214 protein-coding genes, 1 tRNA gene and 4 pseudogenes (2 of these 219 cut by a window edge) are annotated in these 230686 nt (G+C 39.9%); 123 read left to right on the top strand and 96 right to left on the bottom strand.

Translation table 11 applies throughout. From position 1 onward, the window contains the following. From typA to AC0L3Y_RS03515, 4 genes are all read left to right on the top strand, one after another. Positions 1 to 634, top strand: the 3' portion of a protein-coding gene (gene typA / locus AC0L3Y_RS03530; protein ID WP_473468834.1) for a translational GTPase TypA. It extends 1187 nt beyond the left edge of the window; the window shows 634 of its 1821 coding nt (coding positions 1188-1821); its start codon lies beyond the left edge, outside the window; the stop codon is at positions 632 to 634. Positions 635 to 804: 170 nt separating this feature from the next. Continuing rightward, the gene (gene dtd / locus AC0L3Y_RS03525; protein ID WP_473468832.1) at positions 805 to 1239 is read left to right on the top strand and encodes a D-aminoacyl-tRNA deacylase; all 435 of its coding nucleotides are present in this window, start codon (positions 805 to 807) and stop codon (positions 1237 to 1239) included. 211 nt (positions 1240 to 1450) lie between these two features. Next, positions 1451 to 2344, top strand: a complete 894-nt coding sequence (locus AC0L3Y_RS03520; RefSeq protein WP_473468830.1) for a TIM barrel protein — start codon at positions 1451 to 1453, stop codon at positions 2342 to 2344. A gap of 139 nt (positions 2345 to 2483) precedes the next feature. Continuing rightward, positions 2484 to 3647, top strand: coding sequence for a Gfo/Idh/MocA family protein (locus AC0L3Y_RS03515; protein ID WP_473468826.1), 1164 nt, complete (start codon positions 2484 to 2486; stop codon positions 3645 to 3647). A 55-nt stretch (positions 3648 to 3702) separates the two neighbouring features. Here the strand turns inward: AC0L3Y_RS03515 and AC0L3Y_RS03510 are convergent, their stop codons facing one another. Both AC0L3Y_RS03510 and AC0L3Y_RS03505 read right to left on the bottom strand, forming a co-directional pair. Then, positions 3703 to 4716 carry a LacI family DNA-binding transcriptional regulator gene (locus AC0L3Y_RS03510; RefSeq protein ID WP_473468822.1) on the bottom strand — a complete coding sequence of 338 codons (1014 nt, stop codon included), beginning with the start codon at positions 4714 to 4716 and terminating at the stop codon, positions 3703 to 3705. Positions 4717 to 4815: 99 nt separating this feature from the next. Then, entirely contained in the window at positions 4816 to 5709 is an 894-nt protein-coding gene (locus AC0L3Y_RS03505; protein WP_473468819.1) for a sugar phosphate isomerase/epimerase family protein, read from the bottom strand. Between the two features lie 204 nt (positions 5710 to 5913). On the opposite strand from AC0L3Y_RS03505, the gene AC0L3Y_RS03500 reads away from it, so the two are divergent. From AC0L3Y_RS03500 to iolG, 9 genes are all read left to right on the top strand, one after another. Then, positions 5914 to 6846, top strand: a complete 933-nt coding sequence (locus AC0L3Y_RS03500) for a sugar ABC transporter substrate-binding protein (protein ID WP_473468816.1) — start codon at positions 5914 to 5916, stop codon at positions 6844 to 6846. 166 nt (positions 6847 to 7012) lie between these two features. Next, positions 7013 to 8566, top strand: a complete 1554-nt coding sequence (locus AC0L3Y_RS03495; protein WP_473468813.1) for a sugar ABC transporter ATP-binding protein — start codon at positions 7013 to 7015, stop codon at positions 8564 to 8566. Beyond that, complete coding sequence (locus tag AC0L3Y_RS03490) at positions 8566 to 9540, top strand: ABC transporter permease (RefSeq protein ID WP_473468811.1); 975 nt, start codon at positions 8566 to 8568, stop codon at positions 9538 to 9540. Before AC0L3Y_RS03495 ends, AC0L3Y_RS03490 begins: the two co-directional genes overlap by 1 nt. Positions 9541 to 9634: 94 nt before the next feature. After that, positions 9635 to 11485, top strand: a complete 1851-nt coding sequence (gene iolD, locus AC0L3Y_RS03485) for a 3D-(3,5/4)-trihydroxycyclohexane-1,2-dione acylhydrolase (decyclizing) (protein ID WP_473468808.1) — start codon at positions 9635 to 9637, stop codon at positions 11483 to 11485. An 11-nt stretch (positions 11486 to 11496) separates the two neighbouring features. After that, a complete protein-coding gene (locus AC0L3Y_RS03480; protein WP_473468806.1) occupies positions 11497 to 12675 on the top strand; it encodes a Gfo/Idh/MocA family protein in 1179 nt (392 codons plus the stop codon). Continuing rightward, positions 12668 to 13663 (top strand): 5-dehydro-2-deoxygluconokinase, encoded by a 996-nt coding sequence (gene iolC, locus AC0L3Y_RS03475; RefSeq protein WP_473468804.1) that lies wholly within the window; start codon positions 12668 to 12670, stop codon positions 13661 to 13663. The genes AC0L3Y_RS03480 and iolC overlap by 8 nt, the downstream gene beginning before the upstream one ends. Before the next feature lie 116 nt (positions 13664 to 13779). Continuing rightward, positions 13780 to 14625 (top strand): 5-deoxy-glucuronate isomerase, encoded by an 846-nt coding sequence (locus tag AC0L3Y_RS03470; protein WP_473468801.1) that lies wholly within the window; start codon positions 13780 to 13782, stop codon positions 14623 to 14625. Between the two features lie 12 nt (positions 14626 to 14637). Beyond that, the gene (locus tag AC0L3Y_RS03465) at positions 14638 to 15468 is read left to right on the top strand and encodes a class II fructose-bisphosphate aldolase (protein ID WP_473468799.1); all 831 of its coding nucleotides are present in this window, start codon (positions 14638 to 14640) and stop codon (positions 15466 to 15468) included. A 67-nt stretch (positions 15469 to 15535) separates the two neighbouring features. Beyond that, positions 15536 to 16531 (top strand): inositol 2-dehydrogenase, encoded by a 996-nt coding sequence (gene iolG, locus AC0L3Y_RS03460; RefSeq protein ID WP_473468796.1) that lies wholly within the window; start codon positions 15536 to 15538, stop codon positions 16529 to 16531. 32 nt (positions 16532 to 16563) lie between these two features. Here iolG and lhpI read toward each other — a convergent pair whose 3' ends face one another. From lhpI to AC0L3Y_RS03415, 9 genes are all read right to left on the bottom strand, one after another. Beyond that, a complete protein-coding gene (gene lhpI / locus AC0L3Y_RS03455) occupies positions 16564 to 17508 on the bottom strand; it encodes a bifunctional Delta(1)-pyrroline-2-carboxylate/Delta(1)-piperideine-2-carboxylate reductase (RefSeq protein WP_473468794.1) in 945 nt (314 codons plus the stop codon). A gap of 152 nt (positions 17509 to 17660) precedes the next feature. Continuing rightward, positions 17661 to 18437 carry a twin-arginine translocase subunit TatC gene (tatC, locus tag AC0L3Y_RS03450; RefSeq protein WP_473468792.1) on the bottom strand — a complete coding sequence of 259 codons (777 nt, stop codon included), beginning with the start codon at positions 18435 to 18437 and terminating at the stop codon, positions 17661 to 17663. 30 nt (positions 18438 to 18467) lie between these two features. Beyond that, entirely contained in the window at positions 18468 to 18878 is a 411-nt protein-coding gene (gene tatB / locus AC0L3Y_RS03445; protein WP_473468790.1) for a Sec-independent protein translocase protein TatB, read from the bottom strand. A 3-nt stretch (positions 18879 to 18881) separates the two neighbouring features. Further along, positions 18882 to 19100 (bottom strand): Sec-independent protein translocase subunit TatA, encoded by a 219-nt coding sequence (gene tatA, locus AC0L3Y_RS03440; RefSeq protein ID WP_473468787.1) that lies wholly within the window; start codon positions 19098 to 19100, stop codon positions 18882 to 18884. A 52-nt stretch (positions 19101 to 19152) separates the two neighbouring features. After that, positions 19153 to 19485, bottom strand: coding sequence for a phosphoribosyl-ATP diphosphatase (locus AC0L3Y_RS03435; protein WP_473468785.1), 333 nt, complete (start codon positions 19483 to 19485; stop codon positions 19153 to 19155). A gap of 16 nt (positions 19486 to 19501) precedes the next feature. Continuing rightward, on the bottom strand, positions 19502 to 21145 hold the full coding sequence (gene ubiB, locus AC0L3Y_RS03430) for a ubiquinone biosynthesis regulatory protein kinase UbiB (protein ID WP_473468782.1): 1644 nt from the start codon (positions 21143 to 21145) through the stop codon (positions 19502 to 19504). Positions 21146 to 21147: 2 nt separating this feature from the next. Continuing rightward, a complete protein-coding gene (ubiE, locus tag AC0L3Y_RS03425; protein WP_473468780.1) occupies positions 21148 to 21903 on the bottom strand; it encodes a bifunctional demethylmenaquinone methyltransferase/2-methoxy-6-polyprenyl-1,4-benzoquinol methylase UbiE in 756 nt (251 codons plus the stop codon). Positions 21904 to 22043: 140 nt separating this feature from the next. After that, positions 22044 to 23576, bottom strand: a complete 1533-nt coding sequence (locus AC0L3Y_RS03420) for a GGDEF domain-containing protein (RefSeq protein ID WP_473468778.1) — start codon at positions 23574 to 23576, stop codon at positions 22044 to 22046. A gap of 16 nt (positions 23577 to 23592) precedes the next feature. Then, a complete protein-coding gene (locus AC0L3Y_RS03415; RefSeq protein ID WP_473468776.1) occupies positions 23593 to 24216 on the bottom strand; it encodes a thiol:disulfide interchange protein DsbA/DsbL in 624 nt (207 codons plus the stop codon). 347 nt (positions 24217 to 24563) lie between these two features. On the opposite strand from AC0L3Y_RS03415, the gene yihA reads away from it, so the two are divergent. Then, a complete protein-coding gene (gene yihA / locus AC0L3Y_RS03410) occupies positions 24564 to 25208 on the top strand; it encodes a ribosome biogenesis GTP-binding protein YihA/YsxC (protein ID WP_473468774.1) in 645 nt (214 codons plus the stop codon). Positions 25209 to 25318: 110 nt separating this feature from the next. Here yihA and gshA read toward each other — a convergent pair whose 3' ends face one another. From gshA to hisB, 4 genes are all read right to left on the bottom strand, one after another. Next, positions 25319 to 26911 (bottom strand): glutamate--cysteine ligase, encoded by a 1593-nt coding sequence (gene gshA, locus AC0L3Y_RS03405; protein ID WP_473468772.1) that lies wholly within the window; start codon positions 26909 to 26911, stop codon positions 25319 to 25321. 249 nt (positions 26912 to 27160) lie between these two features. Continuing rightward, positions 27161 to 27934 carry an imidazole glycerol phosphate synthase subunit HisF gene (gene hisF, locus AC0L3Y_RS03400; protein ID WP_473468770.1) on the bottom strand — a complete coding sequence of 258 codons (774 nt, stop codon included), beginning with the start codon at positions 27932 to 27934 and terminating at the stop codon, positions 27161 to 27163. Positions 27935 to 28016: 82 nt separating this feature from the next. Next, a complete protein-coding gene (gene hisH / locus AC0L3Y_RS03395; protein ID WP_473468768.1) occupies positions 28017 to 28679 on the bottom strand; it encodes an imidazole glycerol phosphate synthase subunit HisH in 663 nt (220 codons plus the stop codon). A gap of 59 nt (positions 28680 to 28738) precedes the next feature. Then, on the bottom strand, positions 28739 to 29332 hold the full coding sequence (hisB, locus tag AC0L3Y_RS03390) for an imidazoleglycerol-phosphate dehydratase HisB (RefSeq protein WP_473468765.1): 594 nt from the start codon (positions 29330 to 29332) through the stop codon (positions 28739 to 28741). 247 nt (positions 29333 to 29579) lie between these two features. Here hisB and AC0L3Y_RS03385 point away from each other — a divergent pair, with 247 nt between their 5' ends. The 4 genes from AC0L3Y_RS03385 to AC0L3Y_RS03370 all read left to right on the top strand — a co-directional run bounded on the left by AC0L3Y_RS03385 (position 29580) and on the right by AC0L3Y_RS03370 (position 34619). Continuing rightward, positions 29580 to 31898: an AsmA family protein gene (locus AC0L3Y_RS03385; protein WP_473468760.1), complete on the top strand. Its 2319-nt coding sequence runs from the start codon at positions 29580 to 29582 to the stop codon at positions 31896 to 31898. Positions 31899 to 31960: 62 nt separating this feature from the next. Further along, the gene (mutY, locus tag AC0L3Y_RS03380; protein WP_473468757.1) at positions 31961 to 33010 is read left to right on the top strand and encodes an A/G-specific adenine glycosylase; all 1050 of its coding nucleotides are present in this window, start codon (positions 31961 to 31963) and stop codon (positions 33008 to 33010) included. Positions 33011 to 33109: 99 nt separating this feature from the next. Further along, complete coding sequence (gene chrA / locus AC0L3Y_RS03375) at positions 33110 to 34243, top strand: chromate efflux transporter (protein WP_473468752.1); 1134 nt, start codon at positions 33110 to 33112, stop codon at positions 34241 to 34243. 91 nt (positions 34244 to 34334) lie between these two features. Further along, positions 34335 to 34619, top strand: a complete 285-nt coding sequence (locus tag AC0L3Y_RS03370) for an oxidative damage protection protein (RefSeq protein WP_473468750.1) — start codon at positions 34335 to 34337, stop codon at positions 34617 to 34619. 88 nt (positions 34620 to 34707) lie between these two features. Here the strand turns inward: AC0L3Y_RS03370 and AC0L3Y_RS03365 are convergent, their stop codons facing one another. Then, a complete protein-coding gene (locus tag AC0L3Y_RS03365; protein ID WP_473468748.1) occupies positions 34708 to 35130 on the bottom strand; it encodes a flagellar basal body-associated FliL family protein in 423 nt (140 codons plus the stop codon). A 151-nt stretch (positions 35131 to 35281) separates the two neighbouring features. Between AC0L3Y_RS03365 and AC0L3Y_RS03360 the strand changes: the two genes are divergently transcribed. From AC0L3Y_RS03360 to AC0L3Y_RS03335, 6 genes are all read left to right on the top strand, one after another. After that, positions 35282 to 35791 carry a disulfide bond formation protein B gene (locus tag AC0L3Y_RS03360; protein WP_473468747.1) on the top strand — a complete coding sequence of 170 codons (510 nt, stop codon included), beginning with the start codon at positions 35282 to 35284 and terminating at the stop codon, positions 35789 to 35791. A gap of 98 nt (positions 35792 to 35889) precedes the next feature. After that, positions 35890 to 36360, top strand: a complete 471-nt coding sequence (gene rsd / locus AC0L3Y_RS03355; RefSeq protein ID WP_473468746.1) for a sigma D regulator — start codon at positions 35890 to 35892, stop codon at positions 36358 to 36360. Then, positions 36332 to 37315 carry a WD40 repeat domain-containing protein gene (locus tag AC0L3Y_RS03350; protein ID WP_473468743.1) on the top strand — a complete coding sequence of 328 codons (984 nt, stop codon included), beginning with the start codon at positions 36332 to 36334 and terminating at the stop codon, positions 37313 to 37315. The genes rsd and AC0L3Y_RS03350 overlap by 29 nt, the downstream gene beginning before the upstream one ends. Before the next feature lie 3 nt (positions 37316 to 37318). Then, on the top strand, positions 37319 to 37732 hold the full coding sequence (locus AC0L3Y_RS03345; protein WP_473468742.1) for a DUF423 domain-containing protein: 414 nt from the start codon (positions 37319 to 37321) through the stop codon (positions 37730 to 37732). 127 nt (positions 37733 to 37859) lie between these two features. After that, positions 37860 to 38567, top strand: coding sequence for a tRNA (guanosine(46)-N7)-methyltransferase TrmB (gene trmB / locus AC0L3Y_RS03340; RefSeq protein WP_473468740.1), 708 nt, complete (start codon positions 37860 to 37862; stop codon positions 38565 to 38567). 73 nt (positions 38568 to 38640) lie between these two features. Beyond that, positions 38641 to 39780 (top strand): Wzz/FepE/Etk N-terminal domain-containing protein, encoded by a 1140-nt coding sequence (locus AC0L3Y_RS03335; protein WP_473468738.1) that lies wholly within the window; start codon positions 38641 to 38643, stop codon positions 39778 to 39780. 145 nt (positions 39781 to 39925) lie between these two features. On the opposite strand, the gene AC0L3Y_RS03330 is transcribed toward AC0L3Y_RS03335, so the two are convergent. Beyond that, positions 39926 to 40324 (bottom strand): H-NS histone family protein, encoded by a 399-nt coding sequence (locus tag AC0L3Y_RS03330; protein WP_473468735.1) that lies wholly within the window; start codon positions 40322 to 40324, stop codon positions 39926 to 39928. Between the two features lie 297 nt (positions 40325 to 40621). On the opposite strand from AC0L3Y_RS03330, the gene AC0L3Y_RS03325 reads away from it, so the two are divergent. Beyond that, positions 40622 to 42784 carry a Tex family protein gene (locus AC0L3Y_RS03325; RefSeq protein ID WP_473468733.1) on the top strand — a complete coding sequence of 721 codons (2163 nt, stop codon included), beginning with the start codon at positions 40622 to 40624 and terminating at the stop codon, positions 42782 to 42784. A gap of 97 nt (positions 42785 to 42881) precedes the next feature. On the opposite strand, the gene AC0L3Y_RS03320 is transcribed toward AC0L3Y_RS03325, so the two are convergent. Then, complete coding sequence (locus tag AC0L3Y_RS03320; protein WP_473468730.1) at positions 42882 to 43475, bottom strand: FMN-dependent NADH-azoreductase; 594 nt, start codon at positions 43473 to 43475, stop codon at positions 42882 to 42884. A gap of 300 nt (positions 43476 to 43775) precedes the next feature. On the opposite strand from AC0L3Y_RS03320, the gene AC0L3Y_RS03315 reads away from it, so the two are divergent. The 8 genes from AC0L3Y_RS03315 (at position 43776) to AC0L3Y_RS03280 (ending at position 52422) form a co-directional block, all read left to right on the top strand. Beyond that, on the top strand, positions 43776 to 44693 hold the full coding sequence (locus AC0L3Y_RS03315) for a LysR family transcriptional regulator (protein WP_473468729.1): 918 nt from the start codon (positions 43776 to 43778) through the stop codon (positions 44691 to 44693). 187 nt (positions 44694 to 44880) lie between these two features. After that, positions 44881 to 46242 (top strand): bifunctional UDP-N-acetylglucosamine diphosphorylase/glucosamine-1-phosphate N-acetyltransferase GlmU, encoded by a 1362-nt coding sequence (glmU, locus tag AC0L3Y_RS03310; protein ID WP_473468727.1) that lies wholly within the window; start codon positions 44881 to 44883, stop codon positions 46240 to 46242. Between the two features lie 109 nt (positions 46243 to 46351). Next, positions 46352 to 48178, top strand: coding sequence for a glutamine--fructose-6-phosphate transaminase (isomerizing) (glmS, locus tag AC0L3Y_RS03305; protein WP_473468724.1), 1827 nt, complete (start codon positions 46352 to 46354; stop codon positions 48176 to 48178). A 131-nt stretch (positions 48179 to 48309) separates the two neighbouring features. Next, positions 48310 to 49326: an ABC transporter substrate-binding protein gene (locus tag AC0L3Y_RS03300; RefSeq protein ID WP_473468720.1), complete on the top strand. Its 1017-nt coding sequence runs from the start codon at positions 48310 to 48312 to the stop codon at positions 49324 to 49326. Positions 49327 to 49404: 78 nt separating this feature from the next. Further along, positions 49405 to 50172, top strand: a complete 768-nt coding sequence (locus AC0L3Y_RS03295) for an ABC transporter ATP-binding protein (protein WP_473468715.1) — start codon at positions 49405 to 49407, stop codon at positions 50170 to 50172. Further along, positions 50165 to 50974 (top strand): ABC transporter permease, encoded by an 810-nt coding sequence (locus AC0L3Y_RS03290; protein WP_473468713.1) that lies wholly within the window; start codon positions 50165 to 50167, stop codon positions 50972 to 50974. The genes AC0L3Y_RS03295 and AC0L3Y_RS03290 overlap by 8 nt, the downstream gene beginning before the upstream one ends. Before the next feature lie 199 nt (positions 50975 to 51173). Next, on the top strand, positions 51174 to 51953 hold the full coding sequence (gene kdgR / locus AC0L3Y_RS03285; RefSeq protein WP_473468711.1) for a DNA-binding transcriptional regulator KdgR: 780 nt from the start codon (positions 51174 to 51176) through the stop codon (positions 51951 to 51953). Between the two features lie 133 nt (positions 51954 to 52086). Next, positions 52087 to 52422: a cupin domain-containing protein gene (locus AC0L3Y_RS03280; protein ID WP_473468709.1), complete on the top strand. Its 336-nt coding sequence runs from the start codon at positions 52087 to 52089 to the stop codon at positions 52420 to 52422. A gap of 206 nt (positions 52423 to 52628) precedes the next feature. Here the strand turns inward: AC0L3Y_RS03280 and AC0L3Y_RS03275 are convergent, their stop codons facing one another. From AC0L3Y_RS03275 to AC0L3Y_RS03250, 6 genes are all read right to left on the bottom strand, one after another. Beyond that, positions 52629 to 52979, bottom strand: a complete 351-nt coding sequence (locus tag AC0L3Y_RS03275) for an endonuclease domain-containing protein (RefSeq protein WP_473468707.1) — start codon at positions 52977 to 52979, stop codon at positions 52629 to 52631. A 229-nt stretch (positions 52980 to 53208) separates the two neighbouring features. Further along, positions 53209 to 53559, bottom strand: a complete 351-nt coding sequence (locus AC0L3Y_RS03270) for an endonuclease domain-containing protein (protein ID WP_473468705.1) — start codon at positions 53557 to 53559, stop codon at positions 53209 to 53211. Positions 53560 to 54221: 662 nt separating this feature from the next. Next, a complete protein-coding gene (locus AC0L3Y_RS03265) occupies positions 54222 to 55667 on the bottom strand; it encodes an MBL fold metallo-hydrolase RNA specificity domain-containing protein (protein WP_473468703.1) in 1446 nt (481 codons plus the stop codon). 1427 nt (positions 55668 to 57094) lie between these two features. Continuing rightward, positions 57095 to 57715 (bottom strand): hypothetical protein, encoded by a 621-nt coding sequence (locus tag AC0L3Y_RS03260; RefSeq protein WP_473468700.1) that lies wholly within the window; start codon positions 57713 to 57715, stop codon positions 57095 to 57097. 1087 nt (positions 57716 to 58802) lie between these two features. Further along, positions 58803 to 59042, bottom strand: a complete 240-nt coding sequence (locus tag AC0L3Y_RS03255; protein ID WP_473470580.1) for an EamA family transporter — start codon at positions 59040 to 59042, stop codon at positions 58803 to 58805. 212 nt (positions 59043 to 59254) lie between these two features. After that, positions 59255 to 60181 (bottom strand): glycosyltransferase family 2 protein, encoded by a 927-nt coding sequence (locus AC0L3Y_RS03250; protein WP_473468697.1) that lies wholly within the window; start codon positions 60179 to 60181, stop codon positions 59255 to 59257. A 694-nt stretch (positions 60182 to 60875) separates the two neighbouring features. Here AC0L3Y_RS03250 and AC0L3Y_RS03245 point away from each other — a divergent pair. From AC0L3Y_RS03245 to AC0L3Y_RS03085, 33 genes are all read left to right on the top strand, one after another. Then, the gene (locus tag AC0L3Y_RS03245) at positions 60876 to 61208 is read left to right on the top strand and encodes a MarR family EPS-associated transcriptional regulator (RefSeq protein ID WP_473468695.1); all 333 of its coding nucleotides are present in this window, start codon (positions 60876 to 60878) and stop codon (positions 61206 to 61208) included. A gap of 24 nt (positions 61209 to 61232) precedes the next feature. Next, on the top strand, positions 61233 to 62348 hold the full coding sequence (gene wecB, locus AC0L3Y_RS03240) for a non-hydrolyzing UDP-N-acetylglucosamine 2-epimerase (RefSeq protein ID WP_473468693.1): 1116 nt from the start codon (positions 61233 to 61235) through the stop codon (positions 62346 to 62348). An 85-nt stretch (positions 62349 to 62433) separates the two neighbouring features. Next, positions 62434 to 63711: a UDP-N-acetyl-D-mannosamine dehydrogenase gene (wecC, locus tag AC0L3Y_RS03235; RefSeq protein WP_473468691.1), complete on the top strand. Its 1278-nt coding sequence runs from the start codon at positions 62434 to 62436 to the stop codon at positions 63709 to 63711. Then, the gene (gene rfbB / locus AC0L3Y_RS03230) at positions 63712 to 64812 is read left to right on the top strand and encodes a dTDP-glucose 4,6-dehydratase (RefSeq protein WP_473468689.1); all 1101 of its coding nucleotides are present in this window, start codon (positions 63712 to 63714) and stop codon (positions 64810 to 64812) included. Next, positions 64809 to 65693, top strand: a complete 885-nt coding sequence (gene rfbA, locus AC0L3Y_RS03225) for a glucose-1-phosphate thymidylyltransferase RfbA (RefSeq protein WP_473468685.1) — start codon at positions 64809 to 64811, stop codon at positions 65691 to 65693. Before rfbB ends, rfbA begins: the two co-directional genes overlap by 4 nt. Before the next feature lie 334 nt (positions 65694 to 66027). Continuing rightward, the gene (locus AC0L3Y_RS03220; RefSeq protein WP_473468683.1) at positions 66028 to 66744 is read left to right on the top strand and encodes a TDP-N-acetylfucosamine:lipid II N-acetylfucosaminyltransferase family protein; all 717 of its coding nucleotides are present in this window, start codon (positions 66028 to 66030) and stop codon (positions 66742 to 66744) included. Positions 66745 to 66769: 25 nt separating this feature from the next. Next, on the top strand, positions 66770 to 67300 hold the full coding sequence (locus AC0L3Y_RS03215) for an acyltransferase (protein ID WP_473468681.1): 531 nt from the start codon (positions 66770 to 66772) through the stop codon (positions 67298 to 67300). A 43-nt stretch (positions 67301 to 67343) separates the two neighbouring features. Next, complete coding sequence (locus AC0L3Y_RS03210; protein ID WP_473468679.1) at positions 67344 to 67640, top strand: hypothetical protein; 297 nt, start codon at positions 67344 to 67346, stop codon at positions 67638 to 67640. Positions 67641 to 67642: 2 nt separating this feature from the next. Next, complete coding sequence (locus AC0L3Y_RS03205; RefSeq protein ID WP_473468678.1) at positions 67643 to 68341, top strand: SDR family NAD(P)-dependent oxidoreductase; 699 nt, start codon at positions 67643 to 67645, stop codon at positions 68339 to 68341. Next, a complete protein-coding gene (locus tag AC0L3Y_RS03200) occupies positions 68341 to 68832 on the top strand; it encodes an AMP-binding protein (RefSeq protein ID WP_473468675.1) in 492 nt (163 codons plus the stop codon). Before AC0L3Y_RS03205 ends, AC0L3Y_RS03200 begins: the two co-directional genes overlap by 1 nt. Positions 68833 to 68834: 2 nt before the next feature. Beyond that, entirely contained in the window at positions 68835 to 69698 is an 864-nt protein-coding gene (locus tag AC0L3Y_RS03195; protein WP_473468673.1) for an ANL family adenylate-forming protein, read from the top strand. Then, on the top strand, positions 69685 to 70812 hold the full coding sequence (gene rffA / locus AC0L3Y_RS03190; protein ID WP_473468671.1) for a dTDP-4-amino-4,6-dideoxygalactose transaminase: 1128 nt from the start codon (positions 69685 to 69687) through the stop codon (positions 70810 to 70812). The genes AC0L3Y_RS03195 and rffA overlap by 14 nt, the downstream gene beginning before the upstream one ends. 86 nt (positions 70813 to 70898) lie before the next feature. Beyond that, positions 70899 to 72299 carry a lipopolysaccharide biosynthesis protein gene (locus AC0L3Y_RS03185; protein WP_473468669.1) on the top strand — a complete coding sequence of 467 codons (1401 nt, stop codon included), beginning with the start codon at positions 70899 to 70901 and terminating at the stop codon, positions 72297 to 72299. Between the two features lie 170 nt (positions 72300 to 72469). Next, the gene (locus tag AC0L3Y_RS03180; RefSeq protein ID WP_473468666.1) at positions 72470 to 73513 is read left to right on the top strand and encodes an EpsG family protein; all 1044 of its coding nucleotides are present in this window, start codon (positions 72470 to 72472) and stop codon (positions 73511 to 73513) included. 11 nt (positions 73514 to 73524) lie between these two features. Then, positions 73525 to 74649, top strand: a complete 1125-nt coding sequence (locus AC0L3Y_RS03175; RefSeq protein WP_473468664.1) for a glycosyltransferase — start codon at positions 73525 to 73527, stop codon at positions 74647 to 74649. 190 nt (positions 74650 to 74839) lie between these two features. Continuing rightward, positions 74840 to 75238, top strand: coding sequence for a sugar 3,4-ketoisomerase (locus AC0L3Y_RS03170; protein WP_473468662.1), 399 nt, complete (start codon positions 74840 to 74842; stop codon positions 75236 to 75238). After that, positions 75228 to 76346 carry a DegT/DnrJ/EryC1/StrS family aminotransferase gene (locus AC0L3Y_RS03165; protein ID WP_473468659.1) on the top strand — a complete coding sequence of 373 codons (1119 nt, stop codon included), beginning with the start codon at positions 75228 to 75230 and terminating at the stop codon, positions 76344 to 76346. Before AC0L3Y_RS03170 ends, AC0L3Y_RS03165 begins: the two co-directional genes overlap by 11 nt. Beyond that, entirely contained in the window at positions 76343 to 77491 is a 1149-nt protein-coding gene (locus tag AC0L3Y_RS03160) for a glycosyltransferase family 4 protein (RefSeq protein WP_473468657.1), read from the top strand. The genes AC0L3Y_RS03165 and AC0L3Y_RS03160 overlap by 4 nt, the downstream gene beginning before the upstream one ends. A 7-nt stretch (positions 77492 to 77498) precedes the next feature. Continuing rightward, positions 77499 to 78533 carry a polysaccharide biosynthesis protein gene (locus AC0L3Y_RS03155; RefSeq protein ID WP_473468655.1) on the top strand — a complete coding sequence of 345 codons (1035 nt, stop codon included), beginning with the start codon at positions 77499 to 77501 and terminating at the stop codon, positions 78531 to 78533. A gap of 1 nt (position 78534) precedes the next feature. After that, positions 78535 to 79641 carry a UDP-2-acetamido-2,6-beta-L-arabino-hexul-4-ose reductase gene (gene wbjC, locus AC0L3Y_RS03150; protein ID WP_473468653.1) on the top strand — a complete coding sequence of 369 codons (1107 nt, stop codon included), beginning with the start codon at positions 78535 to 78537 and terminating at the stop codon, positions 79639 to 79641. Between the two features lie 16 nt (positions 79642 to 79657). After that, positions 79658 to 80788, top strand: coding sequence for a non-hydrolyzing UDP-N-acetylglucosamine 2-epimerase (wecB, locus tag AC0L3Y_RS03145; protein WP_473468651.1), 1131 nt, complete (start codon positions 79658 to 79660; stop codon positions 80786 to 80788). Then, entirely contained in the window at positions 80789 to 82033 is a 1245-nt protein-coding gene (locus AC0L3Y_RS03140; protein WP_473468649.1) for a glycosyltransferase family 4 protein, read from the top strand. After that, positions 82030 to 82923, top strand: a complete 894-nt coding sequence (locus AC0L3Y_RS03135) for an NAD-dependent epimerase/dehydratase family protein (protein WP_473468646.1) — start codon at positions 82030 to 82032, stop codon at positions 82921 to 82923. Before AC0L3Y_RS03140 ends, AC0L3Y_RS03135 begins: the two co-directional genes overlap by 4 nt. Positions 82924 to 82927: 4 nt before the next feature. Further along, positions 82928 to 83443 (top strand): sugar transferase, encoded by a 516-nt coding sequence (locus AC0L3Y_RS03130; RefSeq protein WP_473468644.1) that lies wholly within the window; start codon positions 82928 to 82930, stop codon positions 83441 to 83443. 244 nt (positions 83444 to 83687) lie between these two features. Next, positions 83688 to 85658 carry a polysaccharide biosynthesis protein gene (locus AC0L3Y_RS03125; protein WP_473468643.1) on the top strand — a complete coding sequence of 657 codons (1971 nt, stop codon included), beginning with the start codon at positions 83688 to 83690 and terminating at the stop codon, positions 85656 to 85658. A 621-nt stretch (positions 85659 to 86279) separates the two neighbouring features. Beyond that, positions 86280 to 87677 carry a mannose-1-phosphate guanylyltransferase/mannose-6-phosphate isomerase gene (locus tag AC0L3Y_RS03120; protein ID WP_473468642.1) on the top strand — a complete coding sequence of 466 codons (1398 nt, stop codon included), beginning with the start codon at positions 86280 to 86282 and terminating at the stop codon, positions 87675 to 87677. Between the two features lie 188 nt (positions 87678 to 87865). Continuing rightward, on the top strand, positions 87866 to 88366 hold the full coding sequence (locus AC0L3Y_RS03115) for an IS110 family transposase (RefSeq protein ID WP_473468639.1): 501 nt from the start codon (positions 87866 to 87868) through the stop codon (positions 88364 to 88366). A 15-nt stretch (positions 88367 to 88381) separates the two neighbouring features. Continuing rightward, positions 88382 to 88798, top strand: coding sequence for a transposase (locus AC0L3Y_RS03110; protein WP_473468637.1), 417 nt, complete (start codon positions 88382 to 88384; stop codon positions 88796 to 88798). Between the two features lie 686 nt (positions 88799 to 89484). Next, on the top strand, positions 89485 to 90648 hold the full coding sequence (pseC, locus tag AC0L3Y_RS03105) for a UDP-4-amino-4,6-dideoxy-N-acetyl-beta-L-altrosamine transaminase (protein WP_473468634.1): 1164 nt from the start codon (positions 89485 to 89487) through the stop codon (positions 90646 to 90648). Next, a complete protein-coding gene (pseF, locus tag AC0L3Y_RS03100) occupies positions 90648 to 91334 on the top strand; it encodes a pseudaminic acid cytidylyltransferase (protein ID WP_473468631.1) in 687 nt (228 codons plus the stop codon). Before pseC ends, pseF begins: the two co-directional genes overlap by 1 nt. Continuing rightward, entirely contained in the window at positions 91328 to 92851 is a 1524-nt protein-coding gene (gene pseG / locus AC0L3Y_RS03095; protein ID WP_473468629.1) for a UDP-2,4-diacetamido-2,4,6-trideoxy-beta-L-altropyranose hydrolase, read from the top strand. The genes pseF and pseG overlap by 7 nt, the downstream gene beginning before the upstream one ends. A 7-nt stretch (positions 92852 to 92858) precedes the next feature. Further along, positions 92859 to 93908, top strand: a complete 1050-nt coding sequence (gene pseI, locus AC0L3Y_RS03090; protein WP_473468627.1) for a pseudaminic acid synthase — start codon at positions 92859 to 92861, stop codon at positions 93906 to 93908. Between the two features lie 604 nt (positions 93909 to 94512). Then, positions 94513 to 95388, top strand: a complete 876-nt coding sequence (locus tag AC0L3Y_RS03085) for a hypothetical protein (RefSeq protein ID WP_473468625.1) — start codon at positions 94513 to 94515, stop codon at positions 95386 to 95388. 442 nt (positions 95389 to 95830) lie between these two features. Here the strand turns inward: AC0L3Y_RS03085 and AC0L3Y_RS03080 are convergent, their stop codons facing one another. From AC0L3Y_RS03080 to AC0L3Y_RS03065, 4 genes are all read right to left on the bottom strand, one after another. After that, positions 95831 to 97156: an O-antigen ligase family protein gene (locus AC0L3Y_RS03080; RefSeq protein ID WP_473468623.1), complete on the bottom strand. Its 1326-nt coding sequence runs from the start codon at positions 97154 to 97156 to the stop codon at positions 95831 to 95833. Positions 97157 to 97206: 50 nt separating this feature from the next. Then, the gene (locus tag AC0L3Y_RS03075) at positions 97207 to 98028 is read right to left on the bottom strand and encodes a glycosyltransferase family A protein (RefSeq protein WP_473468620.1); all 822 of its coding nucleotides are present in this window, start codon (positions 98026 to 98028) and stop codon (positions 97207 to 97209) included. Between the two features lie 152 nt (positions 98029 to 98180). Next, entirely contained in the window at positions 98181 to 98882 is a 702-nt protein-coding gene (locus tag AC0L3Y_RS03070; RefSeq protein WP_473468618.1) for an FKBP-type peptidyl-prolyl cis-trans isomerase, read from the bottom strand. Between the two features lie 828 nt (positions 98883 to 99710). After that, positions 99711 to 100643: a LysO family transporter gene (locus AC0L3Y_RS03065; protein WP_473468615.1), complete on the bottom strand. Its 933-nt coding sequence runs from the start codon at positions 100641 to 100643 to the stop codon at positions 99711 to 99713. A gap of 327 nt (positions 100644 to 100970) precedes the next feature. Between AC0L3Y_RS03065 and AC0L3Y_RS03060 the strand changes: the two genes are divergently transcribed. Then, entirely contained in the window at positions 100971 to 102341 is a 1371-nt protein-coding gene (locus AC0L3Y_RS03060) for an MATE family efflux transporter (RefSeq protein WP_473468613.1), read from the top strand. Between the two features lie 662 nt (positions 102342 to 103003). After that, entirely contained in the window at positions 103004 to 103495 is a 492-nt protein-coding gene (locus tag AC0L3Y_RS03055) for an REP-associated tyrosine transposase (protein WP_473468612.1), read from the top strand. Between the two features lie 172 nt (positions 103496 to 103667). On the opposite strand, the gene AC0L3Y_RS03050 is transcribed toward AC0L3Y_RS03055, so the two are convergent. Next, positions 103668 to 105161 (bottom strand): cobyric acid synthase, encoded by a 1494-nt coding sequence (locus AC0L3Y_RS03050; RefSeq protein WP_473468610.1) that lies wholly within the window; start codon positions 105159 to 105161, stop codon positions 103668 to 103670. A gap of 85 nt (positions 105162 to 105246) precedes the next feature. Between AC0L3Y_RS03050 and cbiB the strand changes: the two genes are divergently transcribed. The 6 genes from cbiB to AC0L3Y_RS03020 all read left to right on the top strand — a co-directional run bounded on the left by cbiB (position 105247) and on the right by AC0L3Y_RS03020 (position 109541). Beyond that, positions 105247 to 106266, top strand: a complete 1020-nt coding sequence (cbiB, locus tag AC0L3Y_RS03045) for an adenosylcobinamide-phosphate synthase CbiB (RefSeq protein WP_473468607.1) — start codon at positions 105247 to 105249, stop codon at positions 106264 to 106266. Further along, on the top strand, positions 106251 to 107411 hold the full coding sequence (locus tag AC0L3Y_RS03040) for an aminotransferase class I/II-fold pyridoxal phosphate-dependent enzyme (RefSeq protein ID WP_473468605.1): 1161 nt from the start codon (positions 106251 to 106253) through the stop codon (positions 107409 to 107411). The genes cbiB and AC0L3Y_RS03040 overlap by 16 nt, the downstream gene beginning before the upstream one ends. Then, positions 107408 to 107926: a bifunctional adenosylcobinamide kinase/adenosylcobinamide-phosphate guanylyltransferase gene (gene cobU / locus AC0L3Y_RS03035; RefSeq protein ID WP_473468603.1), complete on the top strand. Its 519-nt coding sequence runs from the start codon at positions 107408 to 107410 to the stop codon at positions 107924 to 107926. Before AC0L3Y_RS03040 ends, cobU begins: the two co-directional genes overlap by 4 nt. Positions 107927 to 108012: 86 nt before the next feature. Continuing rightward, a complete protein-coding gene (gpt, locus tag AC0L3Y_RS03030; protein ID WP_473468599.1) occupies positions 108013 to 108510 on the top strand; it encodes a xanthine phosphoribosyltransferase in 498 nt (165 codons plus the stop codon). 205 nt (positions 108511 to 108715) lie between these two features. Next, positions 108716 to 109123 carry a DUF2914 domain-containing protein gene (locus AC0L3Y_RS03025; protein WP_473468595.1) on the top strand — a complete coding sequence of 136 codons (408 nt, stop codon included), beginning with the start codon at positions 108716 to 108718 and terminating at the stop codon, positions 109121 to 109123. An 85-nt stretch (positions 109124 to 109208) separates the two neighbouring features. After that, entirely contained in the window at positions 109209 to 109541 is a 333-nt protein-coding gene (locus AC0L3Y_RS03020; RefSeq protein ID WP_473468591.1) for a DUF1904 family protein, read from the top strand. Positions 109542 to 109720: 179 nt separating this feature from the next. Here AC0L3Y_RS03020 and astB read toward each other — a convergent pair whose 3' ends face one another. The 4 genes from astB to AC0L3Y_RS03000 all read right to left on the bottom strand — a co-directional run bounded on the left by astB (position 109721) and on the right by AC0L3Y_RS03000 (position 114817). Beyond that, the gene (gene astB, locus AC0L3Y_RS03015) at positions 109721 to 111067 is read right to left on the bottom strand and encodes an N-succinylarginine dihydrolase (protein WP_473468589.1); all 1347 of its coding nucleotides are present in this window, start codon (positions 111065 to 111067) and stop codon (positions 109721 to 109723) included. Positions 111068 to 111104: 37 nt separating this feature from the next. Beyond that, positions 111105 to 112577 carry a succinylglutamate-semialdehyde dehydrogenase gene (astD, locus tag AC0L3Y_RS03010; protein ID WP_473468587.1) on the bottom strand — a complete coding sequence of 491 codons (1473 nt, stop codon included), beginning with the start codon at positions 112575 to 112577 and terminating at the stop codon, positions 111105 to 111107. A gap of 68 nt (positions 112578 to 112645) precedes the next feature. Continuing rightward, positions 112646 to 113689 (bottom strand): arginine N-succinyltransferase, encoded by a 1044-nt coding sequence (astA, locus tag AC0L3Y_RS03005; protein WP_473468584.1) that lies wholly within the window; start codon positions 113687 to 113689, stop codon positions 112646 to 112648. Between the two features lie 114 nt (positions 113690 to 113803). Next, entirely contained in the window at positions 113804 to 114817 is a 1014-nt protein-coding gene (locus AC0L3Y_RS03000) for an arginine N-succinyltransferase (RefSeq protein WP_473468581.1), read from the bottom strand. A gap of 157 nt (positions 114818 to 114974) precedes the next feature. Between AC0L3Y_RS03000 and AC0L3Y_RS02995 the strand changes: the two genes are divergently transcribed. Beyond that, the gene (locus tag AC0L3Y_RS02995; protein WP_473468579.1) at positions 114975 to 115196 is read left to right on the top strand and encodes a DUF1653 domain-containing protein; all 222 of its coding nucleotides are present in this window, start codon (positions 114975 to 114977) and stop codon (positions 115194 to 115196) included. A gap of 57 nt (positions 115197 to 115253) precedes the next feature. On the opposite strand, the gene AC0L3Y_RS02990 is transcribed toward AC0L3Y_RS02995, so the two are convergent. From AC0L3Y_RS02990 to AC0L3Y_RS02975, 4 genes are all read right to left on the bottom strand, one after another. Next, positions 115254 to 116234: a LysR family transcriptional regulator gene (locus AC0L3Y_RS02990; RefSeq protein WP_473468577.1), complete on the bottom strand. Its 981-nt coding sequence runs from the start codon at positions 116232 to 116234 to the stop codon at positions 115254 to 115256. Between the two features lie 107 nt (positions 116235 to 116341). Next, positions 116342 to 119428: an efflux RND transporter permease subunit gene (locus AC0L3Y_RS02985; RefSeq protein WP_473468574.1), complete on the bottom strand. Its 3087-nt coding sequence runs from the start codon at positions 119426 to 119428 to the stop codon at positions 116342 to 116344. Continuing rightward, positions 119428 to 120540 carry an efflux RND transporter periplasmic adaptor subunit gene (locus AC0L3Y_RS02980; protein WP_473468571.1) on the bottom strand — a complete coding sequence of 371 codons (1113 nt, stop codon included), beginning with the start codon at positions 120538 to 120540 and terminating at the stop codon, positions 119428 to 119430. The genes AC0L3Y_RS02985 and AC0L3Y_RS02980 overlap by 1 nt, the downstream gene beginning before the upstream one ends. 161 nt (positions 120541 to 120701) lie before the next feature. Continuing rightward, a complete protein-coding gene (locus AC0L3Y_RS02975) occupies positions 120702 to 121610 on the bottom strand; it encodes a LysR family transcriptional regulator (protein WP_473468569.1) in 909 nt (302 codons plus the stop codon). Positions 121611 to 121832: 222 nt separating this feature from the next. Between AC0L3Y_RS02975 and AC0L3Y_RS02970 the strand changes: the two genes are divergently transcribed. The 3 genes from AC0L3Y_RS02970 to AC0L3Y_RS02960 all read left to right on the top strand — a co-directional run bounded on the left by AC0L3Y_RS02970 (position 121833) and on the right by AC0L3Y_RS02960 (position 124439). Continuing rightward, positions 121833 to 123323 (top strand): CoA-acylating methylmalonate-semialdehyde dehydrogenase, encoded by a 1491-nt coding sequence (locus AC0L3Y_RS02970; RefSeq protein WP_473468566.1) that lies wholly within the window; start codon positions 121833 to 121835, stop codon positions 123321 to 123323. Positions 123324 to 123514: 191 nt separating this feature from the next. Next, positions 123515 to 124123, top strand: a complete 609-nt coding sequence (locus tag AC0L3Y_RS02965; RefSeq protein WP_473468563.1) for a COG3904 family protein — start codon at positions 123515 to 123517, stop codon at positions 124121 to 124123. Between the two features lie 31 nt (positions 124124 to 124154). Next, positions 124155 to 124439 (top strand): DUF1289 domain-containing protein, encoded by a 285-nt coding sequence (locus AC0L3Y_RS02960; protein WP_473468562.1) that lies wholly within the window; start codon positions 124155 to 124157, stop codon positions 124437 to 124439. A gap of 31 nt (positions 124440 to 124470) precedes the next feature. Here AC0L3Y_RS02960 and radA read toward each other — a convergent pair whose 3' ends face one another. From radA to glnK, 4 genes are all read right to left on the bottom strand, one after another. Next, the gene (gene radA, locus AC0L3Y_RS02955) at positions 124471 to 125859 is read right to left on the bottom strand and encodes a DNA repair protein RadA (protein ID WP_473468560.1); all 1389 of its coding nucleotides are present in this window, start codon (positions 125857 to 125859) and stop codon (positions 124471 to 124473) included. Positions 125860 to 126001: 142 nt separating this feature from the next. Further along, complete coding sequence (locus tag AC0L3Y_RS02950; protein ID WP_473468558.1) at positions 126002 to 127531, bottom strand: GNAT family N-acetyltransferase; 1530 nt, start codon at positions 127529 to 127531, stop codon at positions 126002 to 126004. Between the two features lie 193 nt (positions 127532 to 127724). Further along, positions 127725 to 128987 (bottom strand): ammonium transporter, encoded by a 1263-nt coding sequence (locus AC0L3Y_RS02945; RefSeq protein ID WP_473468554.1) that lies wholly within the window; start codon positions 128985 to 128987, stop codon positions 127725 to 127727. Between the two features lie 38 nt (positions 128988 to 129025). Next, complete coding sequence (glnK, locus tag AC0L3Y_RS02940) at positions 129026 to 129364, bottom strand: P-II family nitrogen regulator (protein WP_024023270.1); 339 nt, start codon at positions 129362 to 129364, stop codon at positions 129026 to 129028. Positions 129365 to 129909: 545 nt separating this feature from the next. Here glnK and AC0L3Y_RS02935 point away from each other — a divergent pair. Further along, on the top strand, positions 129910 to 130155 hold the full coding sequence (locus AC0L3Y_RS02935) for an accessory factor UbiK family protein (RefSeq protein WP_473468550.1): 246 nt from the start codon (positions 129910 to 129912) through the stop codon (positions 130153 to 130155). A gap of 29 nt (positions 130156 to 130184) precedes the next feature. Here AC0L3Y_RS02935 and AC0L3Y_RS02930 read toward each other — a convergent pair whose 3' ends face one another. Further along, positions 130185 to 130400 carry a TIGR02450 family Trp-rich protein gene (locus AC0L3Y_RS02930; RefSeq protein WP_473468546.1) on the bottom strand — a complete coding sequence of 72 codons (216 nt, stop codon included), beginning with the start codon at positions 130398 to 130400 and terminating at the stop codon, positions 130185 to 130187. A gap of 172 nt (positions 130401 to 130572) precedes the next feature. On the opposite strand from AC0L3Y_RS02930, the gene AC0L3Y_RS02925 reads away from it, so the two are divergent. Next, the gene (locus tag AC0L3Y_RS02925; RefSeq protein WP_473468543.1) at positions 130573 to 131439 is read left to right on the top strand and encodes a YifB family Mg chelatase-like AAA ATPase; all 867 of its coding nucleotides are present in this window, start codon (positions 130573 to 130575) and stop codon (positions 131437 to 131439) included. Positions 131440 to 131683: 244 nt separating this feature from the next. Here AC0L3Y_RS02925 and AC0L3Y_RS02920 read toward each other — a convergent pair whose 3' ends face one another. Both AC0L3Y_RS02920 and AC0L3Y_RS02915 read right to left on the bottom strand, forming a co-directional pair. Further along, positions 131684 to 132280, bottom strand: a complete 597-nt coding sequence (locus tag AC0L3Y_RS02920; protein WP_473470579.1) for a LysR substrate-binding domain-containing protein — start codon at positions 132278 to 132280, stop codon at positions 131684 to 131686. Further along, a complete protein-coding gene (locus AC0L3Y_RS02915) occupies positions 132267 to 132542 on the bottom strand; it encodes a LysR family transcriptional regulator (RefSeq protein WP_473468538.1) in 276 nt (91 codons plus the stop codon). Before AC0L3Y_RS02915 ends, AC0L3Y_RS02920 begins: the two co-directional genes overlap by 14 nt. Before the next feature lie 147 nt (positions 132543 to 132689). On the opposite strand from AC0L3Y_RS02915, the gene AC0L3Y_RS02910 reads away from it, so the two are divergent. The 4 genes from AC0L3Y_RS02910 to AC0L3Y_RS02895 all read left to right on the top strand — a co-directional run bounded on the left by AC0L3Y_RS02910 (position 132690) and on the right by AC0L3Y_RS02895 (position 136052). After that, complete coding sequence (locus AC0L3Y_RS02910; RefSeq protein WP_473468536.1) at positions 132690 to 133676, top strand: hypothetical protein; 987 nt, start codon at positions 132690 to 132692, stop codon at positions 133674 to 133676. 83 nt (positions 133677 to 133759) lie between these two features. Next, positions 133760 to 134524 carry a sulfite exporter TauE/SafE family protein gene (locus AC0L3Y_RS02905; RefSeq protein WP_473468533.1) on the top strand — a complete coding sequence of 255 codons (765 nt, stop codon included), beginning with the start codon at positions 133760 to 133762 and terminating at the stop codon, positions 134522 to 134524. A 163-nt stretch (positions 134525 to 134687) separates the two neighbouring features. Then, entirely contained in the window at positions 134688 to 135653 is a 966-nt protein-coding gene (locus tag AC0L3Y_RS02900; RefSeq protein ID WP_473468529.1) for a putative periplasmic lipoprotein, read from the top strand. Positions 135654 to 135695: 42 nt separating this feature from the next. Then, entirely contained in the window at positions 135696 to 136052 is a 357-nt protein-coding gene (locus AC0L3Y_RS02895) for a hypothetical protein (protein WP_473468526.1), read from the top strand. A 70-nt stretch (positions 136053 to 136122) separates the two neighbouring features. Here AC0L3Y_RS02895 and AC0L3Y_RS02890 read toward each other — a convergent pair. Together AC0L3Y_RS02890 and AC0L3Y_RS02885 are read right to left on the bottom strand one after the other, a co-directional pair. Further along, positions 136123 to 136551 (bottom strand): annotated as a pseudogene (locus AC0L3Y_RS02890) (methyl-accepting chemotaxis protein); the annotation flags it as partial. Positions 136552 to 136710: 159 nt separating this feature from the next. Beyond that, positions 136711 to 137229: pseudogene (locus AC0L3Y_RS02885) on the bottom strand (PAS domain-containing protein); the annotation flags it as partial. Positions 137230 to 137670: 441 nt separating this feature from the next. On the opposite strand from AC0L3Y_RS02885, the gene AC0L3Y_RS02880 reads away from it, so the two are divergent. Continuing rightward, positions 137671 to 137832, top strand: a complete 162-nt coding sequence (locus tag AC0L3Y_RS02880) for an antitoxin Xre/MbcA/ParS toxin-binding domain-containing protein (RefSeq protein WP_473468523.1) — start codon at positions 137671 to 137673, stop codon at positions 137830 to 137832. 91 nt (positions 137833 to 137923) lie between these two features. Here AC0L3Y_RS02880 and AC0L3Y_RS02875 read toward each other — a convergent pair whose 3' ends face one another. Then, positions 137924 to 138223 carry a hypothetical protein gene (locus AC0L3Y_RS02875; protein ID WP_473468521.1) on the bottom strand — a complete coding sequence of 100 codons (300 nt, stop codon included), beginning with the start codon at positions 138221 to 138223 and terminating at the stop codon, positions 137924 to 137926. A 238-nt stretch (positions 138224 to 138461) separates the two neighbouring features. After that, a complete protein-coding gene (locus AC0L3Y_RS02870; RefSeq protein ID WP_473468518.1) occupies positions 138462 to 138818 on the bottom strand; it encodes a hypothetical protein in 357 nt (118 codons plus the stop codon). A 396-nt stretch (positions 138819 to 139214) separates the two neighbouring features. Between AC0L3Y_RS02870 and AC0L3Y_RS02865 the strand changes: the two genes are divergently transcribed. Both AC0L3Y_RS02865 and AC0L3Y_RS02860 read left to right on the top strand, forming a co-directional pair. Further along, the gene (locus AC0L3Y_RS02865; RefSeq protein WP_473468516.1) at positions 139215 to 139940 is read left to right on the top strand and encodes a DNA/RNA non-specific endonuclease; all 726 of its coding nucleotides are present in this window, start codon (positions 139215 to 139217) and stop codon (positions 139938 to 139940) included. 135 nt (positions 139941 to 140075) lie between these two features. Next, on the top strand, positions 140076 to 140243 hold the full coding sequence (locus tag AC0L3Y_RS02860; protein WP_473468513.1) for a hypothetical protein: 168 nt from the start codon (positions 140076 to 140078) through the stop codon (positions 140241 to 140243). A 218-nt stretch (positions 140244 to 140461) separates the two neighbouring features. Here AC0L3Y_RS02860 and cap3 read toward each other — a convergent pair whose 3' ends face one another. The 4 genes from cap3 to AC0L3Y_RS02840 are packed head-to-tail and all read right to left on the bottom strand — an operon-like array spanning position 140462 to position 145058. Beyond that, positions 140462 to 140929: a CBASS system CD-NTase/cGAS isopeptidase Cap3 gene (gene cap3 / locus AC0L3Y_RS02855; RefSeq protein WP_473468511.1), complete on the bottom strand. Its 468-nt coding sequence runs from the start codon at positions 140927 to 140929 to the stop codon at positions 140462 to 140464. Next, positions 140922 to 142685, bottom strand: coding sequence for an E2/UBC family protein (locus AC0L3Y_RS02850; protein ID WP_473468507.1), 1764 nt, complete (start codon positions 142683 to 142685; stop codon positions 140922 to 140924). Before AC0L3Y_RS02850 ends, cap3 begins: the two co-directional genes overlap by 8 nt. Before the next feature lie 2 nt (positions 142686 to 142687). After that, complete coding sequence (locus AC0L3Y_RS02845; protein ID WP_473468505.1) at positions 142688 to 143989, bottom strand: CBASS cGAMP synthase; 1302 nt, start codon at positions 143987 to 143989, stop codon at positions 142688 to 142690. Positions 143990 to 144002: 13 nt separating this feature from the next. Beyond that, positions 144003 to 145058, bottom strand: a complete 1056-nt coding sequence (locus AC0L3Y_RS02840; protein ID WP_473468502.1) for a CBASS cGAMP-activated phospholipase — start codon at positions 145056 to 145058, stop codon at positions 144003 to 144005. A 327-nt stretch (positions 145059 to 145385) separates the two neighbouring features. Between AC0L3Y_RS02840 and AC0L3Y_RS02835 the strand changes: the two genes are divergently transcribed. The 7 genes and pseudogenes from AC0L3Y_RS02835 (at position 145386) to AC0L3Y_RS02805 (ending at position 149775) form a co-directional block, all read left to right on the top strand. Beyond that, a complete protein-coding gene (locus AC0L3Y_RS02835; RefSeq protein ID WP_473470578.1) occupies positions 145386 to 147104 on the top strand; it encodes a diadenylate cyclase in 1719 nt (572 codons plus the stop codon). 420 nt (positions 147105 to 147524) lie between these two features. Continuing rightward, positions 147525 to 147878 (top strand): annotated as a pseudogene (locus AC0L3Y_RS02830) (Cap15 family cyclic dinucleotide receptor domain-containing protein); the annotation flags it as partial. Positions 147879 to 147880: 2 nt separating this feature from the next. Continuing rightward, positions 147881 to 148087 (top strand): Cap15 family cyclic dinucleotide receptor domain-containing protein, encoded by a 207-nt coding sequence (locus AC0L3Y_RS02825; protein ID WP_473470577.1) that lies wholly within the window; start codon positions 147881 to 147883, stop codon positions 148085 to 148087. Then, the gene (locus tag AC0L3Y_RS02820; RefSeq protein ID WP_473468500.1) at positions 148084 to 148245 is read left to right on the top strand and encodes a hypothetical protein; all 162 of its coding nucleotides are present in this window, start codon (positions 148084 to 148086) and stop codon (positions 148243 to 148245) included. Before AC0L3Y_RS02825 ends, AC0L3Y_RS02820 begins: the two co-directional genes overlap by 4 nt. Before the next feature lie 27 nt (positions 148246 to 148272). After that, on the top strand, positions 148273 to 148905 hold the full coding sequence (locus AC0L3Y_RS02815; RefSeq protein WP_473468498.1) for a nucleotidyltransferase family protein: 633 nt from the start codon (positions 148273 to 148275) through the stop codon (positions 148903 to 148905). 37 nt (positions 148906 to 148942) lie between these two features. Beyond that, positions 148943 to 149212 (top strand): hypothetical protein, encoded by a 270-nt coding sequence (locus tag AC0L3Y_RS02810; RefSeq protein WP_473468496.1) that lies wholly within the window; start codon positions 148943 to 148945, stop codon positions 149210 to 149212. Positions 149213 to 149562: 350 nt separating this feature from the next. Further along, positions 149563 to 149775 carry a transposase gene (locus AC0L3Y_RS02805; RefSeq protein ID WP_473470576.1) on the top strand — a complete coding sequence of 71 codons (213 nt, stop codon included), beginning with the start codon at positions 149563 to 149565 and terminating at the stop codon, positions 149773 to 149775. Between the two features lie 54 nt (positions 149776 to 149829). Here the strand turns inward: AC0L3Y_RS02805 and AC0L3Y_RS02800 are convergent, their stop codons facing one another. From AC0L3Y_RS02800 to AC0L3Y_RS02780, 5 genes are all read right to left on the bottom strand, one after another. After that, entirely contained in the window at positions 149830 to 151644 is a 1815-nt protein-coding gene (locus AC0L3Y_RS02800) for a hypothetical protein (protein ID WP_473468494.1), read from the bottom strand. Positions 151645 to 151759: 115 nt separating this feature from the next. Then, entirely contained in the window at positions 151760 to 152908 is a 1149-nt protein-coding gene (locus AC0L3Y_RS02795) for a TniQ family protein (protein ID WP_473468491.1), read from the bottom strand. 2 nt (positions 152909 to 152910) lie between these two features. Continuing rightward, on the bottom strand, positions 152911 to 153804 hold the full coding sequence (locus tag AC0L3Y_RS02790; protein WP_473468488.1) for a TniB family NTP-binding protein: 894 nt from the start codon (positions 153802 to 153804) through the stop codon (positions 152911 to 152913). 12 nt (positions 153805 to 153816) lie between these two features. After that, positions 153817 to 155709, bottom strand: coding sequence for a transposase (locus tag AC0L3Y_RS02785; protein ID WP_473468485.1), 1893 nt, complete (start codon positions 155707 to 155709; stop codon positions 153817 to 153819). After that, on the bottom strand, positions 155706 to 156365 hold the full coding sequence (locus tag AC0L3Y_RS02780; RefSeq protein ID WP_473468482.1) for a TnsA endonuclease N-terminal domain-containing protein: 660 nt from the start codon (positions 156363 to 156365) through the stop codon (positions 155706 to 155708). Before AC0L3Y_RS02780 ends, AC0L3Y_RS02785 begins: the two co-directional genes overlap by 4 nt. Before the next feature lie 42 nt (positions 156366 to 156407). Between AC0L3Y_RS02780 and AC0L3Y_RS02775 the strand changes: the two genes are divergently transcribed. Beyond that, positions 156408 to 157091, top strand: a complete 684-nt coding sequence (locus tag AC0L3Y_RS02775; RefSeq protein ID WP_473468479.1) for an ATP-binding protein — start codon at positions 156408 to 156410, stop codon at positions 157089 to 157091. A 5-nt stretch (positions 157092 to 157096) separates the two neighbouring features. Here AC0L3Y_RS02775 and AC0L3Y_RS02770 read toward each other — a convergent pair whose 3' ends face one another. The 4 genes from AC0L3Y_RS02770 to AC0L3Y_RS02755 all read right to left on the bottom strand — a co-directional run bounded on the left by AC0L3Y_RS02770 (position 157097) and on the right by AC0L3Y_RS02755 (position 160139). Next, a complete protein-coding gene (locus AC0L3Y_RS02770) occupies positions 157097 to 157741 on the bottom strand; it encodes a DsbA family oxidoreductase (RefSeq protein WP_473468475.1) in 645 nt (214 codons plus the stop codon). A 115-nt stretch (positions 157742 to 157856) separates the two neighbouring features. Next, positions 157857 to 158441: a TetR/AcrR family transcriptional regulator gene (locus AC0L3Y_RS02765; protein WP_473468472.1), complete on the bottom strand. Its 585-nt coding sequence runs from the start codon at positions 158439 to 158441 to the stop codon at positions 157857 to 157859. A gap of 121 nt (positions 158442 to 158562) precedes the next feature. Then, positions 158563 to 159420: a glutathione-dependent disulfide-bond oxidoreductase gene (yghU, locus tag AC0L3Y_RS02760; RefSeq protein ID WP_473468470.1), complete on the bottom strand. Its 858-nt coding sequence runs from the start codon at positions 159418 to 159420 to the stop codon at positions 158563 to 158565. A 167-nt stretch (positions 159421 to 159587) separates the two neighbouring features. Further along, the gene (locus AC0L3Y_RS02755) at positions 159588 to 160139 is read right to left on the bottom strand and encodes a carboxymuconolactone decarboxylase family protein (RefSeq protein WP_473468466.1); all 552 of its coding nucleotides are present in this window, start codon (positions 160137 to 160139) and stop codon (positions 159588 to 159590) included. Positions 160140 to 160451: 312 nt separating this feature from the next. Between AC0L3Y_RS02755 and AC0L3Y_RS02750 the strand changes: the two genes are divergently transcribed. The 3 genes from AC0L3Y_RS02750 to rep all read left to right on the top strand — a co-directional run bounded on the left by AC0L3Y_RS02750 (position 160452) and on the right by rep (position 164658). Beyond that, positions 160452 to 161228 (top strand): hypothetical protein, encoded by a 777-nt coding sequence (locus AC0L3Y_RS02750; protein ID WP_473468464.1) that lies wholly within the window; start codon positions 160452 to 160454, stop codon positions 161226 to 161228. A 227-nt stretch (positions 161229 to 161455) separates the two neighbouring features. Beyond that, positions 161456 to 162379, top strand: coding sequence for a bile acid:sodium symporter family protein (locus tag AC0L3Y_RS02745; RefSeq protein ID WP_473468461.1), 924 nt, complete (start codon positions 161456 to 161458; stop codon positions 162377 to 162379). Between the two features lie 230 nt (positions 162380 to 162609). After that, positions 162610 to 164658 (top strand): DNA helicase Rep, encoded by a 2049-nt coding sequence (rep, locus tag AC0L3Y_RS02740; RefSeq protein ID WP_473468458.1) that lies wholly within the window; start codon positions 162610 to 162612, stop codon positions 164656 to 164658. A gap of 49 nt (positions 164659 to 164707) precedes the next feature. On the opposite strand, the gene AC0L3Y_RS02735 is transcribed toward rep, so the two are convergent. Then, positions 164708 to 165040 carry a c-type cytochrome gene (locus tag AC0L3Y_RS02735; protein WP_473468454.1) on the bottom strand — a complete coding sequence of 111 codons (333 nt, stop codon included), beginning with the start codon at positions 165038 to 165040 and terminating at the stop codon, positions 164708 to 164710. A 227-nt stretch (positions 165041 to 165267) separates the two neighbouring features. On the opposite strand from AC0L3Y_RS02735, the gene AC0L3Y_RS02730 reads away from it, so the two are divergent. From AC0L3Y_RS02730 to AC0L3Y_RS02720, 3 genes are all read left to right on the top strand, one after another. Then, positions 165268 to 165344: transfer RNA gene (locus AC0L3Y_RS02730), tRNA-Arg, on the top strand. A 315-nt stretch (positions 165345 to 165659) separates the two neighbouring features. Then, entirely contained in the window at positions 165660 to 166643 is a 984-nt protein-coding gene (locus AC0L3Y_RS02725) for a tyrosine-type recombinase/integrase (protein WP_473468451.1), read from the top strand. 165 nt (positions 166644 to 166808) lie between these two features. Continuing rightward, positions 166809 to 172940, top strand: a complete 6132-nt coding sequence (locus AC0L3Y_RS02720; protein WP_473468448.1) for a P-loop NTPase family protein — start codon at positions 166809 to 166811, stop codon at positions 172938 to 172940. 162 nt (positions 172941 to 173102) lie between these two features. Here the strand turns inward: AC0L3Y_RS02720 and AC0L3Y_RS02715 are convergent, their stop codons facing one another. After that, positions 173103 to 173624, bottom strand: a complete 522-nt coding sequence (locus AC0L3Y_RS02715; protein WP_473468445.1) for a S24 family peptidase — start codon at positions 173622 to 173624, stop codon at positions 173103 to 173105. A gap of 35 nt (positions 173625 to 173659) precedes the next feature. On the opposite strand from AC0L3Y_RS02715, the gene AC0L3Y_RS02710 reads away from it, so the two are divergent. From AC0L3Y_RS02710 to AC0L3Y_RS02700, 3 genes are all read left to right on the top strand, one after another. Beyond that, entirely contained in the window at positions 173660 to 173824 is a 165-nt protein-coding gene (locus tag AC0L3Y_RS02710) for a hypothetical protein (protein ID WP_473468443.1), read from the top strand. Positions 173825 to 174390: 566 nt separating this feature from the next. Next, positions 174391 to 175203 carry a plasmid recombination protein gene (locus AC0L3Y_RS02705; protein ID WP_473468441.1) on the top strand — a complete coding sequence of 271 codons (813 nt, stop codon included), beginning with the start codon at positions 174391 to 174393 and terminating at the stop codon, positions 175201 to 175203. Between the two features lie 99 nt (positions 175204 to 175302). Further along, a complete protein-coding gene (locus tag AC0L3Y_RS02700) occupies positions 175303 to 175680 on the top strand; it encodes a hypothetical protein (protein ID WP_473468439.1) in 378 nt (125 codons plus the stop codon). A 275-nt stretch (positions 175681 to 175955) separates the two neighbouring features. Here the strand turns inward: AC0L3Y_RS02700 and AC0L3Y_RS02695 are convergent, their stop codons facing one another. Beyond that, positions 175956 to 176159 carry a helix-turn-helix transcriptional regulator gene (locus AC0L3Y_RS02695; protein WP_473468437.1) on the bottom strand — a complete coding sequence of 68 codons (204 nt, stop codon included), beginning with the start codon at positions 176157 to 176159 and terminating at the stop codon, positions 175956 to 175958. A gap of 94 nt (positions 176160 to 176253) precedes the next feature. Between AC0L3Y_RS02695 and AC0L3Y_RS02690 the strand changes: the two genes are divergently transcribed. Together AC0L3Y_RS02690 and AC0L3Y_RS02685 are read left to right on the top strand one after the other, a co-directional pair. Further along, positions 176254 to 176418: a hypothetical protein gene (locus AC0L3Y_RS02690; RefSeq protein ID WP_473468434.1), complete on the top strand. Its 165-nt coding sequence runs from the start codon at positions 176254 to 176256 to the stop codon at positions 176416 to 176418. Further along, a complete protein-coding gene (locus AC0L3Y_RS02685) occupies positions 176415 to 177011 on the top strand; it encodes a hypothetical protein (protein ID WP_473468431.1) in 597 nt (198 codons plus the stop codon). Before AC0L3Y_RS02690 ends, AC0L3Y_RS02685 begins: the two co-directional genes overlap by 4 nt. Before the next feature lie 105 nt (positions 177012 to 177116). Here the strand turns inward: AC0L3Y_RS02685 and AC0L3Y_RS02680 are convergent, their stop codons facing one another. From AC0L3Y_RS02680 to fahA, 8 genes and pseudogenes are all read right to left on the bottom strand, one after another. Next, positions 177117 to 179930 carry a TrlF family AAA-like ATPase gene (locus AC0L3Y_RS02680; RefSeq protein ID WP_473468428.1) on the bottom strand — a complete coding sequence of 938 codons (2814 nt, stop codon included), beginning with the start codon at positions 179928 to 179930 and terminating at the stop codon, positions 177117 to 177119. A 617-nt stretch (positions 179931 to 180547) separates the two neighbouring features. Next, positions 180548 to 181875 (bottom strand): annotated as a pseudogene (locus AC0L3Y_RS02675) (TRAP transporter large permease). Beyond that, on the bottom strand, positions 181872 to 182399 hold the full coding sequence (locus AC0L3Y_RS02670; protein WP_473468425.1) for a TRAP transporter small permease: 528 nt from the start codon (positions 182397 to 182399) through the stop codon (positions 181872 to 181874). The pseudogene AC0L3Y_RS02675 and the gene AC0L3Y_RS02670 overlap by 4 nt, the downstream one beginning before the upstream one ends. Position 182400: 1 nt before the next feature. Beyond that, complete coding sequence (locus AC0L3Y_RS02665) at positions 182401 to 183450, bottom strand: TRAP transporter substrate-binding protein (RefSeq protein ID WP_473468423.1); 1050 nt, start codon at positions 183448 to 183450, stop codon at positions 182401 to 182403. A 47-nt stretch (positions 183451 to 183497) separates the two neighbouring features. After that, positions 183498 to 185783 (bottom strand): cytochrome P450, encoded by a 2286-nt coding sequence (locus tag AC0L3Y_RS02660; protein WP_473468421.1) that lies wholly within the window; start codon positions 185781 to 185783, stop codon positions 183498 to 183500. 51 nt (positions 185784 to 185834) lie between these two features. Then, complete coding sequence (locus AC0L3Y_RS02655; protein WP_473468419.1) at positions 185835 to 186383, bottom strand: VOC family protein; 549 nt, start codon at positions 186381 to 186383, stop codon at positions 185835 to 185837. Between the two features lie 19 nt (positions 186384 to 186402). Beyond that, positions 186403 to 187047, bottom strand: a complete 645-nt coding sequence (maiA, locus tag AC0L3Y_RS02650; RefSeq protein ID WP_473468417.1) for a maleylacetoacetate isomerase — start codon at positions 187045 to 187047, stop codon at positions 186403 to 186405. A 9-nt stretch (positions 187048 to 187056) separates the two neighbouring features. Then, positions 187057 to 188316 (bottom strand): fumarylacetoacetase, encoded by a 1260-nt coding sequence (gene fahA / locus AC0L3Y_RS02645; RefSeq protein ID WP_473468414.1) that lies wholly within the window; start codon positions 188314 to 188316, stop codon positions 187057 to 187059. A 117-nt stretch (positions 188317 to 188433) separates the two neighbouring features. Between fahA and AC0L3Y_RS02640 the strand changes: the two genes are divergently transcribed. Continuing rightward, positions 188434 to 189339: a LysR family transcriptional regulator gene (locus tag AC0L3Y_RS02640; protein WP_473468412.1), complete on the top strand. Its 906-nt coding sequence runs from the start codon at positions 188434 to 188436 to the stop codon at positions 189337 to 189339. A 76-nt stretch (positions 189340 to 189415) separates the two neighbouring features. Here AC0L3Y_RS02640 and AC0L3Y_RS02635 read toward each other — a convergent pair whose 3' ends face one another. The 8 genes from AC0L3Y_RS02635 to AC0L3Y_RS02600 all read right to left on the bottom strand — a co-directional run bounded on the left by AC0L3Y_RS02635 (position 189416) and on the right by AC0L3Y_RS02600 (position 196131). Then, complete coding sequence (locus tag AC0L3Y_RS02635; RefSeq protein ID WP_473468410.1) at positions 189416 to 189682, bottom strand: hypothetical protein; 267 nt, start codon at positions 189680 to 189682, stop codon at positions 189416 to 189418. 159 nt (positions 189683 to 189841) lie between these two features. Beyond that, entirely contained in the window at positions 189842 to 190150 is a 309-nt protein-coding gene (locus tag AC0L3Y_RS02630; RefSeq protein ID WP_473468407.1) for a 2Fe-2S iron-sulfur cluster-binding protein, read from the bottom strand. Next, positions 190147 to 191184, bottom strand: coding sequence for an NAD(P)/FAD-dependent oxidoreductase (locus tag AC0L3Y_RS02625; RefSeq protein ID WP_473468405.1), 1038 nt, complete (start codon positions 191182 to 191184; stop codon positions 190147 to 190149). Before AC0L3Y_RS02625 ends, AC0L3Y_RS02630 begins: the two co-directional genes overlap by 4 nt. Before the next feature lie 3 nt (positions 191185 to 191187). Further along, positions 191188 to 192588: an FAD-binding oxidoreductase gene (locus AC0L3Y_RS02620; protein ID WP_473468402.1), complete on the bottom strand. Its 1401-nt coding sequence runs from the start codon at positions 192586 to 192588 to the stop codon at positions 191188 to 191190. Continuing rightward, on the bottom strand, positions 192578 to 193900 hold the full coding sequence (locus AC0L3Y_RS02615; RefSeq protein ID WP_473468398.1) for a cytosine deaminase: 1323 nt from the start codon (positions 193898 to 193900) through the stop codon (positions 192578 to 192580). Before AC0L3Y_RS02615 ends, AC0L3Y_RS02620 begins: the two co-directional genes overlap by 11 nt. Beyond that, complete coding sequence (locus AC0L3Y_RS02610) at positions 193897 to 194721, bottom strand: creatininase family protein (protein ID WP_473468394.1); 825 nt, start codon at positions 194719 to 194721, stop codon at positions 193897 to 193899. Before AC0L3Y_RS02610 ends, AC0L3Y_RS02615 begins: the two co-directional genes overlap by 4 nt. Further along, on the bottom strand, positions 194718 to 195113 hold the full coding sequence (locus AC0L3Y_RS02605; RefSeq protein WP_473468392.1) for a RidA family protein: 396 nt from the start codon (positions 195111 to 195113) through the stop codon (positions 194718 to 194720). The genes AC0L3Y_RS02610 and AC0L3Y_RS02605 overlap by 4 nt, the downstream gene beginning before the upstream one ends. A 91-nt stretch (positions 195114 to 195204) precedes the next feature. Continuing rightward, entirely contained in the window at positions 195205 to 196131 is a 927-nt protein-coding gene (locus AC0L3Y_RS02600; RefSeq protein WP_473468390.1) for a LysR family transcriptional regulator, read from the bottom strand. 256 nt (positions 196132 to 196387) lie between these two features. Between AC0L3Y_RS02600 and AC0L3Y_RS02595 the strand changes: the two genes are divergently transcribed. From AC0L3Y_RS02595 to AC0L3Y_RS02560, 8 genes are read left to right on the top strand one after another with little or no spacing between them, the layout of a single operon-like run. Continuing rightward, positions 196388 to 197386, top strand: a complete 999-nt coding sequence (locus AC0L3Y_RS02595; protein ID WP_473468388.1) for an ABC transporter substrate-binding protein — start codon at positions 196388 to 196390, stop codon at positions 197384 to 197386. Positions 197387 to 197390: 4 nt separating this feature from the next. Then, complete coding sequence (locus tag AC0L3Y_RS02590; RefSeq protein WP_473468386.1) at positions 197391 to 198239, top strand: ABC transporter ATP-binding protein; 849 nt, start codon at positions 197391 to 197393, stop codon at positions 198237 to 198239. Then, on the top strand, positions 198236 to 198763 hold the full coding sequence (locus AC0L3Y_RS02585; RefSeq protein ID WP_473468384.1) for an ABC transporter permease: 528 nt from the start codon (positions 198236 to 198238) through the stop codon (positions 198761 to 198763). Before AC0L3Y_RS02590 ends, AC0L3Y_RS02585 begins: the two co-directional genes overlap by 4 nt. After that, on the top strand, positions 198760 to 199848 hold the full coding sequence (locus AC0L3Y_RS02580; protein WP_473468381.1) for an ABC transporter permease: 1089 nt from the start codon (positions 198760 to 198762) through the stop codon (positions 199846 to 199848). Before AC0L3Y_RS02585 ends, AC0L3Y_RS02580 begins: the two co-directional genes overlap by 4 nt. Next, positions 199845 to 200417 (top strand): aromatic-ring-hydroxylating dioxygenase subunit beta, encoded by a 573-nt coding sequence (locus tag AC0L3Y_RS02575; protein ID WP_473468377.1) that lies wholly within the window; start codon positions 199845 to 199847, stop codon positions 200415 to 200417. Before AC0L3Y_RS02580 ends, AC0L3Y_RS02575 begins: the two co-directional genes overlap by 4 nt. Before the next feature lie 24 nt (positions 200418 to 200441). Continuing rightward, on the top strand, positions 200442 to 201881 hold the full coding sequence (locus AC0L3Y_RS02570) for an aromatic ring-hydroxylating oxygenase subunit alpha (protein ID WP_473468373.1): 1440 nt from the start codon (positions 200442 to 200444) through the stop codon (positions 201879 to 201881). Positions 201882 to 201893: 12 nt separating this feature from the next. Next, complete coding sequence (locus AC0L3Y_RS02565; RefSeq protein WP_473468371.1) at positions 201894 to 202310, top strand: ester cyclase; 417 nt, start codon at positions 201894 to 201896, stop codon at positions 202308 to 202310. Positions 202311 to 202351: 41 nt separating this feature from the next. Then, on the top strand, positions 202352 to 203323 hold the full coding sequence (locus tag AC0L3Y_RS02560; RefSeq protein ID WP_473468369.1) for an isopenicillin N synthase family dioxygenase: 972 nt from the start codon (positions 202352 to 202354) through the stop codon (positions 203321 to 203323). Between the two features lie 300 nt (positions 203324 to 203623). Here the strand turns inward: AC0L3Y_RS02560 and AC0L3Y_RS02555 are convergent, their stop codons facing one another. The 7 genes from AC0L3Y_RS02555 to AC0L3Y_RS02525 form a co-directional block, all read right to left on the bottom strand. After that, positions 203624 to 204901 carry a TRAP transporter large permease gene (locus AC0L3Y_RS02555; protein WP_473468366.1) on the bottom strand — a complete coding sequence of 426 codons (1278 nt, stop codon included), beginning with the start codon at positions 204899 to 204901 and terminating at the stop codon, positions 203624 to 203626. A 2-nt stretch (positions 204902 to 204903) separates the two neighbouring features. Then, positions 204904 to 205488 (bottom strand): TRAP transporter small permease, encoded by a 585-nt coding sequence (locus tag AC0L3Y_RS02550; RefSeq protein ID WP_473468364.1) that lies wholly within the window; start codon positions 205486 to 205488, stop codon positions 204904 to 204906. Positions 205489 to 205509: 21 nt separating this feature from the next. Beyond that, on the bottom strand, positions 205510 to 205830 hold the full coding sequence (locus AC0L3Y_RS02545; RefSeq protein ID WP_473470575.1) for a hypothetical protein: 321 nt from the start codon (positions 205828 to 205830) through the stop codon (positions 205510 to 205512). Between the two features lie 28 nt (positions 205831 to 205858). Further along, positions 205859 to 206806 (bottom strand): IS30 family transposase, encoded by a 948-nt coding sequence (locus AC0L3Y_RS02540; protein WP_473462002.1) that lies wholly within the window; start codon positions 206804 to 206806, stop codon positions 205859 to 205861. Between the two features lie 89 nt (positions 206807 to 206895). Then, the gene (dctP, locus tag AC0L3Y_RS02535; protein ID WP_473468361.1) at positions 206896 to 207600 is read right to left on the bottom strand and encodes a TRAP transporter substrate-binding protein DctP; all 705 of its coding nucleotides are present in this window, start codon (positions 207598 to 207600) and stop codon (positions 206896 to 206898) included. A 42-nt stretch (positions 207601 to 207642) separates the two neighbouring features. Next, positions 207643 to 208362 carry a fumarylacetoacetate hydrolase family protein gene (locus AC0L3Y_RS02530; RefSeq protein ID WP_473468356.1) on the bottom strand — a complete coding sequence of 240 codons (720 nt, stop codon included), beginning with the start codon at positions 208360 to 208362 and terminating at the stop codon, positions 207643 to 207645. 65 nt (positions 208363 to 208427) lie between these two features. Beyond that, positions 208428 to 208829, bottom strand: a complete 402-nt coding sequence (locus AC0L3Y_RS02525) for a hypothetical protein (protein WP_473468354.1) — start codon at positions 208827 to 208829, stop codon at positions 208428 to 208430. A gap of 110 nt (positions 208830 to 208939) precedes the next feature. Between AC0L3Y_RS02525 and AC0L3Y_RS02520 the strand changes: the two genes are divergently transcribed. The 4 genes from AC0L3Y_RS02520 (at position 208940) to AC0L3Y_RS02505 (ending at position 213224) form a co-directional block, all read left to right on the top strand. After that, positions 208940 to 209908, top strand: coding sequence for a LysR family transcriptional regulator (locus tag AC0L3Y_RS02520; protein ID WP_473468352.1), 969 nt, complete (start codon positions 208940 to 208942; stop codon positions 209906 to 209908). A gap of 84 nt (positions 209909 to 209992) precedes the next feature. After that, positions 209993 to 211597 (top strand): aldehyde dehydrogenase (NADP(+)), encoded by a 1605-nt coding sequence (locus AC0L3Y_RS02515; RefSeq protein ID WP_473468350.1) that lies wholly within the window; start codon positions 209993 to 209995, stop codon positions 211595 to 211597. Between the two features lie 5 nt (positions 211598 to 211602). Beyond that, entirely contained in the window at positions 211603 to 212337 is a 735-nt protein-coding gene (locus tag AC0L3Y_RS02510) for an SDR family oxidoreductase (protein ID WP_473468347.1), read from the top strand. A gap of 44 nt (positions 212338 to 212381) precedes the next feature. Further along, on the top strand, positions 212382 to 213224 hold the full coding sequence (locus AC0L3Y_RS02505) for a fumarylacetoacetate hydrolase family protein (RefSeq protein ID WP_473468345.1): 843 nt from the start codon (positions 212382 to 212384) through the stop codon (positions 213222 to 213224). 192 nt (positions 213225 to 213416) lie between these two features. Here AC0L3Y_RS02505 and AC0L3Y_RS02500 read toward each other — a convergent pair whose 3' ends face one another. Together AC0L3Y_RS02500 and AC0L3Y_RS02495 are read right to left on the bottom strand one after the other, a co-directional pair. Beyond that, positions 213417 to 214112: a response regulator transcription factor gene (locus AC0L3Y_RS02500; RefSeq protein WP_473468342.1), complete on the bottom strand. Its 696-nt coding sequence runs from the start codon at positions 214110 to 214112 to the stop codon at positions 213417 to 213419. After that, positions 214109 to 216067, bottom strand: a complete 1959-nt coding sequence (locus tag AC0L3Y_RS02495) for a sensor histidine kinase (protein WP_473468340.1) — start codon at positions 216065 to 216067, stop codon at positions 214109 to 214111. Before AC0L3Y_RS02495 ends, AC0L3Y_RS02500 begins: the two co-directional genes overlap by 4 nt. 190 nt (positions 216068 to 216257) lie before the next feature. Between AC0L3Y_RS02495 and AC0L3Y_RS02490 the strand changes: the two genes are divergently transcribed. Both AC0L3Y_RS02490 and AC0L3Y_RS02485 read left to right on the top strand, forming a co-directional pair. Further along, a complete protein-coding gene (locus tag AC0L3Y_RS02490) occupies positions 216258 to 219347 on the top strand; it encodes an autotransporter domain-containing protein (RefSeq protein ID WP_473468338.1) in 3090 nt (1029 codons plus the stop codon). A gap of 78 nt (positions 219348 to 219425) precedes the next feature. Further along, entirely contained in the window at positions 219426 to 220235 is an 810-nt protein-coding gene (locus tag AC0L3Y_RS02485) for an alpha/beta hydrolase (protein WP_473468335.1), read from the top strand. Positions 220236 to 220406: 171 nt separating this feature from the next. On the opposite strand, the gene AC0L3Y_RS02480 is transcribed toward AC0L3Y_RS02485, so the two are convergent. The 7 genes from AC0L3Y_RS02480 to AC0L3Y_RS02450 all read right to left on the bottom strand — a co-directional run bounded on the left by AC0L3Y_RS02480 (position 220407) and on the right by AC0L3Y_RS02450 (position 228581). After that, the gene (locus AC0L3Y_RS02480; RefSeq protein WP_473468333.1) at positions 220407 to 221387 is read right to left on the bottom strand and encodes an aldose epimerase family protein; all 981 of its coding nucleotides are present in this window, start codon (positions 221385 to 221387) and stop codon (positions 220407 to 220409) included. 41 nt (positions 221388 to 221428) lie between these two features. Continuing rightward, positions 221429 to 222457, bottom strand: a complete 1029-nt coding sequence (locus AC0L3Y_RS02475; RefSeq protein ID WP_473468331.1) for a LacI family DNA-binding transcriptional regulator — start codon at positions 222455 to 222457, stop codon at positions 221429 to 221431. A gap of 188 nt (positions 222458 to 222645) precedes the next feature. Further along, positions 222646 to 223614, bottom strand: a complete 969-nt coding sequence (locus tag AC0L3Y_RS02470) for an ABC transporter substrate-binding protein (protein WP_473468329.1) — start codon at positions 223612 to 223614, stop codon at positions 222646 to 222648. A 115-nt stretch (positions 223615 to 223729) separates the two neighbouring features. Continuing rightward, entirely contained in the window at positions 223730 to 224689 is a 960-nt protein-coding gene (locus AC0L3Y_RS02465) for an ABC transporter permease (protein ID WP_473468326.1), read from the bottom strand. Between the two features lie 103 nt (positions 224690 to 224792). Then, positions 224793 to 226292, bottom strand: a complete 1500-nt coding sequence (locus AC0L3Y_RS02460) for a sugar ABC transporter ATP-binding protein (protein ID WP_473468322.1) — start codon at positions 226290 to 226292, stop codon at positions 224793 to 224795. Between the two features lie 59 nt (positions 226293 to 226351). Further along, positions 226352 to 227515 carry a Gfo/Idh/MocA family protein gene (locus AC0L3Y_RS02455; RefSeq protein WP_473468320.1) on the bottom strand — a complete coding sequence of 388 codons (1164 nt, stop codon included), beginning with the start codon at positions 227513 to 227515 and terminating at the stop codon, positions 226352 to 226354. Between the two features lie 10 nt (positions 227516 to 227525). Continuing rightward, a complete protein-coding gene (locus AC0L3Y_RS02450; protein ID WP_473468318.1) occupies positions 227526 to 228581 on the bottom strand; it encodes a sugar phosphate isomerase/epimerase family protein in 1056 nt (351 codons plus the stop codon). A 529-nt stretch (positions 228582 to 229110) separates the two neighbouring features. On the opposite strand from AC0L3Y_RS02450, the gene xylF reads away from it, so the two are divergent. Together xylF and AC0L3Y_RS02440 are read left to right on the top strand one after the other, a co-directional pair. Further along, positions 229111 to 230112: a D-xylose ABC transporter substrate-binding protein gene (gene xylF / locus AC0L3Y_RS02445; RefSeq protein ID WP_473468315.1), complete on the top strand. Its 1002-nt coding sequence runs from the start codon at positions 229111 to 229113 to the stop codon at positions 230110 to 230112. 58 nt (positions 230113 to 230170) lie between these two features. After that, positions 230171 to 230686, top strand: the 5' portion of a protein-coding gene (locus AC0L3Y_RS02440; RefSeq protein WP_473468313.1) for a xylose ABC transporter ATP-binding protein. Its footprint extends 1014 nt past the window's final position; 516 of the gene's 1530 nt are visible here — the first part of the coding sequence; the start codon lies at positions 230171 to 230173; its stop codon lies beyond the right edge, outside the window.

The raw sequence follows: 230686 nt of genomic DNA, 5'->3' as shown, positions 1-230686 counted from the left end.
CGGCGTAAAATGTGAACCATTTGAAATGGTAGTAATTGATGTTGAAGATCAGCATCAAGGCTCTATCATGGAAGAAATTGGCTTACGTAAAGGTGAGCTAACCAATATGGAGCCAGATGGCAAAGGTCGTACTCGTCTTGAGTTCATGATGCCATCACGTGGTTTGATCGGTTTCCGTGGTTTGTTCCTAACGTTGACATCTGGTTCTGGTATTTTGACAAGTGTTTTCGATCACTATGGTCCAGTAAAAGATGGTGAAGTTCAAAGCCGTAAAAACGGCGTATTAGTCAGCATGTTGACTGGTAAAACAGCCGCTTACTCTTTGTTTAACTTGCAGAGCCGTGGACGTATGTTCCTCGGTCACGCAGTTGAAGTTTACGAAGGTCAAATTATCGGTATTCACTCACGTGACAACGATTTGGCAGTTAACCCTGTTAAAGGTAAGCAGCTTACTAACGTACGTGCATCTGGTACAGATGAAGCTTTGACGCTGACGCCACCTATTCGTCAAACTTTAGAACAAGCGCTTGAGTTCATCGAAGATGATGAATTGGTAGAAGTAACGCCAGAAAGCATTCGTGTTCGTAAGAAGTTCCTTACTGAAAACGAACGTAAGCGTAACGGTCGTAAATAAATGAAGTAGTTCAATAAAACGATTCAACAGGATCGCTTTATAAAGAGCAGCAGCAAATGAGTTCATGTAAATGAATTCAGGAGCGACAGAAGCGCCTTCGGGCGCTTTTGTTTTTTCTGGTGTTTGATAAAGTGCATACAGAAATACAGACTTAACTAAAAGGAGTGACAATGAAGGTTTTAGTGCAGCGAGCCCTGAATGCTAGCGTCGTCGTTGATGGTGAAACAATTGGTGCAATTGATTATGGCCAGCTTGTACTGGTTGGAATAGAAAAAGGTGATAGTGAAGTCGATACACAGCGTTTAGCGGACAAACTTCTTAAATACCGTATGTTCAGTGATGACGAAGGAAAAATGAACTTAAACGTTCAACAGGTTGGCGGCGGTGTTTTGCTAGTTTCTCAATTTACCTTAGCAGCAGAAACCAAAAAGGGTTTACGACCAGGTTTCTCAACGGCAGCGATTCCAGTGGAAGGTGAACGACTTTTTAATGACTTTGTTAATAAGGTCCAGGCGCAATATGACAAAGTCGAAACAGGGCAGTTTGGTGCAGATATGAAAGTCTCCTTTACCAATGATGGCCCTGTTACTTTTATGTTGGATTGATATCGTAAATGAATTATATGCGTTTTGAGGGAATAGCATTTTGTGTGTGGAATTTGTCAATCGCTATTAATTATCGAGGGGTTATTAATAATTAAAGGTAAAAAAGGCGAGTAAACTAATATTTGCACAGTGAAATATTGACTTTTTGCAAGCGCTTGCATTAATGTGTTTTAGGTTCTTAATACACACATTAATAGGAAGTATAAAAATAATGAAACTTCATCTATCTAACGCACCATGTTCATGGGGCATTGAGTTCGCAGACAACCCAAGCAACCCAGCGTGGGAGACCGTTTTACAAGAAATATCCCAAGCAGGGTACAAGGCAACTGAGCTTGGCCCATTAGGCTACTTACCAACAGACTCTCAAGTGCTTGCGTTTAAATTACAAGAAAATGGATTAGGTCTTATCGCTGGTACCATTTTTAAACATCTACACAAGCCTGAAAAGCGTGCTGAAATCCTCGAATACACCAGAGAAACATGCAAACTACTACAAGCGCAACAAGCAAAATACATGGTAGTCATTGATCATGTCTCTTCGCCTAGAACAGATCAAGCTGGTCAAATTGAAACGGCTTATCGTTTACCAACAGATCAGTGGAACGAAATGATGAAGACAATCACAGAGTTGTCTTTGATTTGCCGTGAATACGACATTGTCCCTGTAGTACATCCTCATGCTGGAACCTTTATCGAATACCGTGATGAGATTGATCGCGCGATGAAAGATCTAGACAGCGATTTAGTTAAGCTTTGTGTGGATTCTGGTCATTGCCGATATGCTGGCATTAACCCTTCTGAATTGATTGAAGCTTATCAAGATCGTGTTGCCTACATTCACTTTAAAGACATCAATGAAGCTGTGTTAGAGCATACAGTAGAAAATAATGTGGACTTCTATAAAGCGATTGGCAATGGCGTATTTTGTCCGCTTGGCAAAGGCTGTGTCGATTTTACGCAATTACGAGCTACCTTAGAAAAGATCAATTACAACGGCTGGATTACAGTAGAACAGGATGTTGATCCTGCGGCTAAAGACAATAGTTCATTAGAGAATGCTCAGGAAAGCCGACAGTTTATTGAGCAGCACTTCTTACAATAAACGCTTTCATTATAGAGTTGTTAATAGCAGCTCTATAATGGAAGAATTTTGAAGAAATCATAATTTGGTAACCGACTTAGAGCGTTTTTTTTGTGAAAACGCTTCTTTTTAAAGGCTTTTTTACAAAAGGAAAAGCACTATGGCAAATCCTGTAATTAATGCATTAGGTAGAAAACTTAGACTTGGTGTGATCGGTGGTGGCCCCAGTTCATTTATTGGCATTGTGCATCGAGGTGCATCCACGCTTGAAGAATATTATGAAGTGAAGGCGGGAGTTTTTTCATCAAACCCAGTTAAATCAGTGGCGAGTGCAAAAGAGCTAGGCATCGAGCGCGGATACGCGACAGCGGAAGAAATGATTAAGGCGGAAGCCGCACGTGAAGATCGTGTTGATGTTATTGCGATTATGACGCCGAACAACAGTCATTATACCATTGCTTGTTTAGCAATTGAGTGCGGTTTTCATATCATGTGTGAGAAACCGCTAACGAATGATCTTAACGAAGCGATGGATTTAGTGAAGAAAGTCCAAGACAGCGATGTTGAGTGTTGTGTCGCCTATGCTTATTCAGGCTATCCAATGGTGCGTGAAGCGAGAGCCATTATTGAAGCTGGAGAGCTTGGTGAAATAAGAATGGTGCAATGTGATTATGTGCAGGGGCATTTAGCGGAATTAACAGAATCGGAAAAAGCGGGTGAAAATTGGCATATGGACCCTAAAATGGCGGGTTCCTCTTTGATTATTGGTGATATTGGCACCCATTGTTATCATCTAGCCTCCTTTGTATCTGGAATGACTCCTTGTGAATTAAGTGCTGATATTACAACCGTTGTACCTGGTCGAACCGCTGATGATTACACTGGAATTTTGACTCGTTATAAAAACAAAGCGAGGGGCTCTTTTTTCATTACTCAGGCTGCAGCAGGTGCTACGCATGGTTTATGCCTAAAGGTTTACGGTAGTAAAGGTGGCTTGGAATGGTATCAGGAGCAGCCGAATGAACTCTTGGTTCGTAGCTTAGATCAACCGATTAAACTATTGCAAAAAGGCGGTATAGGTTTACATGAGGCGGGTAATAGAGTGTCACGGATTGCGTTAGGCCACCCTGAAGGTTATCGAGAAGCGTTTGCGAATCTGTATACCGACTTAGCAGAAGTTATTATTGCGCAGCATACTAATGTGCCAGAAAATCCTCTCGCTCGATATTTCCCTAACATCGCAGATGGTGCCGCAGGAGTGAAGTTCGTTGAGGCTGCCGTTAAGTCTAATCAAAACAATGGCGAATGGATTTCTTTGCTCTAAAAAAAATTTGGACTGGGATGTTTTAAAAGAAACTTTTTAAAGAGGCATATGAAAGCTACTGTTTTAATGTGCCTCTTTCAATGAGCTTACAAGGCAATAATCGTTGTTCAGTTGGAAGGCCAGGCTGTTCAATTCTGGCTATGATGATGTCAACAGCGGCAGATACCATTTCTTTAATCGGCTGTTGTACTGTTGAAAGATTGTATGCTCCCCATGACGCCATAGACATGTCATTGAAGCCAAGTATGCCAAGATCCTCTGGACATTTTTTTCCCATTTCTCTGGCTGAGTCTAGGGTGGCAATGGCAAGTATGTCATCACCACAAAAGATGGCTTCAATATCTGGATTATTGGTTAGTAGCTCCTGTGATTTTATCCGACCAGCATCATATGAATAGGTATCACAGTGTTCAATTGCGACTAACTCAAGGCCATTTTCCTTTAATGTTGTAATAGTGCTTTGCTTACGATCAATGGTCGTGGTTGCATTGATTGGTCCACCTAAAAAGGCGATTTTCTTATAGCCTCGTGCAACTAGCAACTCCACTCCCATCTTTCCGCCATTATAGTTGTCAGCTGTAACGACACTAATAGAGCCGCTTAAATTTGCACGACCAAACATGATGGCTGCAGGTAGCTTAGCCTTTGCACACACTTCAGCAAAGATGGTTGGCAATACCGATGAAAGAAATAATACGCCATCAACACGGTATTGCAGCAAGGTATCTAATACAGCTTCAGGCTTAGATTCTGTAGTAAGGTTCTCAATGAGAGAGAGATAATTTCTTGATTTCAATTCTTTAGTGATTAAATCTAATACTTCAATAAAAGCAGGATTCTCGAAGTTACTAGAAATAATGCCAATTAATCTCGTACGGTTTGTCATCAAAGATTGAGCAAGCATATTCGGCTTGTAACCTAATTCATTGGCGGCAGCTTCAATTTTTTCGCGCGTTTTTTTTGAAACACTTGCACCAACGGTGAAGGCCCTTGAAACCGCAGAGAGAGAAACATTTGCTTTGTCTGCCACTTCCTTTTGAGTGATGTGCTTATAACGATCTTGCTGCATGATGACCTTATTTTATCTATTTATGCTTTTAATGTAAGTCAGTGTATTTGTATGATTTACAGCGTCAATAGTATGTTTTTTGTCACATAAAGGCTATTTTTACATTTCCTTGAATAGGTTTTTTAGATAGTCATGGTTGTAACTTGCATCGATTAATGTGCTTTTCGAACGTGAATCACATTCTTGCTCTATGGTAGACCAACCCTGGAAGTCTAATCTTTTCATTTCCTCAAAAAGCATTTTAAAGTCACAAATCCCTTTACCTAAATTGCAAAATAACCCTTGAGTTATTGCGTCATAAAAGTTGATTCTATTTTCGGTAACGACTTTTTGGACTTGAGGGTCAATGTCTTTAAAGTGAAAGTATGTCGTTCTATTTTTATGAGTTTGATAAAACTGAATAGGATCAAAACCTGCGTATAAACAATGACCTGTATCGATGCAAAGAGACAAAATACTTTCGTCAATATCCTCAAGTACTTTTTCAATTTCATCTTTATATTCGATAAAACCGGCCGCATGACCATGTAACGCAATATTTAATCCATATTCTTGGGTGCCGATTTTTGCAATGGTTTCTACTCGTTCCATCATATTTTTCCAATCCAATGTATCCAGTCGTCTGGCTTCACTTGGTCGGCCTGCAGTGAGTGCTCTTTCTTCTGCAATAGAGTCAATCAACACTGCTTGCTTTGCGCCTTGTGCTTTTAGTGAGCGGAACGTCCGACGAGCACCATCGAGAACATTCTCCCATTGCTTTGGATCATGAAAAGGACGAAAGACAACGCCAGCGGTTAGGGTTAGTTCTCTTTCATAAAGAGCGTCTCTTAAGGTGTTTGGATCTTCGGGAAAGAAGCCTACCGGCCCTAATTCAATGCCTTTATAGCCTGATGCTTTGCATTCATCGAGGACTACTTTCCATTCAGGGTTGTTTATTGAATCAGGTGTTTCGACTCCCCATGAGCAAGGTGCATTACTTATTTTTAGCTGCATAAAATCTCTTTTTATTATTGTTTAGGGTCGTTTGATAAGGCTGATAATAAAACATGAAATAATTATTGCAAGCGCTTGCAATAATTATTTCATGTTGTTAGTCTGGCGATTAAGTGATCTTGCTTTTGTTAAATATACGGCTCACTTACTGATTCTTATTGCTCAAATAGAACAAAAATAAAACAATAAAAGGATGAGATGAAAATGATCAAAAAAACCTTACTGGCTGCTTCTGTAGTTTGTGCCGCTTCGAATTTTGCTTTTGCTGAGACACTTGTGATTGGGGCTCCAATGCCTTCGTTTGCTGATAAGTGGATGAGTTATTTATTTGAAGGCATCAATGATTTTAATGATAAACACAGCGATGTTGAGATTAAAATGACGGATGCAAATGAAGATCCAAGTAAAATGCTTAATGACGTTGATAACTTTATCGATGCCGGTGTAAATGCACTTCTTGTTGTTCCTACTGATATCGCCATCGTGAAACCGATAGCGAAGAAAGCCAATAGAGCAAGTATTCCACTTGTCATTGTTAACCGTCTTCCAGACGAAAGCGCTATGAAAAATGTTGATGCTTATGTGGGATCTGAATCCATACAGGCGGGCATCATTCAGGCTGAAAGCGTTGTTGGTATGTTGGATGGGAAACAAGGAAATGTTGCCATTCTGATGGGCGTCTTAGGGCATGAGGCGCAAATTAAGAGAACGGAAGGTAACAAACAAGTCTTTTCAAAACATTCAAATATTAAAATCGTTGCTGAGCAGGAAGGTCGTTGGGATCGAGCGAAAGCACTACAAATTGTAGAAGATTTATTACAAGCCCATCCTGAAATCAATGTAATTGTTGCGAATAACGATGAAATGGCAATTGGGGCACTTTTGGCAGCGCGAAAAGCGGGCCTGACAGATGCTGATTTGATCATTACAGGGGTTGATGCTACTCCAGACGCATTGGAATATCTTGGTTCAGGCTTAGATTCAACTGTCTTCCAAAGTGCCAAAGGACAAGGTTACGGCGGTGCTGAAATTGCCTATAAACTTGCGAAAGGCGAGAAGGTTCAGAAAATGAACTGGATTAACTTTGAGCTGGTTTTGGAAGAGCAAAAAATAGAATACTTATATAAATACCAATAAGTACCTCGGTCTTTTTCGTTTTTTTTATCAGGCATAAAGAAGGTTGTTGAATTTGTCTGCTTTGATCTCTTAATAATAGTTAAGAGGTCATTAGGCGAGATTCAAAGCAAATTCAATAACATTTCTTTTATCTAATATTACGCAACTAATAAAAACAATAACGCTTATGACTAATTCAGATTGCATTTTAGAAATGATAAATGTAAGTAAAACCTTTCCAGGCGTAAAAGCTTTGGATCAGGTGAACTTATCAATCCGTAAAGGCAGTATACATGCGCTCATGGGAGAAAATGGCGCAGGTAAGTCAACTTTAATGAAAATACTGTATGGGCTTTATACGCCGGATGCAGGTGGTGAAATTTTCTTTGATGGTAAACCTTTTCATCCTAAAGCACCGATAGATGCTATTCACACCGGATTGGCAATGGTTCCTCAGGAGATTAGTCCTTCCGCGAACCTTTCTGTTGCCGCTAATTTTTACTTAGGCAGAGAAATCAAAAAGGGCATTCTGATGGATCAGGATGCTATGAATCAAAAAACCAATGACATATTGAAAGAACTTGGCATTCCTATGAGTGTTGAGACACTGATGCAAAATGTTTCTGTAGCGAAGGCGCAATTATTGGCTATTGCTACTGCAGTTTCTTATGACGCCAAACTTATCATTATGGATGAGCCAACAACGGCTTTGACAGAATCTGAAGTACACCAGCTTTATCGAATTGTTAGAAAGGTACAAGAACGTGGTATCGCGATTATCTATATTTCCCATAAGCTAGGAGAAGTATTTGAGTTATCCGATGAAGTATCCGTCATTCGAGATGGGCAATACATAGGTACTAAAAAAACCACTGATATCACTAAAGAAGAGCTCATTAATATGATGGTCGGTCGTGACATGGACGAAATGTTCCAGCGCGAAGATGTCAGCATTGGTGAGACATTACTGGAAGTTCGCAATCTAAGTTTACCAGGTAAATTCCACGATATTAATTTCAGTGTCAGAAAAGGTGAAATTTTTGGCATCGCTGGATTGGTTGGTGCTGGTCGCAGTGAAGTGGTTGAAGCTTTATTTGGTTATAAGCCTGCAGAAACTGGTGAAATTCATTTACATGGTAAAAAGATCGAAATTCATAAACCATGTGACGCCATTAAGCACCGCATTGGGTTTGTAACAGAAGACAGAAAACTGACTGGCTTGATGTTGAATATGAGCGTCACTGACAACATGATCATGCCTGAATTACTCCCTTACGAAAAACACCATCTTATTTCTGAAGAGTTAGCCAGAGATGTAGCTAATTCAATGAAAGATCAACTCCGTATTAAAACCCCAACAGTCGAAACCATCATTGGGAACCTATCTGGTGGTAATCAGCAAAAAGTATTGATTGCTCGTTGGTTGTTACTCGAACCTGAAATTTTGATTCTAGATGAACCAACAAAAGGGATCGACATCGGTGCCAAAGCCGAGATTTATAAGTTGATCGTTGAGCTCGCTCGCTTAGGAAAAGCCATCATTATTGTTTCGTCTGAAATGCTCGAACTATTGTCCTTAAGTGATCGAATTATGGTCATGGCTGAAGGGCGAGAAGTCGGTATTGTGGATCGTGAAAATGCGACCCAGGAAGTAATTTTGGAAATGGCAGCAGGTGGCGATGTGCCATCACAAGAAGAACAAGAATTAGAGTCTGAATATCAGACACAAGGGGTTGCATAATGGTTAAGGAAGCAAGCGCTAATGCGCGAAAAACTCATTACACAGAAGTGCTTAATAAATACGGAATGTTACTTATTCTGATTTTATTATTTTCTGCTCTTTCTTTAAAAATTGATGGTTTTGCCTCGCTTAGAAATATTTTCAGTATCTTAGAACAAGTCTCTATGTTTGGGATTATTGCGATTGGAGTGACCTTTGCCATTGTTACTGGTGGTATTGATTTATCTTCTGGAGCCGTTGTTGCTTTAGCGTCAGTTGTTGGTGCTTCGATAGTGACTGGTACAGAAGGTTATGGAATGACCATTTTTGCCTTTGGTGCTGCAATGTTTGTGGGCAGTATTTGTGGCCTGATTAATGGCTCTATTACCGCTTACGGTCGTATACCTCCTTTCATTGCCACGCTTGGAATGATGACCATGGCCCGTGGCGTGGCTCAGCTTGTTAGTAATGGTCGTCCAATTGACGCCAGCTCTGATGCGTTTACTTCTATTGGCGACGGATCAATTTTTGGTGTGCCAGGTCTTGTTGTTATTTATGTTCTGGTTGCAATTACCTGCCATATCATGATGAGCCGTATGAGCTTTGGTCGCCATGTTTTTGCCATTGGCGGTAATGTGAATACGGCGAAAATTTGTGGTGTTAATGTCGAAATCACTCTTCTTAAAGTTTATATCCTAGCTGGTGCGCTTGCTGGATTAGCTGGCGCCATGCTGACTTCTAGAGCGTACGCAGGTAACCCAACATTCGGCAACATGTGGGAACTGGATGCGATCGCCGCCGCTGTTATTGGTGGTACTTCTCTCGCTGGTGGTGTGGGTTCTGTTCCTATGTGTATTGTCGGAGCTTTGATTATCGGTGTGATGAATAAAGGCCTGAACATGTTGGGCGTAGATCCATATTGGCAGCAAATAATCAAAGGTATGATCATCATTGGTGCCGTTCTATTAGATGCGCAAAAACGCAAAAAAGCCTAGTTGTTAAAACGTATGCTGGTTAGTAAACCCCGGTATTAGGCAGTCGTTAGCGTCATAGTTTTATCATTAATCTAACAATAAAAAGAGAAGTCTTATGGATACAATTCGTCTCACTGTAGCGGAAGCGCTGGTAAAATATTTAGTGGCACAGAAGATTGAAATTGACGGTCAAGTCGAGTCGTTATTTGGTTGTTCCTTCGCTATTTTTGGACATGGCAACGTGACTTGCCTAGGTCAGCAATTGAAAAATGTTGAAGAGCAACTGCCTACGTGGCGTGGGCAAAATGAGCAATCGATGGCAATGGCAGCAGTGGCTTATGCAAAAGCCAATAACCGTCAACGTATTGGTATTGCTACCACATCTATTGGTCCTGGAGCAACCAACATGGTAACTGCGGCTGGTATTGCACATACCAACCGTTTGCCTTTGTTGATGATGGCGGGGGACGCCTATACCAGTCGTTTACCAGATCCTGTTCTGCAACAAACAGAGCATTTCCACTCTCCATCTATTACGGCAAATGATGCCTTTAAGGCAGTGACTCGTTATTGGGATCGTATTATTCATCCTGCTCAGCTATTGCAAACCTTGCCTTTGGCCTTGGATACCTTACTTGATCCTGCCGATTGTGGTCCTGTGTTTTTAGGTTTGCCGCAAGATATACAAGGTATCGCGTTTGATTACCCGGTGCGTTTCTTTGAAGAAAAAGTACACCGTATTCGTCGACCACAACCTGAACAATGTGATTTAGAACTGGCCGCTACATTGATTAGCAACGCCAAGCAACCTTTGATCATCAGTGGTGGCGGTGTTCATTATTCTAGAGCAACGGATGAATTAGCAGCCTTTGCGAAACAACATCAAGTTCCGGTTATCGAAACGATTGCAGGGCGATCTGCATTGCTTCAGGACAACCCTTTAAATGGAGGACCTATTGGAGCGACAGGTTCGGATTCTGCCAATTATCTTGCTGCTCATGCGGATGTAGTGATTGCAATAGGAACCCGGTTGCAAGATTTTACAACAGGTTCATGGTCTGTATTCCGTAACCCAAACTTAAAAATCATTAGCATTAACGTTGGTCGTACGGATGCCATAAAACATTTGGCGATGCCTATCGTTGCTGATGCTAAGCAGACTCTTTCTCAGTTAAATAGCCTTTTAGGGACATGGAAAGCAAGCATGTCTTGGGCTTCGTTAGCACAAGAAAAATCGGCTGAATGGAAGGCTTTGTGTCAACAACGAAGTGCAGTGAAAGGCACAGAAATGGCGTCTTATGCTCAAGTTATCGGTGCAGTGAATCGTTTAGCAGAGACAGGCGATACGGTTTTAACTGCCGCGGGTGGTTTGCCTGCCGAGTTAAATATGAATTGGCAGAGTAAGCAGATTGGTAAATTCGATATTGAATTTGGTTTCTCTTGCATGGGATATGAGATCGCAGGTGGTTGGGGCGCAAAAATAGCTAATCCAGACAATGATGTTGTTGTACTCGTCGGTGATGGTTCTTACATGATCCTCAACTCAGACATCTATAGCTCCGTGTTAACAGGCCATAAGATGATCGTGATTGTTTGTGATAACGCTGGTTTCGCAGTCATTAACAAGCTGCAAAACAACACAGGTAATGATTCCTTTAATAATTTATTAGCAGATTGCCGTCGCCCCGATGGTGAATTAGCAAGAGTTGATTTTGCCAAACACGCCGAAGCACAAGGTGCGATCAGTGAAAAAATTACTAACATGAGCGAGTTTGATGACGCTTTTGCAAGAGCGAAAGCCGCTGATAAAACTTCAGTTATTGTCGTTGATATTGATCCTACTAAATGGTCCAGCTGTGACTGCTGGTGGGAAGTTGGTTTACCAGAAATAACACGCAATGAAAAAGTTGAAAAAGCAGTCAATAACTTTAATGCAGGGCGTACTCATCAACGCCGTGGCGTATAGGGAGATAACATATGTTTAATGAAGAAATGCGTTCGGAGCAGCCTCTACGTTGGGCAATGGTTGGTGGCGGCCGTGGTAGTCAAATTGGTTACGCACATCGTTCTGGTGCAACACGCGATGGTCACTTTCAGTTAGTGGCGGGTGCCTTTGATATTGATGCAGATCGTTGCCGTGATTTTGGTACCAACTTAGGCCTATCCGCCGACCGTTGCTATGCCGATTACCTCACCATGTTTACCGAAGAAGCAAAACGTGACGATGGAATTCAAGCCGTTTCAATTGCAACACCGAATGCGACTCACTATCCAATTGCCAAAGCAGCACTAGAGTCAGGGCTACATGTTGTTTGCGAAAAACCAGTGACCTTTACTGTGGTTGAAGCCGAAGATTTAAAAAAAATAGCACGAAAACATAATCGAATTTTTGGGGTTATGTATGGTTACGCTGGTTTCCAGATGATTCACCAGGCGCGAGAAATGATTCAGCGAGGAGATATTGGTGAAGTGCGTGTGATTAACATGCAATTTGCTCATGGCTTCCATGCACAAGAAGTAGAGAAAAATGACCCTGGTGCGAAATGGCGTATGAACCCTGAAGTATCTGGGCCAACCTATGTGTTGGGCGATATCGGTACCCACGCTTTTTACATGGCGCAGCTGATGACCGACTTAGATGTGGAAAGTTTATGCTGTACGCGTCAGAGCTTTGTGAAGTCACGAGCCCCTTTAGAAGATAACGCCCATGTGATGATGCAATTTTCAAATGGTGCGGTAGGAACATTGTGGGCTAGTGGTGTTAATGCGGGTTCTATGCATCAACAAAAAATTCGTATTGTTGGCGAAAAAGCCAGCCTTGAATGGTGGGATGAGCGCCCTAACCAGCTTAGCTACGAAGTTCAAGGTGAGCCAGCTCGGGTATTAGAGCGAGGTATGGGGTATTTACACAAAGACAGCCCAGCAGTGAACAGTGACCGTATTGGTGGTGGTCATGCTGAAGGCTTCTTTGAGTCTTGGTCCAATATCTACAGTCGTTTTGGCATTGTTATGAAAGCCGCTAACCGGGGAGATCAAGATACAGTTGATGCCACATGGTACCCAGATATTGACGCTGGTATTGAAGGTGTTCGCTTGCTTGAGCGCTGTGTCGATTCCGCTGATAACGGAGCCAAATGGGTGAAATATCATGACTAGTTTAGCGTTCCCAACTAACCGATCTCTCGATGTGGTTTGCTTTGGTCGGGCGGGTGTGGATTTGTATGCACGCGAAGAAAATGTGGATATGACGGATGTCTCTGGCTTCGATAAGTTTGTCGGAGGCTCGCCCGCTAATATTGCTGTTGCTTTATCGAAATTAGGTGCTAAAGCAGGTTTGATCAGTTGCGTTTCTGACGATGGGTTGGGGCGTTATGTCTGTGATTATCTAGACAGTCTAAAGGTCGATTTGAAAGGCATGGTTATTGACAAATCTGGCTCTCGTACCAGCTTGGCAATTACAGAAATGAAAGCCAGCGATTGTGAAGTGGTTATCTATCGAAATAATGCGTCAGATTTAACACTGTCAATTGAACAAATCGATAAAGCCTATATAGCTCAAGCCAAAATACTCTTGGTATCAGGAACGGCATTATCAACAAGTCCGTCTAGAGAAGCCGCTTTGGCTGCGATTCGTTATGCGAGAGATGCTGGCACCGTAGTTATTTTGGATGTGGATTACCGAGCTTATTCTTGGCATTCACCTGAAGAGTCTTCTTTGTATTATCAACTGGCCGCCAGTTTGTCGGATGTGGTGATTGGTAATCGTGAAGAATTTGATGTGATGGAAATGCTAGAAAAACCAGATGTTGAGAAAGGCGATGACAAAACGGCTCTTCGTTATCTAAATGACGCCACTCAAGTGGTCATTATTAAAGCCGGTGAGCATGGATCAAAGATTTATACCCGCGATGGAAAAAATTTCACTCAAGGTATCTTTCCTGTTGAAGTCAAAAAACCCTTTGGAGCCGGAGACTCTTTTGCTGGTGCACTTATGTACGCTTTATTACAGGGCTATAGCTTACAAGAAAGCGTCAAAATGGGGTCGGCAGCGGCAGCCATTAACGTATCAAAAAAGAACTGTACTGAAGCTATGCCAACACGTGCAGAGCTAATGAATTTCATTGCGACCTATGAGGCCGCTTAACACAAATAATGAAAGAATAATTTAGAGTAAAGGGTTTTTGGGTGTTATTGCTTGAGAATGACATTGCTACTTTCTTTAAATATTTTCATTAAAAACGATCTTTGGAGAAAAGTATTATGGGTAAGCATATTCCAGCCTATGACAATAAAAACAAGGCCATTATCGATGTAAACGATGACACGACACCATTGATCTACTTTAACCAAGTATTTTTACAAAAAGGTGAGAGTCATCAATACCAATTGGATAACTATGAGACGGCTATCGTCTTAGCTGGAGGTACTTGTACCATTACAGTAGATGGCAAAGCTTTTGAAAATGTTGGTGTTAGAAAACATGTTTGGGATGGTGATCCCGCGGCCGTCTACGCTCCCGTTAATGCAGTTGTTAAGATTACTTGTACGTCAGAAAACGCAGACTTGATGGTTGCTGGTGGACGTTATGAGGAAACATTAAAGCCGTTTGAAGTGAAACCTGAAGAAACGGACAAAATCCAATACGGTAGTGATGATACAAAAACCCATCGAAAAATTAAGCATATTCTAGGTCAGAAAAATGCGAATCAACGTGGTCGTTTGCTCGTGAGTGAATTGTTTACAGTTGGTGCTGGTGGTTGGTCTGGTTTTCCTGCCCACAAACACGATACCGAACGTGGTAAAGAAGAAACGCGTTATGAAGAGGTTTATCAGTTTCGCTTTAATCCTGATCAAGGTTTTGGTGCACAATTTTTGTATGAACACGAAGACGATATTGGTCCCGTTTATCACATTAAGAACCGCAGCGTGATTGCGATCGATAAAGGTTATCACCCATGTGTCGCAGCACCTGGCTATGAAATGTATTACTTCACCGTCATTGTTGGGGAACATTCTAAGTCGCTTATTCAGCATTTTGACCCGAACCATGAATATCAGGTACACACGATTCCTGGTATCAAGGACATGATTAACAAATTCAAATAATGGAGTGTTGATATGCTAGTCACACTGAATGATATTTTGCCTGATGCGGCAAACTCTGATTATGCCATTCCTTGTTGTAATGTGTTTGGCTATGAAGAGGGCAGAGCCATTGTAGAGGCGGCTGAGTCGTTGAAGAGTCCGATTATTTTGGCGGCGAATAAAGATATGGTCGACTTCATGGGCGTTGAGGCGTTAGCGAAAATGCTTTTGTCTTTAGCCAATGCTAGTTCTACTGAAGTCTGCGTCCATTTAGATCATACCTATGATGAAGATATTGTTTTTAATGCCATGCATCATGGTTTCTCTTCGGTCATGTTTGATGGGTCTCAACTCTCGTTGGAAGAAAATATTCGTCGTACGAAAAATGTAGCTCAAGTAGCTCATGCACTAGGCGTGAGTGTTGAAGGTGAAATTGGTTCAGTGGCGTATAAAGAGGGGCGAGACCATATTAAGTCAATTAATACCTCGCCAGATGATGCTTATCGTTATGCAACAGAAAGTAATCTTGATGCCATGGCGATTGCTATTGGTAATGTCCATCGCTTAACCACACCCGATTCAGTGATTGATTACTCTTTATTGGACGCTATTAAGAATAGAGTGACGGATATCCCTCTAGTTATTCATGGCACAACAGGCATTAAAGAGGACGATATTAAACAACTTAAGAAAACACGCGTTGCAAAATTTAATATTGGCACTTCATTGCGTATGGCGATGGGATCAAATTTAAGGCGCTTAATGAATGAAGAGCCGGATAAATTCGACAAGATGTATTTTATGCAAAAAGCCATGCCTTTTGTTCAAGCGGAAGCAGAACGAATCATTCAGTTGTTACGTTAAGAAAATCCCGTTTTGGCCTCTCTAATGGGGCATTTTTTTTGTCTCTAATATAGTAAAAGGAGTGATTATGCTTAACCTCGCATTATTTGGGGCTGGTCGCATTGGTCAAATTCACGCAAAAAATATTTCATTACACCAAGACTGCTGTTTGAAATATGTGATTGATATGAATGATGTCGTTGCACAACAGACCGCTGAAAAATATGGCGCTCAAGCGGTTTCCGTTGATCAAGCATTAGCTGATCCTCGTGTTGATGCTGTATTAATATGCAGTATTACAGAAACACATGCAGACCTGATTGAACTTGCCGCTAAAGCCGGCAAGGCCATTTTTTGTGAAAAACCAGTCGACCTATCGATAGAGCGAGTCGATGCTTGTTTAGCTTTGGTTAAAAAGGCTAATGTGCCATTAATGATGGCGTTTAATCGTCGATTTGACCCTAACTTTGCACATCTAAAAAACGTGCTGGATTCTGGTGAAATGGGTGCGGTCGAAATGCTAACTATTTCTTCCCGAGATCCGGAAGCTCCGCCTGCAAGTTATATTAAAAGCTCTGGTGGCATGTTTCGTGATATGTCGATACATGACTTTGATATAGCACGTTGGCTGTTGGGTGAGGAGCCTGTGTCCGTTTATGCAACAGCTTCAGCCATGACATCACCTCATGTTAAAGAGGCTGGAGATGTAGATACAGCAATTATCACACTAACATGTAAAAGCGGAAAAATGGCGGTGATTACCAATAGCCGCAGAGCGTCTTATGGCTATGATCAAAGAGTCGAAGTTCACGCCAGTGGTGGCATGTTGACCGTTAATAATATTCCTGAGAGCACATTGTCTATTGCAACGGAAAATGGAATGGCGTCACAAAAGCCTATGGCTTTCTTTTTAGAGCGTTATGCAGAGGCCTATCGTAATGAGCTAGATGCTTTTGTTTCAGGTTTGCAATCTGGAATAGAAAATTACCCTGTTGGAGAGGATGGAAGGAAAGCATTATTAATAGCTAACGCTGCACTTAAGTCTTTAGAGACGGGGAATGCGCAGACATTAGCATTGCAATAATTAGGAACGATGTGTGTTATCAAAACCTTAGGTTAACTTAGGTTCTGATAAACAAGATGAGCGCTTGCTACATCGGCCAACGCAGTACCTACGGATTTAAATAAGGTTGTCTGATTTTTATTTAGGCGACCTTTAACTTTTCCTGAGCAAAGTTCAGCAAGCTCGCCCTTTATATGATTTTTTTCAATAATGCCTTCTTCGAGCGGAATCAGTATTTCACCTGCTTCGTTGAATACATTTAAATAACTGTCAGCTATTACATGAGACATTTTTACGGTCGCTGAGTCACATTCTCGACATGTTGTATGGTGATTTCCGACTAAATCAATATGCGTGCCTGCTGCCAAAAGAGAGCTTTTGAATAATGGTATTGGACTACCTGTTGCACAACTTACAACATCAACTTGAGTAATGACATCTTCGTATTTTTTGCATGTTATTACTTCAATGTCAGGTCGAGCGGTTTGAATTTTTTGTTGCGTAATCTGCATTTTTTCTTCGGAGCGGCCATGAACATAAACTTTCGTTATTGGTCGGACACTAGCATGGGCTAAGGCCATATAAGAAGCTAGCTCACCGGTACCAAACAATAATAAAGAACTCGAATTTTCACGAGCCATAAAGCTGGCGGCAAGAGCCGATATTGCGGCTGTGCGCCAATATGTCAGACTAGTGCCATCAACTAAAGCCAGTGGAGCTCCTGTTTCTCTTGAGAATAATAAAACCTGTGCAGCAACGGTTAATCGACCATGTTCAGGATTTTTCGGATAATGAGTGAAAGTTTTTACACCAAGAACGTCCTGAGTCCAAGCTGGTAAAACGGCAAAAGTATCGTGTTTTTCTACAGTGCCACCAGGTAAGGTGTAAATTTGTCTTTGAGGCATACCAAAGTCAGTACTAAAAGCAGCTTGTAACGCAGGAACAAGACTTTCGAAAGATAATGTTTGTTGCACTTCTTCTGCACTGATAATTCGCATAGGGTACCTTTGTAGTTAGCCAATCAAAAATTTTACTTTCTACATTAAGAATACTCGATTCTGTGCTCTTAATGAATGTTCTACAAGGCAAAAAAAACGCCCCAGTCAAGCTGAGGCGTTTTTAAAACAGTTTAAGAAAGGACTGAGAATAACTACTGATTAGTCTCTGAGCTAGGTTCGTCAGAGGCCTCATCTTCATCATTTTCTGGTACTTTCACAGTTCTACCTGCAATAAGACCTAATTCAAACAGCATCCACATAGGAATGGCTAATAACGTTTGGGAGAAAATGTCAGGGGGAGTAATCAGCATACCAACGACAAAACAGCCAAGAAAAATATAAGGACGCTTCTTGGATAACGTGGCAACGGTTGTGACGCCGGCTTTAATCAGTAAATACGTAGCAACTGGAATTTCAAAGGTCACGCCAAATGCAAAGAAGAGTTTTAATACAAAATTTAAGTAATTATTAATGTCGGTCATAACGGTTACTTCACCTGGGCCAACCGTAGTGAAAAAGCCGAAAATGAGTGGCAATACAACGTAATAGGCGAATAAAACCCCTGCGTAAAAAAGAAAGATGCTGGAGATAAGCAAAGGAATCGCAATACGTTTCTCGTTCTTATATAAAGCTGGAGCAATAAAGGACCAAGCTTGGAAGAGCGTATAAGGAACAGACAGCAAGACAGCAACAGCGAACGTTAGCTTTAACGGCGCGAGAAAGGGTGAAGCAACTTCTGTTGCGATCAATGAGCTTCCAGGTGGCAGTAACAAGCGTAATGGCTCTGATACGATGAGATATAAGTCGTTGGCAAAGGCATATAAACCGAGAAACAGAACCAGAATGACAAGAACCGCTTTTAATAAACGATTTCTTAACTCAATAAGATGAGCGACTAAAGGTGCTTGGTTAGAAGAGCTTGTACTCATAATGCGTTACATTTCCGCGCGTCGTTTTAACTAGGAACGAGAAGTGGATGTCTCGGGTATTTTTTGTTCTGCATCTGCTAATGGAGTTAAATCAGCTTCCTGTTTATTAGAAGCAACTAAAGGTGCTTCGTCATTGTCCGTTGTATTTTCTGTTATAGGTGTCATTGGCTCCTGTGCATAGGACTCAGGCAACGGAGTAATGGTATTCTGAATTGTTTTTTCTTCTTTAAGGGTGCGTTGGTTAGTTTCGGTGATTTTTTGTTGCAGTTCCTCCTGATCAAGTTGTGCATTAATTTCTCTCTGCACAGAGTTGATGCTGCGACGAATCTTACGCACCCAAAGCCCCGCTGTTTTCGCAGCATGAGGCAGGCGTTCTGGTCCAAGAATTAACAGACCTACAACGAAGACAACTAAAAGTTCAGAAAAGCCAATATCGAACACAGGTTAGGCGCTCTTATCGTCTTTTTTTACTTCACTATCAATGACTTTGTTCTGAGCTGTTTTCTCATCTTCCACGTCACTGTCTTTGTCCACGGCTTGTTTAAAACCTTTAACTGCACCGCCTAGATCTGCGCCTAGGTTTTTTAGTTTTTTAGTACCGAAAATAAGAATTAGAATTGCTAAAACAATCAATAATTGCCAAATACTAATACCACCTAACATATATTTCTCCAGTTACTTATTCGTTTAATCGCCTAATTACAGCGCTTATTCATTATTTAGTTCGATTTGCTTTTTCTTCTAAGCCAGACAAATCAAATCGACGAGCTAATTCGTCTAGTATAGCATCAGGGCCAATATCTAAATGAGATAACATGACTAGGGTGTGAAACCAAAGGTCAGCTGTTTCATAAATTAAATCAGATTTATCACCGGATGTGACAGAGTCTTTAGCAGCAATGATGGTTTCAATACTTTCTTCGCCTACTTTTTCTAGGATTTTATTTAATCCTTTTGCGTGTAGGCTCGCGACATAAGAAGAATCTGCCGCCGCACCTTTACGTTGTTCTAGAGTAGCCGCTAGTTCAGCCAATACATCGGTTTTCATTATAGTCTCTCGAATGTTACGGTTTTAAGACAAGCAAGTACAGGCCTACTAGAAATAGTCCTAAACTGGTTATGTCAGCCGTCGATAAATGTTCCATGGAAACGGGATCAGTAAAAATCCATGCGGCTCCCAAACTTAATACGCCAAGTAGCCGGAACGGTAGATTCTTACGGCTCTTTTTCAACTCTTTGCCTAATTCGTCAATGGCTTCTGTTTGCGCCTGAATACGTTCTTCTTGATGTGACATTTGAGATAGAGCTGTAAAAATCAAATTAGGAATTTGTGGTAGTTGACCTGCCCATTGTGGGGCTTGTTTGCGAACTTCTTCCATCACTCGCTTCGGCCCCATTTGTTCACGCATCCAGCGCTCCAGAAAGGGTTTAGCAGTTACCCATAAATCTAAATCAGGATAAAGCTGACGACCTAAACCTTCAATGTTTAATAAGGTTTTTTCTAATAAAACCAACTGAGGTTGCACTTCCATATTGAAGCGACGTGCAGTTTGGAATAGGCCGATTAATACTTGACCAAATGAGATGTCTTTTAGTGGTTTTGCAAACATAGGCTCACAAACGCTTCGAATTGCTGATTCAAAGGCATGCACGGGTGTACCTTTTGGAACCCACCCACTTTCCACATGTAACTCAGCAACTAAACGATAATCACGCTGGAAAAAGGCTAAAAGGTTACGAGCTAAATAGTTTTTGTCTGCGTCATCTAAGCTACCCATGATGGCACAATCAATCGCAATATATTTGGGTTTTTCTGGGTTACTCACATCAACGAAAATATTGCCCGGATGCATATCCGCATGAAAGAAACTGTGAGAAAAAACCTGTGTAAAGAATATTTCCACACCACGCTCAGCTAAACATTTCATATTCACATTGGCTTTATTAAGCGCTGGAATATCAGCCACAGGAATACCGTAAATGCGCTCCATTACCATGACATTTCGATGGCTGTAATCCCAATACACTTGAGGTACATAAAGTAAATCTGAACCAACAAAGTTACGTTGTAATAGTCCTGTGTTAGCAGCTTCTTTAGCGAGGTCTAATTCATCTAGAATGGTATATTCGTAATCAGTAACGACTTCAATCGGTCGTAAACGGCGTCCATCTTCACTTATGTTAGCGACTAAGTTTGCTAAGGTATAAAGCAGCTTAATGTCTTTGGCTATGGTTTTTTCAATTTTAGGGCGAATGACCTTTACGATAACTTCTTCGCCTGAATGCAGTTTGGCGGTATGAACTTGAGCAATGGAAGCAGATGCCAGTGGTTCGACAGAAAACTCTGCAAATAACTCTGCAACCGGTGCTTTTAAATCTCGCTCAATAATAGTTTGAGCGACTTGTCCTGAAAAGGCTGGAACCCTGTCTTGAAGTTTAGCAAGTTCATCAGCGATCTCATCGTCTAAGAGGTCTCGTCGTGTCGATAAAATTTGACCGAACTTAACAAAGATAGGGCCAAGAGATTCCAGCGCCAAGCGAAGGCGTTCCCCTTTATTTTTACTGGCGTGTTTTCGTCCTATAGAACAAATTACACCTAACGTACAACGTATGTACCAAGGTAATAAGGCAAAAGGAATAAATACATCAAGGCGAAAGCGTATTACGGTAAATACAATGCGTAACAGACGAAAAACACTGGTTAACATAATTAGAATTTAAACCCTTTATGCAGGGCTACAATACCGCCAGTTAAGTTTTGGTAGCTTGTACGCTCGAAGCCAACTTCATCCATCATGCTTTTTAATGTTTCTTGATCTGGGTGCATACGGATAGATTCCGCAAGATAACGATAGCTTTCTGAGTCATTGGCTATTAGTTTGCCCATAGCAGGTAGAAGACGGAAAGAATACTGGTCGTAAACTTGCGATAGCATCTCAGATTTTGGCTTAGAAAATTCCAATACTAATAAACGACCACCTGGCTTCAAAACACGATACATAGAGGCTAGGGCTTTAGATTTATCTGTGACGTTTCTTAAGCCAAAGGCAATAGTGATGCAATCGAATGTATTATCAGGAAAAGGTAAAGCTTCCGCATTGGCTTGAACAAATTTCACATTACCAACTATCCCTTGATTTGCTAGCTTATCACGACCCACTTTAAGCATAGAGTCGTTAATATCAGCAAGAATAACTTGACCTTGACTGCCAACTAAGCGAGAAAATTTAAGTGTTAAATCCCCTGTGCCCCCGGCAATATCTAACACACAGTTACCAGCACGAACACCTGATTGGCTAATGGTGTGGCGCTTCCAAAGACGATGTACGCCCACAGACATAAGGTCATTCATAATGTCGTACTTTGCAGCTACAGAGTGAAAGACTTGCGCAACGGCTTGTACTTTTTCATCTGTTGGAATTTCTTTAAAGCCAAAGTGAGTGGTTTTGTTCTGATCGTCTTGCATAAACTGTTTCATCCTAGTGACGTTATCGCGTGCCGTTTTCTTTTTTACAAATGTGTTGGCACTTTCTTTGAGTGCTGTGTTCAATATGAATGGCGCTATTGTAACCGTGACAGTAACGCTCTGGTACTGCTTTATCTATTCTATTTGTGCGCGATGACTTTGTTTCGCCCCGACTCTTTCGCCATATAGAGATGTTTATCTGCGCGGGAAAACAAAGACTCTGGATCTTCTTGAGCTTGTAATTCAGCAATACCAATTGAAACAGAAATCGAAACTGGCTCACCTTGCATATTGAAAGGGGTCTTTTCCACCGCTGCTCGAATGGTTTCTGCACGGCTGGCAGCTTCAGCTAATGTTGTATTGGGAAAGATAATAACAAATTCTTCGCCACCATAACGAAAGATAAGGTCTTCTTTTGCTAAAGCATTGCGAATTTGTTTAGGAACCAGGCGCAATACTTTATCACCAGCCAAATGCCCCCAGGTATCATTAACCCTTTTAAAATGATCTATGTCACAAACAGCTAAACAGGCTGATTTTTTTGTTTTTTGTATCATTTTACAAAGTGGAAGAACCGTATCTTGATAAGCTGTGCGATTAGGTAAACCAGTTAAAGAATCTGTCATGGCCAAAGCCAGCTTTTCTTGCAAGAGAGAGCGCAGAGAATTAGAGTCTTTTTCCATTCTAACGACCTTGTTTTTTAATAAGGTGATAGATTGGTTTGCTTGTTTTTCTCGTTCTTGCATTTGCTGGCGGTGTTCTGACATTGTGCTGGAGATGGTTGATAAACGATCATTGATTAGGGCTTTTAAACTGTTTAGATCGGTTATGCCTTGCATTGCCTGCGATGTGTCATTTACTTGCATCTGCAGAGTGTTATTGAAGCCTTCACGGCTTTCAGACAAAGATTTTTGTGAATTATAGCTGCTCGTGACAGTTTGGTTAATGCTGGCAAGTTGCTTATTTAATTGAGTTAGATAATTGGCTAAGCTTTCTTGTGTCTTTCCTATGGCAATCATCACGAAGTTGATGACTTCGTCCATTAATCCTGGAAGTTGTTGAAAATTATTATTGCCTTGTAATGCTTTTACTAAATCGGCGATATCATCGTCATAGTAATTCGGAAGTTGTAGGTTATTCATTAATCCAGCAAGCGTGTGACTAATGCGCATCATGATTTCTTGATCACTTTGCGTATGCTCCGACTCTGATCTTCGGTTAAATAAACGTTTGAATAATGAGCTTTTGGGTTGTTCGCTGGTATCTGTCGCTTGATGTAATGTTTTTTCTACTAGTGCAAGAAAGCCTGTTAGTAATATCGGCCACTGTGCCGGTGATTGCCAATGTGAGCGAATTTGTGCTTCGAGCTGTTTCTTTTCATTCTGAGGGACTGGGTTACTTCCTTGCTCTACAAGAAGGTCGATAAGTGCTTCTAACGTATGTCTTACTTGTTTCGCACGATTCATCTGTGTCTGATCGCTTTTAATTAAAAGCGGTTCAGCATTGTTCAACACATCCAATATTGCTTTGGCATCTACACCTTTCGTTGTAGCTTGTCTAATTTGGCGAACGACGGAATCAAGTTCTGGGTCATTTCCTTCAGCCAGCATACTGGTTCTAGAAACGGCTTTACGTAACACTTCTATCAGTTTGTCACTCGATGATTCCGTCATATCGCCTCATTATGTATTATTTTTCTTGTCGCTCTTTCTCAATTAAGAAATCAACGACTTTATAAATATTTTCATTGCCATTTGCACTTTCGGCAGTGACTAAATACTTACCGTTTACGATCAATCCAGGAACGCCACGAGCGCCGTAAGCACGAATTTTTGCATCAGCTTGGCTTAGGCGGCTATTGACTGCAAATGAATTATACAGTTTACGAAATTCATCTTCGCTCACATCATATTTTGCAAAAAAGCTAGCCAGTGCGTCTTCAGAGTTTAGAGGACGACGCTCAACATGGATAGTGTTAAAGATATCTGCGCGAACTTTATCTTCTATTCCTAACAAATCAGCAACATAGAAAGCTTTAGCATGTGCTAACCAGTTACGACCAAAAACGGCTGGTAAGAATTTAAAGTCAACATCGCTTGGCGCATTTTTTTCCCATGCAAGTGTAATTGGTTCAAGGCTGTAACAATGTGGACAGCCATACCAAAATATTTCCGTTACTTCGACTTTGCTTGGATCAGCAGTTCGAACGGGTGTTTTGATTGTTGTGTAACCATTACCATCACTATAGTCAGCAGCTGCTGCCGTTAGCGGGATAAAAATTGAGAGTATTAAGGCTGAAAACAGCTTTATCATGGATTGCTCCTAATCATGTTTACTAAAAGTATTTTGTACATCATGCACAGAATTGTAAGTAAATACGATTCCTACGCAGACAAAAGGTTCTGCTTTTCCAGTAAGTTTACATAATATTTACATCAATGTTATCCATTAAATCACGGATATTTATATCGTTTTACCGGAACGAGGTATTATATTGATGTAGATCTTAGATATTTATTCAGATTCTATCTGCTTTTTGTGTTTAACATGGTATGTCAGGCTGTTTGCTGGCATTATATACAACTAAATATCTTGCATAATGACTGCATTGGGTAAGATAAAACATACGCTAATCTGAATTTACTGACGAATATCAACTTATGACACCTTTTGACTCTACTTTCCAGTCCGCACATTTTATTAAAAGTGCTGAAAAACTTTCTCAATGTCCTTTAGATCAGGGTGTTGAAGTGGCTTTTGCTGGTCGCTCGAATGCGGGTAAATCTACTGCATTAAATACTTTGACCAACCAAAAGAAACTGGCTCGTACATCAAAAACACCAGGCCGAACTCAGCTTATTAACTGTTTTGGTTTAAATGTGGAAGATCGTCGTCTGATTGACCTTCCAGGTTATGGTTTTGCAAAAGTGCCTATTGCCATGAAAAAAGTCTGGCAGGCTCACATGCAAGATTATTTGATGAATCGTCGTTCATTGGCTGGTGTTGTTTTGGTTATGGATATTCGCCATCCACTAAAAGAGTTTGATGAGATGATGTTGGATTGGGCAAGATCTAATGGCATGAAGGTTCATGTACTATTAACTAAATCAGACAAACTGAAGCGTGGTCCTGCAAAATCTACCATGTTAGGTGTTCAAAAAGTAATTAAAAACCTAGGTGTTGATGGTTCAGTACAGACCTTTTCTTCTTTAAATGGTGATGGTGTTGATGATCTGCGTATCAAGCTTGCTGAATGGTTGGTATTTGAGAACCTAGAAGAAATTCCAATTTCTCCTAACGCCTAATTGGATTAGGAGAAATAATATAAAAAAAGCCTCTATTGAGGCTTTTTTTATATTAGTATTTTGAAAAATAGACCTTATTTTCTTAGGTCTAAGATAGCCGAAATTTAATTTTACTGTGGTTTTAGATAGTCTGCTAAGAAAGTATCAAAATCGACGGTATCTTCTGCTTCGATAGCATCTTGCTCGCGTAATGAACGCTCAGTTTTTTCCATAAATTCATGAATGAGTTCATCAGATAAAGGTTGTTTCATCCACTGTGCTTGTTGCTCTTTTGACAGTGTTAGCATGGCATTTTGAAAGCCATTTTCAGCTTTGCAACGATCTAACAATTTAGCGGAAGGTAGCAGTGCTTCATCCTCCAGTTTCCTAGCTTGTAGTTTAACGGCTTCTTGATACGCTGGATTGTCTGTCTTTTCAGATAAGAAATCTGCAACCATGGCTAATTCATTCAACATACTTGATGCTTTATCACGAAGCTTGATTGGCCCTTGGCCAAAATCAAAATTCATATCTAAATCACGCCCATGGGAAGCAATCTCTTGCTGCATTTTTCGTAGTTGACTACATTCGTCCATACCTAAACGCTCATCGCCACGCAACATACAATAAAGTAAAAATACGTCGATGAAGTATAGAGTAGAGGATTGCATTCCAATAGCAGAGCTTGGATCCAAATCCATTATGCGAACTTCAATGTATTCAACCCCTCGGGACTGTAGTGCTGCGCTCGGGTGCTCTCCTGGTTGAGTAACACGTTTAGGTCGAATGTCACTGTAGTATTCGTTTTCGATCTGCAATAGATTGCTGTTTAGCTGGCGATATTTACCACCGACTTTAACGCCAATATCTTGATAGCGTTGATAAGGTGTTTGTAGGGCTTTTTTGACCGTGTTGATATAAGTATCAACCTCGTTGTAACAAACATATAGATCGGCTTGAGCTTTGTTTTGATAGCCAAGGTCACTCATACGAAGAGAGGTTGCTTTAGGGCCAAACCAGGTGTGTTTTTCTAGCTCGTTTAGAATGTTAGGTTTTTTGGGTAAAAAGCTTTCATCGATAGCTGGTGAGGCGCCAAAGAATAACGAAAGCATCCAAGAGCTCCGGCGAAAATTACGAATCAAAGCGAAATAACTTTCAGACTGAAAATCTTGTTTTTGCTCAGGTGTTAGTGATGTTTTTCCTTTATAGTTTTCAAGGAAGTTCCAAAAGTCTTTATCAAATGAGAAGTTGTAATGCATACCTGCGATACATTGCATGATACGACCATAGCGATTTGACAAACCTTCACGATAAACACTTTTCAATTTGCCTGTATTCGATTCACCATAATAAGCGATAGGAACATCTTCATTACCTTCTAAGTAACAAGGCATGCTTGCAGGCCATAAAGATTCGCCTTGCTTGTGCAGCTCATGGTTAACCAAGTTATGAATGTTTTCTAATTCCGTTATGACGCCTTCAACACTGGGGTGGACCTGTGTAATAAACTCCATCAAAGACTCAGAGTAATCGGTTGTAATCGAGCTATGGGTAAGCGCAGAACCTAGTGCTTTAGGATGTGGTAAATGAGAAATTCGTCCTTTGTTATGACTGACTCGTAGAGCTTCTCGTTCTACGCCGCGATGAAATGTCAGTGTGGATAAAGACGTATCTTTTAGGCAGTGGCTCGCCAGTGCATGTAAAGCATCGGTTAAAGTAGTCAAGAAGTCGTCCTTTATAAGTTGGCGTAAACGCTAAGGCAAAATTTAATGGAAAAGATTGTACTCGGCAGAGCTTAATAACAGCAAGCGAGAGATTACTCATGCACAAAATATGCAGACTTTAACGTAACGCCAATAGTCTTAATGTAGGCCGGATTAGACGAGGTACGAGGCGTAATCCGGCAATCGGAATACAATCGTTTGATTACGGTCGTGCCTCCCTAATACAAACCTAGAAGACATAAATAACGATCACAAGCGCATTTCTATTCCAGCATCACTCATGCATTGTTTGGCTTCTTGAATGCTGTATTCACCAAAGTGAAAAATACTGGCGGCCAAGACGGCATCCGCTTTGCCTTTTGTTACACCTTCAACAAGGTGATCCAAGTTACCTACACCACCAGAAGCAATAACAGGAACATGGACAGCTTCACTAATAGCGCGAGTAACGCCAAGATCAAAGCCATTTTTTGTGCCGTCACGATCCATGCTGGTTAGCAGTATTTCACCTGCGCCGTATTCGACCATTTTCTTAGCCCATTCAACGGCGTCTAAACCAGTCGGTTTACGACCACCATGGGTGAAAATTTCCCATTTGTCAGCTTCGCCTTCAGCACTAACTTTTTTAGCATCAATGGCTACAACGATACATTGTGAGCCAAAACGTTGGGCGGCTTCACGGACAAATTCAGGATTGAAAACAGCAGCAGTGTTAATACCGACTTTGTCTGCGCCTGCATTCAGCATGCGACGGATATCCTCGCAAGTACGGATGCCGCCGCCAACGGTTAATGGAATGAATACTTGGCTGGCAATGGCTTCTACCATGTGAACGGTTGTTGCGCGATCATCAGAACTGGCGGTAATATCAAGAAAAGTGATTTCATCTGCGCCTTGTTCATCGTAGCGTTTAGCAACTTCAACTGGGTCGCCTGCATCACGGATATCGACGAACTGAACACCTTTCACCACACGACCATTGTCTACGTCAAGACAAGGAATAATTCGTTTTGCTAAGCCCATTACATGGCTCCTAATCTCTGAAGCTTTATTAACGACTTAATCAGCGTCATTAATAAAATTTTATCTAAGTGGTTATCTACTGTTATGGCTTGCCATCCCAATGGATGAAATTTTTATAAAGCTGAAGACCGTCTTTATGGCTTTTTTCTGGGTGGAACTGCACCGCAAAAACATTGTCTCGTGCGAGAGCTACACAGAACTCCAAACCATAATCACAAGTTCCTGCTACTTCTTCTTTATTTTCTGGCACAACGTAAAAGCTGTGCACAAAATAGAAACGAGCGTTATCAGGAATGCCTACCCAAAGAGGATGGTTAATGGCTTGTTTAACTTGGTTCCAACCCATGTGCGGTACTTTTAATTTACTGCCGTCATGGTCTTTGTGATTTTCACCAAAGAACAGCGCGTTGCCTTTGAAGTGATTCAAACAATCTACGCCACTGTTTTCTTCACTGTGTGACATTAAGGATTGAATACCAACACAAATAGCGAGAAAAGGCTTTTCGGCCATGGCTTTATGAATACTTGGAACCAAGCCTGCATTGTACATTTCACCAATACAATCTCGAATGGCACCAACGCCAGGTAACAGCACACGATCTGCTGCATCAATTACGGCAGGGTCGCTTGTGACAACAACCGATGTGTTTTCATCCGCAACGTATTCAAGCGCTTTGGCAACCGAATGTAAGTTGCCCATGCCGTAATCAATAACGGCAACTGTGGATTTTTTTACTTCACTCATACACTTCACTCACGCACCTTACACATACAAATAAAGGAGGGTTGATAAACTAAAGAATCTTACAAACAGCCTTTAGTAGAAGGCATTTGCCCCGCCATACGCTCGTCAACTTCTAATGCCATGCGTAATGCACGACCAAAGGCTTTAAATATAGTTTCCGCTTGGTGGTGTGTGTTTTTGCCACGTAGGTTGTCTAAGTGCAAAGTCACTTTTGCGTGATTGATAAAGCCGTGGAAAAATTCAGAAAACAAATCCACATCAAAACCACCCACAGAACCGCGAGTAAAAGGCACGTGCATCTCTAAGCCAGGGCGACCAGAAAAATCGATAACCACGCGAGATAGCGCTTCATCTAAAGGAACATAGGCATGGCCGTAACGTTTGATGCCTTTTTTATCACCAACCGCGATTTCAAAAGCTTGTCCTAAGGTAATGCCTAAATCTTCCACTGTGTGGTGAGCATCAATGTGAAGGTCACCAACCGCGTGGATGTCTAAATCAATCAGGCCATGGCGAGCCACTTGCTCAAGCATATGGTCAAGAAAAGGAACGCCTGTAAAGCAGTTGAATTTACCGGTACCGTCTAGGTTGATTGACACCTTGATCTGAGTTTCAAGCGTATTGCGCTCGACACTAGCAATGCGATCGGACATTGATTGGTTTCTCCACCGTGATTGTGACAAAAAAGGGTCACTGTTATGACATAAGTTCCCCATTATAGAACGTGGGCTCTCAGGCTTCTATGCCTTGGCCCAGTGTTTTTAATGAGTTGTCTCTATTGGATCGATAATACATGGCTTCGGATGCTATGATAAGGCAATCCACTTAACCAATTTTGGGGTTGAGTGTTTATGAAGATTCAGAACACATACTTCATTGTATTTATTTAAGGAGTTCATCATGGTTTGGGTAAAGCGACTTTCTTTACTGGTTGCTAGTCTTTTGGTGTTAGTTTTTGCACTACTGGCCTACGTTACTGTATTTGTTAATCCCAACGATTTTAAAGATGAGCTTAAAAATGTCGCTTTAGAAAAAGCTGGCGTTAATTTACGTTTGGATGGCGATATTAGTTGGTCGTTTTTTCCTTGGCTTGGACTTGAGCTGGAAGACATTGGTGTGGCATTAGGGGCCGATGCTGAAATTTTACAGTTCGACAAAGCGGAGTTTGGTTTGGCTATTATGCCCTTGTTAGAACAAAAAATTCAGGTGAATAAGGTGAACCTTGTCAACTTGAAAGCCAGTCTACGTAAAGACAAAAATGGCCAGGGTAATTGGCAATTGGATTTACCGGAAGAAAGCTCAAATAGCGTACCAACAGCAGAAACAAGCAACACAAATAACCCAGTAAGCACTGTAGCAACAGACGATGCTGCCGTTGAAAATATTGAATTTACATTGCCTGATTTACAGCTTGATGAACTTCGTATCGAAAACGCACAAGTAGAATACCGTGATGAGCAAACCAATCAACTGATAAGCGCAGCGTTGAATGTTCAATTGAACGATGTGCAATGGGATAAAGCGTGGCCAATGGTCATGGATGCCGCCGTCACGCAAAGTGATTTAGATGGTAACTCAGCTATTAAAGCGTCCGTGCAATTAAATGCAAACTTAGCCGTATTTCCATCAAGAGAATCCCTATCATTAGATTCTTTGGTTTTATCCGGTGAAGTAGAAAGTGCGATCTTGCCCGTGAGCCCTATCAAGGCAAAATTGAGTGCCGCGAAAGTTGATTTCGACTTGCCACAGGAGAACGCTTTAATCGAAGGTTTGGCTTTGAGCGTATTAGGTTTAAATATCGATGCTGATATTCAGGCTTATGAAGTGCTGAGTGAGCCGAAATTCTCTGTTTCCTTATCTTTAGGTGATTTTAACCCTCGTGAAGTGATGGCATCTTTAAACTTGCCAGCACTAGATATGTCAGACGACACAGCATTCACTAATGTACGAGCAAACATTGCATTAGAAGGCAGTTTAGAAGCCATTACAGCGCAACCTATTTCCATTGTTTTAGATGATACAAAAATAGAAGCTAATGCTGTTCTGGATTTGTCACCATTGAGCTGGGATGTGCGAATCGCAGGAGCAAATTTGAATCTAGACCGTTATTTACCAACGCCACCTGAAGAAACCAAAGTTACGTCAGATACTGTTAGCTCTACAGCAATTGCAGAAGAAACCAGTGACTTGATTCCCGTGGAGTTAATCCGTGGCTTGAATGGGCACATTGGTATTGCCTTTGAAGACATTATTGTTAAGAACCTAAAGATCGACAAGATAGAATTGGACTCAACTCAGTCAAATGGGTTAGTGAAAGTGTCGCCACTAAAAGCGTCTTTGTATGAAGGCAGCATTGCTTCAACAGTGAATTTGGATGTCCGTGGTAAGACACCTTTGATCAATGTCGCTCCCTCTATGGATGGTCTTCAAATTCAACCACTGTTGATTGATTTTATGGATATGGACAAAATTTCAGGTGCAACTTACTTAAGTGGTGAGTTGAGCACGAAAGGAAATAGCCTTGATGATCTAATGGCATCCTTGCAAGGCGATCTTCTGGTTGATATTCGAAATGGAGCGTTAGTTGGTATGAACCTAACCAAATCGGTTTGTGAAGGAATCGCATACACTCGTAAGGCCAACATAGATGAAGGCAAGTTTGGTTCAGACACGCCATTTGAAACAATGAAATTTCCTGCACGTATTGTTAATGGACAAATTTCAACACCAGGTCTTGATATTAGTTCGGCAGGTATTCAAGTAACCGGTGACGGTGTAGTGTCGTTAACAAAATCTTCATTGGATTATCAGGTGAATGTTGGTTTTCCTGGTAGCGCTTTAGACGATGATTGTCTTGTGAATGAAAAGGTCGCTAAGTTGACGTTTCCTATTATTTGTCGTGGCCAGTTTAGTGATGATCTAGTTGGTTTATGCCGTCCTGACTTAAAAGGTTTTGGTTCTTTGTTTGTTGATTTGGCAAAGGCAGAGTTAAAGCTGAAGGCGGATGAAGAAAAGGCTAAGTTAAAAGCAGAATTAGAAGCCAAGGTGGCGGCAGAAAAAGCGAGACTTGAAGCTGATAAAGCTAAACTTAAGGCAGAGTTAGATGCAAAAGTTGCAGCAGAAAAAGCCAAGCTTAAAGCCGAATTAGAAGCGAAGCGTAAAGCGGAAGAAGAAGCCTTGAAAGACAAGCTGAAAAACAAACTAAAAGACTTATTTTAGTAGCAAGGGTTTCCAGATCGGTTTTTGCTATCTAAAAGAAACACTATGAACATGAGAAAGAAATGCAGCCAGTAGAGAATTTTGCGCCCCGTGTTTTAGCGTGGTTTGATGAGCACGGACGTAAAAGCTTGCCTTGGCAAGAAGATAAAACACCTTATCGTGTGTGGATTTCTGAAATCATGTTGCAGCAAACGCAAGTGACTACAGTAATGCCTTATTACCATAAGTTCATGGCATCATTTCCTGATGTTGAAGCCTTGGCTAATGCGGAACAAGATGAGGTATTGGCTCATTGGAGTGGATTAGGGTATTACGCTAGAGCTCGTAACATGCATAAAGCAGCAAAAATGCTGGTGGATGAACTGGATGGTGAGTTTCCGAAAACGGTAGAAGGTGTGTGTGAATTACCCGGTATTGGTCGTTCTACTGCGGCCGCTATTTTGTCTATTTCTCGTGGTGTACAGGCGGCCATTTTAGACGGCAATGTAAAGCGAGTTTTAGGTCGATTTCATGCTGTGCCAACTTGGCCGGGTGAGAAGAAAACCGAAAATGCTATGTGGGACTTGGCCGAATCTTATATGCCAAGCGAACGTTGTGGTGATTACACCCAGGCCATGATGGATTTGGGGGCGACGCTTTGCACTCGCTCTAAGCCTCAATGTTTGATTTGTCCTCTGGAAAGTGACTGCCAAGCACGACGCTCGCCAGATCCAACTCAATTTCCTATTCGTAAACCTAAAAAAGCCGCGAAACCAGAAAAAAGTATCCAACTTTTGGTTATGGCAAATTCGCAAGGGCAGCTATTGCTAGAAAAACGGCCGCAAACCGGGATTTGGGGAGGATTATGGAGCCTACCTGAATTAGCATCGGATGACTCTATCGTGCTTCATATAGAGCAGCGTTTTGCGACCCAAGTAAACACTGTCATACCTTTGTCATCTTTTCGACATACCTTTAGTCACTATCATTTAGATATTTCCCCAAGCCTTGCCCAAATAGAAAATGTTTCTATGGTGATGGAAGGTGAAAAATATCAATGGTTCAGTCGACAAGATGCCTTAGCTCTTGGTCTGCCTGCACCAGTTAGAAGTATTTTAGAACAAGTTAATTGAGGCAAGTGAGCTAGACTACTTGCTTGAAAGTAATCGCGATTGGAAATGATGATGCCACATAGTTCTCCCTCATATTTTAAGCGCGTCCTAGAAGTCTTTGTGTCTTTCTTTCTATTAGGTTTTACCAGCTTCGGTGGGCCAGCTGCGCACTTAGGTTATTTTAATCAAGAATTTATTAAACTTAAAAAGTGGGCAACAGAATCACAATACGCTCAATGGGTCGCATTAAGTCAAATTGTACCAGGACCAGGTTCGAGTCAGGTTGGCTTTGCTCTTGGTTATCACCGCGCTGGTTTTGCTGGTGGGATAGCCGCCTTCCTTGGTTTCACCTTACCCTCGTTTGTTGTCATGGTTTTATTGGTGCAATTTGGTGAGGCGTGGCAAGAATCTGAATTTTTCGATGACGCAGTTCATAGCTTAAAGTTGCTTGCTGTGGTCGTGGTAGCTGATGCTTGTGTCAGCATGTGGCGATCATTCTGCCAGAATAGGATTATGGTTTTAGTTGCCTTATCTAGTTCGGCCTTTCTTGTCCTTTATCCTTTTGGCTTTGCAAGTTTAATTGTACTTTTTATAGCCGCTTGTGTTGGTGTTTTTGCGCCTTCTAGCTCTTCTAATGCAAGAGAAGCCTTGCCGAAGATTCGGTTTGTTTGGTTATATTTACTTATCGCCTTGGGTTTGTTTGTTGCTAGTTTTCTCTTTACTGACTCTTTGGGTGGGTTATTTGCTGATTTTTATCAAGCGGGCGCGTTGGTGTTTGGCGGTGGTCATGTTGTACTGCCAATGTTGTCAGCATTTGTGTCCGACACGGTAACCGAATCGAATTTGTTGTTGGGTTATGCTGCGGCCCAAGCCGTTCCTGGCCCGATGTTTACCATGGCGAGTTTTCTTGGTGCTTCTGTCGCACCACAAGGTGCAAGCATTTGGGTTTGGGCGGGTGTTGCGACATTGGCTGTTTTTTTGTCAGGTCTGCTGCTTATGTTAAGTGCACAAAATGCGTGGCAGAGCTTATCAACTAATGGTCGCTTTTGTTCCACTGTTGGTAGTTTGAATGCGGCAGTGGTCGGCATATTAATCGCGGCCTTATATCATCCTATCGGGACCTCAAGCCTAGAGAGCTGGATAGATATTGTGATTGTCGGTGTTGGTTTTATATGGCTAAAATTCAAACGACCTTCTATTTTTAAGCTTATTATCGTGTTTGTGTTATTTGGGTTGGCTCGAAGTTATTCTTAACCGTTTTATAAGCTAGGCTTTGATAAACCTTGATTTTTTATCCTTTAGCGCCATTATTGACCTCATACATTCTTAATTGCGAGTTATCTTTATGTCGAATACCGTTTTTTGTAAAAAGTACCAAAAGGACATGGAGGCGTTAGATCGAGCACCTTTACCTGGCGCTAAAGGCCAAGAAATTCTGCAGACTGTTTCTAAGCAAGCTTGGCAAGAATGGCAATTACTGCAAACCATGATGATTAACGAAAAACAGCTTAATTTGATGCAGCCGGAATCACGTAAGTATGTGATGGCGCAAATGGACAAGTTTTTGAATAATGAAGAAACTGACAAGTTAACAGGTTACGTGAGCCCGGATGACATAACTGAGCTTTAGTACTTAAAAAGTAAAACGAAAGAATCTTAAAAAACCTCATGTTAAATATTAACTATGAGGTTTTTTAATATTTAACTTTTTTAAATTATTACTGGGTTACAAAGCTGGCGAATAAAATATCGGTTACTGGCGCAATACCAGTCTCTTCTTGTAAGGCTTGGTTTACCGCAATAGCAGCTTCTTTACGGGTTTGCTCACGAGCAATAGCACCTGCAACTTGATCTGGTGTGAGTGAACTCAAGAACATTACTAATGCATCTCTAACTAAAGGCATATTGGCTTCAATCAGTTCTTTCTTAGCTAATTCGGTACGAATACTAATACTCGTTTTAATATATCTTAGCCGAGAGCCTTCACTGGCATTATTAACAATAAAGTTAGGTGTTAATTCAATATAGGCAACAGAAAGTGGGTCATCATCTTCAGCATAGACTGAATGACACATCAGGCTGCTGATTAATATAAAAGAAAAGAGTAAAGATTTATTGCGTATAGATATCATCAATGACATTTTAGATTCTCGTATTCATTACAATAGACAGTATACTAACTGTCATTAAAGCTTGCTGTCAGTAGTAATTTTGCACTTTCTTATTATTCCTGCAGTAATAAACGCTCTATCGGATCAAAAATATCAACTTAGTGAGTCTAGGAATCTTTATATGTTTGCGTTTTTATCTGCTCGTCGTTTCCATGGTTTGGTTGCCTTCGTATCTTTTGCTCTTTTGGGTGTAGCCTTTTATATGGAATATCAAATGGGGCTAGAGCCTTGTCCACTTTGTATGTTACAGCGCATTGTTTTCCTCTGTGTTGGTGTGGTGTCATTGTTGTCTTCGTTAACAGGGAGTCATTTAGCTCGTAAATATTTCTCTTGGCTTGTTGCTGTTTTGTCTCTTGCGGGTGCAGCGTTGGCTATTCGCCATTTGTATTTACAAAGTTTACCAGAAGACCAGCTTCCAGCCTGTCTGCCAGGTCTAAGCTATATGTTTGAGGTTTTCCCATGGCAAGAAATCATGCAGGCTATGATTATGGGGACAGGTGAGTGTGGTGATGTTGTTTGGACTTTCTTAGGAATTAGTATACCTGGTTGGACCTTAGTTGCTTTTGTAGGTATGGCATTGATTAATATAGTAATTGCGTTAACGACTCGTAAAAAAACAACTTACTGGTAAAAGGTTACAAATCCCCACAGGCTAGTGTCTTGCAGGGGGTTGCGTATCGGAATATGCTTGAGACATAGAGAATAATTAACCCCTGATGGAGTTTTCATATGTTAGAAGGTTGTAAAACAGCCCAAGAACGATGGGGCGGTGTTCACGAAATTATTGATCGTTGGCTTGAGCAACGTCGTAAGTTGATTGAAGCTGCAATTTATTTGCGTGAACGGGGTGAGTATACGCCCTTGGATACGCCTAAAATTCAGTCGTTCTGTGAACTCTTGGTAGATTATGTGTCTGCTGGACATTTTACTGTTTATGAACAACTGGCATTAGAAGCAAACCAATTTCATGATGATAGTGCGGTTGCTCTGCTGCGTGAATTATTGCCTTTGATCGATAGTTCAACAGAAGTCGCTATTGAGTTTAATGATAAATACGACACGAAAGCCCATTGTAACGCTCAGCTTGAGTCCCTGCTTTTCTCGCTAAAAGCGTTAAAAGTGGTTCTTGCTGAACGTTTTCAATATGAAGATAGGTTGATAAAGGAACTACATGAAGCGAACAGTGAAAGAAGCGCTTAAACTTGGCCTTTTACTCTGCTCCACTGTGGCGCTTTTGTCTTGCTCCGCAGAGGCACCTGTTCGCACGGCAAAATATGCTGTTCAAGGTGTTTATTCTGCTGCGTTAAGTAGCAAGGGTTCTTCAGCTCTGATTGGCTCTATACAGCATGGTGGAAGCTATTGGAAAAGTTCAGTCAATGAACGGACCTTTAATTGGAACCATAAAGCGGGTGAGTTTACATCACTGATTAGCGTTGATATTGATCCCAGTAATCAATATGCCGCAACAGGTAGCGCTCGTACTCTTGTTTTGTGGAGTACTACTACAGGTAAGCCGGATGGCTTCTGGACAACGCCTGGAGACATCCAATCTTTGCGCTTAACCCAAAATGGCGATTACGCTTTGATTGGGTTAAATGATGAAACTGCTCGTTTTTTTGATGTGAAAAATGGTGGTATCAAACAAACTCTACGTACAGGCTCGACGGTTCATGCCGCCGATATTTCACCTGACGCACAGCTAGGTCTTACTGGGGATGACGAAAGTAATGTCATTTTATGGGACTTACTAACAGGTAAGCCAAAGTTCAAATGGGCGCTCAGTAATCAAATCGCCAGTGTTGCCTTATCAGAAGATGGCAAATACGCATTTGGCGCTGCACAACTTGGCACGGCAAGAATTTGGTCCACGCGTACAGGGCAAGAGCTGAGTGTGATTGATACAGGGGCGCTGAAATATCGTAACGTCACCATTAGTCAGGCTGTATTTTCGAATAATGGTAGGAATATTTTAACGGGTGAAGTAAACGGTCGTGTTTCGTTAATTCAAATGAGTACTGGTGTGGTTCAAAAAGAATGGGACTTGTACTCTGAACGAAGTAACCCTTCTGGTGCGAATGTCATGGCGTTGGCATTTGGTGCTGGTAACCGTTACTACGCCATTGGTGGTAACGGCTACTTAAATGTATTGGAATAATCCATGCCTAGTCTAGATATTAAATCCATTGTTTCCTCAAAGTGGGCTGCTTTCTTTGCACTCCAAGGCGCTCTTTCTGTGGCTGCCGGCGCATTTGGGGCCCATGCATTAACAGAGACTCTAGATCCTAAATCCCTTGGTTGGTGGCATACTGCAAGCCAATATCTTATGCACCATGCTCTTGCTGGCTTAATTGTCGCAGCGTTGTTTTCGAACTTACCTTCTCGCAAAAATATACTTATTCTGTTTCTTGTCGGAAATACATTATTCGCAGGCAGTTTATATATGATGGCGTTAACGGGTTATACCTTTTTAGGTGCAATTACGCCTTTGGGCGGATTATGCTATTTACTCGCTTGGTGTTGTCTAGGATTTCGTTTATGGCAATTTAAGAATACTGATAATAGTCAAAATTGAATTAACTCAACAAAGCAGGACAGAGTCCTGTTTTTCGGGTAGGATAGCGGCCCAAATTTATGGTTGATAAATGATCGACTTACACAAAATAAACCAAGCCACAGAATAGACTAAGCGATAAAAAAACATGTCAGAGCAAAATGTAGAAACTCAAGAGCCTATCAAAAAACGCACTATTCGTAGTTTTGTCGTACGCGGTGGTCGTATGACAGAAGGCCAACAGAAGAATTACGAAGCCAATTGGTTGGTATATGGTTTAGACCTTGCTGATGGCAGAATCGACTATGCTGGGGTATTTGGTCGTCAATCAGAGGTGGTGCTTGAAGTGGGCTTTGGTATGGGGGGCTCCTTGGTTGAAATGGCAAAAAATGCCCCTGAAAAAGATTTTATAGGCATTGAGGTTCATCCACCAGGCGTTGCTAAATTAATGATGTTGGCAAAAGAAGAAGGCATAACCAATCTTCGAGTCTATTGTGATGATGCTATTGAAGTAATGGCGAATTGCTTACCAGAAAAAACAGCCAGTGCGTTCCAATTATTCTTTCCTGACCCTTGGCATAAAAAGAAACATAACAAACGCCGTATTGTTCAGCCTTTATTTGCTCAACAAGTAGCTAATGTATTGAAGGCTGGTGGTTATTTTCATATGGCGACAGATTGGCAGCCTTATGCAGAGCACATGATGGAAGTAATGGAAATGCAAGAAGGTTATGTGAACGCTGCCGGTGTTGGAGAATATCACCCGCGCCCAGATTGGCGACCACTGACGAAATTCGAACAACGAGGCGAACGTTTAGGCCATGGTGTTTGGGATTTAATTTACACAAAAAGTTAGTTTCTGAGCCTTATAAATATAAGTTTAAAATCAGGTGCTAAGATACCTTTATTATTTTAAGGAAAAATAAGTAATGAAAGATCAATTACCAGAAGAGTCATTTGATAAAATGTCGCCATTAATGAATCAGAGGTTTAACCATCAAGATGATGAAATAGACTTAAAGGAATTGGTTATCGCGCTTTGGCAAGGTAAATATACGATTATTATGTCCACTGTCATTTGCGCAGCACTCGCTATTTACTATGCTCTGTCAGCAACTGAAAAATGGACGGCTGAAACCATTGTTTCACAGCCGCAAATCAGTGATTTTGCTTCTTATCAAAAAATGGCCAACGATTTCCAACCGGTTTTTGATATTTATCAAGACGACGGCACTATTTTAGTTAGTGCTAAATTAGATGATTTGGTCTTGCCTGAAAATGTTTTTTTGAGTTTTATTGAACAATTTCAATCTCGAGCTAATAAAAAACAATTTCTTTCTACCTATGCAGATTTTCAAGATGAGTTAAATGCATTGCCGGAAGCAGAAAATAAAAAAGCGCAAGAAAAGATTGTTTCTGTTTTATACAATGAATGGTATGAAAAATTAACTGCATCAGCAAATAAAGACGGTACATTCGTGCTGAAAGCAGAGCAAGTGACTGCAGAGAAAAGCTATGCATTTCTTAGTGAATATGTTGCTTATGTTAGTGTTAAAGCACGTAAGCTAGCACTTAATAATCTTAGTACTGTTGTTCAAAATAAATATAGTGAATTAAATCAACAAAAAAAGCTTTTTATCAATGAAGCGAAATCTCGTTTACAGAACGAACTCATTCAAACTCAGTATGCCTTACAAATTGCAAAAGCAGCAGGAGTAGACTTGCCTCAACAAAATTTAAGCAATAGTGATAAGGAGTTATTTATTATCAATATTGGTGCAGATGCACTGCAGGCAAAATTAGACGTTTTAAATGAATTAACGGAACTTACTATCATTGAGCCTCGTTTAAATCGAGTGAATTCAAAGCTAAGCCTGTTAGAGCTTATGAAAGTAGATCATAACGCTGAATTCGACACTTATCGATTTGTTGAGACACCGGAAGAACCGCTAGCTCGTACCGCACCGAAACGCTCACTTATTGCTGTTTTAGGTGTGTTGTTGGGTGGTATGTTGGGTTGTGGGATTGTATTGGTTAGATTCGCATTTCGAGAAAAAGAGACAGTCTAAATCTTATTTTTAAAGGTTGTAGCATATAAGATTTAGTACTTGAATTTAGTGCTTAGATTTAGGTTAAGTACAAAGCTAAAGGTTAAATACAAAAAATGGCGCATTTTAAATGCGCCATTTTTCATATTAACAATAAAAGTGTGAATTATTTAATTTCTACACTTTTACGGCTGTTACCTGCATTAAAGTATTCTTGGAATACTTTAGGTGTACGGCCACGGCCAGTCCACTCGTGAGTTTCACCAGCAACGACAAGGCGATACTTAGGTTCAACTGTTTTACCTTTTGTCGCACCAGCTTTCGGAGTGGTTAGTTTTGCAACTTCTTCCATAGTTAAGCCGCTTTTAGCGATTAGATTAGCAATCTCTTCTGCGCGTGCAGACTTAATGGCTTGCTCTTCTTCGCGTGCTGCTGCTTCTTCTTTGGCTTTTTCAAGAGCGTTGTTAAAGCCTGCAATTAGGTTTTCTAGCTGCGCTACCGTCAATTCCTTTGCTGCTGCGCGTGCTTTTGCTTTATTGCCTGCTAACTCTAGTAATAAACTCATTGGTTTCCCCTATTTATCTGTTAAGAACTGGTCAAATATTGTCCTGTACTGAAGAAGAGATCCCTCTTTAACATCTATTATTTGACACTAAGAATAAATGTTATATACAAGCTTTTAAATATCGAAAGCTTAATTAAGCCGTATTTCAAAAATATTATTGAATTACTAATCAGTACATTTTAATGTAATCTTATGCTATTTCAAGATTCTTGCGAGGATTCTAATAAAAAACACGCCAACAAGCTAATAAAACAATGTGTTTTAAATGTTAGAAAAGTGTAAATAATAGGACAATAAATGAATTCGATATCAAAAAAATTAAGTTTAGAGTTTTCTATATTAAAAAAACACACAGAAAACATTATTGAATTATTTGAAGAAGGGGCAACAGTACCCTTCATTGCTCGTTATAGAAAAGAAAATACCGGTGGAATGAGTGATATGGATTTACGCTCTTTTTATGACCGCTGGCAATATTTGGTGGAATTAAATAAACGTAGAGAAAGCATACTTTCCTTATTAGCCAGTGAGCCTTCTATTTCGGAATCGGTTATCTTAAAGATAGGAAATGCGACCTCTAAAAATGAATTAGAAGATCTATATTCACCGTTCAAAAAAACACGTAAGAGTAAAGCTGATGAGGCCAGAGACAGTGGCCTTTTTCCCTTAGCTACAGATATATGGTCAGGACAGCGCTCAGATACCTTATCTGCGATTGAGGCATGGTGTAGAAAAAACAATGTGTCTCTTTCTCCCGAGCTTGCTTTAGAAGGTGCTTCGGAAATTCTAAGTGAAGCTATTTCAAATGATAGTGATGTTTTAAAGCAAGGTCGTATAGAGTTACTTAATAATGGTGTTTTATCTAGTCGTGTTTTGCGTGGTAAAAAAGAGCAAGGTGAAAAATTCAGAGATTACTTTGATTATGAAGAGCGTATAAATAAAGTACCTCCCCATCGATTATTGGCACTCTTTAGAGGCAAAAAAGAATCTATATTAAAGCTTAATATTTCCTTAAAAAATGAGACGAAATATCCAGAAAAATTAATTTCGCCTAATCTTAACCAATTGTTTGATATAAATTCTCCAACATCTCAAGGGCTGACTTCTTTACAAAGGAAATATTTGAATATTGCTTGGCAAAATAAACTTATGCCTAAATTAGAAACTGATGTTCTTTCTCAATTGAAAGAACGTGCAGAAGAAGGTGCCATTCAAGTTTTTGCAGACAACCTTAAAGACTTATTAATGGCTGCACCAGCAGGAGCCCATAGAGTGTTAGGAGTTGATCCTGGCTTTCGTAATGGCGTAAAGCTGGCGGTTATAAATGAACAAGGTAGTCTGTTAGATCATGGTGTTGTTTATCCCCACGGGCCACAAAACCGTATTAAAGAAGCGAGTGAGGTTTTATCTAGTCTTATTACTAAGCATAAGATTGGTTGGGTCGCGATTGGCAATGGAACCGCATCTCGCGAAACTGAAAAACAAGTTAAAGAATTAATTTCAGAATTAAACCTGGATTGTCGTGCCATCGTGGTCAGTGAAGCTGGTGCGTCAGTGTATTCTGCCTCCCCTATCGCTATCCAAGAATTTCCTGATTTAGATGTTACGATTCGAGGTGCTGTTTCTATTGCACGACGTTTTCAAGACCCGTTAGCAGAGTTGGTGAAGATTGACCCGCAAGCCATTGGTGTTGGCCAGTATCAGCATGATGTCAAAGTTACTCAATTATCAAAAGCACTTGGAAATGTCGTGGAAGATTGCGTGAACCGAGTGGGTGTTGATATTAATTTAGCGTCAGTTTCTTTGTTGTCTTATGTATCAGGTTTAACCAATAGACTTGCCCAGAACATTGTGGATTATCGTCAACAAAAAGGGCGAATAGAATCCCGTGCGGAATTATTAAAGATAAAAGGCATAGGTGATAAATGTTTTGAGCAGTGTGCTGGCTTTTTGAGAATTTTAAATGGCAAGGAACCATTGGATCAATCTGGCGTGCATCCTGAATCTTATTCTTTAGTGAAAAAAATGGCGGCTCAATTACGTTTGAAAGCAAACGAACTCATAAATAACAGTTCTGCATTACAAGAATTAAAACAATTAGCGCCTAACTTCGCTCAAGCCGGTGATTTTACTTACTCTGATATTCTCACAGAGCTGGATAAACCTGGTCGTGACCCGCGGCCTGAATTTCGTTATGCATCTTTTGATCAGAGCGTGCAAAAGCTCGAAGATGTACAAGAAGGTATGACACTCGAAGGCGTGGTAACAAACGTAGCTGCCTTTGGCGCTTTTGTGGATCTAGGTGTGCACCAAGACGGCTTGATTCATATATCTCAACTTGCGGACCGATTTGTTAAAGATCCAAGAGATTTAGTACGGGTTGGGCAAGTCGTCAATGTAACCGTGATTGAAATCGATGTGCAACGTAAGAGAATTGCTTTAAAAGCCAATGGACTTTAGGTCGTAATCCAACAATGGGTGGTAATGTGACCGAGTACATCACGTTTATCAACCATTGTCGGATTGTGCTCAGCTTCTTCTGCCTACGGTTTTATTTTTACGCAGCGGCAGAGATACTGTTTTTGGCTTTCAAAAAGGCTTCTTCACCTAATTCTCCCATCGCCTGTCCGCCAGCAATGAAGGTTTCTTTTACTGTAATTCCGATGAAACCTAAAAAGGTATTTAAGTACGGTACCTGGTGATCCACAGGTGTACCTGCTAAAAAGCTTCCGCTTGCCACAAAGACATAAGCATCTTTACTTAATAAACCAACAGGGCCAGTTTCTGTGTATTTAAAGGTGCGACCAGCACGAGCAACGTAGTCAAAGTAAGATTTTAATGTCGAAGGAATACCAAAGTTATACATTGGTGCGGAAATCGCAATCACATCAGCTGCTTCTAACTCCTCAATCAAGGCGTCACCAATTGCCACAATTGCTTTTTGTGTTCCTGAGCGGTTTTCTTCTGGAGTAAATAAAGCCCCCAGTGTTTCATTGGTAAAATGAGGTAATGGGTTCGCATCTACATCACGAGTCACTACTTTACCATTAGGATTTTTCGCTAACCATTGCTCTACAAACTCATTGGCTAATTGACGAGATTTTGAGTTTTCGCCTGAAGCACTTGAATCAATACGTAATAAAGTTGCCATGTATGTTTTCTCCATAATTGTGTATTGAACCTAATCGGTTCGATTATCTGGTTTAGGTCTTTAGTAATGGAGTTATAATAAGGTCAGAAAAATTGATTAAAAAGCGGCATTTTTAGAAGATATCTATCGAAAAATACGATACTTTGTTGGAGTTAGGTTGTGCCCCGATTATCCATTCGGCCTACGATTTCCTGATGCGATGTATTGTAAGTTGGATTAGAGAGGAGCGGCCGTAACCCAATAATGAGTTGTGACGTGACCGAAGTACATCATGGTTGTATTTATAGAGGTAGAAAAGACATGAAAGCACCAAGAGTCACATTAGAGCAATGGCGAGTATTGCAGTCGGTTGTTGATAAAGGCGGGTTTGCTCAAGCAGCAGATGCCCTGCATAAAAGCCAATCCTCCGTGAGTTATACCGTTGCCAAATTACAAGAGCAACTGGGTTACCCCTTACTCATTATTGAGGGGAGAAAAGCTAAGTTAACGGAAAGAGGCGAAGTGTTGTTACGTCGCTCACGACATTTAATAAAAGAAGCGGTAGAGCTAGAAGAGTTAGCACATACCCTTGGGCAAGGTTGGGAGCCTGAGTTGGAGCTTGTCGTTGATCAGGTGTTTCCAACGCCAGCTTTATTGAGAGCGTTAAATGCTTTTGAGCCACAAAGCCAAGGTACTCAGGTACAGCTTAAAGAGGTGGTGCTAAGTGGTGGCCTAGAAGCGTTAAAGCTGGGCAGCCCTGATTTGGTTTTAACCTCCATAGTGCCAAAAGGTTATTTAGCGGATCCTATTGTTAATGTAGAGCTGATGGCGGTGGCGTCTCCTGATCACGCTTTGTTTAAAGAAGAAGGTCCTATAAATAACGAAAGATTAAGTCGAGAGTTACAATTAGTTATTAGAGACTCTGCAGTAGAGAGTTCAATCGATGCTGGTTGGCTGGGTACAGAAAGGCGCTGGACGGTTTCCAGTGTGCAGTCAGCGCTAGAAATCGTTGTCAGTGGAATAGGGTTTGCTTGGTTGCCAAGAGCGGATATTGAGAATGAGCTAAACATAGGGGAATTGAAAAAATTAGACCTAGTTTCTGGTGGTGAGCGAAACTTCCATCTTTACGCTATTTTTGGCAAAGGTGAACGCACTGGGCCGGCGACAAGGTTGCTAGTTGAATTGCTTCAGGCTGAATGCAATATGTGTCCGAAACAAACATCTCTTAATCGTTTTTAGGAAATATCTTTCTGACAAATCTTATGCTTTGTACATATAGAAACTTTATAAATCATCGGTTTATAAAATTAATTTTTAAATTGTCATTTTATTTTTGACAATTTGGGTTGTGACGGCTTTAGTAACGCGATTTAATAGCTTCAATATCTATTTTTTCATTATTTTTTAGTTTTTTAAAGGACGATTCATGAGTCAGGACATCGTAATTCTTGCTGCCGGAAAAGGCAGTCGGATGAAATCTGCTTTTTCAAAAGTGCTTCATAAAGTTGGCGGTGTCGCCATGGTCAATCGGGTACTTGCAACAGCCAGCTCCATTAAAGACGCAAAATTACATCTTGTGGTTGGTCATCAAGGTGAGCAAGTCGAAGAAAGTTGCCAAGCTTTCGCTACGAATGTTGTCTGGCAGAATGATCCTCAAGGAACGGGTGATGCTTTACGTCGTGTTGCGCCTTTTTTACAAGCAGATGGCGCGACCTTAACTCTTTATGGTGATGTGCCACTTATTCGCGCGACAACACTTAACAAAATGACAGAAAAATCAACTGCAAATACCTTGGTGTTATTGACGATTTCTTTGGATAATCCAACAGGCTACGGCCGAATCGTAAGAAACGAGCAAAATAAAGTCGTTGCCATTGTAGAGCAGAAAGACGCGTCGGAAAGTCAACGGCAAATCAACGAGGTCAATACAGGGATTTTGTTAGCACCAAATAATCATCTACAAACTTGGCTTGCGGACTTAACAAATAATAATGCCCAAGGTGAATATTACTTAACTGATATTATTGCCATGGCGGCCCGTGATGGCGTCGAAATTGTCACAGTAAATCCAGAAAATGAAGCTGAAGTCGCTGGTGTGAATGATCGTGTTCAACTCGCGGCGTTGGAGCGAGAACTTCAACAGCAACAAGCAATTCATCTAATGCAAAATGGTGCAACACTACTTGACCCATCACGTATTGATATTCGTGGTGAATTGATAACGGGTCAGGATGTTATTATTGATGTGAACTGTGTGTTTGAAGGTAAGGTCGTATTAGGCAAGGGTGTTGAAATAGGTCCTAACTGTCACCTTAAAAACTGTACTGTTGGTGACTACACTGTGATCAAAAGCAATACATTGATCGATGATAGCCAAGTTGGTGAAGCCTGTGATATCGGACCATTCGCACGCTTGCGACCAGGTACTCAATTGGCGAATAAAGCCAAGATAGGGAACTTCGTTGAAACCAAAAAAGCGATTATTGGTGAAGGCAGTAAAGTGAATCATTTAAGTTACATTGGCGACACAGAAATGGGCGCCAATGTAAATGTTGGTGCTGGTACTATTACCTGTAATTATGACGGTGTAAATAAACATCTAACACAAGTGGCCGATAACGTTTTTATTGGCTCCAATACCTCTCTGGTTGCGCCAGTTAAAGTAGAAGAAGGCGCGACGATTGCCGCAGGTTCAACCATTACAAAAGAAGTCGGTGAAAAGCAATTAGCTTTTGCCAGAGCACGTCAAACAAATAAAGATAATTGGCCAAGGCCGGTTAAAAAATAATTGAAGAAAAAAGGGGTCAGATCCCTTAAACGAACTATTTCGAATAGAATTAAACTTTATTTTTTTTAAGGGATCTGACCCCTTTTTCAGACTTTAAAAGGACTCTCTCATGTGCGGAATAGTGGGCGCCATTGCACGCCGTAATGTATCAAAAATTTTAATTGAAGGTCTAAGCCGCCTTGAATACCGTGGTTACGACTCTTCTGGTGTCGCGATTAACAACGAAGAGGGCGTATTCTCCCATCGTGCGGTTGGTAAGGTTCAAGCACTCAAAGACAAGTTTGAAGCACAGCCTTTAGATGGCAAAATTGGTATTGCTCATACCCGTTGGGCAACACACGGAAAACCAACAGAAGCCAATGCCCACCCTCATTTTTCTGGTGATGATCTTGCCTTGGTTCACAATGGCATTATTGAAAATCACGAGCCTCTTCGCAGAGAATTAAAAGCCAAAGGTTATGAATTCAAATCAGAAACAGATACAGAAGTTATTGTTCACTTAATTCATGATGCTTTAAAGACTGAATCTAATTTACTCAAAGCGGTTCAAGCGAGCCTGACAAAATTGGAAGGCGCATTCGCCATTGGTGTTGTACAGAAAGATGACAATGAGCGTTTTATAGCCGCACGTAAAGGCAGCCCATTGGTCGTTGGTGTGGGTATCGAAGAAAACTTCGTTGCATCTGATCAGCTTGCTTTGTTGCATGTCACTGACCAATTTATCTTCCTAGAAGAAGGTGATGTGGTTGATGTTACTCGTGATCAAGTCACTATTTATGATGCTAAAGGTGAGATACAAGACCGCCCTGTGAGTGTTTTTAATCACAGTATTGACGCAACAGACAAAGGCGAATTTCGTCATTACATGATGAAAGAAATCTACGAGCAACCAAAAGTAATCAGTGCTTGTTTAGAAGGTCGTATTAGCGAAAGCAAAGTATTAACCAGCTGTTTCGGTGCGGATTCTGCATTCCTAAAAGAAATAGAAAATGTTCATATCGTTGCCTGTGGTACCAGTTATCATGCAGGCTTAGTGGCGAAATATTGGATCGAAGACCTTGCTGGCTTACCATGCAGTGTCGAAGTCGCTAGTGAATACCGTTACCGAAAAGTGGCAGTGCCGAAGAAGACCTTATTTTTAACCTTATCTCAGTCTGGTGAAACGGCTGATACTCTAGCGGCATTACGCATGGCAAAAGAGCTTGGTTATTTGACTACCTTGGCAATTTGTAATGTTCCGTCCAGTACGCTTGTACGTGAGTCAGCGCTTACTCTATTAACCAACGCTGGCCCGGAAATCGGCGTTGCTTCTACAAAAGCGTTTACGACTCAATTAACAGCGCTGCTTATTACCAGTGTGGCGATTGCAGTTGAAAATGGTTTGTCTGCGGAAAAAGAAAAAGAGTTAGTACAGGCTATGCGTTCTTTACCAGCGTATGTAAATTCTGCGTTAGAACAAGATGCGCACATCAAAAAGGTGGCTGATCGATTTGCTAATAAACACAATGCTCTGTTCTTAGGCCGTGGCACCATGTATCCGATAGCCCTAGAAGGCTCATTAAAGCTGAAAGAGATTTCTTATATACACGCCGAAGCTTATCCTGCAGGTGAATTGAAACATGGGCCATTGGCGTTAGTAGATGAAGATATGCCGATTATTGCACTTGTGCCCCATAACGATATGTTAGATAAACTTAAATCGAATCTACAGGAAGTAGCAGCCCGTGGTGGCGAACTTTACGTTTTTGCAGACAAAGATACCAACCTTCATAACGAAGAAAACCTTATTTTTACTGAAGTGCCTAAGGTAGACAGCATTTTGGAGCCTATTGTTCACACTATCCCGCTTCAGCTTTTATCTTATTATGTAGCACTAGTGAAAGGCACAGATGTTGACCAACCACGCAATCTAGCAAAATCAGTCACAGTGGAATAGGTTTTTTATCACGGGATACTCGAGTGTACGGCTATTACAAAGCTTGCTATATCCCGTTATTTCGAATAAACCATAGGACTTATTAAAGAGTCATAAATAATAAAAACCCAATAAGAATAAGAGGAATGACAATGAGCACGGTCTCTAAAAGAACGACATTGAAGTTGATTGGTCTAATGAGTGGTGCGGCGGCATCGTTAGTTATTGCCATGCCAAGCTATGCAGACACTGAAATTAATGTGGGTGCGTTGCGTTTTACTAGTCATGCTGCAAGCTTTGTTGCTTATGAGCGCGGTTATTTTAAAGATGAAGGTCTAGACGTTAAGTTTAAATTCTTCCAAGCTGCTCAGCCTATGGCTGTGGGTGTTGCTTCTAGAGACGTTGATTATGCAGTAACGGCAATTTCTGGTGGCCTTATTTCATTGGCTGAAAAAGGTGCAACCAAGGTTATTGGTGGCGCATTAATGGAAGAACCTGGTGTGGAAGGTCAAAAAATCTTAGTGTCTGATAAGGCATTTAAAGAAGGCGTGACATCTCCAGCTAAACTAGATGGGAAGACTTTTGCAATTACCCAATCAGGCTCTTCTTTTCACTATGTGGGTGCAAAAATAGCCGCTCAAGAAAATATTGACCTGTCTTATAAACCCCTTCAAAAAGTTGGAACCATTATTGGTGCCATGAAATCCGGTCAGGTAGATGGCTGGTCAATCGTTCCTCATATAGCCAAGCCTTTAGATAAAGGTGGGGCAGTACATATAATTGGTAATGTTTCTGATTACATTCCAAACTATCAGGTTACTGTTGTTTTCACTTCAGCAGATAATGCAGAGAATAAGCGCGAACAATCAAAAGCATTTTTACGTGCCTTCTCTAAAGGTGCAGCGGACTTCAATGCAGCATTGATTGATAAAACTGCAGGTGAACAAGCAGCAGAAGATATGGTCAAGTTAATACATAAGTATGTTTACACAGATCGCCCTTATGAAAAAGCCGCTCCAAGTATTCGTAATGGTGCTATGCGTGTTAGCGCAAACGCAGCGTTGAATATTGCATCTGTTCAAGATCAGTTAGATTGGATGAAGTCAGAAAACCTGATCAAAGACAATATCACTATTAATACACTAGTCGACGATTCCTATTCGAAGTGATCCCTATTCGAAGTAAGTGAAATACGAGGCGGATATTAGTAATAGTCCGCCTCGACCCTTTCAAAAAAGAGGTAATTTATGGATCTTCGGCTTGAAGATATTGGCCATAGTTATGGCGATATGGAGATCATGCGCGGTATTAATCTTGATATCCCTGCTGGAAAAATTGTTTGTATCGTTGGTCCTTCTGGATGTGGTAAGTCTACTTTATTGCGACTTATTGGTGGGCTTGAAAGACCCACTACAGGGACTGTTGTCCAGATAGGAGAACCACCTGCTGAAAGTATTAATCCACTGACTTATATATTTCAGGATTTTGCCTTGCTTCCATGGCGAACCGTAGAAGGGAATATCAGTTTAGTACTTGATGATCACGGTATACGAGGCAGTCAAGCAGAGAGCATTATTTCAGATGTGCTTGCACGCACCAAGTTAACAGATTTTCGCAAGGCTTTGCCTAAACAGTTGTCAGGCGGAATGAAACAGCGAGTGGCTATTTCACGTGCACTTGCAGTCAAACCTGCCGTCATGCTGATGGATGAACCCCTTTCGGCTTTAGACAGCCAGACTCGTGAGCTACTGATGGATGACCTGGTTGCTTTATGGACACGTGAACCATTTACCGCCGTCTATGTCACCCACAACTTAAATGAAGCGGTTAGGCTTGGTCATTCAATTGTTGTGTTGTCGCGCCGGCCAGGAAGTATTCGCGAGATAGTGGATATAGACACGTCTTTGTGTGAACGGGATCTCGGTGATGCCGAGCTAGAGCGTCAGCAAAAGCATCTTTGGAATCTAATGCGTGACGAAGCAGCGGAAGCCGATAAGGAGCTAATTAATGTCTAATGACAACCAAGCGGTAACGAAAAAAACGATCGAATTCCGTGGTGGAGGGTTTGCACCTAAATCAAAAAAATGGATGGGTGCTGTTGTTTTTATCGTGCTAATTATATTCGTCGAAGTAGGGACTCGCATAGGTTTCATTAGTAACCTAACTTTGCCTCGTCCATCGGATGTGTTTGCAACATTTATAGAGCTTTGGGACAGCGGCTTGCTTTCTAAGCACTTAGTTCCTTCTGTAACTCGTCTCCTAGTTGGTGCAACGATTGGTGCAACACTCGGGATTTGTGTCGGTATTCTCATAGGCTTATTTTCTGTAGCTCGCGGTGGTCTCGTTCCCTTGGTCGCAGCCATTTTCCCTATACCGAAAATAGCACTTCTTCCTTTATTTGTTATCTGGTTTGGTATTGATGAAACATCCAAGTATGCACTAATCGCATTTGGTACCTTCACCCCGACAGTTGTTGCCACTTATGGTGCAGTTGATAATGTTGATCGGTCATTAATTCGGATGGGACAAAGTTTTTCTTTATCATGGTTTTCTATTGTTACTAAAATCGTTTTACCTGGTGCTATGCCTGGTATCTTATCTGGGTTACGGGTTAGCCTTTCGATTGCAATCATCTTGCTTGTCGCAGCAGAAATGCTAGGGGCTGAATATGGAATCGGCGCTTATATTTTAGAGGCGGGTTCACTCTATAACCTAGAACGTCTGTTTGCTGGTGTGGCGATTCTCTCTATCCTCGGAGTGAGTATCAGTGCGGTAATTAGTATCTTTGAAAAGAGACTATTAAATTGGCGAGTATGAGTTGAACTTGTATCTGCTAATGATTGTTCAGCCCATTGAGATCCATCTTATTTTAAATGATTAGATGCTTTTTATCTGAGTATAGAATCTATATTATTTTTTTAGCGACAATTGCTTTCTGTAGAGCTTTTAACATATAGCGTTTTTGTGTAACGTCTTGAACAGATATTTTTAAGTCGCACTTTGGAATAGGGAAAACATGATAAACGAAGAAAATAATCAACAAATTGAACCAGTTTCCGCTGTTCTAAAAGTGTTTGCTATCGTTAATGCGTTGGCAGAGCATAAATCTCTGGGCATAACTGAATTAGCTCAAATAGTTCATGGTTCAAAAAGCACCGTCTATCGTTTTCTTCAAACCATGAAAATGCTGGGTTTTGTCAGCCAAGAAGGTGACCATGACCGCTATTCATTAACGTTAAAATTGTTTGAAGTAAGTGCCAAAGCGTTGGATCATATCGACTTAATTTCATTAGCTGAACCACACATGGTTCGTATCGGTGAGTTGACGAAAGAAGCGTTGCATCTTGGAATTCGCGATGGAGACAATATTGTCTATATCCATAAAGTGGATGCCCAATACAATTTGAGAATGGAGTCTCGCATTGGTGGCCGTAACCCATTGTATTCTACCGCGATTGGTAAAGTATTATTGGCGGAGCGTTCAGAAAACAGTATTCGTAATATACTGGAAAATACTGTTTTTATCCCTTCTACAATGAAAACCCATACATCAATAGAGTCATTGCTTACTGATTTGAAAAATGTCGAATCTCTGGGTTATGGCATTGATAATGAAGAACAGGAGGAAGGTTTACGTTGTATTGCTGCGCCAATTTATGACCGTTTAGGTAATGTGATTGCTGGGTTAAGCTTGTCCTCGCCAACGGTTCGACACACATCTGAAAAGTTTGAAATGCATATTGAATTACTAAAAGAAGCAGCAGCTCAGATATCGTCAAAATTGGGTTATAGATAACTATCTTTTAGGCTACCTAAATAAGCAAAATCCGAGTAGAAATAAACAAAACGCCTTTTCATAAAATATTGAATATTCTTTTGTATGACTTTATAGTGTGAGCCATCTAAAACAGGAATATAAAGGGTAGTTTATGTTTACTTTTAATCGTGATGTTGAGTTAGAAGATTTAGGTGGTGGGCTTTCTCGTAAAGTAATGTCTTACTCAGACAATATTATGACAGTAGAAGTGCATTTCGAAGCAGGTACAGTTGCTCCAATGCACAATCATCCCCATGAGCAATTAACCTACGTTAAATCAGGTAAATTTGAATTCACAGTGGGTGATGAAACCAAAACCGTTGTAGAGGGCGACACCATCTACAAAGTGCCAAACATCATGCACGGCTGTAAATGCATTGAAAAAGGTGTTTTGATCGATAACTTCACACCAATGCGTAAAGACTTTCTAGAAACAAAAGGCTATTAACAGACTTATCTCTGTGCCTTTCTGTATGAGGCACAAAGGCTCCACGACAACCAACAATCCCCTCCCCTAAAAGACACAAGGAGAGGGTATTTTAAGTCCTTAGCACCACCCTCAAATACTCTCTTTATAAAGACAAATGGGAGAGAACTTGAGATCTTAGCTCCTCCCCCCAACTCCCCCTTAACAAGGGGGAGGCTGGGAGGGGGTTAAAAAGACTCTGTGATTACCTGTAAAACTCCATCGATATTCTGCACAACATCTAGATTAGTAAAGCGCAATACTCGAATATGCAAAGATTCAATATACTCATCTCGAGCCAAATCATAAGTAACACTAGCTTCATCGAAATGACTGTCGCCATCAATTTCGACTGCTAACCGCTTTTCTGGACAATAGAAATCAACAATATATTGCCCTATCCCAAACTGACGGCGAAACTTAACACCTAACTGCTTGCCTCTAAGCTTGCTCCATAAGCGACGTTCAGGCTCAGTCATATTTTTTCTTAACTCTGAGCGAAAAATGGCATTACGTTTAGTATTAAATATTTTAGTCATCCATGACCTCCTATTTATAACCCCTCCCTAACCCTCCCCTTAAAAGACACAAGGGGAGGGAACTTTAAGTCCTTAGCACCACCCTCAAATACTCTCTTTATAAAGACAAATGGGAGAGAACTTGAGGTCTTAGCCCCTCACTCCAAGCTCCCTCTTAGCAAGGGTAGAGAACTTGAGATCTTAGCTCCTCCCCCAACTCCCCCTTAACAAGGGGGAGGCTGGGAGGGGGTTAAAAAGACTCTGTGATTACCTGCAAAACTCCATCAATATTCTGCATAACATCTAAATTCGTAAAGCGTAATACCCGAATATTTAAAGATTCAACATACTCATCTCGAGCCAAATCATAAGCAACACTAGCTTCATCAAAATGACTGTCGCCATCAATTTCGACAGCTAACCGCTTTTCTGGACAATAGAAATCAACAATATATTGCCCTATCCCAAACTGACGGCGAAACTTAACACCTAACTGCTTGCCTCTAAGCTTGCTCCATAAGCGACGTTCAGGCTCAGTCATATTTTTTCTTAACTCTGAGCGAAAAATGGCATTACGTTTAGTATTAAATATTTTAGTCATCCATGACCTCCTATTTATAACCCCTCCCTAACCCTCCCCTTAAAAGACACAAGGGGAGGGAACTTTAAGTCCTTAGCACCACCCTCAAATACTCTCTTTATAAAGACAAATGGGAGAGAACTTGAGATCTTAGCTCCTCCCCCCAACTCCCCCTTAACAAGGGGGAGGTTGGGAGGGGGTTAAAAAGACTTTACGGTAAACAACAAAACCCCTCCCTAACCCTCCCCTTAAAAGACACAAGGGGAGGGAACTTTAAGTCCTTAGCACCACCCTCAAATACTCTCTTTATAAAGACAAATGGGAGAAAACTTGAGATCTTAGCTCCTCACTCCAAGCTCCTCTTAATAAGGGTAGGGAACTTGAGGTCTTAGCTCCTCCCCAAGCTCCCCCTTAACAAGGGGGAGGCTGGGAGGGGGTTAAAAAGACTTTACGGTAAACAACAAAACCCCTCCCTAACCCTCCCCTTAAAAGACACAAGGGGAGGGGACTTTAAGTCCTTAGCACCACCCTCAAATACTCTCTTTATAAAGACAAATGGGAGGGAACTTGAGGTCTTAGCTCCTCACTCCAAGCTCTTCTTGATAAGGGTAGGGAACTTGAGGTCTTAGCTCCTCCCCCAACTCCCCCTTAACAAGGGGGAGGCTGGGAGGGGGTTGTTAGCTTCAAGCCACTGGTACGATAACTTCCATGTCCGAATACCTTTCTTCAATCAACTCTTTCAAAACACGCTTGGCATTATCATCCCCATGTACTATATGAATTTTTCTAGGCTTGATACGCATGCGTTTTATAAAATTCAATAAATCCCGTTGTCCTGCATGGGCGGAATACCCACTAATCTGCTGTACTTTCGCTTTAATAAAATAACGCTCGCCATCAAACATGACATAACCATTAGGTTTATCGTGATAACGCAATATATCTCGACCAGGTGTGCCTGCAGCTTGATAGCCAACAAACAATACGTCGTTTTTCTCATCACCTAATAACGCTTTCAAGTAATTAACGATTCTACCGCCAGCACACATGCCAGATGCAGCGATAACAATGGCTGGGCGAGTTTGTTTTTGTAGGTAGGTAACGGTTTGAATGTGTTCTTCATGGCTATCTATTGTGGTGACTTGCTCAAAACTAAGCGGATGTCGGCCGGACTTCACGCGTTTCTTCGCTTCATCATCCCAATAGCCTTCTAAAGATTGATACACCTTGGTAAAACGGCTCGCCAGTGGAGAATCAATGATAATATCGATGTCTTCCCAATTCAGTGTTTTTCCAGAACGTGTCTGACTCACTGCTTTTTGTTTATTCTGATGAATAACGTGTTCTAGCTCATACAACAGCTCTTGAGTTCGGCCAATACTAAACGCAGGAATCAATACACTGCCGGAATCACTCAAAGCATGTTCTAAGCTTGCTTGTAATCTATAGCGGCGTATTGATCTATCTTCATGATTTCGGTCGCCATAAGTACTTTCGATAACCAATTGGTCTGTCCGATAAGGTGATTTAGGCGAAGGCAATAAAGGCGAATATGGCGCGCCCAAGTCACCAGAAAACAAGACGTCATGATAGCCTTTGCCCTGAGCTTTAATGGCGGCGCTTTGTACTCGAAAAACACCATAGGCTGACCCTAAAATATGGCCAGCTTTTTGGATTTTAAGTTTGACGTGAGTATTTGAACTGTTCTTGATAGGAATGTCTGCCCAGCGGCCATAATCGATAGGATGCAGCTGTTTGGCTAAACGATTTAAACAGGCTTCTATAATACTGGCGTTGCGAGTAACACCCACTTTTAAAGCGTCTTCGATAACCAAAGGCAAAAGTTCAGCACTAGGCTTTGAACAGTAAATCGGCCCACTAAACCCAGCGGCTAACAAATAGGGCAACCGCCCAACATGGTCAATATGCACATGAGTCACAAACAAAGCTTGAACTGCAGCAACATCAAATTCAATTTCTAAATGACTAGACCCCGCACCAGAACCAGAAACCTCCGCCCCTTGGAACAAACCGCAATCAATTAAAATAGAATGCTCATCATCCACAAAAAGTTCATGGCATGAACCTGTGACGCCTTGCACCGCGCCATGGTGTTTTATTTCTAGCATACAAATCCCTCTGTACTTAAGAATGAAAAAACGATTAAAACACACAGCATCAAAATAGAAAAACCACAACTTACAATAAATACACGTAAAAAATATCAAACCGTAGTTTGTTTGATCGCGGTCGTGCCCAACCGATTTAGAACTGATCTTCTGACTAAAGCTTGTATTCTGATTTTGGGTTGAATGGGTTTAAAAGTTCACTGCCATACTGCGCTATAAACCGTAAAAATTAAGATAGGTAAACCAATTATTGGCGTGGTAGTTTACCGTATCTATTTTTTACGGCAATTTTCGTCGCGATATGGTCGATCGATAAACTTTAGAAAGGATTTGATTCGGAAGACATTTTCCACTGTCTTGTCTTGTCTTGTCTTGTTTCGCTAATGCCTCAAACACGTACAGCGTATAGCTTTTTTATATGACGAATGGCTTTGCCAAATTTGCTTTTTGGCATGCTTTTTTTGCCTCGACGAATTTTCTAGTTGCATGTACCCAGCAACCTGAAGGGCTGCGTTGGTTGATTCGTACGCTTGATAACCATCCATATTGAGATATCTAAGCCTTATAAAAAATCGATTACGCATTATTCTTGTCGGATTTGTTGGAAGTTATATAAACAATGTTCAGAATAGGGTTTTCCTTTCCGTTTGTTACCTATCTATTTTTTCTTTATGAGGTTCATGATTACCGCTATAATACACTTATTATATAGCAGTCTTATCACGCTTCTTTTAACATTTTTGACTTGGTTTAGTAAACGCTTAGATGTAAATACATAGAGCAGTGAAAAATGTTAAGCAGCATGGTTCTAGTCAATTAGGGCTATCGAAATGAAAAAATCACCCCTCCTATTTTAGGATAGAGGTGTAAATTTTTTCATAATCAATACTCTATTGAATTGAGTTATAAATAATTTCCTCCAGATAGTATCCTAAGTAAATAGAATAACCCACATCCAATCTGATAAAGTAATATAGTATTTAATATGACTTTTTTATATTTATCAAGCATAGCGTTAAAGTTTATATAATGAAGAATAGAGTAGACATATAAAATTGATAAGGAGAGCATATAGCTCCATCCGAAATTTCCATGTGAATATCTACTACCTTCTTCAGCAAACAAAGAAAAAATAGCAATTGATACTATCGTCATTATCCATGAAAAACAAAGTAGGTCAGACTTAATTGTCTTTTTAAATAGTATGTTTTTATAATTAAAAATAAAATATATTGCAGGAAAGCATAGAGCTTGAAATATTGAAAGGTATATATTTTTTGAATATAATCTCCATACTCCTAAGAAATCAATAATAATAGAGCCTTCTTTTTGCTCATATGTATTTATATATTGATACAATAAAGCTGTTATAAGAGTTAATGATATAGTCAATAGAAAAGATATATTTCTAAGCGAATATTCTTTTTTTAAAAAAAATATAAATAAAGAGCAGGAATGAATGCAATAGCAAAGTTTGGTTTTACGAATATTGATAAACCCAAAAAAATTACACTTAAAATATAGTTTTTCATATTAGAATTATGAAAAAATAAAATAGTATAAAGCACTGTTAGCATTGCAAAAGGTTTTAGTGCTATAAGTGTTGGATTGTGCCAAACATTAGGGCTTCCTATACCTAAGTAAAAGTATTTATTGAACATAGGTAAGTATACGGGGCCAATAACTAAAATTAAGGTTAATGATGTTAATAAGTATAGCGTCTTTTTATTCTCTCCAATTTCATTAAGAAAAAAACTAGTAATATTATGAACAATAAAAACCCAAAGCAATACAAAAAAAGCAGTTACTAAGCTTGCAGCCATTTTTTCACTCAAAGTAACATAAGTCATATAGTGAACACATATATGCCATATGGGATGTGGAATATAAAATTCACCATTAAAAAATCTATCTACAAAAAGTAGATGCGCATACATATCACTTGGATAATCTATTTGTGATAATTGATGAGATACTAAAAAAATAGAGGTCAAAAAAACAATAAAATAAAAAAATTTAATTGTAAAATTTCCTTTGTAAAAAAGCATTATTTTAGGTTCCTATTCATTAAATTTATTCTATATGTAATTTTATATATTCGAATTCAAGTTCAAAGTGTGACACATTTAATTTTAAGAAGCTAAGCTCATTTATTTAAAATGTATCGCTGATTGTTCGAGCTCTAATCTTTTTTTTGTGATTATTTTTCGTCTAGCAAGGTGTATCCTTTTTTGCAACACCTTTTTAACTAAAACCATTAGCATATACAGTCTTGGAAGATTGTTACTATTTTAATTTTCTAAAAGCTCTGGATGAGCAAGATAGACTTTTTTATCTAATGTCTCGGTTATCTCGATGTGACCCATCAACTTTCGACCGTTAACCGCGGTGATTATATGCAAATGATCTTTAAAAAGCATTAAGAATTCGATTATCGCTTGCTTCACTTCTTTGGCTGACTTTGGACCCACTGTCTTTGTAGGGTAAAAATACGTTTTTCTTTCTAGTAAGGTGACGATTGAACTTGAGTCCTATTTATCTAAGACAGAGTCTATTTCTCAGACTCCAAAGCATTTTTTGTATAGACAATCACTAGACGTTCATTTATATAGATTGCATTTTTAATTGCTTCCGCGTTGTATTTTTTGTCTGCATTGATATATCCATTCATGATTAACAGGAGTATTGCAGTTTTTGAGTGCATTAGAGCTTTGTTCAAAATTTCAATTAAAATACGAATAGAATTAATCGTCTTTGGCGATATATAATATTTAGCAGGTATCTGTCTTTTAATTAAATAGATTATTTGGGCTTTATTAGGGTGATGTTTTTTTGATTTTTTATTCTGCTTTACCTCACGATAAATTGTGGAACTATGGGGTTTAGTGTTCGTGCGATATTTGATACTGATATTTCTTACTCTAAAAGGGCGGATATTTGCTATCTTTTTCCTTTTCTCAACTGCTTATGATTCATATTGATCCTACTTTATTTTTTTATAAAAATAATCATATCAACTTCACTATTTACTTTCGGGTACATCTTTTTTCTGTGTTGCGCTTATTATTTGTATTTACGTGTAAATTCAATTTTTATATTTTGCATTATTAATTATATTATTATTTATCATAGGGTCTAAAGATCACGGCTTATAACAACTAGTCCACAAATCACTAAAAAAGTACCAATCACCTTGTGAATACTAATTAATTCTCCGAAAAAAATGGCAGAGCCAATCATCACAAACACAAAAGCTAAGCCCATAAATGGATAGGCATAACTAATAGGAAACTTAGACATAGCTGCCATCCAGAAGATGGATGCTAGGAAAGCCGAAAGGAAACCGCTTAAGATAAAAGGATCAAAAAAATTAATTTTATTAAATAAAAAATTTTTTCAGGGAATTTATCAGGAATGGATAACTGTGTATTGATACGCCACTTGAGTATTAATTGACCATAAACAGTAAATAGTATAGTTCCTAAAATATATATATAGTTCATTTATATTCCTTATGTAAATTTAAGATTGAATTAAAGGTAATAAATAGATCTAAAAAAATTGAAATTTTCATGTTTCACATTTTTTCAAAATGTTTTTTCTTGAATGATGTAAATGGGTCGTTGTTTAGTTTCGTCGAATGCTTTCCCTATATAAAGCCCCAATATCCCCATGTTAGCGAATAGAAGTCCACCAATAAAATAGATAGAGACCATAACACTTGTCCAGCCGGCTACAGGAACGGAGTAAGCGTAGTACATAATGGTAAGCCATAGACCATACCCCAGGCTCAAGACGGATAAAGAAAAGCCAAATTTAATTGATAGCTTTAAAGGTTTGTTAGACTGGCTGATGATTGAGTCAAAGGCTAGGTTAATTAACTTTCGAAGAGTATAGCTACTTTTTCCGGCCTCTCTACAACCATGGTCAATATCAATATCTATACGATTGAAACCAAGCCAGTTTACAAAAAGAGGGTAGGTTCTGTTTTGCTCTCTAATCTGTTGTAAACTTTCAATTACTTTTTTAGATATAATACTAAAATTTGCTACAGAACCATCTACTTTGGCTCCTGTTAAATAACTATATGTTTTATAAAAAACATAAGAACCTAATTTTTTTAATAAAGAGTCTTTCCTTTGGATGCGTCTTCCAAAGACAACATCGTACCCTCCCCGTGCTTTATTATAAAGCTTTAATATTTCTTCAGGCTTATCTTGTAAGTCACAATCCATAACTACAAGCCAATCACTATTAACTTGATCAACACCAGCCGTTATTGCCCTATGTTGCCCAAAATTTCTAGATAAATTTATTCCTTTAACCCTACTATCTTTAATTGCAAGCTCTTTAATTATTGTCCATGAATCATCAGGACTAGCATCATTTACCATAATTATTTCAAAATTATCTGTTATTAATTCAAGACTATTTACCAATCTTTTATATAAATTATTCAAACTATCGCAACAGCCATAAATAGGTGTGACAACAGTAATATGTGGATGTTTCATTGTTATTAAATGCCCTAATTTATATCAAGTGACTTTATAAGAAAAAATACTGATATATGATGGAATGTAGTTTTTTAAATCTAAAAAAATAAAATGGTAAGATATTGTACTAAAATTAAGATTCACTTAGCAATGAATATAAAAAATTTTGATGCGGTTTCTAAGCGACTATGGAAAAAAATATTTTTTCTGTAAATATATTTTATATTAAAGTCTGTTATAGGCTTGGGTGGGGCATTAGTATGCAGCAGAAACTGTGGTGCTCGTATTAGGTAGTATGCGAAAAAGTTAAGTTGTTCTTTTGTATTTCCTGTAAACCCATTTGCGCCAATCACTTGGTCGTTTTATATTCTTTTTACCACGAAACAACATCACTAGTTTATTGTTAAGTTTGGTCAAACCACGATAGGTTGTCTTTCTAAGTCAAAACTGACATTTGAGTATTTGAAATTGATGTTCTATATCTTCTCTGATACCCGCTTTTACGTATTCCGATCGATAGGCTGCTTGTTCTTTCATACTTTCTGGGGGATTGCTCTCGTAAATGAGGAGGGTATTGAACATAGGTTAAAGTGTGTTCGTTCCTACATATTCTTTGCATTTTTAAATGCCTTAATTTAACATCGTTCACCTGTTGAACGCGGTCCAGTTTTTTTACCAAGGACGATGTTAATTTAAACGGCAAGGTAAATAAGTGCTAACAGATGAATATCGCTATAAAATTTTGAAAGAGCTTCATCAAGATCCAGATATAAGTCAACGTGAATTGGCTAGTAGGTTGGGTGTGAGCCTCGGAAAAACCAATTTTTGCCTCAAAGCCCTAATTGAGAAAGGCCTAGTGAAAGCGGGTAACTTTAAAAGCAACCCTAATAAAACACGGTACTTGTACTTATTAACACCAAAAGGCATGGAAGAAAAAATTATACTTACACAGCGCTTTCTTCAAAGAAAATTAAAAGAACACGAAGAGCTTGTAAAAGAAATAGAAGAGTTAAAAGCGTCAATTCAGGGAACTAATTACAAATAAATTAAAGAAGAGTCAAAAATCATAATGAAAATTTTAACTGTTTTTGGTACGCGCCCTGAAGCCATTAAAATGGCGCCTTTAGTGCATGCCCTTGCAAACGATGTGCGTTTTGATGCAAGAGTTTGTGTAACTGCTCAACATCGGGAGATGCTTGATCAAGTATTGGATCTTTTTAAAATAAAGCCGGATTATGATTTGAATCTGATGAAAGCAGGTCAAACACTTCCTGAAGTAACTAGCCGTATTTTGATTGAATTAACTCCGGTGCTAAAAGAGTTTAAGCCAGATGTGGTTTTGGTGCATGGTGATACGGCAACAACTTTTGCAGCAAGTTTGGCTGCATATTATGAACAAATAGCAGTTGGGCATGTAGAGGCAGGCTTGCGGACGGGAAATATATATTCTCCTTGGCCGGAAGAAGGTAACCGCAAGTTAACGGGAGCTTTAACAAAATATCATTTCGCTCCTACTAAAAATTCAAAGCAAAATCTCCTGAATGAAAACTATGACAGTTCTAACATCCACGTAACAGGCAACACGGTTATTGATGCTTTATTACTTGTAAAATCTCAGATTGAAGCTGATACAAATCTAAAAAATACATTAGCTGCACAGTTCCCAATGCTTGACAATAATAAAAAGCTGATATTAGTTACCGGCCATAGACGTGAAAGCTTTGGTGGTGGATTTGAGCGTATTTGCGAAGCATTAGTACAAACAGCAAAAGTGCATCCTGATGTTCAAATATTATATCCTGTCCATTTAAATCCTAATGTGCAGGAGCCAGTTAACCGCATTTTGAGCGGAGTGGATAATGTTCACTTGATTGAGCCTCAACAATATTTGCCATTCGTATATTTGATGAATAGGTCTCATATCATTTTGACTGATTCTGGTGGTATTCAAGAAGAAGCACCTAGTTTAGGTAAACCAGTTTTGGTTATGCGTGATACAACAGAGCGGCCAGAGGCCGTAAATGCTGGTACGGTTAAATTAGTCGGGACAGATGTTGTGGAAATCACAGCTGCGCTTAATAAATTGTTAATAGATGAAGTTGCTTACCTTAAAATGAGTCGTGCTCATAATCCATATGGAGACGGAGAAGCATGTCAACGAATTTGCGAAATTCTGGCAATGTGAAGTTAAAGAAATCTAAAAATATATAATTTAAGCTGCTCTTAGAGTAATAATATTTAAAGAATAATTTTGAAAGCTAAGGAAGATCATGTCTTTTAATACAATATCTGTTATCGGGTTAGGTTATATAGGTCTACCTACAGCTGCAATGTTTGCTTCTAGAAAGAAAAAAGTGATTGGTGTAGACGTAAATCAACATGCAGTGGATATCATCAATCGTGGTGGAATACACATTGTTGAACCTGATTTAGACAAAATTGTTCATGCAGCGGTATCTGAGGGTTATTTAAAAGCGGTGCTGAAGCCGGAGCCTGCGGATGCGTTTTTAATTGCAGTGCCTACACCTTTTAAAAATTCTTTAAATAAAGAGAGTAACTTAAATGTTCCTGAACCAGACTTAAGTTACATAAAAAAAGCCGTTGAGGCCATTGCACCTGTGTTAAAAAAAGGTAATTTAGTTATTCTTGAGTCTACTTCTCCTGTAGGCGCAACTGAGAAAATGGCAGAATGGCTGGCCGAAGCGCGAGCGGATCTTACATTTCCACAAACAGTTGGAGAAAAATCTGATATAAGGATTGCTCATTGTCCTGAACGTGTCTTGCCTGGTCATGTTGTTCGTGAATTAGTGGAAAATGATCGCGTGATTGGAGGTATGACTAAGCTCTGTTCAGCCCAAGCCACTGAGTTGTATAAAACCTTTGTGACAGGTGAATGTGTTACGACAAATGCTCGCACGGCAGAAATGGCAAAACTTACCGAAAACTCTTGCCGAGATGTACAAATAGCTTTTGCAAATGAGCTTTCTATTATTTGTGACAAGCTTGATATTAATGTGTGGGAATTAATTTCACTCGCAAATCGTCACCCACGTATCAATATTTTACAACCAGGTCCTGGGGTTGGCGGGCATTGTATCGCTGTGGATCCTTGGTTTATTGTCAGTAAAACGCCAGCTGAGGCACAGATAATTCATACTGCCCGCAAAGTAAATGATGCTAAGCCTAAATGGGTAATCAATAAAGTAAAAATAGCTATTGCAGATCATTTGCAAGCTAACCCAACAAAAACAGCTAAAGATGTAACTGTTGCTTGCTATGGTCTAGCATTTAAGCCAGATATCGATGATTTACGTGAAAGTCCTGCCTTAAATATAACTCAGCAGATTGCTGAAATGCATTCAGGAGCAGTAATTGCTATTGAACCTAATATTAATGAACTGCCTAGTACGATAAAGTCGTTCCAACTTTCCTCGTTTAGTAATGCGGAAAATATTGCTGATATCCACCTAATGCTTGTAGATCATAAAAGTTTTAAGGATAAAAAGATTGAAAGTGATTATATAATAGATACAAAAGGTATTTGGTAAATGAAAATTTTAGTTACTGGTGGTGCGGGTTTTATTGGTTCAGCAGTTATTCGTCACATAATTCAATATACGAAAGACAGCATAGTAAACCTTGATAAATTAACTTATGCAGGGAATCTACAATCCTTAATTGAAATTGAAAATGATGAGCGCTACGAATTTGAACAGGTAGATATTTGTAATCGAACAGAGCTGGATCGTATTTTTAAAGAGCATAAGCCTGATGCTGTAATGCACTTGGCTGCTGAAAGTCATGTAGATCGTTCAATTACAGGGTCTGCTGAATTTATACAAACAAATATTGTTGGTACTTATGTTTTACTAGAAGCTGCGCGTGAATATTGGGATTCACTTTCTAGTCAAAGCAGGAAAAAATTTCGATTTCACCATATTTCAACGGACGAGGTGTACGGCGATTTACCTCATCCTGATGAGCAAGAAAGTGATGCTTTAGAAAAAAAATTGCCTTTGTTTACTGAACAAACTTCTTATGCGCCAAGTAGCCCTTATTCAGCAAGTAAAGCGTCAAGTGACCATTTAGTAAGAGCTTGGTCTCGTACTTATGGTTTTCCAACAATGATTACTAATTGTTCGAATAACTATGGTCCATACCACTTTCCGGAAAAATTGATCCCATTAGTTATTTTGAATGCGCTCGATGGTAAAGAATTGCCAATTTATGGTAAGGGTGATCAAATTCGTGATTGGTTGTATGTGGAAGACCATGCGCGGGCTTTGTACAAAGTGGTTACCGAGGGCGAAATTGGTGAAACCTACAATATAGGTGGCCATAACGAAAAACAAAACATTGAAGTGGTGCAGGCTATCTGTAGCATTTTGGATGAATTAAGGCCTAAGGAAGGTCGATATACAGATCAAATAACTTTTGTATCAGATCGTCCAGGGCATGACCGTCGATATGCAATTGATTCAACGAAGATTCAAAAAGAGCTAGGATGGATGCCACTAGAAACATTTGAAACTGGTTTGCGCAAAACGGTTCAGTGGTATTTAGATAACCAGGCTTGGTGCCTTAATGTTCAAAATGGCTCTTATCAGAGAGCAAGACTGGGAACTTTAAAAAAGGACACGCAATTATGAAAGGTATAATTCTAGCTGGTGGGTCAGGAACTAGACTCTATCCAATTACGATTGGGGTTTCTAAACAGTTATTGCCTGTTTACGACAAACCAATGATTTATTACCCACTTTCTGTATTGATGTTGGCTGGTATTCGAGAAGTGCTTATTATTACTACGCCAGAGGATCAGGATAGTTTTCAGCGTTTATTGGGTGATGGTTCTAAGTTTGGTGTTGAGATAAGTTATGTTGTACAGCCTAGTCCTGATGGGCTTGCTCAGGCGTTTATTTTGGGTGAGCAATTTATCGGTAACGATGATGTATGTTTAGTGTTAGGCGATAATATATTTTACGGTCAAGGGTTTAGCCCAAAATTGAAACAAGCTGTTGAAAACGCTAAGAATGGTCAAGGAGCGACAGTGTTTGGTTATCAAGTGAAAGATCCAGAACGCTTTGGTGTGGTGGAGTTTGATGGCAACAAAAAAGCTATATCTATTGAAGAGAAGCCAGTTAAGCCTAAGTCACAATTTGCGGTAACTGGCTTGTATTTTTACGATAATTCGGTCGTTGGCTTGGCCAAAAAAGTTCAGCCATCTAAGCGTGGTGAGCTTGAAATAACATGTTTGAATGATATGTATTTGAAACAAAATAAACTTAATGTTGAAATGCTGGGTCGAGGTTTTGCATGGCTCGATACTGGTACCCATGAAAGCTTACTAGAGGCTGCTCAATTCGTTGAGACAATAGAGAAGCGGCAAGGCTACAAAATTGCCTGCTTAGAGGAAATTGCATTTAATCAAGGTTGGTTAAGTGTGGATGAGTTGAAAGTATTAGCTAGACCGCTCCAAAAAAACAGTTATGGGCAGTATTTGGTTAATTTATTAAAAGCAGATGTGTCATGATGTGCGTGCGTTTTTCTGTTAGGTAGATAATATAATGATGCAAAAAAAATCTTCATATAGCTCCATGCGATAAGTTTATACCACCATTTATTGATTTTTTGAAAGAGCATTTTGATTTTGATACTCATGAGTTTTTGTTAACGACTAGTATGGCGCAAAATGAATTAAAAAATGATGGCAATGTTTTCTTAGCAAAAAGATCAATAGTAGAGCGGATTAAGTTTTACAGTTTTTCTGTTATTAAAATGCATCAAGCAAAAAAAATATTTTTACATGGATTATTCGATCCGAAATTAGTTTTTATATTGTTTTTTATGCCTTGGTTACTGAAGAAATGTTATTGGGTGATGTGGGGGGCGATTTATATAGCTATGAATTAGAAGAGCGTAACTGGAAATGGAGGTTATGTGAGTTTTTTCGTCGGCCAGTCATAAAAAAAATGGGTTATTTAGTTACCTATATTAAAGGTGATTATCAACTCGCACAGAAATGGTATGGAGCTACAGGGAAATATAGTGAATGCTTTATGTATCCCAGTAATTTATATAAAGAATATGACGTGCCGGATAAACAAAAAACGGGAATAAGTATCTTAGTTGGAAACTCAGCTGATCCTAGCAATAATCATTTAGAGGTTTTTGATAAGCTTGAAGCTTTTAAAGAGCAAGATATTAAAATTTTTGCGCCTTTATCTTATGGTGATCAAGAATACGCAAAAAATATTATTAAAGAAGGTCAGGAGCGCTTTGGAGATAAATTTCAAGGGATCACTGAATATATGCCTTTTAATCAATATTTAGCATTTTTGAGTGAGATTGATATTGCAATTTTTAACCATAAGCGTCAGCAAGCAATGGGAAATACAATTACTTTGCTTGGTCTAGGTAAAAATGTTTACATGAGGAGTGACACAACTCAGTGGGATTTCTTTAAAACTAAAAATATAGTCGTTAATGATATTGAGAAGTTTACATTTGATGCTGATGCTCCTCGTTATATTGAAACTGATAAAAAAATAATTAAAAAAATTTTTTCTAAAAAAACTTGTTAAAACAGCTAAGTGAGATTTTCATATAATGGCTTATTTGACCGAAAAACAACTACAAGCAATGGGGTTCAAATTGCTTGGAAAGCAAGTCAAGATCAGTGATAGAGCTAGTATTTATAATGCTGATCAAATTGAAGTTGGCGATTATTCTCGAATAGATGATTTTTGTGTGGTTTCAGGTAAAGTGAAGATTGGACGAAACGTTCATATAACACCGCAATCTTTGGTTGCAGGTGGAATGGAAGGTGTTACTTTTGCTGATTTTTCAGCAATCGCATATGGAGTAAAAATTTTTACGCAATCTGATGATTATAGTGGTATGTATATGACCAATCCGACTATACCGAATAAATATACAAGGGTGACCAAACGAAAAGTATATGTTGGTCGGCATGTGATTATAGGTACTAATTCTGTCATTTTCCCAGGAAGTATTGTAAGTGATGGTGCTTCAGTTGCTGCTTCTAGTATTGTACAAGGCCGATTAAAAGCTTGGTCTATATACGGTGGGACGCCTGCTATTTTTTTAAGAAAAAGAAAAAAGATTTATTGGTTTTAGAAAAATTATACCTTGAGAGTGAAGCTGTTATAGAGGATTGAAAATGATTAGTTTATTAGAGTTAGTGTTAGAAGCAGTAAAAGAGATTGGTGAAGATCAAGATAATGCAATTTTAATTGCGGCGACAGAAGAGACGCTACTTTTTGGTGAAAACCTTGACAGCATGGGTATTGTATTTTTAGTTACCGATTTAGAAGCAAAAGTTTCGGATGAATTAGATATTGATATTACACTCGCTGATGAGAGAGCTATGAGTCAGAGAACGTCACCTTTTAGAAGCGTTAAAACACTCATGAAGTATACACAAATGCTCATTGATGAAGCTAAAGCAGAGCAGTGATTATGAGCAGCTATCTTATAACAGGCACACGAAAAGGGTTAGGGAAAGCCTTAGCAGAATACTATCTAGAAAAAGGTCATCAAGTTGCTGGTTGCAGTCGTGGTAAAGCTTCTATAAAACACGCTAATTATTTGCATTTTGAACTGGATGTATCCGATGAGAAATCGGTTATGAAGATGGTTCGGCACACAAAAAAAGAGTTTGGTAAAATTGATGTGCTGTTAAATAATGCCGGTATAGCAGCTATGAACCATATCCTCACAACGCCATACAATAATGCTCAAGCTGTTTTTAATACTAATTTTTTTGGAACCTTTTTGTTTAGTCGTGAAGTTGCAAAAGTGATGATGAAGCAAAAGTATGGCTCTATTGTTAATTATACTACCGTTGCTGTCCCACTGAATCTAGAAGGTGAAGCAGTGTATGCAGCAAGTAAAGCGGCGGTTGAGAGCTTCACGCGTGTTTCTGCTAAAGAGCTGGGTGTATTTGGTATTCGTGTTAACTCAATTGGCCCTACTCCTGTGAAAACCGATCTTATTCGAAATGTACCTGAAGTAAAACTACAAGCTTTACTTGATCAGCAAGCGATTAAGCGTTTTGGGGAGTTTGATGATGTTGTCAATGTTATCGACTTTTTTAACGCGGATGCTAGTAATTTTATTACTGGGCAAGTTCTTTATCTTGGTGGAGTGGTGAATTAATGTCTTGGATAATAGATCATTTTTACCGACTTGAGGATAGAGTTGCTCTTGTTGACATATTTGGGTCTTTTACTTACGAAGATTTATCTAAGCAAATTCAGATTTATAAGCAGCAATTGGATGAAACTGTTGAAGATGGCCAGGTCGTAGCGATTTTATCTGATTATAATTTTTATGCTGTTTCTTTATTGTTTGCACTACTTCAAAAAAAATCAATCATTGTTCCTATTGTGACGGCTAATCAAGATGAAGTTTCAAAACGATTAAGTGTTGCGCAATGTGATTGGGTGATTAGGCTTGATATAAAAAACTTAAACCTAATAAAAAGTCCGGAAGAAAAAATAACACATCCGATGATATTGGATTTGATTACTAGGCAGCAATCAGGCCTTATTTTATTTAGTAGTGGGAGTACTGGTGAGCCTAAGGCTATGATTCATAATCTAGATAATCTGGTAAATAGTTATTTAGGTAAAAAAAGAAAAATTTAAATATGTTAATTTTTCTTATGTTTGATCATATAGGAGGCTTAAATACGTTGCTCAGTACATTGGCAATGGGAGCAAAAGTAATCCTTCCTAGTAATCGTAATCCTGACTATGTAGCTAAACTAATAGAAGAGCATGATGTTCATGTTTTACCTGCTTCACCTACGTTTTTAAATCTATTATTAATGGCAAAAGCGCAAGATAAGTACAATTTAAAATCATTAAAAATGATTACTTATGGCACTGAATCAATGCCTGAAAGTCTTCTGCAAAAATTAAAAATTATTTTCCCAAAAACTAAGTTACTGCAAACATTCGGAACTAGTGAAACCGGTATAGCTCAGACATCTAGTCGATCATCAAACAGTTTAGAAATGAAATTGGATGACCCAAATACTGAATACAAAATAGTAGATGGAGAGCTTTGGCTAAAAAGCAAGACGCAGGTTATGGGATATTTAAATGCGTCTATGGAAAGCTTCACTGATGATGGCTGGTTTAAAACTGGCGATTTAGTAGAAGAGTTATCAGGCGGTTATATACGTATAAAAGGTCGTGCGAAAGAGATTATTAACGTAGGTGGTGAAAAAGTTTTGCCCGCAGAAGTTGAATCCATTGTGCTGGAAGTAGAAGGTGTTGCTGACTGTACTGTTTATGCAGCTAAAAATGCTATTACAGGGCAAATGGTTGCAGTGCAAATTGTTCTAGAACAAGGTGTAGAGCAGAAAGAAGTAAAGAGCTCAATTCGAAAATATTGTAAGCAAAAACTAGAAGCTTATAAAGTGCCTGCGAAATTTGAATTTGTAGATCAGACGAATTTTGGCGAGCGTTTTAAGAAGAAAAGGTTGTTAAAAAATGATTCCATTTAATAGACCGCCATTAACTGGCAATGAACAACAGTATGTTTTACAGGCAATGCAAAGTGATAAGATTTCTGGTGATGCCTATTTTGGTAAAAAATGTCAGCAATGGTTTGAAACAAATATAAGTTGTAAGAAAGCACTTTTAACTCCTTCTTGTACTGCAGCATTAGAGATGGCGGCTATCTTAATTGATATTCAACCGGGTGATGAAGTGATCATGCCTAGCTACACGTTTGTGAGTACGGCAAACGCATTTGTACTGCGTGGAGCAAAAATTGTGTTTGTTGATATTCGACCAGACACAATGAATATTGATGAAACACTTATTGAGGCGGCAATAACATCAAAGACAAAAGCCATTGTTCCTGTTCATTACGCTGGAGTCAGTTGTGAAATGGATACTATTATGGCTATTGCTGATCACCACGGTTTATTTGTGATAGAAGATGCTGCCCAAGGTGTGATGAGTACCTATAAGGGGAAGGCACTAGGTACAATTGGACACTTGGCTGCATTTAGTTTTCATGAAACAAAAAACTACACCAGTGGTGGTGAAGGCGGTTTATTAATCATTAACGATGATCGTTTTGCTCAAAGGGCAGAAATTATTCGTGAAAAAGGCACCAATAGAAGCCTATTTTTTCGTGGACAAGTAGATAAATACACTTGGGTAGACCTAGGTAGCAGCTTTTTGCCGAGTGAATTACAAGCTGCTTTTTTATGGGGGCAGTTAGAAAAAGCCGACGGAATAAAAACAAGTCGAATGGCTATATGGGATCGTTATAATCAAGCATTCCAAGAGTTAATTGATTATGCTGTTGATTTGCCAAGCGTACCAGAGACATGTGAACACAACGGACACATGTATTATTTAAAGGTTCGTAATATTAGTCAGCGTGAAGAATTTATCGCTCATTTAAAATCCCATCAAATCATGGCTGTATTTCATTACATTCCATTACATTCTGCGCCAGCTGGTAAAGACTTTACTGTTTTTTGTGGTAAAGATAATAATACAACCATAGAGAGTGAGCGATTGGTTAGACTGCCTATATATTATGGTATGGATAAAGAGACACAAAACACAGTTATAAAATATGTACTGAGCTTTTTTGAATAAAATTTAAATGCCGTCAAGTTTGGGTAAAAGTCGGGCGCATTGAAAATGGCTGAAGTGTTTACCATTATTAAGGGGGTGATAATCTATTGAATATTCGTAAAATTTTAGCTTTTTCAATTGGACCAATTGGTGCTGCGGTTCTTGGGTTGATTACCTTACCTGTTGTTGCTTGGTTATTTACAGCTGAAGATATTGGTCGATTAACCATGCTTCAGGTCACGATTAGTTTTTCACTATTGTTATTTAGTCTAGGATTGGACCAGGCCTACGTCCGTGAATTTCATGAGGCTGATGATAAATTAGCTTTACTTAAGGCTACAGTTTCTCCTGGTCTACTTGTTCTATCGATAGTATTGATTGGAATAATGTTCATGCCTTGGTCGGCTTCTTTTCTATTGTTTGGAGTAGATTCTTTTTTATTAACAAGTTTGTTGCTCCTTTCTATACTGTTAAGTTTTTTTTCACGATTTTTAAGTTTAATTTTGAGAATGCAAGAGCGTGGTTTAGCTTTTTCTATGAGCCAGATTTTGCCTAAGATATTGTTTTTATTGGTTGTTTTGACTTACGTATGGCTGGGCGCTGAAGCAATTTTTGAAAACCTTATGTTGGCTAATGTTCTTTCTTTGATTGCTGTTTTTTTTGTTTATAGTTGGAATACTCGTAAAGATTGGTGGCCTTCCATAACTGCTAAAGTTAATAAAAACGAGCAAAATAAAATGATTCGTTATGCAATTCCATTAATAGGTAGTGGTGTAGCATTTTGGGGACTTACTGCAACAGATAAAGTTTTTTTAAGAAGCCTTTCTACTTTTGAAGAGTTAGGTGTTTATTCAATGTCTGTTAGTTTTGCTGGCGCGGCTTTGGTATTTCAGGCGATTTTTTCAACTGTTTGGGCGCCTATCGTTTACAAGTGGGCTGCAGAAGGTATTGATTCGGAAAAAATCAAAAATGTAATTGATTATACGACTTTAGCGGTTGTTTTAATATGGTCTTTGGCAGGGATGTTTTCTTGGATGATAAGTTACATATTGCCAATTGAATATGACCGGGTTCAATATATTTTACTTGCGGCAATGGCTTATCCTCTGCTTTATACTCTTTCTGAAGCGACAGGGGTGGGGATAAACATCCGTCGTAAAACCATGTTTTCATTGCTTGCCACAGCTTCAGCTCTATTGATTAACGCTTTAGGTAATTGGCTTTTAATTCCTATTTATGGAGCTGCGGGTGCGGCAGTGGCTTCCGCTATAGCATTTTTTATATTTTTCTTAATCCGAACAGAAGCTAGTTCAAAACTTTGGATTAGTTTTGAAAGGTGGAGAATGTATTTTTTGATATTATTACTTCTTACTCTAAGTATATTAGTCAATATAATTGATTTTAACTTACTTGATGTTGCGCTTTATGCATTTATTGGAGTAATTGGTACTGTTTTTTATCTAAATAAAAGTAAAGAAATTTTTGTTTTTTTGAGAGTGCATATTTAAATTATCAAAAGTATTATGGGGATTAAAAATTGAATTGTCTGGCATGGGTTAATTTTTTTATGAAACCTGAAAAAAATTTTAGTCAATAAGATTGTTAGATGAAAAGAAGTTTTAAATTAAAATGTGGTCTGCTTTTTTATTGGCTTTAATTATATTAATTGGATGTTTTGATGGTGAGTTTCGAAGAAAAAACTATTAATTTAAAGTCGATGGTTTTTTTGATTTTTATTTCAATGCTGTTTCTTGTGTTATCCTACTTTATTTCAAAAAACTCGCTTAATATAAAAGAAAGCAATGACCTTTTGGTGTATTCAGGTTTTTTTCAATGCCTCTCTGAAGGTGGGGGAGGCTGTGATGAGGTGATTGGTTCTAAATATGAATATTTTTTCTATTATTTTGTTAGGTTTTTTTCAAGTTTAGGTCTTAGTTATGTTTTATTTATCTTTTTAACTTCTTTTTTAATATATTTTTCTATTTATTTTTTGGTTTTTAAACTTTCTCTTGTTAAAAATGTTTATTTGTTTTTCATTTTTTCTTTGTTTATGATTTTAGATTTTAGGTTTTATGGTTTTGGTAATAATGTTCTTAGACAAGGCTTGTCAGTTGTTTTTATGTTTGTTTTTTTGAATTATTGGTGTTTTAAAAAAAGTATAATTAAGCCCTTCTATTATTTAGTACCTATGTTGTTTCATTTGTCATGCATCTCTCATTTTATTGTTTTTTTTAATTTTAAGTTTTTGGAAGGTGTTGTTTTTTGGATTCTTGCTTTGCTTTTAGGGTACTTTTTTTCAGATTATATAGTGTTTCTTTTGATTTCAATGTTGAACGATGGTTATGTATACAATAAGTTGAGTTATTATTTTCTTGAAGCTTCGAATTCTGTTGATTATAGGTTTTTCCCTCTCCATTATTATTTTATAATATTTCTTAGTCTTTTTGTTACGCTTGATGATCGTACATACAGAGTGGTTAGGAAAGTATTTTTAATGGTGGTGTTTTTTTCAATTTTATCTTCTCCTCTCAATATGTCTTACAGATTTAACTCCTTCATGATGCCTTTATTTGTAGTTTTGTTTTCATATCAGTTTGAGTTTTTAATACAGAAGTTCCGTTTTAGAAAGATTGTTACTCTTTTTGTTAGTGTTTTTATTGTTTTTTTTATGGGATTTTATTTTTTTAAATCATATGATTTTGTTTCTAATGGTTTTTTATAAAAGGCATTTTTATGAAGAAATTGTTGGTTATTACTAATCTTTTGCCAAAATATGATGTTGAGTTTTTAAATTGCATTTCAAGCGATAGTAACGGATTGGAAGTCGTCGTCTTAGCTGATATTATTTCCAATGATACTCTTAATCAATATGATTATGAAGAATGTGATTTTGAAGTCGTCAATAATAGTATGATGTCTAAGTTTGGTTTTATTTTTAGAAAAGGTGTAATGAGAGCCATCAAGGATATTAATCCTGATTATATTGTTTTTTATGGAAATCCCAGAGAGATTTCTCTTAGTGTTTGTATGCTTTGGCTGAAGGTCATGGGGCGAGATTTTTATGTACATGGTATGTTTCATCGAATAGGTGGTGTATCGATTTTATCTAGACTTTATTATCGTTATGTAGGTTCAGTTGCTAAAAAAATTTTTGTTTATAGTCGGAAGGGTGGAGAGGTACTGACCGCGTTAGGCATCGATCATAATAAAATTAAGATTATTGGTACTGCTGTAAATGAAGAGAAAAACATTGAAGTTTCGGCAAGTATTTCTAAAGATATAATTAATGATTTCGTTACTGAAGAAGGTATTAGTGGAAGAAAGGTAGTTTTGCAAGTGGTTCGACTGTCAAGTATTAAGCAACCAATGTTGCTGCTTGAAGCTGCTAAGATACTTCGTGATATGCGACCTGAGCTTCTCTTCGTATTGATAGGCGGCGGAGAACTTGAAAAAGATATTTCTAGGTTTGTAATTAACGAAGGATTACAAGATAATGTGTTAATGCTTGGACCTATATATGATGAAAACTATCTTGCTAAGTGGTTCAAGGTTTCTTCAGTTTTTATTGTACCCACATGTATCGGTTTAAGTGCACATCATGCATTCTCCTATGGATTGCCTATAATTACAGACAATAATCTAGTACATCAAGCATCTGAGTTTGATATATTGTGCGACGGTTTAAATTCAAGGTTATACTGTTCAGGATCAGTTGATTCGTTAGTTCAAGTATTACTAGAAGTTTTGGATGATGAAGATTATAGGTTGTTTCTTTCTAAAAACGCTTTAGTGACTGTGAGCAAGATACATACCCTTCGTGGGAAATGTGAAAAATACGTTAGTTCTATATATTCTTAGTTTAGTATGTTTCCATTGATTATTTTTATGGGAAATAGAATGTGTTCGAATTAAATAAAAGTTATTTTTAGTATAAGTCGATTCTGATTTTTTATTCTTGGTGAAATGCCTTTAGTGAAAAGTATATGTTATTTATTCTACTTGTTATTTGATGTTTTAAGAAATATAAGACCATATTAGAAGGTTATTTATGTCTATAGTGATTACTGATCCGATTATTGATTCTCGTGGCTCGTTAGTTGTTTGGGAGGCTTTGTCTAACGTTCCATTCGAAATTAAACGGTTATTCGTAATATATGATGTAAAAGGTGAAGAGAAACGTGGAGGTCATGCTCACTTCGAATCAGAGCAGTTTATGATTGCTTTACAAGGGGCCTGTACTGTTGAACTTGATGATGGTGAATCCAAAACATTGGTTAATATGAGTTCAATTTCTAAAGGGTTAGTTCAGCCTGCTGGTGTTTGGGGAACTATGATGGATTTTACACCGGATTGTATGTTATTAGTTGTTGCGAATACTGTATATGATGAGTCCGATTATATTCGTGATTATAAAAAGTTTTTAGAGTATAAGAACAATGAAAAATAAAGATGTCTTGTTTTTGGATTTAAAAGAAATTCAGCTACGTCATAAAAAGGATATCATTGAGGCTTTCACTAAAGTTCTGGAGTCCGGTTGGTATATTTTAGGTAATGAAGTATCTAATTTTGAAGCTGAGTTTTCTGAATATTGTGATTCCAAATATTGTGTGGGAGTCGCCAATGGTTTAGATGCTTTGACTCTGGTTTTACGAGCATGGAAAAACTTAGGAATACTATTGGAAGGTGATGAAGTTTTAGTGCCTGCTAATACCTATATTGCCACTATACTAGCAATTACTGAAAACAGATTAAAACCAGTGCTAGTTGAACCAGATATTGATACATACAATATTGATCCTTTTTTGTTAGAAAAATACATCACAAATAAAAGTAAGGTGATTTTACCAGTTCACTTATATGGTCGCAGCTGTGACATGGAGTCTATACAAAGCATTGCGAACAAACACAATTTATTAGTTTTAGAAGATTGTGCACAAGCTCACGGTGCTCTTGATAAAGGAAGGAAGGTTGGGAGCTTGGGGAGTGCTGCGGCATTCAGTTTTTATCCCGGTAAAAATTTAGGAGCATTAGGTGATGGTGGTGCTATAACAACAGATGATGCTTTATTATTTAATGAACTTAAAAGAATTAGAAACTATGGTAGTGATGTAAAATACAAAAATGATTGTATTGGGGTTAATTCCAGATTAGATGAAGTACAAGCTTCAATTCTTAGGGTTAAATTAAAGTTTTTAGATCAAGATAATATTTATAGAAGAAATGTTGCTAGTGCATATCTCGATGGAATAGTGAATCCAAATGTGATTTTACCAGTTCCGACTAACGTAGAAAGTGAAAATGTTTACCATGTGTTTCCAGTTAGAGTTAGTAATAGAGAAAAATTTATAAAATATTTAGCTGAGAATTCGATCCAGACTTTAGTCCATTATCCAACTCCACCGTATAAACAAAAATGTTACGAAGGTTATTTTGGAAGCGATTTTCCAATTTCAGATTTAATTCATAGAGAAATTATTAGCATTCCTATTAGTCCAGTTATATCTTCTGTCGATGTTGATAAAGTAATTGATGTAGTTAATAGGTATGAAGGATGAAAGTCGTTCAATTTTCGTTGGATTTTTCTCCTTTCTGGCATAGAGGTGGACCACCTCGAATTATGAATAGTTATGCTGAGGAACTAAAATTTTCATCTGTTGACACCTTTGTTTTCTGCTCAAATCATGGCGAAGAGTTTCCAGTATATGTGGGGGAGATCGAACCTAAAAATGTATATTATTTTAAATCATATAATATCCCTTTTTTGAGCAAGATCTATATGAATATTTCTCCTTTTTCTATATTTAAAAGGTTTATGTCTATTTATGAACCTGGGGTTTATATACATCTTTCTCAGACTAGATCGATGTTTAATGTTATGGCTTTGTTTTTTTCTGTGTTCTTTGATGTTCGCCTGATTTTTAGTCCATTTGGATCTCTTCCAAATCGGGGTAAGTTAATGCTTAAGATTTTTGATTTTTTTATTACTAAACCTTTAGTTAAGCGATCAGAGTTTAATTTAGGGCAAACTCAAAATGAGCTGAATACATTGCTGAGTTTTGGTGCCAGTGATAAAAGTTTACTTTTGGCTCCGCTGTGTTTAAGTTCACCCGATTTGACGGATATAAAGAATCACTCCCAAAAAATTCGTAATGGTTTAGACATTTCTGAAAATGAAAAAATGCTTCTTTTCTTAGGGCGTTTTCACAAAAGTAAAGGAGTTGAGTGGCTTCTTGACGAGTTGTTATCAGGTCTAAAAAAGCAGGAATATAAGCTTGTTTTAGTTGGGGTTGATAATGGAATGTTAAGTTATATTAAAAACTTCATAAAAACTAATGATCTTTCTAACAGCGTAAAGGTTTGTAAACCTGTGTATGGAAACGACCGATTTTATTGGTATAGAGCTGCTGATGCCTATGTTATAACTCCTAGTATATATGAAGAAACACCTCTCGCAGCTATTGAAGCATTATCTGTTGGAACTCCTGTTATTACTAATGTTAGAGCAGATGTTCCTTACCTAGAGAGCTATAATGCAGGGGTTGTTCTTCAGATTGGTGAGTCAATGAATGCGAGATTAATAGACTTGGTGAAAATTAAGGATCAAGCCGAAGTTAGGTCTAACGCGCGTGCACTATATGAAAATGTGTATGAAGTTGGTAGTAATGTAAAGAACCTTATTTCAATTCTAAAAGGTAATTAAGACTCTCATGTTTAAAAATAAAATTTTGATGATTTCAGGTGGTACAGGCTCTTTTGGTAATGCGGTACTAAAGCGTTTCTTAGATTCTGATCTTAAAGAAATTCGTATATTTTCTCGTGATGAAAAAAAGCAAGATGATATGCGTAAAAAATACAATCATCCTAAGTTGAAATTCTATATAGGGGATGTTCGAGACTATCAGTCAGTGTTAAATGCTACACGTGGGGTTGATTATATTTTTCATGCGGCGGCGCTTAAGCAAGTCCCTTCTTGTGAATTTTACCCAATGGAAGCGGTGAAAACGAATGTGCTTGGCACAGAAAATGTACTTGAAGCTGCAATCCAAAACGAAGTTAAGCGTGTTGTTTGTCTTAGCACAGATAAAGCCGTTTATCCTATTAATGCTATGGGTATATCCAAAGCCATGATGGAAAAGGTTATCGTTGCTAAGTCACGAACTGTAGACGATGAAAAAACTGTCATTTGCTGCACGCGGTATGGCAATGTTATGGCGTCGCGTGGTTCAGTGATTCCTTTGTTTGTTGAGCAAATCCGAGCAGCTCAACCTATCACTATTACCGATCCAAACATGACTCGTTTCATGATGACTTTGGCTGATGCGGTAGACTTGGTGCTGTATGCTTTTGAACATGGTAATAATGGTGACATCTTCGTGCAAAAAGCACCAGCTGCCACTGTAGAAGTACTGGCGAAAGCCTTAACTAAGTTGTTGAAAAAACCAGAACACCCAATCAACATTATTGGTACACGTCATGGTGAAAAACTTTACGAAGCGCTATTGAGTCGTGAAGAAATGGCTTGCGCCGAAGACATGGGCGCTTACTTTCGTGTACCTCCAGACCTACGCGATCTAAATTATGCTAAATTTGTAGAGATGGGCGAAGAAACAATTTCTAGGTCCGAAGATTATAATTCTCATAATACAGAGCGATTGGATATAGATGGAATGCAATCATTGCTTTTAAAGTTGAGTTTCATGCCTGCTATTGCTAGTGGTGATGTAGTCGCTGCGGAGGAATAAAATGAGAATCTTAATTACAGGTGCTAATGGGTTTATAGGTAAAAATTTAGTAGTAACGCTAAATAAAATGGGAGACCATGAGGTTATTCCTTTTACTCGTCAATCAGACCTTAGTCAGCTTGCTCAATTAGTCGCAGAAGCCGATTTCATTTTTCATCTTGCAGGTATTAACCGCCCTGACGATGAACGTGAGTTTTTTACGGGAAATGCGGATTTAACGGGAGAGATCTGTAACGCAATTGTTGCATCTGGACGAAATATTCCGATTGTTATTACTTCCTCTATTCAAGCAGAACGAGCTAATGCTTATGGACGCAGTAAGTTAAAAGCTGAAATGCATTTACTGAATCTATATATGGAAACAGGGAATCAAATTTATATATATCGTTTACCTAATGTTTTTGGTAAATGGTGTCGCCCTAATTACAACTCTGCTGTTGCTACTTTTTGTCATAATATCAGTCATGGTTTACCTATTCAGATTAATGACCCGGCAACTGAGCTTAATTTAGTTCATATAGGTGCAGTTGTAAGCTCATTTTTAGATGTGCTAATTAATCAACCAACGGATAAGCTACATATTAACGTAGAGCCAATCTATACAGTGACACTTGGTGAGATGGTAGACACGCTTTATAAGTTTAAGAATAGCCGTGAGAATTTGATTATAGAACCTGTAGGTGATGGTTTTACACGAGTCTTGTATGCAACCTATATTAGTTATATTTCCCCTGATGATTTTAATTATCCTTTAGTTAAGCATGAAGACCAGCGTGGTGCATTTGTTGAAATGTTAAAGACTCGTGATTCAGGGCAGTTTTCATTTTTTACCGCTCATCCTGGTGTTACTCGTGGTGGGCATTATCACCATGTTAAAACAGAGAAGTTTCTTGTTATCAAAGGAAAAGCTCGTTTCGGTTTTCGTCATATTGTGTCTGATGAATTTGTTGAGATTAATACCAGCGGAGATCAACCTGAAATTGTTGAAACTGTACCTGGTTGGTCTCATGATATTACCAATATTGGTGATGATGAAATGGTGGTTATGTTGTGGGCAAATGAAAATTTCGACCGTCAACGGCCAGATACCGTGACTTACAAAGTCTAAGAGAAAGAACAGCAGTATGAAAAAATTAAAGATAGTTACTATTGTAGGAACTCGACCAGAAATTATTCGTTTGTCACGGGTAATGGCTAAGCTTGATGAGCACTGTGAGCATATTCTTGTTCATACTGGGCAAAATTACGACTACGAATTGAACGAGATATTCTTTAGTGATTTATGTATTCGTAAGCCAGATTATTTCCTAGGTGCTGCTGGCGCGTCAGGAGCTGAGACAATTGGTAATGTTATTATTGCTGTTGATAAGGTATTAGCTGAAGTGCAACCAGAAGCGCTACTGGTGCTGGGTGATACCAATAGCTGTATGGCCGTGATCCCAGCGAAGCGCCGCAAAATACCTACTTTCCATATGGAAGCTGGTAACCGTTGTTTTGATATGCGTGTACCAGAAGAAATTAATCGTCGTATTGTTGATCACACAGCGGACATTAATTTAACGTACAGTACCATTGCCCGTGATTACTTGTTACGCGAAGGTTTGTCTCCAGACATGGTGATCAAAACCGGCAGCCCCATGTTTGAAGTCTTGAACCACTACCGTGTTGGTATTGAGCAATCGGATGTATTAGAGCGCCTAGGACTCACTGAAGGACAGTTCTTTATTGTCAGTGCTCATCGTGAAGAGAACATTGATTCAGACAAAAACTTCTTAAAACTGGTAAACGTGCTAAACACCGTTGCTGAACATTATGATTACCCAGTTATTGTTTCTACTCACCCACGTACACAAAAGCGTGTTGATGCAATGGGTATAACATTCCATCCAATGGTTCAGTTGCTGAAACCACTTGGTTTTAAAGATTATAATAAGCTACAGTTATCAGCTAAAGCCTCTTTATCCGACAGCGGTACTATTAATGAAGAATCTTCGATCTTGAATTTTCCTGCATTAAATCTTCGCGAAGCCCATGAACGACCAGAAGGAATGGAAGAGGCTGCTGTGATGATGGTTGGTCTTGAGGTTGCTCGAGTTATACAAGGGTTAGCCATATTAGAAACTCAGGCACGTGATGAGCAGCGCTTAATCCGTCAAGTGTACGATTATTCTATGCCAAATGTTTCCGATAAATTAGTGAGAATTGTTCATTCATATACTGATTATGTGAATCGTGTAGTGTGGAAGAAATATTAAGTGAAGATACTTGTTGTTAGTCAGTATTTTTGGCCTGAAAACTTTAGGATAAACGATCTTTGTGTTGAACTTCAGAATCGTGGGCATCAAGTTACTGTACTAACTGGAATCCCTAATTATCCAGAAGGGAAAGTTTTTTCTGAATTTTCTTGTAATTCTAATAAGTTTAACGAGTTTAATGGTGTGGAAGTTATTAGAGTTCCACTTGTACCTAGGGGCTCAGGTTCTGTAAGACTAGTATTGAATTATATTAGCTTTGCATTAATGGGGTGTACATTAGGCCTATATAAATTGAAAAAACGAGAGTTTGATATTGTTTTTATCTGCCAGCTTTCGCCTGTTATGATCGCCTTGCCTGGCCTTGTGTATAAAAAACTAAATAGAGTTCCCGTAGCAATTTGGGTTCTTGATTTATGGCCAGAATCACTAAGATCTGTAGGTGCAGTCCAATCTGAAAAAATTCTAAAAATAGTAGGTAAACTTGTAAGTTTTATTTATGATCGATGTGATTTGATTTTTGGTCAATCTCCTGCTTTTGAAAAAAATATTTCACTTTATACAAAAGTTAATGGTCGTTTTAAAGTTTTGTATAGTTGGGCGGAGGATATTTTTACTGAGGCTGAAACTAATGTTTCTAAATGTCCATTAAAGATGGATTCAGTAGAAGAAAGTTATTTCAATATTGTTTTTACAGGAAATGTCGGAGAAGCTCAATCTCTTGATAGTGTTGTAAAAGCTTTTAAAATTGCTATAGAAAAAGGTGCAAAGGTAAATTTTCATATTGTCGGAGATGGGCGAGCATTTAAAAAAATAGAACAACTAGTTGTTGATTTGAATTTATCTAAGAGGGTTTTTTTATACGGCCGTCGCCCATTAAGTCAGATGCCAAGCTTTTACTCAGCATCTGATGCATTGCTGGTTTCTTTAAAATCTAGTGATGTATTCAAACTAACAATACCTGGGAAGGTTCAATCTTATATGGCCTCCAACAGAGCAATACTTGCAGTGCTGGAAGGTGAGGGGGCTAGAGTTATAAATGATGCAAAATGTGGTTTCGTGTCTTCCCCAGATAATATTGAAAAATTGTCAGAGAATATAGTTATGATGTCAGGCTTATCTACTGAAAATCTAAGTGAGATGGCTTCTAACGCATATCAATACTTTAATGATAATTTTAATAAATATAAAATTATAGATACTCTAGAGAATGATTTAGAAGCTCTTGTCGAAAAAGGATCATTATGATTGCAGTTACAGGAGCGAGTGGTTTTATAGGAAAGCATCTAATTGAAAATATAGAAAAGCCTATAAGAGTCATAAAACGTTGTATTAATTTAAACAATGACGATCTACGTCAGTCTTTTCAAGGTATAACTACCATTGTTCATCTCGCAGGATTAGCTCATGGCAAATTTACTGTTGATGAATATGAAGAAAACTTCACTGCATTTAAAAATGTGGTTAATTCCGCTTTTGAAGCTAATGTACAGCGGATTATTTATATAAGTAGTGCTTCGGTATTTGAGGGCAATACAAAACAATGTAAATATTCTAATCTTTCGACATCTTTACCTACAACATTATCATCAGTTTATAAGCAGAAATCAGAAAGACTGCTCAAAGAACTAACTGAAAGCAATAGAGTGGATTTTGTTATTATTCGTTCGCCTTTAGTCTACGGTGAAGGTGTCAAAGCAAATTTTGCTTCTTTGATGAGATTGGTTGGTAAAGGGCTTCCACTACCATTTCGTGCTATTTCTCGCAATAAACGTAGCTTGGTTTCTGTGTATAATTTGGTGGATCTGATTAAGGTCTGTATTGATCATCCCAAAGCCGCTAACCAAGTGTTTTTAGTCTCAGATGATAATGACCTGTCTACGGCACAAATGGTTGCCTTAATGGCTAAGGTGCAAGGTAAAGCCAATCTATCTCTGCCAGTACCAGTATGGTGCTTCAAACTTGCTGGCAAGGTTTTCAAAAAAGAAACTGTAGTAGACAGATTAGTCGGCTCGTTACAACTCGACATAGAGCACACCAAAAAAACGCTAGATTGGACACCACCCTATTCTGTTGAGCATGGTTTTACATTAGCGGCGAAAGCACCTCATACTAACCAAACAACAAACACGAGATAACAAAATGATTCGAGTATTAGACTTTACCTTCGCCTTGTTAGGCTTGGTGTGTGGCTTTCCTGTATTTCTGGCTATTTACATCATTGGCCTATTTGATACTGGCTCCCCTTTGTTTCGTCAAGAGCGGGTTGGACGAAATCAGAAACCTTTTGTATTAGTTAAATTTCGTACCATGTCTGTTGATACCGCTTCAGTAGCGAGTCATCTGGCTTCTACATCTTCTATTACCAAGTTAGGAGTTTTTTTGCGTCGTACTAAAATAGATGAGCTTCCGCAGTTGTGGAATGTATTAAAAGGTGAAATGAGTTTGGTGGGGCCGCGTCCAGGGTTGTTTAATCAAACAGAATTGACTGAGGAGCGTAATGCCAAAGGTGTATTTGATGTGCGCCCTGGCATTACAGGGTTAGCACAGATCTCGGATATCGATATGTCTACGCCTACGTTGTTGGCAGAGACGGATGTTAAAATGATTCGAGATATGTCTTTAAAAAACTATTTTTTTATATCATCAAGACGGTAACTGGTAGTGGTTCTGGTGATAGAGTTAAGAATTAATTATTAGTTTTAACAGTTTAGTATTTAGTTTGAAATTTACATAAGTTTCCATAGAAGCTATCTGTAAAGTGTCTTAATTTAGTTTTTTCATGTTATTGTTCTTTCTTAGGTCGTGTTGGCTCTGCTTAAAAATATTATATCGTCGGCGTAGAGTCTGTCCTACAAATATGATGTGGTTTTTTGAGTTCAGTGCTTACAGGTAGTATAAAATGGTGAAAAAAATCGATTTACTTTGGTCTCTTCCTCGTTTTTATAAACGTATTATTAGTCTGACAATTGATGCTCTTTTTGTTTGTCTTGCTTTTACTTCTGCTTATTGGGCACGTATGGGAGGATTTAGTTGGTTTACTGATGTTTCTATTTTGTATGTCCTTGTTGGAACAATATTAGTTACTTTGCTTATTAATATTAAGCTTGGTTTGTATCGAGCTGTTTTACGCTACCTCACGTTTCATGCTTTCAGTGCTATTTTTATAGGTGCTGCCATATCCGCATTAAGCATTACAACCTTCGCGTATTTTTTTGATGTTAATGTTCCTCGAACTGTTCCTATTATTTACTTTCCTTTTCTGATTATTTTATGTGGTGGCGCTCGTGTGCTGCTGCGGGCTTTGTTTGTACGTACTCCCAAAAAAGGCTGTGAGTCTGTTTTAGTATTTGGTGCTGGCTCTACAGGTCGACAGCTTTCATTAGCTTTACGCCAAGCTTCTGGCTATAGGGTAAAAGGGTTTATAGATCAAGACGTCTCCCTCGCCAATACTATTATTCAAGGGGTTACTGTTTACCACGTTGATAAAATGGATGAGTTGATTCGTCGATATAATATTGAAAAAGTATTATTAGCGATTCCGAGAGCAAGTCGTTCCGAACGTAAAAAAGTCATCGATCAATTGTTACCTTATGCGGTAGAGGTCCTGACAGTTCCTGATTTTGACGATATTGTTACTGGCAAAGCTAAGGTTGGAGAATTGCAGGATGTTGCTGTTGATGATTTGCTTGGTCGTGATGTAGTAGAACCTGTTCCTCATTTGATGGCATCTAATATCGCTGGCAAAGTGGTTATGGTAACTGGTGCCGGTGGTTCGATTGGTTCTGAGCTTTGTCGGCAAATTCTAAAGCAACAGCCGAAAGCTTTGGTTTTATTTGATGTATCTGAGTTTGCGGTTTATCAAATTGATAAGGAACTAAACGAGATTCTTGAACAGGAGCCTTTTAAGGTCAAAGTCATCCCTTTAATCGGTTCTGTACAGCATATTAATCGTTTGGTATCCATTATGAAGTCGTTTAGTGTCAATACTGTTTATCATGCCGCTGCTTATAAGCATGTGCCCTTGGTTGAATACAATGTTGTTGAAGGTGTTCGGAACAACGCTTTTGGTACTTATTATTGTGCGCGAGCGGCCATTGAAAGTGGTGTTGAGTCTTTTGTGTTGATCTCTACTGATAAAGCGGTTCGTCCGACGAATGTGATGGGCGCAACAAAACGTATGGCGGAATTGGGCTTGCAGGCATTGGCCGAGGCGGAGTCTAAAAAAGCAGTTAAGCAAGAAAAGTTTACTCGTTTTTGTATGGTTCGTTTTGGTAACGTACTTGGTTCATCCGGTTCTGTTATTCCTGTCTTTAAAAAGCAAATCGCTGAGAATCATCCTATCACGGTAACTCATCCTGATATTATTCGTTATTTCATGACCATTCCTGAAGCCGCTCAGTTGGTTATTCAAGCTGGAGCAATGGGCAAAGGTGGTGATGTATTTGTATTAGATATGGGAGAGCCTGTTAAAATCGTTGATTTGGCTACCAATCTGATTCGTTTATCTGGGTTAGAGGTAAAGTCATCAGAGAATCCAAACGGCGACATTGAAATACAATTTACCGGCTTGCGCCCTGGTGAAAAACTCTTTGAAGAGTTGCTTATTGGTGACAATGTACAGGAAACACAGCATCAACGGATTATGACAGCTAATGAGCGTTTTTTATCGTTGGCAGACTTTGTTGGTGTGATGGATGAACTTGATAAAGCCTGCCATGAATTTGATCATGAGAAAATTCGAGAGCTATTGATTGAAGCGCCAACAGATTTTCAACCAACGGATGGGATTGGGGACTTGGTATGGAATGCGAAGGTAGGTGATAAGAGTGAGAGTTCGAGAGTGGTTCATTTGAATGAAAATATTTCGTGACCCCTCCCTAACCCTCCCCTTGGAAGAGAAAAGGGGAGAGGATTTTTAGTTTGTTGTTTTCCTCAAGCTTTTCTTGGAAGAGATAAGGGGTTGAGTTCTTAGCCCCTCCCCCAAACACCCCCTTGGAAGACATAAGGGGAGGGGGTATAGTCTGTTGTTTTTCTCAGATTTTTCTTGGAAGAGATAAGAGGTCGAATTTTTAGATCCTCCCCCTTGCTAAGAGGGAGGCTGGGAGGCGGTTAAAGACTTCACGGCTACCGAATAACCCCTCCCTAACCCTCCCCTTGGAAGAGATAAGAGGAGGGGATTTTTAGTCTGTTGTTTTCCTACGCTTTTCTTGGAAGATATAAGGGGTTCAGTTCTTAGTTCCTCCCCATTGTTAAGGGGGAGGTTGGGAGGGGGTTAAAGACTTCACGGCTACCGAATAACCCCTTCCTAACCCTCCCCTTGGAAGACATAAGGGGAGGGTACTTTTAGTTCTGCTGTTTCCCTAAGCTTTCCTTGGAAAGCATAAAGGAAGGGGGACTGTTTAGTGATGGTGGTTTAATGTTGCCTGATTATGCCTCGTTCCTCGTCTAGTCAGGCTTACGGGTGCTTTGGTGTTTTTTATTTGGATCTATTTTGAAGATTATTCCTGTTATTTTATCTGGTGGTGTGGGTTGTCGTCTTTGGCCCTTATCTCGAGAGTTTTTTGCAAAGCAATGTTTACCTTTAGTTGATAAAGAGTACAGCCTCCTTCAACAAACCCTTCTTCGCGTTTTTTCTTTGGATGTGGGCGACCCAATTGTTATTTGTAATGAAAGTCATCGTTTTTTGATTGCTCAACAATTACAAGAAATTGGCTCGAAAAATGCCAGTATTGTACTTGAGCCAAGTGGCCGTAATACGGCCCCCGCGATTGCTTTGGCTGCATTGGAAGCGCAAAGTGAAGAGCAAGAAGATGTGTTGTTATTGGTTCTGCCTGCAGATCATGTGATTCGTGATATTGAAGCTTTTGAATCTGCTATTGTAAAAGCAGCTGAACTTGCCAAAGAAAATGCTCTCGTCACTTTTGGTATTAAACCTACTCGTCCAGAAACAGGTTATGGCTATATTCGTAGTGGTGATAATTTTGCCGTTGCTGAATTTGTTGAAAAACCAGACCTAAACACGGCACAAGCTTACTTAAAATCCGGTGACTATTTGTGGAATAGCGGCATGTTTCTATTCAATGCAAAGATTTACCTCGAAGAACTTTCTAAATATCGATCTGATATTTTTGAAGCTGTCAGTCTTGCTTATCAATATCGTATACAGGATATGGATTTTGTTCGTATTGACGCCGAGTTGTTTTCTAACTGTCCGTCAGAATCCATAGATTATGCGGTTATGGAGCCAACACTAAAAGCCAAGATGGTTCCTTATGCGGGTGATTGGAGTGATATTGGTGCTTGGGATGCGCTTTATGACTATGCCGATAAAGACGGAGATAATAATGTTCTGCTAGGGGACGTTATGTCAGAAGGCTCTAGCAATTGTTTGATTCGCTCCGAAACACGTTTGGTTGCCGCTGTTGGTGTTAGTAATCTTGTTATTGTTGAGACCGCTGATGCCGTTCTTGTGATGGATAAAGATAATGCGCAGGATGTTAAAAAAATCGTTAAGCGTATTCAATCTGAAGGTCGTGAAGAGCACATGTATCACACAACGGTGCATCGACCGTGGGGGACTTATCAAACGATTGATCTTGGCGACCGATATAAAGTAAAACGTATTATGGTAAAGCCAGGTGAGAAGTTGAGTGTGCAAATGCATCGTTACAGGGCAGAGCATTGGGTGGTTGTATCGGGTACTGCAAAAGTACAAAACGGCGAGAACGAGATTATCCTCACTGAAAATGAATCCACTTATATTCCTGTTGGTGTGGTTCATGCCTTAGAAAATCCAGGAAAGATTCCATTAGAAGTAGTGGAAGTGCAGTCTGGTAGTTATTTGGGTGAAGACGATATTGTGCGTTTTAGTGATCGATATGGGCGCTAACGTCATTGACTGATCCTATGTTTGATGGGCTTCGTAGGGCAGATGAACGAGGCACGAGTGTGATCTGCCGTTGTAGCGTGTTGTGGGAATGTCGGATCACGGTCGTTTCTTCCCAATGGTATGGACTCCTCCCCAATTCAGCGAAATTCCGATAAATTGGGAGGCGACCAAACCAAAGGAGCCATACCATGAATAATAATACGACAATTTGTATCGATTTAGCGAAAGAAGTTTTCCAAGTTGCTGTCTTCAACCAAGCTGGTAAAGCCAAGTTAAATAAAGAAGTCACAGCGAAGAAAATGTGTCTCATCATTGCCCAGTACCCTGATGCAGCGATCTATATGGAAGCATGTGGCTCAGCGCATCATTGGGCTAGGCGCTTTACATCATCAGGCCATAAAGTAGGACTTATTCCTCCTCATCTTGCAGCAAAATACCGAGTGGGTAATAAGAGTGATAAAAATGATGTTCTTAGTATTTATGAGGCCAGTAAAAATCAGCAGCTGCACTGCGTTCAGATCCGCACATTAGAGCAGCAAGATATTGCTACTTTACATAAATCACGCGAAGGCTATAAGAAAGAACGCAACCAACTTGCCAGCCGTCTTCGAGGTTTTGGTCGCGAGTATGGCGTTATTTTTGCTCTAGGTATCAGCAAGCTTCTTAAGCAAGTGCCTATGGCGCTTTAAGATGCTGAAAATGAAATGACGGTTGTTGCACGCAGAATACTATTCAGACTATTAGAACAACTTAAACATGTGATCACGCTTATGAAAGAGGTCACTGATGAGATCGAAACGATAGCAAAGCAAATAGAGGTCTGCCAACGATTGGTGCAATTACCTGGTGTTGCTTGGCTTGGTGCCAGCATGATGTATGCTAAATTCGGTTCGGCTGAGCGCTTCAGGCGTGGCCGAGATGCCAGTGCCAGCATCGGTCTTGTTCCAGCGCACAGTGGCAGTGGTGGTAAGGTTACCATCGGCAGGATTACCAAGCGAGGCGATACGTATCTGCGTACACTGATCATCAATGGGGCCCGATCCTTGGTCATTCATGTGAAAGAAAAAAACAGACGGCTTGAGTTGTTGGGTAAGGCAATTACTCAGTACGAAAGGGTTTAACAAAACCATAGTAGCCGTCGCCAATAAACTGGTCAGAATGGCGACAGCCATGCTGAAAAGTGGGTTTGAATATCGTCAACCTGTCGCACAGTAACGATGATGTTAAAAAAGCCAGTGAATAAAGAAAGTACCAACCGAGACAGTTAGCAATATAAATTGAACGGAATGAACAGCTAGCAAGCAAACCAAATGAAACCTGAGTAGGTCGGCGGCTCTTGAAGCCGTTATTCCGATAAGGCGTTTGGTTTACACGGCGAACAAAGCCGTTAAGGTCTGGGGTAGCTCTCCATAATAAGGCCGAATATACGAAAGCTAACGCAAGTTTGTTATAACCGTTGATAAGTATTGTTAATAAACAAGTGGAGTACGCATGATTCTTTATTAAAAAATAGGGATGCTATCGTTGCATCCCCAGAGGAGTCCATATACGACCTACGAAATCAAACATAGGTGTTTTAGCAATTGCTGTCTACAAGTGCTAAATGCTTCTGGCCCCTTGGTAACAAATTTATTGAAATAATATTAACTGGATAGTCTGACGTAAACCTAATTTTTAGGTTCGGTATAATATATAATCAATCCTCTTTCGTTCTAATTATAATTTAGTAAATTGGCTCTGAATTGGAAATGTAGGGTAGCTTGTGAATATTAGTGAAAAACATGTTGTAAATTATAGAGGTTAGTTAATGATACCGTACGGCAAGCAGGATATTATTCAGGCAGATATTGACGCTGTTGTGGATGTATTCAAATCTGATTTTCTGACGCAAGGCCCACAGGTACCTGCTTTTGAGAAGGCACTGAAAAATGCAACGGGTGCTGACTATGCGCTTGCAGTGAACAGTGCTACCTCTGCTTTGCATATTGCTTGTTTGGCTCTTGATTTAGGTGTGGGAGATATATTATGGACAACGCCTATCACCTTTGTTGCATCGGCTAATTGTGGTTTGTATTGTGGTGCCGAGGTGGATTTTGTTGATATTAATCCCGCAACTTATAACTTATGTCCTCAGGCTCTTAAACTCAAATTAATAGAAGCCAAAAAACAAAACCGATTACCCAAAGTATTGGTCGCTGTGCATTTCTGTGGTCAACCATGTGATATGGAAGCAATTCATTTGCTCGCTGTTGAATATGGCTTCAAGGTGATTGAAGACGCTTCCCATGCTATTGGTGGACGTTATCTAGACAGTGCAATTGGCTCATGTGAGTTTAGTGATATTACGGTATTCAGTTTTCATCCAGTAAAAATAGTCACTACAGCCGAAGGCGGCGCAGCATTAACGAATGATGAAACACTTGCGAATAAAATGGCGCTTTATAGAAGTCATGGTATTACGCGCGATGAATCGTTAATGGAAAATACGCCCCATGGCAGTTGGTACTATGAGCAAGTTTATTTAGGCTTTAATTACCGCATGACAGAGTTGCAAGCGGCTCTGGGTGTTTCACAAATGGCGCGGTTAGAAGAGTTCGTGACGACTCGTCATCGTTTGGCATCACGTTATTATGAAAAGCTTAATGATTTGCCCATCACCTTGCCTTATCAATTGCCTAACACCTATTCTGGTCTGCACTTATTTGTTATTCGCTTAGATTTGTCTAGGATTTCTAAAACACATAAAGACGTGTTTGATGAATTAAGAGCACAAGGTATTGGTGTTAATCTGCATTACATTCCCGTTCACCTTCAGCCCTATTATCAGCGAATGGGATTTAAGTTTGGGGACTTTCCTCAGGCTGAAAGTTACTACACGAATGCTATTTCCTTACCTATGTTTCATGGTATGACAGATGAACAGCAAGACGAAGTTATCTGTAAATTAACCGATATTTTACTGGGTAAGTAATGAATATAGCCATCATTCCTGCTCGTGGTGGGAGTAAGCGAATTCCACGCAAAAATATAAAGGTATTTCACGGAAAGCCGATGATTGCTTATTCCATAGAGGCGGCCTTAAAGAGTGGTTGCTTTGATCATGTGATGGTATCGACGGATGATGAAGAGATTGCGGCCATTGCTTTGCAATATGGTGCAACAGTGCCTTTTATGCGTCCAGCAGAGATATCTGACGATTACGCAACAACATTAGATGTTATCGCCCATGGGTTAACCTGGTGTCAGAAAAATCAAATGGATATTGAAAATGCTTGTTGTATTTATGCCACAGCTCCTTTCATTAGTGCATCAAGTATAAAAGAGGGCTTGTCTGCACTTGCTGGCGATAACGTCCGTTACGCGTTTAGTGCGACTAGTTATGCATTTCCAATACAACGTGCTTTAAAAATTAATCCGCAAGATAGAGTCGAGATGTTTCATCCTGAACATTTAAATACTCGCTCACAGGATTTAGAAGAAGCGTACCATGACGCTGGCCAGTTTTACTGGGGCAAAGCACAAGCATTTTTAAATAAAGAGCCTATCTTTGGTTCAAATTCGAAGGCGGTGCTTTTACCTCGTAAAAGAGTACAGGATATCGATACTCAAGAAGACTGGGAGCTGGTAGAAGCCTTATATCGAGTTATTGAATGTTAAAAGTTGTTATTCGTACTGACGCTTCTTTGCATATAGGAAGTGGTCATGTGATGCGTTGTTTAGTCTTGGCGGACGCACTTAAAAGAGCGGGTCATGGGGTGACGTTTCTAACACGCCCCCAGAAAGGCGACCTTATTCGCCTTATCAAAAAACGTGGTTTTTCTGTCTGTGAATTAAGTCAGCCCTTGCATTGGTTAGAACCAAAAACAACATCCGATTATGCCGCTTGGCTACAGGTTGATGAGTGGCAAGATGCACAAGATTGTATATCACAGTTAAGCCATGTGGATTTGGTTGTTGTTGATCATTATGGCATTGGAATCAAATGGCATCAGAGCGTTAAATCTCAGTTTCACGGTAAAATCATGGTGATTGATGACTTAGTAAGAGAGCACGCTGCAGATCTGATTGTCGATCAAACATTATTAAGAAATCCCAACGAATACCAGCCTTTAAACCCAACAGCCCAAGTTTTATCTGGGACTGACTATGCGATTATTCATCCTGATTTTGCTGAGCTTCACACTGACGCTCTTGTTAAATCAAAAAAGTTTAAAAATAGACCTCGTGTATTGATTTCAATGGGCGGTGTGGATTCTCCTAACGCCACATTACAAGTCCTGAACGCATTGAAGCGCGATTTCAGTGATCCTCCTTTGGTGACTGTGTTGCTAAGTGCAAGGGCTCCCCATTACCAACAAGTTAAGGTTTTTTCTGAACAAGAAGATTGGGTTACGCACATTGATTTTGTCGAAAACATGGCGGAATTTATGGGGCAATATGACATGGCTATCGGGGCTCCCGGTTCAACCTCTTGGGAGCGAGCTTGTTTAGGTATACCCAGTATCATCATTGCATTAGCGGATAACCAACTAACCATTTGTAAAAAACTCACTGATGTCGGAGCTGCCATTGGCATCGATCTAGACTCCATTGATAACGATTTAAAGACAGCATATCAACAGCTATTGGCTGATTATGATCAGATGAGGAAAACGAACCTTGCATTATGTGATGGCTTGGGCGTGGATCGTATTATCGAGCATATTTCGCTGCTTTTTGATGATGTATTTCAATTAAGATGTGCCTCGTTAAATGATACACTTCAAGTATTTGAATGGCAGTGTGCTCCAGAAACAAGAAGGTATGCTTTAAACAAATCTGTGCCAAGTTTGGCAGAACATCAAGCTTGGATGGAAAGAAAAGTCTCTAACTCAAACGATTATTTTTACATCATTGAAAGAGTGAATCCAGCCGAAGCTCACCCAGAATCTGTGGGTGTTGTTCGTTTGGATCTGATTGAGAACAATACTTATATTCTTTCTATTTTTATTGCCCCAACTCACTTTGGTAAAGGGATCGCAAAGCACGCTTTGAGCATGTTAGACAAGCAACACCCAAACATCACGATCAATGCCGTGGTGCTTAAAGAAAATACTGCATCCCATGCGCTTTTTCATCGCGCGGGTTATGTGAAAATAGATGAAGAAAATTATACTCGGTTGCCAATAAAGTGAGGTATATATGAATAGGTTTATTACGATTGATGGTAAGAATATTGGCCCAGATTACGCTCCTTATATCATCGCGGAAATGTCAGCGAATCATAATGGCAACATAGAAAATGCCTATAAAATAATGGAAATGGCGAAGGAGTGTGGCGCGGACGCTATAAAGCTACAAACCTATCGACCGGATACCATCACCATGAAAAGCGATTCATCCGAGTTTTTAATCAAAGGTGGCTTGTGGGATGGAAAGACGCTCTATGACTTATATGAAGAAGCTCACATGCCATGGGAATGGCATAAGCCATTGTTTGAGAAAGCGAAGGAATTAGGCATCACTATTTTTAGTTCGCCGTTTGATTTTACCGCGGTTGACCTACTAGAAACACTGGATGCCCCTGCTTATAAAATTGCCTCGTTTGAAGCTATTGATTTACCACTGATTGAATACGTTGCGAAAACCGGCAAGCCAATGATTATCTCAACCGGTATGGCGAATGAAGAGGAAATTCGTGAGGCGGTAGAGATGGCTAAAAACGCAGGGTGTAAGGAACTGATCGTCTTGCATTGCGTCAGTGGTTATCCTGCGCCATCGGAAGATTACAATTTAGCCACTATCCCAGATATGGCAACACGGTTTGATGTGCTCACAGGCTTATCCGACCACACAATAGACAATACAACAGCGATAACATCTGTGGCTCTGGGCGCTTGTTTAATAGAGAAACACGTTACTTTAGATAGAAAGGGCGGTGGCCCTGACGACAGTTTCTCTTTAGAAAAACCAGAATTAATGCAGCTATGCCGAGACAGTAAAATCGCTTGGAAAGCACTTGGAAAAGTGAATTACGAACGAAAAGACAGTGAGAAAGGTAACGCCATCTTTAGACGCTCACTTTATGTTGTCAAAGATATTGCCAAAGGTGAAGAGTTTACCCACGACAACGTCAAAAGCATCCGACCGGGCTATGGTTTGGCTCCTAAGTATTTATATGACGTGATAGGCACTGTGGCAAAGAAAGATCTTAAAGCGGGTGAGGCTTTGACGAAAGATGCTGCTTTTTAGTTTTTATTGGAAAAATCAAACTCATTTTTGATGAAATCAATTGGAATAAGACTGTGAAATATTTGAAGTTGTTAGAAATCTCAAAAAAATCTTTTGATTATGAGGATGAACTTGAACTTTCCTATCTTTTTGGGAAAAAAATAATGAGTTAAAAAAAATAAAATCGAAAGGGAAAGTAAGATCAAATGTTTTTTTAAAACTCTCCCAGTTTTTTTTAATACGTTATTTAAAGTAACTTTTTTCCAAAAAAAAACAAAAGTGCTAGCGTTCTAGTCTTTTCAAGTAGCATTAATCAAATTAATGCTTTGTATTCCACTGTTCTGTCTTTGAATAAAAGAGGAATTAGTTTCGTTTTTATTTCCAATAAGAAAAAAATACTAAAAAAAATAAAGATATAGAATTTGAGTTTTTATCTTTTGATATTAAGATTTTTTTTGTTGGGATGGTTGTTTTTTTATCTCGATTTTTTGTTTTTTATAATAAATTAAAAAAAGAAAATAAGTTCAATGAGTTGAGTTGGGCTCTTGATGAATTTTGCAAGGCTTATATTATGGTGCCTTATTTTTTAAGTAAATTGAGCCTGATAAAACCTAAGGTTGTGATTATGTCTAATGATCATAACTTGAGTAATCGAAGTTTACGTTTGGCTTCTCAAATGCTTGGTATAAAAACTGTTTATATGCAGCATGCTTCTGTTAGTACTATTTTTCCACCTTTAGAATTTGATTATGCATTGTTGGATGGAAATATATCACATGATATCTACTTAAAATGCTATCAGCTTAATGGTGAAGATAATCAAAGAATAGATTCGAATATTAAAAAATGTAATGTGATTTTAACGGGACAGAAAAAAACTGTTATTAGTCTTAATGATAATTTTTTAGAAACACGAATTGGGATTGCCATAAATAAATTAGATAGTTTTTACACCTTGGTTAAGGTGTTGGATAAGCTAATTGATATGGGTTTTTGTTGTATTGTTAGAACTCACCCTTCTCAAGGAAGGAAATTTCATGCTCAACTTAATGATTATGTGAAAAGGGTATCTCAGGTAAGCATATCTAATTCAAGAGAAGATACTCTTTCGAATTACTTTTCCTCAATCAATATGTTAATTGCTAGTAATACCAGTATTCATCTTGAAGCTGCATTATCTGGTTTGCCTACTGCTTATTTAGAGATGAGTGATAAGGTTTACAAGTCAGATTATTATGGGTACGTTGAGAATGAAGTGTCTAAAAAAATCAACTTGAATTTTACTCTTTCTGATATCGACAATATTATGACATCTGGTGATTCAATAGCTCGTTCTGAAAATATAAAAAGTTACAGTGAAACCTTTGGGACAGTCTGGCAAAACAAGGAAGGTGAATTAAGTGCGTTGATTATAGAGAGAATTCTAAATAATAAATCTTTTGAAGACCTTTTCATCAGAGAGCCTAGTGATATTTATAGCTCAATTATGAAGTTGAAATGATTTCTATATATGGTTAATAAGGTGTTATTGTGATACCAGTAAAATAATAGTAAAGAAATCTGCTACAATAAGCCATGCATGCGGGTGGTATAAGCTATTGTTTCAGAAGATGAAAAGGTTTTTAGTTCAATATTTTATTTTACCGAAGTTGACCTGTTAGAAGCAGCCAGTACTCCTGCGTAAAAATTTGATTTTTTGAAGAACTCCCCCTCTTATTAAATTTTTTCCAAAAATGATAAAGTCTATATGCGTTGATTTAATCAACTTACTTAGTGATAGCTGTAGTTAGGTGGTTTTTTTATGGTAAGTAAAGATATTAAATACAATGATTCTGATAGGATTAGCTTTGAAAAATAGTGAATTATATAATAAGTATTAATAAGAGTTTATTGATCACAACTTGTATCGATAAACTCTTATTTTTTAAATGAAATAAATTACCTTATATCTTTTCTTTATGTATCTCTGTTTGCCATATTTTAGCCATAATTCCGGTCATGAAGACTATAAAGTAGAAAACACCGGTCCAAAAGTTTTGATAAGATTCAAAACAATTCATAATGCTCCAGAAACAAAAAATACTTAAAAATAAATAGCCTACTTCTTTTTCGATATAGCCTTCTGAAATCTTTTTGTAAAGGTTTTTTCCAATATAAAACCAAATGGAAAAATAGAATATTATCCCAACTATTCCGTAATTGACCAATGTTTCAAGGTAGAAATTGTGTAAGTGACTGAAATTTTCTTTTACATGTTTTGGTAACCATTCTGTATGCTGTATGACTAATGATTTACCATTACTACCCCAGCCAAATATAGGTTTTTCTTTAATGAAGTCCACTGCTGCGATCCAAGTGTGAAGCCTTATTCCAAAGCTTGAATAAGGAACTTTATCAAAATTTAATGATAAAACAGCGTTGATTGCCTTTTCTTCAACCATAACTCTTTGCACTATTTTTTCATTTGTGAATAAGAAACTACTAAATGCAAAAAAGCTGATAAGAAAAAAAGAAATTATAAAAGTTTTCTTTTTTATAGAGGATTTTTTAAGTGTTTTAATGAAAAAATAAAAAGAAAATAAAATTAATGTTATGATTAGTGCAAGCCAGGCTTGTCTGGATTCATTGATATAAATGATAAGAGAACAATAGGTTATTAAAAAAATAATTGGCAGTGCTAATATTTTGTTTTTTCTATATAAAGGAAAAACTAAATAACACAACCCGATTAGAATGCTACCAAAATATAATGCAGTATGTTGAGCGTTACGAATTCCGAAATCTATTCGGCGGCCATTTATTCCTTGTATTATTTCATTAATGCCATTACCTGTAGTCCATGGGGATATCAATATTCCAAGTGCTGCGCTAGCCCATAAAATCCAAGTAGCATTTTTGTATTGTGCAATCCACCAAGCAAAAGGAATAAATAAAAACCAGCGAGTGATTTTGTCTAGTTTTGGTATTTCTAATGCCCACTCTGGATGATTATATTGTGATAACCCCCAAGAGATTAATTGAAATATTATGGCTACCCAAACAAATCGAAACAAAATATGACTATTTACTTGATTACCATATTTATATAGTCCCCATAAACCAGTTAATGTTGCAGTGGTTGATGCGATACTAGCTATTTCCATAAATCCCGTACGAGTAAATGCATAAACAACTGTGCTAATAATACCTAATAATATTAACCATTTAGGTTGGTATTCTGATGGTTTTCGTGTAAATAATGGAGTTAGATTTGTCAAAGAGGCAGTCATTTTAATCTCAAAGTTCGAATGTTGCAGTTAATTAGCTTGTAGTGGCAGCTTTAAAGTTTTATAGAGTAATGTTTACAAAGTGCTAGCCATTGCAGCCTATTGCCATCCTCTCTGACATTGGTTTTCTTTAAAGATATTGTCTGTGATCCAGCGAGAGGGATAGGTTTCTGTGACGGATTTGATGATCTTCTTACCTCTGTTCCTTGTAAGTAAGACATCATTTTGAACCATAAATCGTCTGCTTTTGGTGAGAGTTTCAAGAAAAGTTCTTGATCAGTTGTATCTTTGTACAACGAGTGTGGAGGATAAAGAACGCCTCCATAGCCAATGGGGAGTAGTTTCGTATCTACAACGCCTAAGGTTTTTATGTATTCCCATTGTTTATAGGTGAGTAATTCGCCGTCGTTACTATAAGTGAGTTTGCGGCACTCATTTGCGATGATGCTATTTGGATATTGTAGATGCTCGTCGTAGAGTGCTCCTAGCCACTCTGGGCGATATATTAAGTCATCGTCGCAAGTGATAAGTATGTTCTCAGGGAACTCCTTTAGGGAATAGATAAGCTTTCTATGAGGACACGTTAGATCTTGTTGATAGCGAATCTCAAATATATCGCCTACCAAATCAGATAGTTTTTTAGGTATTTGATTTTTTAAATCTTGATTGAGCCAGAGTAATATTTTGCTGGGTTTTTGAGGCTGATTCAAAATACTACGAATGGTAATATCAATAATATTCAGACGAGAGGGAATCGATGTTAACGTCACTATTACTGGAAGAGTTTGAGTACTAGTTGATTTTAGTTTTTCTAGAGGAAGACTTCTTAATCTAAGAGTGGTCATTAATGAGGGGATATATTCTTTAAGTTTCACGTCTTTCCCTTTTGTAGCGAATTCTGAAGTTGCTGTTATTCTCCTTTAGTCTGTTGTTTTCTTCAATAGCTGTAAGCTTATGGGGCAGAAAATAAAAAGCTGTTCCAACAATGTTGCAACAGCTTGATTGTGACGTTAATTATTTTATGGCGTTATTTCGCAGCATCCGCTTCTTGAATGCTATGCAGTTCAACAACAAACTTAAGTGCCGCATTTGCTGGAATTGGGCCTGTGCCACCTGGGCCGTAGGCAAGATCAGATGGAATGTACAATTCGTACTTAGAGCCAACAGACATAAGCTGTAGACCTTCAGTCCAACCGGGAATGACACCGTTTAATGGGAAGGTAATAGATTCACCACGTTGGTAGGAGCTATCAAATACAGTGCCGTCGATTAGGCTGCCTTCATAATCTACTTCTACAGTGTCGGTTGCACTTGGCTTGTCGCCTTTTCCTTCTGTGATAACTTTATAAAGCAAACCGGATTCCGTTTTCTTCACACCATCTTCGGCTTCTTTCTCTTTTAACCATGCGGATGCTTCGGCTTTCGCTTCTGCGGATAGTTTCTCTTGTTCTTGCTGTGCTAGTGCTGCTTGTTCTTGTTGGTAAGCTTGGATAGTTTGAGTTACTTCATCCATTGTCATTTGACCGTCTTTGCCAGCAAAAGAGTCTTGAAAGCCAGCCATAAAGGTGTCCATGTCTAGTTCAGAGAAATCTTGTGACATACGAGAACCAAACATAGTGCCAATGCTGTAGCCAAGGCGTTGCTCTTTCGTGTCTAGTTTGATTGAGTCGTCAGCGTACGCAAAAGAAACTGATGACATAACCAGCGCCGCAATAAGAGTTTTTTTCATAAGAAAGTATTCCATTATTATTTAGTGATTTATCACTTAGTGATGTAAGCATTAAGACGGAGTTTAATTTGTATACGGTTTTTTTGCCAAGCATTCTGTGGGGCGAAAACAAAGCGGAAACAATGATATACGCCTTGTGCTTTGCAAAACCAGATCCGTTGATATCAGTTCTAACATAAGCAAGGTAGTTAATGCCAATTTTATGTTACTCACATTACCAAAGCGACCCCTTCACCTGCACACTTTGTTTGAGTTCCAAAAGATCTTTCTTTAATTTACAAGCGGTTCCGCAAAACACAAAACGTAAAGTGAGATTAAGCTGGTGTTCTTATGGGAGACAATCGCTTTTACAAAAGCATGACAGTGTTTGCTAAAGATCATTTCTTTACAATTGGATCTTTACGGTTTTTTGACATATTTAACCCCCTCCCAGCCTCCCCCTTGTTAAGGGGGAGCCATGGGGGAGGGGCTAAAGTCTTAAAATTCCGCTTGTTAAGGGGAGTTTGGTAAAGGGGCTAAAGTCTTAAGGTTCCGCTTGTTAAGGGGGAGTTTGGGGGAGGGGCTAAAGTCTTAAAATTCCGCTTGTTAAGGGGGAGTCATGGGGGAGGGGCTAAAGTCTTAAAGTTCCGCTTGTTAAGGGGAGTTTGGTAAAGGGGCTAAAGTCTTAAGGTTCCGCTTGTTAAGGGGGAGTTTGGGGGAGGGGCTAAAGTCTTAAAATTCCGCTTGTTAAGGGGGGTTGGTAAAGGGGCTAAAGTCTTAAAGTTCCGTTTGTTAAGAGGAGGAGCTAAGATCTTAAGTTCCCTCCCCTTATGTCTTTCAAGGGGAGGGTTAGGGAGGGGTTAATTTGGGTTGATACCCATTAACAAAGGAATCAGAATTGGGACTAAAATACTCATGATAAATCCGCTGGCGATACACACAGGAACGATCTGCGCTGCCATGAAATTTGCCTAACATGGGTAAGGTAAAGTCCATTGCGGTTGCGCCAGAATAGCCAACGGACATATGGCTATTTAATCTGGCAAGAAAAGGAATAAGCATAAGGGCGAGGATTTCACGGCCAAGGTCGAGTAAGAATGCGGTGGTGCCTAGTACAGGATCACCCAAACCAGAGATTAAAATCCCCGATAAGCTGTACCAGCCAAATCCAGAGACAACAGCTAATCCTTGGTTCCACGTTAGTCCTAATACCCAGCTACCAACCCAGCCAGTCAGTAGGGTAGTGGTTATGGTGACGATTGCAATGATCACACCTTGAGAATTTAAAAAGAGTTTGCGTAATTTGTAATTGCCTTGTCTGAGTTGGCAGCCAACTAAAAATAGCAAGAAGTACAAAAGGTAAGTAACCAGCTCATCGACGCCAGTGATCCAGTCTTTGCAGAACATACCTATGATTATGCCAACAATGACCCAAGCAATGGTTTTAGCTGCATCTATTAAGGCATGACTGTGTTTAGTTTGTGGTTCTTGCGATAAATGTTCGGAGTGTGTGCCGCCAAAGCGTAAACCACTTAAATACAAGCCAGATAAACTAATGATGCTAATGAGTACAAACATGACAATGGCTTGATAGCCAGCAACAAGAAGCTTCTCCGCTAGATTGTCCAATGCACCTAGGCTAAATCCGATTAATCCTAAGATGACGTAAACCAGCTGCTCTAACCATTTTGCAACGCGAGTAGGGGAAAATACTTTGATGTTAACCCAGTAACCAAAAAGTAAGGCGATAAGTAAAGGGCCAAGCGTCGCGAGAATCGTCATGTTTTAAAAATCGTCCTGAGTTGTGTTTTTAGGCGCGTTATTGTCTCGGTATTTCTTGATAAATACAATGGTAGTGAAGTTTAACCCCCTCCCAGCCTCCCCCTTGCTAAGGGGGAGTTTTGGGGAGGAGTTAAGATTTAAATATTTCCTCTCCTTATGTCTTTTAAGAGAAGGAGTTTAGGGGGCTAAGGTTTAAATATTCCCTCCCCTTATGTCTTCCAAGGGGAGGGTTAGGGAGGGGGTTGGTTTTCTGTGCAATGTTGAGCGATAGATGATAAATTGCTCGGCTGTTTTTGAGTGTTTTCTATGGATAGTCGGCGGTGATGTGTGGTTAAGCGTTTTCCTGTGTTGAAAGAAGTCCTTCATTTATTGTTTCCCATGGTACTTACCATGACATTGGAGCTGTCTATTAGTGTGGTTGATACCATCATGCTAGGGCATTACAGTGCTTTGCATCTTGCTGCTGTAGGGTTGGCGTCGAGTCTTTGGCTTCCTGTTGGTTGTTTTCTGGTCGGTGTGACCTTTGGTATCACGCCTTTAGTGACGCGACACTTGCATGGTCGACAACCTAAGCTAGTTAACCTTTATATGTCTCAAGCCATTGGTTTGTCTGTTGTGCTTGGCGTGTTAGCGAGTTTATTGGTTGTACTCGTATTGCCTCACTTTGCCAGTATGATGGCGACAGAAGAGGAAACTCGCAGAGTCACAGTGAATTATTTGTATATTTTTGCGCCAGCTTTACCTATGTTGGCCTTGATGACAGCGTATAAAAATTTATTTGAAGCGGCGGGGCGTCCGGGCTTTCCGCTTTTTGTTGCTAGTACAGGTTTGATGTTAAATGTCTTGTTTAACTATGTGCTTATTTTTGGCAAATTCGGCTTTCCTGAATTAGGTGCAGAAGGGGCGGCATTGGCATCGTTGTTGTCTCTGTATTTAGCTGTGTCTTTGTTTTTTGTTTATGACAGATACGTCAATAAAAAGCCTTTGTTTACTCGCTTGGTTTGGCGATACACCCGAAAATTTTCGATCTTATTGAATGTCGGTGCTCCCGCTGGATTTGCGTTTGCGTTTGAAGTCGGATTGTTTTCATCCATGACCTGGTTGATATCTTCGTTTGGTGATCTGGCCTTGGGGGGTGGACAAATTGTTATGTCTTATACCTCTTTTCTATTCACACCTATGATGGCCATGAGTGCGGTTACTGCCATAGTGGTTGCGAAAGCCATGTCAAAAGAAGGTGTGGAAGGCGTAAGAAAGCGTATTCGCGTTATTTTATGGTTAGGCTTAACTTACGTGAGTACTTGCTTCTTCATCACTCAGTTTTTTCATAATCAAATCCCTTACATCTACAGTAGTAATGAAGAAGTTGTGGCTTTGGCGGCAAGCATATTATTGATCTCATCTGTTTATCAATTTCCAGATATGTTGCAAACCGTGTTCACTGGTGCCCTTCGAGGTTTCCGTGATACGCGCTCTTCAATGATTGCTTTTGGTGTTTCGCTGTTTGGTTTAAGTATTCCATTTGGTTACTGGTTATCTCACCATAGTCCTTGGGCTGAAACTTTATCGTTACGCGGTTTTTATATCGGTTTGGGAGCAGGGTTGTGTCTATTAGCCACCATTTTGATATTACGTTTTCGAATGGTATTGCGACGATATGAAGGTAAACGGATTCCTTCACCACGAGAAGTCGCGTAATCAAACAATGTGTGTTGATTGTTGAATATTGAAATGTCGGATCACGGTCGTGCCTCCCTCATGCCGACCTACAGTTTTGCGGAGTTTGATTAGCTTCGTAGGGCAGATGAACGAGGTACGAGTGTGATCTGCCGTTGGAGTTTTGAGTCGCGTAATCAAACAATGTGTGTTGATTGTTGAATATTGAAATGTCGGATCACGGTCGTGCCTCCCTCATGCCGACCTACAGTTTTGTAGAGTTTGATAAGCTTCGTAGGGCAGATGAACGAGGTACGAGTGTGATCTGCCGTTGGAGTTTTGAGTCGCGTAATCAAACAATGTGTGTTGATTGTTGAATATTGAAATGTCGGATCACGGTCGTGCCTCCCTCATGCCGACCTACAGTTTTGTAGAGTTTGATAAGCTTCGTAGGGCAGATGAACGAGGTACGAGTGTGATCTGCCGTTGGAGTTTTGAGTCGCGTAATCAAACAATGTGTGTTGATTGTTGAATATTGAAATGTCGGATCACGGTCGTGCCTCCCTCATGCCGACCTACAGTTTTGCGGAGTTTGATAAGCTTCGTAGGGCAGATGAACGAGGTACGAGTGTGATCTGCCGTTGGAGTTTTGAGTTGGTAATGCGGTAATATAAAATTCAAATCAACTAATTAGGTGGACAAGGATGCCCAACTATATAAGAAGTAAAAAACGTGGCGGTACGTTTTTCTTTACGGTAAATCTGAAAAACCGTCAATCTTCTGTTCTTATTGATCATATTGATTTGCTCCGAGAAAGTGTTTCTTATGTTTTAAAACGTAGGCCTTTCCATATTGTTGCATGGGTTGTTTTACCAGATCATATCCATGCTGTTTGGACGTTGCCAGAAGGTGATAATGATTATTCGCGACGTTGGCAGCTGATTAAACAGTTATTTACTAAAAAACTTTGGAACCTGACGGGTTTGCAACACATTGTTTGGCAGAACCGTTTTTGGGAACATGAGATCAAATCGGAAGATGACCTGAATAAACACATCAATTATTGTTATTTAAATCCGGTGAAACATGGTTACGTATCATCAACAGCTGATTGGCCTTATTCCAGTTTTCATAGAGATGTTAAGTTGGGGTTGTTTGATAAACATTGGAATGGAAATTTACATAAATTCCCGTAGGGCAGATGAACGAGGCACGAGTGAGATCTGTCGTTGTGACATCGTGGGGGTGTCGGATCACGGTCGTTCCTCCCTCATGCCGACCTACGGTTTTGTGGGTTTGATTAGTTATGTCGAATTGTCGGATCACGGTCGTTCCTCCCTCATGCCGACCTACGGTTTGAGGTGTATTTCAATGAAACTCTCGGCATTGTTTGATTAATTCGTCTATGTTTATGTGTTGCTCTGTGCTGTCGGCGAGTCGGTTGATTTCGCTATCGCGGAATTGGTCATAGTCAAAGTGCTGGGCTTGGTTGACGCCAGCCCATTTTAATAATGCGTTGAGTGCTTCTGGGTGATCAAATACGCCATGCAAGTAGGTGCCAATAATGTTGTTTTCTTCTGAGACAAAACCCTCTGCTTCGCCGTTTTCTAGATTTGCGAAGTGGTTTACTGTATTCGAGAAACGGGACACACCAGAGTGAATTTCATAGCCAGTTAACTGGCTTGTTTGGTTGTTTAGGTTGGGAATGTCTAGATTAAGGGTGCCTTTGCGTTGTTTGAGTTGTTTATCTTTCTCTAAGACGGTTTCCATTGGTATGAAACCAAACCCAGCAGACTCGGTGTTGGCTTGTTGGTTTTCTAGTCCTAAGGGATCTAGTAATTTTTCACCAAGCATTTGAAAGCCGCCGCAAATCCCAATGATTTTTCCACCATATCTTAGATGTTTGTTTAAATAGTTTTCCCAGCCTTGGTGACGTAAAAAGGCAAGGTCGCTCTGTACGCTTTTGCTGCCGGGCAAGATAACTAAATCGGCTGGTGGAATGGTTTCGTTCGCGCCAACTAAAGTGACTTGCACATTTGGGTGAAGGCGCAACGCGTCCCAATCTGTGTGATTACTGGTGCGCGGCATGATTGGAATGACGATGTTGAGTTTCGTGTCGGCGTCAGTTTTAAGTGGGCTTTTGGTGACGGCATCTTCGGATTCAAGGTGGAAGCCTGTAAGATACGGCAAAACCCCTAAGACAGGTTTTCCTGTGCGTTCTTCTAACCAGTCTAAACCTGATTGCAACAAGCTAATATCACCACGAAAACGATTGATGACAAAGCCAATTACACGATCTTGTTCACTCTGGCTGAGCAATTCCAATGTACCAACAAGGTGAGCAAAGACACCGCCTTTGTCTATGTCGGCAATAATGATAACAGGGCAGTCAACGCTTTCGGCAAACCCCATATTGGCGATATCTCGAGCACGTAAATTGATTTCGGCTGGGCTGCCAGCCCCTTCGATCAATACGGCGTCATATTGTTCGGCAAGGCGATAATAAGAATCTAACGCTGCCTCTTTGGCGACACTTTTGTATTCGTGATAGCCAACGGCGTTCATATTGCCAATGGCTTTGCCTTGGATAATGACTTGTGCACCCGTGTCTGTGTTTGGTTTTAACAAAATAGGATTCATATCTACGTGAGGTTCTAAACCTGCTGCATAGGCTTGTACGGCTTGGGCCCGACCGATTTCATTGCCATCGTTTGTCACTGCGCTGTTTAAAGCCATATTTTGAGGTTTAAATGGTGCTACTTGAATGCTACGTCGAGCAAACAAACGACACAATGCTGTCACTAGGGTACTTTTTCCGGCGTCCGAGGTGGTGCCTTGGACCATTAAACTAAAAGCTGGCATTCAGTTCATCACGCTTTAAATCAATAAGGTGATAGAATTCTACCTTACCTTCTTGTCTTGTTAAGTGAAAAAACGACCTATATTTATGATCCTTTCTAATTCAGACAGTATTTTTACTGGTTTCTTTGATGTGTTTTCTACTACCAGCTTAATTCTCGTGGCCGCTTTGGTATTGGATCGCCTGTTGGGGGAGCCAAAAAGCTGGCATCCGCTTATTTGGTTTGGTCGTTGGGTTGATCTTTGTCATCAATATACTCAGTTGCCGTTGGACGCAGATAAACAGCGACAACGGGCTGGTGGTATTCTCGCTTGGTTGCTGGCGGTAATGCCTTGGTTATCCATTTTATTGGCTTTGTTCTGGTTATTACCAAATTGGTTAGATAACCTTTTGTCTGTTGTCGTACTGTATTTCGCGATTGGTTGGCAAAGTCTAAGAGAGCATGGAATGGCGATTTATCTGCCTTTATCTTCTTCACCTCTGACATCTGAAAAGCTCGATGAGGCGCGTCTTGCCGTTAGTTATATTGTTAGTCGAGATACAAAAGAGCTAAATGAATCCGACGTGGCAAAAGCCGGTATCGAATCTGTATTAGAAAATGGCAGTGATGCGATTTTTGCACCGATTTTTTGGTTTTTGATACTCGGTGCTCCAGGTGCTTTGTTATATCGACTAGCGAATACGTTGGACGCCATGTGGGGCTATAAAACCAAAGAACTTTTGTACTTTGGCTGGTTCGCCGCACGTTTTGATGACGTTTTGAATTATGTACCAGCTCGATTGGTTATATACAGTTACGCAGCTTGTGGCAATTGGCATAAAGCGATTCGCAGTTCTCGCCGAGCCTCTGCTCGTTGGAAGAGTCCAAACGCAGGCCCAGTTATGGCTGCGGGTGCCGGTGCCTTAGGTATTCTGCTAGGTGGTGAAGCTCAGTATTTCGGTAAAACAGAAACCAGACCCGTTCTTGGCGATGAAGAGGGTGATAGCGAGAGTGATAAAGCGTCAGCAGGTAATAGTAAGCCAGAGCCAAAACATTTAAACGAGGCAATTTTGCTGGTGGATAAGAGCGTGTATTTATGGGGATTGGTTATATGTCTTCTAGTATAGTTTTTTCGGGTGATCTGTCTTCAGGTGACTTGTCTTCAGACAAAAAAACTTTAGGTAGAAAATCTTCGAAACTTGATTTTACTCCACCAAAACACGGTGGTGATTTAGCCTATTGGCAACGGAAAGTCGGTAATGATGCGCTTAACTGGTTGGATCTATCTTCCGCCTGTAATCGTGAACCTTGGTCGATTCCAACAATAAACCCTGAACTCTGGATGGCATTGCCTGATCAAACTGCTTTATTGGATGTTGCGGAGAAGTATTATGGCCGTCGCCCGAATGCTATTGGTGCTGGTTCACAGCATATTATTGAATCTTTACCTTTGTTAATAAAAGAAAGCAGATCACTAAAGAATAACATCGTATTTGTGCCTAGAATTGGTTACCAAGAACATGCTTTTGCTTGGCAAAAGTGGGGGTTCGAATTGGCCTATTACGATTCGATTGAAACATTGTTCGAACAAGACTTTGCCGTTGCTGTGATTATTCAGCCGAATAATCCAACAGGGGAATGGACGACAGCGGAAACCTTGTCTGCCTTGATTGATCATACCGAACAGCAAGGTGCAAGCTTGATAGTGGACGAAGCTTTTATTGACTCTTGTCCAGAGCTTAGCTTGTTGACTCAACGAAATCACGACCAATGGTCTGAATCTTTATTTGTGCTGAGATCGGTTGGTAAATTTTTTGGCTTGGCTGGTGCGCGTGTTGGCTTCGTTTTTTGTGCTGTTAAATGGCAAAAGGCGTTAAAGAATTTAATGGGGCCTTGGCCTGTTGCTACACCGAGTTTGCATTTAGTGAGTTTGGCGCTTGCTGATGTTGAATGGCAAACACAAGCATTTGCATCTTTGAAAAAGCGTCAGGTGGTTTTTATTGAGCGAGTAATGCCGAAATTTAATACTATCTTTGATTCCCAAGACAGTGTGGTGACCTCCTTGTTTATTACTTGGCATCTGGAGAGTGATGACTATGCCGAGCAGGTTTTTGATATGTTGCATCAGGTTGGTATTCATACTCGGCTTGGCGAAGGCTGGATTCGTGTGGCGTTACCTGCAATGGATGAAATGGAAGTGCTAGATAAAGCACTTATTCGATTGTTAAAAAGTGCCGGAAGTATTGGGTTTGCAAGAGGAGAGCTAGCATGAAGCATCTTGTATTGGGCGGTGTACGTAGTGGTAAAAGTGCTTTTGCTCAAGAGCAAGTGGCCGCCTCAGGTAAACCGGTTTGTTATGTGGCGACTTCTCAAGTGTGGGATGATGACATGGAAAAGCGGGTTCAACTCCATAAAGAAAATCGTCCTGCGAAATGGCGTTTAATTGAAGAACCCTTGGCCCTTGCAGATGTATTAAACTCACTGAATTCACCTGCTCAAGCCGTAATTGTTGAATGTTTTACCTTGTGGCTGAGTAATCTTCTTTGTTTAGAAAACGAAGAGCGACTCGCTCAAGAGAAGCAGGCTTTATTGAAAGCGGTAGAAGCATTCCAAGGTGATTTAGTTTTAGTGTCCAGTGAAGTGGGTTTAGGGATTATGCCGATGAATGCTTTGGCACGACGATTCGCGGACGAAGCAGGAAGTATGAACCAAGCCTTAGCTAAATTGACCAATCGGGTAACTTTTGTTGCGGCAGGACTACCTATGCCGTTAAAATCCACGCTTTAAATTTTAAACTCAAGAATGGATCGCTCTGAAGCAGTAAACTGACTGATCTAATGACTAACTTCCACTTATAGAATCATAGGAACCACATGACCCCTTATTCAAAAGATTTCCCTGTTTCATGGGAAGAGTTACATAGAAATGCACGTGCTTTGTCTTGGCGTTTACTTGAGCAAGGGCCTTGGAAAGGCATTATTGCGATTACTCGTGGCGGCTTGGTTCCTGCTGCTATTTTGTGTCGTGAGATGGATATTCGTCTGATTGATACGATTTGTGTTGTTAGCTACAAAGAAGGCGAAGAAGGCGAAGGTGCAATGACACAAGGCGAGTTGAATGTCTTGAAAGGCGTTGAAGGTGATGGCGAAGGCTTTATCCTGATTGATGATCTTGTTGATACTGGTCGTACTGCAGCAAAAGTTCGTGAAATGTTGCCAAAAGCGCATTTTGCTACCATCTATGCGAAGCCTGCTGGCAAGCCTTTAGTTGACACTTTTGTCACTGAAGTGAGCCAAGATACTTGGATTCGTTTCCCTTGGGACATGGAATACACTTTCTCAACGCCACTTGCCGATCGTCAAGGTAAGTAAGCACTACTCCTTTCCCGTCTGCCTTTACTGACACCTTACAAAATGAAACGAGAGATTTTGCAAAACGACACAAATCTCTCGTTTTTATTGCGCTTTTTTAAGCTAAATTTGTTAACACATTATATGTAGTAAGATCATTTTCGTAAAAGTAGATGCTTTATAACGACTGGTTTTTTATTACCTCAATCCAAAAAAGGATTTTAATATGTGGAAAACACTAGTCAGACCGATTATCGCAAGTGTGTTTGCGTTTGCCATAGCTCTCCCTGCTTGGGCTGAAGGGATAGTTGCGCGTGCACAGTTTTCAACCGCCGTTATTGATAGAGAACCAATTGATGACATAGGTTCTACTGTGAAAGTTGAATATGGTGAAATCCAAAACGTATATTTTTTTACCGATTTACGAGACATGTCAGGTACGCGAGTCGTTCATCGTTGGACACTAGATGGCGAATATCAAGCAGAAGTGTCATTTGATATTGGTGGTGATCGTTGGCGTGTATGGTCAAGCAAGCGTTTATTACCAGGCTTCGATGGTAAGTGGGCTGTTGAGATTCTCCAAGATGGCGAAATAATTGAAACTCGCTCATTTGATTATGTGGATGACTACTAAGAAATAAGGCATGCTTGTTTTTTTGGTCGCCTTTATTTTGTATCAGTGACGAGTTGTTACTGGTAATTATTAGTTAGGAGCATTTATGCCACATATACGTGTTCGCGGATTAGCCTTTGACGAGTTAGAGTCCGTCTCCGATATTCTGATAGAAAATCTAGCAGAAGTTACAGATACCCCAAACTCACACTTTACGCTTGAGTACCAACCAACCACTTATCTTGCTGTTGGTGGTGCTTCTCCTGCCTATCCATTTTTTGATGTTTTGTGGTTTGATCGAGGTGATGAAATTAAACAAAAAGTGGCTTTGATCTTCGAAGAATTATTTCGACCTTTGGTCGACAGTGGTCAAGATATTACTGTTTTGTTTCATGATATTAAGGGTAAGGATTACTACGAAAACGGTGAGCACTTTTAAAATAGAGCGCTTTATTTTTTATGTAGGTCGGGATTTACCTCGATAATTATTTGTTGATGATTTTACGTGACGAGTGACGAGCTAAAGCTCGATTTACATTTTTCTGATTTTACGTGACGAGCTAAGTCCCGACTTACATTTTTTATGTAAGTCGGGACTTATTCCGACACAGAGCGATTTTACTTTTGGAATTCGTAAACACTGCCAAGTTTTAGAATTTGAGTTAACTCATCCAAAGCGTTGCGACTTTCAATAAGCAACATTGGATCGGCAAGATCTGCTTCTCTTAATTCATCACGGTAATGTTTATCTACCCAAAGGTTCAGGCGATCAAACAATGCATCGTTCATTAATGTTGCTGGGTTAATGGCATTGCGCTCTGCTTCGGTTAGTGCCACTCGTAAGCGTAGACATGCTGGTCCTCCGCCATTACTCATGCTTTGTTTGAGATCAAACACTTTCACTTCTTGGATTGGCGACTTGCCTGCGACTAATTCATTCAAGTAAGTCCAAACAGCAGGGTTGTTTTCACATTCACCGGGGACGATTAACACCATGTCATTGTCACCACGGCTTAACAGCTGACTATTAAACAGATAAGAGCTAATGCAATCTTGGACTGAAACGGCACTGCTTGGCACTTCAATCAAATGAAACTCAGATGCTCTTTCGCCCCAAGCGGTCAGTAAGTCTTGTTTCATTTTTGCCGTATCAAGAAAGGCTTCTTGGTGATAAAAATGCGCGTTGCGATTACCAACAGCAATGACGTCGTTATGGAAAACACCGGCATCGATTACTGCTGGGCTTTGTTGTGCATAAACCACTTGGCTTTCAGATAAACCGTGCGTTCGTGCCACTGTTTGAGAAGCTTCTAGTGTGTGTCTGGCTGGAAACTTTTTCGGACGTGGAGCATTGTGATTAAAGGCTTCCATACCATATACAAAAAACTCTATGCCTTGTTCGCCATATTGATCACAAAAACGAGTGTGGTTTGCTGCGCCTTCATCACCGAAATGCTCAACACTCGGTAAAGCAGGGTGATGAGCAAAGTGTGCTTCGTTGTTGAAGGTGGCTTGTAAAACCGCGCCAGTGGTTTCATGTTCAATCGAGCGATGGAATTTGTTGACCAAGTTGGCAGGAGTGAAATGCACGCGTCCGTCAGATGTGTCACCACTTGGAGAAACAGTGGCCGCGTTGGCTGTCCACATACAGGAAGCTGAACTTACCGCTGCTAAGAGTTTAGGGGCTTGTTTTACGACTTGTTGTAAGACATTTGCATCGCTTCCAGTAAATCCCAGTTTGCGAAGCGTAGGAATATGTGGCCGTTCATGAGGTGCCAAGACACCTTGTACAAAGCCCATATCCGCCAAGGCTTTCATTTTAGTTAAGCCTTGTTTTGCAGCTGCTTTCGGGTTGGAAGCGCGAGCAGAATTATTCAATGAAGCGACATTACCAAAAGAAAGGCCGCTGTAATTGTGGGTTGGGCCCACTAAGCCGTCAAAATTGGCTTCTGTTGCTTTATTCATAATCGTTTCTCTGTTCATTTATGGTGACGGTTAGGGTTTAAATTGTTAAACCGTGACCAAGTTTTTCCGGCATGGTTAAGCTGTCTGCTTCAATACTGGAAACTGGATAAGCACAGTAATCAGCCGCGTAGTAAGCACTTGCTCTGTGGTTACCGCTGGCACCTGTGCCACCAAATGGCGCGTTACTGGATGCGCCTGTGGTCTGACGATTCCAATTAATAATGCCTGCACGGCTGTGCTGTAAAAACCATTCATATTCGGCTTGATCATCTGATAGCAAGCCTGCTGATAAGCCAAATTGCGTATTGTTGGCTATGGTCATAGCTTGATCCAATGAATCGTAGCGAATTACCGTCAGCAAAGGACCAAAATACTCCTGATCTGGTAAAGCGTTCAGCATGTTAGTCGCGTCAATAATGCCTGGAGTGATAAAGCCTGTTTGGCTGTCACCTCGGGTCATTTCTAACAAGGGTTCTGCTCCCAGTTTTATCAGTTTTTGGTAGGCTTGTAGCATACCGTCAGCGGCTTGAGCTGAAACAATAGGCCCCATGAAAGGCTGTTCGTCAGCATCGTAACGGTCAATGCGTAGGGCTTTTGTTGCGGTAATCAGAGATTGTAAAATGGCATCCCCATGAGCACCTTTTGGTAAAAGCAAACGACGTGCGCAGGTGCAACGTTGTCCGGCAGAGATAAAAGCGGATTGGATGATTTCATGAACCGCTGCTCGTTGGTCAACGATTTTTTCTGAAACCAATAATGGATTATTTCCGCCCATTTCTAATGCTAAAATTTTACCTGGATGTCCGGCGAAGTCTTTATGCAGAATATGACCAACTTGTGGGCTTCCGGTGAAGAACAAACCATCAATGCCTTGGTGATTTGCTAGGGCAACGCCTGTTTCCCGCTCACCTTGAAGCAAGTTAAGCACACCGGCTGGTAAACCCGCTTGTTCCCATAATTGGATAATAAGGTCTGAGGTTGCAGGTGCCTGTTCGCTTGGTTTGAACACCACTGTGTTACCGGCGATAAGTGCCGGGACTATGTGACCGTTCGGCAAATGACCTGGGAAGTTGTAAGGTCCAAATACTGCGACGACACCATGTGGACGATGACGTAATCGAGCGGTTGCACCCGGCATAGGTGTGGTTTTCTCGCCTGTACGTTCATGATAAGCCTGTTTTGAGATGGCGACTTTACCCACCATAGCAGCAGCTTCGGTGCGCGTTTCCCAGATTGGCTTGCCTGTTTCTCGGCTAATGACAGTAGCAATGGCTTCACTGTTTTCTTTTACAAGGGCGGCAAAAGCATCAATGATAGCAAGGCGTTCTTCAAGAGGGCGGTTTGCCCATGTGGGAAAAGCATCGCGTGCGGCATGAATGGCTAAATCAACTTGCTGAGCAGTGGCTGTATTTGCTTGCCATACTAGACTGGCATCAGCAGGATCAATAGAGCGTAAAATGTCGCCTTCGCCTTGTAGCCATTGACCCTTAATATACTGTAATTGTTTCATGGTAACTCCTTTATTGACGCCTTATGTCCTGATGTCTGACAAAGGCATCTTTAAGTAATAATCTAACGTTAACGATTTGCGTGAGGGGATAGTTCCACCACACGAACAGGTTCCTTATTTTTGATATAAAGGTTGTCTGCTTCTTCTTGTGTTAAGGTCATGGCACTGCCTGGTGGTATCGAACGTTGAATTAAAATACAACGAAAGTCCGCCACTTTAGCGTTAGAGACAAGGTAATAACTGCCTTCACCGGCACCTTTTGGTTGACCAATATTGGCGAGACATAAACGGCTGTCTCGCACCGCGCGAATGTCTTGAACTCTGGCTTCTAAACTTGGGCCACCATCAAAAATATCTACGTAGTTTTCGTAACGGAAACCTTCTTGCTCTAAAAGTCGACGAGCTGGCACTGTATTGGTATGAACTTGCCCTAAAACGTCACGGGCTTCTTTTGGCAGTAAGTTGACGTAGACCGGATTGTTTGGCATCAATTCAGCGATAAATTGTTTATTGCCTTGGGCGGTAAGTTCGTCAGCTTGTGCAAAGTCGATAGAGAAAAAATGACGCCCGAGGCTTTCCCATAAAGGTGAAATGCCATTCTCGTCGCTTACGCCACGCATTTCTGCAAAGACTTTCTCTGTGAAGCGTTCAGGAAATTGCGCCATAAACATAAAACGCGCTTTAGATAGCAATTGCCCGTTTTTGGAATGGCGGTAGTCTTCCTCCAAAAATAAGGTGCAAATCTCACTGAATCCTGTGAAGTCATTGTTCAAAATAAGAGTTGGAACCGCATTGTGAACACCTAACTCTCTCGAAGCGTGAGTAATTGTGCCCAGGTGATAGCTGTAGAAAGGCTCTTCTAAACCAACCGTTGCTAATATTCCGCATGTGCCGACAATATCGCCTGTGGTTGTGTCTTCAAGTACCATTAAATAATCTTCATCGGTTGGCTCGCTAACATTTTCTTTTGAAAAAGAGCGAACGGCACCGTCGATTTTCCTTTGTAAAATAGCTTCGTCTGCGACCAAAGAGGTAAAACCTATTCCTGTTTTATCTGCTAGTCGATAAAGCGACTTTAGGTCATTTTGATTGATAGGGCGTATGACCATCATGATTGAAATCCTCTAAAATCCAGTAAAGCTGCTGTGTTAATTGTTAGGTATAGCACTTTTTCCCAACAATTCTTTTAATCAAAACAACAAGGTAAAGACATAATTAAATAGTGTTTAAAGTTCGGCCCATTGAATCTTATGGCCAGATGAAATACTCAGTCGCTCTTGGGTTGTTTGTTCTAGCCCTAACCCTGCCGCTTGGTATTCAGCAGGAGCCGCCGTTACTCGGAAATTTTCTAAATGACCCGCTGAAATAATATGCATTGCACCTTTTGATACTTCAGTCAGTGTTAATGCCTTGCCTGATTTTTGATTCGTTATGGTTGTTAAGCTCTCTGTACGGGCTTCAATGGTTGGGCCTGCATCAAAGATGTCTACGTAACCACGAAATTCAAATCCCTCATCCATTAATATGTCTGCACTTTGGCTAGAGTCTTCGTGAATCACACCTATAACGTCTTGAGCATCTTCTGGAAGTGTTGGTACATAAATAGGGTAGCGTGGCATTAAATCTGCGATGAAATGTTTATTGGTGACTCCTGAAAGGTAGTCTGCTTTTTGGAAGTCCATGGAGAAAAAGTGTTTACCAAGGGCATCCCAGAATGGAGAGTAACCGTGTTTATCACTTTCGCCACGTAGTTCTACAAATAAGCGTTTAGTAAAGCGTTCAGGGTAACGGGCAATAAACAGTAATCTCGCTTTTGAGAGCAAAGACATGGCTGTTTGGTTTTGATGAGCCTTGTCGACGATTAATGCTATCAGGCGGCTTGTACCACTGTAGTCGTGGCATAAAAACAGCGCTGGAATTCGATTATGTATTTGCAGTTGTGGTGACGCATGAACGACTTCGTCAATGCGATAACTATAAAAAGGCGCATCAACACCGACCATGGCATCTATCCCACAACATCCAACGATTTCGTCTGTGCTGGTATCAACCAGAACAAACAAGTAGGATTCATCCCCTGGCTGAACGACATCAGTTTGAAAAGAGCGACGTGAAGAGGCGATTTTATCGTTCAATCTATCTCTGTTTGCAGGAAAGTTGGTAATACCAATGCCAGCCTGTTGAGCAAGACGCTCTAGTGCAGGAAGATCAGCAAAATCTACCGGTCGTACTAGATACATATGGAAATCCTGATGTCGGTTAATTAGGCAATTATGTTTCCAGTATTATTGCTGAGTTATAGAAAGTGCGTAAGAGATAAACTTTCGAATTAGCGACAGGTATTTCTTAATATTGGCTTTTTATTGTCGATTTTTTAAAAGTATAGAGATTTGGAATATGAAACAAGGCGTATATCAGCATTATAAAGGTGCAGAATATTGGGTTGAGCGCGTGGTGAAACACAGTGAAACGGAAGAAAAACTAGTGATTTATCAGGCCTTGTATGGCGAGTTTGGCTGGTGGGCAAGACCATTAAGCATGTTTAAAGAAACGGTCGAAATTAATGGCGAAAGCATTCCACGTTTTGAGTGGCTTAGAGCTGATCGCGACGCAGTGTGATTATCATATCCCGATAAATGAATAACCCTAACTGAGAGCAGAAAGGGTTAGTTGTCATTATGCTGGTGGATGCATCCAAGGAGATTCACGCATAAAGTGAATGATTTGCTCCCTTAACCAGCGATGTGCCAAGTCGTTATTGAAGCGTTCATGCCATAAAATATGAATAGGAAGTTGCCCTGCATTGACATCTAAATCTATCACTTCTTGTGGTATGGGTAAGATTTTCACAGGGTTGTCACAGTCTTTTTTACACATGATTGTTAAAAATAAATCACCAATAGATCGTGATGTTACCAATGCCATGCCTTGTTTTACGGCTTGCATGGTCGCCATTAGGCTGTCTGTTTCTAATGTTGGTTTAAGAATATAACCCTGTTGTTTTAATTTTTGTTCTGTCTTTGTAAAAGAGCTGTTGCGATTGTGCCGCCAATTTGGTTTAACCACTTTGTGGTCAAGTAATCCTTTTAATGACACTTTGTCTTGATGAAACAGTGGATGAGCCTCACCTAGAACAATACATGCTTCCATATAGCCAACCAGTTTGCTGCGAATATTTCCTGGTGTGTCATTGATTCGCATAATGCCAAGATCAACATGGCCTGAGATCAACTCATCAAACTGTGAATCCCCCCACGCTGTAATCGCGAGCCTTACTTCTGGCGCTTCACTTTGTATTGAAGCTAATAGTGGTTCGATAAAGTTTTCTAAATCTCCTTCATCAACACGAAGCTTAAAGCGACGATCTAGACTTTTTAAATCTAAAGCATTTGGACTCATTAATTCAGATAGAGAGTTCAAAATCGGCTGAATCAGATCATGTAATTCAGACGCTCGTGCTGTAGGTGTTAAGCCATAGGCCTGACGAGTAAATAGAGAGTCTTTAAATAAATCCCTTAATCTTTGTAAACTTTTACTTAGAGCGGGTTGGGTGACCCCTAGTTTCTCTGCGGCTCTCGATACGCTGCCTTCTTCCATGATGGTGGCAAAGGCGACGAGTAACTTAATGTCTAATTTTAAGATGTCGTCTAGCTGCATAATCTTCTCAATAGCGTTATTTGTAAATAAAGGGCTTTGTCGTAGGTTACGACAAAGCTCTTTTCATATTTACAGTAATGATTGAACTATCAACGGTTCAAGGTCGATTAGTCGAATTCATTATGTGGGCGGTATTTTACGCGGAATAGTAGCGTATAAAACACAGGTACAGCGATCAGAGTCAAGATGGTTGCAAACCCTAACCCAAATGAAATAACAACAGCCATTCCTTCAAAGAAGGCGTCGAACAGTAATGGAATCATACCCAAAATTGTTGTCACGGCTGCCATACAGACAGGGCGAACACGGCTGACAGCTGAATTGAAAATAGCTTCGTATTTTTCTGTACCTTGCTCGAGTTCGAAATTAATTTGATCAGCTAAGACGATACCGTTTTTCACCGTCATACCCGATAAACTCAAGAATCCCAATAGCGCCATGAAGCTAAACGCAGAGTTCATCACAAGCAATCCAGTAGAGACACCAATCAAGGCCAATGGTACACAAAACCAAATGGTCAGTGGCACACGAACCGAGTTAAACAACAGCACAGTAATGATGAACATGAACAGGTAGCCCATTGGTAGCGCACTGAAAATATTCGCTTGTGCATCTGTACTGCTTTCGTATTCACCACCCCATTCTAGGTTGTAACCTGGTGCTAACTCGATGGCTTCAACGTCACCACGAATACGACCAAATACTGCCATAGCGGTTTCATCGCCGAGAATGTTAGGGTCAGCCATAACAGTAATTGTACGTTTACGATCAAGACGTTCGATAATCGGGTTTTCCCACGTCGTTTCGAACCCAGATACCAAGGTTGAAAGCGTTACATAGGAACCAGAAGATGGACTGTAAATCTGCAAGTCACGAATTTGGTCAATAGACAGACGCTCGTTCTCTGGAACCGTTTGCATGATAGGCAGCAAATCTGTGCCTTCACGATATAAACCGATACGAGAGCCTGTGAAGTTGGTTAACAACACATTATCTAAGTCTGTTTTACTGATTCCTAAACGACGAGCTTGAGCATCGTTAAATATTGGGCGAAGCACTTTGACCGGTTGGCGCCAATCATCCTTGATACTTTCTAGTCCGCCATCTGCGCGATAGATTGCTTGGATTTGAGCACTATACTGACGCAGAAGTTTCGGATCTGGTCCACTAATACGAGCTTCAATTTTGGCACCACTTGCTGGCCCTAATTGTAGGCGCTGTAACTTCACTTCTAATTCTGGATAGTTTTCCTTCATTTTGAAGTAAAGGTCAGTCAGTAACTGCGGAATGGCCTCTTTGTTTTTCGTACGAACAATAAACTGAGCGTAGCTTGAATTCGTTTGCTCTGCGCTATAAGTCAGCATAAAGCGCAGCGCACCTTGGCCTGTTGTTGATGTTACGTATTCAATACGATCATCTTTCAGTAACTCTTGTTCGATTACAGATACTTTGGCGTAGGTATCTTCAATGTGAGTGCCTTCTGGCATTTGCACGTCCATGTAAAACATAGGCGTAGTAGAAGGCGGAAAGAAAGCTTGTTTCACAAATTGGAATGCCCAGCCTGAAGTCAATAAACAAGCTAGTAGCAATACAACGGTTGTCCAGCGGTAATGCATGGCTTTGTCTAACAGCCACTTATAACCTGTAAACATGAAGCCGCTATATGGGTCTATTTTCTCTTGTTCTTCATCATTGTCATTCGCTTTTGCGATGGTTTCTTTAAAAAACAAATCGCAGAAAAATGGTGTCAATGTGATTGCCGTTATCCAGCTTAGGAATAATGAAATCAGCAATACGTAGAATAAAGAACCAACAAACTCACCTACAGCGTCTGGCGACAAACCGATCGGTGCGAAAGCGGTAATCGCAATGACAGTAGCACCTAACAAAGGCCATTTAGTTTGCTTTACCACAGAGCTTGCCGCTTGGACTTTTGTCATGCCACGTTGCAAACCGATGAGTATGCCTTCGGTCACCACTATGGCGTTATCCACCAACATTCCGAGCGCGATAATCAGCCCACCTAAGGAGATTCTTTGAAGGTTGATTTTGAAGTAATCCATGACAATAAAGGTGCCAAGAATAGTCAGTAATAAGATCAGACCAATTAGAATGCCAGAGCGAATACCCATGAAAACCAAGAGCACAAGAATAACGATACCGACCGCTTCAGCAAGGTTTAATAAGAAGTTAGAAACAGATCTGTCTACTTCTTTCGACTGAAAATAAATGGCGTCCATTTCCATGCCGATAGGCTGTTGGTATTTTAATTCTTCAATACGTTTTTCTAGATGTTTACCAATGTCTACAACGTTAACACCAGAAGAGAACGAGATGCCTAGCAACAATGATTTTGCGCCGTTGAAATTCACCAAATGAGATTGCGGGTCGGTGTATTCGCGTTTGATCGTTGCAACATCACTCAGACGAATTAGGTTACCGTCTATTGGCTTACCTACAATTAGGTTTTCCAACTCAGAAATATCGTTGAATTCACCTGTTGGGCTAATGCGAATATATTCGCTACCGACTTTGACTCGGCCTGCGTTCGATACGCTGTTTTGGTTTGCCAGCAAGGTTTGAAGTTGGCTAGGTGCGATCCCCATGTTAGCTAGTTTAGAGCGCGAAATTTCAATCGTAACCTGTTCGTTTTGCTCACCTGCAACGCTTACTTTAGCAATGCCGTCGACCAAAACCAGTTCACGCTTGATGTAATCAACGTAGTTTTCTAGATCTTTGTATGGGTAGCCTTCACCATGAATGGCAAGCATAACTCCGTACACATCTCCGAAATCATCTAACACCATTGGTGTACTGACACCACTTGGGAAACTACCTGAAATATCGCGGATTTTTTTACGGACTTCGTCCCAAATCTGCTTCAATTCTTTAGCGCGATAAGTGTCTTTGATGGTGATTTGTACTTTCGAATAACCTGCCTTTGAGGTGGACTTGATTTTATCCACGTAAGGTAAGTTCTGAAGTTCACGTTCAATTGGATAGGTGACTTCTTCTTCTACTTGCTCTGGTGATGCACCTGGGTAAGTTGTAATGATTAAAGAGTCCTTAATCGTAAACTCAGGGTCTTCTAATTGTCCAAGACTGGTGAATGCCAAAGCGCCACCAATTAGAAGAATCAAGGTCACCATCCAGCTGGTGACTTTGCGCTTCATGAAATACGCTGCAATATCCATTATAGGCCTCTCTCACGTGTCCAAGGACGAACTTGCATTGACTCTGTGAGGGTATGAACGCCTGCTGTAACAACTCGGTCGTTTTCTTTAAGGCCTTCTAGAATCTCAATAGAATCACCGTGTAATACACCAAGTTTGACTGCACGCGACTCTACTTTTTGAGTGTCTTCGTTGAAAATCCAAACGGAGCTTTCTGACAAACCAGTTGTAGTGTTTTCGTGGCGTAATACGGCTTCAACTGGCACTGTGATGTGTTTCACTTCACCTAGAAGTTGGTTTAAGTCCATATCAATATTGGCAGTCATACCAGGTAAGAGTGTGTGTTCTTTATTGTCTTCACGAATTAGAGTTAAGGTCACATCATATGCTTTGGTGTTTGGATCTGGGGTCGTTTTGTGTTCTTTATAAATACCAGACAACTTGTCTTCGGGGGCCACATCAACAATGACCCTTGGGGCATAGTCTGATTGCGTTGAACGAATACTAACCACAAGGCTTTCAGGTACTTGGAAGTCGACTTCTAATTTGTCGATGTTCTGAATGTGCATTAATTTTTGTGTCGCACCGACATATTGGAATTTCTCTGTGTCGACAGAAGCAATTACGCCGTCAAAAGGTGCATAAACCTTAGTGTATTTGAGCTGGTTTCTTGCTGTTTGAAGTGCATTGTTTGCTTGATCCAGAGTTGCTTTGGAAGAGTCATACTGAGAACGTGTTGTCGCATTTTGCTCTAACATAGTCTGAATACGTTTGAATTGTGCTTCTGCTAAGCGCTGATTCGCTTGAGCCAACTCGATTTGCAATTGAAAATCTGTTGGGTCAAGAGTGGCTAATAAGTCACCTTTTTTAACACGTTGTCCAGAGGTTACATCTAGCTTGATGATCTGACCGCCAACACGAAACGCCAAATCAACTTCTTCACTAGCCTGCAACTCCGCCGGGAAGCGGCGAATATTGACTGCATCGGTTGATTTTATAGTGAGTAGTTTGACAGGACGAATGATTTCTTTTTCTACAGTGGTATCTGCTTCACTTGATGAGCAGCCAGTAATTAATAAGGCTGTGGTTATTGCAACGCCAGTCATCAGATTTATGCGCTTTACGCGATTCATTCATTGCTCCGTAAATTTTTTGGAAATAATAAGATGAAAGTATTTTATATCTCTTCCACTCGGATATGAATTTTTAAATATATATTAAAGATATATCTTCAGGGAATATCTTTGAAGGTTAGTATGATTTTTTATGTTAGCTTATTTTTAACAGGTCTAGGTTACTGTGTTTTTTCTAGCTCTTTTAAGAAGGTTTCTAAAACAAGGTTTGAGCGTGCGCCTTTTCGAGTAATAGACGAAAATTGCGTCACATAATGGCATTGGGTTGGCAAGATAGCACGCATACGGCCATCACGAATCCAGTGTTCTGCTACGTGGTCAGGCAAAAATCCAATGTAACGTCCCGTTAAAATAAGAAATGCGATACCTTCTCGGTCTGTGGCAGTTGCACTGGCTGTTAACGGTTGATGTTGAGTTTTGATTTCCGGTGTCTGTGCATAGGCCGGCAAAACAGCGTCGAATTCCTTGAGTTTAGCTTTGGATATCTTCTTATCGTCGACCCTAAAAAGGGGATGTGTGTCGCTGCAATAGAGTTTAGATTCCTCTTGGTAAAGGTGGTTATAATCTAATCCGCTGAGGATTTTTAGATCAGGAATTATACCAATATGTAAGGTTCCATCTAATACGCCTCTTTCCACATCATTAGGTGGAATCATTCTAATGTTAATTGTCACTTGTGGGCCTTTGTCTTTTAACCCAGCTAATGCTCTGGTGATACGAGTATGAGGTAGGGTCACCAGGTTATCTGTTATTCCTATGTTTAATTCGCCTTTTAAGTGCTGGTGGAGGGCGTTGATATGGGTGCGAAAATCCTCGATAGAAGATAAAAGTTGAAGAGTATGGTCGTAAACTTGACTGCCTTCGTTAGTTAGAGAAAACCCGGAGCGCCCACGTTGGCAAAGTCGAAAACCTAATCGTGTTTCTAAATCAGAGATAGCTATGCTGATGGCTGCACGACTAATGTTGAGCTCTACTTCAGCTGCCGAAAAGCCGCCAGATTCAACAACTGTTTTGAAAATTCGTAAGATCCTAAGATCGGCATCACTGACCTGACTTTTAAACTTTTTCATTTGTTTGCCTTTTTTGTTTTAGTCACAGGAATTTGGATGAAATTTAGTTAACTAAAAGATTAACTAAGCGTTAATAAAATAGGGTTTTTATAATCTATTACTCTGGCATAGTAGAGTCAATACAGATTCATTTATATAGACGAATACAGAGTAAAACCCTGTTCGTCATTATTTATTGAACGGTTTTACTTACTTATTTTGCCTAATTAATAGGGAGCGCTCATGGAAATTATCGGACATTTGATTGGTGGCAAGCTGTCACAAGAATCGACACGCACCCAAGATGTTTTTAACCCAGCAACAGGTTTAGTCGCGAAAAAAGTGGCTATTGCTTCGAAAGCGACTGTGGAAGAAGCTATTGCCGTTGCTCAAGCCGCTTATCCTGAATGGCGCAATACACCGCCCTTAAAGCGTGCTCGTGTAATGTTTAATTACAAAGCCTTATTAGAAAAACATTCAGATAAAATCTGTGAATTGATAGGTGCTGAACACGGGAAAATTTGTCATGACGCTGCAGGTGAATTGCAACGTGGTATCGAGAATGTTGAGTACGCATGTGGCGCGCCAGAATTACTTAAAGGTGAATTCAGTAAAAATGTGGGACCAAATATCGACTCATGGAGTGAATTTCAGCCATTAGGTGTTGTGGCTGGTATTACACCATTTAACTTTCCAGCGATGGTGCCTTTATGGATGTTTCCAATGGCGATTGTTTGCGGTAACACTTTTGTTCTTAAACCATCTGAGCGTGACCCAAGTACAGCATTGTTTATCGCCGAGCTTTTGCACGAAGCTGGATTACCTCCAGGTGTTTTCAACGTGGTAAACGGTGATAAAGAAGCAGTTGATACTTTATTAGAAGACTCTCGCGTGAAAGCCGTCAGCTTTGTTGGTTCAACGCCAATTGCAGAATACATTTACAGTAAAGCAAGTGCGAACGGTAAGCGTTGTCAGGCTCTAGGCGGTGCGAAAAATCACGCAATTGTAATGCCTGATGCAGATATGGATAACGTGGTAAGTCAATTATTAGGCGCTGCATTTGGTTCTTCTGGTGAGCGTTGTATGGCGCTTTCGGTTGCTGTAGCCGTAGGGAAATCAGCAGGTGATGCTTTAATAAGTAAAATGGCTGAAGCTATGAAGCCGCTTAAAGTAGGTGAGTGCTCAGACAAAACTAATGATTTTGGCCCTGTCATTACGCAAGAGCATAAGAACAAAGTGGTTGGTTTTATTGATAGTGCAGAAGCACAAGGTGCCACTGTGGTTGTTGATGGTCGTAATCCATCTGTTGTAGGTTATGAAAAAGGTTTCTTTGTGGGAGCGACTTTAATTGATGGCGTAACTAAAGAGATGGATAGCTATCAACAAGAAATTTTCGGGCCTGTTTTACAAGTGGTTCGAGTCGACACTATGGATGAGGCCATGGCGCTGATTAATGACCATGAATATGGCAATGGTACTTGTATTTTCACTCGTGATGGTGAAGCTGCACGTTATTTCTCTGATCATATCGAAGTTGGTATGGTTGGCATCAATGTGCCATTACCTGTTCCAGTGGCGTATCACAGCTTTGGTGGTTGGAAGCGTTCATTGTTTGGTGATTTACATGCTTATGGCCCTGATGCTGTTCGTTTTTACACCAAACGTAAAACCATTACTCAACGCTGGCCTTCGGCTGGCGTACGAGAGGGTAAGAGCTTCGCTTTCCCATCTTAAATCCCGTGCATTTCTAAGCTTGAATTCAGGCTATATTATTAGAAGTGTCTTTTGGACCGCTTATCTTTTGATAAGCGGTCTTTTTTTATCTAAAATTTTTCCAAGCTATTGTCCAAGGCTGTTTTATTTGTACAGGTTTTGATCTAATCTGATGGAATGTTACTATATTTTTTTAATTCATAAGATGCAGCATGGAGACTATAAAAATGCGTTTGTATGTGACTAAGTTGTTCACGTGTTTACTGACGTTTTCATTATTAGGTTGTGCTGCATCTTCTAGCCAAGAAAATATGAAATCTGTTGGCGAATTGAGTTTTGAAGTTAAAGATGACACTGCTTATTTGTCTGGAGTGCTAGGCAGTGATCTGGTTGATCGATTAAGTAATTTCGTAAAAGAAAACCCAAATGTCACTGATCTTGTTTTGGTGGATATCCATGGATCTTTTGATCAGCAAGCAACAATGGAAGGTGCGCGTTTGATTCGTCGTCTTGGTTTGAATACTCGTATTGCACCAACTGGTTTTGTGCTTTCTGGCGGTGTTGATCTATTCTTAGGTGGTGTAGAAAGAATTATTGGTGCGGGTGCTGGCGTTGGTGTTCATGCTTGGTCTGATGGTACTAAGATAAAAGCCGCAAACATAAACAGTGCTGATCCTGTGCATGCTGCCTATGTAAATTTCTATTTAGAAATGGGGGTTTCTGATCGCTTTTATTGGTTCTCACTTGAGGCTGCGCCAGACGATAGAGTGTATTTTTTGTCACCAGAAGAAGTGTATGATTTCCAACTTGCCACACAATAAAAATTAAAGCTGAAAATGCGGTGGATAATGTATGGAACAAATAGAACTGTTTACCATAGAAAGTCCCTGCAAAGGTGTTTGTGAAAACAGTGCGAAAGGTTTTTGCAAAGGTTGCTTACGTAGTCGTGAAGAACGGTTTCAATGGTTTTCTATATCCAATGAAGCTCGTCATGGCATTTTGGATCTTTGTAAGCAGCGTCGCGCTCGCTTATTGAAAGCGCGACAAGATCGTTTAGACGCCGATTCTGCAAAAGCCTTACCTTATGGAATGGAAGATGAGCCAGAGGCGGACCTCTTCGAACTTACTAATGATTAAAAATAAATAACTCGCTAAATAACTTAACGAGCTAGTTTTCAAAAATTGCATCAAGTGCTTCAGACAAGCGTTCCACACCAATTACTTTCATGCCTGCTATTGGCTTTTTCGGGCAATTGGCTTTTGGTACAACGGCTCTGGTAAATCCGTGCTTGGCCGCCTCACTGATGCGTTCTTGGCCTGATGGCACAGGGCGTATTTCTCCGGATAAACCTACTTCACCCAATACAACTAAATCGTGCGGTAAGACTCTGTCTCGGAAGCTAGACACGACAGCAGAAATTGCCGCGAGATCCGCACTGGTTTCCAGTACTTTTACACCACCAACCACGTTCAAATACACATCTTGATCTGCCGTATGTAAGCCGCCATGTTTGTGTAAAACAGCGAGTAACATTGCTAATCGGTTATGATCAAAGCCAACGGTAACACGTCTTGGGTTACCTAATGCAGAATCATCCACCAGAGCTTGAAGTTCGACTAGTAAAGGTCGTGTACCTTCCCATACCACCATAACCAGACTGCCAGCAGCTGGGTGATTGCTTCGGTTTAAGAAAATAGAGCTTGGGTTTTTGACTTCTTTTAGACCATTTTCGAGCATGGCAAAAACCCCTAGTTCATTAATGGCACCAAAGCGGTTTTTCATGCCGCGAAGTGTTCTAAAACGAGAGTCTTCAGAACCTTCCAATAAAACTGAGCAATCGACCATGTGCTCAAGTACTTTTGGTCCAGCTAATGTACCGTCTTTGGTGACGTGACCAACTAGTAGCACGGCTGTTTGGGTTTGTTTAGCAAAGCGGGTTAAGACTGCAGCGCTTTCTCTTACTTGAGATACGCTACCTGGGGCTGATTCAATACCATCCAAATGCATAACTTGAATGGAGTCGATTACCATGACTTTCGGTTTTACTTGTTGAGCGATATTTAAAATGGCTTCTACATTGGTTTCAGAAAGCATTTTCAAATTTTGTGTCGGCAAACCTAAACGCTGAGCACGCATAGCAACCTGTTGTAAGGATTCTTCTCCTGTTACATATAAGGCACTTTGTTCTTGTGCTAACCAGCACATGGTTTGCAGTAATAATGTACTTTTACCTGCACCAGGCGAGCCACCAATTAATACCACACCACCTGGAACCAAACCGCCCCCAAGAACACGATCAAATTCATGGGCACCAGAGCTAAAGCGAGGCACATCACCTAAATCAATGTCGGATAGATTCTGAATACCAGTAATCGCGCCCGCATAGCCTTGATAACGAGGGTCTTGATTGGCAGCAACGCGCGCTGATGTTTTACTAGAAGTGAGGCGTATTTCTGATAGGGAGTTCCATGCGTTACAAGCTTGGCATTGGCCTTGCCATTTTGCATAGTCGGCTCCACATTCATTACATACAAAAGCGGTTTTTGCTTTGGCCATGAGATTCTCTTTGTGTTCTTTGAGTCAATGTAAAAGCGTCAGTACGCTTTTTTTGAATAAGGTTGCACTATGGCGTCCATGTTATCACAGAAAATATAGCCGCAAAGGTGCGGCTATATAGCATTTTTTCTCGATAAGGCGCTTATGTTTTATACTTCCAATTAACAGAATAAAGGTCCGTACGACGATCTTTTAAGTTATTTACAGACCCTTCACTTCGTGTTTGTTTGAGCTTGTCTAGATCAAGATCTGAGAACATGATCATCTCTGTATTCGGTGTTGTTTCTGCCATGACCGCATCATGTGGGTAGGAGAAGTCAGAAGGGGAGAATACTGAGCTTTGTGCATATTGGATGTCTAAGTTTTCCACTTGAGGCAGGTTGCCACAGCTACCACAGATAACCACATAACATTCATTTTCAATAGCGCGGGCTTGAGCGCAACGACGTACACGCAAATAACCATTTTTAGTATCTGTCCAAAAAGGAACAAACAGAATGTCCATATCTTGTGCGGCTAATAATCGGCCTAACTCAGGGAACTCAACATCATAACAAATCAAAATACCCACACGGCCTGCGTCAGTATCAAATACACGAAGGTCGTTCCCACCTTGAATGATCCAGTCACGGCGTTCATGGGGGGTAATATGTATTTTCTTTTGTTCTTCTACTGTTCCGTCACGTCGACATAAGTAACTGATGTTGTAGAGAATGTCGTCTTCCATCAAGGGCATGGACCCTGTGATGACGTTGATGTTGTAACTGACGGCCAATTGCGACATTTCATTTTTAAAGCGTTCTGTAAAACTGGCAAGAAAACGAATTGCTTCAGTTTGGTTGCTTTGATCTGGGCTTAAGCCAATTAAAGGCGCGTTGAAGAATTCAGGGAAAAGCACAAAGTCACTTTTATAATCAGATACAGCATCAACAAAGTACTCAACTTGTTTGAGTAACTCATCAACACTTTCTACTTCTCGCATTTGCCATTGAATCGCACCAATACGAACTTGTGTTTTACGAGAGCGGATAACACTGGTTTCTGGTACGTAAAAAATGTTCTTCCACTCTAAAAGTGTTGCATAGCCCTGAGATTTTTCGTCCTCTGGCATGTAACGTTTTAGTAAGCGAGTGACCTGGAAATCATTCGATAACTGGAAAGTCAAAATCGGGTCGTAAATTTTGCGTTCACGCACGGCTTCTAAATATTCTGCCGGATTCATTTCATGGGCGTGTTCATGATAATTCGGAATACGGCCGCCGGCTAAAATCGCCCGTAAGTTATGTTGGCGACAAAGTTCTTTTCTTGCTTCATATAAACGGCGACCAAGACGGTAACCTCGATATTCAGGTGCAATTAACGCATCTAAGCCATACATAGCGTCGCCTAGATCGTCGTTTAGAATATTTTCTTTTTGATCGATCAAATCATCATAAGTATGTGGGTTACTGAAGCGCTGGTAGCTTACTTGAACAGACAAAGCGAGACCGACAATTTTGCCGTGATCTTCAAGGCAAATTTGCCCCTCAGGAAAATCTTTAATGAGCTTATGTATGGTGTGTTCAGGCCAAGCCCCGCCAATATCGTGATAAACCTTATCCATTAACGTTTTCACTTGTTCGTAATCATTGTTGGTGAGATTACGGATAGTTAAATGTAAGTCTTCTCGCATTTTGGCTCCTTTGAGGCGTTTATATATGCATAACAGAATACTGATGTGATCATAGCGCTTATTAGTGTCATGGGGGTGTTAAATTTGTTGTTTAGCCTCTAAAAAATGTAACAGCAGAAAAAAGAAAACCCCTGCCGAGGCGAGGGTCTTGATTAGAAAGCAGTTTGAACTTTCTCAATATATCTTAGAAGAGTTACTTCTTGAATTCAGGGTACGCTTCCATACCACATTCAGAAAGGTCAACACCTTCGTATTCTTCTTCTTCGCTAACACGAACACCCATGATGGCTTTGATGATCAACCAAACAACTAGGCTTGTTACGAATACCCAAACGAAGATAGTAAGAGCGCCAGCGATTTGTCCGCCGAATGTAGTACCGTCGTTTGTTAGAGGAACAGCTAGCAAGCCCCAAAGACCAACAACACCGTGAACAGAGATAGCGCCCACTGGATCATCAATTTTTAGCTTGTCTAGAGTCAGGATGGAAACAACAACTATCATACCACCAACTAAACCGATTAAAGTCGCGCCTAGTGCAGAAGGTGTATCAGGACCTGCTGTAATAGCAACCAAACCAGCTAGTGCGCCGTTTAGAAGCATAGTTAGATCGGCTTTACCGAACAAGATACGAGCTAGAATAAGTGCACCGATTGCGCCACCAGCTGCTGCTGTATTTGTGTTCAAGAACACCATAGCAACAGAGTTAGCACTTGCGATATCGCCAAGTTTCAAAACAGAACCACCGTTGAAACCGAACCAACCCATCCAAAGGATCAATGTACCTAATGTAGCAAGAGGTAGATTAGCACCAGGAATAGCACGTACTTCGCCGTTTGGACCGTATTTTCCTTTACGAGCACCAAGTACTAGAACACCTGCCAATGCTGCAGAAGCACCCGCCATGTGAACAATACCAGAACCTGCAAAGTCAGTGAAACCTAGGTCACCAAGGCTAAACATACCGAATACAGAACCGCCACCCCAAGTCCAGTTACCTTCCATTGGATAGATAAAACCAGTCATGACTACAGCGAATGCTAGGAAAGCCCAAAGCTTCATACGCTCAGCAACGGCACCAGAAACGATGGACATTGCAGTTGCTACGAATACAACTTGGAAGAAGAAATCAGAAGCGCCAGAGTAGATAGAACCACCCTCGAAGCCACCATCACGACCGGCAAAGTCAGATAGAGTAGAATCTACATCTACACTTTGAATACCAGTTAAGAACCACTCGCCACCGTACATTACGGAATAACCACATACTAGGTACATGATGCAAGAGATGGCAAACAAAGCCACGTTCTTAGTTAGAATTTCTGTGGTGTTTTTAGCACGTACTAGACCTGCTTCCAGCATGGCAAAGCCAGCTGCCATCCACATAACCAGTGCGCCACACACCAAGAAGTAAAAGGTGTCCATGGCATATTGTAAGTGAAAAATTTGATCTTGCATGTTTCGCCCCCCTAAAGGCTTGTAAGATTCGAACAGTATTAAACTGCTTCGACGCCAGTCTCGCCGGTACGAATACGGACCGCCTGTTCAAGGTTAACGATAAAGATTTTACCGTCGCCGATTTTGCCAGTGTTTGCAGCGCCTGTAATGGCTTCAACAACTTGGTCTGTCATGTCGTCTGCAATAGCAAGTTCGATTTTTACTTTAGGTAAAAAATCTACAACATATTCCGCGCCACGGTATAACTCTGTGTGGCCTTTTTGACGTCCGAAACCTTTTACTTCTGTAACGGTGATACCTTGAACACCAATTTCAGAAAGTGCTTCTCGAACATCATCCAGTTTAAATGGTTTGATGATGGCAGTTATAAGCTTCATACCCACTGTCTCCCTTTATAAAGTCAGTTTTATTGTTCATATCGCAGGTAAATAGCTTTATTCAATATGCGTGCCAGCTATTGATGTGTCCTTAGATTAAAGGCTTTGTAAGGATTTTGTCGGCTTTTGGGAATTAAAACGAGTGGTGAATCGCTCTGTTTAGTGCGGCATATTGGGCTGTCTTTATATTATGTCGCTTCAATTTAGTGCGACTTCTTTATTTATCTGCGCCGTTTTGTCTTGTAAGTACTTTATCTTCTTGCTTCTAATCAATAAAAAGAACCGCCTAAAAAATCATAGGTTGGCTTTATTTAAGGGCTTTGCATCAAAAAAATTCATTCAATGGAAAGTTTTCGCACAAAAAAGAGGCGGAAAATAATGGGGCAAATCAAAAATGCACTCTTGTTGTTTGTTGAAAACCTTTAGATCACTGATTGATAAACAAGATGACTTGTTTGTACCTTTCATCGACCTCTATACTATGCACACTATTAAGTAAGACTGTGTATTATTTAGGTATTAGTCAGACAACGTATGAGAATGACATGATTGATCAATTTATTAAGCAACTAGGTTCTGGTTTAGAGCAAGCGGCAGAGGCATTAGGCAAATTACCAAAAGAGGAAATCGAAGCTCAGTTACATGAAGTGGCTCGTAATACGCTAACTAAAATGGACTTAGTTACGCGAGAAGAGTTCGAAGTGCAAGAGGCCATGTTGGCAAAATATCGAACCAAGCTTGTTGCTTTAGAAGCGCGTTTGAATGAACTGGAAGCTGAATCAAAAAGCTAAGTTAAATAAGTAGGCTTTAGTTCTGCTGTCTATTTCCAACCCTGCTTCCAGTTATCAGCAGAAGACAGTGATTGCCAAGGCAAGCAATATTGGTGTTTATTGATGACAGCCTCAATTACACATTCAGTGACTTTGTCTTGTTCATCACGAATTAGCTCAGTGACAATAAAATGCTTCTCTTTGTGAGTGGGTGATGTGGAAGTCCATTTAGACAGAAGTAATTTGTTCGGGTTTATTTGATGCATATTTTTAATTCAACCTTTTAGTTGGTTCTTTTATTGTATGTAGAGCGAATAGAAAAACGAACATCTAGAAAAACTGTATACGAGAATAATGACGAAATGGATTGTTCGTCATACATTATTTGCCATACATGGTTTGTCATGAATAGGCACAAAATACGATCAAGGAGTGATCATGAGTTTAGCTACTATTTACAGTCGTGCCCGTGTGGGCGTGTCTTCCCCTTTGGTTACCGTTGAAACTCATATTTCAAACGGCTTACCTTCCTTAAATATAGTGGGTTTACCCGAAGCGGCTGTGCGTGAATCTAAAGATAGAGTGCGCAGCGCAATTATTAACAGTCATTTTGAGTTTCCCACTCGTAGAGTCACCATCAACCTTGCTCCTGCTGATTTACCTAAAGAAGGTGGGCGTTATGATTTGGCTATTGCCATTAGCGTGCTGGCAGCATCAGGTCAATTAGGTGAAGTTCATTTAGGTGATATGGAATTTATTGGTGAGTTGGCTTTGTCTGGCGATATTCGAGGTGTCCCAGGTTTATTACCTTCTGCCATTGCTTGTCATAATTCGAATCGACAGTTAATTTTGCCAGAAGACAATCAACAAGAGGCGGCATTAGTCGAGGGCAATTCTGTATTTGCCAAACACCTAACTCAAGTGACGGCGCATCTTTTGAAGCTTTCTGCCTTACCTACCTGTGTTTCCAAGTCCGTCGAACCTTTACCTTTAGATCACAAAGATATGCGCGATGTGAAAGGGCAATATCAAGCACGACGTGCGTTGGAAGTCGCTGCAGCAGGTGGTCATAATCTGTTGTTTATTGGTCCTGCTGGGACAGGGAAAACCATGTTGGCTTCGCGATTACCAAGCATTATGCCCACGATGACAGAAGAGGAGGCTTTGGCCGTGGCGTCTGTGCAATCTGTCGCGGGGCGAAAAATGGGGCTGGATTGGCATTGGTCTGAACGTCCATTTCGGTCTCCTCATCACTCTTGTTCTGCCGCGGCGCTAGTAGGTGGTGTAAGGAATATTGCTATTTGATAATGAATTATTACAATTGATATTTCATAGTGATAAATGATATTGAAAATTCCGTTGATGTAGAGATTACTTAAATGAAAAATATGTTCATTACCAATTAGTTTAGAATTGATCGAGGATGTGAGCGGTGAGAGAGTAATAAGCCAGCTATATTTTTGGCTTCTATTGGGCTTTTAGAAACATAAGTGGTGCTGCTTGACTTGATAGCATTCCTCCTAGATTTTCTAATGGTTTCTTTTATATATTATATGTCTGTTTTTAGGAGCTCCAAAAATGCATCTTTTGCTCTGTGATAACCTGTTTCTTTATTCCATATGAAAAAATTATGAATAGGTTTTAATTCAGCAAATGAGTACCCTTTTATACCGCCTATTGACTTAAATTGTTCATATATACCTTTAGGGACTAATGATACTCCAGTCCCAGAGCTTACACACCCAAGAATAGTTCCATAGCTTGCTATACTGGTGATGGGGACAAAAACATCGCTCTCTGAGAGCCAAATTTCTAGCGCTTTCCTATATGGGCAACCATCAGGCCACATATAAATATTCTTGCCAATTAGACTTTCTGCTGAATCAATATTATTCAACATAGAAGATGCGATTATGATCAATTCTTCTTCATAGATCTTTTCACAATTAACCTTTGGGTGAGCACTTTTAATTGCAATAACAGCACCGTCAATTTCATGGTTTACAACCTTGTGTTCTAAATTTTTCCATGTGTCAGTAGAGAACTCAATTGTAACTCCTGGATAAGATTGATGATATTGAGATAATAGCTTAGGTAATCTACTTGTTGCTGAAGATTCAATGGCTCCAATACTAAGCTGACCTATAGGGGGAGTCGGAGCTGATGGATCTTTTAGCCTCGTTACAAAGAGTGAGGATTTTATTTGTGTACTCTAAAAAAATGATTCCAGAAGGGCTAAGGATCAAACCACGTCCTTTTCTTATGAACAGTAATACTCCTAACTCTTCCTCTAAATGTTTGATCCTTGTTGTGACGTTTGAAGGGACACAATGGAGTTGCTCCGCAGCTCTTGCAATGCTTCCAGTATCTGTAATTTTCTTAAACATTCGTAACTGAGATAGCTCCATGATTGATCACTTTAAAAGACTTGTCGAATCAATATAAGTCACTTTTACTTACCTTTCTAGCACATTATCTTTATTAGTAGGGAGTAGCAAAGCGTGGAGACACGATAATGAAGGTTATTTAGGATTTTTTGACTATAAGGAGCTCACATGACTACAGATGTAATTGAACGACATCAAAAACCTTTATTATCTAAAGGTTCTTTTCAAGGAATGCAAGAATTTGGTGAAGCATTTATTTCCAAATTACCTAGTCATATAGAATCACTAAAAATACATGGGCGAAAAATTTCTGGTTTAGAAAAAAAAGATCCTGTATTTGCCCAGGTTGATAATGTTGATGCAATTCAAAGCATGATGCTTGAAGTTCTTCTTGACCCTATTACACGTGAAGCTCAGTTCCATACTGAGAAAGCATTCATGGCTTTGTTAGACAAGGATGTTGTTGATGTAGGTTTGCTTAAATTCTTCAATGGGTGGAATGAAACTCATAAGACAACGAGCTTAGTGTCAGCAAAGCTTATTATGCGCCTTGCTGCTGATACGGCTTTTATTCATCCATGTAAGTCATCAGGCTACTCTTTAACTATGGCTCATATGTATGAAGTTGCAAAAGATGATTTTGGTTTAGGTCACAAAGGCCATGATGGAATGTATAAATATTTGGCTGAGGCTTTTGGTTGCGAACAATGGATTAGTCCTAGCTATCAAATACAGGAATGCAATGATTTTTCTGATTTTCTTTATTCAATAGGAGTAAATAGTCACAAAGCACCTGTTGAATCAACTGAATACATTCAATCTACCCTTAGTGCAATGATGGTTTCGATATCATCAGAGCTTTGGAATGGAAGGGAGTATAATTACATTGCTCAATATATTGATAAAAAGCTTCTGAAAATAAAACCCTTTTTGGTTGATGATGATAAAGCATTTAAAAATGCTAGAAGTTATATTTTTTCTCACTCGAGTGAAGTTGAAAACAAACATGGGTTACATGCTTTAGCTGCCGTATGCGTTTATTCTCAACTATACAATATTTCTTTTGATATTGATCAATTGAAACTAACAATGCTCGATTATAACTCAAAAGTTGGTAAAACTTTTTGTGCTCTTCATCAAGCTCTTACAGAGTAAAACAAATAAATATACATATCCCTATTATAAGACTCAAGTATCATTTAGATAGAGGGATATATCTTTAGCATTACGGGTTTAATATGTCCATTGATCTTTATACGTTAGGTTTGTTTTCATTTTTCGGTGGATTAATTGACGCTGCAGTTGGAGGTGGCGGGCTAGTTCTGATGCCTGCCTTACTTCATGCGTTACCAGAATACACAATCACAACTGTATTCGGAACGAATAAAATAGCTGTATGGGCTGGTACATTATCCTCAATATTTCAGTATATGAAACGCGTTAAAATTGTTTGGAAAATCGTTATACCTACCGCTTTATCTGCTTTCTTCTTTTCCTATTTAGGAGCCACATCCGTATCCTTAATTCCCAAGGAAATAATGCAAATAGTGGTATTTTGCCTTCTTGTTACAATGGCCATTTATACGTTTGTAAAAAAGGATCTAGGAAAGACGCATCAGCAGTTAATAGGGAATAAGGCAGAAATAATCAAAGGAATGATTTTCGGTGGGCTGATAGGATTTTATGATGGGTTATTTGGACCAGGTAGCGGTAGTTTTTTAATATTTCTATTTGTTCGAGGGTTTGGTTTTGATTTCCTAAATGCATCGGCCTCAGCAAAACTAATCAATATGGGGACATTTACTGCTGCACTCTTGTTTTTCATCCCCTCTGGAAATGTTCTGTGGTGTGTGGGGCTACTGGTAGCTAGTTGTAACATTCTTGGGGCAATTGTCGGTGTCTTTCTCGCTATTAGATATGGAAGCCGCTTTATCCGAATTGGCTTTTTAGTGCTGTTGGTTTTCTTGATTGGAAGAATGGGGCTTGATATTTTTTATGGATAAAGTCTCGATTTGAAAGGTTAATGATGAACTCGATCAATCTTTGCAAATAAATGGCAGTCTGTGAAAATATATAGTATTTACGTAACTTATCTAGATATGATTATTTCTTTACTAGGTCGCATCTAGATAGGTTTAGTTTATTGAAGGAACAAAAGGAAAGCAAATGAACAAAATATTAGTCATTGCCCTAGGCAGTTTTTTATTAGCAGCATGTAGCACAACTCCAACAGGGCAGGTGGAAGCGTTTGGCATGGCTGCAGAGCAAGTTACATCTGATATCGATATTGTTCTCAGAGAATTTCGGGAAGCAGGTATACAGCAAGAAATTATCGCGCTCTCACATGAGGGAGGTAAGCTGACACTTAGTAGTTTAGAGCCACTAAATAAACAGTTAATTAAAGCCACTAACTATAAAAACAATGCTTTGGTCCGGGCTAATGAAGAATTGAATTTATACGCCAAATCACTAGTTGCGTTAGCTAACTCAGGATCAAGAGAAGAGTATTCTCAGTTGGCCTTGAATTTATCCACTTCAATAACAGGCATGAATGAGCAATACAAAGTTCTAAGTGATAATAGTAAAGATATTATTGATGACCAGTCTGCCAGTAAAATTAGTAGAGTAGTTGGTGAGATAGGGTACTTTTATACTCAAAATAAACGCGCAGAGGCTTTGAGAGAAATAATAGTTAATACCGATGATGCTGTTCAGGAATTAGGAAAAATCATTGATCAGGAGTTTTTGAGGGGACTTATTGAGAGAAAGCTGTATCAGGTGCGTGCTTTTGAATTTGAAGGTATTTTAGCTGACTATAATGCAGGATTGTCTGGAACGACAATAGCGCAACGACAAGTTATTTTAGCTAATATAAAAAATAAATATATTAATTTGCAGGCCTCTACTGCTTCTGTTGAGCAGGCAAGGATATCTGTTAAGTCGGTAATGTCTGCGCATGGAATATTACGTAAAGAACTTGAGAATAATGATTTTAATAGTAAATCAATATTACGTGCAGTGAGTGATATTAAAGAGGTGCATGGCAGCTTTGATGACATCGAAAAATTAGTATTAACATGTAAAACTGAAATTGTAACTGATCGTGCAAAAGGCATGTTCTGCAAACCTTAAAGCCGGCACCATAAATAGTTAAGATATATATTGGAGAAAAATATGACTGACACTACAAGTACTATAGATATGCTGGATGACATTCAAAAGTTAATGAATGAAATCGGTGAGCTATGGCCGCTACTTTCAGAGCAGGACGCTATTGAAGCCGAGCAAAGACGAAAATTACTAGCTAATCGTCGCGCTTTACAAGAAAAGTATGATGAAATTATGGATGGTGCGTTAGATAACGGATCAGAACCATTAAATGCAGTGATTTTAAAGCTTAGAGAGGCTGCGAAACAATCAAAAGACGCTAAAGAGAGCATTGACGCTGTTATGGACACAATTAGAAAAGTTAATTCAGCTATAGATCAGTCATCTAAAGCTTTAGAGTCACTCGGGTCTATTTTAATATAGTACGATTGCTTGCGAAATTAAAATAAGAGGCTTCAAATCCATTGAGGCCTCTTATTAATCGATATCACTCTTAAAGAGAGTTGCCGAATTTACTGACTGCTTCAACAACTTCAGTGGCACCGGCTTTAATTTTAGTCATGACCTTTCCAGATTCGGTCGAAAGCTCTAGTCCTTCATTACTAATAACCATACCTTCGCTAATGAGGCTAACCGCTCTTTTCGTAAGCTCTTTATTCTCAGTGACAACAGAGATAATTTCTTCTGTAGATGATGTAGTGCGAGACGCTAGATTTCTTACTTCATCAGCTACAACTGCAAACCCTCGTCCCTGCTCCCCAGCACGAGCCGCCTCAATGGCTGCATTCAATGCAAGTAAGTTGGTTTGGTCGGCAATACCACTAATATTTGAAACCAAATCTCCAATTTTATCGGATTGTTCATTTAGACGAGTGATTCCTTCACTAGCAGCTTGCATCTGCTCAGTCAGTTCTTTCATTTTCATAATTGTTTGATCAATAACACCACTTCCTATGTTGGCATTGTTTACAGTGTTTTTTGAAATTCCATAGGCAATCTGGGATGTTTCACTGATTGCAATTTCACGGTTAACTAATTCGGTTATAACTGTTGCGAATTTAATTACTTTGTATAAGCGCCCATTTTGGTCATGGACGGGGTTATAAGATGCTTCTAACCAAACACTGCGACCAGAAGCGTCTATTCGCTCAAATCTTGATGAGAAAAATTTTCCTGCTCTCAATTCATCCCAAAAACGTTGATACTCAGGTGACTCTGCTTCTTGTTTAGAACAGAACATTCGATGATGTTGTCCTATTATTGTATCCAATGAATACCCCATAGAGTTGGTGAAGTTTTCATTCGCAGTAATGATCGTTCCATCGAGGTTGAATTCTATTGTCGCTGTAGACCTGTTTAGAGCAGAAATTAGATCCTTCATTTCATTAGAATGTGTAATGGTCCTAGTAAGCTCGGAAGAATATACTTCAAATTGGACGTTATTTGAGCTAGGCTTTGTAATGGGTTGCACAATTGCCCTAAGCCAAACTCTATTCCCACTCTTCGAGTCAACTTTAAGTGCTCCATGCCAATGCGTTTTTTTCGAAATGGCTCCCATCACGCCAGCTATATTCTTTTCGTTAGTTTTAGTCTCTGGCAATATTTTAGATAAAGATTTACCTACAACCTCATTAAGAGAATACTCAGTCGATTTTAAAAAAGGTCGTTTGCATTGGTTATAACACCGTGTTGATCCAATGAAAAATAGAGCATTTCTGATCGCAAATCCGTTTTCACTGACTCGAAACTACTTAACTCTTTCTCTAATTCTAATATGCGAGCGTTTAGCTTTTTTTTACCAAAAAACATATGTTTACCCTACAACCTATAAATAATACTGAGTTTCTGAAAATTAATTTTCATCTAAATATCTATGTACTTTGATTTTACTTGATATTGTTTTTTTTTTGAATTAATTAAACCTAAAAACAGAATATTATATTTAAAAATGAAATTTTTATAGTTAAATCCTAGATCTAAATTTTACTGTGTTCTAGCAGACACCTATGCCACAACCTTAGAGATAGTTAAAGCATCTGAAATGAGGAAAAGGGTTTATCAATTGGGTCTAGAGCTATTTGGTGACGAAGACAAATGGAAATCATGGATTAAAGCACCTGCACTAGCGTTAGGTGGTAAGTTACCAGAGTCGATTATGGTTACTAAAGAAGGAATACATAGAGTAAGTGACCGTTTGGTGTAGATTGGCCACGGTGTTGTGGTTTTAATGGTTGGTGTAGCTATCTTATAAGCTGTACTCAATTATACGTCAGGATTTTTTGCTTATAATGAACTTAGGTCTGATCTGTATTAACTAGGCCCTGATCTATCAAGACTGTTAGTGTCGCCGTCGCTTGATTGATAGCTGTCTGTCGTTTATTGAAAGCATCAAACTCTGCTGCCTTATCCTCATACCGAGCAATGACATTACTTAAGGCTTCAATAATGATCAGGTTTTCGTCATAGTGTTCTAACAAGTCTTCTAAAAGTATAAGGGCTTGTTGGTGCTCACCAGTGCTCGATATGCCATTCAGAATAGGCAACTGGGTTACTATCGCTTTGGTCATTTGCGTTATTTCATTTGTAACTAACATTATATTTCTCTATGGTTGCTAGGATTAATTGAAGTAGCTTTAGTAGAGGCCAAACAGGTCCTTATTTATGAACTACATTTCATTTTTTGTTAAGTGAGATTATTTAATTTTTAATTTAATAATAGCTTTCTTAATCAAGGTTAAATCGCCCAATATTTTCAATGATATTTTTTCGGTCTGTCATGAAGTCAGGGTCTGATTTTACTTGGAACGGTTGATTCCACTTCCTGTGCGTTTTTTAAGATCCTTTATGAGATCGAACAATAAAAGGGAGTTTTAATTCATTGAGTTGATCTATTAGTGCTTCAGCGAGCTCGTTATCAACATTTAGAAACATTTCATCAGCATGAGCCGTATGAGAATTTAGCCCTTCAAGTAGCTCAGCCTCACTTAGTCGATTGTCATTTACTTGACTATTTACCCGCTTAATCATAATTCTGCTTCCTAAGGCACAGACCTCGACATGTGACCAGCCATTTTTAGTAGCCATATCACGAATCACACCAATCAATTCTGCTTGAGTCTTTAGATTTAGAGCTTCCTCGTCGCTCGCAGCCACCACTTCAAATATGTTTGAAAATTTTATTGAGGTCATAACGTACTACCTAAAATATCATCGATTGCCAGTTTGTAGTATAGCTGAGGACTGTCTGGAATGCTGGTAGCAGCCGAAAGTGGACTTCTGGCTTGTAAGCCCAGTTATTTGTACTTATATTAAAAGCTTGGTTCTGTTGGAAGCTTGTTTCAACGTAGTCTGCTATGTCAAAAATACATGAAATGTGTCAACACAAGAAATGATTAGTAAGAAGTAAAGCGGTGTGGTTTTTGATGCCCATAGCAAAAAATTTCCAATTATATGAAAAAATATAATTGTATATAATTGGAATATTAGAAAAGTATTCTCTCAGTTTTTTAGCAATTCACACAGGCAACTAATGTCTAGAAAACTTTGGGAAGCCCACAACCCCTTGGTGGCATTGGAGACGGAAGAATGAACTATCTTTTTAAAATATCTATGCTCATAGTAACTCTTGGTTTTACCTCTTACTCTTGGGCATTCCAGTGTGGAAGTCATACTAGCTTTGGTGTGCCGTCTTCGGCTGATCAGTTGTTATGTAGGCAAGGATACGCTTTAGGTTACAGTTATGAGCATCGTGGCCCTGCGTGGGTTCAGTATTTAGTATCAAAAGAAAGTGTTGAAGCCAGTTGTTCTTCCCAACCCAACTTTCGCAATGATCCAGACATTCCGGAAGAATATCAATCAACTAGTCATGATTATACTAACTCTGGATATGATCGAGGGCATATGGCTCCTAGAGCAACCGTTGACTTTAACTGCTCCTCAGAAACGGAAAGTGTTTTGTACTCCAATGCCTCTCCTCAAGACCCAGGACTTAACCAAGTTGGTTGGAAAAAGCTAGAGGAGAACGTTAGGAGTTGGGCGGAGCAGAGACAAAATCTCTTCATTATAACCGGTGCTATATTTCATGGTAATAAACGTATTCGAGATCGAGTGTCAGTCCCAAGCCACTACTACAAAATCATCTACGATCCTGCCCGAAAGGAGTCTATTTCCTTTCTTTTCCCCAATGAGCCATTAGCAACGTATGACCTTGATAGAGGGATCGTAACTCTTTCTGAGATCAGCGACTTAAGCAGCCAGAGCCTAAGTCTCATGTTTGATGTACGTAAAGAGTATAGGGAGCTAAATTTTTAGTATACCCAACAATAGATTGGTGTGCTTGCCTCCTATGAACTGTTTTAGTCTAAGAGGTTGAACGGCGCTCTCAGATCTTCTAGTCTACAATTTAAACAGTTAATATGATCTTTCAAACCGTTCAAGGAGGAACAAATGGAACAACTCAAACGATTGCTCACAGATTTGGAGCGTATTTCATTTCAAGATATATCCGAAGTACCAAAAGAAAGGCAGCACGAAGTTGCTGAGCAGATAGAACAACTGCAAGAGAGCCTTTCAACACTAAGTCAATTTAAGGAAAATACTGTCAAAGCTCTCTAGTGCAGAGTTGGGGTGGCTATGTTTTTATGGTAGAAAAGTATAAAAACATAGTCTAACTTTTAGTAACTGCAGGGGGAGGAATATCTGCAATCTCTCTTTGATGGTAAATGACAATTATCCTCAATTCTGTGTAGAGTTGAGGATAATTTAGCTTAGGACTCTGTGGGAAATAGGATCGAGTTTATCAAACTATAAGCATGGGTAACTTCCAATGTATTTCAAGTTTCGATTAGTTTCATAGTACATATATTGCCTTTGGCTTTTTTCGCTAGCCAAATGCTTTCTCTTCCTATAATTATGACAATCATAGGTAGAATTACAGGTAGGTGATTATGCCATGTATTTTTATCGATTATTGAAGGCTTTGGATGGTCTTCGGGGTGTGTATGCCACTCACCTAGATATTGCATTTTTCCTGAGGAATGAGAATAAGCGTCGTTTATCTTTTTTTGATGATGCTTTCCAAGCCTATCAAAAGAATATCTACTACGTTTATCGCCAATTCCTGGTTCTGAGATATCCCAAATAACAATGTGTTGTCCTCTTCGTTCTCCGATTAATACGCCACCCGCTTCGCTGCTCTCTCTTTTTAGCTGTTTATAAATGTAAAATCGGCGTAGTGCACTTGGCATGATAACAACCAAATTTTCATGTTCATCTCCAAATACCATTTCAACATTATTCATGGCAAATGGTGCAGTTTATGTGAGGGGGTAATAACCTCGATTTACGTGAGCGGCTACCATCAAACATGTGTTCGTTATAAGTCCAAGGAAAAGTTTTTTCTAATGAATGTAATACTGCTTCTTGAATCAAAGCGGCTGTAACAATGCTTACAGATGCATCGTAAGGAGTATAAGAGCTGCCGCAGCTAATGAACCTTTCAGCTTGTTGTTCTAAGCTCTGAAATCTGAGGTCCAAATTATTTTTATAAAGGGATGGTGTTGATAGTAAACAGCCATAGCAGCTATTTCCTTCGTCTATAAGAACTTTACTAGCTCGTCCATTTCCATCATTGAAGCCATGTATCAAGAGCGGCCTTTCATTTTTTTCGATTTTTCTAACGACTGCTGCTAAGCGCTTTGATATAGGGGGGCGACCAGTAGCGTCAATGATGATGTCATATCTGCTTAATATATTTGGTTCCACTGGAAAGTTAAAGGCGAACCCATGAATGTTCTTCTTAATGTGCGTGGATGAGTTAAGTGACGCAGCAACAGCCGATGCTTTATTAGAACCAATGCTCGCAGTTGTTAGGCAATGACGTCCAAAGTTATGGGCTCCAAAACTATCGCCATCAAACAGATGAAAACATCCGCCTTCACAACCAGCACCTGATCGAAGTAGCAATTCTGCTGTATAACCACCAATTGTACCGCACCCTATGAGGGCAATTCTTTTCTTGTTCAAATTACCAGATCGTGATTTCGGCATATTTCTATGGAGAATAGTGTCTTTATCAGCTTTTGTGATTTTGAATCTTTCGAAGCTTCTTGTTGCAGCCTTGCTAGATAAAGCGAATAGGAGACGCCTTTGATTAGGAAGATTTTTATGAGACTTTAGTGATAATGCACCCAAGTTTAATTCAACTAATACTCCAATAATATCCTGATTTTCAATGTCCAATAAAAGCATATGCTTCTTAGTGTTTGGTTTACTTGATAAGTATTTTAATATACGTCTACAGCCATAAGGATCAACACTACTGAGCCAGTCAAAAAGTTGCTTTAATCCTTCCGGTGGCCATGATTTAGCTTCTAATGAAGTTGGAGTTATCTTGAAGTAAGCAGAAGCCACATAATAACTTTCTTCTGTTATTTCAAGGTTTCTTTGGATTGTCCATAAAGCAACTCCATCTTTTTCTATGTCAGAGTAAATTATCCATTCGCGATCTGGAGATGATAGATCTTGTTTATTTTTTAACTCCATTGAATGGCAAGATAACTTTGAAAATACCTTCTGAGGTGGAGGTGCTGTCAGTAAATACGCTTCCTTTTCATATACCCAGTATGATGCAAACTCACCTTCCATTTCAGGGTCTCTAGTCGAAAGACCATCTGTCAAAGATTGTATCGAATTGGTTAAGGTTCTCATAATTTGGCGATCTACATCGTTGTATGTCGCACTTAGATTATTGGGGTTCCAATCTCCTTCCATTTGTTCTACATAACAGAGATACCAACCGAAATTTACATGAGGCATAAGAACACCCTTGTACTCTTCAGGGAGCTCTATGATGTATGCAGTAGGGAGCTTTATATGAGGGTCATTTTGAATGCTTAAAGCTATTCTAAAAACCTTACCAGAGGGGTTATAGTCTTTAACATAGAATCCTTTTGACTTATCGTACTTACAAAGTGGGGATTTTTGTGGAATATACCGAGCTAAGGTGTAACGAAAACCACAGCTCAGCAATATCTGATGTATGTTATCTTTTGACAAAATTAGCCACTCGTAAATGTTGAGCTGATTGCTTGAGGTTTTGCTGATACGCTTGGTTCATCTTTAAAAGCAGGCGCTGCAGGCTTGGTAACGATAAGTTCGTGGTTTGATACTCGGTGGCCAAATGCTTCGTTAATTTTATGTAGAGAGGCAGATCTAGTCGGTGCTATTTCAGACTCAATTAAAATAGACTCTAACTCGCTCATTCTGTTAACAATTTCTTTCTGCGTTAAGTCTTGCTCAGAAAATGGAGGAAATAATGGTTTTTCGTCAGTATCGTCTGGGCTTTCTACACCAGCATTGAACGTTTCTGGTAATTTATTGGCAATCAATTTCATTGTTTCGCCAAAATTTGTCTCATCATGTGCATGTGTATCTAAAATTTTAACTGTTGCAGCCATTAGAGATATTGAGGAAGGACCACCGCCATTCCGCCACTGAGCATCCCGCCAAGACTTCATGAATCTGCATGATTTTTTTAAATGGCTACCAATACGTTTACTGCTTTGATTGAACCAATCTTCAACTATTTTAGGATCACTATTGGTCCATTTATTTTTATCGTCCCTTAATGCCAAATTAACGCACTCAGGATCAACTGCGTAATTGGAATATGACTCTAGCATTAAGTCTGATGAGTCGTAGACTTGTCTATTGAAGGCTTTTAGAACAGCCTCTTCTTTTTCTATAAACTGTTCTTCCGGAATTGCGTACATAGGAACATCGATGTGCATATTAGCTTCTGGGATTTTTATTCTCGCGCATGTTCTTTTAGCTTCAAATTCCCACCCACTATGTTCAGCAACTAATGATTTAAGAGAGGAATCGACAAGTAGCAATAGTAATTCATGGGCTATAACAGGCTTATTTTCAAATAAAGCCATAGGTAAATAAACACCATCATCAATATCAATTTCTTGTGGAGGTGAATTATATGGGAGATTGAGAGTGTCATATTGAAAACTACCTTGAGTCCAAAATCTAGGTTTCAGCTTTAAAAAATCAGTGGTTACATTACGATCCATGTTGTTTAGCAAGGTCAAAATGGTGTTTTGTTCGTTAGATGTTAAATATTTAATGGATGTATGAGAAATGTTTTCCTTCAATATAGAAAAAGACATAGAGTCATAAGATGCGGTGTTGTTTTTTGCAAGGTCCTGTATTTCTTTAAACACTGAGGTTATTCGGTGACGAACTGTTTTTCGAAGCTCTTTCAATTCTTCTTTTTTAGGCTCACTTAGCTTCAATTTACTTATTAGGCCTTCGCTTCTATTACTATAGTAACCATGTAAATCCCAAAGCATAATTGTTTTTCCTTTAATTAGATTTTTTCATGAATTGAGCTGCAGGCTTATCAAAAAAAGACTGTAGGCGTTGATTTGTAGTGAATTCATTTGTAGCTAGCTGTTTACCTCTGCTTGATAGGTTTCTAAGGCTACTTTCGCTTGCATTATCTATTGTAATATCTGAAGCTGCTTCATTAGGAATAGTATCATCTAGGTACACATAGTTATCTACTGCATTGTGAGTTCTAAGCTCACGTATGAGCATTGCTTTATGTAGTAACTGGTTTGCTGTCATGGTGGTTAAAACAAGCCGCTCTCCAGCTCCCCATAACCCCAAGTAGCCTTTCTTAAACCAGTTTTGACTACTAATTGCAGCAGGACTAATAGTGTATTCTTCTCCTAATGTTCCTATATTTAATATTTTAATGTCAGCAACTTTAGCTTGTTCAAAATCACTTTTCATATCTTGAAGAACTTCATGGAGACCAATAAAAGAAGGGTTGTTTGCTACTAACCCACCATCAGCAAAGTAAGAATCAATGTCAGGACAGTAATGAGGTGAGAAGTAAGTAGGGGCAGCAGAAGTCGCCATAGCCGCATCAATTAGTTTTAAACGGCCATCTCTGTTAAAATCTGGGTTATGAGGGGTTTTGAAAAATTGAGGTTTGCCTGTAGATAGGTTGACGGCTGGGATCATTACACGACGCTTTAAATTATTAAATGACATTTCAGGGTCTATCATGCTTATGACGGCATCATATAAAGGTTTGCTATCATATTTTGGCATAAAAATAGACCGCACCGTATTAACGAATTTCCATCGCCTTGGGAATATGTCTGGCGCTTTACTTCTAAATACAGACTCTAGCTCTCTTGCGCTTTTACCGGAGGCTAGCCCTAAAGCCAAGATACCTCCAATAGATGTCCCCGTGATAAGGTCAAAATAATCACCAGCTTTAACTTCCTTGAGACCAGTTTTTTCTTCCAATATACGTTCTATTTCAGCGAGTACACTGATGGTAAAAAGTCCTCTTGCTCCTCCGCCATTCAAGCTTAAAATTCTGATCGATTCATGACTATCAGGCATGTATTACTCCATTTTAAAGGTCAAGATTTACTATTTATATGGATGTTTTTTTAACCTTTCAACAAAAATAGGCGGAAATGTTTAAAAAAATAGTCAAATATGTTCTTTTAATTGTTTCTACACCGTATCTAAGGAAGATATTTTTGAATTGTTTCACAAGTGTATTCGAGAGTGTAAGTGCATCATGTTATTTGAATAACTACGTAGTTTTCTGACAATTATCTGGCTATAGAGTAATTTCTGAAGAGGATGCAGCAAATTATTACCTCAGAATTCGGTAGTTAAACTGGAGGAATATAGGTGTCTAGTAAAGGTATTTATCTTTTTATGTGGGGCTATCAATCACATTATAGAGTACACCTCCGAGAATTGACGCGGAAGGTACTTGAGAGCTTGGGTGCACCAGCTGATGCGGAAGTTTTACTGGTTGGCGCACGATGTCCTGATAGTAATGATACACATCCAATATGCGTGGAGCCAGAAGATGGAAAATGGCAGCTATCATTATTCGAGGGTCTACTGAATTCTATAGAGTCGAATTATCAAAATCATGAGTTACAAAATATGTTTTATGGTGATGATGCGAGCATGCGCGACAAACCAGAATGGATACGTCGTGATTCAGTCCGAATGTCAGTTAAGAGTGCTCTTGAAATATTTGATGAAGAGAATGATGTCACCTCTTTCTGCGGAGGTGCTAGGCGATTAGCTGATTATTATGTTACGCCTGTCATACAGATTCCCAATACAACATTATTACAGTTCCCTCCATTACGCCCTAAACCTAATGGTAATAGGCATCAAGTATATGGTTCTCGTAGTTTGATACATTCAGCGATTAACTCGGTTCTTCATGAGGCTACCGAAGAGTTGCAGAAACCAGAACCAGGTCGATCTACCTATTCTAGAATGAGGAATGAGCAAGAGATTGTTCGGATTGCAGCGAAAAATTTTTTATGCACACCAGGACTAGTCATTGAGAAACATCCTGTAGGTGACAGGCTTTTTGATGACTTAAACCTCGTTTCTTCACTCATGTATGAGGGCACTAAAGGTATAGGCATGTTAATTCTTGTTGATCCAGACAGTGATGTAGTCGAGTTCTTAGTTAGGTTTGTTAAGCCAATTCCTTTTAGTGAACCTAGATGGGTTCGAAAAGTATTACAAATGGCAACTACTGGTGTAGGAATCATTGCAACAACCACGTACATATATGGACTTGGACAATTTAAAGAATGTCGCGATCCCAGTGAACAAGATGCGTTTACTGTTGCATTTATTGATCACTACCATTGGGAGTTACGTAGCGGTGAACAGGTACTGCTTCGTAGTTACTATGCGGTACCTAAATTGCCACAGGAGCCTTTTGATAAAGCTGCTTTTCTCGCAAATTATGTAAGGTTGTTTCCAAGTACAACGAAAGAGAATGGATTGAACCTGTTTAGTCTGCTGATAGCTCAGTCTCGTCAAGAGCATGGCAGTATGATTGTCATTGCAGAAGATGCTGTGGAAGAGACTAGTAGGCTTAGCAAACAAGGCACGAATATACAGCCAACCCCGCTTACTAAATCTCTACTCCAGAGTGTAAGTGGCATTGATGGAACAATATTACTTGATCCATTAGGCTTTTGTCATGCTATAGGGATTATTCTTGATGGTGAAGCCACCGACCAATGTACTCCTTCAAGGGGATCTCGATTCAATTCAGCTATTCGATATGTAAAGTCGAGTGGCCCTCGAAGGCTTGCGATTGTCGTGTCGGATGATCGAACTGTCGATATTATTCCTCGTATTAGGAGTTTGGTGAGCAAATCAAAAATTGAGAGATATGTCATATTATTTGAAACGTCAACCTTTGATAACTATCATGATTATCTAAAATGGTTAGAAGGCCACCGTTTCTATATCAATGCAGAACAATGTCTCCGAATTAATGGAACGTTAGATCGTCTAGATGCTGCTCCAAAAGATGTAGGTCTTCTATATTTTGAAACGGAACGATTTGAAGTTCATCCAGAGATGGAGGATAGTTATTTAACTGACTAGTTTTTAATGGTAGTTGTAGTGGTCAAGTAAAACTGGTTGATTGCAGAGGTGCCAAGTAAGGTACGGGAATGTAAGAAGCCCCCGTATAAACAAACGACCCATTCAGCTTAGTGTTCCAGTCCTTTCATAAATCAATTTATTACACTTCGAATGTCATTCCCCGTTTTGGCATATAAACCAAAGCAGTTATGAATGGTAGTTTGAATGTAGCACATAGAAATGCCCCCACATAACCATTGAACTAGACTTTTTAGGCCCTACTTTTGATATGTCAATGAGTTGAAATAAATACCACATATCGTGTTTTTTGTTCTATTGTTCTATTGTTTTATTGTCTGTATATACAGGTTGTTTGAGACGGATATTGGGTTAGTTTGGAGGTGACATTTGCACGATTACGGGGTTTTTGGACACGACAGAGTGAATATTGGTCGTTGGCTCGGTGTTTGCTCGATAGTAGTTGCAGGGGGAATATCTCAATTAGCGTCTTGGGGTGCTTCTCTTTCAGGAGTTGAGGCTTTCTTAAAAGCAACTATCACAACCGGCGCAGCGTATTTTCTATTGCATTGGTTTTTCAATAAATATGCTTGGAAAATACCCTTTTTCAAAATTGCTAATTTGACAGGAGTTTGGGAAGTTCAGGGAAAGACTCTTGATGAAGATGGTTCCACCAAATTCAACTGGAATGCTGAAATTGGGATAGAGCAAAACTGGAAGCAGATGGCTATACACCTTAAAACACCAAACAGTCAAAGTGATAGTTACACTGCTATCCTATCTCAGAGACATGGTCCAACTGGGGGTGGAGACTTACATACAGCTATCATAACGAGCCTGAAGTTGAGGATCTTCATGAACTTAATCCTCATCGTGGCTATTGTGAAATTGAATTTAATAGAGAGTTAACTACTGCAAAAGCGTCGTATTTCAACAGTGCAGGACGACGTACTTTTGGGGCCATGATATTGAGGAAAACAGCATGATTGATTTTAACTCACGACTTAACTCTCTTAAAGCGCGTCGTCAAGGTTCACGAGAGCGTGCCATTCACGAGGCGATGGAGTCATTTTCGGCAAATCAAGCAATTCAAAAAGGCTCTGATGTTAGAGAGCGCGAGTCATATGAAAGACTTAATGAATAAGCTGGTGTTAAATATACTGTTGGCGCCATGGCTGCTGTAGATAAGAAGTACACTACAAAATCTATAACTGAAGGTGAGCGAGTAGCGGACAGCTTAATAAAAAGCCTTAATGCAAGAGGAGAGGATGTAATTAAGCGAATCCAAGGATCTGTCGCACTTGATATTCACATCAAAGGACACTCTGACGTGGATATGCTAATTCTTGTTCGAAATCCAATAAGTATAGAGCTCCCAATTGTCTATCAAGGAGCTTATGTTCTAGCAAAAGACTCTCGACCACTACTAGATATTGTGCGAGATGTACGCAAAAAATCCGAAATCATTCTTCCAGTTAACTTTCCCGCTGTTGATGTTGATTCTAGAAACAATAAGTCAATTTCTATGGAGGGAGGCAGTCTTCAAAGAAAGGTCGATATTGTTCCAGCGGTATGGTTCGACACTATTTCTTATCAAAGAACTCAGCTTGAGTACGACAGAGGGGTAAAGATTTACAATAAAGGTGACCATGAATTCATTCTAAATTACCCTTTTAAACATATTAAGCTGGTGAACGATAAGGACAGTTCCTGCTCTGGAAATTTAAAGTGCGTTATTAGACTTATGAAAAATTTGGTTGCTGATATGCCTGATTACAAGAATCGAGTAGCTATCAAGCTTTGACTTAGCGGCTATTGCATATCATATGAGGGGTGATGCATTGCAAATTCCGAGTTACGCACGATTAGGGTTAGTCGAGCAGCTACGTTTTCATTTATCAATGCTTAGTGCTTCTGAAGCTTATCGCAATACACTTAATGTTCCAGACGGGACAAGGAAAATCTTTGATAATGACGACAAGGTTGAAGCGTTGAAGGTGCTTACAGACGAAGTAGAAGCTCTTGCCCAAGCCATTTTCAGAGAGCTTCGTCCTTTTGCAATTCAGTACGATCCTTCTGAGTTCAAGAAAAAGCATATTGTAGTAGCTTAGTTTGATGATCTCATAAGTGCTTACTTTGCTAATGAAGAGAAAAGATCGATCTGACTTGCAAATAAGCACTTGATTATTGAGTTCTTCAAATAAAGCCTTTTGGATGATTTCTAAGATATCCAGTCTACCTGCATCTGATAGTTTCTCTAGCAGCTTAATAATTTCAGCAGATGTTTTGTCATTACATAAGAAGTAGCTAAGTGGAGCGTCTAGCTCTGTAGTGGTGATTCATTGTTAGTAATTAATATGGTCCAGCTTTAAGTACCTTATTTCAACCATCATTGAAGCGGTTAGCTCGGCCTAAAACACAAGACCCTCAAATGCAGTAGGGGAAACAATGTTTATTCAGCCTGAAAGCAAATATTTTTATCGATGTGAAACGAGGATTGGTTCACAGCATTACGACAAAAGCTGCGAATGTAAACGATCTTAATTCGCCGCCAGAACTCATACATGGAGAAGAGTCATTTGTCTCAGCGGATTCAGGCTATCGGGGCGTGGAAAGACGTAAAGAAACGAACAATAAAAAGCTAGATTTGCAAACAGTTTCTAGATTACATTGATCGTATCGCCTATTACACCTTTTAAGAAACATCGTCTGAGTTTTGCTCCTGTTTTTAAGTTACAATATAACGCCTTAATATTGACCTAAGATTACTCGTTAAATTATTTGCCCATGTAGATAATTCTGTCTCTGAAAGCGTGTCTGACGTGGAAAGATATTCAGGATGAGTTAAGGATGAGTGCGTGTAATTTTGAAAATACTCTTCAGCACTGATTTTAGCAGCCGTGTTTCTCCATTTATGATTAGCTTTAGGCCAGCGATTTTGACGTGCCGTTATTTCTAAGAAAATTTTAAAATCTTTCTCTGGCATGTACTCAAAGCCGTTCTTAAAAATACAGAGCGTACTACGCCCAGTCTCTGATCCTTTCAGCTCCATTTCTGCAAGATATATGAACGCTTCTTCGTTTATAGCAATTTCTACCCAAGCTATTTGTCTTAATCGACTAGTGCCGTCATCATCGACTAACTGCCAAGAGTGTCTTCTATTACGACTATGGAGAAATGTAGTAATAACTTCACCATGTTGTTCTAGTATTGAGTTAGCCGCCGCTCTAGTGACTACTTCCCAATTTCTGTGAGCGTTCTTAGATCTCAGGTGAGAAACCATTTTTATGAAATCAGATAGCTTCCTATCTACATGGTTTATATGAGAATCAAATTCATTTTTTTGGAGTTTATGTTCATCGGAGCCATCGGTGACCATATCTTCGTAAGAGTATAGGTTAGACTCGGTTGTTGAATCGCCTGCATATACAGGGTCGTTTGTTTCATTTGTGAGGTAATGCTTAAAGTTCATATTTGCCATGGCAGAAAAGCGGTTACTGGAATTCAGCATCGCAACATTACCAGGAAGGATGTTAGATGGCTCATCTGTTTCTGATAAATCATATTCATCGTCAAATGGGTTTTCAATTAAATCATTTGCGTCTCCGGCTTCCGGTGTCCATGCTTGAGGATCTTTAGAATACGGGTCAGCAAGAACTTTTGTTTCAAAATCAACTTTTTTATCGCAATGGATTATGTTGGCAGCAAATATAGACCATATAACTTTATCGCCGGCTTCATATTTAAAGGGCTTGCCCGCGATTGTTAAGGTAGATATACCTTTAAATGGGAAGGTGGCTTTCAGTGCTAATGGCTGTAGATTGTTGTCGTCTTTCATCGATGCATTATTGATTTGAACGGACTTGATATAATTGGATGGCATCGAAAACCAATCTTTTCCTTGTTCATCCCAGTTTCCACGATATGCAACGAACTGTTCAAGTCTATTTAGCGGTCTTTTTATTCTTATGTACGGATTTTCCCAAGAAAAATAGTTTTGAGTATCATTTGTTAATACTTTATTTGTAAAACGATCACTTACACCTATGTAGAAGCGATATAGTTCACTGCATGGAACTACTAAAAATTTTGTTAATGGATCATCAAGAACTGGAACAATTGCATAAAATGACTCATTTTCAATGCGCTTTATGTTCTTAAATCGAAGATCAATAGCCATTGGAGGAAGTATTGAGTCAAATGAGGTGCCATCAATAGTTATCCCTTCATTGGGCTTTAATATCCTGATTTTTGATGTGTCGATAACGTACTTTTTTTCAAAAGGAGAAGGCCTATTTATTCTTTTACCATCTTCCCAGCAAGAACCAATTAGAAATTCAGAGAGTCGATTCAGAGGCTCTAGTATCCATGTTTGTTCTCTAGTGAGTTGTCCAAGCTTTAGCGGAGAATGTACACCTTCACTTTTTATCTTAGATAAAGAAATAAAAATTTGTGGAACATATTTTTCACTTAGCTTGATAGAACTGATGCCGTCGACACGCCAAATACCGGTTAGCTTCTTCAATTTCTTTGATTCAAACAATGTACTTCCTCACAAAAAACTATTATCAATTAGCTATGTTTATGAGAGTACTACAGATTTGTCAACCCAAGAACCTCTTGAATTGATTTTTTTAGTTTTTGAAGCAATAACTTAACTATTCGAGTGTTTTCAATTTATCCCGACAAGTTCCGTTATGCATATTGGCAAAAAGAGCAATGGTCTTTGTTGTAGGAACGATTGAGTGTGTCATTAAATAATGTTGGATACTCAATAGTTCATCATCTGTGGCTGTATATACTGTCTTATCGAGATATCTATGGATTACTGTATTTAGCCAATATGGTGGAGATTCTGAAAGATCTTGAAAGGTAGATTGTGAATAGAGAGTGTCGTTAGCTAACTGAATAAGTCTATCGGGCCACTTATCTAAAATCCAAAAGCTAGCTAATAAAATTTTAAGTCTTTCTTCTATAGGTCGTTGGTCAAAACTTACATGTGCACCTGTACTTGAATTAATGTCTATTCCAGTAAACTTCAGGATATTAGCTCTAACTCCGCTATTAAAATAACGCTTTCTTAGTATGGAGCTGATTAAAATCCACAACCCATTAAATTCTTGTAATTCCATTGGTTGCTTTAAGAGTGGCAAGCAAGGCTGACTTAAAGTAAACGCTTTTAGAAATGATAAATATGCACTGATTAAGTCTGTATGCTCAGGAGAAATTTCAGTGTTACAGTTGGTCCATAAGGGGAGTGTACATGAACTGCATAGTCCAAGGTCATTAGCTGGCGTTTCGAACTTTGCTTTTCCAATCCCCATACGCTGATAATCGATGATACTACCACAATGAGGGCAACAGTCTCTTAGTAGGCAATTATGTTTCTCACACATCACGACAAAAGATAGTCTCCAAATGCGCTTATAGTACTTGGTAGGGCTTTCAGAAAAGCATCGTGGACAGTATACGATGCCTTTATTTTTTCTAGTTCTATGATAAATACCTAAAGGTAATATCCAGCGTGAAGAGCTGTTGATAATTACTTTCTCAGTAATGCGACCTTCGAAGCCTGTTAACATTAGGTTTTTAATTTTTTCAGAAGCAAGCCCTGTTTTTTCTTCTAAACTATCAATTAAGCTTGGTACAAAAAGCTTGTCGATATCTCTAATGAAAATGGAAGAATCTAATCCAAGACAGCTCTTGTATAGCGCATGGGTATACAGTCCATTTTCTAATGCTATGCGAGTTACCCAAGATGATAGTAGCTCATCTTCAAATGGTTGAGGGTGCATTGGTAATAGCATCGCTAGATATTCCGGCTAGCTTCTCTAGATCGATCACTTGGAGGCGTATAACCACAACTTGATATAGTGTCAGTAGTTATTTTCTCCTCTCCAGATTTTAAAGCAAACGTAGCAGCTTGATTTAAAAGTAAAGAAAGCTCACCAATACTCCCTTCTGAAGTGGCGTAAATCTTTCGACCAAGTAATCCTGAATGTAAGTTTGAAGGCTCTTTTAAAGGAAGTACTGCCTCGAATGTTCTTAAAAGCTGTCTGTAATCTTGATCAAATTTCCATTTAGGTAAAAGAATTGGCTGGAAGCGGTTTTGTATTTGAGGATCAATACTTATTGCTCTTAATATGTCTTCAGTTCCACATGCTATAAAAGAAATTCGTAGTTCGTTTCCCAGATTTTTAATAGCATTCAAGAAGTGTTGTCGTTTAAGTGTCGATCCAGCCAAAGAATTATGCAATTCATCAATGCAAAGTACTTTCACCCCAATATCTTTGAGTACTTGGATTGTCCTTGTTCTTTTTGCAGAAGTGGAAGCAGAGGGAACCCGTTCATATAAAGAAGATAAAATAGTTGCATACAGATCTGCTTCATTAGGAGATGGTGGTGCTTGAATATACATAACAGGCGCAATAATTCTTCCGCCATCAGCATTAGGATCAGGCAAGTGAGATTGGCAAAACCTTTGAATTAAATCGGTCTTGCCATTATTTGTTCTACCCACAACCATTAAATTTGGCATCCTAGCTATTTTGGGATGACGAAGTAAATCTTCAAATTTTTGTAAGATTTGGTGTGCCTTTGGGTAACCAATCCACCTTGGTGAAGAAATTTCTATTAGACGCTCTTCCGTCGAGAGATTCATTTTTTTAGCGCAACTAGGATGTAAGTGCGGAAAATCATTCATTACATACTCTCGTTAATAAAGTTCGACATCATTGAAAGGCTGTATATCATCAATAAATTCCTCTTCATCGGTAGTCTCTGTAGGCAGTACTTCAACCCTATGAGTGGTTTCTTTATGCTCTACTGCCCAATTATTACGTCTTTCGGCCATGCGGCGTTTTCTTTTTTCAGTAGCTCTTTGCTGCTTGGATAGGCGCGTTTTCTCAATAGCTTGTGCTTCAATCTCTCTCATTCTGTTAATGCCTCGAAAGATGGTTTCTTCATCGATAACATAGGCATCATTTTCTTCTATTAACCTTTTCTTAACGGCTTTTAATTCCCATAAACTAATAGAAGGGCGAGTAGTGTTTAAATACGGAACTGGAATATACCTTTCTGTATCAGGGTCGAAAAAGTAAATAGTACTAATATCTCTAGGGTCTCTAGCGAAAATGAATTTTCTCGTTTTTTTAGAGTCAACTTCATCAACAGCCCCAATCCATTTTCTCAGCGCATCTGAGTAGTAGTGCACATAATCAATTTCAACGCCTTGTCGTTGAATTGTTCTTTCAATGTAAGGTGTAAAATCCAACCGTAACGTCTCTTCATCTTCTATAGGTGCTGGTAAACCAATACCAGGTTTGTCCTTATCTCCAAAAATGCACTCCATATAAAGATTAATAGGGGGGATCTTATTGATTCCTCTATGTGGTCTATGGTGATAGCAGTACACAAGGAATACAGTAAACCAAAGTTCTAGCTCTGAAAGTGTCATTACCGCTTTACCTTCAGAATTGTAATTTAATTTTTCTTTTACATTAGAAAATGTTGTTCCAGGGATAGTATGTGTTTCTTGCATAAATGTACGAAATGCTCTTTCAACATGAGGGCCGTAGTTAGGCTGTCCTTTAGGTCTGAATTCTAAAATTATTCCATGCTGTTGGCAGGCTCGTTTTAACATATTTCCGTGAAACTCTTTTGCATTATCTACGTGTATTTTTTGCATTTTTCCATAAATAGGCCATTCAACTTCAATATCTTGTTTCGCAAGCCAATTGTCTTTTGGCAGTATTGCGTTTCCTATGCACAAGCCTGCTGAAGACGATCCTGGAGGATCGAGAGTCATCTTAAATCCACTGATCATTTTAGTTGCGACATCGATGGCTATAGTTAGGTAAGGGCGGCCTATAGGCAGTCGATGAAGTTCGTCTACAATGACTAAATCTACAGGGGTGTGGTCAATTTGAACGACGGCATTCGGATAATCGGCTCCTGGAAAGCTACCCGTTGTAGGTGTGTATTTTTGTTTAGATGCTTTCGCTCCTAGTCGTCTTTTTAGAGCTTCTTTATCTTCGATGTTTTGTATTCTTGAATATACGGTATTTTGATGAGGTACAGGAAGATCAAGATTTTTGCATTCTGCTTTAATTAAAGTAAATACCTTTGTTATAGATTTTCTTTCTTCTTGAAGATATTCATTTTGAATTAATGCTTCGATTAATTCTTCTACCTCCTTGTCTAATTTTGTCTCTCCGCTATCTGATCTTTTCTGACGAAGCAAAGAAGAAACAAGGCCAGTTTCTTCAAATTGTTTAATCCAACGATAGATTGTTGCAATACCTTTGCTGTGCTTTTTTGCTACCTGTAGAACTTGCTCTGCGTTTTTATGCCGGATGGAAAGAAGGGGTTTAATTATTTCATATCGCTCTAGTGCTTTGTTCCATTCTTTGTCTTCAGCTACTAAATGGGCACTACTGGGTTGGTTCTTATCCGATGGTAAACGTAAAGATACTTCACGAAGTGGCGCTATATCAGTGCTGCCTGATTCTATTAGACGGACAATTAGCTCTTGAAAACCTTTAAATTCAAGAACAATCGCGGCACTTCCTTTCCAATAGATTAATTGTCCTGGTTGGATGGTTTTCATAGTATCTCCTTAACCCAAATTCTATTGTTCATGGTGAGTGGTTGATCTAAATCACAGTCAATCTTTCGGTTCGCAATGAGAGTCCAAATTATAGGAATCATTTTCGCTCTGTTATAAGGTGAGCTGCAGAGAGCGGTGAGTAGTAAATCTGGGTCAGCTTCCTGTAAGTCTCTCAGTACTGACAGGATATGAGTTTCCATTTCTGTTTCGATAACAGTGTTTTTATATGGCCAAAGGAATTTAGCATTGTTTAAAAATGGCGTTCTAATTTCTATTTCAGTAAACACTTTGAATGTCCACCCACGCGAGGTAGCGAACCGCTTAGCTGCTCTGAATTTCGGGAGCAACTCTTTCCATAAGTTTTTAAGGTCTTCTCGATATTTAATTTCATACAAAATTGGCCTGATGTAACAATCATGCTGGAAGTGCAGTAAACCATCTGGAGTATAGGATCTTGATTCTTGTTTACTATTTTCATACTGGATAGTAATTGGCTGAGGAATAATTTTTTCAAAGTTAGACTCAAATCGCAGTCTTTCCATGAAATCACGCTCTAGAGTTGATTCATAAGAGCCAATATCTGGTACGACTCCAGAAACACTTCTATTGGTGATACCTATCTTTCGTGCTTCAGACGTGTAAAAAGGCTTGCTCATTATTAAATACCTGTAGAATTTGATTTATATTATCACTTAGTTATGTTTCTTACAGGTGGTGGATCGATTCCTAAGCCAGGCGAAGCATCTTTGGCGCATTGTGGTGTTTTGTTCCTCGATGAACTGCCAGAATTTGATCGTAAGGTTTTAGAAGTATTAAGAGAGCCATTAGAAAACGGAGAAGTACATATTTCTAGAGCGCGTGGACAAGTGACGTTTCCGGCTCGATTTCAGCTAGTTGCTGCCATGAACGCCAGTAATGAAGCTTACACTGGTGGACAAGACTATTATCAATCAAGCGCCAGCCAAAAGTATCTTAAAAAACTATCAGCGCCTTTTTTAGATCGAATCGACTTACATGTGGAAGTGCCACCTTTGCCATCAAATGTCCTAGTAAACGCACAAGAAGAAGGCGAGTGCAGTGCCTATATTCGTCAACGAGTGGAAACGGCGGTAGCAAGGCAAAGAGTACGTCAAGGTGTGCAAAACGCTTTGTTGAGTGGACGGCAGTTAGAAAATATTTGTGCATTAAGCGAAGAAGATAAGCAGTTCATGCAGCAAGCGTTAGAAACCTTAAAGCTCTCTGCTCGAGCTTATCATCGAGTATTAAAAGTGGCATTAACCTTGGCAGATTTAAACGACTCTCCAGTGACTCGTGCCCATTTAATGGAATCATTAAGTTACAGGAAAATGGAGAAGACGCTCGCAATGGTTGCGTCTTCTTAAGATATTTACAGTCCGGCTAATTCTTTCAACACGTCTTTGTAGCTACTTTGTGGGTGAGCACCTGTCATTGCGCTACTGTGGTTGAAAATAACAGTGGGTACGCCCGAAATACCTTGCTGTTGCCAATGAACTTCTTGATTCGCAACATGACTTCGGCGTTCTGAATCATCCAATGCAAGTGCCGCGGCGTCAGAATCTAAACCAACGGTTTTGGCTTCTTCTAATAGAACCTCACGATTTGAGACGTCTTTGTGTTCGGTGAAAAAAGCTGAGAACAAGCGCTGTTTTAGTTCATGCTGCAAACCTTGCTCATGGGCGAAATCTAAGAGTAGATGTGCATCACGAGTGTTCACCATCTTCATTTCTTCAAAGTAATCGAATTTAAAGCCATATTCAGCACCAAAGCCACTGATGTTCGCGCGGGCTTTGTCACTGTCTTCACGTGTCGCGCCATATTTACGTAATACATGAGCACGTAAGTTCTCGCCTTGTGCTGGCATATCTGGATTCAGTTCGAACGGTTGCCATTCGATTTCAACTCTATCTTGCAGGCCTAATTCATCAATGGCGGCTTCTAAATGTTTGTAACCTACGATGCACCATGGGCACACGATATCAGACACAATATCCAGTTTGATTTTATCTTTCATGGTGTTTGTCCTTGTGATGCCCGTTCGGTGCGGGCATTGGTTGTAAGTTGAAATGATGAGTCATAAATTGAAGTGCTAGTCTACAAAGGGAAATGCTAGGCAATACGTTGACGCGTTAACTCAGCCCTGCAAATACATCATCGATCAGCGTTTCAATGGCTTCTAAATTGTTGGTTGCTTGCACATAGGTTTTTAAACCCATGATTTGAATCTGTAAATAACGAGCTAATTCAGCTGGTTTTTTATCTTTGCTGATTTCTCCATTATCGATCGCTTGTTGGAAGATAAGTGCAAAAGAGCTTTCCACACTTTCTAAAATAGCCGTTGCACAGGCAAGTAAATCTGGATTGTCGTCCTGTGTTAGTTCCGCGACACTTTTGACTATCATGCACATGCCACTGGGGACAGTGTCTTTGTTGCACAGCGTCACATTGCGAACAAACCGTTTCAAACCGCCTAGGGCTGTTTCTTCTTGTGCCATACTGTTGGCAAGCTGATCAGCACCTTCTTGTGCATAACGATTGAGTGCTTCTTTAAACAAATTTTCTTTGCTGCCAAAAGCCGCATAAATGCTACCGGGGCGCATATCTATGACGTCTTGCAGGTTTCTCATGGACGTTGCGTGATAGCCTTTTTCCCAATAGAGATTTTTGGCTTTTTCGATCACGTCGTCGCGATTAAATTTTGTTTGTTTACTCATAACTCATTTTTTACTGGTGACTTTTAGCTTGGATAAAATCTTAATAAAGCGTATTTGAAAAATGAAAAACCAAGTAACAGTCAGGTTACTGGCTTTTCACTTTTTCTATTATCATTAGGCTTTATTCTGGTTTCAGTGCTAACACTTTATCAATGTCAGCCGCGCTGTGACGATTTGGAACTTGTTCCCAAGGTTCGCCCCAGCTTCGATTAACAATACGACCACGTTGTACCGCTGGACGGGCTTCGATTGCCTTAGCCCAACGTAAAACATGTGTGTAACCTTCCACTTGAAGGAACTCTTGTGCATCGTAGACGTTACCCAGAACCAGATTGCCATACCAAGGCCAAGTAGCAATGTCGGCAATGCTAAACTCGTCTCCGGCAAGGAATTCATGTTTGGCTAATTGCTTATCTAAAACATCCAATTGGCGTTTGGTTTCCATTGTAAAACGATTGATTGGATACTCAAATTTTTCTGGCGCATAAGCGTAAAAATGCCCAAATCCGCCACCTAAATAAGGCGCTGATCCGTGTAACCAAAATAACCAGTTCATCACTTGTGTGCGTTTAACGCCACTTTCTGGCAACAATGCACCAAATTTTTCAGCAAGATAGACCAGAATAGAAGCAGATTCAAAAATAGGTTCCGCACTGCCATTCGCTTTATCTACAAGTGCTGGAATTTTTGAGTTCGGATTGATCTCTACAAAACCAGATGAAAACTGATCACCTTCACCAATGTTAATAAGAAAAGCATCGTATTCTGCGTCTTTTCCTAATGCTAAAAGCTCTTCCAGCATGATGGTTATTTTCTGGCCATTTGGTGTTGCTAACGAATACAGTTGTAAAGCGTGATCACCAACTGGCAATTTTTTTTCATGGGTCGCACCTGATGTAGGGCGATTTACGCTGGCCCATTTGCCGCCGCTGTCAGCATCATGAGTCCAGATCTTTGGTGGTGTGTATTGGTTTTCCATTATCATCACTCCTAAAGGTGTTGCGTGAGATTATTAGGTTTTATCAAAAAGTTGATGAAGCTAATAAACGAAAACTTGTCTCTTCAATAATAGAAGAGACAAGCTTGTTTCGTGCATTTCTATTCGTGTGTTTTAGAGCTTATTCCTTAGAGCTTATTTTTTAGAACTTATTTCTTAGACCAAGCGAAAGATTCAAACATTGTGTCTACAGGTGTTTTCGCAACATGGTTAACGTAGTTGCTGATTACTTTCTGAGACAGTCCAAGGATGACTTCAAGAACTTGCTGTTGTGCGTAGCCAGCTGCGAAGAATGCTTTTAGATCATCTTCAGAAACATTGCCACGATTGCGAACAATGCTCAATGTGAAATCATGAAGCGCTTGTAGTTTCGCTGTTGGCATTGCTTCACCGTTACGTAAAGCATCCGTTAGTGCCGCATTCACTTTCATTGAGTGAGCAATGGCTGTGTGTGCTGGAACACAGTAATGACAGTCATGTTCAACGTTAATGGTTTGCCATACAACTGTTAACTCTTCTGCGTTAAAAGAAGAATTTGTGAATTGTTCATTTAGAAGGTTATAAGCTTTAAGAGTGCTTGGTGATTCTGACATTGTACCTAAAAGATTAGGGATAGTTCCCATTTGAGCTTTCGCGCCTTCTAGGATTGCTTTGCTGTCTGCTGGAGCTGATTCGATTGTGTGGATTTTGAAGTTTGACATAAAAATTCTCTCTACTTATCTAAGTTGAAATTTGCTCAATCGGAACCTTTGTTCCTTGAAGTTGCGATCACTATAGATTTACTTGAACGATTGTTCAATATTTATTTTGAGCAATCGTTCAATATTGCTTAGAATAACTATTTCTTACACATTTAAGGTTAGGTTACTCAATGGAGTGGTGTAATTAGTGATGCTGTTTTTGCCACTTTACACCAGGGTTTAGAGAAAAAATCTACTATGTTAATTGGTAGACATAGGCAGCTTTTTATATTCGTGATAAAAAGTGCAAAAGGATTTGTTGAGGTGCTATTTGTGATTAAACAGTATTTTATATTTTATTTTCTAATTGTATTTAGTTTTCCTGTCATAGCTGATGAGTATCGCGGATTCGATTTAAAGCTAGGACCTTACCTTTCTTCCTATGATTATAATGAGTCGGGTGATGTTTCGATGGATGGAAAACTTTCAGGGGTTATTGCTCGATATGCTTCCTACTATAATAGTGCTGCCTTATTTACTGATATTACTTATGCGACGAATGACATAGATTATGATGGTGCCGGTAAAATAAAAAATGTTGGAAACGAAATTTATGATTTAAGAAGCATGATAGGCCGATCTTTTTATTTTAATGACTTATATCGTTTTACACCTTATTTAGGGTTGGGGTTACGGCATTCAGTCACAGATTCTAGACAACGAATTTCTTCAACGTCTATTCAAGGTTATAAGAGCAAACAAACCTATTTCTATAATCCAATTGGTATTGAATACCAAGCCTTGAGTCTACATAAGACTTGGTCTGTTGGCTGGAGATTTGAATATGACAGTTTAATTGTTGTTAAAAATACAACTCGATTGGGAGATGATGATGGCTATGAAAAAGTAAAAGTAAGTCAAATAAACGGACATGGTTATCAGCTTTATATCAGTTTCCAACATTTTCTTAATGCTAATGGGGGAGCCATTATTATCGAACCTTTTTATAAATACTGGAAAGTTTCAGGTACAAACGACGACGAATTGCCACAGCACACAGCAAATCACTCCTCTAATGAATGGGGAGTTGCTTTAATCGTTTCATTTTAGAGCAACATAATTCTTATAAATTAGATAAAAACTATTTTAACCCTTTTCATTTCGTTACAATCTTGTTCCCATTTTATAGCTTATGTTTGAGATCTCTTTTCTCATGCGGTTGTTTGCCTAAAACCATCGTCAGTAACCTGTAATGGACTAATAATAATTAATAGACATGTGTATTCGGTTTGGCTGATTGGTGCCAAATTCGAGACGCATAAATGGAGTTTTATATTATGGTTATCCAGCTTTTTCCTGTTTGGGCGCTATTGCTCTCTGTACTTGCTTTTTATCAACCTGATTTATTTGTCGGTCTGAAAACTCAGATCATTCCATTGCTGACCATTATTATGTTGGCAATGGGTTTGACATTAAGTGCTGCCGATTTCAAGAAAGTATTGAAAAGCAGTAAAGCGGTCGGTGTTGGTGTGTTATTGCAATTTATGGTGATGCCTATTGCTGCTTTTGGTGTGGCAATGATGTTTGGTTTTGATACTGAATTAACCGTTGGTATGTTGTTGGTAGGTAGTGTGGCAGGTGGTACCTCTTCCAACGTCATGTGTTACCTAGCGAAAGGCGACACGGCTTTGTCTATTTCGATGACGGCGATTTCAACCTTGCTTGGCGTACTATTAACACCGTTGCTTGTGTCTTTGATGATAGGTAAAAGTGTCGATGTACCTGTTGCTGGTATGTTGATTAGCTTGTTTAAAATTGTGCTGTTACCCGTTGCAGCAGGTGTGGTAATTAATACTTTCTTTTCTAAGTTTGTTCGCAAAGCTGAGCCGATTTTTCCATATGTCTCTATGTTTGCGATTGTGTTGATCATTGCAATTGTTGTTGCGCTAAGTTCTTCTAAATTGGTTGAAGTAGGTTTAATCGTTGCAGCTGCCGTTATTCTTCATAACTCAATTGGTTTGGTTCTAGGCTATTGGGTAACTTACTTATTAGGCTTTGACGCAAAAATTTGCCGTACTATTGCCTTTGAAGTAGGTTTGCAAAACTCAGGATTGGCTGCGGCATTAGCAGTGAAATTCTTTACGCCAGCGGCGGCGTTGCCGGGCACTATTTTCAGTGTTTGGCACAACATTTCAGGTTCTTTGTTGGCAAGTTACTGGAGCCGTCGTCCAGTTACTAAAAAAATGCCAGAAGAGTTATAAAGACGTTTTAAAAACGATAGGCAAATAATCGGGTGAAGAGTCATTTGCAAAGATGATAAGCCACCGAATAAAATTTGTTGTTACCAAAAGGGATGCCTGAAGAGGCGTCCCTTTTTTGCTTCTGATCTTTAGAAGGAACATTCGTACCTTTCCTAGTCGATTCAATGTCGGTTACACTTAGACTCGATTTTTCAATTACCTTTTTAATTGTCCACTGAGCCTAAGCTGTCATGAGTGAGTCCTTACCTTCCATATCTCATCGTCTAAAAACATTGAACGAGCGTCAGCTTGATGCCGTTAAACAGATTGACGGACCTTTGCTTGTATTGGCAGGCGCAGGCTCAGGAAAAACCAGTGTAATCACGACAAAAATCGCTTATTTAATTCAAACTTGTGGCTTTAAAGCCAGCAGTATTATCGCGGTAACCTTTACCAATAAAGCTGCGCGAGAAATGAAAGAGCGCGTTGTTGGTATGCTTTCTAAACAAGAAAGCCGAGGTTTAAGTATTTCCACCTTCCATAATCTAGGCTTACGAATTCTGCGCAAAGAATATCGTCGAGTTGGCCTTAAAGAAGGTTTTACCTTATTTGATTCACAAGATTCTCTTAGCCTTATTAAAGAAATTTTAGACAAAGAATTTAATGGTCAAATGGACTCAGCCGCTTATTGCCAAAATACTGTATCCAATTGGAAGAATGACCTAACGACACCGCAAGAAGCGATAACTAATGCGGACACTGAGGAATACCTCCTAGCGGCACAAGTTTACGCTCAGTATCAGCGTTATTTGAGAGCCTACAATGCGGTTGATTTTGACGATCTTATTCTCTTGCCTGTTAGTGTATTAATGGCCGATGAAGAACTGCGCGATCGCTGGCAGAAAAAAGTCCGCTATTTGTTGGTGGATGAGTGCCAAGATACCAACGGTAGCCAATATGAATTGATTCGTTTACTGGCAGGCTATCGTCGTTGCTTCACCTTGGTAGGTGACGATGACCAATCTATCTATGCTTGGCGAGGTGCTCGTCCTGAAAATTTAGAACGTCTCTCTGTTGATTATCCTTCGCTTAAATTGGTCAAGCTTGAGCAGAACTATCGCTCGACCAAAACTATCTTGAAAGCCGCAAACACATTGATTGCCAATAACCCTCACGTTTATGACAAGGCGCTATGGAGTGATCTTGGCGTGGGCGATCCCATTCGAGTCATGGTAACCCGAAATGAAGATTCAGAATCAGAGCGTGTCGCCGCTGAAATCCAATCTCGCCACCTTCGACACGATATTCCTTATCGTGATTTTGCGATCTTATACCGTGGTAACCATCAAGCGCGATTACTGGAAATTAAACTACAAGCCTATCGCGTGCCTTATAAAATGAATGGTGGCACCTCGTTTTTCTCCCGTGCTGAAATTAAAGACCTCATGGGTTATTTACGTCTCCTTGTTAACCCTGCGGATGATAATGCATTTTTACGAGTTGTGAATTTGCCTAGGCGCGAAATTGGGCCTGCGACTTTAGAAAAAGTCGGTAACCTTGCGACTGCGCATGGTGTCAGCTTGTTTGAAGCGTCGGGTTACAAAGAAATTGAAGATGAGATTAGTGGGCGTTCTCTTAAAAGCCTGCAGGAATTTGAGCGTTGGATGTCGACTCTACGCAAACGTCTTGAAGGTGCTTCACCCGTTCCCGTCATTGAACAAATGATTCATGACATGGATTATTACGGCTGGATTCAAGAACAAAGCTCTTCAAGCAAAGCTGCTGAACGTCGTATTGAAAACGTGCGCTTCTTGCTGGAATCCATTCAACGCATGATGGAAACCGCTTGGGAAGAAGACGAAACTGCTGGATTGGATCAAGCGATCAGTAAACTCTTGTTGATCGATATGTTAGAACGTCAAGAAGAAGAGGAAGACGAAGATAAGGTCCAGTTGCTGACCCTTCATGCGTCAAAAGGCTTGGAATACCCACACGTTTTCCTCATAGGTTGTGAAGAAGAACTATTGCCTCATCGTAACAGCATAGAAAACGATGATATCGAAGAAGAACGTCGTCTTGCTTATGTGGGTATCACCCGCGCTAAAAAAACCTTATGCATCACCTTGGCGGCAAAACGCCGACAATACGGTGAAGAAATCGATTGTTTACCAAGTCGATTCCTAGATGAACTACCAGAAGAAGATCTTGTTTGGGAAGGTCGTGCCGATGAAGGTGAAGTCGCTAAAAAAGAACGTGGGCAAGCGTCTTTGTCAGCCCTAAAAGCCATGCTAAATGACTAAATTCCGGCTTGGATAAGGCATAATCTCATAAAAGACAAAGCTAGGAGAGTTAGTCTTGGCTGTTATCTATTATGTATTGGATCGTGTTTTGTATTTCTTTGTCGCTACAATCGAAGCACAAGCCTTTTGGCGGCATAGCATTTATGCCATTCGTCACATTGGTTAATAATGTTGCCATTCCTTTCTCTATATGTGGTTGCCAATCAGCGTTATTACCAAATATCGGTGCACCAGCAACACCACTCATGTGGCAAGTAATACAGTAGGTATTAAAAATTTTATCGCCTGAACGTTCTGCGAAAGCCAAATTACTTAAGCCTATAAAGCAAAAAGCAAAAAGATAAATAGCTACTCGACTGACATTAACTTGTGGGAATCGCATAACGAAACAGTCCTTATGGAAGTAAAGGCTTAAAAAATCAAAAACAAATTATCCTCGACTTCATCAACAAGGTAAATGCCACAAGCCGATATAAAAATACTGGTTATCTGACTCTTTCTGTCATTAAGCACTGGAATCCTGTGCGTATTCCATTAGAATACGCACTTCAATTCTTACTTGGCTTTGTTGTTCATTGATAGAACTACAATATATTTAGCCACAGTCATGCGCCCGTAGCTCAGCTGGATAGAGCGTCGCCCTCCGGAGGCGAAGGTCGAAGGTTCAAATCCTTTCGGGCGTACCATTTTGATAATGATCACTAACTCTGTAATCCTTGTATTTACTGGTTTCATAAGAAAATAAGCTTCATTTTTCTTTGGATCTATACAACACGTTTTTTCTTCATGGGACAAAATTGGGACACCTCCTAAAAAACTTTTTATGAGGGCTCTTTCATGCGTCTAAATTTCGTCTTTCAAAAAAATGAACTGTTTTGTCTAAAAACGGTTCATCGATTCCATTTCCTAATTTCTTCATGCTTACCTCAAGACAAGATATGTCTAAGAGGGGTTGTGCATTTAGAGCTTCTTCTCTTAGCTATGAAAGAGGAATTTTAGTTATGGCGACAATAACAAAAAGAAACGATAAGCAGTGGCAAGCTAAAGTCAGAAAGAAGGGCTTTTCAACGGTTTCAAAAACATTTCCCACCAAGGCAGCCGCTCAACGCTGGGCTAGAGAAGTTGAGTCTGAGATGGATAAAGGGAGCTATGTTTCCTTATCTGTAGCAGAGACAACAACACTAAATAGCATTTTTGAGCGATACTTGGATGAAGAAGTGCCGAAGAAAAAATCGATTGCTGATCATAACTCCAGAATTAAACGTTTAAATGTAGAATTCGGTCATCTTTTCTTAATTGCGCTAACACCAGCCATGGTAAGAGAGTTCAGAGACGAGCGACTTGAGTACGTAAAAGGCGATACAGTACGAAAGGATATTTCATTACTGGGACGTATCTTAAAATTAGCGATTACTGAATGGGATATACATTTACCGCGAGGAAATCCTGTAGATTCAGTGAAGCTGCCGCCGAAAGGAAGTTCAAGAAATCGTAGGCTTATTAATGACGAAGAAACTGTGCTTTTAGAAAACGCTCGTAGGTACGGTGGATTTATTGAATCAATTATAAAGCTTGCTCTTGAGACTGGTGCAAGACGTGGAGAAATTCAACGCTTGCGTTGGGAAAATATAGATCTTAAAAAATCTACAGCTTTTCTGATCGACACAAAAAACGGTGAAGACAGAGAAATTCCACTTTCAAATGCAGCTCTAAACGTCTTGTTAAGGCTGCCGAGAAATCTCAATGGTCGCGTCTTTGATATACAAGCAGACTCAATAACTAAAGCATTTCGTCGTGTCTGTGACCAAGCCAGTATCAAAGACTTATGGTTTCATGACCTTCGCCATGAAGCGACCTCACGCTTTTTTGAGAAGGGGTTAGATATCATGGAAGTGAGCTCTATAACGGGTCACAAAGACCTGAGAATGCTGCGTAACTACACTCATTTGAAAGCTGAAAATTTAGTTGAAAAGATTAATTTTTAGATATTCATCTAATGTGTTTATTCGTAAAAAGTTCCTTAAGTTCACCATTTTGTTACATTTCATTGATGAGCATGTGAGTGAATGACTTAAATATCTTATCTTACTCTTCTGGCAACACTGTGATAAAACTATTCTAGTAGGTCAAATAATCAAAGGAATGCCTAGATGACAAAGCGTACGAATTCTGGAGATGGTGAACGCACAGCGATGTTAGGCTATGTACCACAGTATGAAATAGCGGCAGGTTTAATTTATGAAGCATTACTCAATGGAAGTTTAGAGTGGTTTCGAGTCGCAGATCCAGAGGCTGGAAGTGTGGATGATATATTGATAGCGACTACGGGTAGGCTTGATGCCTATCAAGTAAAGTGGGCCGAATATACTACCTCGATTAGCTATAGCGATTTTGTACGAGATAGCAAAACTAAAGCTGGAATTAAGAAGTCTAGCCTTTATGGACAGCTTACTGAAGGATGGTTACATCTTACCGAAAGCCATAAACAAAGACTGGTAAAAGTTCATCTACTTCACAAACTAGTTCCTAGCTCAAACACTACAGCTGAAATCCCTATTGGGGAAATTAAACCCCAGCATGCTCACTTCCAATCCTTTCTAAAAGATTGTTGGTTTGATAGGTCATGGTGTCAATCCAGTCTCGATGTAGCCCCCGAGTGTTGGAAAGGTACATTGTTAGATCTAAAGAGCAAATCGAAACTCAATGATGATGATTTTTTAAGCTTTATTTATTCTTGTGAACTTGAGTTTAATTATAAACGACCTAGTGAAATCCCTATTACAAATAAAGGGCAAGCAAGAAGACAAAGCGATATTGAAAAAATATATAACCTCTTGACAAAAATGGCTGGAGGCGAACAACGTATTATTGAAATGTCTAAAGATGCAATGTTAGATAAATTGTTATGGAGTCATAAATTTCAACATAAATTTGTCCATGAGTTTCCTATTGATCGGACATATAAAAAAAATGAAGCGACTGTTGATGCTATATCTAATGCTCTATCTCAAAAAAAGAAGGGTTATATTGCTCTGCTTGGAGGCCCAGGGTCAGGAAAGTCGACAACTCTTACTCACACTTTAAAATATAAAGCTGGCTATAAGCTAATTAGGTATTACGCGTATGTGCCTGATAGTACATATCAAGGGCGTGGAGAAGCTAATACATTTCTTCATGACATTACGTTATCACTGAGAAATCATGGTTTCCGTGGAGAAAGTTCGGGACAACCTGAATCAAGAGAGGAATACCTGTCTTTGCTAGGGGAACAATTTCAGCAAGCTCATGATAAGTGGAAAAGTGATGACGTAACTACCATTATTATGGTGGACGGATTAGATCATATTCAACGTGAACAGAACCCTCAACATAGTTTATTGTCAGATTTACCCCTGCCTAACACTATACCTGATGGTGTGATATTTATTTTAGGAACGCAGACACTTGAATTAAATGACCTTTCTCCTGCAATCAAAGATCATATTAAGCGAGAAAATGGTGCTATCTATATTTCTTCTTTAACTAAATCGAACGTCTATGCAATCATTGAAGAATGGCCAGATTGCCCAAATTTAACGGATTATAATAAGAAAGAAATTTTCGAAAAGTCGTTAGGTCATCCACTATATTTGATTTATTTTTTGCAGTTTATTGTTGGGAACCCCGAAAAATCTTCAGATGAGTTGATTAATTATTTTCCAGCATATGAAGGGCACATTGAACAAAACTATTCGATCTATTGGCCTCAAATGGAGGCTAACCATGACCTTGCTGAGCTACTTGCTTTGTTATCTAGAGTGCGAGTACCAATAAACACTAAAGCTCTTGCTAAGTGGGCTGATGATTCAATAATACGTCAATTTATATTTAGTGCTGCTCACTATTTTAAAAAAGATACTGATGGTAACTGGCGTTTTTTTCATAATAGTTTCAGACAATTTATTCTAGATAAAACTAGTCGTAACTTGTTTGGGGATTTAGATGAATCTAAAAATATAGATTACCATAAAAAATTAGCTGATTATTGTCAGGCGTTGCCTGCTTCTGATCCAATGCATGCAGAAGTGATTTTCCACCTTTTCAAAGCGGAAAAATTTGAAAGTGTTATTGAAGTAGGACAACAAAAATATTTCAGAGAACAATTTACAGACTTACGAAACCTCTCAAATATAACTGATGATATTGATTGTGTTCTATTGTCGGCTAAGGAGGTAAATGACCCTCTCGCGGTAATTAGATGTATTTTAATTGAATCCGAACTTAAAGAAAGAAATGATGCCCTTAGCCAAATAGATATGCTTAAACTTTTATTCCATTCTGAAGGCGTTGATTCAGCTTTCAGGTATATTTTCGATGGTGAGTCTTTATTGGTAAGTGACCATAATGCGCTCGTTTTTTCCAAACTTCTTACTGTAAATGGTTTTTTAAGCGAAGCGAAAATAATTTTTGATGCAGCTGAGCCATTAGGTTATTTATCGGGTAGTGATGAAGTTAATTATCATAATGATGGTGATACAGAATTAGAAAATTGGATAGATGTCGCTCATAATTTTATCTCCTTAGATACTGTGATATCGACGATATTGCAAACTAGATATGAAAATGATGAACATGAAGAGAGAGATAGTGAAGAATTACATTACCGATTAATAAATAAACTGATTAATAGTATTTATGAGACGAAAATAGAATCAAAAATTGAAGATCTTTTCTTTTTCTTATCAAGGGAAGAGAAGCTATTTGATCACTACTTATATTTATGTTTTTCAATAGGTATTTATCAATTTCCATTGTCTCTAAAGAGTAGTGCATTTCAAGTTGTTATAGAGTGGTCTGAAAAGGATGCCTTAGACACTATAGATAAGTTAATAATTGCGGAGTTGAATTACAAAACTAATGGAAATATAAAGGAAAGTGAAAAGTGGCTCAAAGAAGTAGAGCAACCACAATTATACAAGAGTGCTCATCAACAATGGAGCAATTTAAGTCCTTTTGAGTATAGGATTCGACTTAATAGACTGTTGGCAGCATTAGGCAAGAACCTTGATCCAATAGACCTAATTCCAAATAGTGGTAACCCAAAGCATACCGGAGTCGTTTTATTTGAACGTGGATTAGTCAGGTTCTCTAGTATTTGGGGAAAAAGTTGGACTGGAGAGGTGTTAGATCCGAATTTCATCGTTAATGAAATAAAACCACTATTTGAACTGTTTCGAAAGCCATATAACCAAACGAAAAGTTGGTCTGGGTGGTATGAGTTTGAAACTGCGGCAGTAGACTTTTTTAAATTTACTATTAAGGCCACATCACAGCATGGGGACAAATGTGTGTTGGCTCTTTCTGACGCTTTTAGAAACGACTGGAGTAAACGATATTGGCCTACTGCATGGAGACGAGAAATTGCTTTTGCTTTGTATGACGAAGGCGGTAGCCGAGATGAGTTAGTTAGTGTTTTAGAAGAGGTTGAGCAAGAAGTCCCCATGTTCGATGATATACATTCAAAAATAACCGAATACTATGAGCTTTCAATAATTTGGTCAAAAATTAGTGAATTTGATAGGTCATCAAGTTTAGTGCCTAGAATTTTCAAAGAGTCTTTTGGCATATACCATAGAAAAGATAGACAGTTTTCTCATTGGGTATCGTGGTTGGACAAGTTGGTTGAACAACACCCTGATTTAGCCTTTGATGAAATTCGTCGTTTTTCTTTTGCATTAATAAGCTTGGAACAGTCTGGTAATGGACGCGGGACTCAGGAAGCAGGAAGAGATCTTATAGCTATTGCTACACGTTGGGATATTCAACATGGTTTAAAGCTGCTCAAGTGGCTCTTTAAGCATAAAGGACTACACTACGCTTCTGGTTTAACTGGATTCCTCACTGGAATGCTCAACCGTCCAGAGCCTCCTGTTATAGATATATCTATAATAGCTCGCACGTTATTGCTTCCTTTTGAAGAATACAATCCCTCGAGTTTGGCTAAGCAGCTTACAGCGCAAATTTACAATTCTAATGATGACAACTCAGAAGAGCAGATAGAAAAATTAATTACAACTATCAGAACGCACCTTCTTCCTTCCAATAGATATGAATGGCTTGAAGGTATTGCCCTTGCCACAAGGGAAGCTGGACGAGATAACGCACAGTATGCCGATTTTGCTATCTCTACATCACGAGAAAAGCCTGCCACTAGCGACCCTAAGCTGACATTAAAGACTGGAGAGAAAATTACAGAAGACGAATCGCAACTAAGAATATCTTCAGTAACACACTTATTTGATCTACTTTCTATGGTGGAATCTGTTGACTATTGTCGATGGGAAAATTTGGTTCAACCATTTTTAAAAGACATGGACTTATCTCAATTGGAGGAGCTTCAAACCCTACTAAAGCCTTTTAATCCAGATAATAATGTCACTTCTCTAATTGCTTGTGAACTTTCTAAAAGAGGAGAAACAACCAAAGCAAATAGTTTATTTGAAGCTATGATTGGTAGATCAGAAGCTAAAGGGTGGGATTTACATTGGGATGGAGGTTCAAAGCAGTCAATATTTACAGCTTTAGTCGAGATAGATGGTAAACAGTGGCGGCCTACAGCACTGGCTTGTTTAGTTGATGACTATATAAGTGAATTTAGGTATCCCAGTAATTTAATTTGGAATCTAGAAGAAATAGTTAATATCCTTTTTGAAGATGCAGATGTATTGCCTATTTGGAAAGAAATAACTGATCATGTATATCGGTTAGATGATTTTAATATTACTTACGAGCAGTACCCAGAATTACCTGATCAAACAGAGACATTATCAGATTCCAGTTTTCTCATCCAATTTGCATTCGAAATGCTTGATGAGCATATACCAGAGTTGGCTCATATGGCTCACCAGTCTATTTTAGAGTTCGCACACACACAGAGCAATTGGCCGAGAATTTATACAGAAATTCTTATTAGATTAAATGAGTTTGGGTTTACACAAATAAAAGTAATTTCTTTGCTATTAAGTCTTGTAGAAAACTATGAGGATTTTGTTATTCAGTTTGAGACTGAAATATCTTCACTATGTGCATCGGAAGACTTTTGTATTCGAATGATGGCATTGAAATTGGCAGATGAATTATCAATCCAAGAATCACATCCGCCAGATAACCGTTCAAAATTATTACTGGTGTATGAGTTAGAAGTACCAAAAATAAGGAATAGAGAAGAAGCTGCTCCTATGTCAGCTTTACGGGCTGGTGAGACACTACCAGATTGTGATGACCCTATAGAACTTCTGAGACCTTTGCAGTTGGAAATGGAGCTCTTGTCAGATATGTCTGGTATACCATTTGAAAATATAGTTTATAGGGCTTCGCAACTAATGAAAACATTAGTGCCTGAGACCGAGTGGAATAAGGAATCAGAAGAAAGCTACAGGGAATGGATGGAAGGAATCGATCTTAAGTTAACTTATAATCGGTTACGACCGCATGTAGCTAAGCTAGCTTTCTCACATGTTGTATGTGAATTACTAGATGCTGGGCGACTACCTTATCAAGGAGTCGGCCTTCTTAATATGATATTAAAAACGAGTGATGGTCTTCTTCTTTCACTTAAGCCTTCAATTTGTCCAGAATATATCATGATTCCAAAAGTGAGTGAGTTAGATATGGCTCGTAATCATGAGTGGATCTATGATATTGGACGAACGGATTTATTGCTTGTTGATAGTATTGAAGCAGGGAAAGAGGTTGTAGGCGAGCTGACAAAATGGAGTTGGCTAGATTGGAAGGTACCAACAGAGATTCGAATGTCTACTATTTGTCATCCAGAATTGAATACTGACACAGAGATTGAGTATCCTTCCGCACTGTTTCCAAGTATCAGATATTGGTCGGCAGAAGATTATCCCTATATTGATAATACGGATGAACCTTCCTTGGTCATTTATGGTTCAGGAGCCCATGTTAGTTACGGTGGTGTAGCGTGGTTAGCTTTAAATCCAAAGATTGCTTTTTTTCTAGGATGGACATTCTCTCAAAGTGGTTTGTTTCGCTGGGTTGATGAGAATGGCGATATCATGGTTGAAAGCATTTATTGGAAAGATGGCCCTATCGCCCGCATACCTCCTAAAAGGGACGATATATGCTCCAATGGATGGTTAGTTGTTGCATCGGAAGAAGCTATTAGACAAATCAGAGAAATAATAGGAGATGTTCTCAAAGTTAATGTTGTTGCTCGTAGCTATGGTATTGAAGGTGATAAAAGATCGAACTCTATCCAAGAGCGAGTGAAATGGTGAAACATTAACTTTAATATCATCTATGATCGTTAAATAAGAATATAAAAAGTATATTTATAGCCTATTACTCGACTGTTGAGTAATAGGCTTAATTTTTTCTATCTTACGTTCAAACGAAAAACTTAATAAAAGTGGTAATTAGATCTATATTTTCAAAGTCATCTAAATAATTGTTTTAATTACTGATCCAAGCACCTTTCCAAGTACTCGAATAGACTGATTAAGTTCATCTTTATTTAGTGTCTCATCATCGTATTGTTCAGAGTCACTGCATACTTTAATCTGTGCACCAGTTAAATTGGGTTTTAAGCGCCTTATAGTAACTTCTGTACTAGTTTCAACGACAAATAGACCTGTGGACAAAATTGCTCTGCTAGCCACTTTAGAAACCAAAACCACTTCCCCCGAATTAATAGTGGGCTGCATTGTGTTGTCTGAGACTTCAAATCCAAAAATCTGACTGAGCTCTTGCTCTGTTAGACCTTTAGGTAAAAAACGTTCAGGTAGCATCATATAAGCTACTGGCTTGGCTTTGTTCCATGTTTTGGCATTTGCTGAATATATTTGAATAGTCACCATATCTGAGTCACTACTTTCTACTTTAATCAGTCTGCTTAAACCTTCAACTCCAAGTGCTATTTGAGTCTCCTTGGGTAGTGAACTTGCATGATATTCAAAATTCACACCTTTTAACCCCGTTATATGTTGGTTATTCTAGAGTGCATGGTGAATATCACTATTGGCGTGATGTTGCTACAGGTGCAGCGATAGCAGTCGGAGTGCAGTATGCAATAACAGAAATGGGAATGAGTGCTAGAAACTTTTTTATCACTCCTGTCGTCACAGATGATCAATTTAGCTTGTATGCATCTTTACGCTATTAGCGACTAAATAAATAATACTTTTGATGTGAGTTAGAAAAAAGGCTTGTCTGAAATAATAGACAAGCCTTTTTTACTTTAGTGTGGGGGGGCAAAAAAAAGGTGTTTTTTTCTTTTCTTTTGATTTCAAAAAAGCATCTCTTTTTTTCCCGCTTCGCGAAAGATCCAGAAATGTTTTTGTTTTAATGTTTTGGTGAGGTTTTTCTTGTTTTTTAAATTTTTTATGGGGTGTTTTTTTAAGAGGTCTCTTTGCTTTCAAACCCAGAAATTAGTTAAAGGGTAGCATACAATAATGTAAGAATTATGGATTAATTAATTAAATATATATAAAGAAGTAGTTATGTTTATTTATAATTTTCGTATTTTTAAAAAATAAAATTTATTTTTTAAAATATTTTTTATAGGTTTATATTCTTATTTATATAAGAGTGTTTAAAAAACTATTGTTATATAGTTATTTAATTTATTTTAATTATATTTTATATTTAATTGCTATGTTTATATTGGTATAAATTCGATTTTTATATGATTTTTTATATTATCTATCTCAAAATTCATTTGTTATTATTATGTTGAATGAATTAGGAGAAGAAATTATGTCGGGATATCAATTTATTCATGTTGAAGCTTATTCTCGTATTCCAAGTAAGAATAATAAAAAACAAAGTGCTAAAGGCATGATTAAAGAGTTAATTAGAGATTCTGATGCATGCTCCCATGTTCCGAAAATTAAGAAGCCAATTTTAGTTTATGGTGCAGACCCTCTAGAAGTACTTAAATCTGCTGAGAGTCAAGCCGATATAGCAAAAGATAATCTAGGGCGAAAATTTCGTAAAGATGGGTTGATACTTGTTTCAGGTGTTGCTTCATACCCTGTTCGTACAGATGAAGTCTCTTTTGAAAATAAAGATCTACAAAAATGGCTAAAACTCACTATTGAGTTTCTTTCGAAAAAATATGGTGATCAATTAAAGTCAGTCGTTGTTCATTCTGATGAACCGTACTGGCATTGTCATTTTACATTAGTTCCTGACTTAAACCAAAGCAGCCGTCTAGATATTGGACGAGTTCACGACGGCATCTTTGCTAGAAATATCGTTGCTAATAAGTCTAGCGCAAAAGCCAAGCTGAGAGCATACAGTGAAGCTATGAGAGCGTTTCAAGACGCATATTATGCAGATGTTGGTATTCCATGTGGGCTTGCAAGAGATGGCCCTAAAAGGCGTCGACTGACTCGAAAAGAATGGAAGATAGAGCAAGAAGCTTCTAAACGTTTATCTGATACTTTAGCCCGGTCTGATGCTATACAGCAAAAGACAAAGCATATTAATGATCTATTGAATAAGAAGAAGTTAAAACTTGAAAAGTATGAAAAAAATTGATTCTTCTTCTAAAAAAATCGGAATGTCAGATAGTTTTATAGAGAAAATAACCCCAAAATTAAATCCTTTAAATAACAATAATAAAATGGAGAAAGTGATATGACACCTGCTCAAAAAAGACTGCTACAAAACAGTCAATATAGATACACTGCTCATCTTAATGAAATTGATGTTGATAATGAGATTATCAACAAGATAAAAGAAGAGCATTTATTAGTTGTTAATATGATTATTAATCATATGCTGAAAGAAAAAACAATTCATAGGAGTAATGAATTGATCGCTTTTTTACAAAGAATGACTAATGTGATGTTTTTGCTGTTTTCTTCTGATTCCGCTTCTACAACTACTGTTTCTTCAATAAAGAACTCATTTGTGAAAAGCGAAGATGAAACATCGTCGTCAGAATCTGAAGATATTGAAGAAAACTGTAGCATTGAACAAGCTCTCAGTGAATTGATCTCATTAGATATTTAGTTATAAATGCTTAAAAATAGGGTTCTAATTAGAACCCTATTTTCATGGTTAGATACTTATTAAAACTTTACTCGATACCTTCTCTGAAAGAGGAAAACTAATATGGTTCGTGTATGTTTATAGATCTTAGAGATACACATAGTGACCGACTATGTGTATTGCATACACGCGGCTAAGAGCAAGCTCTTAGGAAAAAATCAGCCCAAGCCCAAGACCAAGCCCGATATTCCTTATGAAATATATTTTAAAAAATATTTATATTTGATAATGAAATATTATTTTTTATTATATTTTTGTTTTTCTTTTAACCATTTATTCACTTCTTCGTATATCCATAATCGTCTACTACCGATTTTTATACTATGGGGTATTGTCTTTCCTTCATTCCCCAAATAAATTTGATTTCTTATGTAGCCCGTTGTTGTTCTAAGTAATTCAGCTAGTTCATTACTTTTTAGTAGCATATTTTCATTTGTCATATTAAATAACCTTGTTATTGTTTTATGTAATTATATGATTATAATTTAAAATATTATTTATTAAATGAACCAAAACTAAAGGAAACAGTTCATTATGAGAAAAGAGCTAGATGAATTGCGTACGCGATTTTGGTATAAAAAAGTATTTGAAGTATCAAAATGTCGTAATAACAAAAAGTTAGCAGAATCATTTTCAGGCGAAGGCGGTAATACATCATCGCAATGGTCAAGTTATAAAAAGGGAAAAAAGTACCTATGATTTATTTATCATTAGTACATCAAAAATATGGAGTTACTGAAGGCGATTTTATAAAAGGCCCCAGATCATTATTGGAAATAATCGAATTAGGGCGGCTACAGGACATATCCAGACTATTTTTTTATGAGTTTGATCATTTATGTCATGAAAAAAATCTTCCTACACTGATGGAACGAAGTGAAGCTCCTGAGTCGCAAGCAGAATTATTCAAATGGTTTGTTGGGCTTGGTAAGCGTCTTTTTGATAATAGAGAAAAGGATGGCTTTGGTGATGAAATTTTACCGCTTGTGCTTGCTGTTGGTCATACAGAAGTTAGGCTTTTTGGTATCAGCACTGCTATGAGTAGCTACATTTTAGACGTTTTAGAATATTTTAGAGATGTCTATGATATTCCGTTTATTGCTTGGGCGTTTGATGCTGATATTACTGAGTCTGTTAAAAATGCAATAGCATTTCGTAAGCTTAATTCGTTATTACACAGCGTTGACTCAAAAGAAGCAGATATAGAAGAAAAGTATTTATCTGAATTCATATCGTCATTCTCTTTAAATGTGAATATTAACAGTGAACCAGAATTCATAAGTAGTTGTTAAAATCTCTCTTATTTGAGTTTTTAGTAACTTTATATTTAGTATTATGACAACCTAGTATGATGCTATGTTGTCATAATCTGCATACTTTTATATTATTAGATTGGGCTATAGTAAATCGTATTTTCTTTCTCGCTCTTTGAAAGCTTTAATGCCCCCTTCAAGGATATGGCACACATGCTGCCGTATACCTAGCTCATTAAGTGATTGGTAATCATAGGTGCTATCAGTCTTCAAGCTATGTTCAAGGCTACCTCCAATATATTCAAACCGATATGCCTCTTTAGTGTCTGACTGTCCTCGTTGGTCTGCGACTACAACACATTCAGCATCTGCCGCGACCACTAGGTTTGCATTATGCGTTACCATCATAATTTGGCGTTTGCTTTTACATCTACGAACAAAGTCTTTTAGCTCTGAATATATTGTTCTGTTGTCCAAGTTATCTTCTGGTTGATCAATCAAGATTGGATGTGTTGAGTTGCTTAGCTCAAGCATCAAACTAAGTAAAACTAAACCTCGCTTTCCAGGTGACATATGAACAATACTGTCGTTTTTATAGGTTACAAGGAAGTCAATGCCAAAATAGTCAGCATACAAATGTTTGTATGCATCATTAAGAGTGTGGTTCTTACGAAGTGCTGGTGCATCATTGCCTCTTATGGTGTTGGCGGATTTCTCCACAAAGTCAGCATGAGTATCAATATTAAATTCATAATCACCATTTTCGTTTTGTATATCATTTATGACCGAGCGAATAGTTCCTGACCTATTATAACAACTTACGAATGAGTCAAACCTTACTGCATCAATAACAACTTTTGCTTCAATTTTTATATTGTCATCCATTTGATGTTCGACAACTTTATTACAATGGGATCTATATAGATTAATTAGAGTACGATATTGCTCATTAAGTTCTTTTATAGATTCTTTGCCTTTCTCTTGGATAGAACTAAGTTCTTTGAGTTTTATATTTATTATGACCAGCTTTTCTCGTTCAATTTTAAGTTGACTATTTAACTTCTCCAACGCAGCTTTGTCTTTGACTCCTTCTTCTAATGGTTTTAATTCTAGATGTATAGAGTCTAATTTACCCTCTAAAGCATCTAACCTTGCTGGAATCGATTGTAATCGACTGTTTACTTGCTCTTTAGTTTTTTCAAAACCGATGACCAACTGAACCTGCATTGAATCTAGTAGGCCATTCAGCACCGTTGAGCGAGTTATTAGGCCAGAGTCTTGAGTGATCTGACTTTTAGTTGATTCAAGCCATTGAGCTTGTCGGTTATTAACGCTTTCTATGAACTTATTCAAACCTGATTGAATGTATGTAAGTTTATTCTTAGCTCTTATCGTAGATTGTCTTTTATGGACTAGAGATGAATAAAGCTTTTCTTGTGCTTCAGACCATTGAGACTTCTCTCTAATTTCTTTTGATTTGGCTTCAAGCGCTAAAATTTCACCCTTTACTGACTCATCATTGCCAATTTCACTTAGATCCGCATAAGTTTTATGGAACTCATCAGTTAATAGAAAAATCATTTCGATTTTATCGTTGATGACAGCGTTTGTTGATCTAATCTTACTTTCAAGGGTGTTAACGAAATTTCTGTATGCTTCGTCTTGAAGCAGCGTTTTAGATATCAACGCGTTTAAATCTTCTCGACCATCTTTATCTGCCAATTGGTTTATATACAATTGTGGTATATAGGTAATTGCTTTTACTTGTTGCGTTGTATCAGACAGTTTGGATATCTCACCGTTCGACCACTCAACCTCAAAATCTAAATCAGGTATGTTGTTGTAGGTAGATGACTTCGATAGCTCAAATCTAGCTGATACTTCATTAGGATTTACTGTCTTTGCAATATGGTACAAAAGCATTGATTTACCAGAAGACTTACCACCAATAATCGTATTTAGGTCTTTGTTCAGTGGTATCCATTTGTCCGAGAACTTATTTGTACCTGACTTATCAATGTACCTCACTCTCTTTATTGTTTGATAGTCGGCTTTAGTTTCGGGGGAAAGTTCGCCAATGAATGCTCGATCTGGCTCAAATACAACCTGTTTTAAACCATTAAAAGTAGGATCTGCCTTAATCCAACAATATCTTTTTTGGTCTGGCTCAAACAACTTGTCGATAGCATGCGCATCAGAGCCATGTATACAAGGGATTAGGCGATTAAGCTCAAGAATAATACTCTCTCTACTTTTAGTTCCTTGGCCAGTAAAATAGTTTATATCGCTTGGTGTTGCTGAAAATATCATGTCGATAAACTGGTATATGTCTTTCTTTATACCAGTGAAACCGCCATCTTTAATTCCTGATACACCATCATTTGAGCCGTTTGCAGCAATAACTATTGAGTTTTCTCTTAGCCATTTTTCCTCGTTGTACCATTTTTTGAAAATATCAAAAGATGGTTTGAAATTATTGATGCCTTCTCTCAATGAGATGACGTCGCAATGCGCTGAATCTGGGCACAATTCTTTACCATAATCTCTTAGTTGATCTTCTACGCATGAATAGTTTTGACCGTGATAATTAATAATTAAACGACTTAAAGCTTTCTTGATATTTTCTACATGGCTCGGATCATCAGGGCTGATGAGGATGTGGATATTTAAGCCTTTAATTTTGCTGCCAGTACTAGGTGTAATTCTGAATTCAATATTTGGGATAACTGTTTCAATGTTTCCCATTCGCCCAGCTTGTCGGAATTTAAGGACCTTTTCGTAACCTGATATAGAGTAATAATCAGTAATACCAACGACAGCAACGCCAGATTTAGATTGCTCTATTGCTGTTATGTAAGCTTCCCAATCACCTTTAAACTGCGTTTCTAATACTGAGTCAGGAGTGTGAACATGAAGATCCCATCGCCTCCATTCCGAACCATGTTCATATAAGTGCATATATCCTCCATGCTAATTAATCGAGTGTGTATTATTGTAGCTTACTTTAGGTAGATGTTTAGAGAAATTGAGGTGTCTCAGTGGTACTATATTATTGCATGATTACAAGACCAAACAGATTGAAATTGGGACAATTTTGGGACATCATGAAAATTATGTAGAGTGATCTACAGTGACACTTGGTGTTCTAAGTTTCTGTTCTATATAGAAAACAAATAAAAAATGCAGTGTTTACAGTATAGTTGTTTCCCTCTCCGGAGGCGAAGGCCGGAGGTTCGAATCCTCTCGGGCGTGCCATTTCTGCAGTGTTTCTAAATAAGTTATACGTACTTTTAATAGTTAACCCATTTAGTAATATCTGTTTGCTTTTTTATTACTGATGCGGTACTTCAAGCAATATCAATTAAGCCATCTTGAAAGTCCTTTTCTTTATGTGACTTTGTGGTGACTGAAATAATATTGCGAGCATTTTGGGCATCAAATTTTTGTTAGTTACTTAATATTTTTTATAATTTTGACATGGTCGAGGTTGTATTGGATCAACTATAAAGCGGTAGCCAAGTTTTACTTGACTGCTAGATCCATCCCCACATTACTGTGGGGGGAGATCGTAGGTATTAATTATAGATTAGGCTGGGTAGCCACAGTGAGAGTGGAACAAAGACGACTACAATGAGTAAGCGTAGGAGGTCTGCGATCCAAAAAGGCAGTACTCCTTTAAAAATAGTACCGGTACGAACATCTTTGATGATACTGCTTAGTACAAAGACATTCATTCCAACGGGTGGTGTGATCAAGCTGATTTCAACCACAATCACCGCTACGATACCAAACCAAACTAGGCTGTAGCCTAGCTCAGCAACGATTGGAAAAAACACTGGAATGGTCAGTAAAAGCATTGAAAAGCTTTCCAGTACCATGCCAAGAATGATGTAAATCATTAAAATGACGAAAATGACCATGATTGGTGCGACGTCTAGCGATAACACAAAGTCGACCATCATACTGGGTAGTCCAGCGCGGTTAATAAAGTCAGAAAAAATCAGCGCACCAATAACAATAACAAATAAAGTGGCAGAAGTGCAGCACTGTCTGCTAATGTCTTGAAGAGAGACGATAAGCTAAGACTACGGCGTAAAAGAGCAATAATAAATGCACCACCTGCGCCAATTCCTGCTGCTTCTGTTGGTGTAAAAACACCTAAGTAAATACCACCCATAACCAGAATGAACAAGCCCAGTATGTCTCGTACGCCTTTTAGAGCGTGTAAGCGCTCGCGCCAGTTCATACGCTCTGCATTAGGACCGGCTTTTGGATCGCGCCAAACGGTGTATTTAACCGCACCAAGGTATAAAACAATTCCCAAGATTCCAGGAAGAAGCCCAGCAGCAAAGAGTTCACGGATACTAGTTTCTGTTAACAAGCCATAAACAATTAACATGACACTGGGAGGAATTAAAATACCTAGTGTACCTCCTGCTGCAATAGAAGCCGTTGCTAGAGCGTCGCTATAGCCATATTTTCTCATGGGAGGCATGGACACTTTTGCCATGGTAGCCGCGGTGGCTAGGCTAGAGCCGCTTACTGCAGAAAAACCACCACAAGCGACGATGGTAGCCATAGCAAGGCCTCCTTTTCTGTGGCACAAAAAAGCATAAGATGCATTGTATAGCTCTTTCGAAAGTCCAGATCGAGTGATTAAATTACCCATCAAAATAAATAAGGGAATAATAGAGAGGCCATAATCTTGAGCCGTGTCAATGATGCGATTCGACGCCATAGAAAGAGGGATTTTCCAACGAAAGCTATCTATGTTGTCCCAAGTGAGTCCATTTAAAACAGCAAAACCAAAGAATCCTACTACTCCCATTGAGAAAGCAATTGGAATTCTAAATATCATGATCATGATCAAAAGAACGGCGAAACCGGTTAATATCAATGTCATTTATCTTCTCCTGAGATGGCCGATTTAAAGACTGACATCACAAAATAAAGAAGAGCGCTGATACCTGTAAGCCAGCTTAAAATAGCGATGTATTGAATTAAAAAGCCAACTTCAATATGTAAAAAGTCCGTTGTAATATGTCTCCTTATCATTCGAGCTCCTAACGCCCATATTCTAAAAGACACAAAATACAGTGATGAAAAAATAACAAGAGCGGACACTAGAGATAATATGCGTAATACAGAATCTTTAATAAAGATGTCAATCAAATCGACTACAATGTGTGCGCCACGCCAGGTGACAACAGGCATAACAGAGAAAATGACGATAGCTAGGCCAATCTCAGTTAATTCGGTAGCTCCAAGGATGGGAGAGTCAAAAAAGTAGCGACCAACGACATCGATGCAAGTGAGGACCATAAGAGCAAATAGCGTACTCGCGGCTATCAGTTCAAAGAAGAAGGCCAACCATTTCATTGGCCCTCTATCCTCATAGTTTGCGTTTAACCATGAGATAAACGACATATTAGAGCGCTCCAGCGTCTTTTTGTTGCTCTTTGGCATAAGAATGAGCTTCAGCTCTTAGCATGTCTAATGCCGCTTTTGCGTCAACTTTTTTGTCTTTGACTGACTCAAGCCACTGTTTGTCTAAACCGGCTGTTTTTTCAGCGTAAGACAAGGTGATTGGGTGATCTTTATCCAGTACGACGACTTCCCCACCATTTTTTTCAGCAAATTTTTTGGCTGCAATGTCAGCTTTATCCCAAGCAGCGCCTGCCATGGTAGACAAGCGTTCACCTGATACACTGCGAATAGCATTGGCGTCTTTTTCGCTCAGAGAGTCCATAAAATCAGGGCTAATGAACATCACAAAACTACCCATATACATCCCCGTTGGCAGGGCCGTAACATAAGGCGCTACTTCGTATAAGCGCTGAGCTTGTTGTTCGGTCATTGGCATGAACACACCATCTACCACTCCGGTTTGCATTAGTTCATATACTTTGTTGCCAGGTGCAGCAACAGGAATGACTTCTAAACGCTTGCCAATTTCAGCTTGTACGCCACCGCCAATGCGGATTTTTTTACCTTTTAAATCATCAAGGCTATTAACCGGAAAGCTTGTTTGCATAACGCCTGCCCCATGAGTGAACAAGGCAAGAAGCTCTAATCCATCATGTTCGTTCGCTTTTTTGAGATATTTTTCATATGTACGCCAGTGAGCAGCGGAAGCCGCTTCAGCATTAACCCCTAGTCCCGGTAGCTCGACTATTTCCTGAAGTTTAAAACGGCCAGGAATAAAACCATGAAAACTAAAGGCAGCATCGGATACGCCATCTTCAACGATATCAAAAAGTTGACCTGGGTTATTAGAGCTGTACTCAATGTTAACGGTAACACGACCTTCAGTAGCTTCTTCAACCCACTTAGCCCATGTCGGCCACACAACAGCGTTTTGTGCGTGAGTAGGCGGCAGCCATGTGCTGACGTTAAGCACTGTTTGGGCAGAGGCTAGTGTACTGAATCCCGCTAAAACGGTACTGGCTAATACGAGAGAACGCATGGTGTTAAACATAATGGCTTTCTTCCTATTTTATTGTTGTTTTGATTGTTGGTATGTATTTAAAGTTTTATGGTTATCTTTCCTGATGCTCGGGAGCAGCAGGTCATCATTTTTTGGTTGCTTTGTTTTTCTTTTGCGGTAAGAACATGATCACGATGGTCTATCTCATCTCCTTCTACGACAAGTACCTCACAGCTTCCGCAAAGTCCTTCTGCACAATCGTTAGGTACATCAATGTCATTATTTAATAACACTTCCAAGAGCGTTTTATCTCTTGGGACGGAATAGGTTTTGCCGGTATCCATCAACTCAACCTCAAAAGCGTTTTCTTTTTCGGGATCCAATGTTTTGCTTTCTGAGGTGAAAAGCTCAGAGCTAAATGCAAGTTGATAGCGCTCTGCTAACATTTGAATCTCGTTGATCATTGATTCTGGGCCGCAGGAATAGATGTGTGTCTTTGGCGGCTGTACTTTTAATAAAGTCTCTAAATCGATGCGATTTCCTTCACTTGAAATATAAAGTTCGGGCGCTTGTGCAAATTTTTCTAATTGATCGGTATACACCATGCTTTGTCGCGTCTGACCACAGTACAGAAGCCTGAACTCCTTATTTTCGTACTTAAGCTGTTCGGCCATAGATAGCATAGGAGTAATCCCGATACCGCCAGCAATAAGTAGAACGGGTTGTGTATGTGGTTTTAATGGGAAAAAATTCTTAGGTCCTTGAATTGATAATTGATCACTGACACTCAAGTTATGGTGGATCCATGCTGAACCGCCATTACCGAGAGTTTCCTGTTTAACCAATATTGTGTAATGGGCAGCGTTTAGGCTTGGACAAAGAGAGTATTTTCTTTTTAAACCGTTTGGGAGGTGAAGCTCAATGTGTGCTCCTGGTGTCCAGCGAGGAAATGCTAAGGTGTCATCCTCTGAAGCCAGAATGATTTCCTTGATGTCTATGGCGATGGTATTAATAGCCACGACTCTAGCAGGTCGCACAATGGTGCGTTTGTCTGGGTTACCAATCGGAAAAGTACGTGATGTTTTTTTCGTACTTTGGACCGCCTTTGGGTTCCACTCTACCCACAGTGCTTCAGGACCATGAAACGAGGTATTGGGGGTGGCGGTAAAGGTTTGCTCGGATAGCGTCATATCAGGTATACGACGTGTCAGCTCTTCAATAAACGCACACATTTCCAAACGACCAATATTGCGCCCTAGACACTGATGTGCACCATAGCCAAAAGATAAGTGCTCGCTGGCGTTGTCGCGTAATATGTCAAGCTCTTCGGGATTTTCAAATTGCTCAGGATCACGGTTGGCAGCGGCCATTACAAGGAATAGCTTATCCCCTTTGGCAATGTCGACGCCGTTTATTTGTACGTTTTCGGTCGCCTCACGACGCCATGACACAATAGGACCTGCATAGCGCAAACACTCTTCAACAGCTGATGGGATAAGCTGCGGCTGGTGATGCAGTTTTTGCCAAAGCTTTGGTGTGGATAAAAGGTGTTTTATAGCGTTAGCAGTCGCGGTGGCAGTGGTTTCATGAGCGGCTACCAAAATGGCCATCATCATAGAGTGCAGGTAGTTGTCTGTCACAACGCGAGGGTTGCTTTGATTTTTGCGAATCATGTCATACATCCAGCCGCTTTGACCTTCTGTATTTTGTTTCATGCGTTCTAGTACTTCACCAGAGTAGTGCCAAAATTTGCCCACATTGGTGGCCACGTGTTTTTGTTCTTCGAGTGAAGGGCGTCCCCAGGTGTTAACCTTGTGTGCTACACCGAACTGTTGCAATACCGAAATATCATCGTCAGGGACACCTAAAAATTTTAGGGCAACAATCACCGGAATGTCCCACAAAAGTGTGGCCATTAGGTCTACTTTTCCAAGGCCGATAAATTCATCGACTTTGTTGGTGACTAAAGTTTTGGTAAGTTCGCGTAGTCCTTCAAGTTTGGAGGAATCAAATGCTTCCAGTAGCTCACGGCGGCGTTCCATGTGAATTGGCTCGTCTTCATTGACTAATGTACGGTTCATACCATAATCGTAAGATTGTAAAATCTCAGCTGTTTCTTGGGTGTCTGGGGTGAATTTTTCCAACACATTACGAGCTGAAAAAACGACAGGATCACGGAATATTTCACGAATGTCTTCATAGCGTGTCACCACCCAATAATTCATTTCTTCAGAGAAAAAGATAGGCTTTTCTTCACGAAATGACTGTAAAGCGGTAGCAGGGCAGTGCTGAAATTCTGGCCCAAACATATCAAACTTTTGCGCCTTTTCGTTAAGCTCAGCTGAAGCATGAAATGGGCATTTTGATGCTGAAGAAGTGTTCATAATATCGTGCTCCTATCATTTTTATTATTTTGTGCTTTTTACTTAGTCGCTTTAGCCTTCAAATTCTTCGGCGTGTAAAAACTTGGTATGTTCAGGAGCACGCTTAGTTTTTGTCCACTCGTTGAGCATATCGTGCTTCATTTCTTCAGTGATCTGAGCGATTTTTGCTTCTGCAGCTGGATCATCGTAAGCCAATTCAATGCGATGACCATTGGGATCAAAAAAGTAAATTGAATGAAAGAGCCCATGGTTTACGATTCCAAGTACGTCGATGCTATTTTCTTCAAGGTGTGCTTTTGCAATTTCTAATGTGTCGCGATCTTTAACGCGAAGGGCGATGTGTTGTACCCACGCTGGGGTATTCTTGTCGCTACCCATTTTAGGTTGCGTAGGTAGCTCAAAAAAAGCCAATACGTTGCCATTACCCGCATCTAAAAAAACGTGCATGTAAGGATCTGGTTCTTTGGTTGAAGGTACATGGTTTTCAGCAAAGGCGAGGGTGAAATCCATGTGAAGGTTTTTCTTGTACCAGTCCACTGTCTCTTTGGCATCGTGGCAGCGATATGCAACATGATGTATTTGTTCTATTTTAAATGTCATGAGAGTTTCCTTTAATTGGTTAAGCCATGTCAGGTTGTTGTTCAGGTGCAGCTTGTATAAAAGCTGGATGATCCTTGCAATGCTTATAGACGGACTCAATATGTGGATAGGCATCAAGGCTCATATTGAAGCGTTTGGCATTGTAAACTTGCGGTACAAGGCAACAATCGGCCAAGCTTGGCGTGTCGCCAAAGCAAAACTTACCCGGTTGTTTTACTAATACTTTTTCCAGAGCATCAAAGCCCAAAGTGATCCAATGTATGTACCATTGCTGGCGTTGCGTATCATCAACATTAAATGATTGGTTTAAGTATTGCAGTACTCGTAAATTATTAAGAGGGTGTACATCACACGCAATCATCTGGCTAATAGCTCGCACTTGAGCACGCTCCTCAGGATTATCTGGCAGGAGTGATATCGTATCGGGGTACGCTTCTTCAAGATACTCAATAATTGCCAATGATTGAGATAGTACAGTCTGATTATCCACCAGCGTTGGCAAGAGTTTCATAGGATTCAAAGATGCATAGTGGCTACTGTGTTGTTCTCCACCATTGTTTAGCAAATGAACAGGAATATACTCATACGGCATTGCTTTGAGGTTCAAAGCAATGCGCACTCTGTATGCCGCTGAGCTTCTAAAATAACTGTAAAGCTGAATCATGGTCTTGCCTTAAAAATTGAAATTGTGAGCAGGAAGGACTTTTCCTCGTACTTCACCAAAACCTACTCGTACGTTATCTTTTTGCGCGTAACCTCGCATAACTATACTGTCACCATCTTCAATAAAGTGGCGTGATTCGCCATTTTTTAGCGTTAACGCTTCAGACATATTCCAAGTCAGTTCGAGTAAGCTACCGCGGCTGTCTTTTTCTTTACCTGAAATGGTGCCAGAGCCTAACAAGTCGCCTACTTGCATGTTGCAGCCACTGATTGCGTGGTGAGTCAGTTGCTGAGCCATGGTCCAGTACATGTATTTGAAGTTGGTTTTACTGATCACCGTTTCTTCACCCGCCACATCAAACGATACTTCAAGATTGATGTCATAGTTGTTATCGCGTGTTTCGCGTAGGTAAGGCAGAGGAAGAGGTTCTTGTTTAGGCGCAGGGCATCGAAATAGTTCTAATGCGTCGAGTGTTACTACCCATGGTGATATAGAAGAGCCAAAAGTTTTGGAGTTAAAAGGTCCTAGCGGTACGTATTCCCATTGTTGTATGTCACGTGCAGACCAATCATTGAGCAATACCATACCAAAGATATGCTCGTGGGCCTCTTCGACAGGAATCGGCTCACCTAATGCGTTAGAACGGCCCACAATGAAGCCAGTTTCCAGTTCAAAATCCAGTTTTTGGCAGGGGGAGAAAACAGGACGTTCTGCATCCGGTGCTTTAATTTGGCCACTCGGACGTACAATATCTGTGCCACTGACCACCACAGAACTAGCACGGCCATTGTAGCCTACAGGCAATTCAGTCCAGTTAGGCATTAGAGCGTTTTCTGGGCCTCGGAACATGCATCCAACGTTAAAGGCGTGCTCACGAGACGAGTAGAAATCCGTATAAGAAGGCACATGAATGGGTAAATGCATCTGCACTATTGCTTGCTCAATCAAGGCGCTAGCGCGTAAGGCTTGGTTGTCACGCAGTTCAGGGTTGTCTGCATCTAATAGCGATTGTAGGCGAGCTCTGGTTTGTTGCCAAATAGCTTTTCCAAGCGAGATAAAAGGGTTCAGCGTGTTGTGGTGAAAGACAGGCATGTTTGAGGTTGGTAAAAGACCAGCAGATTCTAGCTGGCTTAAGTCTAATACTTGATTGCCAATAGCCACCCCAACGCGTGGGCTTAACGAATCACTACTGAAAATTCCATAGGGCAAATTGTAGATGGAAAAATCACTATTTCTCTCGACAGGTACAAATGTTTTCTTCGTGTCCATAAGTCCTTAAACCCTTTTAAAGTTATTCTTTTGTGTATTTGTGTTGATGAAAAAATAGTAAAAGGTATATATTTATAAGACAAACAGATTTTATTGATATATATATGGGTAAATCTAATGAATGTAACATTAAGGCAATTACGAGCTTTTTTGGCGGTACATCAAGAGGGGAGTTTTACCAAAGCGGCAGACACTTTACACATTACCCAATCGGCTTTGAGTAGTATTATCAAGGAGTTAGAGTCAAACTTAGAGCTTGGATTGTTTGACCGTTCGACTAGAAAGCTTGAAACCTCTGAAGCAGGCCGAAATATTCTTCCAGCTGTTATTCGAATGCTTGATGAGATGGAAACACTAACTAACGAGGTTAAAGGCTTAAAAGAGCTTGATTATGGCAAGGTCAGAATAGCAGTTGCTCAGCAATTGGCATCGGTTGAGCTGCCTAGAATCATTGCACTATACAACACCATGTATCCACAAGTGGAAGTCAGTATGATCGACTGCGGTGTGGAAAAAGTGCAAGATATTGTCAGCAGTGGCGAGGCCGATATTGGTATTGGGCCAGAGCGTAAGTTGCAAGTGGCGCTGAGTAAGCGCTTAATTTTTTCTCAACCATTTCATTTGGCCACTATGCCCACTCACCCCATCGCCACAGGCGGTAGCATCCGGTGGAAAGACATTGCTCCTTTAGAGCTTATTACACTGCGTGGATCGTTTACGGATCTATTAGTGGAAAATTTAGTGCGCGACTCGGCCGACTATATTATCAGTCCAAAGCATCAGGTGAATTTTATGTCCACAGCGCTGAGTATGGTGAAAAACGGCTTAGGTGTGACTCTGTGTTTGCCTTATGCCGTTGAATCGGTTAAACAGAACGGGTTGGTGATGGTACCTATTTGTGATCCAATCATTTACCGTAATTTTTATTTATACAGCTGTAAAAACCGCAAAAAACTGCCAGCCGTACAAAAGTTTATCGATGTTTATTTAAAACACATGCAGTTCGACAAAACATGGGTATAACCTTGGTTTATCTTAAGGCTGTTGTCTTGATGAAGTGATTGTCTTTTTCTATCTAAGAGGGCGTCCATTATATTTATTACTGTTTTTTTGGAACCCACTGACCTAGAGGAATGACTTCGATGTCTTCGCCGACAGGTTCGAGGAGCTTCACTAAATGACCGATGGATTCTAGGTCAGAAACGATTCTGAGATAGGGAGATTTGTTGCCATCAAGGGTTGTGACAACCGACGGAAAAACTGTTGTTGCAGTTTCATTATGTGGAAGATCTTTGAGTGCCTCTGCAATTTTAAGGCGAACAGTTTCGGATCTGTCTTCGTACCCATGTAGTTCAATGTTTGGCATTCTTTTATCCTATTATATAAAAGTAGAGGTGCAGGTTAGATGACGTGCTTATTTAAGAAAATGGCGTTACACAAGGCTGTTTTTATGAAAACAGCCACGGTTTAGAGTGTTTCTATCGTGTTTTATATGCATATTCTATCGAAATCTTATTCACCAATTTCAGTTGGGAATTTCAACTTCTAGTCCATCAAATTCGACTGTGAGTAAGACCTGACAAGCCAGTCGTGACGATGGAGCAACATTAGGAACACTGTCCAAAACATCCTCTTCAAAATCATCAGGTGGGCCCACTGCATCTAACCACTTATCGCCAATGTGGACGTGACATGTACCACAAATTGCACCACCGCCACATTCAGCGACTACATCGCTAATGTCATTCGCGAGGGCCACTTCCATTAAGGATTGGCCCGGTAAGGCTTCTACGGTTTTTGTGCCATCAACTTTAGTTTTAAATGTGATTCTCATGATGTACCTGCGTGTTGTCCAAGCTTGCGTAGCAAGCTTGGTGATGATGTTGAATGTTGAAATACGATGCGTTCATCGGGTGCTGCGATAGGGTGGGCGGCATGGGCCATAAGTGCAGCTTCATGAAAGCCAGATAGGATTAGTTTCAATTTGCCAGGATAGACGGCAATGTCGCCAATTGCGAAAATCCCACGCTGTGAGGTTTCAAAACGCTCAGGATCAACGCAGAGGCGACCGTCATCCATGGTTAAGCCCCATGTTGCAAGCGGGCCGGGAGCGGAAGTCAATCCGAAGAAGGGAAGAATACGACTGGCGGGGCAATCAATCACCCCTTCTGATGTTTTAACTGATACAGAGGTGGCTTGTGGTGCAGGACCTTTTATATCACAGGCTTGCCCGATCACAATTGAAAGCGTGCCGTCTTTGACTGCTTGATCCATTCGTAACAAGGCTTCGGGTGCTGCTCGAAAATTATTTCGGCGATGAACGATGGTGACGGATTTGGCAACGTCACATAGGGTCAAAGCCCAATCTACAGCAGAATCTCCACCTCCCAGAATAACCACGTCTTCCTCTGCGTAATCTGCGATTTTCCGGACTGAATATTGTACGCCTACGCCTTCATAATCGGCTACATTTTCGATTGGAGGACGTTTAGGTAAAAAGGCTCCGCCACCTGCAGCGATGACGACGACAGAGGTTCGAATTTCGGTGCCGACATCAGTTTTCACCAAAAAAGTGCCATCCGGCTGACGGTCAACATGTTGCACAGATTGATTCAGATGTAGCGTCGGATTAAACGGCGCGAGTTGTTCCATCAAGCGGTCTGTGAGCTCTTGTCCGCTAATTTTGCTAAAGGCTGGAATGTCATGGATTGGTTTTTCTGGGTACAGCTGTGCGCATTGACCGCCCGCTTGCGGCAACATGTCGATAATGTGGCTGTCGAGGTTTAGCATTCCTAATTGGAACGCCGCAAACAAGCCAACTGGACCTGCCCCAATGATGACTGCGTGGGTCGTATGTTGTTCTGTCATAGTTTAAATCGCCGCTCTTTTGATGCCAGGGTAAAGATAAACTTTATCATCGTTATAATCGAAATCAGGATCATCCCAGGCAACCATCTTGCCGGGGTTCAAAAGCCCCTTGGGGTCCGTTTCTTTTTTGAAGGTCAGTTGTAATTCGTCGGTTTGCTTCATACCGCCTTCTTCAAGCGTATAACGATGTGGATTAAATACCGGTACACCCGCGTCGTCGTGTTGGCGCATAATTTCATTCAAACGGTCATCCGTAGAATAGCGCACCATTGATAGGCCAAAGCAGGTGACATTACCGTCAAATCGCAGGAATTCGAGGTGGTGTGGTACTTCATCCCCAAACATTTGATAGGTTTTGGCGACCAATTCGACTTGGTTCGGGTAAGGATAAAGTGACTGAATATAGGTCATACCAGGCGCGACTTTCATAGCGCGCAATGTTGTATGGTTCCAGCTGAGTTCAAAAACAGCAGGAATACCTTTGAGATCTTCAACCTGATCACTACTGAACGCTACATGCCCGGGATAATGAGCAGTAAACGCTAATAATGGCATCATGGCATGTGGCGCAATCATCAGCAAAACCACATGTTTACCTTCTGTCATGAATTTTTTGTGTCGTTTAAATGTCTGAAATGGAATCGGTGCGGCGATGACGGAAATCAGCTTGGTGAGGATTCCATCTTGGCTACCTAGGTCGTTGGCGTATTTTGTGGCCTCAATGAAATCATCAAATTCGACGATCATATCTACCCAATCATAAGCAACCGTCAATGGCATCTCGACTTCTGTGATGATGCCGTTGGTACCGTAAGCATGGGCCACTTTTTGAAGGTCATCACCGTGTAGCTCGATGATACGAGGTTCTGCTTCCATTGTGATTACACGCAGGCGGATGATGTTGCCCGGATCGCGTAAGCCACCCCACTGGATCGATCCAATGCCGGATGATCCACCAGCAACAAAGCCACCTATGGTGGCCGTATGTGCGGTAGACGGATGCATGCGCAACTCTTGCCCTGAATGAGCACGAGTAGCTTTATCTATATCGGATATAATCGCGCCGGACTGAGCGGTCACACTACCTGGCGCGATGTTGATAATTTTAGTGAGCTCGGACAGATCTAAAACAACGCCGCCGGATAAAGGCATAGCTTGACCGTAGTTACCTGTACCACCGCCACGTACGGTCATTGGTACATCATTGGCGAAGCAAGCGCGAATGGTTGTCAGAACCTCATCTTCGGTTGATGGGACGACGACGAGATCAGCGATCACATGGTCCAATTCTGGCTTCAAAATCGGCGAGAAATAGAACGCATCGCGGCTTTTAAGACGAACCAAATTAGGGTTGTCGATGATTTTTAATCCGGCGAGGGCCGCTTTAAGGGGTTCAATGTTCATTGGCTGGCTCCATCAAGGTATCGAGTTCGGTGTAATCGGGAAGAGTAGTATCTATTTTTGTACCATCACGTAGGACGATGCGGTCACTTTCAGGGCGAGATAAAAGCTCTGTCCAGCTGCGGCCGCGAAATATGGTCATATCAGCAGGGCGTCCCGGCTCTATGAGAGGGGTATTAATTCCCATAATATGAGCAGGGGCTGCCGTGATTGCGGCGGGCCAGTCTGCTACGGGGTGGTCGAGATGCAATATTCGTGTCGCCATGCGGTAGACTTCGAGCATGTCGAGGTCACCGTAGGCATGGAACGGATCGCGAGTATTGTCAGACGCGATAGCAACATTGATACCACGGGCCTGCATTTCATGTACTAAGGGGACGCCGCGCCATCGAGGTGTGGTCGAATCTTGGCGGCGGTCTTGAAGGTAGAGGTTGCACATGGGTAAGGTCGTTACAGACAAACCTGCTTTTGCCACCAGATCAAGAGTGCGTTTTGCGTCATCATTTGACTGTTGGGATATAGAGCAACAATGTCCGACGTTTATGCGACCTTTGAAGTTATGACGCAAGGCTGCTTGTGCGATGAGATGCAGTGAAATTGCATTTGGATCGCCGGTTTCATCTGCATGAATATCGAGATCGAGACCGTGATCAAGTGCCGAGATAAACAACTGATCAATCAGGCTTTCGATGTCAGGCACCATATAGGTGACAGCACCCAAAACACCGCGAGCAGCCTGTACACGTTTTGTAAGAGAGTTGAAACCGGCCGTGTCGCGAAGCGCGTCGATGCCAACAAGGCAGACACCCTGAAGGGTGATTCGCTCCGCCCACGTTTCTCGCATTTGTTCAAACACAGACCATGAAATGTCAGCTTGAGGATTCTGTGAGTCGATATGCGTACGCAAGGCGCTGGTGCCGTGAGCATAGGCACAGCGCAAGGAGAAATCCATGCGCGTGGCCAAATCATCAGCTGACCAATTTGCTTTGGTGTCGGTCGCCACAGCATCTAACGCACCGCCGAAGCTGCCGTCTGGGTTAGGCTGACGCGCCCAAATATGACCTTTGTCGAGATGGGTATGACAGTCAATAAAAGTGGGAGTAATGATACGGCCACAAAAGTCGGTCTGTGTGGTGGTTGTTTTGGTCCGGTCTGCGGATATATTAAAGGCCTCTGTCTTTGTTATCATGCCGCCGCGAAGTTCAATATTGACCCGATGAAACCCACCTTCATCTGCTGGTCCATATGGCTGGCCCAAATGACTTGCGTGAACGCGTGCATTGATGAATGTCATGTCATCCTGTGAGATGCTCATAAGCACGGATCAACAGAAGAAAGAATGGTGTCAGGATCAATGTTGATAATATCTTGTAGAAGTTCAGCAAACCCTTTCGCAGCCCATTGTGCACTTGCCGCGCCTTTTTCGGCAGTTGCGATCGCTGCATTTCCGATTGCGCCAGTATGATTCAAATCCGCCGCGATCCAAGCAAAACTATGCTTACCAGTGGCTTGTAGGTGAGTGTTTTGTTCGGCGATCTGAGTGTTTTTAGATACAAAGTCCTTCGCTTTGTCCATATTGACCATATCAGGTCTGAAATGCAGCATAAGTGATGTTTCAGTGTCACCTCCATGAATACCGTCACGCAGTTCTAGGTCTGAATATAATCCCGGAGGATGGCCAAAACGGAACCAACTACTTTTGGCGACTAACATTCGATGTTGGACACGAAGATTGCGTGCAACAATGCCCATGACCTCTTCGTTACCGCCATGGGAATTCATAATAATGAGCTTTCGGATTCCAGCGCGGGCGACCGCATGGCCGAGAGCTGTCCAGTTGTCGATCAGCGAAGTGGCGTCGTGACTTAGGGTGCCGGGTGCAAACAAGTGCTCGTCGGATTTTCCAATTCGCTGGATAGGCAGAACCCGCAAATCAACACCTTCGGGCAAATTCTTCGCTACGGTATCTATCATGCCTTCCATTAGCGTAGAGTCTGTAGAGAGCGGTAAGTGAGGCCCGTGTTGCTCTATCGCAGCAATAGGCAAAATCGCAATCGTGTGTGCGGGGTCGATGTTGTCAAAATCGCGGGTGCAGAGTTCTTCCCACCAAATGCTTCGGGGTGTTTGGTTCTTCATGAAGGTACCTCTTGTGCAGCTACAATTTCCACTTCTACTTTAAATTCTGAGCGGGTAAATCCACCCACAATCATCAATGTTGATGCTGGCGGTGGTGAGTCAAAAAACGTATCTCGTGCCTCCATGTAAGCCGCCATATGGCTTCGGTCAGTGACATAGGCATTCACGCGAACCACATCTTTCATACTCATGTTGGCAGCACCCAGAATCTTTGCTGCGTTTTCAAAGCATAGCTTGGACTGTGCGAATGTATCTTCTGGGATCTGTCCATTCTCATTCATGCCGAGTTGACCGGAACACCAGACCCAACGGGAAGGAGAAGAGACTTCAACGCCATGAGAGTAACGGGCAAATGGTGCAGGTAGTGTGTCAGGTGTAAGGGTTTTGTGCATATAAAACCTCCTTTAGTTATTTGGGTTAAGTAGACATGTATACCTGACATCGCGAAACAAGCTGCTCCTTATATGGGTTATATCGTTTACCTTATGGTGTTGGGTGAAAGGCGTTGTTTGCAACCTCACGTACGATGCTGCGCAACCATCGTCCGAACGGGGAGTGATGGGATTTTTCGTGCCAGAAAATCCAAGCACTCATCTGGCCAAGCTCTTCCGGTGCTTCGAGAATAGTGACAGGTAAGGTAGCTGCCATATCTTTTGCGTAGGGGTGTGCCGTCGTCAATACAAGGTTTGACTGGGGTACGATCTGCCGAGCAAGCGCAAATTCAGGTACTGTGGCGACGACGTTGCGTGTTTTTCCCAGCTCAAGGAGTCGTCCATCAATCGGTGTTCCCGTAACGACTGAAGTCGAACTTGGGGAAATATGGTCCAGCATCAGATATTCATCCAGACTCAGCCGGCTCTGGTTCGCATATGCATGGGTATTGGCGACAACGCAGGCTATGTCGCATTGCATTAATGGGGCGAATCGCAAATAAGGGTAGGGGTCTTGTCTACTGGAAATAAGCAGATCAACATCGCCGTCATGAAGTTGCTGCTTTATTTGTTCGGGCGCGCCTTGTTGCATTATTTCGACGCGTGCGAGAGGCGATGCCTCACTAATGGCCTGAATGAGAGGGGGAATCAAAATTGAGCCTAGACCGAGATGTGAAACTATTCGAATGTCACGGTCTGATGTCGCTGGATTAAATTCACCAGGTGGAGCTGTAAGCAGGTTGATGTCACTGAGAATACGATCAACAGAGACTGATATGTCCTGCCCACGTTCTGTGCGAATCATGCCACTGCCTGAGCGCACGAGGAGTGGATCGTTGAACTCATCCCTAAGCTGGCGCAATGTTGCACTGATGGCTGGCTGGCTTAAGTCAAGCCGAATGGCCGCTCGCGATACACTGCTTTCATGCAGCAAAGCTTGCAATACACGTAAATGTCGTAAATCAATTTTAGACGTCAACACCTAACTCCCACTTAATTTAGATGGAATGCTTTTTGCAAATACCGAGCCAGTCTGGATGCTGAGTTTTGTTGAGAAATTAAGAAATGCTTGATGAGGTAAGTAATGGGTAGTTCCTATTTACTCGAATATTCCCTTTTCTGGACTATATAAGCTAGCGCATATATTAGGTATTTATAGAGCGGTATGCTCAAAAGAGCATGTAAATGCGATAGTGCTAACCAACATTAGCCACCTACCTGTAAGGAAGATTCAAATGAAACTACCACTGATTACGCGACGTGAATCGCTTGGCCTATTGGCTGGTGCGGCAGCTTTGGCATTGTCTCCAGTTAGCTTTGCTCTTACGAAGAAAAACAATGCGGCTGTTAATTTTCAGCTTTCCTGGTTACCTTCCGTTCAGTTTGGTGGCTCGTATGTCGCTCAAGAAAATGGCTATTGGAGCGATAAAGGCCTGAATGTCAGTCTTGTTTCTGGTGGGCCTAATGCACCAGTCGAGCCGTCTGTAGTTGCAGGGACATCATTACTCGGAATTACTGCCGCTGATTACGCATCCGCAGCCGTAGCAGAGGGTGCACCATTTAAGATCATCGCCGTTGCAATGCAAAAAAATCCTTTCACTATTGCCTCTTTACCTGGCAACCCAGTCAGTACTCCTGCAGATTTGGTTGGTAAAAAAATTGGGATGGCTGTTGCTAATACACCGATTCTTGCCGCGTTTTGTGCATTGAACAATGTTGATATCAAAGAAATCGACATTGTTCCAACACAATATGACCCTGCACCCTTGGTAAACGGCGAAGTTGATTGCTTACTTTGTTGGCTTACTGATTTGCCGATTGCGATGACAGTGGCAGGAGTCGAAAACGTTACTATGTTGTTGGCCGATTACGGTTACGCGGTGCACAGTCAGACGTATATCGTCACTGAGGATGCTCTTAAAACACAACGTGACGAAATAGTTACGCTGATGAGAGGTGAAATTCAGGGCTGGAATACCTACTTTGAAAACACCGATGCAGCGGCGGAACTTACTGTCGCCAAATTCCCTGATCTTGGTTTGGACCTAAAGACTCAGAAACTTCAGGCGGCTAAACAGGTGGATTTAATGTCTTCTCCGCTGACTGAAAAGTTTGGCTTCGGTTGGTTTACTGACGAAACAGTCGCCGAAAACATCGTTACCTTGGGCTTGCTTGGTCGTGAGGTGTCCGCTGATCTTTGGGATCGTTCAATTCTTGAAGAGATTTACGGCTGATATAATGATGACAAAAAGAGATGACCAAAATGCCATATCCAAAGCCGGACCTCCTGTAGTAGGAGCATGGGCAATTAATAAAACGTATGGGCATGGATATAACGCAGTTCAGGCTGTAAAAGATGTAGATCTTGTACTTGAACCGGGTTCGACCACTGCGCTTGTCGGCCCTTCAGGGTGCGGGAAGTCAACCTTGTTGCGGATGATTGCAGGCTTGGAAGAGCCAACATCTGGTGCTATTCGTATCGGTAACGAAATGCCCTTTGCCGTTGCACGCAAGGGGAAGTTGTCTGTTGCGTTTCAGGACCCATCACTTTTGCCGTGGCTGACGGTGGCATCTAATGTGGCATTGGCTCGTCGTTTGGCGGGTCTGCCCAAAGATCCTGCAAAGGTGCAAAAACTTTTATCACTTGTGGGTCTCGATGGTTTTGAAAATAAGCGTCCAGCTGAACTCTCAGGCGGCATGCGTCAGCGCTGCGCTATTGCGCGGTGTTTGGCGACGGATGCCCGATTGTTATTACTGGACGAACCTTTCGGCGCCGTTGATGAAATGACCCGTCGTCGTCTAAACCTCGAATTGCCGCGTGTTTGGGAGGGGCAGGGAACGACTACTCTCTTGGTGACCCACTCTGTGACCGAGGCCGTTTTATTGTCAGATCGTGTGATCGTAATGAGCCATCGGCCCGCTCGCATCAGTGCTGATATTCCTATTCACATTGAACGTCCTCGCCGTGCCTCACACCTTTCAAGCACAGATTTTGTGGCGCTTGTGACGCAAATTAATACAGCCCTCGGGATTGTTGATGAGCCGGACGACGGGATATCTATCGTGCCAGAGGTAGGACTGGAATGACGCAACAAGACATTTTTTTATTTCTACGTAAGAGCGTTCGCTTGAATTTTAGTCAGTTGCGCACTTTGTCTGGTTTAGTTGTGATGCTGGCGGCTTGGGAGACAATTGCGCGTTTTGGTTTTGGTCAACTTTACATCATTGCCCCGCCCAGCGCGATTGTCGTGCGTATTGTTGAGGATCAAGCCTTGTATGGCCGTGCCTTGGGAACAACCATTTCTGAGGCTTTGCTCGGGTTTGTGTTTGGTAATCTGGCTGCGATTATTCTTGCAACCATGGTAGTTGCGTTGCCTCGGATTGAGCGTCTGGCCCAAGCCATTGCACTGGTTGTATTTTGTTTGCCTTTGGTTGCAACAGGCCCGATTTTACGAGTGATTTATGGACCCGGTTGGGGGCCTCAAATTACATTGGCGGCCTTATCGGTTTATTACACTACTTTCGTACCATTGGTCGTTGGTTTGCGTGCTGTTCCGCCAAGTTGGTTAGACCTTGTCGCAAGTTATGGGCGGGGGGCTGGACAGCTATGACCGTTGTGCGTGCTCGCGTCAGCTTACCGTATCTGATCGCTAGCCTTAAAATTGCAGCGCCAGCTGCGTTTCTCGGCGCGATCGTTGGGGAGTTTACCGGTGCAGACAGAGGGATTGGTGTTCTGAGTATTCAGGCCATGCGTACCCTTGATGTGGACGGCACATGGGCGTTAGCCACCATAGCGTCAGCGGTTGCGATAATCGGCTATGCTCTGGTTGGCTGGATCGGTCGAGCACTGTCAATTGGTGATCCGCCAGTTTTGCTGGTCTCGCCAATGGTGAAGGCCCCGAAAAAACGATGGTTGAAGCTTGGCATGATGATTGGTGCACCCATGTTGTCAATTTTGGTCATTCTTTTCTTATGGCAGTTTTCGATGGACCGGATGGAACTGTCTCGCTTTTTTGCCAAACGACCAGGTGATGTCTGGGCCTATCTTGTCTCGGGTTCACAAGCTGCGGCACATCAAGCCGAACTGTTTTCAGCTCTTTGGGATACTCTTATTGTTACGGTGCCAGGCTACTTTGTCGGGCTCGGTTTAGGGGCGGGGTTAGCGGCGGTATTTTGCATGCTACCAGCTGTTGAAAAGATCGTTTCACCTGTGGCCATTGCGTTGCGCTCTATCCCGATTGTTGTCACTGCACCCTTGTTGGTGATGGCGATGGGGCGTGGTTCGCTTGGAATGGTGTCCATCGTCGCTGTAATGATCTTCTTTCCGACCTTAGTGTCGTGTTTACATGGATTGCGGCAGACGCCAGGACAGGTGCTGGATTATTTCGACAGTTTCCGTGCACCGCCTTTGACTCAATTATTTCTGGCACGAGTCCCCGCGATGCTTCCATCCTTATTTGCCTCCGCTCGTATGGCTGTTCCTATGGCTGTTTTGGCGGCAACTGTGGCGGAGTGGCTCGCCACTGGAACCGGCATAGGAAATCTTATGGCGCTGACAAATTCGACAAGTAATTACAACATGTTGTGGAGTTGTGTCACCGTTCTTACTCTCGTTTCCGTTGCGGGTTACTCGCTTGTCGCGATGCTCGAGCGGTGTGTCCTTTCCCGTTTTGCCCCTGAACAGGTGACAGTATGACAGATCAACCTTTAGGTCTTTCCAAAACCCTTGCGCTTTATGACAGCCTCGTCGGTGATGTTGCGTTTTTAGATACAGCTCCGCTTATGTCTGACGGCACATTAGCCACTGAAATTATGTCGATATTGATTGGCGAAGCACGGTTTTTGGATCGCCGTCAGTTCGATGACTGGTATGAATTATGGACCGAAGATGGTGCGTTTTGGTTGCCTCTGCACCAAGATCATCATCCTGCCCGCGATCAAGGGCTCATCATGGATGATTACCGTCGCCTGGGGGAACGGGTTTGGCGGATGCAGGATTCATCTGCTTGGGCTTTGGTTCCTTACGCGCAAACGGTGCGGATGGTGTCGGGGATCGAAGCATGGACTCTACCTGATAGTCCCAACGACGTTATAGCGACGAGTGCTATCTCCATCACACATGAACGCACAGGTAAGGTTACTGTTTTGGCTGGGCGTCAAATTCATCGCCTGCGCCGTAGTAATGGTAGCTGGGTGATCAGCCGAAAAATCTTACTTTGCCCTGCAATCGCCGCTGGAATATCCCATTTGGGTTGGATTCTGTAAAGATTAACGAACGAGAGAAATGCGATGAGTATCGAAAACCCTAAAACAAATCTTGAACGTGATATTGCAGACAGCCTGCGCCCTGATGCGGTTGTTTCGCGCGGTCCAGATTTATCCGAAGACGTAGAACATTTGGTCCGAAAAGGTCTTGTGCATCGCCGCGTCTATACAGATCCTGAGCTTTTTACGACTGAGATGGATCGTATTTTCGGCGCTACATGGTGCTTTATTGGTCATGAGTCTGAAGTGCCTGAGCCTGGTGATTTTGTTCGCAAGCGTTTGGGAAAGCGTCAGATTGTTTTGGTTCGTACACGTAAGGGTGAAATTCGAGGTCTGCTTAATCGCTGTAGCCATCGTGGTACTACGTTAGTGGCGGAGGAAGAAGGCTGTGCAAAACGTTTTACCTGTCCTTATCACGGCTGGGCATTTGATCTTGACGGACATCTACAAAGTCTTCCTGTTTCCGACAGTTACAGCAATCTTTATGAGCGGCCCTTTGATTTGGGTCAAATTAAAGTCCAGTCCCATCGAGGGTTTGTTTTTGGTACGCTGGCGGCAGAGCCTATGCCTCTTGCTGAATGGTTAGGGCCAGCAGCTTTGTGGTTGGATGAACATATTGACCGTCATCCCAATGGCAACATTCGGGTGCTGAAAACACCGATTAAACAGACTTATAAAGCCAATTGGAAAATGGTTTGGGACAACGCATCGGACGGTATCCATGCCACCTTTGCTCACAGGTCCTATAACTTGTTGGGCAAAGAAGCTCAGACAGATACCATCTTATCACGTAACCCCTCGGTCTCTCCCATGATCGGCTACACACTTGGTCACGGGCATTGTGTTGTCGATCAGCGACCGGGTATTCCAGACGGTCCTTGGTCGACCATGCGTCCTTTACCTACACGCGAAGACCTTGAAGAATCTTTGAGAGAACGGGTGGGTGATATCCCGCGTGAAACAGTGGATTTAATGGCTGGTAATATGGTCAACCTCAATATTTTCCCTAATCTAATTTTTGTAGGTAACCAGATCGCTGTGATCGAACCAGTTTCCGTCAATGAAACACGGATGAACTATTATCTCGTGATGGCCGATGATACGCCTGAAGAAGTCAATCTTATGCGGATGCGCGTAGACGAAGATTTCATGTCGTTTGGTATTCCCGATGACTTTGAGATGTTTGAGCGGGTTCAAGAGGGTCTTGAGACGATCGAAGAAGAATGGGTCGATATTAGTCGCGGCGATGACGCGGGCGATATTGTTGATGAATATGGTTTGGCCACGACCAATCTTGCCTCAGAAGGGCCGATCCGGCACTACCTGGCAGAATGGAAACACATTATGGCGAAGCCAATCCCTACAACGATCCGCCGTGCGCGGATTGAAGACAGCAAATTCATGAAAGCCCAGAAACTAAAAGCGGAAGCAAGTGCTGCGGCCGCAATCATCAAAGCGAAATAAGGACACATTATTATGTCAACAGATAGCAATAAAGCACTCGTGCGCGCATACCATACTGAGTTGTGGGAAAAGGGTGATATGACAGCAATTCAACGGTATTGGAGTCCTGATGCTAAGGTCGATATCACCGACTTTGATAGCAATGCCATCGACGCGATTCATGAAGATGTGACGCGTTATTGGGGGGCGTTTAAAGACGTCAAAACTGAAATTTTAGCCCTAATCGCCGAGGACGATTGCGTGGTTTTGCATTGGGAAACCTCTGGATTGCATTTCGGCCCCTACGGAGATGTGGCGGCTACTAACAAACGCATCACGATGTCAGGAATGGATATATTACGCATTAAAAATGACCTTATCGTGGAATGTACGTCCATGTGGGACGGGATGAGTGTTTATGACCAGCTGGGTGTTCTTAACATTGGATAACATGTTGACTTGTCATACTTTTATTAGAGTGGAGGTCTGAAATGACCGAGTTTACACTTCCTGTCGTTGATATTTCTGGGTTCTTCAGTGGCGGGTCTGATGCCAAAGAAAAGATCGCTTGCGACTTTGCCGATGCTTTTGAAAACGTCGGCTTTGCCGTTATCACAGGCCACGGTATACCTGAAACTCTGACCGGTGGGCTTTATGACGCTGCGCTCGGTTTTTTTGATGAACCCTTTGATACTAAAATGGCCTACTCTCCACCTGAGACAGCTAAAAGTCGTGGCTATTTGCCGATGGGTATGGAAAGCGTTGCTAAAACATTGAAAGGTGAAACACCACCAGATCTTTGTGAGGCTTTGGTCTTCGGTGCGCCGCACCATGAGGGCGAAGAGAATCATGTCGCTAACTACTACCCAAAAACACCGATGGCATTTACAGAACTTGTGACAGAATATACCCATTCTATTCTTGAGTTGAACTCGGTGTTGATGCGCTTATCTGCCCTTGCATTGGACCTGCCTGAGGACTACTTTGCGCCGATGTATGCGGATCCTTCACTGACATTGCGTTTCGTGAACTATCCTGATCAGGATTCTGATCCACTTCCAGGTCAGCTGCGCTACGGGGAGCACCATGATTATGGCGCAATTACTATTTTACGTCAGGATGCTGCGGCTGGTGGACTTGAAGTAATGGGGGTGGATGGACAATGGCATGAAGCCAAAGTCATCCCGAATTCTTTTGTCATTAATGTTGGCGACTTATTGTCGCGTTGGACTAATGATCGCTGGCGTTCTACCTTGCATCGTGTATCCAATCCTGCACGTACCTTAACAGGATCAACTCGCCGTTTGTCGATGGTCGCCTTCACAGGGCCGGCCGCTGATACAATGGTGTCAGCTTTGCCAAGCTGTGTCTCAGATGAAGCACCAGCCAAATATGATACTGTACAGGCTGGTGAATACATCATGTCAAAAATCCGTGCATCCCACGACTTGGATAATAAATAAAGTCTGGTTTGATGACACCACACACTTCATGCTCAAGCGTTGCGTGGAAGCGTGTGGTGGCTTGTCCCTTTTTATTCTAGGCCTATGAGTGAATTCGAGAAACTATAACTTTAGCTGAGTGATATATTTATTATTTGAATTTTCAATTTTGAGGGGTATTTAATCGGAATTTTTTAGTTTTTGTAAGGAGCATTAAATTAAAAGCACATTAAAAGTACTAAATTAATTTATAGTAAATCGAATTTGGATTTAAATAATCTCAGTTTTTTAACGGAAATTATTTAAACCCGTATTAAATTCTTATCTATAAATTAGTGTCGGCAACCACATAGTAATAGAAGGAATAAAAGTAAGTAATAAGAGTACGACAACCAAAGGAATTAAGAAAGGAGCGGTAGAAATAACACACCTTTCAAATGGTATATCGGATACTTTAGCAAGTACGTAGAGAACCATTCCAACTGGTGGTGTTAACAATCCTAGCATAAGGTTTAAGATTAAAATGATACCAAAGTGTACAGGATCAATACCAATTTGAATGGCGATAGGTAATAGAACAGGAACCAATATTGTAATCGCAGCGATTGTTTCCATAAAACAACCAATTACTAAAATAAGAAGTGTAATAATCAATAAGATTAATATCCTATTATCAGTAAAAGATAATAACTGATCAGCAAAGAAGGTAGCAAACTGGTTTGCTGTAAGAATCCATGCGAATATTGTTGAGGCTGCAACAATCATTAATATTGAAGCTGTTGTTTCTATAGTTTCTTGTGAGACTTTGAGTATTTTTTGAAAGGATAATGTTTTATATACAAACAATCCTAGGAATAAACTATAAGCCACGGCTGCTATTGCAGCTTCTGTTGGTGTAAACACACCTGTAGATATACCGCCAACAATAATTACCGGAGTAAGTAATGGAATACTTGCACGTTTAAAGGTATTCCATAACACTTTAATATTAAAATGATCATCTTTTGGATACTTACGTATTTTTGCATACCAAGATACCATTACCATTAATGAGAAAGCCATTAATAGTCCTGGAATTAAACCTGCAACAAAAAGTTGTCCAATCGATGTATCTGCCATTACTCCGTAAATTACTAAAGGTAATGAGGGAGGAATGATCGGTCCAATAGTAGATGATGCAGCTGTAATACCTACAGAAAAATCCGTATCGTACCCAGCATCTTTCATCGCTTTAATTTCTACATTACCTAGACCTCCAGCATCGGCCACTGCGGCACCAGACATACCGGCAAAAACAACACTAGCTCCTATATTTACATGTCCAAGCCCACCAGGAAGCCATCCTACGAGAGAGCGTGCAAAATCAAAGATACGATTAGTAATGCCACCTGTGTTCATGAGGTGGCCAGCTAAAATGAAGAATGGGATAGCTATCAAAGGAAAGCTATTTATTCCATTAACCATATTATGTAAAAGTACTATGTTTGGTATACCTTCCAAAACAATAAAGAATAGTGAAGCTAAACCTAAAGAAACAGCAACCGGCACGCCAATTATTAATAAGGAAAATAATATGAGAAACATCAATAAAATAATCATGGTTATCCTTGGTTAGATAGTGCCTGAGCGTTAAGTTTTTTAGCCAATTCGTCTGAAGGCTGCATGATTTGTTTATATGCTAATATTAAAGAATGTAAAGCCATTAATAGAAAGCAAACAAATATAATCCAATATATTAAACTTTTTGGTATAGGTAGAGATATTAACGATTGCGTTATCCGTATAGCCACTTGAGCTGAAAGGTATGCACAATATCCATAGAAGGCAATACAGAATAATTGTGATGTTATTACTAATACTTTAATATGTGAGTTTTTTATAAAACGATAGAAAAACTCTAGAAAAATATGCCCTCCTTTTCTCGCTACTGTTACTGCACCAACGAATCCTAATAAAAGCAAAAGGTAGCGAGATGCTTCTTCTGTCCAATCCAAAGAGTTGTTGAGAAAATAACGAGTAAAAAACTGAAGAAATACAATGACAACTAAAGCCCAAAAAATGATCATTGCTGGTATATCTATCATATTAAATTTAAAATCATCCTCAATTTGGTTTTCATCAACCAAATTGAGGGGTGATGCATGGACATTATCCATAGCATCCTTTTTATGATGATTTAGCACCATTCATCCCCTCTTTTTCTATAATTAAAGTGCTTCTAAACGGTCTAATTGTTCTTGAGTGAAACCATTTTTTTCTGGGATTAGATATGGTTTTAAAGCATCTTGAAAAGGTTCTCGATCAACTGTGTTAACTATAACACCTTCATCTTTAAACCATTGAATTAAATTCAATTCTGAGGTGTTTATTTCATCAGAAGCTTTGATTGCAGCTTGTTTTGTAATAGCGACAAGTTTGGAATAATCTTCCTCACTCATTTTGTTTTTTGTATAGTTAGAAATTATGGTAACGAGAGAGTTTGTCATATGTCCTGTTAAGTTTATATATTTTTGTACTTCGCCGCGAATTCAACTCCGAAGTGCACCACTCCCTAAATTACGCTGCACTTCGTAGTTCATCGAACACGACCGCAGGTTGTCTATAGCCAAGGCACTTCCTTGGCCTCAGATTTAGTGACCTTTGTACCTTCGCAACTTCTTCATCTGTCACTGTCCTAAGATCGGTTCCCTTAGGGATATATTGCCTCAGCAGACCGTTAAAATTTTCATTTAAGCCGCGCTCCCAGGAAGCGTAAGGGTTAGCAAAATACACATCGGCCTTCAGTTTTTGAGCAATGCTTTCATGGGCACAAAACTCTGTTCCGTTATCTGCGGTAATCGTATGCACGTGACGACGATAGCGCCACAGCATAGCACCAACCGCTCGACACACATCTTCAGTACTTTTCTTGGGCACTTTACGGATTAAGTACATCTTACTCTTCCGCTCAACCAAGCTAACAATCGCTCCAGTACCTTGCTTGCCTAAAACGGTATCGACTTCCCAGTCACCAAAACGCTGCTTGCTATCCACTATATCAGGGCGTTCTTCGATACCAACTCTATTAGGAATAATGACCCGTTTGGTATGCTTTCCTTTTCGATATCGCCTACCGTTGTGTCGTAAATGCTTGTACAGTTTTCCACCTTGACGCTTGTCTCTTTGCACATAGCCATAAATCCATTCATGACTGACAGGTAAGCCTATTAAATGGCTTACACCTGATATCTGTTCAGGGCTCCATTTTAGCGCTAGACCAAACTCAACATAATCGATGGTTTTCTGTGATATCTGGCTTTTCGCAGCACAGTGTCGTCGATGTTGAGCACGGCGCTGTGCGACATTAGGCTCATAAGTGCCATTGATAGTATGCCGCTTTAACTCTCGACTGATACTGGAATGACTGATGTTAAGTCGCCTGCCAATCTCTCTGTAACTTAAATGTTGGCTCAGATAGGCTTGAATCTGATATCGTTGTCCTTCGATCAACTGCTTATAGCTCATGGTAATACTCTAATTGTTTGGCGACGTTAGAATACCACCTATGGGCAGTTGATCTCTCGTCACCTACTCAACCATGAGTGGTGCACTTATTATCTGAATTTGCGGTAAAACTTTTTAAACTTAATTGTTGGTAATGGATTTTCTTGTGCATCTACAAGACCTTGTTGTAAAGCAAGATACACTTCTGCAAATGCGAGAGGAGTAGGGTTTGCTTTAACCGCTTTTGGGAACATTAAATAAAGAGGTGCATTTGGAACCCGTATTTTTAAATCTTCCATATCTTTTGGAGAATTAATTGGAATGTTAGAGGTAACATGACGAACACCATAATAAGTTAACGTTGTTGCCTCATTTCCTGTTTTTTGACTATAACCATTTGCTATTTCTTTAAAAAGGTCACTATCACGGTAAGACTTCCAATGATCATAGTTTCGTATAACAAATGGAAATGCTGATATTTTAAGAGGGGGATATGATTGTGCTGGTAAACTTTCAGCACTATAGATTATATCAACTGTTCCAAAATCTAATGCTTCATTAAGTTCAACTTCTTTACCTAATGATGAAGATGGGTATGCATTTATAGTTACACGACCATCAGTTTGTTTTTTTATCTCTTCAGCAGCCCATAAAATTGCTTCGTTATAAGGGGTGCCAGCTTCATATACGTGAGCCCATTTTAAGTTAGCAGCATGAATGTTATTACTTATTACTCCAGATATTAAAATCGCACCAGCTGCTAGAGTCGTTTTCTTCAAAAATTTAACTTTACTTTTTTTTATTATATTATTCATATCATTACCTTTTTATTATGATTTTAATAGAATTTTTCGTATTTATAATTGTTTATTAATAAGATTTCTTTCCATTAGGTTTTTTATTAATGAATTTATTCCAAATACCCATGGGGTTGCATCAGAGCTGTGAATTACAGAGTTGTAGAGCATTCCAATTTTGGGAGTGCTAATCATTACTGCATCACTCAATTTATGAGTAAAACCACCACCGATATCATCACGGTCTTGTGTAGGTGAAAATAGAGTTCCTAAGAATAAAAGGAAACCATCAGGATATTGATGATTTTCATTAATTGTTTGATTAACTAGATCTATAGGGCTGCGGCTAATTTTCTTCATTGAAGATAACCCATGCAGGGTGTATCCATCTGTGCCTTTTACTTGCAGAGTAACTTCACAGGTATTGATGTCTTCTAAAGTAAAGTTATCATCAAAAAGACGAATAAAAGGTCCAATTGCACATGATGCATTATTGTCTTTTGCCTTACTTAGTAATAATGCGCTTCGCCCTTCGAAGTCGCGTAAATTAACATCATTTCCTAATGTTGCACCTTGAATTTTCCCCTTACTATTAACAGCTAGAACAATTTCGGGTTCAGGGTTGTTCCATTCAGATTGTGGATGTATACCTATAAAAGCGCCGGTACCTATTGCTGATAGTACTGGTGCTTTTGTGAAAATTTCAGCATCTGGACCAATACCTACTTCTAAATATTGAGACCACATACCTTTTTCGATCAGTAGCTCTTTTAATTGCATCGCTTTTTGTGAACCAGGAACAACAGCGCTTAAATTATTGCCAATAACTTGTTCAACAGTGCTTCTTATTGCCTTTGCTTTTGCTGATTCCCCCCAGCTTGCTCCTCAATTACTCGCTCTATCATACTTGATGCGAATGTAACGCCTGCGGCTTTAATTACTTGAAGGTCAGCAGGTGCAAGAAGGTATGGTATATTTACATCTGCTTTTTCATGAGAATTTTCTAATAAAGTATCTACACTGCATAAATACTTTCCTGGTGTTGTTAAGAAGGTTTCTCCAGGATTATCTAGCTCTAGAAAGCTACTTAATGTTGGAAAGTGTGCGGATATATCAAAGACATCTTCTTTGCGAATAACAATAATAGAAGGTCCAGAAGGAGTACCGGGCACCCAGGCTCGGCCAATCAGTAAAGCCTGATTGGCATCAAGGGGTAAGGTGTCCTGTTTTGTAGGCTTGATCGACATAAATCATACTTCCTTTTTTTATGAGAGGTACATTAGGGTGGCGTATCAATAATATCCAATGATATATTGTCGATATTCAATAACCACACGTTATCGGTATTAGAGGATTTATGTCTGATTTTTCATTTTCTACTTTTTGTAATTGGGTAAAATTTAGACATCTTTTTTTGTTGGACTCACTTGGACGAACGAAAAATATGCATTTAACTGCTCAGCAAATGAATTTGAGCCAGCCTGCAGTGAGCAAAATGCTAAAAGAAATAGAGACCTTACTTGGTTTTGAAGTCTTTGAAAGACAGACGCGGAGTATGGTTCCGACAAATTTAGGTGAACATGTTGTTAGGTATGCACACACAACATTAAATGAATCTAAGAATTTTGTTGAGCATATTAATAGCTTACATAAGGGAGGATATGGCTACCTAAAAGTGGGAGCTATTTTTGCAGCTACTTCTGTAGTAATTCCTGAAGCTATTATTGAAATAAAGCAGCGCTTTCCATTATTGAATGTAGAGTTGGTAGAACAAACAAGTGGAAATCTAATGACGATGCTTAAAGAAAATACTTTAGATCTAGCAATAGGCCGACTTGCAGAACAAGATCAACAGCAGAACTTTGATTTTATCCCTTTAGCTCCTGAAAATTTTTGTGTGGTTGTTAACTCTAGTCACCCTCTTTGTCAGGAAGAAGTTGTTTCTCTTGATAAGTTATTCGATTGGCCTTGGTTACTATATCCAAAAGGAACACCTATCAGAAATCGTATGGAGGAATCATTTTCTAACGCTGGAGTTGTATTACCGCAAAACATTATTGTGACAATCTCAGTAAACACTTTTCTTGAGTTGCTACAACGCGGCCCAATGATCGGAATGCTACCAACCGTAATGGTTAAACCTCATATTGAAAGTGGGATGTTTACGATACTTCAAACACCTTTAGACTTAGCTCCTCAATTTTACGGTATTTTAAAAAGGAAGAATGAGGAGTTGTTGGGGCCAGCTTTAGAGTTTGCCAACATTCTTCAACACAATGCAAAGCAGTCTCTAAATGCTGATAATCCACTTATTGATTCCATTTAGTTATCAACTAATCAATAAAGACCATTGGTAAGTTATCAATATTAGACATAAATTATCGTAAATAATAAAACGATATGGAAAAATATGTCTGATTATAGTGGTTACAATTTTATCGGTAATACCCGTAGTGCCAATGGTAATGTCATTTTAAAAAGTAGAAATGCTTTTACAAATCTTGAGTTACCTTCTTCATTTTACCAAGCAACTAACGATGAAATCGATTCTGCGTGTCAACTCGCTGCATCTGCATTCCCGTTATTTAATAAGCTTTCAGCTAGTCGTCGTGCAGAATTTTTGAATAAGATTGCTGATGAGTTAGATTGCCTTTCAAATGATTTTTTTGATTTAGTTCGACAAGAAACAGCTTTAGATGAAGCTCGTATAAAAGGGGAATGTGGACGTACTAGTAATCAGATGAGGTTGTTTGCTGATTTATTAATACGTGGTGATTTCTATGATGTCAGAATTGATACTGCTATTCCTGATAGATCTCCAGTTCCTAAAGTTGATATTCGCCAATGTCGCATGGGGGTTGGTCCTGTGGCAGTTTTTGGGGCAAGCAATTTTCCTTTAGCATTTTCTACCGCAGGTGGAGATACCGCCTCAGCGCTAGCAGCAGGGTGTCCTGTAATATTTAAAGCACATAGCGGGCATATGGGAACAGCTGAACAAGTGGCAATCGCGATATTGAGAGCTGCTGAGCAAACATCTATGCCTGATGGTGTTTTTAGTATGATATTTGGTGCTGGAGTTGGTGAAAGATTAGTAAAACATTCTGATATCAAAGCGGTAGGTTTTACTGGCTCCCTATCTGGAGGTAAAGCAATATCAGATATGGCCGCAAATAGGCCGAATCCAATTCCTGTATTTGCAGAAATGAGTAGCATCAACCCCGTTATTATATTACCTCAAGCTTTAGCCACAAGAAGTCATAAAATAGCCACGGAGCTATCTGATTCAATCACTTTAGGTGTTGGCCAATTTTGTACTAATCCTGGTCTTATTATTGGTGTTAGTTCTCCACAGTTTAGTGATTTTATTAGTAAAGTCACCGATGAAATATCGCTTAAACAGAGTAAAACTATGTTGAATAGTGGCGCTTTAGCTAATTACAAAAAAGGATGTGAAAAATTAGAAAACCATCCACAAGTTAATATGTTAGCTAGCTCTGAAAGTTCTGATAACAAAGCCACCGCTTACTTATATCAAGCGCCTGCTGATTTACTGTTGAGTGGAAGTGAATTACTTCAAGAAGAAATTTTTGGTCCTGCTTCTATTGTTATTGAAGTGAGTGATATGACGCAATTAACTTCTTGCCTTAATGCTATGCATGGACAATTAACTGCTACGTTAATAGGTGAAGAAGAAGAGCTGAATGATTCAGTAGAGTTACTTTCCATGCTTGAAAGTCTAGCTGGTAGGGTGCTTATTAATGGCTATCCGACAGGGGTAGAAGTTTGTGACGCCATGGTTCATGGTGGGCCTTTTCCTGCCACTTCAGACTCTAGAGGGACATCAGTAGGGTCATTAGCTATTGATCGATTCTTACGTCCTATTTGTTTTCAAAATTACCCAGATTCACTTTTACCAGATGCTCTTAAAAACAATAACCCTTTAAGTATATTGCGTTTAGTTAATGGTGTGAAAACAACAAACTCAATTCAAGATAATTCAAAAGTAGCGAGATGATTTTTATGAAAGGTAAAAAAGTACTAATTACTGCAGCAGGTCAAGGAATTGGGTTATCTAGTGCGAAAGCATTTTTAGATGCAGGGGCGGAAGTTTATGGAACAGATATTAATATCCAAAATCTTGAGGGATTGCCGAGACTTACTGCACTTTATCTTGATGTGACTTCTGAATCAGAAATTTCTGCTTTGGTTGAAAAAATTGGGAATATCGATGTGCTTTTTAATTGTGCTGGCTATGTTCATGCTGGAAATATCTTAGAGTGTGATGAGAACGCATGGAATAAATCTTTTGACCTTAATGTAACTTCGATGTATCGAATAGTTCGAGCATTTTTACCAGGCATGATAGAGCAAGGAGGAGGCTCCATTATAAATATGGCATCGGTAGCCTCTAGTGTTAAAGGTGTTCCTAATCGTTTTGCTTATACATCAAGTAAAGCTGCAGTTATAGGTCTTACAAAATCTATTGCATCGGATTTTATTGGTAAAGGTATTCGGTGTAATGCGATATGTCCGGGTACTGTCGATTCACCTTCGTTACGTCAACGTATTACTGAACAAGCTGAGCAGCAGGGGATTCCTGAGAAAGTTGTTTATCAGCAATTTATTGATCGTCAACCAATGGGGCGTATCGGAACTTCTGAAGAAATAGCAAAGTTAGCTCTATACCTTGGTTCAGACGCTTCAAGTTATACATCTGGAACGGTACAGGTTATTGATGGCGGGATGAGCATCTAACTATAAGTAATTGTTTATTCAAAATTTAAGTAATAGGAATAGTAATGAAATTATTACGATATGGCGTTAAGGGGTTTGAGAAACCTGGGTTACTGGATGACCAAAATCAGATTCGTGATTTAAGCGGACACATTGATGATATTTCAGGAAACACTCTAAGTAATAAAGGAATATCTGAATTAAAAAAATTAGATATTAGTTCTCTTCCAAAAGTAGCGGGAAATCCTCGAATTGGACCTTGTGTAAATCATGTTGGTAAGTTTATTTGTATTGGTTTGAATTATGCAGATCATGCTGCTGAATCAGGTATGCCTGTTCCAGAAGAACCAGTGATTTTTAGTAAATGGACATCAGCAATTGTCGGTCCGAATGATGATGTCAAAATTCCTAAAGGCTCAGAAAAAACAGATTGGGAAGTGGAGTTAGGCGTCGTTATCGGTGAAGGTGGCAGCAACATCTCTGAGGCTGATGCCATGAAACACGTTGCTGGTTTTTGTGTCATTAACGATGTCTCAGAGCGCGCTTTTCAGTTAGAAGGCACAGGAACTTGGGATAAGGGTAAGGGTTGCGATACGTTTGGTCCAACAGGCCCTTGGTTAGTGACGCCTGATGAAGTAGGTGATTTCAATGACCTTGGTATTTGGTTAGAAGTAGATGGCAAGCGTTACCAAAATGGTTCTACATCCACTATGGTTTTTAAAGTCCCACATTTAATTGCTTACTGTAGCCGTTTTATGAGTCTGCAACCGGGTGACATTATTTCAACAGGTACTCCTCCTGGAGTTGGTTTAGGCTTCAACCCACCTATTTATTTGAAAGGTGGTGAAGAAATGAAACTAGGAATTGATCGACTCGGAGTACAGCGTCAAACTGTTGTAAAAGCGTAAGCTCAGTGACGGTAATTTCTATGATAGGATTTTCTATACTTTATATATTCATTAACTGATTAACTAGTTGTTAAATGAATAATGTATTTAAATGGGTTATAACTACAAAGTAGAGCTGTTATTAATAATTATAATAACAGCTCTTTTTTATGTTTATTATAAAAAAACGAATCCTCTATAAGATCAATTCTCCTACTCTTCTGTCATTACCTTTAGTTCAATAGTGAGTTGATAACCTTTATTGCGAAAGCTTCGGATAGGGTTTTCATCATTTATTTTTAGTTTATTACGTAAACGTGAAATGATGACTTCTATACGATTTTTCTCATAAACATACGGAGACTCTTGAAATTCTTTATGAATCATTTGAGGAGTGATAATTTTCTTTGGATACTGGGAAAAAATTTTAAGAATAATACTTTCTTTTTCAGTTAGGCTGATACTGTTTCCATTAGGTATTGTTATGCAGTGCTCAACTGGAAAGTATTGGAACATGTTATTAATTGTTGTTTCATGTACAGTGGAAGGTCTTCTTAAACAAGCATGAATAGTAGCCAGTAGCTCTCTGTAGTCAAAAGGCTTAGTAAGATAAGCGTCCGCTAAATTTAATCCAAGAATTCGGTCGTCCATTGCATCACGAGCAGTGACAAAAATAATATAAATATTTTTTGTTTTATCATCATTTTTTAGCTTTTTAGCAATGTCTAAACCATCTTTTCCAGGGAGGTTCCAATCAAGTAATATCAAGTCAGGGATTTTTTTCTGTAACAGTATTTCAAGTGTATCTGCCGATGCTGCACCATGAGCTTCAAAGCCTTCATGTTGCAGCCAGAGTAAGCCATCTTCTAATAAGAAAGGACTGTCCTCTACGAAATAAATACAATTCATATAATTTCTTCCTGAATGACGACTTGATTGGGCAACCATACCTGAAAGCTAATGTTCCATACTGGCATGGCTCCGGAAAGGAGAGGTTCAATGTGGCCACCGTGGGCTTCAACGATGGACTTAACAAGATGTAGTCCTAAGCCAACGCCTTTAATATTAGGGATTTCTTGTTGACGATAGTATTTTTGAAACCATTTGCTCATGTTGGGCTGGGTTGATGACTGAAAGCTATTCGATATTGTAATCACTGTGCCTGCCACATCATACCTCGGCGTATTTTCTACCGTGACAATGATAGAGGTGTTTTCTAGTTGGTACTTTGCAGCATTGGTGAATAAGTTGTTGAGCATGATTTGGAATAAATAATCATCTACTAATAAATCATGATTATTTTGTATTTTTTTACTAATACACTTGTCTTTAATTTCAAGCTTCTCAAGTGCTGTATTGATTGCTCTGCTGGCATTCACTTTACTAAGCTTTAGGCTAAAGTCATCTGTATCAGATTGTCCTGATAGTAAGGTATTACTGACTAACGTATTTAAGTCGGCTACGGTTGATTTTATGCGTTCATGGCGTACAGCAAGGTCAGGAGAAATAGCAATGTTTTGAATGGATAGGGTCTGTATTGTACTATCAATAATGGCCAATGGTGTTTTCATCTCATGGGTAAGCATGCTGACAAAGTTGGATTGTTCCTCTCGTTGTTTTTTCTCGATTTTAATCCATTTCTTAATGATTTTTAGTTTGTATTCCGAACGTATTTTTTGATTTTTTTCATCCTGAGTATGCAGGTGAAGTCCTTGTAGTATCAATATTATGAAAATAAATGAGGACGATTTTGGTATAAGTACCCATTGGGGAAAAGCCGGTATATATCCCATTGTAATTATAATACTGATTATGTTTAGTGTGAAAAATATCGTAAATCCGAAAAAAATAAAATAATTACTTTTCAATTTTAACCTTGCGTCTTTCCAAGAAATAAATATAAAAATAGGACCGACAAAATAAATTGTTCCAAACATAAAGGGAGCAAGGATTGTATAATAACCAATAAAAACACTTAAAAATGAAATGATTATTAATATGGTTGATAATATCAATATTTTATGTAGATGCCGAAATTTAATTTTAGTTTGAAATAAATGTATAGAAAATAAAATCATACCTAAATACATAAAACATATACTTGCCGGAGCCAGTATATGGACGATGAAAGGATTGTTAGGAAAGATGTATTGCGCAGCAATACCACTGGTAACAAGACGGTTAACCGCGCAAGCAATAATGTACAAACAGCTTAAAGAATAGGCTCTTCTTTTAGATATTTTAGACTGTCTCATCACCAGTGCATAAATGCATAGCATCAGCCAAACACCCAGCATTATTCCAGATGTGATTTTTTCTTTTGAATCGGTGATCGAGGTACTGATTGGTGTTCTTAATTTTAGTTCTAAAACTGTTGATCCGTTGGTTTTTAAACGAATGTAAAAAAAATGTACTTGATCGTCTTCTAACATTATTGGGAATGAGAATGGTGTGGGAGAAATTAGAGGCACTCTTTGACTCGACGGAATAAGGTCGCCAACTTCATCTTCTCTGTATAGATTATTCTCTTTAATTTCAAAAAGCTTAACGCTGTCTAAAAAGGTTGGATATATTGTAATAAACCATTTTTTCGAAGCATGTTCTTCTCTTTTTAATGTAAATTTAAACCAATGGGCGTTTTGAGAAAAGCTACTTCGAAATGAAGATTTAAAAGGAGAAAATTCTTCACTTTTTAGAAGTACATCATCTAGCGAAAATAAAGCGTTTTCATCTAATAAGTAGTCCAGCTCTGTCGTTAAATTTATAGAAGAATCATTGCTCTTAATAAGAATATTACTATTAGAAATTGCATGATTTGAAATTATCAGGGCAAGGCATATCAGAATTCGATAAAAATAAACCATATAGAAATTACATACCGTTACAAACTGACAGCTTTCGTCAGTCTTAGTGGATTAATTTAGATTAATATTCCACATTGCTGACGGAATTAGAACATTTAACTTACTTTTATCGTAAATGATTTAAAAACTGCTCCGTCAATGGTTAAGCCTTTATTGAGAGTGTGCTTATAACACTCAGGAGTATGTGTTCATGAATCGTTCATTTCGTCTTGTTTGGAATGCTGCCCTGGGTTTATGGGTGGTCGCTAGTGAAGCGGCCAAAGGTAAAACTAAAACCAAAACATTTAATAGATCCTCTAGATTGGAAGCAAGGTCTACAGGCGCGAACTGCTTGTTACTCGCCGCTATTGGGTTAATGCCATTTTCAAATGTAATGGCCGAGACTGCGTTTTGGGATGATAGCGGTTCAGGGTCTTGGGATGATGCTAATAACTGGCTGGTCGGGGAAGATGCTCTCCCTGTATTACCAAGCACATCAGATGCAGTAATTATCAAAGAGGGTACTGCCAATATAGGCGCTTTTGAGACAACATATAAGCTTTATGTTGGCGCTTCTGGCACAGTTAATGTGTCTGGCAGTGATTCAAGCTTAACTGTGGGCAGTTTTCTGATTGTTGGATTTGAAGGCACTGGTGAATTAAACGTCTCTGATGGAGCAACTGTTTATGTTAATTATGACCTTGATGTTGGCAGAAATGAAGGCAGTTCTAGCACAGTTAATGTGTCTGGTAGCGATTCCAGTTTAACTGTGGGCAGTAATCTACATGTTGGAGATGAGGGCACTGGTGAATTAAATATCTCTGACGGAGCAACCCTTGATGTTAATGGTGAGTTTGTTGTTGGATATGAAGGCACTGGTGAATTAAATATCTCTGACGGAGCAACCCTTGATGTTAATGATGACTTTTATGTTGGCGAAAAGGGAGGCAGTTCTGGCACAATTAATGTGTCTGGTAACGATTCAAGCTTAACGTTGGACAGTGACTTATATGTTGGATATAAAGGCACTGGTGAATTAAATATTTCTGATGGAGCAACCCTTGATGTAGCTGGTTATCTTAGGATTGGGGAAAATGAAGGTAGCTCTGGCACAGTTAATGTATCTGGTAGCGGAACAACACTAACTACAGAAGAAATTTCGATTGGAGATGAAGGACAAGCCTCTTTGGTATTGTCTGACGGAGCAACCCTTGTAGCCGATTATATTAGTATTAGAGGATATGAAGGTAGCTCTGTCACAGTTAATGTATCTGGTAGCGGAACAACACTAATAACTACAGAAGGAATTAATATTGGAGATGAAGGACAAGCCTCTTTGGTATTGTCTGACGGAGCAACTGTTGATGCAGGCTATTACCTTGGTATTGGAGGATATGAAGGTAGCTCTGTCACAGTTAATGTATCTGGTAGCGGAACAACACTAACTACAGAAGGAATTTATATTGGATATGAAGGACCAGCCTCTTTGGTATTGTCTGACGGCGCTGAAATTAAGGTGGACGACGAGGTGTGGATCGCTGGTAATGAAGGGTCTCTCAGTACTTTTAGTATCGGTGCAGAAGAAGGTGAAACGGCAACAGCAGCAGGTACGCTTGCTATGAGCGATGAAGCTGTTATTACATTTGCTGAGGGTGAGGGTGCTGGGTCTTTAGTCTTTAACCACACAGAGGAAAACTACATTTTTGATGCCGATATTGAGAATGACATTTCCGATCCTACCGATACATCAGCTTCTTATGATAATAGCCTTATTGCCTTATATGCTGGTACGACATCCTTTACAGGTGATCTAACAGGTTACGTAGGGAAAATGACAGTCGACGGTGGTACTTTATCCATCGCAGACGGAGATACGTTAGAAATTGGTGGTGATTACACGCAAACCAGTGCGGGTGTGCTTAAAGTGGGTGCATCCAGTAACAGCAATTATGGCAAGCTTGTCGTGGCAGGAACAGCGACCTTTGCTGACGACTCTAAAATAGAAGTCGATGTATCGACTATTAATAGTTTAGCGATTGGTAATACATTAACGGACGTTGTTACAGCGGACACATTAAGCGCGACAACATTTGTTGTGACGGATAACTCAGCTTTATTTTCTTTTACAGCTCAGGTTGACAGTAGTAGTGATAGTATCGACTTAATTGTTGCTCAGAATGTTAATGTATTGGATAGTGTAAATGACTCAAAATTAAAATCTGCTGTTGGCGCAGCAAAAGTCTTGGATGGCTTTTTAAGTGCTGGAATGACAGGCACAGATATGGATGCTGTTGTTACTGCACTTGGTAAACTTACAACCAGTCAAGAAGTAAGTGACGCCGTCGCACAAACCCTTCCTTTATTAGCTGGAGCTTCTGCACAAGTCTCTGCCGGCGTGATGCAATCAAATAGCAATGTGGTTTCTACTCGTCAGTCGGGTTCATCTTCTGGTGATGGTTTTATCTCTGATGAACATGCCTGGGTGAAGCCTGTAGGCAGTTGGACTAAGCAAAATGAACGAAATGGCGTTAGTGGTTATGACGCTGAAAGCTACGGTATTATTGGTGGCGCAGATGCTGAAATTAATTCAACCACATCTGTTGGTTTGGCCCTATCTTATGTAAACAGTACGGTAGAAGGAGAGGGAACAAGCTCTACAAATGGCGCAACTATAGATGCTTATCAATCGGTCCTTTATGGTCAACATAACTTGGGGGCTGAATTCTATAATCTTGATTTATCATGGCAAGCTGGCTTAGGGATGAACAAAACTGAAGGTACCCGAAACATCAGCTTTATGGGAACCACTGCTACATCCGATTACATCAGCTATACGGGCAACCTAAGTACTGGATTAGGTCGTAACTTCTCAATAAACCAAGATATGAGTCTAACGCCAAGCGTACGTGCTAGCTATTCCTATATAAGAGATGAAAGCTACACAGAAACAGGCGCCGGAGCATTGAATCTTAATGTTGAAAGCAATACAAGTGATGCGTTTGTTCTTTCTATTCATGGTGATGTAAACCAGCGCTTCACAGACAGTTTGTCTTTGGTGGGTAGTGCCAGTGTCGGTTATGACGTTATTAATGAAGCGTCAAGTTTAACTGCTTCTTATTCAGGTGGTGGTGCCGCCTTTACGACAGAAGGATTAGAGTTATCGCCATGGATATTAACCGCGGGTTTAGGTATTAACTATTCATTGAGTGATGAGGCGGAAATTATTGTACGTTATGACGTAGAAGGCCGCTCAGACTATATAAGCCAAACTGCAACAGCTAAGTTTAGATGGCTGTTTTAAGGCTCTAAAAGCCATAGAATAAGACTTTTAAAGCCTTGCATATCAAGTATGTAAGGCTTTTTTATAAGGTGAAAATAGATGAAAGTTTTGCTGGTTTATATCATGGCGATATTTGTTTTTATTTTGCAAGGCTGTTCTCGATTTCCAGTAGAAGATCGGGTCAAATATGCTGACTTTCTAGCAAATAAAGCTGGTTGGAAGAAAGAAATACTACATACTGATCTCTTCGAAATACAAAGTTACTTGTCTAATTTTGAGTCAGCAGAGCTAATTACAGTTTATATTGAAGGTGATGGATTGGCTTGGGTTAGTAAAACGAAACCTTCTTCTAATCCGACACCTATTAACCCTCTTGCTCTTAGATTAGCGTTGAAAGACCAAGGTAACGCAGTTTATTTAAGCCGTCCTTGTCAATTTCTAACAAGCCCATCTTGTTCTCAAAGGTACTGGACGAACGAGCGTTTTGCTCCAGTAATAGTGGATGCAATGAATGACGTCGTATCGATCGTTAAAGCAAAAACACTTGCTAAGAAAGTTGTCTTGGTAGGGTATTCTGGTGGTGGCGCTATCGCAGCCTTAATTGCTGCGACGCGTAATGATGTTATTCGATTGATTACTGTCGCAGGCAATTTGGATCACCAAATATGGACTGAAAAATTGAATGTCTCGCCTTTAACTGGCTCATTGAACTCAGCTGATTATTGGCATCAATTGATTGATATTCCACAGCTTCATCTTGTGGGAGAATTTGATCAAAGCGTGCCGCTGTTTGTAATTGAATCATTTCAAGCGCGTTTTTCAGAAGGAAAAAAGCCAAAAATAAAGATTGTCGAGGGCTTTGATCACCAGTGTTGTTGGGTTGAGCAATGGCCCGAATTAGCACAATAGTTTGTCTGGTTCGAAGATGAGAGTATCCATCTCATATTTTTAAATACTATTGTTCTTTAAGGTTTTTCTGACACGTCATCTTTCAATAAAAATATTAAGTCATATCACCTTTATATTTTTGTATTTTTTAGTACAAAATAACAAATATCAGTACGAGTCAGCTTCATTTCATTAACTAAAAACATATCGTGTTATTTGTTGATAGGTATTTTCCGGTGCAAGTAAAATCGATGGAAAATGTGGCTGGTTGATAGCGTCTGGCCAATGTTGTGCTTCTAAGGCAAGACCAGAATAAGGGTTTAGTTCACCTGAGTTGATATTGGATTCTGCCGATAAATGAATATGGCGACCATCGTATACCTGTAACCCAGGTGCTGTAGTTTGGTAATTTAAGCTGATACCAGTCAACGGTGCTTTTAGTGTCGCAACCGCTTGTATTGAGCGGCTGGCTGAAGATAGGCAAAAATTGGTGTCTAATTCTGGGTAATCATCACGGCCTATTGTGCGTAGCTGTTTAAAGTCGAAGGCACTGTTTGCTGTAGGAGTAACTTCTCCTGTTGGAATCACTTCTTTGTCTGTTGGTAAATAATGATCAGCTTTGATGCTAAGTTGATGATCAAGAATAGAGCCAGTACCATCAAGATTAATGTAGCTGTGTCCTGCAAAATTACAAATCGTCAGCTGGTCGGTTATGGCCCGAATCTCCATTTCTAGAGTGCTTTCGATTAACCGATAGAATACATTGACTACCATATTTCCTGGATAACCCATCTCCCCATCTTTCAGCTTGGTTTGTAATTGCACCATATTGTGTGATTGTTGAACGATGGACCAGACTTTTGTATTGGTTCCATCTGGACCGCCGTGTAAATGGTGTTTCTCTGGCAGCGTTGGCGGTAAATTGTAGCTTTTTTCGTCAATCAGAGCGTGACCATGGGCAATGCGATTTGCCACTCGTCCGACTACCGCCCCGAAGTATTTGGTGGCGTTAAGGTAATCATCAATTTTAGAAGATCCAAGTACTAATGAATGTTCATAACCATTTAGATAAATCGATTGAATACTGGCACCTAAGGTTAGGATATTTACCGTCAGCCGTGGGTTGCTGAGTGTGATTTGCTGCACCTTGGTTAGGTCGGGTGTTAGGTTCAAAGCGAATATCCTTTCATAAAGAAGTTAACGTACATTTGTTATTACAGGTCGACTTGTAGTCTCTGTTCAATAGGTGGTGGGCAAGAGCTTTTACGTACTATTAACTGAGTAGGTAAGGTCATTTCTGGATTTGGTTTTTTCCCTGATAATATATCAAGTAACAGTTTCATGGATGTTTCACCGATTAGCTCTCTTGGCTGATTAATGGTGGTTAATTCTGGCTCGCAGTATTCACTTAATGCAAGATTATCGAATCCTATTACTGATAATTCTTTGGGGACATTAATGTTCATTTCTCTCGCTATTTTTAGTACACCAATAGCGGCTTCATCACTGTGGCAAACAATAGCTGAGGGTCTATTTTTTAAAGATAACAATTGTTTTCCTAAGTTGTAGCCAGCAATAAAAGAGAGGTCTCCTTCTAATATATAGTCATCAATAATAGGTAGTTTCCATTTTCTCATAATTTCGTTATGACCATTTACACGAGCGTTATAAATGAGGTTGTCTCTTTTTCCAGTAATGCAGGCGATTTTGTAATGACCCATCATAATAAGGTATTCGACACCTTTTTTTGCACTGTAGTGGTTGTCGATATGTACAGTTGGAACCGGGGTGTCAGAAAAATACTCGCCGGCAATAACAATGGGTAATTTTACTTCACCAGCGCTATTTAGAATCAAGGATTCAGGGACATCGGATGATAGTGATAATACGCCGTCTACTTGTTTGCTTTCGAATAGTTCGAAGTAACTACGTAAGCGAGAAGATTCGTTACCAGCATCGCCAATGAGCAATTTATAACCATTTTTGTGTGCGAGAGCTTCGATACCATGAATGACATCAGAGAAGAAGGTGCTCTCCATATTTGGTAATACGACAACAATGGTTTTAGATTCACTTTTACGCAGACTACGGGCAAGGCCATTGGGGGAATAACCAACATTCGCAGCGGCTTTTTCTACCTTTAAGCGAGTGACAGGTGAAACCATGTCTGGATTGGCTAAAGCTCGTGAAACCGTTGCCGTAGATACACCAGCTAGCTTTGCGACATCTTTAACAGTAGCCATAAGCGTCCAATAGCAGTAAGAAAGTGTGTGTAATGACGCCCAAATGCATTACCTTTTTAAAGGGGGTTGTAAATAAGCGATATATTAACAAAAAGCCTTGTTTAGCACAGTGGCTAATGCTCAGGATATTTGTGAAATTAAAGTAAAATCATTAGGGTATGAACCCTAATGATTTTATTTATACCAACTTAGTAAGCGGCATCGTTAAAGTAGTATTCAGTTGCATTATCTTTTGTTACAAGATCAGCACCTAAAATGACGCGAGATGGAGAGTTAAATAAGTAACCTGGTTTTTCATGTTTTACACCATGTACAGCCAATGCAATACCTGAGGCAATCATTGATGGACTATAGGTTACCGTCGCACGCACCATTTTGTTTTCATGCATAATCATTTCGATAATGTCTTTAGAGCCAGCGCCGCCTAATACGGTTTTGATGTCGGTACGACCAGACTCTTCAATGGCTTTTAAAACACCTTTTAGCATGTCGTCATCTTGACACCAAACGGCATCAATTTTAGGGTGTTTTTGTAAGAAATTTTCCATTACTGCCAATGCTTTTTGAGTAGACCAATCACCAGGTTGAGAGTCCAAGATTTTAATCTTTGGATAGGCAGACATCACTTCGTTAAAAGCATCTACACGTTGAGTGTTGATAGGAATTTGCATGCCTTCAATAACAACGACATTACCTTTACCGGACATTTCTTTAGCTAACCATTGGGCGCCAACACGGCCAAGACCGGAGTTATCGCCAGCAATGAATACATCTTGAGCAGGTGTTGCTAATTCACGGTCAACAACTACTGTATAAATTCCTTCGTCGTAAGCTTCTTCAATCACTTTTTGTAAAGTTGCTGGGTTATGAGGGAGAATAACTAAGGCATTAATACCTTTGATCATCAAATCTTCCACATCGCCAACTTGTTTGGAACCTGAGCTGGAGGCAACGACAAAAAATTCGATGTCTTTTTCTTTTGCTTCCAAATCTTTCACTGCTTTATTTGCCCACCAAAGCAAGCCTGCTGTCCAGCCATGGTCGGCGGATGGCACACTGATACCGACTTTATATTTGGCCGCATAGCTTGTGCCAGTAAAGGCAAAAAGCATCGTAAATACCGCGATTACTCTCATGATTTTATTTTTATATTTCATGGATACTCTCCGTTTTACATTGATTTAATAATGAGAAAAACAAATGTGTTTCTCAGATTCTTGTTTTACTTCTTACGCACTTCATCAAAGGATCATAGGAAGAAAAACGAAGCTGTTAGCGATCACCTTTAAATTGAACAAGTACCGCTGTTAAAATGACCATACCCTTCACCATGCCTTGCAAATAAGGTGAGATACCCATCAAATTCAGCATGTTATTAATGATGCCAAGGATAATTGCACCAATGACTGTTCCCCATATGGTTCCTTTGCCGCCAGACAAGGCTGTACCACCTATTACTACTGCAGCAATAGCATCTAATTCGTAGAATAGTCCCGCATCACCAGGGCTGACTGAATTCAAGCGTGAGGCTAAAAGTACGGCTGCAATCCCCACAGATAAACCAGCAATCAGGAAAGTAAGAAAGTAGACCCAACGCACTTTAATAGCGGAATAGGAAGCGACTTTTGAGTTAGAACCTACGGCACAAACATGGCGTCCAAAGGCGCTATGTTTAAGCACAATATGATAAGCAATGGCGAGCAATATGAAGATCCAGACAGGATAGGGGATTGCCCAAAGGTAACCTCCACCAATATCCGAGAAATGACTGTTTTCAGAAACCACTTCACCAGCATCACTGATGTATAGCGTCATGGATCGAAAAATGGACATAGTGGCTAAAGTGGCAATAAAGGAGGCGACTCGGCCACGGGTGATGACCAATCCATTTATGGCACCAAATACACCACCGAGTGCAATAGCAGAAGATACAGCCATGGCAACAGCCCACCAACCGTCCCCAACACCATTAATAATCATAATCGACAATACGCCGACTAAGCCGACCATAGATCCTACGGATAAATCAATGCCGCCAGCAATAATGACAAAGGTCATTCCTAACGCAATGATGCCCGTATAGGAAACCTGTCTTAGTACGTTGGTAATGTTGCGAGGCATTAAGAAATGCTCACTGGCAATGGAAGAAAATACGATCAGTATTAATAAAGCAATAAAGGGCGCGTAAGTCGCAATATCAAGTCTTTTTAGGCGCGTTATTATAGGCGACATAATGGAACCTCGTGTTCTTATTGTTATGGGCACCTGAGTTTCGGATAAAAACATAGGTGTCGTTTATAGCGTCAATTCAGTTTTATGAGCGGTGCTGCTGGCATTAAGCCTGAGCCATAGCTTTTAGGCCCGCTGCGTAATACATGATTTCTTTTTCATTGATGGCATCTCCAGATAGCTCTCCCATGATTTCCCCTGACCTCATCACCATGACACGATGGGATAAGCCCATTACCTCTTCGAGCTCTGAGGAAATCACAATGACAGATACACCTTGCTCAGTTAAAGAGTGAATGAAATGGTAGATTTCTTTTTTAGTATTCACATCGATCCCCCGAGTCGGTTCATCAAGAATGAGAATATCTGGTTGAGTGTCCATCCATTTAGAGAGATAGACCTTTTGTTGATTGCCACCACTTAAGTTAGCCAGATTGGAGTGTAAGGACGCCGCTTTAATGTCAAAGCGTTTAACGTAATCACGAGCCACACTGTTTTCTTTTTTGTGTTGGATAAGACCTTTTACATATGACGCTAAGGAAATTAGCGTGATATTTTTAGGAATATCAAAGTTCATGATTAACCCTTTGCCTTGGCGATCTTCAGACAAATAAGCCAAGTTGCAAGCGACCGCATCAGCGATGGAGTTGATGGTGACTACCTTGCCATTGATTTCAACGACACCACTGTCCTTTTTACGTAACCCCATTACCGCTTCAGCAGTTTCAGTACGTCCCGCTCCGATCAAGCCAGCAAAACCTAATACTTCGCCTTTTTTAAGGTCAAAGTTAATATCATGTAGAACACCTTTGATGGATAAATTACTGACTTTAAGCACGACTTCGTCAGAATGTTCTGTTCGTTGTGGATAGATTTGGTTTAGCTCACGCCCCACCATTTTGCGGGCCATGTCTTCTTCGTTTATTTGCGCCACATCATCCACACTGACCAGATGACCATCGCGCAAGATCGCCAATCGATCGCAAAGATGTTTCACTTCTTTGAGTTTATGAGAGATGAAAATGATGGTGACGCCACGTTTTTTGAGTTTTTCAACGAGGGCGAAAAAAATATCTACTTCATGATCTGTTAAGACAGTTGTTGGCTCATCCATGATTAAAATACGCGAGTCATTTACCAGCGCTTTAGCGATTTCTACCATCTGCTTTTCTGCCACACTGAGGTTTTCGATCAGGGCGTCCGGGCTCAAATTGGTTTCTAAATCCTTTAATAATTCATAGGCTCGGTTGCGCATAGCGGATTTGTTGAGTAAAAATCCGTTTTTGATTTCATTGCCTAGAAAAATATTTTCAAACACATTAAGGCTACTGATTAGGTTAAATTCCTGTGGAATCATTGCAATGCCTAAACGCTTTGCATCAGAAGCTGATTGGATAGAAACTTCTGTACCATCAACCTTAATGCTGCCTGTGGTTTTTGTATAAATTCCGCTGATAATTTTTAATAAAGTGGACTTCCCTGCACCATTTTCACCCAGCACGCCAAGTACTTCACCAGCGAAAATATCGAGGGTGATCTTGTGCAATACACGCACCCCAGAGAATTCTTTGACGATGCTGCGAATTTGCATAACAGGTTCATTCATAGTCATGACCTCTTTCTCATTGATCATTGGAGTGACAATCATCTAGTTAGCACCGCCATTTAATTCACACCGCCGTTTAGTTGACACCACATACTGTTTTGAGCCGATGATTCAAGTACCGCCGTAATGAACTTCATGCCCTCTATGCCATCATCAATACTAGGAATTAAACCTTGTACTGAAGTAACAGGGGCTCCGTCCTCTATCGCTCTTATGGCAATGCCAATATCTAGGTATAAGTTAGCGAAGCCTTCTAAATAGCCTTCTGGATGGCCAGCGGGAACTCTAGATAAGCGATTGGCTTCCTCTCCAGCACCGTGACCAGCACGAGTGATTTTTTGAGTCGGTTCACCAAATACGGATAGCCATAATTCGTTAGGGGATTCCTGTGACCATTCAATACCTGCTTTTTCACCATAAATACGGATTTTCAACCCGTTTTCATTACCGGGTGCCACTTGGCTAGACCACAACATACCTTTAGCTCCACCATCAAAACGCAACATGGTATGAACGTTGTCATCCAAACGACGGCCGCTTACAAAAGCGGTTAGATCAGCGCAGACACTTTGTACTTTTTGACCTGAAATAAAGCACGCCAAATTAAAGGCGTGGGTGCCTATATCTCCTAGGCATCCAGCCATTCCGGATTTCTCAGGATCAGTACGCCATTGGGCTTGTTTGTTATCGGTACTCTCGGCTTTGTCGGTTAACCAATCTTGGGCGTATTCCGCTTGAATAACACGTAACTTGCCTAATACACCTGTGTCGACAAGATGCTTGGCATGACGAATCAGTGGATACCCCGTGTAGTTGTGGGTGAGTGCGAAGAAAGCACCAGATTGAGTAACGAGATCTTTTAATGCCAAAGCTTCATCGAGGTCTTTGGTCACTGGTTTATCGCAAATTACATGGATTCCTTGCTCTAAAAATGCTTTAGCAACAGGGTAATGCATGTGGTTTGGGGTGACGATTAAGACGGCTTGAATGCCATCTGGTCGTTGTTTTTCTTGTTTCGCCATAGTGGTAAAAGAGGCATAGCTACGTTCAGCGTCAATTCCCAAGCGCAGCGCTGAAGCGAGCGCTCGTTCTGGGTCAGAAGATAAAGCACCGGCAACTAATTCATAGCCATCATCAATACGAGTCGCGATGCGATGTACCGCGCCAATAAAGGCGCCATCACCACCGCCAACCATACCGATACGAATACGTTTGTGAGTCATGATCTTCTCCTTAACTTAACCCTAAAATACGACGGTTCATGGCATCATCAACACCACTGCTGGCAAAGTCATCAAAGGCACGTTCGGTCACTCGAATTAAATGATCATTAACGAACTTTACGCCTTCTTCCGCGCCCGCTTCAGGATGCTTCATACAGCATTCCCACTCGATAACAGCCCAACCTCCGAAGTCGTATTGGGTGAGTTTGGAAAAGATTGCTTTGAAATCCACTTGACCGTCGCCTAAAGAGCGAAAGCGTCCAGCCCGATCAATCCAGTTTTGATAGCCACCGTAAACGCCTTGTTTACCAGTAGGGTTAAATTCCGCATCTTTCACATGGAACATCTTGATACGCTCATGATAGATGTCGATAAACTGTAAATAATCGAGTTGTTGCAATACAAAGTGAGAAGGGTCAAACAGAATATTGGCCCGTGGATGATGGTTAGTGGCTTCAAGAAATAAATCGAAGGTGGCACCGTCGTGTAAATCTTCACCTGGATGGATTTCGTAGCAGACGTTTACACCGCAGCGATCAAACTCATCTAGAATCGGTAGCCAGCGTTTTGCCAGCTCTTTAAAGCCTGCTTCAACTAAACCAGCAGGGCGTTGTGGCCAAGGGTATAAATAAGGCCAAAGTAATGCGCCAGAAAAGGTAACGTGATTGGTGAGACCTAAATTTTTAGACGCTTGAGCTGATTTTAGTAATTGATCAACGGCCCACTTTTGGCGTGCATCTGGATTGCCTTTAACGTGGTCAGGAGCAAAACCATCAAACATATCGTCATAAGCTGAATGAACGGCAACCAGCTGACCTTGTAGGTGAGTAGATAGTTCAGTGACGACCATACCGTGTTTAGCAAGTGTGTCCTGAATATATTGACAATAATCTAGATCATTTGCTGCGCGATCTAGATCAAATAAGCGTTGATCCCATGTTGGAATCTGTACACCTTTAAAGCCTATGCTAGCAGCCCATTCTATGATGTTTTCAAAATTGTTGAATGGTGCTTCATCACCTGCAAATTGTGCAAGGAACAAAGCTGGACCTTTTAATGCCTGCATAATATTACCCCCATATTTATTTTTATTTGAGTGGTTTAATATTTTTTGTAATCGATTACATTTAATTTCGTAAAAAAAGACTTCTCTAAAAGTCTTTTGCATGAATCTTGTTCGAGTATAGTGATTTTAATAACCAAGTAAATGTATTTACCCCATGAAACGTGGCATTTTAAATGTAATAAAATGATTTCCTTTACATTTTTGAAGACTTTTTTATGATTTTTGGTTTCGTTATAAAATCTTGTAAATGGTTAGTTTTTCATGAGCTTAGATTCTGAAGGAGGGCTTATTAATAACTTTCTATGGTGGCATTAATTATCTTTTTTCGTTTTTTGATGAATTATGGTTATTAAGTTTTTAATGATCATTAATATGATTAGCTGCCACTTATCTAGGTTGTATTGTTGGCTTTATAAAAAACGCCACACATAAACAAAAAAAGATAATACCGCTTCTTCGCTCATCGATTTAAATTCTTCTTACTCCACTTGGAGATCGTTCACTTAATAAAAATAACAAGGAATGAAAAATGAAAAAAATCCTTTCTATGACTTTACTTGCAACACTTTGCGCAACGACATCTCTTCCTGCTTTGGCGGACGGTGAAAAAATTGGTTTGTTGATGTCAGATTTGCGCTTAGAGCGCTGGCAAAAAGACCGCGACCTTTTTACTGAGGCAGCGGAAGCCATGGGTGCAAAAGTCTATACGCAATCAGCAAATGGTAATGTAGTCACTCAAATATCCCAAATCGAAAACATGATTTCTCGCGGTGTTGACGTTTTGGTGATTGTGCCTGAAAACGGCGAAGTACTAGGTAATGTTTTGGCCGAAGCGAAAGCGGAAGGTATCAAAGTATTGGCTTATGACCGATTGATCAAATTTGCAGATATCGATCTATATGTTTCTTTTGACAATATTCGTGTGGGTGAGATGCAAGCTGAAGCCTTGCTTAAACGTAAGCCTAAAGGCAACTACTTTTTAATGGGTGGTTCGCCGACTGATAACAATGCAAAAATGTTCCGTCAAGGCCAGATGAATGTGCTTCAACCAGCTATTGATGCGAGACATATTAATATCGTAGGTGATCAATGGGCAATGGGCTGGTCTGCTGAAGCGGCATTGAATATCATGGAAAATGGTCTAACTGCGAATGCTAATAAGATCGATGCTGTGGTTGCTTCAAATGATTCAACGGCGGGTGGTGCGATTCAAGCACTGGCTGCACAAGGACTGAGCGGCAAGGTAGTTATTTCTGGTCAAGATGCGGATCTTGCAGCGATGCGCCGTATTGTCGCTGGTACGCAAACCATGACAGTGTATAAACCTATTTCGACACTGGCAAAAACCAGCGCTGAAATGGCTGTTAAATTAGCTCGTGGTGAAAAGATCAAGATTGACGGTCATGTTAATAACGGTGAAAAAGACGTTGGTGCTGTTCTTCTTACGCCTATTTCGGTTAATAAAGATAACTTAGATTCAACCGTTATTGCTGACGGGTATCACACACGTAACGCTGTTTACAATCCTTAGTTCATTCCTATGAATGGCGCTCGCTAGAGCGCCATTTGTTTTTCATAGAGGTGTAAATATGAAGCAACCATTATTGGACATGCGTGGGATTGTAAAAAGCTTCTCCGGTGTTCGTGCATTAAATGGCGTTAGTATTCAGCTTGATCCGGGTGAGGCCTTATCTATTTGTGGCGAAAATGGCTCTGGTAAGTCGACCTTGATGAAGGTGCTCAGTGGCGTTTGGCCTTTTGGTTCATATGAAGGCGAAATTTACTTTGAGGGAAACTTAGTCAAGGCATCAAGCATTAGAGATACCGAAGCGCTTGGGATAGTCATTATTCATCAGGAATTGGCACTCGTAAAAGAGATGACTGTCTTAGAAAATATTTTTCTTGGTAATGAAATTGGCTCTTTTGCAAGGCTCAATGACGAGGAAATGCATCGTCGTACTTCAGAGTTATTAGCGCGAGTGAAACTGGATGTGTTGCCAGATACGCCCATTAGAGATCTTGGTGTAGGTCAGCAGCAATTGGTTGAGATTGCTAAAGCCTTAAACAAAAACGTTAAGCTATTGATATTGGATGAACCAACGTCT

This window comes from Marinomonas sp. GJ51-14, from assembly GCF_055808695.1.
The sequence above is the reverse complement of the archived record's forward strand: the minus strand, read 5'-3'. Positions and strand labels throughout refer to the sequence as shown.

Coding starts and splice junctions, on each gene's coding strand:
- AC0L3Y_RS02585 (WP_473468384.1), top strand. CDS start 198,236: ATGACGCAACAAGACATTTTTTTATTTCTACGTAAGAGCGTTCGCTTG.
- glmU (WP_473468727.1), top strand. CDS start 44,881: ATGAGTCAGGACATCGTAATTCTTGCTGCCGGAAAAGGCAGTCGGATG.
- AC0L3Y_RS02580 (WP_473468381.1), top strand. CDS start 198,760: ATGACCGTTGTGCGTGCTCGCGTCAGCTTACCGTATCTGATCGCTAGC.
- AC0L3Y_RS02785 (WP_473468485.1), bottom strand. CDS start 155,709: ATGAAAACCATCCAACCAGGACAATTAATCTATTGGAAAGGAAGTGCC.
- AC0L3Y_RS02915 (WP_473468538.1), bottom strand. CDS start 132,542: ATGGAGCTATCTCAGTTACGAATGTTTAAGAAAATTACAGATACTGGA.
- AC0L3Y_RS03325 (WP_473468733.1), top strand. CDS start 40,622: ATGAATTCGATATCAAAAAAATTAAGTTTAGAGTTTTCTATATTAAAA.
- AC0L3Y_RS02910 (WP_473468536.1), top strand. CDS start 132,690: ATGACTACAGATGTAATTGAACGACATCAAAAACCTTTATTATCTAAA.
- AC0L3Y_RS03085 (WP_473468625.1), top strand. CDS start 94,513: ATGTCTAATGATCATAACTTGAGTAATCGAAGTTTACGTTTGGCTTCT.
- AC0L3Y_RS03210 (WP_473468679.1), top strand. CDS start 67,344: ATGATTAGTTTATTAGAGTTAGTGTTAGAAGCAGTAAAAGAGATTGGT.
- AC0L3Y_RS02705 (WP_473468441.1), top strand. CDS start 174,391: ATGTTGAATGAATTAGGAGAAGAAATTATGTCGGGATATCAATTTATT.
- astA (WP_473468584.1), bottom strand. CDS start 113,689: ATGATGGTCATACGCCCTATCAATCAAAATGACCTAAAGTCGCTTTAT.
- AC0L3Y_RS02755 (WP_473468466.1), bottom strand. CDS start 160,139: ATGTCAAACTTCAAAATCCACACAATCGAATCAGCTCCAGCAGACAGC.
- fahA (WP_473468414.1), bottom strand. CDS start 188,316: ATGGACACGAAGAAAACATTTGTACCTGTCGAGAGAAATAGTGATTTT.
- wecC (WP_473468691.1), top strand. CDS start 62,434: ATGTCTTTTAATACAATATCTGTTATCGGGTTAGGTTATATAGGTCTA.
- AC0L3Y_RS02845 (WP_473468505.1), bottom strand. CDS start 143,989: ATGCTTTGGGATTTACATGGTTACTATAGTAATAGAAGCGAAGGCCTA.
- trmB (WP_473468740.1), top strand. CDS start 37,860: ATGTCAGAGCAAAATGTAGAAACTCAAGAGCCTATCAAAAAACGCACT.
- AC0L3Y_RS02630 (WP_473468407.1), bottom strand. CDS start 190,150: ATGAGAATCACATTTAAAACTAAAGTTGATGGCACAAAAACCGTAGAA.
- AC0L3Y_RS02470 (WP_473468329.1), bottom strand. CDS start 223,614: ATGAAATATAAAAATAAAATCATGAGAGTAATCGCGGTATTTACGATG.
- AC0L3Y_RS02570 (WP_473468373.1), top strand. CDS start 200,442: ATGAGTATCGAAAACCCTAAAACAAATCTTGAACGTGATATTGCAGAC.
- AC0L3Y_RS03335 (WP_473468738.1), top strand. CDS start 38,641: ATGAAAGATCAATTACCAGAAGAGTCATTTGATAAAATGTCGCCATTA.
- AC0L3Y_RS03040 (WP_473468605.1), top strand. CDS start 106,251: ATGTCTTCTAGTATAGTTTTTTCGGGTGATCTGTCTTCAGGTGACTTG.
- AC0L3Y_RS03280 (WP_473468709.1), top strand. CDS start 52,087: ATGTTTACTTTTAATCGTGATGTTGAGTTAGAAGATTTAGGTGGTGGG.
- glnK (WP_024023270.1), bottom strand. CDS start 129,364: ATGAAGCTTATAACTGCCATCATCAAACCATTTAAACTGGATGATGTT.
- AC0L3Y_RS02635 (WP_473468410.1), bottom strand. CDS start 189,682: ATGCCAAACATTGAACTACATGGGTACGAAGACAGATCCGAAACTGTT.
- AC0L3Y_RS03065 (WP_473468615.1), bottom strand. CDS start 100,643: ATGACGATTCTCGCGACGCTTGGCCCTTTACTTATCGCCTTACTTTTT.
- AC0L3Y_RS03370 (WP_473468750.1), top strand. CDS start 34,335: ATGTCGAATACCGTTTTTTGTAAAAAGTACCAAAAGGACATGGAGGCG.
- AC0L3Y_RS02685 (WP_473468431.1), top strand. CDS start 176,415: ATGATTTATTTATCATTAGTACATCAAAAATATGGAGTTACTGAAGGC.
- AC0L3Y_RS02575 (WP_473468377.1), top strand. CDS start 199,845: ATGACAGATCAACCTTTAGGTCTTTCCAAAACCCTTGCGCTTTATGAC.
- dctP (WP_473468361.1), bottom strand. CDS start 207,600: ATGAATAATATAATAAAAAAAAGTAAAGTTAAATTTTTGAAGAAAACG.
- AC0L3Y_RS02525 (WP_473468354.1), bottom strand. CDS start 208,829: ATGTCGATCAAGCCTACAAAACAGGACACCTTACCCCTTGATGCCAAT.
- ubiE (WP_473468780.1), bottom strand. CDS start 21,903: ATGCAAGACGATCAGAACAAAACCACTCACTTTGGCTTTAAAGAAATT.
- AC0L3Y_RS03110 (WP_473468637.1), top strand. CDS start 88,382: ATGACGGTTGTTGCACGCAGAATACTATTCAGACTATTAGAACAACTT.
- cbiB (WP_473468607.1), top strand. CDS start 105,247: ATGATCCTTTCTAATTCAGACAGTATTTTTACTGGTTTCTTTGATGTG.
- AC0L3Y_RS02625 (WP_473468405.1), bottom strand. CDS start 191,184: ATGACAGAACAACATACGACCCACGCAGTCATCATTGGGGCAGGTCCA.
- AC0L3Y_RS03165 (WP_473468659.1), top strand. CDS start 75,228: ATGAAAAATAAAGATGTCTTGTTTTTGGATTTAAAAGAAATTCAGCTA.
- AC0L3Y_RS02610 (WP_473468394.1), bottom strand. CDS start 194,721: ATGAAGAACCAAACACCCCGAAGCATTTGGTGGGAAGAACTCTGCACC.
- AC0L3Y_RS02790 (WP_473468488.1), bottom strand. CDS start 153,804: ATGAATGATTTTCCGCACTTACATCCTAGTTGCGCTAAAAAAATGAAT.
- tatC (WP_473468792.1), bottom strand. CDS start 18,437: ATGAGTACAAGCTCTTCTAACCAAGCACCTTTAGTCGCTCATCTTATT.
- AC0L3Y_RS03465 (WP_473468799.1), top strand. CDS start 14,638: ATGCTAGTCACACTGAATGATATTTTGCCTGATGCGGCAAACTCTGAT.
- dtd (WP_473468832.1), top strand. CDS start 805: ATGAAGGTTTTAGTGCAGCGAGCCCTGAATGCTAGCGTCGTCGTTGAT.
- AC0L3Y_RS03275 (WP_473468707.1), bottom strand. CDS start 52,979: ATGACTAAAATATTTAATACTAAACGTAATGCCATTTTTCGCTCAGAG.
- AC0L3Y_RS03260 (WP_473468700.1), bottom strand. CDS start 57,715: ATGCTTTTTTACAAAGGAAATTTTACAATTAAATTTTTTTATTTTATT.
- AC0L3Y_RS03125 (WP_473468643.1), top strand. CDS start 83,688: ATGGTGAAAAAAATCGATTTACTTTGGTCTCTTCCTCGTTTTTATAAA.
- AC0L3Y_RS02840 (WP_473468502.1), bottom strand. CDS start 145,058: ATGCCTGATAGTCATGAATCGATCAGAATTTTAAGCTTGAATGGCGGA.
- AC0L3Y_RS02450 (WP_473468318.1), bottom strand. CDS start 228,581: ATGCAGGCATTAAAAGGTCCAGCTTTGTTCCTTGCACAATTTGCAGGT.
- AC0L3Y_RS03480 (WP_473468806.1), top strand. CDS start 11,497: ATGTTTAATGAAGAAATGCGTTCGGAGCAGCCTCTACGTTGGGCAATG.
- AC0L3Y_RS02820 (WP_473468500.1), top strand. CDS start 148,084: ATGATTGATTTTAACTCACGACTTAACTCTCTTAAAGCGCGTCGTCAA.
- AC0L3Y_RS03330 (WP_473468735.1), bottom strand. CDS start 40,324: ATGAGTTTATTACTAGAGTTAGCAGGCAATAAAGCAAAAGCACGCGCA.
- tatA (WP_473468787.1), bottom strand. CDS start 19,100: ATGTTAGGTGGTATTAGTATTTGGCAATTATTGATTGTTTTAGCAATT.
- iolG (WP_473468796.1), top strand. CDS start 15,536: ATGCTTAACCTCGCATTATTTGGGGCTGGTCGCATTGGTCAAATTCAC.
- AC0L3Y_RS02530 (WP_473468356.1), bottom strand. CDS start 208,362: ATGCAATTAAAAGAGCTACTGATCGAAAAAGGTATGTGGTCTCAATAT.
- AC0L3Y_RS02700 (WP_473468439.1), top strand. CDS start 175,303: ATGACACCTGCTCAAAAAAGACTGCTACAAAACAGTCAATATAGATAC.
- AC0L3Y_RS02605 (WP_473468392.1), bottom strand. CDS start 195,113: ATGCACAAAACCCTTACACCTGACACACTACCTGCACCATTTGCCCGT.
- AC0L3Y_RS02985 (WP_473468574.1), bottom strand. CDS start 119,428: ATGGATATTGCAGCGTATTTCATGAAGCGCAAAGTCACCAGCTGGATG.
- AC0L3Y_RS02565 (WP_473468371.1), top strand. CDS start 201,894: ATGTCAACAGATAGCAATAAAGCACTCGTGCGCGCATACCATACTGAG.
- radA (WP_473468560.1), bottom strand. CDS start 125,859: ATGGCCAAAGCAAAAACCGCTTTTGTATGTAATGAATGTGGAGCCGAC.
- pseC (WP_473468634.1), top strand. CDS start 89,485: ATGATACCGTACGGCAAGCAGGATATTATTCAGGCAGATATTGACGCT.
- AC0L3Y_RS02950 (WP_473468558.1), bottom strand. CDS start 127,531: ATGCGAGAAGACTTACATTTAACTATCCGTAATCTCACCAACAATGAT.
- AC0L3Y_RS03025 (WP_473468595.1), top strand. CDS start 108,716: ATGTGGAAAACACTAGTCAGACCGATTATCGCAAGTGTGTTTGCGTTT.
- AC0L3Y_RS02745 (WP_473468461.1), top strand. CDS start 161,456: ATGGTTATCCAGCTTTTTCCTGTTTGGGCGCTATTGCTCTCTGTACTT.
- AC0L3Y_RS03500 (WP_473468816.1), top strand. CDS start 5,914: ATGATCAAAAAAACCTTACTGGCTGCTTCTGTAGTTTGTGCCGCTTCG.
- AC0L3Y_RS03115 (WP_473468639.1), top strand. CDS start 87,866: ATGAATAATAATACGACAATTTGTATCGATTTAGCGAAAGAAGTTTTC.
- AC0L3Y_RS02670 (WP_473468425.1), bottom strand. CDS start 182,399: ATGTCGTTTATCTCATGGTTAAACGCAAACTATGAGGATAGAGGGCCA.
- AC0L3Y_RS02965 (WP_473468563.1), top strand. CDS start 123,515: ATGGAGACTATAAAAATGCGTTTGTATGTGACTAAGTTGTTCACGTGT.
- AC0L3Y_RS03315 (WP_473468729.1), top strand. CDS start 43,776: ATGAAAGCACCAAGAGTCACATTAGAGCAATGGCGAGTATTGCAGTCG.
- AC0L3Y_RS02725 (WP_473468451.1), top strand. CDS start 165,660: ATGGCGACAATAACAAAAAGAAACGATAAGCAGTGGCAAGCTAAAGTC.
- mutY (WP_473468757.1), top strand. CDS start 31,961: ATGCAGCCAGTAGAGAATTTTGCGCCCCGTGTTTTAGCGTGGTTTGAT.
- AC0L3Y_RS02895 (WP_473468526.1), top strand. CDS start 135,696: ATGACTGACACTACAAGTACTATAGATATGCTGGATGACATTCAAAAG.
- AC0L3Y_RS03350 (WP_473468743.1), top strand. CDS start 36,332: ATGAAGCGAACAGTGAAAGAAGCGCTTAAACTTGGCCTTTTACTCTGC.
- AC0L3Y_RS02680 (WP_473468428.1), bottom strand. CDS start 179,930: ATGCACTTATATGAACATGGTTCGGAATGGAGGCGATGGGATCTTCAT.
- wecB (WP_473468651.1), top strand. CDS start 79,658: ATGAAAAAATTAAAGATAGTTACTATTGTAGGAACTCGACCAGAAATT.
- AC0L3Y_RS03135 (WP_473468646.1), top strand. CDS start 82,030: ATGATTGCAGTTACAGGAGCGAGTGGTTTTATAGGAAAGCATCTAATT.
- rsd (WP_473468746.1), top strand. CDS start 35,890: ATGTTAGAAGGTTGTAAAACAGCCCAAGAACGATGGGGCGGTGTTCAC.
- AC0L3Y_RS02475 (WP_473468331.1), bottom strand. CDS start 222,457: ATGGCTACTGTTAAAGATGTCGCAAAGCTAGCTGGTGTATCTACGGCA.
- AC0L3Y_RS02770 (WP_473468475.1), bottom strand. CDS start 157,741: ATGAAAGATAAAATCAAACTGGATATTGTGTCTGATATCGTGTGCCCA.
- AC0L3Y_RS03505 (WP_473468819.1), bottom strand. CDS start 5,709: ATGCAGCTAAAAATAAGTAATGCACCTTGCTCATGGGGAGTCGAAACA.
- xylF (WP_473468315.1), top strand. CDS start 229,111: ATGAAAAAAATCCTTTCTATGACTTTACTTGCAACACTTTGCGCAACG.
- AC0L3Y_RS02995 (WP_473468579.1), top strand. CDS start 114,975: ATGAAACAAGGCGTATATCAGCATTATAAAGGTGCAGAATATTGGGTT.
- AC0L3Y_RS02655 (WP_473468419.1), bottom strand. CDS start 186,383: ATGACATTTAAAATAGAACAAATACATCATGTTGCATATCGCTGCCAC.
- AC0L3Y_RS02975 (WP_473468569.1), bottom strand. CDS start 121,610: ATGAAAAAGTTTAAAAGTCAGGTCAGTGATGCCGATCTTAGGATCTTA.
- AC0L3Y_RS02870 (WP_473468518.1), bottom strand. CDS start 138,818: ATGACCTCAATAAAATTTTCAAACATATTTGAAGTGGTGGCTGCGAGC.
- pseI (WP_473468627.1), top strand. CDS start 92,859: ATGAATAGGTTTATTACGATTGATGGTAAGAATATTGGCCCAGATTAC.
- AC0L3Y_RS02505 (WP_473468345.1), top strand. CDS start 212,382: ATGAAATTATTACGATATGGCGTTAAGGGGTTTGAGAAACCTGGGTTA.
- AC0L3Y_RS02815 (WP_473468498.1), top strand. CDS start 148,273: ATGGCTGCTGTAGATAAGAAGTACACTACAAAATCTATAACTGAAGGT.
- wbjC (WP_473468653.1), top strand. CDS start 78,535: ATGAGAATCTTAATTACAGGTGCTAATGGGTTTATAGGTAAAAATTTA.
- AC0L3Y_RS02900 (WP_473468529.1), top strand. CDS start 134,688: ATGAACAAAATATTAGTCATTGCCCTAGGCAGTTTTTTATTAGCAGCA.
- pseF (WP_473468631.1), top strand. CDS start 90,648: ATGAATATAGCCATCATTCCTGCTCGTGGTGGGAGTAAGCGAATTCCA.
- AC0L3Y_RS02865 (WP_473468516.1), top strand. CDS start 139,215: ATGAACTATCTTTTTAAAATATCTATGCTCATAGTAACTCTTGGTTTT.
- rep (WP_473468458.1), top strand. CDS start 162,610: ATGAGTGAGTCCTTACCTTCCATATCTCATCGTCTAAAAACATTGAAC.
- AC0L3Y_RS02520 (WP_473468352.1), top strand. CDS start 208,940: ATGTCTGATTTTTCATTTTCTACTTTTTGTAATTGGGTAAAATTTAGA.
- AC0L3Y_RS03180 (WP_473468666.1), top strand. CDS start 72,470: ATGGTGAGTTTCGAAGAAAAAACTATTAATTTAAAGTCGATGGTTTTT.
- AC0L3Y_RS02930 (WP_473468546.1), bottom strand. CDS start 130,400: ATGCATCAAATAAACCCGAACAAATTACTTCTGTCTAAATGGACTTCC.
- AC0L3Y_RS02925 (WP_473468543.1), top strand. CDS start 130,573: ATGAGTTTAGCTACTATTTACAGTCGTGCCCGTGTGGGCGTGTCTTCC.
- AC0L3Y_RS02540 (WP_473462002.1), bottom strand. CDS start 206,806: ATGAGCTATAAGCAGTTGATCGAAGGACAACGATATCAGATTCAAGCC.
- AC0L3Y_RS03415 (WP_473468776.1), bottom strand. CDS start 24,216: ATGATAAAGCTGTTTTCAGCCTTAATACTCTCAATTTTTATCCCGCTA.
- AC0L3Y_RS02455 (WP_473468320.1), bottom strand. CDS start 227,515: ATGACTCACAAACGTATTCGTATCGGTATGGTTGGCGGTGGTGATGGC.
- rffA (WP_473468671.1), top strand. CDS start 69,685: ATGATTCCATTTAATAGACCGCCATTAACTGGCAATGAACAACAGTAT.
- AC0L3Y_RS02990 (WP_473468577.1), bottom strand. CDS start 116,234: ATGCAGCTAGACGACATCTTAAAATTAGACATTAAGTTACTCGTCGCC.
- AC0L3Y_RS02560 (WP_473468369.1), top strand. CDS start 202,352: ATGACCGAGTTTACACTTCCTGTCGTTGATATTTCTGGGTTCTTCAGT.
- AC0L3Y_RS02695 (WP_473468437.1), bottom strand. CDS start 176,159: ATGACAAATGAAAATATGCTACTAAAAAGTAATGAACTAGCTGAATTA.
- AC0L3Y_RS02590 (WP_473468386.1), top strand. CDS start 197,391: ATGATGACAAAAAGAGATGACCAAAATGCCATATCCAAAGCCGGACCT.
- AC0L3Y_RS02860 (WP_473468513.1), top strand. CDS start 140,076: ATGGAACAACTCAAACGATTGCTCACAGATTTGGAGCGTATTTCATTT.
- AC0L3Y_RS02795 (WP_473468491.1), bottom strand. CDS start 152,908: ATGCTATTACCAATGCACCCTCAACCATTTGAAGATGAGCTACTATCA.
- pseG (WP_473468629.1), top strand. CDS start 91,328: ATGTTAAAAGTTGTTATTCGTACTGACGCTTCTTTGCATATAGGAAGT.
- AC0L3Y_RS03360 (WP_473468747.1), top strand. CDS start 35,282: ATGTTTGCGTTTTTATCTGCTCGTCGTTTCCATGGTTTGGTTGCCTTC.
- AC0L3Y_RS02960 (WP_473468562.1), top strand. CDS start 124,155: ATGGAACAAATAGAACTGTTTACCATAGAAAGTCCCTGCAAAGGTGTT.
- AC0L3Y_RS03160 (WP_473468657.1), top strand. CDS start 76,343: ATGAAAGTCGTTCAATTTTCGTTGGATTTTTCTCCTTTCTGGCATAGA.
- AC0L3Y_RS02615 (WP_473468398.1), bottom strand. CDS start 193,900: ATGAGCATCTCACAGGATGACATGACATTCATCAATGCACGCGTTCAC.
- AC0L3Y_RS03055 (WP_473468612.1), top strand. CDS start 103,004: ATGCCCAACTATATAAGAAGTAAAAAACGTGGCGGTACGTTTTTCTTT.
- rfbB (WP_473468689.1), top strand. CDS start 63,712: ATGAAAATTTTAGTTACTGGTGGTGCGGGTTTTATTGGTTCAGCAGTT.
- AC0L3Y_RS02875 (WP_473468521.1), bottom strand. CDS start 138,223: ATGTTAGTTACAAATGAAATAACGCAAATGACCAAAGCGATAGTAACC.
- AC0L3Y_RS03265 (WP_473468703.1), bottom strand. CDS start 55,667: ATGCTAGAAATAAAACACCATGGCGCGGTGCAAGGCGTCACAGGTTCA.
- AC0L3Y_RS02515 (WP_473468350.1), top strand. CDS start 209,993: ATGTCTGATTATAGTGGTTACAATTTTATCGGTAATACCCGTAGTGCC.
- AC0L3Y_RS03435 (WP_473468785.1), bottom strand. CDS start 19,485: ATGAAAACCGATGTATTGGCTGAACTAGCGGCTACTCTAGAACAACGT.
- AC0L3Y_RS03365 (WP_473468748.1), bottom strand. CDS start 35,130: ATGTCATTGATGATATCTATACGCAATAAATCTTTACTCTTTTCTTTT.
- AC0L3Y_RS03175 (WP_473468664.1), top strand. CDS start 73,525: ATGAAGAAATTGTTGGTTATTACTAATCTTTTGCCAAAATATGATGTT.
- AC0L3Y_RS03515 (WP_473468826.1), top strand. CDS start 2,484: ATGGCAAATCCTGTAATTAATGCATTAGGTAGAAAACTTAGACTTGGT.
- wecB (WP_473468693.1), top strand. CDS start 61,233: ATGAAAATTTTAACTGTTTTTGGTACGCGCCCTGAAGCCATTAAAATG.
- ubiB (WP_473468782.1), bottom strand. CDS start 21,145: ATGTTAACCAGTGTTTTTCGTCTGTTACGCATTGTATTTACCGTAATA.
- AC0L3Y_RS03420 (WP_473468778.1), bottom strand. CDS start 23,576: ATGACGGAATCATCGAGTGACAAACTGATAGAAGTGTTACGTAAAGCC.
- AC0L3Y_RS02640 (WP_473468412.1), top strand. CDS start 188,434: ATGAATGTAACATTAAGGCAATTACGAGCTTTTTTGGCGGTACATCAA.
- AC0L3Y_RS03490 (WP_473468811.1), top strand. CDS start 8,566: ATGGTTAAGGAAGCAAGCGCTAATGCGCGAAAAACTCATTACACAGAA.
- AC0L3Y_RS02550 (WP_473468364.1), bottom strand. CDS start 205,488: ATGGTGCTAAATCATCATAAAAAGGATGCTATGGATAATGTCCATGCA.
- AC0L3Y_RS03080 (WP_473468623.1), bottom strand. CDS start 97,156: ATGACTGCCTCTTTGACAAATCTAACTCCATTATTTACACGAAAACCA.
- AC0L3Y_RS03385 (WP_473468760.1), top strand. CDS start 29,580: ATGGTTTGGGTAAAGCGACTTTCTTTACTGGTTGCTAGTCTTTTGGTG.
- lhpI (WP_473468794.1), bottom strand. CDS start 17,508: ATGCGAATTATCAGTGCAGAAGAAGTGCAACAAACATTATCTTTCGAA.
- gpt (WP_473468599.1), top strand. CDS start 108,013: ATGACCCCTTATTCAAAAGATTTCCCTGTTTCATGGGAAGAGTTACAT.
- AC0L3Y_RS03295 (WP_473468715.1), top strand. CDS start 49,405: ATGGATCTTCGGCTTGAAGATATTGGCCATAGTTATGGCGATATGGAG.
- AC0L3Y_RS02905 (WP_473468533.1), top strand. CDS start 133,760: ATGTCCATTGATCTTTATACGTTAGGTTTGTTTTCATTTTTCGGTGGA.
- AC0L3Y_RS03270 (WP_473468705.1), bottom strand. CDS start 53,559: ATGACTAAAATATTTAATACTAAACGTAATGCCATTTTTCGCTCAGAG.
- yghU (WP_473468470.1), bottom strand. CDS start 159,420: ATGGAAAACCAATACACACCACCAAAGATCTGGACTCATGATGCTGAC.
- kdgR (WP_473468711.1), top strand. CDS start 51,174: ATGATAAACGAAGAAAATAATCAACAAATTGAACCAGTTTCCGCTGTT.
- AC0L3Y_RS02665 (WP_473468423.1), bottom strand. CDS start 183,450: ATGTTTAACACCATGCGTTCTCTCGTATTAGCCAGTACCGTTTTAGCG.
- AC0L3Y_RS03215 (WP_473468681.1), top strand. CDS start 66,770: ATGGCTTATTTGACCGAAAAACAACTACAAGCAATGGGGTTCAAATTG.
- AC0L3Y_RS02935 (WP_473468550.1), top strand. CDS start 129,910: ATGATTGATCAATTTATTAAGCAACTAGGTTCTGGTTTAGAGCAAGCG.
- AC0L3Y_RS03470 (WP_473468801.1), top strand. CDS start 13,780: ATGGGTAAGCATATTCCAGCCTATGACAATAAAAACAAGGCCATTATC.
- AC0L3Y_RS02490 (WP_473468338.1), top strand. CDS start 216,258: ATGAATCGTTCATTTCGTCTTGTTTGGAATGCTGCCCTGGGTTTATGG.
- AC0L3Y_RS02495 (WP_473468340.1), bottom strand. CDS start 216,067: ATGGTTTATTTTTATCGAATTCTGATATGCCTTGCCCTGATAATTTCA.
- cap3 (WP_473468511.1), bottom strand. CDS start 140,929: ATGAATAATGTTGAAATGGTATTTGGAGATGAACATGAAAATTTGGTT.
- AC0L3Y_RS03000 (WP_473468581.1), bottom strand. CDS start 114,817: ATGTATCTAGTACGACCGGTAGATTTTGCTGATCTTCCTGCACTAGAG.
- AC0L3Y_RS03205 (WP_473468678.1), top strand. CDS start 67,643: ATGAGCAGCTATCTTATAACAGGCACACGAAAAGGGTTAGGGAAAGCC.
- AC0L3Y_RS02460 (WP_473468322.1), bottom strand. CDS start 226,292: ATGAATGAACCTGTTATGCAAATTCGCAGCATCGTCAAAGAATTCTCT.
- glmS (WP_473468724.1), top strand. CDS start 46,352: ATGTGCGGAATAGTGGGCGCCATTGCACGCCGTAATGTATCAAAAATT.
- AC0L3Y_RS02555 (WP_473468366.1), bottom strand. CDS start 204,901: ATGATTATTTTATTGATGTTTCTCATATTATTTTCCTTATTAATAATT.
- AC0L3Y_RS03495 (WP_473468813.1), top strand. CDS start 7,013: ATGACTAATTCAGATTGCATTTTAGAAATGATAAATGTAAGTAAAACC.
- AC0L3Y_RS03220 (WP_473468683.1), top strand. CDS start 66,028: ATGTTATTGGGTGATGTGGGGGGCGATTTATATAGCTATGAATTAGAA.
- AC0L3Y_RS03050 (WP_473468610.1), bottom strand. CDS start 105,161: ATGCCAGCTTTTAGTTTAATGGTCCAAGGCACCACCTCGGACGCCGGA.
- AC0L3Y_RS03170 (WP_473468662.1), top strand. CDS start 74,840: ATGTCTATAGTGATTACTGATCCGATTATTGATTCTCGTGGCTCGTTA.
- AC0L3Y_RS02980 (WP_473468571.1), bottom strand. CDS start 120,540: ATGAATCGCGTAAAGCGCATAAATCTGATGACTGGCGTTGCAATAACC.
- hisH (WP_473468768.1), bottom strand. CDS start 28,679: ATGAGTGAAGTAAAAAAATCCACAGTTGCCGTTATTGATTACGGCATG.
- AC0L3Y_RS02620 (WP_473468402.1), bottom strand. CDS start 192,588: ATGAACATTGAACCCCTTAAAGCGGCCCTCGCCGGATTAAAAATCATC.
- AC0L3Y_RS03520 (WP_473468830.1), top strand. CDS start 1,451: ATGAAACTTCATCTATCTAACGCACCATGTTCATGGGGCATTGAGTTC.
- AC0L3Y_RS03130 (WP_473468644.1), top strand. CDS start 82,928: ATGATTCGAGTATTAGACTTTACCTTCGCCTTGTTAGGCTTGGTGTGT.
- astB (WP_473468589.1), bottom strand. CDS start 111,067: ATGAATAAAGCAACAGAAGCCAATTTTGACGGCTTAGTGGGCCCAACC.
- AC0L3Y_RS03345 (WP_473468742.1), top strand. CDS start 37,319: ATGCCTAGTCTAGATATTAAATCCATTGTTTCCTCAAAGTGGGCTGCT.
- AC0L3Y_RS02690 (WP_473468434.1), top strand. CDS start 176,254: ATGAGAAAAGAGCTAGATGAATTGCGTACGCGATTTTGGTATAAAAAA.
- hisB (WP_473468765.1), bottom strand. CDS start 29,332: ATGTCCGATCGCATTGCTAGTGTCGAGCGCAATACGCTTGAAACTCAG.
- AC0L3Y_RS02485 (WP_473468335.1), top strand. CDS start 219,426: ATGAAAGTTTTGCTGGTTTATATCATGGCGATATTTGTTTTTATTTTG.
- AC0L3Y_RS02775 (WP_473468479.1), top strand. CDS start 156,408: ATGTTTCTTACAGGTGGTGGATCGATTCCTAAGCCAGGCGAAGCATCT.
- AC0L3Y_RS02465 (WP_473468326.1), bottom strand. CDS start 224,689: ATGTCGCCTATAATAACGCGCCTAAAAAGACTTGATATTGCGACTTAC.
- AC0L3Y_RS02660 (WP_473468421.1), bottom strand. CDS start 185,783: ATGAACACTTCTTCAGCATCAAAATGCCCATTTCATGCTTCAGCTGAG.
- AC0L3Y_RS03155 (WP_473468655.1), top strand. CDS start 77,499: ATGTTTAAAAATAAAATTTTGATGATTTCAGGTGGTACAGGCTCTTTT.
- iolD (WP_473468808.1), top strand. CDS start 9,635: ATGGATACAATTCGTCTCACTGTAGCGGAAGCGCTGGTAAAATATTTA.
- AC0L3Y_RS03070 (WP_473468618.1), bottom strand. CDS start 98,882: ATGAAAAAAACTCTTATTGCGGCGCTGGTTATGTCATCAGTTTCTTTT.
- astD (WP_473468587.1), bottom strand. CDS start 112,577: ATGAAACAATTACAGTATATTAAGGGTCAATGGCTACAAGGCGAAGGC.
- AC0L3Y_RS03290 (WP_473468713.1), top strand. CDS start 50,165: ATGTCTAATGACAACCAAGCGGTAACGAAAAAAACGATCGAATTCCGT.
- maiA (WP_473468417.1), bottom strand. CDS start 187,047: ATGATTCAGCTTTACAGTTATTTTAGAAGCTCAGCGGCATACAGAGTG.
- AC0L3Y_RS02945 (WP_473468554.1), bottom strand. CDS start 128,987: ATGCAAGATCAAATTTTTCACTTACAATATGCCATGGACACCTTTTAC.
- AC0L3Y_RS03320 (WP_473468730.1), bottom strand. CDS start 43,475: ATGGCAACTTTATTACGTATTGATTCAAGTGCTTCAGGCGAAAACTCA.
- AC0L3Y_RS02835 (WP_473470578.1), top strand. CDS start 145,386: ATGTGGGGCTATCAATCACATTATAGAGTACACCTCCGAGAATTGACG.
- AC0L3Y_RS02880 (WP_473468523.1), top strand. CDS start 137,671: ATGAGGAAAAGGGTTTATCAATTGGGTCTAGAGCTATTTGGTGACGAA.
- AC0L3Y_RS02735 (WP_473468454.1), bottom strand. CDS start 165,040: ATGCGATTCCCACAAGTTAATGTCAGTCGAGTAGCTATTTATCTTTTT.
- AC0L3Y_RS02510 (WP_473468347.1), top strand. CDS start 211,603: ATGAAAGGTAAAAAAGTACTAATTACTGCAGCAGGTCAAGGAATTGGG.
- AC0L3Y_RS03195 (WP_473468673.1), top strand. CDS start 68,835: ATGTTAATTTTTCTTATGTTTGATCATATAGGAGGCTTAAATACGTTG.
- hisF (WP_473468770.1), bottom strand. CDS start 27,934: ATGGGCTTAGCAAAACGAATTATTCCTTGTCTTGACGTAGACAATGGT.
- AC0L3Y_RS03200 (WP_473468675.1), top strand. CDS start 68,341: ATGTCTTGGATAATAGATCATTTTTACCGACTTGAGGATAGAGTTGCT.
- AC0L3Y_RS02720 (WP_473468448.1), top strand. CDS start 166,809: ATGACAAAGCGTACGAATTCTGGAGATGGTGAACGCACAGCGATGTTA.
- AC0L3Y_RS02500 (WP_473468342.1), bottom strand. CDS start 214,112: ATGAATTGTATTTATTTCGTAGAGGACAGTCCTTTCTTATTAGAAGAT.
- AC0L3Y_RS02595 (WP_473468388.1), top strand. CDS start 196,388: ATGAAACTACCACTGATTACGCGACGTGAATCGCTTGGCCTATTGGCT.
- iolC (WP_473468804.1), top strand. CDS start 12,668: ATGACTAGTTTAGCGTTCCCAACTAACCGATCTCTCGATGTGGTTTGC.
- AC0L3Y_RS03250 (WP_473468697.1), bottom strand. CDS start 60,181: ATGAAACATCCACATATTACTGTTGTCACACCTATTTATGGCTGTTGC.
- AC0L3Y_RS03020 (WP_473468591.1), top strand. CDS start 109,209: ATGCCACATATACGTGTTCGCGGATTAGCCTTTGACGAGTTAGAGTCC.
- yihA (WP_473468774.1), top strand. CDS start 24,564: ATGACACCTTTTGACTCTACTTTCCAGTCCGCACATTTTATTAAAAGT.
- cobU (WP_473468603.1), top strand. CDS start 107,408: ATGAAGCATCTTGTATTGGGCGGTGTACGTAGTGGTAAAAGTGCTTTT.
- AC0L3Y_RS03300 (WP_473468720.1), top strand. CDS start 48,310: ATGAGCACGGTCTCTAAAAGAACGACATTGAAGTTGATTGGTCTAATG.
- AC0L3Y_RS02970 (WP_473468566.1), top strand. CDS start 121,833: ATGGAAATTATCGGACATTTGATTGGTGGCAAGCTGTCACAAGAATCG.
- AC0L3Y_RS02780 (WP_473468482.1), bottom strand. CDS start 156,365: ATGAGCAAGCCTTTTTACACGTCTGAAGCACGAAAGATAGGTATCACC.
- AC0L3Y_RS02765 (WP_473468472.1), bottom strand. CDS start 158,441: ATGAGTAAACAAACAAAATTTAATCGCGACGACGTGATCGAAAAAGCC.
- rfbA (WP_473468685.1), top strand. CDS start 64,809: ATGAAAGGTATAATTCTAGCTGGTGGGTCAGGAACTAGACTCTATCCA.
- AC0L3Y_RS03510 (WP_473468822.1), bottom strand. CDS start 4,716: ATGCAGCAAGATCGTTATAAGCACATCACTCAAAAGGAAGTGGCAGAC.